This window comes from Natranaeroarchaeum aerophilus (genome assembly GCF_023638055.1).
In the GTDB taxonomy this organism is placed as follows: Archaea; Halobacteriota; Halobacteria; order Halobacteriales; family Natronoarchaeaceae; genus Natranaeroarchaeum; species Natranaeroarchaeum aerophilum.
Map to the genome: position 1 here is coordinate 277,570 of NZ_JAKRVY010000002.1, position 202,554 is coordinate 480,123.

At 62.7% G+C, this 202,554-nt stretch carries 226 protein-coding genes, 3 tRNA genes and 3 pseudogenes (1 of these 232 only partly in view); 134 read left to right on the top strand and 98 right to left on the bottom strand.

Going from position 1 to position 202,554, the window contains the following annotated elements; translation table 11 throughout:
* Together AArcSt11_RS05750 and AArcSt11_RS05755 are read right to left on the bottom strand one after the other, a co-directional pair.
* Window positions 1–530, bottom strand: the start of a protein-coding gene (locus AArcSt11_RS05750; protein WP_250595377.1) for a CHAT domain-containing protein. Its footprint begins 1,546 nt before the window's first position; 530 of the gene's 2,076 nt are visible here — the first part of the coding sequence; it begins with the start codon at window positions 528–530; the stop codon falls past the left edge of the window.
* 128 nt (window positions 531–658) lie between these two features.
* Window positions 659–2,056 carry a sensor histidine kinase gene (locus AArcSt11_RS05755; RefSeq protein ID WP_250595378.1) on the bottom strand — a complete coding sequence of 466 codons (1,398 nt, stop codon included), beginning with the start codon at window positions 2,054–2,056 and terminating at the stop codon, window positions 659–661.
* A 232-nt stretch (window positions 2,057–2,288) separates the two neighbouring features.
* Between AArcSt11_RS05755 and AArcSt11_RS05760 the strand changes: the two genes are divergently transcribed.
* The 4 genes from AArcSt11_RS05760 (at window position 2,289) to AArcSt11_RS05775 (ending at window position 6,838) form a co-directional block, all read left to right on the top strand.
* Entirely contained in the window at window positions 2,289–2,645 is a 357-nt protein-coding gene (locus AArcSt11_RS05760; protein WP_250595379.1) for a winged helix-turn-helix transcriptional regulator, read from the top strand.
* A 52-nt stretch (window positions 2,646–2,697) separates the two neighbouring features.
* Window positions 2,698–5,460 (top strand): ATP-dependent helicase, encoded by a 2,763-nt coding sequence (locus AArcSt11_RS05765; RefSeq protein WP_250595381.1) that lies wholly within the window; start codon window positions 2,698–2,700, stop codon window positions 5,458–5,460.
* A gap of 37 nt (window positions 5,461–5,497) precedes the next feature.
* The gene (locus AArcSt11_RS05770; RefSeq protein ID WP_250595383.1) at window positions 5,498–6,139 is read left to right on the top strand and encodes a nucleotide-binding protein; all 642 of its coding nucleotides are present in this window, start codon (window positions 5,498–5,500) and stop codon (window positions 6,137–6,139) included.
* Window positions 6,140–6,211: 72 nt separating this feature from the next.
* Window positions 6,212–6,838: an RAD55 family ATPase gene (locus AArcSt11_RS05775; RefSeq protein WP_250595385.1), complete on the top strand. Its 627-nt coding sequence runs from the start codon at window positions 6,212–6,214 to the stop codon at window positions 6,836–6,838.
* A 53-nt stretch (window positions 6,839–6,891) separates the two neighbouring features.
* Here AArcSt11_RS05775 and AArcSt11_RS05780 read toward each other — a convergent pair whose 3' ends face one another.
* The gene (locus AArcSt11_RS05780) at window positions 6,892–7,827 is read right to left on the bottom strand and encodes an FKBP-type peptidyl-prolyl cis-trans isomerase (protein WP_250595387.1); all 936 of its coding nucleotides are present in this window, start codon (window positions 7,825–7,827) and stop codon (window positions 6,892–6,894) included.
* 122 nt (window positions 7,828–7,949) lie between these two features.
* Between AArcSt11_RS05780 and cyaB the strand changes: the two genes are divergently transcribed.
* The 5 genes from cyaB (at window position 7,950) to AArcSt11_RS05805 (ending at window position 12,510) form a co-directional block, all read left to right on the top strand.
* Window positions 7,950–8,495: a class IV adenylate cyclase gene (gene cyaB, locus AArcSt11_RS05785; RefSeq protein WP_250595388.1), complete on the top strand. Its 546-nt coding sequence runs from the start codon at window positions 7,950–7,952 to the stop codon at window positions 8,493–8,495.
* An 82-nt stretch (window positions 8,496–8,577) separates the two neighbouring features.
* Window positions 8,578–9,783 (top strand): methionine adenosyltransferase, encoded by a 1,206-nt coding sequence (locus AArcSt11_RS05790; RefSeq protein ID WP_250595389.1) that lies wholly within the window; start codon window positions 8,578–8,580, stop codon window positions 9,781–9,783.
* Window positions 9,784–9,822: 39 nt separating this feature from the next.
* Entirely contained in the window at window positions 9,823–10,341 is a 519-nt protein-coding gene (locus tag AArcSt11_RS05795; protein WP_250595390.1) for a DUF5804 family protein, read from the top strand.
* Window positions 10,342–10,369: 28 nt separating this feature from the next.
* Window positions 10,370–11,245 carry an alpha/beta fold hydrolase gene (locus tag AArcSt11_RS05800; protein WP_250595391.1) on the top strand — a complete coding sequence of 292 codons (876 nt, stop codon included), beginning with the start codon at window positions 10,370–10,372 and terminating at the stop codon, window positions 11,243–11,245.
* Between the two features lie 71 nt (window positions 11,246–11,316).
* A complete protein-coding gene (locus AArcSt11_RS05805) occupies window positions 11,317–12,510 on the top strand; it encodes a PQQ-dependent sugar dehydrogenase (RefSeq protein WP_250595392.1) in 1,194 nt (397 codons plus the stop codon).
* On the opposite strand, the gene AArcSt11_RS05810 is transcribed toward AArcSt11_RS05805, so the two are convergent.
* A complete protein-coding gene (locus tag AArcSt11_RS05810; protein WP_250595393.1) occupies window positions 12,507–13,409 on the bottom strand; it encodes a PLP-dependent cysteine synthase family protein in 903 nt (300 codons plus the stop codon). The genes AArcSt11_RS05805 and AArcSt11_RS05810 overlap by 4 nt on opposite strands.
* 96 nt (window positions 13,410–13,505) lie before the next feature.
* Here AArcSt11_RS05810 and AArcSt11_RS05815 point away from each other — a divergent pair, with 96 nt between their 5' ends.
* Window positions 13,506–13,880 (top strand): thioredoxin family protein, encoded by a 375-nt coding sequence (locus tag AArcSt11_RS05815; protein WP_250595395.1) that lies wholly within the window; start codon window positions 13,506–13,508, stop codon window positions 13,878–13,880.
* Here AArcSt11_RS05815 and AArcSt11_RS05820 read toward each other — a convergent pair.
* On the bottom strand, window positions 13,874–14,164 hold the full coding sequence (locus AArcSt11_RS05820; RefSeq protein ID WP_250595397.1) for a hypothetical protein: 291 nt from the start codon (window positions 14,162–14,164) through the stop codon (window positions 13,874–13,876). The two genes, AArcSt11_RS05815 and AArcSt11_RS05820, sit on opposite strands and share 7 nt — an antisense overlap.
* A gap of 119 nt (window positions 14,165–14,283) precedes the next feature.
* Between AArcSt11_RS05820 and AArcSt11_RS05825 the strand changes: the two genes are divergently transcribed.
* Together AArcSt11_RS05825 and AArcSt11_RS05830 are read left to right on the top strand one after the other, a co-directional pair.
* Window positions 14,284–15,009, top strand: a complete 726-nt coding sequence (locus tag AArcSt11_RS05825) for a hypothetical protein (RefSeq protein WP_250595399.1) — start codon at window positions 14,284–14,286, stop codon at window positions 15,007–15,009.
* 39 nt (window positions 15,010–15,048) lie between these two features.
* On the top strand, window positions 15,049–15,801 hold the full coding sequence (locus tag AArcSt11_RS05830) for a ribonuclease H-like domain-containing protein (protein ID WP_250595401.1): 753 nt from the start codon (window positions 15,049–15,051) through the stop codon (window positions 15,799–15,801).
* 6 nt (window positions 15,802–15,807) lie between these two features.
* Here the strand turns inward: AArcSt11_RS05830 and AArcSt11_RS05835 are convergent, their stop codons facing one another.
* The 3 genes from AArcSt11_RS05835 to AArcSt11_RS05845 all read right to left on the bottom strand — a co-directional run bounded on the left by AArcSt11_RS05835 (window position 15,808) and on the right by AArcSt11_RS05845 (window position 17,641).
* Window positions 15,808–16,542, bottom strand: a complete 735-nt coding sequence (locus tag AArcSt11_RS05835) for a fumarylacetoacetate hydrolase family protein (protein ID WP_250595403.1) — start codon at window positions 16,540–16,542, stop codon at window positions 15,808–15,810.
* 69 nt (window positions 16,543–16,611) lie between these two features.
* Window positions 16,612–17,076: a DUF6691 family protein gene (locus AArcSt11_RS05840; protein WP_250595406.1), complete on the bottom strand. Its 465-nt coding sequence runs from the start codon at window positions 17,074–17,076 to the stop codon at window positions 16,612–16,614.
* Window position 17,077: 1 nt separating this feature from the next.
* Window positions 17,078–17,641 (bottom strand): YeeE/YedE family protein, encoded by a 564-nt coding sequence (locus AArcSt11_RS05845; RefSeq protein WP_250595408.1) that lies wholly within the window; start codon window positions 17,639–17,641, stop codon window positions 17,078–17,080.
* A gap of 177 nt (window positions 17,642–17,818) precedes the next feature.
* On the opposite strand from AArcSt11_RS05845, the gene AArcSt11_RS05850 reads away from it, so the two are divergent.
* Window positions 17,819–17,893, top strand: a tRNA-Glu gene (locus AArcSt11_RS05850).
* 215 nt (window positions 17,894–18,108) lie between these two features.
* Here the strand turns inward: AArcSt11_RS05850 and AArcSt11_RS05855 are convergent.
* The 3 genes from AArcSt11_RS05855 to AArcSt11_RS05865 form a co-directional block, all read right to left on the bottom strand.
* Entirely contained in the window at window positions 18,109–19,107 is a 999-nt protein-coding gene (locus AArcSt11_RS05855; protein ID WP_250595410.1) for an ornithine cyclodeaminase family protein, read from the bottom strand.
* Between the two features lie 50 nt (window positions 19,108–19,157).
* Window positions 19,158–19,583: a DUF3054 domain-containing protein gene (locus AArcSt11_RS05860; RefSeq protein ID WP_250595412.1), complete on the bottom strand. Its 426-nt coding sequence runs from the start codon at window positions 19,581–19,583 to the stop codon at window positions 19,158–19,160.
* An 81-nt stretch (window positions 19,584–19,664) separates the two neighbouring features.
* On the bottom strand, window positions 19,665–20,240 hold the full coding sequence (locus AArcSt11_RS05865) for a class I SAM-dependent methyltransferase (protein ID WP_250595414.1): 576 nt from the start codon (window positions 20,238–20,240) through the stop codon (window positions 19,665–19,667).
* 90 nt (window positions 20,241–20,330) lie between these two features.
* Here AArcSt11_RS05865 and AArcSt11_RS05870 point away from each other — a divergent pair, with 90 nt between their 5' ends.
* From AArcSt11_RS05870 to AArcSt11_RS05885, 4 genes are all read left to right on the top strand, one after another.
* Window positions 20,331–20,765 (top strand): acyl-CoA thioesterase, encoded by a 435-nt coding sequence (locus AArcSt11_RS05870; protein WP_250595416.1) that lies wholly within the window; start codon window positions 20,331–20,333, stop codon window positions 20,763–20,765.
* 46 nt (window positions 20,766–20,811) lie between these two features.
* Complete coding sequence (locus AArcSt11_RS05875; RefSeq protein ID WP_250595417.1) at window positions 20,812–22,107, top strand: hypothetical protein; 1,296 nt, start codon at window positions 20,812–20,814, stop codon at window positions 22,105–22,107.
* Window positions 22,108–22,201: 94 nt separating this feature from the next.
* Window positions 22,202–22,552, top strand: a complete 351-nt coding sequence (locus AArcSt11_RS05880) for a helix-turn-helix transcriptional regulator (protein WP_250595418.1) — start codon at window positions 22,202–22,204, stop codon at window positions 22,550–22,552.
* Window positions 22,553–22,596: 44 nt separating this feature from the next.
* A complete protein-coding gene (locus AArcSt11_RS05885) occupies window positions 22,597–22,806 on the top strand; it encodes a hypothetical protein (RefSeq protein WP_250595419.1) in 210 nt (69 codons plus the stop codon).
* A gap of 18 nt (window positions 22,807–22,824) precedes the next feature.
* On the opposite strand, the gene AArcSt11_RS05890 is transcribed toward AArcSt11_RS05885, so the two are convergent.
* Window positions 22,825–23,727 (bottom strand): alpha/beta fold hydrolase, encoded by a 903-nt coding sequence (locus tag AArcSt11_RS05890; protein WP_250595421.1) that lies wholly within the window; start codon window positions 23,725–23,727, stop codon window positions 22,825–22,827.
* Between the two features lie 106 nt (window positions 23,728–23,833).
* Here AArcSt11_RS05890 and AArcSt11_RS05895 point away from each other — a divergent pair, with 106 nt between their 5' ends.
* Window positions 23,834–24,040, top strand: coding sequence for a hypothetical protein (locus tag AArcSt11_RS05895; RefSeq protein ID WP_250595423.1), 207 nt, complete (start codon window positions 23,834–23,836; stop codon window positions 24,038–24,040).
* A gap of 2 nt (window positions 24,041–24,042) precedes the next feature.
* Here AArcSt11_RS05895 and gatA read toward each other — a convergent pair whose 3' ends face one another.
* Window positions 24,043–25,308 carry an Asp-tRNA(Asn)/Glu-tRNA(Gln) amidotransferase subunit GatA gene (gatA, locus tag AArcSt11_RS05900; protein WP_250595425.1) on the bottom strand — a complete coding sequence of 422 codons (1,266 nt, stop codon included), beginning with the start codon at window positions 25,306–25,308 and terminating at the stop codon, window positions 24,043–24,045.
* On the bottom strand, window positions 25,305–25,583 hold the full coding sequence (gatC, locus tag AArcSt11_RS05905; protein ID WP_250595427.1) for an Asp-tRNA(Asn)/Glu-tRNA(Gln) amidotransferase subunit GatC: 279 nt from the start codon (window positions 25,581–25,583) through the stop codon (window positions 25,305–25,307). Before gatC ends, gatA begins: the two co-directional genes overlap by 4 nt.
* A 166-nt stretch (window positions 25,584–25,749) precedes the next feature.
* Here gatC and AArcSt11_RS05910 point away from each other — a divergent pair, with 166 nt between their 5' ends.
* Window positions 25,750–26,736 (top strand): transcription initiation factor IIB, encoded by a 987-nt coding sequence (locus AArcSt11_RS05910; protein ID WP_250595428.1) that lies wholly within the window; start codon window positions 25,750–25,752, stop codon window positions 26,734–26,736.
* A 75-nt stretch (window positions 26,737–26,811) separates the two neighbouring features.
* The gene (locus tag AArcSt11_RS05915; protein ID WP_250595429.1) at window positions 26,812–27,282 is read left to right on the top strand and encodes an NUDIX domain-containing protein; all 471 of its coding nucleotides are present in this window, start codon (window positions 26,812–26,814) and stop codon (window positions 27,280–27,282) included.
* Between the two features lie 31 nt (window positions 27,283–27,313).
* Here AArcSt11_RS05915 and AArcSt11_RS05920 read toward each other — a convergent pair whose 3' ends face one another.
* Window positions 27,314–28,423, bottom strand: a complete 1,110-nt coding sequence (locus AArcSt11_RS05920; protein WP_250595430.1) for a phosphotransferase family protein — start codon at window positions 28,421–28,423, stop codon at window positions 27,314–27,316.
* A 75-nt stretch (window positions 28,424–28,498) separates the two neighbouring features.
* Here AArcSt11_RS05920 and AArcSt11_RS05925 point away from each other — a divergent pair, with 75 nt between their 5' ends.
* A complete protein-coding gene (locus AArcSt11_RS05925) occupies window positions 28,499–29,719 on the top strand; it encodes an acyl-CoA dehydrogenase family protein (protein ID WP_250595431.1) in 1,221 nt (406 codons plus the stop codon).
* 80 nt (window positions 29,720–29,799) lie between these two features.
* On the opposite strand, the gene AArcSt11_RS05930 is transcribed toward AArcSt11_RS05925, so the two are convergent.
* The 5 genes from AArcSt11_RS05930 to AArcSt11_RS05950 all read right to left on the bottom strand — a co-directional run bounded on the left by AArcSt11_RS05930 (window position 29,800) and on the right by AArcSt11_RS05950 (window position 33,527).
* Complete coding sequence (locus tag AArcSt11_RS05930; RefSeq protein ID WP_238479911.1) at window positions 29,800–30,243, bottom strand: hypothetical protein; 444 nt, start codon at window positions 30,241–30,243, stop codon at window positions 29,800–29,802.
* A 331-nt stretch (window positions 30,244–30,574) separates the two neighbouring features.
* A complete protein-coding gene (locus tag AArcSt11_RS05935) occupies window positions 30,575–31,072 on the bottom strand; it encodes a small multi-drug export protein (protein ID WP_250595432.1) in 498 nt (165 codons plus the stop codon).
* A 1-nt stretch (window position 31,073) separates the two neighbouring features.
* Window positions 31,074–32,171 (bottom strand): asparagine synthase C-terminal domain-containing protein, encoded by a 1,098-nt coding sequence (locus AArcSt11_RS05940; RefSeq protein WP_250595434.1) that lies wholly within the window; start codon window positions 32,169–32,171, stop codon window positions 31,074–31,076.
* A gap of 2 nt (window positions 32,172–32,173) precedes the next feature.
* Window positions 32,174–32,857 (bottom strand): PHP domain-containing protein, encoded by a 684-nt coding sequence (locus tag AArcSt11_RS05945; protein WP_250595757.1) that lies wholly within the window; start codon window positions 32,855–32,857, stop codon window positions 32,174–32,176.
* Window positions 32,858–32,921: 64 nt separating this feature from the next.
* Window positions 32,922–33,527: a DUF420 domain-containing protein gene (locus AArcSt11_RS05950; protein ID WP_250595436.1), complete on the bottom strand. Its 606-nt coding sequence runs from the start codon at window positions 33,525–33,527 to the stop codon at window positions 32,922–32,924.
* A 112-nt stretch (window positions 33,528–33,639) separates the two neighbouring features.
* Here AArcSt11_RS05950 and AArcSt11_RS05955 point away from each other — a divergent pair, with 112 nt between their 5' ends.
* Genes AArcSt11_RS05955 through AArcSt11_RS05965 form a run of 3 tightly spaced genes read left to right on the top strand, consistent with a single transcriptional unit; the run spans window position 33,640 to window position 36,146 of the window.
* Window positions 33,640–34,053, top strand: a complete 414-nt coding sequence (locus AArcSt11_RS05955) for a cobalamin B12-binding domain-containing protein (RefSeq protein ID WP_250595438.1) — start codon at window positions 33,640–33,642, stop codon at window positions 34,051–34,053.
* A complete protein-coding gene (gene meaB / locus AArcSt11_RS05960) occupies window positions 34,050–35,150 on the top strand; it encodes a methylmalonyl Co-A mutase-associated GTPase MeaB (protein ID WP_250595441.1) in 1,101 nt (366 codons plus the stop codon). Before AArcSt11_RS05955 ends, meaB begins: the two co-directional genes overlap by 4 nt.
* A gap of 51 nt (window positions 35,151–35,201) precedes the next feature.
* Complete coding sequence (locus AArcSt11_RS05965; protein ID WP_250595443.1) at window positions 35,202–36,146, top strand: alpha/beta fold hydrolase; 945 nt, start codon at window positions 35,202–35,204, stop codon at window positions 36,144–36,146.
* On the opposite strand, the gene AArcSt11_RS05970 is transcribed toward AArcSt11_RS05965, so the two are convergent.
* Window positions 36,123–36,518 (bottom strand): Zn-ribbon domain-containing OB-fold protein, encoded by a 396-nt coding sequence (locus AArcSt11_RS05970; RefSeq protein ID WP_250595445.1) that lies wholly within the window; start codon window positions 36,516–36,518, stop codon window positions 36,123–36,125. The two genes, AArcSt11_RS05965 and AArcSt11_RS05970, sit on opposite strands and share 24 nt — an antisense overlap.
* Window positions 36,515–37,681, bottom strand: coding sequence for a thiolase domain-containing protein (locus tag AArcSt11_RS05975; protein ID WP_250595447.1), 1,167 nt, complete (start codon window positions 37,679–37,681; stop codon window positions 36,515–36,517). Before AArcSt11_RS05975 ends, AArcSt11_RS05970 begins: the two co-directional genes overlap by 4 nt.
* Before the next feature lie 107 nt (window positions 37,682–37,788).
* Between AArcSt11_RS05975 and AArcSt11_RS05980 the strand changes: the two genes are divergently transcribed.
* The 3 genes from AArcSt11_RS05980 (at window position 37,789) to AArcSt11_RS05990 (ending at window position 40,394) form a co-directional block, all read left to right on the top strand.
* Window positions 37,789–38,193: a DUF7541 family protein gene (locus AArcSt11_RS05980; protein WP_250595449.1), complete on the top strand. Its 405-nt coding sequence runs from the start codon at window positions 37,789–37,791 to the stop codon at window positions 38,191–38,193.
* Window positions 38,194–38,250: 57 nt separating this feature from the next.
* Window positions 38,251–38,496 carry a DUF6684 family protein gene (locus tag AArcSt11_RS05985; protein WP_250595450.1) on the top strand — a complete coding sequence of 82 codons (246 nt, stop codon included), beginning with the start codon at window positions 38,251–38,253 and terminating at the stop codon, window positions 38,494–38,496.
* An 89-nt stretch (window positions 38,497–38,585) separates the two neighbouring features.
* Entirely contained in the window at window positions 38,586–40,394 is a 1,809-nt protein-coding gene (locus AArcSt11_RS05990) for a cbb3-type cytochrome c oxidase subunit I (protein WP_250595451.1), read from the top strand.
* Between the two features lie 247 nt (window positions 40,395–40,641).
* Here the strand turns inward: AArcSt11_RS05990 and AArcSt11_RS05995 are convergent, their stop codons facing one another.
* Window positions 40,642–41,466 (bottom strand): DUF63 family protein, encoded by an 825-nt coding sequence (locus AArcSt11_RS05995; protein WP_250595452.1) that lies wholly within the window; start codon window positions 41,464–41,466, stop codon window positions 40,642–40,644.
* 39 nt (window positions 41,467–41,505) lie between these two features.
* Window positions 41,506–42,513 (bottom strand): ribose 1,5-bisphosphate isomerase, encoded by a 1,008-nt coding sequence (locus tag AArcSt11_RS06000; protein ID WP_250595453.1) that lies wholly within the window; start codon window positions 42,511–42,513, stop codon window positions 41,506–41,508.
* 93 nt (window positions 42,514–42,606) lie between these two features.
* Here AArcSt11_RS06000 and deoC point away from each other — a divergent pair, with 93 nt between their 5' ends.
* Window positions 42,607–43,254, top strand: a complete 648-nt coding sequence (gene deoC, locus AArcSt11_RS06005) for a deoxyribose-phosphate aldolase (RefSeq protein ID WP_250595454.1) — start codon at window positions 42,607–42,609, stop codon at window positions 43,252–43,254.
* A gap of 1 nt (window position 43,255) precedes the next feature.
* Here the strand turns inward: deoC and AArcSt11_RS06010 are convergent, their stop codons facing one another.
* Complete coding sequence (locus tag AArcSt11_RS06010) at window positions 43,256–45,202, bottom strand: PGF-CTERM sorting domain-containing protein (RefSeq protein ID WP_250595455.1); 1,947 nt, start codon at window positions 45,200–45,202, stop codon at window positions 43,256–43,258.
* A 147-nt stretch (window positions 45,203–45,349) separates the two neighbouring features.
* Here AArcSt11_RS06010 and AArcSt11_RS06015 point away from each other — a divergent pair, with 147 nt between their 5' ends.
* From AArcSt11_RS06015 to AArcSt11_RS06045, 7 genes are all read left to right on the top strand, one after another.
* Window positions 45,350–46,654, top strand: coding sequence for a tRNA (N(6)-L-threonylcarbamoyladenosine(37)-C(2))-methylthiotransferase (locus AArcSt11_RS06015; protein WP_250595456.1), 1,305 nt, complete (start codon window positions 45,350–45,352; stop codon window positions 46,652–46,654).
* A 24-nt stretch (window positions 46,655–46,678) separates the two neighbouring features.
* On the top strand, window positions 46,679–47,176 hold the full coding sequence (locus AArcSt11_RS06020; RefSeq protein ID WP_250595457.1) for a J domain-containing protein: 498 nt from the start codon (window positions 46,679–46,681) through the stop codon (window positions 47,174–47,176).
* Window positions 47,177–47,251: 75 nt separating this feature from the next.
* Entirely contained in the window at window positions 47,252–47,959 is a 708-nt protein-coding gene (locus AArcSt11_RS06025) for a sensor histidine kinase (RefSeq protein ID WP_250595459.1), read from the top strand.
* An 85-nt stretch (window positions 47,960–48,044) separates the two neighbouring features.
* The gene (locus AArcSt11_RS06030; RefSeq protein WP_250595460.1) at window positions 48,045–49,664 is read left to right on the top strand and encodes a GTPBP1 family GTP-binding protein; all 1,620 of its coding nucleotides are present in this window, start codon (window positions 48,045–48,047) and stop codon (window positions 49,662–49,664) included.
* 92 nt (window positions 49,665–49,756) lie between these two features.
* The gene (locus AArcSt11_RS06035) at window positions 49,757–49,927 is read left to right on the top strand and encodes a hypothetical protein (protein WP_250595462.1); all 171 of its coding nucleotides are present in this window, start codon (window positions 49,757–49,759) and stop codon (window positions 49,925–49,927) included.
* A gap of 42 nt (window positions 49,928–49,969) precedes the next feature.
* Window positions 49,970–50,557: a magnesium transporter gene (locus tag AArcSt11_RS06040; RefSeq protein WP_250595463.1), complete on the top strand. Its 588-nt coding sequence runs from the start codon at window positions 49,970–49,972 to the stop codon at window positions 50,555–50,557.
* On the top strand, window positions 50,557–51,135 hold the full coding sequence (locus tag AArcSt11_RS06045; protein ID WP_250595464.1) for a magnesium transporter: 579 nt from the start codon (window positions 50,557–50,559) through the stop codon (window positions 51,133–51,135). The genes AArcSt11_RS06040 and AArcSt11_RS06045 overlap by 1 nt, the downstream gene beginning before the upstream one ends.
* Window positions 51,136–51,155: 20 nt before the next feature.
* Here the strand turns inward: AArcSt11_RS06045 and AArcSt11_RS06050 are convergent, their stop codons facing one another.
* Window positions 51,156–52,364, bottom strand: a complete 1,209-nt coding sequence (locus AArcSt11_RS06050; RefSeq protein WP_250595465.1) for a potassium channel family protein — start codon at window positions 52,362–52,364, stop codon at window positions 51,156–51,158.
* A 98-nt stretch (window positions 52,365–52,462) separates the two neighbouring features.
* Here AArcSt11_RS06050 and AArcSt11_RS06055 point away from each other — a divergent pair, with 98 nt between their 5' ends.
* On the top strand, window positions 52,463–53,035 hold the full coding sequence (locus AArcSt11_RS06055) for a magnesium transporter (RefSeq protein WP_250595466.1): 573 nt from the start codon (window positions 52,463–52,465) through the stop codon (window positions 53,033–53,035).
* Between the two features lie 44 nt (window positions 53,036–53,079).
* Window positions 53,080–53,640, top strand: a complete 561-nt coding sequence (locus AArcSt11_RS06060; protein ID WP_353617710.1) for a magnesium transporter — start codon at window positions 53,080–53,082, stop codon at window positions 53,638–53,640.
* A gap of 82 nt (window positions 53,641–53,722) precedes the next feature.
* On the opposite strand, the gene AArcSt11_RS06065 is transcribed toward AArcSt11_RS06060, so the two are convergent.
* The 5 genes from AArcSt11_RS06065 to AArcSt11_RS06085 form a co-directional block, all read right to left on the bottom strand.
* Window positions 53,723–55,036 carry an RNA-guided endonuclease InsQ/TnpB family protein gene (locus AArcSt11_RS06065; protein WP_250595468.1) on the bottom strand — a complete coding sequence of 438 codons (1,314 nt, stop codon included), beginning with the start codon at window positions 55,034–55,036 and terminating at the stop codon, window positions 53,723–53,725.
* A 153-nt stretch (window positions 55,037–55,189) separates the two neighbouring features.
* Window positions 55,190–55,654, bottom strand: a complete 465-nt coding sequence (locus tag AArcSt11_RS06070; RefSeq protein ID WP_250595470.1) for a double winged helix-containing putative transcriptional regulator — start codon at window positions 55,652–55,654, stop codon at window positions 55,190–55,192.
* Between the two features lie 2 nt (window positions 55,655–55,656).
* Window positions 55,657–56,589, bottom strand: coding sequence for a methenyltetrahydromethanopterin cyclohydrolase (gene mch / locus AArcSt11_RS06075; protein WP_250595472.1), 933 nt, complete (start codon window positions 56,587–56,589; stop codon window positions 55,657–55,659).
* A 202-nt stretch (window positions 56,590–56,791) separates the two neighbouring features.
* The gene (locus tag AArcSt11_RS06080; RefSeq protein ID WP_250595474.1) at window positions 56,792–56,998 is read right to left on the bottom strand and encodes a heavy-metal-associated domain-containing protein; all 207 of its coding nucleotides are present in this window, start codon (window positions 56,996–56,998) and stop codon (window positions 56,792–56,794) included.
* 42 nt (window positions 56,999–57,040) lie between these two features.
* Complete coding sequence (locus tag AArcSt11_RS06085) at window positions 57,041–57,352, bottom strand: MTH1187 family thiamine-binding protein (protein ID WP_250595476.1); 312 nt, start codon at window positions 57,350–57,352, stop codon at window positions 57,041–57,043.
* Window positions 57,353–57,475: 123 nt separating this feature from the next.
* Here AArcSt11_RS06085 and AArcSt11_RS06090 point away from each other — a divergent pair, with 123 nt between their 5' ends.
* Complete coding sequence (locus AArcSt11_RS06090) at window positions 57,476–59,329, top strand: rhomboid family intramembrane serine protease (protein ID WP_250595478.1); 1,854 nt, start codon at window positions 57,476–57,478, stop codon at window positions 59,327–59,329.
* A gap of 22 nt (window positions 59,330–59,351) precedes the next feature.
* Here the strand turns inward: AArcSt11_RS06090 and AArcSt11_RS06095 are convergent, their stop codons facing one another.
* The gene (locus tag AArcSt11_RS06095) at window positions 59,352–59,636 is read right to left on the bottom strand and encodes a hypothetical protein (RefSeq protein WP_250595480.1); all 285 of its coding nucleotides are present in this window, start codon (window positions 59,634–59,636) and stop codon (window positions 59,352–59,354) included.
* Window positions 59,637–59,784: 148 nt separating this feature from the next.
* Between AArcSt11_RS06095 and AArcSt11_RS06100 the strand changes: the two genes are divergently transcribed.
* From AArcSt11_RS06100 to AArcSt11_RS06115, 4 genes are all read left to right on the top strand, one after another.
* The gene (locus AArcSt11_RS06100; RefSeq protein ID WP_250595482.1) at window positions 59,785–60,633 is read left to right on the top strand and encodes an SAM-dependent methyltransferase; all 849 of its coding nucleotides are present in this window, start codon (window positions 59,785–59,787) and stop codon (window positions 60,631–60,633) included.
* 97 nt (window positions 60,634–60,730) lie between these two features.
* On the top strand, window positions 60,731–61,747 hold the full coding sequence (locus tag AArcSt11_RS06105) for a metal ABC transporter substrate-binding protein (RefSeq protein ID WP_250595484.1): 1,017 nt from the start codon (window positions 60,731–60,733) through the stop codon (window positions 61,745–61,747).
* Window positions 61,748–61,763: 16 nt separating this feature from the next.
* Window positions 61,764–62,507 (top strand): metal ABC transporter ATP-binding protein, encoded by a 744-nt coding sequence (locus AArcSt11_RS06110; protein WP_250595485.1) that lies wholly within the window; start codon window positions 61,764–61,766, stop codon window positions 62,505–62,507.
* Window positions 62,504–63,487, top strand: a complete 984-nt coding sequence (locus tag AArcSt11_RS06115; RefSeq protein ID WP_250595486.1) for a metal ABC transporter permease — start codon at window positions 62,504–62,506, stop codon at window positions 63,485–63,487. Before AArcSt11_RS06110 ends, AArcSt11_RS06115 begins: the two co-directional genes overlap by 4 nt.
* 153 nt (window positions 63,488–63,640) lie before the next feature.
* On the opposite strand, the gene AArcSt11_RS06120 is transcribed toward AArcSt11_RS06115, so the two are convergent.
* From AArcSt11_RS06120 to AArcSt11_RS06140, 5 genes are all read right to left on the bottom strand, one after another.
* Window positions 63,641–65,527: an SLC13 family permease gene (locus AArcSt11_RS06120; protein WP_250595487.1), complete on the bottom strand. Its 1,887-nt coding sequence runs from the start codon at window positions 65,525–65,527 to the stop codon at window positions 63,641–63,643.
* 130 nt (window positions 65,528–65,657) lie between these two features.
* Entirely contained in the window at window positions 65,658–65,942 is a 285-nt protein-coding gene (locus AArcSt11_RS06125; protein ID WP_250595488.1) for a type II toxin-antitoxin system RelE family toxin, read from the bottom strand.
* Window positions 65,935–66,216, bottom strand: coding sequence for a ribbon-helix-helix domain-containing protein (locus tag AArcSt11_RS06130; RefSeq protein WP_250595489.1), 282 nt, complete (start codon window positions 66,214–66,216; stop codon window positions 65,935–65,937). Before AArcSt11_RS06130 ends, AArcSt11_RS06125 begins: the two co-directional genes overlap by 8 nt.
* 575 nt (window positions 66,217–66,791) lie before the next feature.
* Window positions 66,792–66,862: transfer RNA gene (locus AArcSt11_RS06135), tRNA-Gly, on the bottom strand.
* Window positions 66,863–67,002: 140 nt separating this feature from the next.
* A complete protein-coding gene (locus AArcSt11_RS06140; protein ID WP_250595491.1) occupies window positions 67,003–67,407 on the bottom strand; it encodes a YccF domain-containing protein in 405 nt (134 codons plus the stop codon).
* 225 nt (window positions 67,408–67,632) lie between these two features.
* Between AArcSt11_RS06140 and AArcSt11_RS06145 the strand changes: the two genes are divergently transcribed.
* From AArcSt11_RS06145 to secY, 25 genes and pseudogenes are all read left to right on the top strand, one after another.
* A complete protein-coding gene (locus AArcSt11_RS06145) occupies window positions 67,633–68,538 on the top strand; it encodes an RNA methyltransferase (RefSeq protein WP_250595493.1) in 906 nt (301 codons plus the stop codon).
* A 7-nt stretch (window positions 68,539–68,545) separates the two neighbouring features.
* A complete protein-coding gene (locus AArcSt11_RS06150) occupies window positions 68,546–69,559 on the top strand; it encodes a 50S ribosomal protein L3 (RefSeq protein WP_250595495.1) in 1,014 nt (337 codons plus the stop codon).
* A gap of 3 nt (window positions 69,560–69,562) precedes the next feature.
* Window positions 69,563–70,315, top strand: a complete 753-nt coding sequence (rpl4p, locus tag AArcSt11_RS06155; RefSeq protein ID WP_250595496.1) for a 50S ribosomal protein L4 — start codon at window positions 69,563–69,565, stop codon at window positions 70,313–70,315.
* The gene (locus AArcSt11_RS06160; RefSeq protein ID WP_250595497.1) at window positions 70,312–70,575 is read left to right on the top strand and encodes a 50S ribosomal protein L23; all 264 of its coding nucleotides are present in this window, start codon (window positions 70,312–70,314) and stop codon (window positions 70,573–70,575) included. The genes rpl4p and AArcSt11_RS06160 overlap by 4 nt, the downstream gene beginning before the upstream one ends.
* 2 nt (window positions 70,576–70,577) lie before the next feature.
* A complete protein-coding gene (locus tag AArcSt11_RS06165; RefSeq protein WP_250595498.1) occupies window positions 70,578–71,300 on the top strand; it encodes a 50S ribosomal protein L2 in 723 nt (240 codons plus the stop codon).
* A complete protein-coding gene (locus AArcSt11_RS06170; protein ID WP_250595499.1) occupies window positions 71,297–71,722 on the top strand; it encodes a 30S ribosomal protein S19 in 426 nt (141 codons plus the stop codon). Before AArcSt11_RS06165 ends, AArcSt11_RS06170 begins: the two co-directional genes overlap by 4 nt.
* Window positions 71,723–71,725: 3 nt before the next feature.
* Entirely contained in the window at window positions 71,726–72,199 is a 474-nt protein-coding gene (locus AArcSt11_RS06175; RefSeq protein ID WP_250595500.1) for a 50S ribosomal protein L22, read from the top strand.
* Window positions 72,199–73,119 (top strand): 30S ribosomal protein S3, encoded by a 921-nt coding sequence (locus AArcSt11_RS06180; protein WP_250595501.1) that lies wholly within the window; start codon window positions 72,199–72,201, stop codon window positions 73,117–73,119. The genes AArcSt11_RS06175 and AArcSt11_RS06180 overlap by 1 nt, the downstream gene beginning before the upstream one ends.
* Window positions 73,119–73,334, top strand: coding sequence for a 50S ribosomal protein L29 (gene rpmC / locus AArcSt11_RS06185; RefSeq protein WP_250595503.1), 216 nt, complete (start codon window positions 73,119–73,121; stop codon window positions 73,332–73,334). The genes AArcSt11_RS06180 and rpmC overlap by 1 nt, the downstream gene beginning before the upstream one ends.
* A 2-nt stretch (window positions 73,335–73,336) precedes the next feature.
* The gene (locus AArcSt11_RS06190; RefSeq protein WP_250595505.1) at window positions 73,337–73,771 is read left to right on the top strand and encodes a ribonuclease P protein component 1; all 435 of its coding nucleotides are present in this window, start codon (window positions 73,337–73,339) and stop codon (window positions 73,769–73,771) included.
* Window positions 73,756–74,103: pseudogene (locus tag AArcSt11_RS06195) on the top strand (30S ribosomal protein S17); the annotation flags it as partial. The gene AArcSt11_RS06190 and the pseudogene AArcSt11_RS06195, both read left to right, overlap by 16 nt.
* Window positions 74,104–74,123: 20 nt before the next feature.
* Window positions 74,124–74,522 (top strand): 50S ribosomal protein L14, encoded by a 399-nt coding sequence (locus tag AArcSt11_RS06200; RefSeq protein WP_250595507.1) that lies wholly within the window; start codon window positions 74,124–74,126, stop codon window positions 74,520–74,522.
* A gap of 1 nt (window position 74,523) precedes the next feature.
* Complete coding sequence (rplX, locus tag AArcSt11_RS06205) at window positions 74,524–74,880, top strand: 50S ribosomal protein L24 (protein ID WP_250595509.1); 357 nt, start codon at window positions 74,524–74,526, stop codon at window positions 74,878–74,880.
* A complete protein-coding gene (locus AArcSt11_RS06210) occupies window positions 74,877–75,629 on the top strand; it encodes a 30S ribosomal protein S4e (RefSeq protein WP_250595511.1) in 753 nt (250 codons plus the stop codon). Before rplX ends, AArcSt11_RS06210 begins: the two co-directional genes overlap by 4 nt.
* Complete coding sequence (locus AArcSt11_RS06215; protein WP_250595512.1) at window positions 75,622–76,146, top strand: 50S ribosomal protein L5; 525 nt, start codon at window positions 75,622–75,624, stop codon at window positions 76,144–76,146. Before AArcSt11_RS06210 ends, AArcSt11_RS06215 begins: the two co-directional genes overlap by 8 nt.
* Complete coding sequence (locus AArcSt11_RS06220; protein WP_250595513.1) at window positions 76,143–76,319, top strand: 30S ribosomal protein S14; 177 nt, start codon at window positions 76,143–76,145, stop codon at window positions 76,317–76,319. Before AArcSt11_RS06215 ends, AArcSt11_RS06220 begins: the two co-directional genes overlap by 4 nt.
* 1 nt (window position 76,320) lies before the next feature.
* Window positions 76,321–76,713, top strand: a complete 393-nt coding sequence (locus AArcSt11_RS06225; protein WP_250595514.1) for a 30S ribosomal protein S8 — start codon at window positions 76,321–76,323, stop codon at window positions 76,711–76,713.
* Window positions 76,713–77,249 carry a 50S ribosomal protein L6 gene (locus AArcSt11_RS06230; RefSeq protein WP_250595515.1) on the top strand — a complete coding sequence of 179 codons (537 nt, stop codon included), beginning with the start codon at window positions 76,713–76,715 and terminating at the stop codon, window positions 77,247–77,249. Before AArcSt11_RS06225 ends, AArcSt11_RS06230 begins: the two co-directional genes overlap by 1 nt.
* 3 nt (window positions 77,250–77,252) lie before the next feature.
* Window positions 77,253–77,957, top strand: a complete 705-nt coding sequence (locus AArcSt11_RS06235) for a 50S ribosomal protein L32e (protein ID WP_250595516.1) — start codon at window positions 77,253–77,255, stop codon at window positions 77,955–77,957.
* The gene (locus tag AArcSt11_RS06240) at window positions 77,954–78,424 is read left to right on the top strand and encodes a 50S ribosomal protein L19e (protein ID WP_250595517.1); all 471 of its coding nucleotides are present in this window, start codon (window positions 77,954–77,956) and stop codon (window positions 78,422–78,424) included. Before AArcSt11_RS06235 ends, AArcSt11_RS06240 begins: the two co-directional genes overlap by 4 nt.
* Window positions 78,424–78,975, top strand: a complete 552-nt coding sequence (locus AArcSt11_RS06245) for a 50S ribosomal protein L18 (RefSeq protein ID WP_250595519.1) — start codon at window positions 78,424–78,426, stop codon at window positions 78,973–78,975. The genes AArcSt11_RS06240 and AArcSt11_RS06245 overlap by 1 nt, the downstream gene beginning before the upstream one ends.
* On the top strand, window positions 78,972–79,619 hold the full coding sequence (locus tag AArcSt11_RS06250; RefSeq protein WP_238479510.1) for a 30S ribosomal protein S5: 648 nt from the start codon (window positions 78,972–78,974) through the stop codon (window positions 79,617–79,619). Before AArcSt11_RS06245 ends, AArcSt11_RS06250 begins: the two co-directional genes overlap by 4 nt.
* Entirely contained in the window at window positions 79,616–80,083 is a 468-nt protein-coding gene (rpmD, locus tag AArcSt11_RS06255; protein WP_250595521.1) for a 50S ribosomal protein L30, read from the top strand. The genes AArcSt11_RS06250 and rpmD overlap by 4 nt, the downstream gene beginning before the upstream one ends.
* 4 nt (window positions 80,084–80,087) lie before the next feature.
* Window positions 80,088–80,585, top strand: coding sequence for an uL15m family ribosomal protein (locus tag AArcSt11_RS06260; protein WP_250595523.1), 498 nt, complete (start codon window positions 80,088–80,090; stop codon window positions 80,583–80,585).
* Window positions 80,586–80,588: 3 nt separating this feature from the next.
* A complete protein-coding gene (gene secY, locus AArcSt11_RS06265; RefSeq protein WP_250595525.1) occupies window positions 80,589–82,043 on the top strand; it encodes a preprotein translocase subunit SecY in 1,455 nt (484 codons plus the stop codon).
* A 67-nt stretch (window positions 82,044–82,110) separates the two neighbouring features.
* Here the strand turns inward: secY and AArcSt11_RS06270 are convergent, their stop codons facing one another.
* Window positions 82,111–82,716, bottom strand: coding sequence for a sulfite oxidase-like oxidoreductase (locus AArcSt11_RS06270; protein WP_250595527.1), 606 nt, complete (start codon window positions 82,714–82,716; stop codon window positions 82,111–82,113).
* Between the two features lie 160 nt (window positions 82,717–82,876).
* Here AArcSt11_RS06270 and AArcSt11_RS06275 point away from each other — a divergent pair, with 160 nt between their 5' ends.
* The 11 genes from AArcSt11_RS06275 to psmA all read left to right on the top strand — a co-directional run bounded on the left by AArcSt11_RS06275 (window position 82,877) and on the right by psmA (window position 90,444).
* Window positions 82,877–83,758: a DUF4129 domain-containing protein gene (locus tag AArcSt11_RS06275; RefSeq protein WP_250595529.1), complete on the top strand. Its 882-nt coding sequence runs from the start codon at window positions 82,877–82,879 to the stop codon at window positions 83,756–83,758.
* Window positions 83,755–84,333, top strand: a complete 579-nt coding sequence (locus AArcSt11_RS06280) for a DUF7269 family protein (RefSeq protein ID WP_250595531.1) — start codon at window positions 83,755–83,757, stop codon at window positions 84,331–84,333. Before AArcSt11_RS06275 ends, AArcSt11_RS06280 begins: the two co-directional genes overlap by 4 nt.
* Entirely contained in the window at window positions 84,326–85,720 is a 1,395-nt protein-coding gene (locus tag AArcSt11_RS06285; RefSeq protein ID WP_250595533.1) for a DUF58 domain-containing protein, read from the top strand. The genes AArcSt11_RS06280 and AArcSt11_RS06285 overlap by 8 nt, the downstream gene beginning before the upstream one ends.
* Window positions 85,717–86,244: a DUF7519 family protein gene (locus tag AArcSt11_RS06290; protein ID WP_250595535.1), complete on the top strand. Its 528-nt coding sequence runs from the start codon at window positions 85,717–85,719 to the stop codon at window positions 86,242–86,244. The genes AArcSt11_RS06285 and AArcSt11_RS06290 overlap by 4 nt, the downstream gene beginning before the upstream one ends.
* A 51-nt stretch (window positions 86,245–86,295) precedes the next feature.
* Complete coding sequence (fer, locus tag AArcSt11_RS17005) at window positions 86,296–87,096, top strand: ferredoxin Fer (RefSeq protein WP_289622696.1); 801 nt, start codon at window positions 86,296–86,298, stop codon at window positions 87,094–87,096.
* Between the two features lie 62 nt (window positions 87,097–87,158).
* Window positions 87,159–87,338 (top strand): DUF1918 domain-containing protein, encoded by a 180-nt coding sequence (locus AArcSt11_RS06300; RefSeq protein WP_238479411.1) that lies wholly within the window; start codon window positions 87,159–87,161, stop codon window positions 87,336–87,338.
* 7 nt (window positions 87,339–87,345) lie between these two features.
* Window positions 87,346–87,786, top strand: coding sequence for an RNA-binding protein (locus tag AArcSt11_RS06305; RefSeq protein WP_250595537.1), 441 nt, complete (start codon window positions 87,346–87,348; stop codon window positions 87,784–87,786).
* Between the two features lie 70 nt (window positions 87,787–87,856).
* A complete protein-coding gene (locus AArcSt11_RS06310; RefSeq protein WP_250595539.1) occupies window positions 87,857–88,564 on the top strand; it encodes an RNase P subunit p30 family protein in 708 nt (235 codons plus the stop codon).
* Between the two features lie 5 nt (window positions 88,565–88,569).
* On the top strand, window positions 88,570–89,190 hold the full coding sequence (locus AArcSt11_RS06315) for a class I SAM-dependent methyltransferase (RefSeq protein ID WP_250595541.1): 621 nt from the start codon (window positions 88,570–88,572) through the stop codon (window positions 89,188–89,190).
* Window positions 89,187–89,666 carry an Rpp14/Pop5 family protein gene (locus tag AArcSt11_RS06320; protein WP_250595543.1) on the top strand — a complete coding sequence of 160 codons (480 nt, stop codon included), beginning with the start codon at window positions 89,187–89,189 and terminating at the stop codon, window positions 89,664–89,666. The genes AArcSt11_RS06315 and AArcSt11_RS06320 overlap by 4 nt, the downstream gene beginning before the upstream one ends.
* A gap of 4 nt (window positions 89,667–89,670) precedes the next feature.
* The gene (gene psmA, locus AArcSt11_RS06325; protein ID WP_250595544.1) at window positions 89,671–90,444 is read left to right on the top strand and encodes an archaeal proteasome endopeptidase complex subunit alpha; all 774 of its coding nucleotides are present in this window, start codon (window positions 89,671–89,673) and stop codon (window positions 90,442–90,444) included.
* 205 nt (window positions 90,445–90,649) lie between these two features.
* On the opposite strand, the gene AArcSt11_RS06330 is transcribed toward psmA, so the two are convergent.
* From AArcSt11_RS06330 to AArcSt11_RS06400, 15 genes are all read right to left on the bottom strand, one after another.
* Entirely contained in the window at window positions 90,650–91,768 is a 1,119-nt protein-coding gene (locus AArcSt11_RS06330; protein WP_250595545.1) for a DUF2157 domain-containing protein, read from the bottom strand.
* Window positions 91,769–91,814: 46 nt separating this feature from the next.
* Complete coding sequence (locus AArcSt11_RS06335; RefSeq protein ID WP_250595546.1) at window positions 91,815–92,213, bottom strand: hypothetical protein; 399 nt, start codon at window positions 92,211–92,213, stop codon at window positions 91,815–91,817.
* A 122-nt stretch (window positions 92,214–92,335) separates the two neighbouring features.
* Entirely contained in the window at window positions 92,336–93,139 is an 804-nt protein-coding gene (locus AArcSt11_RS06340) for a hypothetical protein (RefSeq protein WP_250595547.1), read from the bottom strand.
* 264 nt (window positions 93,140–93,403) lie between these two features.
* On the bottom strand, window positions 93,404–93,832 hold the full coding sequence (gene hepT, locus AArcSt11_RS06345) for a type VII toxin-antitoxin system HepT family RNase toxin (protein ID WP_238479402.1): 429 nt from the start codon (window positions 93,830–93,832) through the stop codon (window positions 93,404–93,406).
* Complete coding sequence (locus tag AArcSt11_RS06350) at window positions 93,825–94,256, bottom strand: nucleotidyltransferase domain-containing protein (RefSeq protein ID WP_250595548.1); 432 nt, start codon at window positions 94,254–94,256, stop codon at window positions 93,825–93,827. Before AArcSt11_RS06350 ends, hepT begins: the two co-directional genes overlap by 8 nt.
* A gap of 324 nt (window positions 94,257–94,580) precedes the next feature.
* Window positions 94,581–94,664: transfer RNA gene (locus tag AArcSt11_RS06355), tRNA-Leu, on the bottom strand.
* A 42-nt stretch (window positions 94,665–94,706) separates the two neighbouring features.
* Window positions 94,707–95,366 carry a DUF7547 family protein gene (locus AArcSt11_RS06360; RefSeq protein WP_250595549.1) on the bottom strand — a complete coding sequence of 220 codons (660 nt, stop codon included), beginning with the start codon at window positions 95,364–95,366 and terminating at the stop codon, window positions 94,707–94,709.
* A gap of 46 nt (window positions 95,367–95,412) precedes the next feature.
* The gene (locus AArcSt11_RS06365) at window positions 95,413–96,495 is read right to left on the bottom strand and encodes a phosphotransacetylase family protein (RefSeq protein WP_250595551.1); all 1,083 of its coding nucleotides are present in this window, start codon (window positions 96,493–96,495) and stop codon (window positions 95,413–95,415) included.
* Window positions 96,492–98,588 carry an acetate--CoA ligase family protein gene (locus tag AArcSt11_RS06370; protein ID WP_250595552.1) on the bottom strand — a complete coding sequence of 699 codons (2,097 nt, stop codon included), beginning with the start codon at window positions 98,586–98,588 and terminating at the stop codon, window positions 96,492–96,494. Before AArcSt11_RS06370 ends, AArcSt11_RS06365 begins: the two co-directional genes overlap by 4 nt.
* 143 nt (window positions 98,589–98,731) lie before the next feature.
* The gene (locus tag AArcSt11_RS06375) at window positions 98,732–99,844 is read right to left on the bottom strand and encodes a metal ABC transporter permease (protein WP_250595553.1); all 1,113 of its coding nucleotides are present in this window, start codon (window positions 99,842–99,844) and stop codon (window positions 98,732–98,734) included.
* Entirely contained in the window at window positions 99,841–100,584 is a 744-nt protein-coding gene (locus AArcSt11_RS06380) for a metal ABC transporter ATP-binding protein (RefSeq protein ID WP_250595554.1), read from the bottom strand. Before AArcSt11_RS06380 ends, AArcSt11_RS06375 begins: the two co-directional genes overlap by 4 nt.
* A gap of 45 nt (window positions 100,585–100,629) precedes the next feature.
* Entirely contained in the window at window positions 100,630–102,012 is a 1,383-nt protein-coding gene (locus AArcSt11_RS06385) for a metal ABC transporter substrate-binding protein (RefSeq protein WP_250595555.1), read from the bottom strand.
* A gap of 75 nt (window positions 102,013–102,087) precedes the next feature.
* Window positions 102,088–102,966, bottom strand: coding sequence for a hypothetical protein (locus tag AArcSt11_RS06390; RefSeq protein ID WP_250595556.1), 879 nt, complete (start codon window positions 102,964–102,966; stop codon window positions 102,088–102,090).
* 102 nt (window positions 102,967–103,068) lie between these two features.
* A complete protein-coding gene (locus AArcSt11_RS06395) occupies window positions 103,069–103,473 on the bottom strand; it encodes a plastocyanin/azurin family copper-binding protein (protein WP_250595557.1) in 405 nt (134 codons plus the stop codon).
* Window positions 103,474–103,545: 72 nt separating this feature from the next.
* Window positions 103,546–104,067 (bottom strand): Lrp/AsnC family transcriptional regulator, encoded by a 522-nt coding sequence (locus tag AArcSt11_RS06400; RefSeq protein WP_250595558.1) that lies wholly within the window; start codon window positions 104,065–104,067, stop codon window positions 103,546–103,548.
* A gap of 283 nt (window positions 104,068–104,350) precedes the next feature.
* Between AArcSt11_RS06400 and AArcSt11_RS06405 the strand changes: the two genes are divergently transcribed.
* The 3 genes from AArcSt11_RS06405 to AArcSt11_RS06415 are packed head-to-tail and all read left to right on the top strand — an operon-like array spanning window position 104,351 to window position 106,635.
* Window positions 104,351–105,424: a glutamate--cysteine ligase gene (locus AArcSt11_RS06405; protein ID WP_250595559.1), complete on the top strand. Its 1,074-nt coding sequence runs from the start codon at window positions 104,351–104,353 to the stop codon at window positions 105,422–105,424.
* 48 nt (window positions 105,425–105,472) lie between these two features.
* Window positions 105,473–106,090, top strand: a complete 618-nt coding sequence (locus tag AArcSt11_RS06410) for a winged helix-turn-helix domain-containing protein (protein WP_250595560.1) — start codon at window positions 105,473–105,475, stop codon at window positions 106,088–106,090.
* A gap of 50 nt (window positions 106,091–106,140) precedes the next feature.
* On the top strand, window positions 106,141–106,635 hold the full coding sequence (locus AArcSt11_RS06415) for a phosphopantetheine adenylyltransferase (protein ID WP_250595561.1): 495 nt from the start codon (window positions 106,141–106,143) through the stop codon (window positions 106,633–106,635).
* Between the two features lie 22 nt (window positions 106,636–106,657).
* Here AArcSt11_RS06415 and AArcSt11_RS06420 read toward each other — a convergent pair whose 3' ends face one another.
* Both AArcSt11_RS06420 and AArcSt11_RS06425 read right to left on the bottom strand, forming a co-directional pair.
* Entirely contained in the window at window positions 106,658–106,966 is a 309-nt protein-coding gene (locus tag AArcSt11_RS06420) for a transcription initiation factor IIB family protein (protein ID WP_250595562.1), read from the bottom strand.
* A gap of 60 nt (window positions 106,967–107,026) precedes the next feature.
* Complete coding sequence (locus AArcSt11_RS06425) at window positions 107,027–108,880, bottom strand: S9 family peptidase (protein WP_250595564.1); 1,854 nt, start codon at window positions 108,878–108,880, stop codon at window positions 107,027–107,029.
* 222 nt (window positions 108,881–109,102) lie between these two features.
* On the opposite strand from AArcSt11_RS06425, the gene AArcSt11_RS06430 reads away from it, so the two are divergent.
* Entirely contained in the window at window positions 109,103–109,402 is a 300-nt protein-coding gene (locus tag AArcSt11_RS06430) for a helix-turn-helix transcriptional regulator (protein WP_250595567.1), read from the top strand.
* Here AArcSt11_RS06430 and AArcSt11_RS06435 read toward each other — a convergent pair.
* From AArcSt11_RS06435 to AArcSt11_RS06445, 3 genes are read right to left on the bottom strand one after another with little or no spacing between them, the layout of a single operon-like run.
* The gene (locus tag AArcSt11_RS06435) at window positions 109,399–110,079 is read right to left on the bottom strand and encodes a LysE family translocator (protein WP_250595569.1); all 681 of its coding nucleotides are present in this window, start codon (window positions 110,077–110,079) and stop codon (window positions 109,399–109,401) included. The genes AArcSt11_RS06430 and AArcSt11_RS06435 overlap by 4 nt on opposite strands.
* A gap of 53 nt (window positions 110,080–110,132) precedes the next feature.
* Entirely contained in the window at window positions 110,133–112,391 is a 2,259-nt protein-coding gene (locus AArcSt11_RS06440; protein WP_250595571.1) for a CDC48 family AAA ATPase, read from the bottom strand.
* A complete protein-coding gene (locus AArcSt11_RS06445) occupies window positions 112,388–112,630 on the bottom strand; it encodes a DUF7127 family protein (RefSeq protein WP_250595573.1) in 243 nt (80 codons plus the stop codon). Before AArcSt11_RS06445 ends, AArcSt11_RS06440 begins: the two co-directional genes overlap by 4 nt.
* A 173-nt stretch (window positions 112,631–112,803) precedes the next feature.
* On the opposite strand from AArcSt11_RS06445, the gene AArcSt11_RS06450 reads away from it, so the two are divergent.
* Window positions 112,804–113,592 (top strand): alpha/beta fold hydrolase, encoded by a 789-nt coding sequence (locus AArcSt11_RS06450; RefSeq protein ID WP_250595575.1) that lies wholly within the window; start codon window positions 112,804–112,806, stop codon window positions 113,590–113,592.
* Here AArcSt11_RS06450 and panB read toward each other — a convergent pair.
* The gene (gene panB / locus AArcSt11_RS06455; RefSeq protein WP_250595577.1) at window positions 113,584–114,399 is read right to left on the bottom strand and encodes a 3-methyl-2-oxobutanoate hydroxymethyltransferase; all 816 of its coding nucleotides are present in this window, start codon (window positions 114,397–114,399) and stop codon (window positions 113,584–113,586) included. The genes AArcSt11_RS06450 and panB overlap by 9 nt on opposite strands.
* A gap of 100 nt (window positions 114,400–114,499) precedes the next feature.
* Here panB and AArcSt11_RS06460 point away from each other — a divergent pair, with 100 nt between their 5' ends.
* Window positions 114,500–114,739, top strand: coding sequence for a hypothetical protein (locus AArcSt11_RS06460; RefSeq protein ID WP_250595579.1), 240 nt, complete (start codon window positions 114,500–114,502; stop codon window positions 114,737–114,739).
* Window positions 114,740–114,751: 12 nt separating this feature from the next.
* On the opposite strand, the gene AArcSt11_RS06465 is transcribed toward AArcSt11_RS06460, so the two are convergent.
* The 7 genes from AArcSt11_RS06465 to AArcSt11_RS06495 form a co-directional block, all read right to left on the bottom strand.
* Window positions 114,752–115,315 (bottom strand): TorD/DmsD family molecular chaperone, encoded by a 564-nt coding sequence (locus AArcSt11_RS06465; RefSeq protein WP_250595581.1) that lies wholly within the window; start codon window positions 115,313–115,315, stop codon window positions 114,752–114,754.
* Between the two features lie 35 nt (window positions 115,316–115,350).
* On the bottom strand, window positions 115,351–116,376 hold the full coding sequence (gene nrfD, locus AArcSt11_RS06470; protein WP_250595583.1) for an NrfD/PsrC family molybdoenzyme membrane anchor subunit: 1,026 nt from the start codon (window positions 116,374–116,376) through the stop codon (window positions 115,351–115,353).
* A gap of 6 nt (window positions 116,377–116,382) precedes the next feature.
* The gene (locus AArcSt11_RS06475) at window positions 116,383–116,991 is read right to left on the bottom strand and encodes a 4Fe-4S dicluster domain-containing protein (protein WP_250595585.1); all 609 of its coding nucleotides are present in this window, start codon (window positions 116,989–116,991) and stop codon (window positions 116,383–116,385) included.
* A gap of 2 nt (window positions 116,992–116,993) precedes the next feature.
* The gene (locus AArcSt11_RS06480) at window positions 116,994–119,321 is read right to left on the bottom strand and encodes a molybdopterin-containing oxidoreductase family protein (protein WP_250595587.1); all 2,328 of its coding nucleotides are present in this window, start codon (window positions 119,319–119,321) and stop codon (window positions 116,994–116,996) included.
* Window positions 119,314–119,541 (bottom strand): 4Fe-4S ferredoxin N-terminal domain-containing protein, encoded by a 228-nt coding sequence (locus AArcSt11_RS06485; protein WP_250595589.1) that lies wholly within the window; start codon window positions 119,539–119,541, stop codon window positions 119,314–119,316. The genes AArcSt11_RS06480 and AArcSt11_RS06485 overlap by 8 nt, the downstream gene beginning before the upstream one ends.
* A 160-nt stretch (window positions 119,542–119,701) precedes the next feature.
* Entirely contained in the window at window positions 119,702–121,012 is a 1,311-nt protein-coding gene (gene extH, locus AArcSt11_RS06490) for a selenite/tellurite reduction operon rhodanese-like protein ExtH (protein ID WP_250595591.1), read from the bottom strand.
* Window positions 121,013–121,110: 98 nt separating this feature from the next.
* Window positions 121,111–121,761: a helix-turn-helix domain-containing protein gene (locus AArcSt11_RS06495; protein ID WP_250595593.1), complete on the bottom strand. Its 651-nt coding sequence runs from the start codon at window positions 121,759–121,761 to the stop codon at window positions 121,111–121,113.
* Window positions 121,762–121,885: 124 nt separating this feature from the next.
* On the opposite strand from AArcSt11_RS06495, the pseudogene AArcSt11_RS06500 reads away from it, so the two are divergent.
* A pseudogene (locus AArcSt11_RS06500) lies at window positions 121,886–122,104 on the top strand (DUF5822 domain-containing protein); the annotation flags it as partial.
* 51 nt (window positions 122,105–122,155) lie between these two features.
* Here AArcSt11_RS06500 and AArcSt11_RS06505 read toward each other — a convergent pair.
* Together AArcSt11_RS06505 and dinB are read right to left on the bottom strand one after the other, a co-directional pair.
* Window positions 122,156–123,595, bottom strand: a complete 1,440-nt coding sequence (locus tag AArcSt11_RS06505; RefSeq protein ID WP_250595597.1) for a J domain-containing protein — start codon at window positions 123,593–123,595, stop codon at window positions 122,156–122,158.
* A 61-nt stretch (window positions 123,596–123,656) separates the two neighbouring features.
* Window positions 123,657–124,925, bottom strand: a complete 1,269-nt coding sequence (dinB, locus tag AArcSt11_RS06510) for a DNA polymerase IV (protein WP_250595599.1) — start codon at window positions 124,923–124,925, stop codon at window positions 123,657–123,659.
* A 79-nt stretch (window positions 124,926–125,004) separates the two neighbouring features.
* Here dinB and AArcSt11_RS06515 point away from each other — a divergent pair, with 79 nt between their 5' ends.
* Together AArcSt11_RS06515 and ggt are read left to right on the top strand one after the other, a co-directional pair.
* Window positions 125,005–126,330: an MFS transporter gene (locus AArcSt11_RS06515; RefSeq protein ID WP_250595601.1), complete on the top strand. Its 1,326-nt coding sequence runs from the start codon at window positions 125,005–125,007 to the stop codon at window positions 126,328–126,330.
* 111 nt (window positions 126,331–126,441) lie between these two features.
* Window positions 126,442–128,067: a gamma-glutamyltransferase gene (gene ggt, locus AArcSt11_RS06520; protein ID WP_250595603.1), complete on the top strand. Its 1,626-nt coding sequence runs from the start codon at window positions 126,442–126,444 to the stop codon at window positions 128,065–128,067.
* A 111-nt stretch (window positions 128,068–128,178) separates the two neighbouring features.
* On the opposite strand, the gene AArcSt11_RS06525 is transcribed toward ggt, so the two are convergent.
* Together AArcSt11_RS06525 and AArcSt11_RS06530 are read right to left on the bottom strand one after the other, a co-directional pair.
* Window positions 128,179–128,697 carry a PIN domain-containing protein gene (locus AArcSt11_RS06525; RefSeq protein ID WP_250595604.1) on the bottom strand — a complete coding sequence of 173 codons (519 nt, stop codon included), beginning with the start codon at window positions 128,695–128,697 and terminating at the stop codon, window positions 128,179–128,181.
* Window positions 128,698–128,988 (bottom strand): UPF0175 family protein, encoded by a 291-nt coding sequence (locus tag AArcSt11_RS06530; protein WP_250595607.1) that lies wholly within the window; start codon window positions 128,986–128,988, stop codon window positions 128,698–128,700.
* Between the two features lie 189 nt (window positions 128,989–129,177).
* Between AArcSt11_RS06530 and AArcSt11_RS06535 the strand changes: the two genes are divergently transcribed.
* The 9 genes from AArcSt11_RS06535 to AArcSt11_RS06575 all read left to right on the top strand — a co-directional run bounded on the left by AArcSt11_RS06535 (window position 129,178) and on the right by AArcSt11_RS06575 (window position 140,148).
* Window positions 129,178–129,705, top strand: coding sequence for a helix-turn-helix domain-containing protein (locus AArcSt11_RS06535; RefSeq protein WP_250595609.1), 528 nt, complete (start codon window positions 129,178–129,180; stop codon window positions 129,703–129,705).
* Entirely contained in the window at window positions 129,706–130,155 is a 450-nt protein-coding gene (locus AArcSt11_RS06540; RefSeq protein WP_250595611.1) for a toxin-antitoxin system TumE family protein, read from the top strand. It begins immediately after the preceding gene.
* Between the two features lie 115 nt (window positions 130,156–130,270).
* Entirely contained in the window at window positions 130,271–131,197 is a 927-nt protein-coding gene (gene pyrB / locus AArcSt11_RS06545) for an aspartate carbamoyltransferase (RefSeq protein ID WP_250595613.1), read from the top strand.
* Window positions 131,194–131,652 carry an aspartate carbamoyltransferase regulatory subunit gene (pyrI, locus tag AArcSt11_RS06550; RefSeq protein WP_250595615.1) on the top strand — a complete coding sequence of 153 codons (459 nt, stop codon included), beginning with the start codon at window positions 131,194–131,196 and terminating at the stop codon, window positions 131,650–131,652. Before pyrB ends, pyrI begins: the two co-directional genes overlap by 4 nt.
* 72 nt (window positions 131,653–131,724) lie before the next feature.
* The gene (gene mce, locus AArcSt11_RS06555; RefSeq protein WP_250595616.1) at window positions 131,725–132,108 is read left to right on the top strand and encodes a methylmalonyl-CoA epimerase; all 384 of its coding nucleotides are present in this window, start codon (window positions 131,725–131,727) and stop codon (window positions 132,106–132,108) included.
* A gap of 366 nt (window positions 132,109–132,474) precedes the next feature.
* A complete protein-coding gene (locus AArcSt11_RS06560) occupies window positions 132,475–134,547 on the top strand; it encodes a PrkA family serine protein kinase (protein WP_250595618.1) in 2,073 nt (690 codons plus the stop codon).
* A 2-nt stretch (window positions 134,548–134,549) separates the two neighbouring features.
* Window positions 134,550–136,832, top strand: coding sequence for a PrkA family serine protein kinase (locus AArcSt11_RS06565; protein ID WP_250595620.1), 2,283 nt, complete (start codon window positions 134,550–134,552; stop codon window positions 136,830–136,832).
* Window positions 136,832–138,139, top strand: a complete 1,308-nt coding sequence (locus tag AArcSt11_RS06570; RefSeq protein WP_250595622.1) for a YeaH/YhbH family protein — start codon at window positions 136,832–136,834, stop codon at window positions 138,137–138,139. The genes AArcSt11_RS06565 and AArcSt11_RS06570 overlap by 1 nt, the downstream gene beginning before the upstream one ends.
* Window positions 138,136–140,148: a SpoVR family protein gene (locus AArcSt11_RS06575; protein WP_250595624.1), complete on the top strand. Its 2,013-nt coding sequence runs from the start codon at window positions 138,136–138,138 to the stop codon at window positions 140,146–140,148. The genes AArcSt11_RS06570 and AArcSt11_RS06575 overlap by 4 nt, the downstream gene beginning before the upstream one ends.
* A gap of 42 nt (window positions 140,149–140,190) precedes the next feature.
* Here AArcSt11_RS06575 and AArcSt11_RS06580 read toward each other — a convergent pair whose 3' ends face one another.
* Entirely contained in the window at window positions 140,191–140,448 is a 258-nt protein-coding gene (locus tag AArcSt11_RS06580; RefSeq protein ID WP_250595626.1) for a hypothetical protein, read from the bottom strand.
* A 5-nt stretch (window positions 140,449–140,453) separates the two neighbouring features.
* Complete coding sequence (locus AArcSt11_RS06585) at window positions 140,454–141,734, bottom strand: CobW family GTP-binding protein (RefSeq protein ID WP_250595628.1); 1,281 nt, start codon at window positions 141,732–141,734, stop codon at window positions 140,454–140,456.
* Window positions 141,735–141,829: 95 nt separating this feature from the next.
* Between AArcSt11_RS06585 and AArcSt11_RS06590 the strand changes: the two genes are divergently transcribed.
* The gene (locus tag AArcSt11_RS06590) at window positions 141,830–143,071 is read left to right on the top strand and encodes an FAD/NAD(P)-binding protein (RefSeq protein WP_238479333.1); all 1,242 of its coding nucleotides are present in this window, start codon (window positions 141,830–141,832) and stop codon (window positions 143,069–143,071) included.
* A gap of 19 nt (window positions 143,072–143,090) precedes the next feature.
* Here the strand turns inward: AArcSt11_RS06590 and AArcSt11_RS06595 are convergent, their stop codons facing one another.
* On the bottom strand, window positions 143,091–144,338 hold the full coding sequence (locus tag AArcSt11_RS06595; RefSeq protein WP_238479331.1) for an FAD/NAD(P)-binding protein: 1,248 nt from the start codon (window positions 144,336–144,338) through the stop codon (window positions 143,091–143,093).
* Window positions 144,339–144,486: 148 nt separating this feature from the next.
* Here AArcSt11_RS06595 and AArcSt11_RS06600 point away from each other — a divergent pair, with 148 nt between their 5' ends.
* Both AArcSt11_RS06600 and AArcSt11_RS06605 read left to right on the top strand, forming a co-directional pair.
* Entirely contained in the window at window positions 144,487–145,638 is a 1,152-nt protein-coding gene (locus tag AArcSt11_RS06600) for an MBL fold metallo-hydrolase (RefSeq protein ID WP_250595630.1), read from the top strand.
* A 7-nt stretch (window positions 145,639–145,645) separates the two neighbouring features.
* On the top strand, window positions 145,646–146,047 hold the full coding sequence (locus AArcSt11_RS06605) for a secondary thiamine-phosphate synthase enzyme YjbQ (protein ID WP_250595632.1): 402 nt from the start codon (window positions 145,646–145,648) through the stop codon (window positions 146,045–146,047).
* Between the two features lies 1 nt (window position 146,048).
* On the opposite strand, the gene AArcSt11_RS06610 is transcribed toward AArcSt11_RS06605, so the two are convergent.
* From AArcSt11_RS06610 to AArcSt11_RS06620, 3 genes are all read right to left on the bottom strand, one after another.
* Window positions 146,049–146,231 carry a hypothetical protein gene (locus AArcSt11_RS06610; protein WP_250595634.1) on the bottom strand — a complete coding sequence of 61 codons (183 nt, stop codon included), beginning with the start codon at window positions 146,229–146,231 and terminating at the stop codon, window positions 146,049–146,051.
* Window positions 146,228–146,602 (bottom strand): DUF5658 family protein, encoded by a 375-nt coding sequence (locus AArcSt11_RS06615; protein WP_250595636.1) that lies wholly within the window; start codon window positions 146,600–146,602, stop codon window positions 146,228–146,230. Before AArcSt11_RS06615 ends, AArcSt11_RS06610 begins: the two co-directional genes overlap by 4 nt.
* A gap of 272 nt (window positions 146,603–146,874) precedes the next feature.
* Window positions 146,875–147,546 (bottom strand): glycerophosphodiester phosphodiesterase, encoded by a 672-nt coding sequence (locus AArcSt11_RS06620; RefSeq protein ID WP_250595638.1) that lies wholly within the window; start codon window positions 147,544–147,546, stop codon window positions 146,875–146,877.
* A gap of 73 nt (window positions 147,547–147,619) precedes the next feature.
* On the opposite strand from AArcSt11_RS06620, the gene AArcSt11_RS06625 reads away from it, so the two are divergent.
* The 10 genes from AArcSt11_RS06625 to AArcSt11_RS06670 all read left to right on the top strand — a co-directional run bounded on the left by AArcSt11_RS06625 (window position 147,620) and on the right by AArcSt11_RS06670 (window position 157,591).
* On the top strand, window positions 147,620–148,330 hold the full coding sequence (locus tag AArcSt11_RS06625) for an SDR family oxidoreductase (RefSeq protein WP_250595640.1): 711 nt from the start codon (window positions 147,620–147,622) through the stop codon (window positions 148,328–148,330).
* Window positions 148,331–148,450: 120 nt separating this feature from the next.
* Window positions 148,451–149,791, top strand: a complete 1,341-nt coding sequence (locus AArcSt11_RS06630) for a sodium-dependent transporter (protein WP_250595642.1) — start codon at window positions 148,451–148,453, stop codon at window positions 149,789–149,791.
* 88 nt (window positions 149,792–149,879) lie between these two features.
* Window positions 149,880–151,424: an acyl-CoA carboxylase subunit beta gene (locus AArcSt11_RS06635; RefSeq protein ID WP_353617703.1), complete on the top strand. Its 1,545-nt coding sequence runs from the start codon at window positions 149,880–149,882 to the stop codon at window positions 151,422–151,424.
* Window positions 151,425–151,427: 3 nt separating this feature from the next.
* Complete coding sequence (locus tag AArcSt11_RS06640) at window positions 151,428–151,733, top strand: DUF8022 family protein (protein ID WP_289622697.1); 306 nt, start codon at window positions 151,428–151,430, stop codon at window positions 151,731–151,733.
* Window positions 151,734–151,802: 69 nt separating this feature from the next.
* Window positions 151,803–152,723: a cysteine synthase A gene (cysK, locus tag AArcSt11_RS06645; RefSeq protein ID WP_289622698.1), complete on the top strand. Its 921-nt coding sequence runs from the start codon at window positions 151,803–151,805 to the stop codon at window positions 152,721–152,723.
* Window positions 152,724–152,774: 51 nt separating this feature from the next.
* Window positions 152,775–154,598: an acetyl-CoA carboxylase biotin carboxylase subunit gene (locus tag AArcSt11_RS06650; RefSeq protein ID WP_250595646.1), complete on the top strand. Its 1,824-nt coding sequence runs from the start codon at window positions 152,775–152,777 to the stop codon at window positions 154,596–154,598.
* A 55-nt stretch (window positions 154,599–154,653) separates the two neighbouring features.
* Window positions 154,654–155,340 (top strand): SCO family protein, encoded by a 687-nt coding sequence (locus tag AArcSt11_RS06655; protein WP_250595648.1) that lies wholly within the window; start codon window positions 154,654–154,656, stop codon window positions 155,338–155,340.
* A complete protein-coding gene (locus AArcSt11_RS06660) occupies window positions 155,337–155,879 on the top strand; it encodes a TlpA family protein disulfide reductase (RefSeq protein WP_250595650.1) in 543 nt (180 codons plus the stop codon). The genes AArcSt11_RS06655 and AArcSt11_RS06660 overlap by 4 nt, the downstream gene beginning before the upstream one ends.
* The gene (locus AArcSt11_RS06665; RefSeq protein ID WP_250595652.1) at window positions 155,876–156,532 is read left to right on the top strand and encodes a cytochrome c biogenesis CcdA family protein; all 657 of its coding nucleotides are present in this window, start codon (window positions 155,876–155,878) and stop codon (window positions 156,530–156,532) included. The genes AArcSt11_RS06660 and AArcSt11_RS06665 overlap by 4 nt, the downstream gene beginning before the upstream one ends.
* Before the next feature lie 45 nt (window positions 156,533–156,577).
* On the top strand, window positions 156,578–157,591 hold the full coding sequence (locus tag AArcSt11_RS06670) for a sodium:calcium antiporter (RefSeq protein WP_250595654.1): 1,014 nt from the start codon (window positions 156,578–156,580) through the stop codon (window positions 157,589–157,591).
* Here the strand turns inward: AArcSt11_RS06670 and AArcSt11_RS06675 are convergent.
* Entirely contained in the window at window positions 157,586–160,615 is a 3,030-nt protein-coding gene (locus AArcSt11_RS06675) for an FAD-binding and (Fe-S)-binding domain-containing protein (protein WP_250595656.1), read from the bottom strand. The genes AArcSt11_RS06670 and AArcSt11_RS06675 overlap by 6 nt on opposite strands.
* Window positions 160,616–160,849: 234 nt before the next feature.
* On the opposite strand from AArcSt11_RS06675, the gene AArcSt11_RS06680 reads away from it, so the two are divergent.
* From AArcSt11_RS06680 to AArcSt11_RS06695, 4 genes are all read left to right on the top strand, one after another.
* The gene (locus AArcSt11_RS06680; protein WP_250595658.1) at window positions 160,850–161,041 is read left to right on the top strand and encodes an HEWD family protein; all 192 of its coding nucleotides are present in this window, start codon (window positions 160,850–160,852) and stop codon (window positions 161,039–161,041) included.
* 41 nt (window positions 161,042–161,082) lie between these two features.
* Window positions 161,083–161,397, top strand: coding sequence for a divalent-cation tolerance protein CutA (gene cutA, locus AArcSt11_RS06685; RefSeq protein ID WP_250595660.1), 315 nt, complete (start codon window positions 161,083–161,085; stop codon window positions 161,395–161,397).
* A 109-nt stretch (window positions 161,398–161,506) separates the two neighbouring features.
* Window positions 161,507–161,983 (top strand): 50S ribosomal protein L11, encoded by a 477-nt coding sequence (locus AArcSt11_RS06690; RefSeq protein WP_250595662.1) that lies wholly within the window; start codon window positions 161,507–161,509, stop codon window positions 161,981–161,983.
* A gap of 54 nt (window positions 161,984–162,037) precedes the next feature.
* Entirely contained in the window at window positions 162,038–162,493 is a 456-nt protein-coding gene (locus tag AArcSt11_RS06695) for a thiol-disulfide oxidoreductase DCC family protein (protein WP_250595663.1), read from the top strand.
* A gap of 157 nt (window positions 162,494–162,650) precedes the next feature.
* Here the strand turns inward: AArcSt11_RS06695 and AArcSt11_RS06700 are convergent, their stop codons facing one another.
* Entirely contained in the window at window positions 162,651–163,910 is a 1,260-nt protein-coding gene (locus AArcSt11_RS06700; protein ID WP_250595664.1) for an outer membrane protein assembly factor BamB family protein, read from the bottom strand.
* A gap of 220 nt (window positions 163,911–164,130) precedes the next feature.
* Here AArcSt11_RS06700 and AArcSt11_RS06705 point away from each other — a divergent pair, with 220 nt between their 5' ends.
* The 5 genes from AArcSt11_RS06705 to AArcSt11_RS06725 all read left to right on the top strand — a co-directional run bounded on the left by AArcSt11_RS06705 (window position 164,131) and on the right by AArcSt11_RS06725 (window position 167,851).
* Window positions 164,131–164,397, top strand: a complete 267-nt coding sequence (locus AArcSt11_RS06705) for an amphi-Trp domain-containing protein (RefSeq protein WP_250595665.1) — start codon at window positions 164,131–164,133, stop codon at window positions 164,395–164,397.
* A 143-nt stretch (window positions 164,398–164,540) separates the two neighbouring features.
* The gene (locus AArcSt11_RS06710) at window positions 164,541–165,179 is read left to right on the top strand and encodes a 50S ribosomal protein L1 (protein WP_250595666.1); all 639 of its coding nucleotides are present in this window, start codon (window positions 164,541–164,543) and stop codon (window positions 165,177–165,179) included.
* A 1-nt stretch (window position 165,180) separates the two neighbouring features.
* On the top strand, window positions 165,181–166,227 hold the full coding sequence (locus AArcSt11_RS06715) for a 50S ribosomal protein L10 (RefSeq protein ID WP_250595667.1): 1,047 nt from the start codon (window positions 165,181–165,183) through the stop codon (window positions 166,225–166,227).
* Between the two features lie 6 nt (window positions 166,228–166,233).
* Window positions 166,234–166,587 (top strand): 50S ribosomal protein P1, encoded by a 354-nt coding sequence (rpl12p, locus tag AArcSt11_RS06720; protein WP_250595668.1) that lies wholly within the window; start codon window positions 166,234–166,236, stop codon window positions 166,585–166,587.
* 370 nt (window positions 166,588–166,957) lie between these two features.
* On the top strand, window positions 166,958–167,851 hold the full coding sequence (locus tag AArcSt11_RS06725; RefSeq protein ID WP_250595670.1) for a bifunctional methylenetetrahydrofolate dehydrogenase/methenyltetrahydrofolate cyclohydrolase: 894 nt from the start codon (window positions 166,958–166,960) through the stop codon (window positions 167,849–167,851).
* Window positions 167,852–167,869: 18 nt separating this feature from the next.
* Here AArcSt11_RS06725 and AArcSt11_RS06730 read toward each other — a convergent pair whose 3' ends face one another.
* The 3 genes from AArcSt11_RS06730 to AArcSt11_RS06740 all read right to left on the bottom strand — a co-directional run bounded on the left by AArcSt11_RS06730 (window position 167,870) and on the right by AArcSt11_RS06740 (window position 171,839).
* The gene (locus tag AArcSt11_RS06730; RefSeq protein ID WP_250595672.1) at window positions 167,870–168,097 is read right to left on the bottom strand and encodes a hypothetical protein; all 228 of its coding nucleotides are present in this window, start codon (window positions 168,095–168,097) and stop codon (window positions 167,870–167,872) included.
* A gap of 178 nt (window positions 168,098–168,275) precedes the next feature.
* Entirely contained in the window at window positions 168,276–168,998 is a 723-nt protein-coding gene (locus AArcSt11_RS06735; RefSeq protein WP_250595674.1) for a DUF7117 family protein, read from the bottom strand.
* 636 nt (window positions 168,999–169,634) lie between these two features.
* Window positions 169,635–171,839 carry an N-6 DNA methylase gene (locus AArcSt11_RS06740; RefSeq protein ID WP_250595676.1) on the bottom strand — a complete coding sequence of 735 codons (2,205 nt, stop codon included), beginning with the start codon at window positions 171,837–171,839 and terminating at the stop codon, window positions 169,635–169,637.
* A gap of 104 nt (window positions 171,840–171,943) precedes the next feature.
* Here AArcSt11_RS06740 and AArcSt11_RS06745 point away from each other — a divergent pair, with 104 nt between their 5' ends.
* Window positions 171,944–172,090 carry a DUF8555 family protein gene (locus AArcSt11_RS06745; RefSeq protein ID WP_250595678.1) on the top strand — a complete coding sequence of 49 codons (147 nt, stop codon included), beginning with the start codon at window positions 171,944–171,946 and terminating at the stop codon, window positions 172,088–172,090.
* A 221-nt stretch (window positions 172,091–172,311) separates the two neighbouring features.
* Here the strand turns inward: AArcSt11_RS06745 and AArcSt11_RS06750 are convergent, their stop codons facing one another.
* The 9 genes from AArcSt11_RS06750 to AArcSt11_RS06790 all read right to left on the bottom strand — a co-directional run bounded on the left by AArcSt11_RS06750 (window position 172,312) and on the right by AArcSt11_RS06790 (window position 180,296).
* Entirely contained in the window at window positions 172,312–173,001 is a 690-nt protein-coding gene (locus AArcSt11_RS06750) for an urease accessory protein UreF (protein WP_250595680.1), read from the bottom strand.
* Window positions 172,994–173,581 (bottom strand): urease accessory protein UreE, encoded by a 588-nt coding sequence (ureE, locus tag AArcSt11_RS06755; RefSeq protein ID WP_250595682.1) that lies wholly within the window; start codon window positions 173,579–173,581, stop codon window positions 172,994–172,996. The genes AArcSt11_RS06750 and ureE overlap by 8 nt, the downstream gene beginning before the upstream one ends.
* 2 nt (window positions 173,582–173,583) lie before the next feature.
* A complete protein-coding gene (locus AArcSt11_RS06760; protein ID WP_250595684.1) occupies window positions 173,584–174,567 on the bottom strand; it encodes an urease accessory protein UreD in 984 nt (327 codons plus the stop codon).
* Window positions 174,567–175,187 carry an urease accessory protein UreG gene (gene ureG / locus AArcSt11_RS06765; RefSeq protein ID WP_250595686.1) on the bottom strand — a complete coding sequence of 207 codons (621 nt, stop codon included), beginning with the start codon at window positions 175,185–175,187 and terminating at the stop codon, window positions 174,567–174,569. Before ureG ends, AArcSt11_RS06760 begins: the two co-directional genes overlap by 1 nt.
* On the bottom strand, window positions 175,187–175,549 hold the full coding sequence (locus tag AArcSt11_RS06770) for an urease subunit gamma (protein ID WP_250595688.1): 363 nt from the start codon (window positions 175,547–175,549) through the stop codon (window positions 175,187–175,189). The genes ureG and AArcSt11_RS06770 overlap by 1 nt, the downstream gene beginning before the upstream one ends.
* A 6-nt stretch (window positions 175,550–175,555) precedes the next feature.
* Window positions 175,556–177,262: an urease subunit alpha gene (gene ureC, locus AArcSt11_RS06775; RefSeq protein ID WP_250595690.1), complete on the bottom strand. Its 1,707-nt coding sequence runs from the start codon at window positions 177,260–177,262 to the stop codon at window positions 175,556–175,558.
* The gene (locus tag AArcSt11_RS06780) at window positions 177,259–177,645 is read right to left on the bottom strand and encodes an urease subunit beta (RefSeq protein ID WP_250595693.1); all 387 of its coding nucleotides are present in this window, start codon (window positions 177,643–177,645) and stop codon (window positions 177,259–177,261) included. Before AArcSt11_RS06780 ends, ureC begins: the two co-directional genes overlap by 4 nt.
* Before the next feature lie 226 nt (window positions 177,646–177,871).
* Window positions 177,872–178,855, bottom strand: a complete 984-nt coding sequence (locus AArcSt11_RS06785; RefSeq protein ID WP_250595695.1) for a metal ABC transporter permease — start codon at window positions 178,853–178,855, stop codon at window positions 177,872–177,874.
* Between the two features lie 19 nt (window positions 178,856–178,874).
* Complete coding sequence (locus AArcSt11_RS06790) at window positions 178,875–180,296, bottom strand: metal ABC transporter substrate-binding protein (RefSeq protein ID WP_250595697.1); 1,422 nt, start codon at window positions 180,294–180,296, stop codon at window positions 178,875–178,877.
* 138 nt (window positions 180,297–180,434) lie between these two features.
* Here AArcSt11_RS06790 and nikR point away from each other — a divergent pair, with 138 nt between their 5' ends.
* The 8 genes from nikR to AArcSt11_RS06830 all read left to right on the top strand — a co-directional run bounded on the left by nikR (window position 180,435) and on the right by AArcSt11_RS06830 (window position 186,794).
* A complete protein-coding gene (gene nikR, locus AArcSt11_RS06795) occupies window positions 180,435–180,839 on the top strand; it encodes a nickel-responsive transcriptional regulator NikR (RefSeq protein WP_250595699.1) in 405 nt (134 codons plus the stop codon).
* Window positions 180,840–181,090: 251 nt separating this feature from the next.
* A complete protein-coding gene (locus AArcSt11_RS06800) occupies window positions 181,091–182,362 on the top strand; it encodes an urea ABC transporter substrate-binding protein (protein ID WP_250595701.1) in 1,272 nt (423 codons plus the stop codon).
* Window positions 182,363–182,402: 40 nt separating this feature from the next.
* The gene (gene urtB / locus AArcSt11_RS06805) at window positions 182,403–183,347 is read left to right on the top strand and encodes an urea ABC transporter, permease protein UrtB (protein ID WP_254714745.1); all 945 of its coding nucleotides are present in this window, start codon (window positions 182,403–182,405) and stop codon (window positions 183,345–183,347) included.
* Complete coding sequence (locus AArcSt11_RS06810; protein WP_250595703.1) at window positions 183,344–184,474, top strand: ABC transporter permease subunit; 1,131 nt, start codon at window positions 183,344–183,346, stop codon at window positions 184,472–184,474. Before urtB ends, AArcSt11_RS06810 begins: the two co-directional genes overlap by 4 nt.
* 99 nt (window positions 184,475–184,573) lie before the next feature.
* Entirely contained in the window at window positions 184,574–185,320 is a 747-nt protein-coding gene (locus AArcSt11_RS06815; RefSeq protein WP_254714775.1) for an ABC transporter ATP-binding protein, read from the top strand.
* Window positions 185,317–186,015 carry an ABC transporter ATP-binding protein gene (locus tag AArcSt11_RS06820; protein WP_250595707.1) on the top strand — a complete coding sequence of 233 codons (699 nt, stop codon included), beginning with the start codon at window positions 185,317–185,319 and terminating at the stop codon, window positions 186,013–186,015. Before AArcSt11_RS06815 ends, AArcSt11_RS06820 begins: the two co-directional genes overlap by 4 nt.
* A gap of 52 nt (window positions 186,016–186,067) precedes the next feature.
* Entirely contained in the window at window positions 186,068–186,487 is a 420-nt protein-coding gene (locus tag AArcSt11_RS06825) for a universal stress protein (RefSeq protein WP_250595709.1), read from the top strand.
* 49 nt (window positions 186,488–186,536) lie between these two features.
* Entirely contained in the window at window positions 186,537–186,794 is a 258-nt protein-coding gene (locus AArcSt11_RS06830; protein WP_250595711.1) for a glutaredoxin family protein, read from the top strand.
* Window positions 186,795–186,820: 26 nt separating this feature from the next.
* On the opposite strand, the gene AArcSt11_RS06835 is transcribed toward AArcSt11_RS06830, so the two are convergent.
* The 3 genes from AArcSt11_RS06835 to proC are packed head-to-tail and all read right to left on the bottom strand — an operon-like array spanning window position 186,821 to window position 189,762.
* Window positions 186,821–188,149, bottom strand: a complete 1,329-nt coding sequence (locus AArcSt11_RS06835) for a glutamate-5-semialdehyde dehydrogenase (RefSeq protein ID WP_250595713.1) — start codon at window positions 188,147–188,149, stop codon at window positions 186,821–186,823.
* A complete protein-coding gene (proB, locus tag AArcSt11_RS06840; RefSeq protein WP_250595714.1) occupies window positions 188,142–188,990 on the bottom strand; it encodes a glutamate 5-kinase in 849 nt (282 codons plus the stop codon). The genes AArcSt11_RS06835 and proB overlap by 8 nt, the downstream gene beginning before the upstream one ends.
* Entirely contained in the window at window positions 188,983–189,762 is a 780-nt protein-coding gene (gene proC / locus AArcSt11_RS06845; protein WP_250595716.1) for a pyrroline-5-carboxylate reductase, read from the bottom strand. The genes proB and proC overlap by 8 nt, the downstream gene beginning before the upstream one ends.
* Before the next feature lie 171 nt (window positions 189,763–189,933).
* Here proC and purL point away from each other — a divergent pair, with 171 nt between their 5' ends.
* Together purL and AArcSt11_RS06855 are read left to right on the top strand one after the other, a co-directional pair.
* Entirely contained in the window at window positions 189,934–192,108 is a 2,175-nt protein-coding gene (purL, locus tag AArcSt11_RS06850; protein WP_250595719.1) for a phosphoribosylformylglycinamidine synthase subunit PurL, read from the top strand.
* Window positions 192,109–192,216: 108 nt separating this feature from the next.
* On the top strand, window positions 192,217–192,789 hold the full coding sequence (locus AArcSt11_RS06855; protein WP_250595721.1) for a HalX domain-containing protein: 573 nt from the start codon (window positions 192,217–192,219) through the stop codon (window positions 192,787–192,789).
* 18 nt (window positions 192,790–192,807) lie between these two features.
* On the opposite strand, the gene AArcSt11_RS06860 is transcribed toward AArcSt11_RS06855, so the two are convergent.
* From AArcSt11_RS06860 to AArcSt11_RS06875, 4 genes are all read right to left on the bottom strand, one after another.
* Window positions 192,808–193,737 (bottom strand): thiamine-phosphate synthase family protein, encoded by a 930-nt coding sequence (locus AArcSt11_RS06860; protein WP_250595723.1) that lies wholly within the window; start codon window positions 193,735–193,737, stop codon window positions 192,808–192,810.
* 164 nt (window positions 193,738–193,901) lie between these two features.
* On the bottom strand, window positions 193,902–194,690 hold the full coding sequence (locus AArcSt11_RS06865; protein WP_250595725.1) for an SDR family oxidoreductase: 789 nt from the start codon (window positions 194,688–194,690) through the stop codon (window positions 193,902–193,904).
* A gap of 59 nt (window positions 194,691–194,749) precedes the next feature.
* Window positions 194,750–195,886, bottom strand: coding sequence for a pyridoxal phosphate-dependent aminotransferase (locus AArcSt11_RS06870; RefSeq protein WP_250595727.1), 1,137 nt, complete (start codon window positions 195,884–195,886; stop codon window positions 194,750–194,752).
* Window positions 195,883–196,368 (bottom strand): Lrp/AsnC family transcriptional regulator, encoded by a 486-nt coding sequence (locus AArcSt11_RS06875; RefSeq protein ID WP_250595729.1) that lies wholly within the window; start codon window positions 196,366–196,368, stop codon window positions 195,883–195,885. The genes AArcSt11_RS06870 and AArcSt11_RS06875 overlap by 4 nt, the downstream gene beginning before the upstream one ends.
* 387 nt (window positions 196,369–196,755) lie before the next feature.
* On the opposite strand from AArcSt11_RS06875, the gene AArcSt11_RS06880 reads away from it, so the two are divergent.
* The 4 genes from AArcSt11_RS06880 (at window position 196,756) to acs (ending at window position 201,348) form a co-directional block, all read left to right on the top strand.
* Window positions 196,756–197,298 (top strand): tRNA (cytidine(56)-2'-O)-methyltransferase, encoded by a 543-nt coding sequence (locus AArcSt11_RS06880; RefSeq protein ID WP_250595731.1) that lies wholly within the window; start codon window positions 196,756–196,758, stop codon window positions 197,296–197,298.
* Window positions 197,299–197,329: 31 nt separating this feature from the next.
* A complete protein-coding gene (locus tag AArcSt11_RS06885) occupies window positions 197,330–197,545 on the top strand; it encodes a DUF6199 family natural product biosynthesis protein (RefSeq protein WP_250595733.1) in 216 nt (71 codons plus the stop codon).
* Between the two features lie 59 nt (window positions 197,546–197,604).
* Window positions 197,605–199,305, top strand: coding sequence for an acyl-CoA mutase large subunit family protein (locus AArcSt11_RS06890; RefSeq protein ID WP_250595735.1), 1,701 nt, complete (start codon window positions 197,605–197,607; stop codon window positions 199,303–199,305).
* A gap of 66 nt (window positions 199,306–199,371) precedes the next feature.
* Complete coding sequence (acs, locus tag AArcSt11_RS06895; RefSeq protein WP_250595737.1) at window positions 199,372–201,348, top strand: acetate--CoA ligase; 1,977 nt, start codon at window positions 199,372–199,374, stop codon at window positions 201,346–201,348.
* 5 nt (window positions 201,349–201,353) lie between these two features.
* Here acs and AArcSt11_RS06900 read toward each other — a convergent pair whose 3' ends face one another.
* The gene (locus AArcSt11_RS06900; RefSeq protein ID WP_250595739.1) at window positions 201,354–201,641 is read right to left on the bottom strand and encodes a DUF7520 family protein; all 288 of its coding nucleotides are present in this window, start codon (window positions 201,639–201,641) and stop codon (window positions 201,354–201,356) included.
* A 355-nt stretch (window positions 201,642–201,996) separates the two neighbouring features.
* Here AArcSt11_RS06900 and AArcSt11_RS17060 point away from each other — a divergent pair.
* Window positions 201,997–202,143 (top strand): annotated as a pseudogene (locus AArcSt11_RS17060) (ribonuclease HI family protein); the annotation flags it as partial.
* Between the last annotated feature and the right edge of the window lie 411 nt (window positions 202,144–202,554).

The following is a 202,554-nucleotide window of genomic DNA, read 5'->3' on the forward strand; positions in this document are numbered from 1 at the left end:
CCACGCAGCGTCGGCAGGGAGCGTTCCGGCGAGGTGGTTTTCAGCGAGGAACCAAGCGCCGACACCGTCGGCATGATATCCCTCGGCTGTTCGGTCGTGGTAATCGTCCCTGCTGGCTGTTCGTGTTTCGATCTGGCACCGATCGAGACGTCGGTCGGGCTCCCAAAGTCGATCCGTAACTGCTCGTCGTCCGAACTGAATTCGATCGCGCTATCGACGTGGATGTATAGTTTGAATGGGAGCGACAGTTCGATGCTGTACTCCCCCGCGGGTAGCGACTCGTCCGAGAAGTGCTCGACCTGCGCGACCACGCTTTCGGAGCCGTCCCGTACGAGCGTCGCCGGGACGGTGGGAAGCGTTAGTCGCTCACAGCGGAGCTTCACGGCAGCGTCGACGGGAAAGCGAAACCGGTCGGTATCGGCGTCGCCGATCGACAGCCGTTCCGGTGTGTCCAGCGTGTAGTGGACGCGCTCGATCGAGTCGACGACTTCGACCCCACCACTCTTGAGCGCTGTGAATTCGATATTCATGAGGCTGAACACCTCCCACCGAAACGGGGACTACCCATGTACAACCCATTTACGGAGAGGATGTGAATAAACGTACCGACGACGTGAGACATGCCCTGAAACACACTGTCAGTGTTTGAACCAGCGGTTCACTCCGTCTCGACGTCAGCAGCCGGTAACGAGATCGTTACGGCCGTACCGGATTCCTCCTCGACATCGACTTCGAGTTGCCCGCCCGAAATCGAGACGATCCAGTTGACGATCCACAGACCCAGTCCACTGCCGTGATCAAGCGGTGTCTCCGCGTCCCCGTTGAGGACCGCCCGTTCCGACTGTGGCAGTCCCGGTCCGTCGTCGAGCACACTGATCCGCGCCCAGTCTCCGCCCGATTCGACCCTCAGCCCGATGTCCGTGCCAGAGGGTGTATGATCGATCGCGTTTTCGACCAGCTCGGAGACCGCCGCAACCAGTCGGGAATCGCCGCTCACCCAGCACCGTTCCGGGGTTGTTAGCTGGATTTCCGCCGAGGGCGTCTGCCTGCGAACATCCCGTCGTACACGCTCAGCGACCTGTACGAGATCGATCGCAGTCGGGTCGACGCTGTCCCAGGTTTCCCGGAGGGTACTTGCTGTATCGCCCAGTCCGACGAGACTTTCGGCTGCCTGCCTGATTTCTTCGCCGACCTCCGCCGCACGCTGGTCGTCGACCTTGGAGAGTAGCCGCTCGACGTTCCCGAGGATGACGTTCATGTCGTTGCGGAGGTTGTGACGGAGCACGCGGTTGAGCACCTTGACCTGTTGTTCCCGACACCGCTTGTTCGTCACGTCGGTATACGTGATCCACAGGTCGGCTTCGCAGTGGTGGGATTCGACCATCCGAACGAGGTAATCCCGTCGCCCGTGTCGCGTATCCCGGCGAAGGACGCGTTCGATGGTTTCTCCGGCTACCGCTCGATTGGTGAGGTCCGTGGTGTACTCTCTCGACACGTCCGGGACGATCAGTTCTTCGAGCCGCCTGTCCGTCACGTCCCCCGGATCGAAGCCGAACTCCGTCTCGAACGCAGTGTTGGCATGTCTCACGAACCGGCTCCCGTCGATGACGTCGACCGATACCGTGGGATCCGGGACGCAATCGATACCAACGAGGCCGTCCTGTGCCCGACGATCACTCGGGTTACTGAGGGTGTTGTGGATGCGCGCGCTCAGAGATGACGTCGGTGCACAGGGACGAACTACGTCAGTAATCACCCTCCAGACGCAGGGCGGAACGCTTGATTCATCGGCTGTAATGTATAGAATCGGCGTCTTGCACGGTCTCTGTCCTTCAACCACCCCATCCGGAAGCTTTCCCTCCGCGACGATGGCAAGATCGAACTCCGATATCGTGATGTCGTGGGGGGTATCTACCGTTGCCAGTGGAACAGTGTCGGACAGCGCGGACTGAACCTTCGTTCGGTAGTCCTCAGAATCTGCCAGGAGAACCACCGCTGGCGTGGAACGTGAGGGCCGAGTCTCCGCGAACCGCTCCACACTACTGTGGTCTGTCATCGGCAGCCTCCGGGAGGGGGTGATCGTAGTGCTCTGACATGGCTGAATCGTGGCCCGGTGTTCGGGGGTGTGGGACGTCGGACTCGCCGAGCCACGAATATCCTATCGTGCCCCCGCAACTTATAATTGCCGACGGTAATTTCCATTGGTTATTGATTACGGCGTTATGGAGCAGTAGAAAAGGGATGGTTACTTATCGTCTGCCAACTATCATTACTCAAGGAGTACAACCGTGAAACTGCGACAGCCAACAGACTTCCTGATACTGGAAGCATTACACGCCTACGGACGCAACGTCGCTCCGAACCTCGCTCACATCACCGGCAAGAGCCGAAAGAACGTCAACAATCGGTTACCCGTACTCGAAGATTACGGACTGGTCGAAAAGATCGGGCCAGCCGAGCGCTCGGGCCTGTACGAAATAACTGACCGTGGAGGTGTCGCCCTCCGGTGTCGCGACGAGTACGACTCGACTGCCGACTTCGAGGGATTGGTCGAGCGACGTCTGGAGGCGAACGACTCCGCGGGAGCCAGTACAGCGATGGCCCGTGGCGGGGACGAGTCCCAGAACGACCCTGACGAACAGTAATTTTCTCGGTTCGACCAAACGCACTTGAGCGACCGGGCCTCAGTAGCCGATAATGGGCTGGAAAGAGCTGACCGAGAGCGTCGGTGAGACCCATATCGACAGACAGGTTGTCACCGACGGCGACGTTCTAGAACGGCTCGATCCGCTCGTCCAGGAGTGGTGGGTACGGGAGTTCGGAGAATACGTCGACGAGAACGAGGGCTTTTTTACGCCGCCTCAGAAGGAAGCCATCCCCCTGATCGACGACGACGAGCATACGCTGATCTGTGCGCCGACGGGCAGCGGCAAGACGCTCGCCAGCTTCACCGCAATTATCGACGAACTGTTCACCCGAGAACGGGAGCAGGGGCTCGACAATTCGGTCTACTGTCTGTACGTCTCCCCGCTGAAATCGCTCGCGAACGACATCCACCGGAACCTGACCGTCCCACTCGACGGCATCGCCGAGATCGAACGCGAACGCGACGACACCGACAACGCATCGAACATCCATCATGCGATTCGTCACGGTGATACGAAAGACAGCGAACGCCAGCGGATGCTCGACGAGACGCCACATATCCTCAATACAACGCCGGAGACGCTCGCAATCTTGCTCAACTCCCCGAAGTTCCGCGAGAAACTCCGGACCGTGGAGTACGTCGTCGTCGACGAAATTCACGCGCTGGCATCGGGCAAGCGGGGCACGCACCTGAGCGTGAGTCTCGAACGGCTCGAAGCACTCGCCGACGGCTCGCCCACTCGCATCGGCTGCTCGGCGACGATCGATCCACTCTCGACGGTCGCGGAGTTCCTCGTCGGACAAGGCGAACCCGGTGGCAACCCCCGACCATACGAGATCGTCGATGCACGGTTTGCCCGCGAGTTCGACATCCAGCTGCAGTCACCGACCGCCGACCTGATCCACACGCGACGTGACGTGATCCAGGACCGGTTCTACCGCAAGCTACACGACCTGATCGCCGACCACACCAACACGCTCGTCTTTACGAACACCCGATCCGGGGCCGAGCGCGTCCTGCACAACCTCCGCGAACGCTTCGAGGGGTACGACGAGGACAACTCCGGCTGTCACCACGGCAGTCTCTCGAAGGACGAGCGCGAACGGATCGAAGGGGCTCTCAAAGACGGATCGCTGGAATTCGTGACGACCTCGACGAGTCTCGAACTGGGAATCGACATGCCACATGTCGATCTTGTGGTACAGGTGGGGAGTCCGAAGTCCGTCGCCTCGCTGCTCCAGCGCGTCGGACGAGCGGGTCACCGCGTCGGCCAGACCGTCACTGGGCGAGTCATCGCCCTCGATCGCGACGAACTCATCGAGTGTGCGGTCATGCTCAAAAAGGCCGAGGAGGGGTTCGTCGACAGTGTCGATATCCCGTCGAAGCCACAGGACGTCGCAGCCCAACACGTGTACGGGATGGCGATCGCGGAGATCCGCCCCGAAGTAGAAGTTCTAAACATTCTACGTCGAGCCTACCCCTACAGAAACTACACCGACGAAGAATTCGAGCAACTCGCTCGCTACCTGACGGCCGACTACGAGGGACTCGAAGCAAAGAACGTCTACGCCAAGATCTGGCGGGACCAGAACGATCCGCCGGAGGGCGAACATCACCACGAGGAGTTTTCCGTCGGAATGCCGTTGATCGGAAAACGCGGTCGACTCGCACGCGTTATTTATATGACGAATATCGGGACGATCCCCGACTCGTTTAGCTGTGATGTCTGTACCCGTGCAAGCGACGAGTGGGTCGGACAGCTCGACGAAACATACCTCGACACCCTCGAACCGGGCGATGTCTTCGTCCTCGGCGGGTCGAACTTCGAGTACCGGTATCGCCGGGGATCGAAGGTCTACGTCGATCGAACGAGCGCCCGTCCGACAGTCCCCTCGTGGTACTCCGAGCGCCTCCCACTCTCATACGATCTCGGAAAAGAGGTCCTGCGATTCCAGCGCGAGATCGTCGACCAGTACGAGGATGGCGACGCGGCCGCTGTCCGTCACTGGCTCCGGGAATTCCCGCTCGACGACGACAGTGTCCGGGCGATCGCACGAATCTTCGAACACCAGATCCGCTATGCGGGACCCGAAAGCGTCAGTACCGATGAGCGACTGGCGATCGAAGTCGAGCGGGATCACGACGAGTACGAGCGGCGGTTTCACGTCCACTCGAACTACGGCCGACAGTTCAACGACGGCCTCTCGCGCCTGCTTGCCTATCGCTGTGCACAGGAGACGAACGCCAACGTGACCGTCGCAGTCGCGGATAACGGTTTTACCATCTCGATGCCACTGAACCGAAAAGTCGACGTACAGGGTATCATAGAAGATACTGCCCCCGAAAACACCAGAGAACTGTTACGGTCGAGCCTCGACGGGACCGACCTGCTCCAGCGGTACTTTCGGATCAACGCAACCCGCTCACTGATGATCCTCAAACGGTACAAGGGCTACGAGAAGTCTGCGAGCGAACAGCAGGTATCCAGCGAGATGTTGCTCGGGTTTGCACAGGATCTGGAGAACTTCGCCGTCATCGAGGAGACGTACCGCGAGATTATCGAGGACAAACTCGATATCGTGGGGATCGAGGAGGTACTGGGGGCGATCCAGCGCGGCGATATCGACGTCGTCAGTCACCCGGTCGACTCGCCGACACCGCGCGCGTTCGGACTGGCCACGCTGTCCGCCAGCGATGTCGTACTGGCAGAGGACGAAAGCGCCGTCCTGCAGTCGTTCCACGAGCGTGTTATGCAGGAACTCGACCATCCGGACGCCGACCGTGTGAGTGGATCGGTGGGCACCGGGGAGTAGTACTGTAGTTTATATACGATCCCGCACCAGACACCCCGTGATCGCCATCGCAGGCGGGAAGGGCGGCTGTGGCAAAACGACGACGACAGTAGCGATAGCGCGAGCAATCGCGTCGGGGACAACCACTCCAGTGGTCGGCGTCGAGGCCGACTGGGATATGCCGGACCTCCGTTGGCTGGCGCAAACGGCTCCACTTCAATCGCTACCCGTCCGCTCGATCCGGGCTGAGGGGCTGAGCGATCGATCTGCTGCCCCCGGATTTACCGTGCTCGAAGCACCAGAAACGGCGACGCCACTGGGACGTCAGCAGATATTTGATCGGGTTGACCAGTTCTGCAGGAACCTCCCGGCACAGACCCTGATCGACTGTCCCGCGGGTGCTGGTAGGGACGCCGCAGTGCCCATCGAGGTTGCATCCGGAATTCTTCTGGTCTCGACCGCGGAACCGGCGAGTCTCCGCGATACGGCAAAGACCGCGGCGATGGCCGAGGAGCTCCGTTCGCCAGTCATCGGGGCTGTCCTTACCGGGACGGATACCGTCCCTGAGGGGGCTACACAACTTCTGGGTACCGACCGTATCATCCCAATTCCCGAGACCAGGCGACCGTTACGATCCCCGGAGGTCAGCCAGTGCTACGAACGTGTGGTCGGTCAACTGGAGATCAGTAACATTGGATAATTGACCACTCTGGCCAGTATTCTGGTAGGAGGCAAAGAACTATGTACTAAACGAAACTATGCTACGCAGACAATGACGGGGCGGCTGGATACGGGCATCGACGTTCTCGACAGGAAGCTCAACGGAGGTATTCCTCCGGGGAGCATTATTGCCTTCAGTGCCTCCCCGGCTAGCCAGTCGGAATTATTACTGTACCAACTGACTGCCGCGCGCGGGTCGCTCTATCTCACGAGCCAGCGAAACGATCAGGCCGTCAGGGATGCTATCGAATCGACCAGTGCCCCAACCGGTAGTCCAACGGTACGAGATATCAGCGGCAACGAACCGCTCGATCAGGCGAACCGACTGATCCGGGCGCTTCCAGAAGGTGCGAATCTCATCATCGATCCCGTCGACGCGCTCGAACGGCGGGAGCCAAGCCGCTATCAGAACTTCCTCAACGACCTGCAAAACCACATGGTAAACACGGGCAGTATCGCGATTCTTCATTGCCTCTCCGGTCATTCCGTCCCCGACAACCGAGATACGACACGTCATATGGCCGACATCGTGTTCGATCTGACGACGACAGTGAGAGGGACAGATGTCGAGAACAGGCTCTCGGTGCCGAAGTTCCGGGGCGGGCAAGCACTCACTGAGACGATCAAACTCGAAATGAAAGACGAGGTTGCGATCGACACGAGCCGGGATATCGCCTGAGGTACAGCAGTCGCTCACCACTCGATCGAACCGAAAAACGACAGCGTGCGACGTTACTCTTCTGCGTTTTCGAGCTCTTCGACGATCTCGTCTGCGTCGACGTCGGCGTCTTCGAGCGCGTCCTCGATGTCGCCGCCGCCCATACCGCCGCCCATCATACCGCCCATACCGCCCATCATACCGGCACCCTCACCGAGGGTCTCCTGAATGATGATGCGATCGAGGTCGAGTTTCTGGGTGACATCGCCCGCGATCTGCTGTTTCGAGAACATCCACTGCTGGTTCATCGAGAGCTGGGGCGTCGCCTCGATGTACAGCGTCTCTTTCTCGACGGTCTGGAGCTCCGTTTCCGGCTCGGCGTCCTCGTCGTCTTCCTCGTCGTCGCTCTCGACGACGACTTCCTCCTCTTCTTCGTCCGTCTCGATCCACATCTCGAGGTCGGTGTCGACGTACATGCCGATCAGGCCTTTCGCCTGCTCGACGCGGTCCTCGACGACGTCGAGGAGTTCGTACTCGTACTCGACATCCTGACCCGCGAGTGGGTGGTTGAAGTCGACACGGGCTCGACCGCCGATAATGGCCTCGACGTGGCCGTGCTCGCCGTCGAGGTCGACGTGAGCACCGGGGTAGCGATCGTCCTCGGGGATCTTGTCGGCGCTGACGGTACGGACCTCGTCGGGGTCGCGTTCGCCGAACGCTTCCTCTGCGGGGACGACGACTTCGCCCTCGTCGCCGACCTCGCCGCCTTTGATCGCCTCCTCGACGCTCTCGAAGATATGCCCCTCACCGAGCACGATGACGCGCGGCTCGAAGCTCTGTTGCTGGTCGTCGACGCCTTCCTCTTCTGCGACTTCGGCGTCGGTCGTATCGACAAGCTGTCCGTTCTCGACGGTGCGCGCGGTGTAGGCGATGCGGACGAAGTCGCCGTCTGCGAGTCCGTCTGTCTCTTCCTCGGTCGATTCCGTTTCTGCCTCTTGATCGTCGCTCATACCCTAAACGTTTCCCGTTCGGCATTTAAACACCACGTTTCGGTCCCGTCAGCGGTGCGTCGCTCTTTATGTTCCGGATGGCAACCGACGCCCCTTTTCGGCCCGGAGTCGTTCGTCAAGTCATGTACGAGGTCGAACTGAAGGTCCGTGCTGACCACGAAACAGTCCTACAGCGGCTCGACGAACTGGACGCGGATCGGGAGAACCACATCCAGCAGGAAGACACCTACTACGATGCGCCCCACCGTGATTTCACTGAGACCGACGAGGCGCTCCGGATCCGGCGTGTCAGTCGTCCGGACGACGACTACTCTGTCGAGCGAGTGACCTACAAGGGACCGCTGCTCGAAGCCGAATCGAAGTCACGAGAGGAGTTCGAGACCCGCGTTGAGGACGGGGATACGATGGCCGAGATACTGCAACGGCTCGGTTTTTCGCCTGCGGCGACAGTCACCAAGGAACGAACCGAGTTCGCGTTCGACGGGTACACGATCACGCTGGATCGTGTCGAGGGCCTCGGCGAGTTCGTCGAGGTCGAAACGGAGACCGAGTCGGCAGATATCGAGACGGCGCGTGAAGGCGCGTGGACGGTTCTCGACCGACTGGATCTCGATCCCGACGAGCAGATCCGGACGTCCTACCTCGGACTATTGCTTGCCGATGAATAGGTAGAGATATAACTGCTGGACATCATACGATGCTCGGTGGTTTCCGCAAGTTATAGAACCACCGGCGTCGAACGTCCGTATAATGACAGAACGGAACATCCGGGTCGAACCGATCGACCGCCATGCAGTCGAGGATCAGGACGTCGAGATCGTGGAGCGAAAGGGGATCGGCCATCCCGATTCGATCTGTGATGGGATCGCCGAGCACGTCGCGCAGGCCCTTGCACGGGAGTATATCGACCGGGTAGGCAAAGTCCTGCACTACAACACCGACGAGACCCAGCTGGTCGCCGGTAACGCCGCGCCCGCATTCGGCGGCGGCGAAGTTCTCGAACCCATCTATCTGCTGATCGTCGGCCGTGCGACCAAAGAGTACGAGGGGACGAAGATCCCGGCCGAACGGATCGCGCTCGAAGCCGCCCGCGAGTACCTCAACGAGAATATTCCCCAGCTAGACGTCGGCACGGACATCATCATCGACGTCAAACTCGGCGAGGGAAGCGGCGACCTGCAAGAGGTCTTCGGCGAGGAGGGTGCGACCGTCCCGATGGCCAACGACACGAGCTTCGGCGTCGGTCACGCACCCCTCACCGAAACAGAGGAGATCGTCCTGAACGCCGAGCGGAGCCTGAACGGTCCCTACGCCGCCGACAATCCCGAGGTCGGCCCGGACGTGAAGATCATGGGCAAACGCGAGGGCGACGAGATCAACATTACAGTCGCCGCAGCGATCATCGATGAGCATATCGAGGACCTTGACGAGTACGACGACGCCGTCACGAGAATTCACGATCACGTCGTCGATCTCGCGGCCGAGTACACCGACCGTGACGTGACGGTCGACGTCAACACGGCGGACAACTACGAGGACGGCTCGATCTACCTCACCACGACCGGCACGAGTGCCGAGCAGGGCGACGACGGCTCCGTGGGTCGCGGGAACCGCGCAAACGGGCTGATTACGCCGAACCGTTCGATGTCGATGGAAGCGACCAGCGGCAAGAACCCGGTCAACCACATCGGGAAGATCTACAACCTGCTGTCGACGGAGATTGCAGAAAGCGTCGTCGACGACGTCGACGGCATCCGCGATCTACGCGTGCGCCTGCTCAGCCAGATCGGTCGCCCGATCGACGAGCCCCACGTCGCCGACGTTCACGTCGTCGCAGCGGACGGCGTGGAACTCGACGACGTCGAGGACGAGATCACGGAGATCGTCGACGCCAAACTCGCGGATGTCACCGCGATCACCCAGCGCGTCATCGACGGCGAGTTGACCACCTTCTAGCCGAAATTCCCAATACCCCCCGACTCCCAGACCCCGATAGTGACCCGCGTCTGTCTCGTTGGCTCCCCGGACGTCGTCCTCAAGTACGAACTGCTCTCGCGTGAGACGTCCCGGGAGGCCCTCTCGACGTACGACCTCTCCGAACCGTTCGAAAATACCGTCGCGCTCGACACCGTCAGCGTCGGCGCTGCGATCTCGCTGCTGAACGACCTCAACTGGTATCTCGTCCGCTTTGTCGATACCGTCCTCGTCAGGGAACCGTCGATCAGCGAGGACGAATGGCTCTCCCGCGACCTCGCCGAGGCCGTTCGGTCGAATCGAATCGCCCCCGAGGAGACGGGTACGTATCTGAAGCTCTACGGCGTCGAAACAGCGGACGGCACAGAGGCTGACGAGACGGCAAGCGACGGCGGCGGCGCGGTCCAGACCGAGCGGAAGCCACAGCTTGTCGAACCGCTCTACGTCCGGCGGAGCGACGGCGACCACCCCGAGTACGACCTGCGCGATGTCGAGGAGACAGTCGTCGTCCGCGTTTCGGAGTCGGAGTTCGAGCTGTGACGACCCGGGCCGAGCGAAGGGAGTCAGGATGATCGCGAGCGAGCGCGTCCCCGCGGCGAACGCCCGATACGCCACCGTCGACGAGCAGCGCATCCATTATCTCGAAGCCGGGGTTGGCAACGCCCCCGAGGAGCCGCCGATCGTCCTGCTCCACGGGAGCGGGATCGACGACGCCGCACTTTCCTGGAAACACACCATTGAATTCCTCGCAAACGACTGTGGACGACGCGTCTACGCACCCGACTGGCCGGGCTACGGCGAGAGCGACGACCCGAAAGAGACGACGACCGAGTACTACGTCAGCGTGCTCTCGGGCTTTCTGGACGCGCTAGACCTCGACAGAGCGGTACTAGTGGGGATCTCGATGGGCGGGAGCGCCGCGCTGGGCTACGCGCTCGACGCCCCGGAACGAGTCTCACGGCTCGTGCTCGTCGACAGCTATGGACTCCGTGATGCAGTCCCCGGCGGAACCGGTTCGTACCTGCTGGCAAACACGCCCTTCGCGAATCTGTTCGGGCGGCAGTTCGCTGCGGCCACTGAAGCGGGGACCCGGCTCGCGATCGGCGAGTTCGTCAACGACCCCGCAGCGCTCGACGATGGGTTCGTCCGAGAGGTAAACGAGCGACTCCGACAGCCGGGTGCAGGAAGTGCCTTCTTCTCGTTCATGCGCGAGGAGTTCCGACCCGACGGCGTCCGGACGGACTACTCGGATCGGCTCTCCGAACTCCGGATTCCAACGCTGCTCGTACACGGTGCGGAGGACCCGCTCGTCCCGGTCGAGTGGTCGGAGACGGCCGCCACGTCGATCCCCGACGCAACGCTCGAAGTGATCGAGCGATGCGGACACTGGCCACCTCGCGAGCGTCCAGACGCGTTCCACGACGTGCTGGTCGAGTTCCTCTAACCCGTAGCCTTCCGATGCCCAGCCCGGCGAGGGGTTCATCCGTCCGCCGCCGCTATCGCCGACGAGAACAGATGACAGACAACACTCCCGGTTGGCATGGTCCAGTCGATCGGCGGACGCTGCTTCGGGCATGCGGAGTCGGGGCCGTAGTCGGTCTCGCGGGCTGTTACGGCCCTGCCGAATCCCCGGCAATCGAGGGAGCAACCGCCGAAACCATCGTCGACGGTCTCGTCCATCCCTGGGGAATGGAGTTCCTGCCCGGAAACCGTGCTGTCGTCACGGAGCGCGACGGCGCGCTGCTGCTTGTCGACCTCGACGCCGAATCGGCCGAGCCGATCGACGGCGCTCCGGAGGTCTCGACGGCGGGACAGGGCGGGCTGCTCGATGTCGCCCTTCATCCGGACTATCCGGAATCGGACTGGCTCTATCTAACCTATGCAGGGAGCGACGAGAACGGCGACACAGCGACGATGGTCGGTCGTGGCCGCCTCGATCCCGACGCGGAAGCACTTGCCGAGTTCGAGCGCCTCCACGCCGCCGAGCCGTTTCTCGACAGGAGCAATCACTACGGCTCGCGGGTCGTGTTCGGTGAGGACGGGGCAGTCTACGTCACCACCGGCGACCGGCAGTTCAAGGACTTCGGCCCGGAGCACGTGTCACAGGATACGACGAACGAACTCGGGGCGACGCTCCGGCTCGATCCGGATGGCTCGATTCCGGACGACAACCCATTCGTCGACGACCCCAACGTTCGGGATGCGATCTTCAGCTATGGTCATCGGAACGCACAGGGAATGACAGTTCACCCCGAAACAGGCGAAATCTGGCAGAGTGAGCACGGCGAGGAGGACGGTGACGAGCTAAATATCGTCGAGGCTGGCGGGAACTACGGCTGGCCGGTCGCGAGCTACGGCTGCGAGTACAACACCGACGAACCGGTGGGGGACCGACCCGACGAGCGCGAGGACGTAGTCGAGCCGGTATACTACTGGGAGTGTGGCTCCGGCGGCTTCCCGCCTGCAGGAATGACGTTTTACGATGGCGAAGCGTTCCCGGACTGGCAGGGTAACCTGTTCGTCGGCAATCTCGCCGGACAGTATCTCGGTCGCTTTGCGGTTGACGGCCGCGATGTGCGGGAACTCGACCCGCTGCTGGCAGATCACGGCTGGCGAATCCGGGACGTCGACGTCCATCCCGGGACCGGCCACCTCTACGTGCTCGTCGACGACGGTGACGCGCCGCTCGTCCGTCTCGTGCCCGATTAATCGAACATCCCAGTCGACATATACCGCTCGCCGCTGTCCCAGTAGACGGTAACGACCAGCGGATCCTCGACACCCTCCTCGACCAGTCGCTCGGCGACCCGTTTCGCCACGAGGTTCGTCCCACCGCTGGACTGGCCGACGAAGATCCCCTCCTCGCGTGCGAGGCGGCGACATTCGGCTTCGGCCCCCTCGATCGAGACTGTCTCCACGTCGTCGAGCAGGTCAGTGTCGAGGTTCTCGCTGATAAAGCCCGGACCCATTCCCTGGAAGTCGTCGTGGCCCGACTCGCCTGTGGAAAGTACGGCGTTTTCCTCGGGTTCGACGGCGACAATCTTCAGGTTGGGGAACGCTTCGCGGAGCCGTCGTCCCGTCCCGCTGATCGTCCCGCCGGTGCCGACGCCCGCGACGAAGGCGTCGATCTCCCGGTCGCCGACCTGTTCGAGGATCTCCACGCCCGTCGTTTCGTAGTGCGAGTTGGGATTGGCCGGGTTCTCGAACTGTCCCAGCTGGGTGGCTCCGGCCGCTTCGAGTTCGTCGGCCCGCTCGCGTGCCGCGGAGATGTCACCGTCGACGAGTTCGATGTCAGCGCCGTACGCGCGCATGATCTGTCGACGCTCCTTCGATTTGCCGTCCGGCATCACGAGCGTCAAGTCGTAGCCCCTCGCCGCGGCGACCAGTGCGAGACCGATCCCCGTGTTCCCACTGGTCGGCTCGACGAGGGCGTCTCCCGGTTCGATCGCACCGGCGTCCTCGGCAGCACGAACCATCGCCAGTGCGGGCCTGTCCTTTGCTGACCCGCCGGGGTTGAACGACTCGATCTTCGCCGCAAGCGTCGCGCCCTCCGGCGCGTCGACCGCCACGAGCGGCGACCCGATCGTCTCGAGGATGCTCGTCTTCATTTATCGACCCGTTGACGGGCAAGGCCTAAAGAGTACGCGGATCGGCCGCTCCGCCGGAGCGCGGTCGTTATATCGGTCCGGTGCGAATGGCGGTGTATGAGTCTCGAAACCATGGAGCCCACGCCGACGTGGGACGCCGAGGCACACGCCGAGACGGTCGACGTACTCGAACAGCTCGACGATCTGACGTTCAAGATCTGGGGCGCGGACTGGTGCAAGGACTGCCGGGCCGAACTCCCTGACTTCGCGGCCGCGCTCGACGCTGCAGGCGTGGATGAGGATCGGATCGAGCAGTACGAGGTCGACCGGGACAAGGACGGACCGCTCACCGAGGAGTACGAGGTCGAACTGATCGCGACGATCGTCGTCGAACGCGACGGCGAGGAGGTCACACGGTTCGAAGAAGAAGAGGCAGTGCCCGCGGCGATCTATCTCGCCGACCAGCTACGCGAGTCCGAACTGGCTCACTGATCGGCTGACTCGCTGTCTGTCGTCGGTTCGGTCGCGTTCTGATCGTCGTTGTCCTCCGGATTGACTAGCCAGTCTTTGAGTTTGAATCCGACGAACAGACCGCCGACGAGTAACACCGCGGTGGCGGTGATCGGATCGATAAGGACGGAGACGACGTTGTAGACGACGAGCGCGCCGAACCAGACAACCCCAGCGAGTAGCAGGATCTGGAGCCATCCGTTGCGCATGCGCTCGCCGGGCGTGTTGCCCGTGATGGCCCACCACGAGTCCGAACCATCACTCATCGTTCCACACTCGGTTCATTATCGGAAGCCATGCAAAGAGTACGGGTAAGCGTAGCGTTTCTCTGTCACGCCGGACGGGAGCATTTAATTACGACCACAACCCACACTCGACCAACTGAATGTCCACTCGCTCCGATGGCCCGTGGCCTGACCGTGCCGAGACCGTCGATGATCCCGTGACGCTGACGGTTCTCGGCGTGGACCGCGGCGACAGCGGGTTACCCGAGGAGCTTCCCGATGCCGTTCCGGAGGATGCGGACGCGATCATCATCGACCGCCCGACGGGGGCGCTCTCCCGGCGAGCACGATGGAGTGCATACGCACGCAACCCCGCGTTGGCACTGCTCGGCATCGCCTCGGCAATCGCCCTGACCAGTGACTATCTGAGCTACGGGACGACGGATCGGTCGTTCGACCAGCAAGCGGTTACGGATATCTCGGCGGGTCGGTCGATCCCGGTCCATTTCGTGGGGCAGTCGCCGCTCGCAGCCGTCGGTGCGGTGCCACATATCTGGCACGTGGGGGGCTGGATCGTGACGCTACTCCTGTTCGTCGCGGCGGTGTACGGGCTACTCTCACCCGGAATAGGTGGTGTCCTCTTTGCTGTCGCTGCTCTTGGGCTGGCGGGCGCGTACATTCTGGCGTATCTCGGATCCACACTCGAACGCCAGTCCGGACGACTGTTCTCGGAGATCAAGCGGCTCGCAGACGAGAACGGGTACGAACACCCGGTCGCTGTCGTCCGGCGTCGCCACCGTCTCTCGCTGACCGATCACGCGAAAGAGGCCCGGATACGAACCAGCGACTGGGCGGTCAGTCCGACAGACGCCGACGACTGGACGTGACTGGAAGGGTTTACAACCACCCATCCCCATCGTTCTGTCGTGCGAATCGAGAATAGCTTCATCCCGGTCCGGGGTATCGGCGAGTCGACCGAACGAAAGCTCTGGTCGAACGGGATCACACACTGGGACGAGTTCGACGGCTCGGTCGTCGGCCCGACGCGCGCGGATCGTATCGAGACGTTCATCAACGAGGCGTGGACGCATCTCGACGACGGCGACGTGAGCTTCTTCGACCAAAGCCTGCCCGCGGGCGAACGCTGGCGGCTCTACGAGAACTTCCGCGATGACACCTGCTTTTTCGACATCGAGACCACCGGACTGGACCACCATCGCGACCGCGTGACGACCGTGAGCTTCCACCGGGACGGCGAGACGACGACGCTCGTGCAGGGTGAAGACCTCACCGCCGAACGGATCGATCGCCAGTTCGAAGACGCCAAACTGATGGTGACGTTCAACGGGAAACGCTTCGACGTACCCTTCCTCGAAACCTCCTTCGGCGTCGATCTGGACGTTCCTCACGTCGACCTGATGTACCCGTGTCGACAGCTGGGCTACTCCGGCGGGCTCAAACAGATCGAAGGGGACGTGGGTGTCGAGCGAGGCGAGCCGGATATATCAGGAAAAGACGCGGTCCGCCTGTGGCACGAGTACGAGCGCGGCAACGAGGACTCCCTGGAGACGCTGGTCTCGTACAACCGCGACGACGCTGTGAATCTCCAGTCGCTGATGGAGACGGTCTCCGAGGAGCTCCACCGGGATGTCTTCGAGACGGCCTGCCAGCAGCCCTGATTCCGTTCAATCCTGCTCGACGCCGTGTTCGAGCCGTCCGATCCCCTCGATCTCTATTTCGACGCGATCCCCATCCGTGAGCGGCCCGACACCCTCGGGCGTCCCGGTCGAGATCACGTCGCCCGGTTCAAGCGTCATGTACGTCGTAATCTCCTCGATCAGTTCGGGAATCGAGAAGATCAGGCGATCACGCGTCGAGTCCTGCCTGAGTTCGCCGTCGACCCAGAGCCGAATCCGGGCGTCTTCGGGTACGTGTTCGGGGTCGGCAACGACTGGACCGATCGGCGCCGCGCCGTCGAACGCCTTCCCCCTGACCCAGTTTGTCTCGCGACGCTGGTCGTCGCGGTTCGAGATGTCGTTGACGATCGTACAGCCCTCGACGATATCCATCGCGTCCGCGGCATCGACGTCCCGGCACTGCTCGCCGATCACGACGCCGAGTTCGGCCTCGTGTTCGATCTTCTCTTTCCCGGCCGGGAGCGTCACCGTATCGCCGTGGCCCGCCAGCGTGTTCGGGGGCTTCAGGAAGAGCAGCGGCCGGTCCGGCACGTCCTCGCCACGCTCGGCGGCGTGGTCGGCGTAGTTTCTGCCGATACAGACTACCTTGTCCGGTGTCGACGGCGGGAGGATGTCGACGGCTGACGCGTCGTAGCTGCTGTCGCCGAACGCGACGATCCCGTCGTCGGTGAGCTCGCCGCGGCGGATCGAGCCCGCAGGATCACGAAAGCGGATCGTTCTCATACCGGTGTCTTGTCGTGGTGGGCGTTAAATCTTCAGAAGTCGTCAGGTCGGCCGAAACGTACAGTCGTGTCAGTCAGCGCCGACCGCAGCAGCCCCGGATTCAGCGCGCATCGAGCGCCAGTACGCCTGCAGGTACGCGCCGATAAACATTCCAGCGACGCCGATCAGGATCGGGTAGTTACCGACCCCGAGGCTGGCGTAGGCCGCGCCGGGACAGATGCCCGAGAGCCCCCAGCCGACGCCGAAGATCGACCCGCCGGAAAGGACGTTGCCGTCCATCGACTTGAGGCGACGTTCGTACGGCCGCCCGGTCAGTGGGGCGTTCTCGCGGAACCGCATCGCGAGGAAGATGGTTCCCGCCGTCACCGTCGCCGCGCCGCCCATCACGAAGACGAGTCCGAGGTCAACTAGCTGGAGGAAGGAGAGAACGACCTCGGGCTGAGCCATATGGCTGAAGCCAAGCCCAAAGCCAAAGAGGATGCCGCCGACGAAAATTAGCGCCACGAACGCGCCGCTTTGCTCGTCGTTCGTCATCCTACGGACTCACCCCCGCAGCCCCAACGAGCAGTGCGGTCCCGATGGCCACGACCATGAACGTCGCGACGTTGGCGATTGAGGTCTGTGAGAGCGAGCCGACGCCACAGACTCCGTGACCCGAGGTACAGCCCTTTCCGAGCCGCGTTCCGATCCCGATCAGGACGCCGCCACCGAGTAGCCGCCACCAGCTAACCTCGGTCGTCCAGATCGTCACGCCGCCGACGTCCTGCAGTTGGCCCGCCGTTGCGGGCTGGTGGAGCGAACTCGTGAGCAGACCGGACTGGAAAGTGAGCGCGTAGATGCCCGCGCCGATGACGATCCCCAGAGTAAACACAACGCGCCAATCACGCGAAGTGACGAACCGGTGCTGTTGTAATCGGGGGAGCCTGGAGGTGTACGACAGCGTCGACTCCAGAAACGTGCTCGCGCCCGCGGTGATGCCCGTTCCGAGGTAGATCACCGAGACGCCGAGCCCGATGAAGATGCCGCCGATCAGGTAGTGCCAGATGTGGTTCGGAAACAGTGTCTCGAACGTGAGTGTGGCCAGGAGTGGGTCGATCATGCGTGAATACTGAGTGAGGGGTACAACGTGCGCGTTCCGTATGTCGGTTCCGATCCGCTGGGAAGCGTCAGGATCGGGAGACAGACCCGCGAAAGAGGTTCACACGGCGACCCCGTAACGACAGGTTTAAGCGAAATAGCCAGCAACTCGAAGATACGCTTCGTACGAGCGAAGTGCGCTCCGTTGGTGTAGTCCGGCCAATCATTTCGGCCTTTCGAGCCGATGACCTGGGTTCAAATCCCAGACGGAGCACTACAGCGAACGCAGTGAGCGAAGCGCGCACGTTCTGGGATTTGAACTACGCGAGACGAGCACCAGCGAGTCTCGCCATCGAGTTCAAATCCCAGACGGAGCACCTGTCCCAATCTCAACTCTCGAGCGAAGCGAGCGTTTGCCATCGAGTTCAAATCCCAGACGGAGCAGTTCTGGCCGACTGTGTGCCGCGATACAGTGGAGAGCCGAAACGATCACCGCCCTGTGAGTGCCTCGCTCGCCGGGGCAAACTCGATCTCGGTGCCCAGCCCAGCCTCGCGAGCCCGCTCGTAGACCAGTGCGCCACCAGCGACGGTCTCGATGCCGGTTCCGCCGCTGTCGAAGAGCGTAATCTCGTCCGCAGCGGTACGTCCCTCCGTTTTCCCGGCAACGATCTCACCCAGTTCTGCGTGGACGTGGTCTTCGTTGACGGCTCCCGACTCGACCGCGTGGAGGAACGACCCGGCGTCGATCTCAGTTCGTTCGCGGAGGTCGGGGACATACGTCGCGCGCTCGATCGTCGTGGCGTCGAGTTCCTGCTTGTCGGCGCTATACTGGCCCATCGCGGTGACGTGCGTGCCTGGCTCTAACAGGTCGCCGTCAAAGACTGGCTGGCTTGCGTTTGTCGCGGTGATGACCACATCAGCACCCTCGACCGCGGCCGCGCTGGACTCGACCGCCTGAACGACGGGATCGAGTAGATCGTCCATCTCCGCGGCGAACGACTCGCGATGTTCGCGGGTCGGTGAGAACACGTCCACACGCTCGAACTCCCGGACTGTCACCGTTGCCCGGAGCTGACCGCGCGCCTGCGGCCCGCTCCCGATAACTGCTAGCGTCTCGACGTCCTGCCGGGCCAGTGCGTCGACGCCGACCGCGCCCGCCGCGCCGGTCTTGAACGGGTTCATGCTCGCGCCATCGAGAACCGCGAGGGGTTCCCCGGTTTCGGCGTCGAACAGCGGCGTCATGAACCAGGCGTCCCGCTGGCCGAAGCCTGCGGCGTACATATACCCGCCCATCACGCCGGTATCGGGGAGCACGGCGGCATAATCGGTGAGCATCCCCGGCGGATCGCGTCGGAGCAGTTTGGTTCGTGGACGTGCGGGAGCGCCCTCGCCGTGCTGTCGGTAGCCGTCCCGGACAGCATCGACGAACTCGGTGGGAGTCGCTAGCCCGTCCACGTCGCTGCTGGAGAGGAACAGTGCCTCGGTCATGTGTGTCAGTAGGACCGCAATCGAAAAGAGTGCTCTGCTGTATCAGACGGTCACTCTCCACCGAACAGGCGCACGAGGACGAGTCGCCACGGAACCACGACGACGAGGACGGTCCCGGTCATAACGAGCGGGAACGGCCACGCCGTGCCGCCCGCGAAGTACGGTGACGCGCGCAAGAGGAGACCGACGTTGACCGCGGCGAGTGCGGTAAGAGTAGTGTGCCGGGCGGCGACCCGTGGATCCGTCAACACGTCCGGGCGGTAGAGCCCCGCGATGCCAGCACAGAGCAGCCAGCCGACGGCAAACGGGATGACCGTCTCGAGGGTGGTAAAGGGGTCCGTGAGGCCCGCCAGACCGTGGTGCTCCACAATACCGCCCGCGACGACCAGCGATACGACCAGCAGGTCACCAGCGAGCACGGCGAACTGTCGCGTCTCGTCCGGGACGTCCCCGAGCCGGGGTGCAAGTGTGGACATACTCATCAGTTGCGACTCGGTGGATATGGGCGTACTGGAATTCTGTCACACCCGGTCCGTGTTGCCGGATGCGGTTCGGCCTCACTGGGGCTTAACGCCCGCCACCGTGTAGCCGAAGCCACGCTCGGGGACGCTCACCTGTAGTCCCGCATCGTCGAGCATCCCCGCCAGCTCGTCGGGGCCGAAAAACGTCGAATCGAAGCCGATCAGGTGTTCGCCCGCCACGAGCGCTCGACCGCGGATCGTGGTCGGGTCGAACTCGCGAATCACCAGCACGCCGCCGGGCGCGAGCACACGAACCGCCTCTGCGATCGCCTCGCGCGATCGGCCGATGTGATGGAGTGCATCGACGATCGTGACAGCCTCGACCGACTCGTCGACGACCGGCAATCGTGCGGCGTCGCCACGGACGCCCGGGATTCCGGCAGCAGCCGCTTCGGCGAGCATCCCTCCGGAGGCATCCACGACGGTCCAGTCCATGTCCGGGATCGCACGGGCGGCTCGCCCGGTGCCGCCCCCGACATCCAGTCCGGTCGTACCCTCGTGTTCAGCAAGTGCCAGCCCGCGAGACAGGACGTCCGGGTCGGCTTTCGGCATGAACAGATCGTAGAACCCGGCGAAGATGTCGAAATGCCTCACGTCGCTGGATCCGGTCATATTCGGTTTAGGCCCCCATTATACAAAAAACAGTGTCCGGGCAATATTCGGACCCACGGACTCTTGTCATCCCGCAGTCTACGAATCGACATGCCAACGCTGATGGACACCTACATCGAGAACAGGTATCGCGTCCAGCCCAACCACGCGAACAACTACGAGACCGCACACGGGGGGAACGTAATGAAATGGATGGACGAAGTGGGCGCGATGTCTGCGATGCGCTTTGCCGGCCACTCCTGTGTGACGGCGAACGTCGACGAGCTCGACTTCCAGCGCTCGATCCCGATCGGTGATAACGTGCTCGTCGAGGCGTACGTGTATTCGGCCGGTCGGACCAGCGTCCAGGTCCACCTGCGAACCTATCGTGAGAACCCCCGCACGGGCGAGTGCGAACAGACGACCGAATCCAATTTCGTGTTCGTCGCACTGGAGAACGGTTCCCCGACCGAAGTACCGGAGTTGACCGTCGAGTCCGAGCGCGGCGAGGAGTTGCACCAGCGTGCGCTCGAATACGACCCCTGACAGAAAGCCAATAGATATATGATTTCCTGATGGTAATCCGAGGGTAGTGAAACGAACAGTCAGTATCGCCCTGGCAGTGATCGTAATAGCGGTTGGCGTCTCGGCGGCGATGTCGTTTATCGCACCGCCGACAGCCGATCTGATCGCGCCACAAGAGGACGAAGAACCGGAACTCGTCCAGCTTGAAGGCAGCGAGAGCAGTTTCTACCCCTATCTGAGTGCGGCCGAAGAACATCGGAAGGGAAGCTCAATCAACGTGGTCGTCCGTGCGGATCTGGACACGACGCTCCAGATAATGGCGGACGATGGGGACTGGAACGTGACCGACGGACACGAACACGAACTCGGTCCCGAAGAGCTCTCCGCCGATCAGATCCAGATCAACACCACCGACGGGACGTCGATGGAATGGGACGAAGCCGGTGGTGCGACCCGGTACGCGTACATCGACGACACGGCCCGGGGCAACGACGCCGAGTTCGTCACCGAGTCGGCACAGGTCCACTTCGGCGATTACTACGGCCACCGGTACCACATCCGGATGTACGAAGCCCCCCATCAGGACGACGAGTGGGTGATCATGCAGGCCCACGACGAGCACTTCGACTGGTTCACGCTACGTCACGCGGTCCACGGCAATGACGAGGCCCAGACTCGAGTAGAGCAGGACTTCATGCAACAGGAGTTCGTCGACGACGTCTGGCGGAAGCACGTCGGGAACGACGAGCCGTACGACAACGACGGGTGGATGACCGTCGTCGAACTCGCGTGGGTGATGCCGTTGCTGCTGATGGGTGCGCTCGGTCGCCAGCGGATCAGAGACACGGGGCTGTCCCTGTGGGGACGTCTGAACTCGGTCGACCGACAACGCATCCGGGCGGCGTACGATCGGTTGACCCTGAACCACTTTCTGGTGTTTGGTTCGATCGTCGGGCTATATTTCGGGGTCCGGGTCAGCGGCATTCTGCTCGAGTGGTACGTCCCGGCGCTCTCGATGCACGGCATCGCGATGGTACTGTACCCCTTCATCGCGATCGGTATCCCCGCCGTGACGTATCTGACCGCCCGCCGGATGACCAGACGGATGGACGCAGGGGTCGTCGCCGCAGGCGCACTGGCAACCGCCGTCGTGCTCGATCTTCTGGCGCTGTCGGTCGACATGATACCCATCGGGATCGTGATCCAGCGCGCTGGCGTCGTGCTCGCGCTCGGGTTGATCGCGATCGGTGCGACGGACCGTGCGAACAGACAGGACAACGAAACGTTGCCAAATGACTGGCTGGTAGTCGGTGCGACCATCTGGGTCGCCCTGCTCGTCGCGACGCTGATGGGCTGGATCTGACGGCCGGCCGGAAGGCCAATTTTAAGCACGTCGCTCCCAGTACGTATTATATGGACATGCCGTCAGATCTCTCCGACTCGTGGGGGCGATATCGATGAGCGTCTCGACCGCCGAAGCGGAGCTATCCGAAGAGGAGCGAGCGGGGCTCGAACTGGTCCGCGAGACGGGCGGGATCCACCAGAGCGATCTCTGGAAGGAACTGGATGTCTCCTCACGACAGGGAAGCCGGATCGTCGATTCACTCGCAGAAAAGGAGCTAGTCGACCGCGAGGAAACGGTCTACGAGGGACACAACACCTACTACGTCTCGCCGACTGCGATGGATCTCGACTTCGCGCTGTTGATGGCGGGGGATATGCTCTCGCCGTTTATCGGCGAGGAGGAGATCGATTCACAGAGTGACGCCTTTTCGCAGTGGATGATGAACCTCGCCTACGAGGAGTAGTCCGCGCTCGTAGCTTTATATTCTCTCGCGCTCTACTGACAGGTATGGCGCTAGAACGATTACGCACCCCGTCGCTGTCGGGCAGTGAAACCGAAGAAGCCGAGGAAACCCAGACCGAACCGGACGAGAAAGACGAACAGGAATCGAGCGGATCACGATTTGGCAAACTCAAGAAGACGCTCGGTGTCGCGTTCGCTGCCGTTGTGACAGTCGTTACATTCAGAAGGCTCCGGAATCGCGGCGACGACGAGTAGCGGTTACCGCCCTGCGAATCATTTTTGTAGATGTCCTATCAGTAGCTCCGTCACTGCCTCGGACTCCTCCTGATGGACCCAGTGGGTCGCCTCCGGAAAACGCTCGACGCGACCGTTCGAGCAGTACTGGCGGCTCATCGGTGCGAGATCTGGAATCAGTGCGGTATCTCGTTCTCCCCAGATGATGAGCGTCGGGGCGTCGACCTGCTCGCTGCCGGACGTGCTCCCCGTGAGTAGATCCGTCGGGTGAAGTCCGGCCGCACGGTACCAGTTGATGAGACCGGACAGCGAGCCTGCGGTCCGCCAGCTCGCACGGTAGCGCTCCATATCGACGGGTGAGAACGCGGTCGGTGAGCCGCTCTCCAGCAGGGCGTCGCTCAGCAGTCGGTACTCGTCGCGGGCGAGCGCCCATTCCGGAAGTCCCGGGAGCTGGAAGAAGAAGACGTACCAGCTCCGACGGAACTGTTCCACACTGGACCGCAGTGCTTCACGGAACGCGGCCGGATGCGGGACGTTGATGATACCAAGCCGGTGGACCACGGACGGATAATCGATCCCCAGCTCCCAGGCGACGATTGCCCCCCAGTCGTGGCCGATAACGTGCGCGGACTCTCGCCCCTCCGACTCGATGAGCGCCCGGATATCCGCGGTGAGGTCATCGATCCGATAGGCATCGGTACCCCGTGGCGAGTCGCTCAGGTTGTAGCCGCGCTGGTCCGGGACGACGACCCGATATCCGGCGTCGACGAGCGGCTCGATCTGCTCGCGCCAGCCGTACCAGAAATCCGGAAACCCGTGGAGCAAGACTACGAGCGGGTCCGCCGGATCACCAGCAGCTACGACGTGCAGGTCGACACCGTTGACTGTTCGTGTCGTCGATTCGACGTCTGGAGCGTCGAGCAGGCTCGCGTCGGTTCGCATAGCTCATACTTTGTGAATATCAATAAATGCGTTCGGATCGGTCCGGCGCTGGTAGGCGTGCTTAGCCGTCGCGCGGCTTAAGCCATCGGACCACATACCATCAGACGTGATATCGAATACAGGCGTTCTCAGGCGATTTCTGGGCGCTGAAACGGACGAGACGGAAACCGAAGCGGCTGATGACGGTGAGGAGCGACCCCCACCGAAGCTCCGATCGAAACTCGGCCTGTTTCTCGCTCTCGTTGTTCTGACCGCGCTTGGGGAGGCGACGGTCCGGGGAATCCGAAAACAGCGACGAAAACGAGCGGCCTGAGGTTAGTCCAGAGCCGATCCGGCGCGAATTATCTGTTCTTCGCCAAAGGCAGGCCCGACGAACTGGATCCCGACTGGCAGCCCGTCGACCTCGCCCGCCGGAACAGAGATTGCGGGGAGGTCGGCGAGGTTGACCGGTGTGGTGTTCGCATCGGCGAGGTACATCTTCAGCGGATCGTCGAGACTCTCGCCGAGCTCGAAGGGCGTGATCGGCATGGTCGGGCTGGCGAGGACGTCTGCCTCCGACAGTGCCTCGTCGAAGTCCTGTTTGACCCACGCCCGGGCGTCCTGGGCTTTCTTGTAGTACTTGTCCTGATAGCCCGCAGACAGAGCGAAGGTGCCAAGCAGGATGCGTCTTTTTACCTCGTCGCCAAAGCCCTCGCGTCGTGCCGCCGAGAACGCCTCGTTCCAGTTGCCGTCGAACCCGCCGGACTGGCCGTACCGGACGCCATCGAATCTGGCGAGGTTCGAGGAGGCTTCCGACATCGCGATCACGTAGTACGCTTCCACGGCGTGCTTGACCGAGGGAAGGCTCACTTCATGATAGCGTGCGCCCTGCGCTTCGAGTTTGTCGATGGCACTCCAGAACTGCTCGACGACGCCCTCGTCGGCCCCCTCGACGAGTTCGGTCGGGACGCCGATCCGGAGTCCGTCGACATCGCCGTCAGCTGCGGCGGCGTAGTCGGTATCGGGTCGCTCCCGTGTTGTCGCGTCGTTGGGATCCTCGCCAGCGATGACATCGAGCAGTTCGGCGGCGCCCTCGACGCTCGGGGCGAGCGGGCCAACCTGTTCCAGACTGTTGCCGTAGGCGATCAGCCCGTACCGCGAGACCAGCCCGTATGTGGGCTTGATGCCGACGACGCCACAGAAGGCGGCGGGACAACGCACCGAGCCGCCAGTATCGGTTCCCAGCGCAAGGTCGGCCTCACCAGCGGCGACCGCGGCGGCAGAGCCGCCGGAGGAGCCACCGGGGACGTGACCCGGCGCGGCAGGGTTGTCGGTCGCGCCGAACGCGGAGGTTTCGGTCGTCGTCCCCATCCCGAACTCGTCCATGTTCGTCTTGCCGTTGATCGTCGCACCCGCCTCTTTGAGACGTTCGACGACTGTCGCGTCGTAGGGCGGGACGTACTCGTCGAGCATCGCGGAGCCACAGGTCGTCCGGACGCCCTCGGTAGAGATGTTGTCCTTGACCGCGACGGTTTTTCCTGCAAGTTGCCCCTCACCCTCACCGTCGATCCGTTCTTCGGTAATGTAGACGTTCTCGGTCATGAGACGTTCGGACCCTTGAAGTAGCCGTCCTCACTCGATTCGGCGTTCGACAGCGCTTCCTCCTGTGTCAGACTTTCGCGCTCTTCGTCCGGTCGCATCACGTTTACCAGTTCGGCCTCCCGATCGACCTCGGGCACGTCCTCGATCGTCTCGAAGTAGTCGAGGATGTCGGCGAACTGCTCGGCGAACTGGTCGACCTCGTCGTCGTCGAGATCGACCCGCGCGAGCTCCGCGACGTGACGGACGGTGTCGGGTCCGGCGGGATGGTCGCTCATACACGAGGTCACTGGTGGATCGGGAGTAAGGGTTTCGATCCGTCCACTTGGTCGTGCCGATCGGTCGTGCGCGGGTGTGTCCATACCGCGGTAGGTTTAAGTTGCTGACGTTGCAACAGAAGATTGCATTACAGCGTTTTCCGCCCGCAGTCACCCCCCAAAAGCAATGACTGACACTACGATTCGAGAGCACTCGAATACGCGCGAGCACGCGCGAAGACAGAAGAAAGAACAGACTAGAGAAGACGGCGAGGAACGACTGGACTGTCCGGAATGTGACGGTCAACTGGTCTCCGACGAGGAGCGCGGTGAGACCGTCTGTGTCGATTGTGGTCTCGTCGTCGACGAGGACGAGATCGACCGCGGCCCGGAGTGGCGTGCGTTCGACTCCAAAGAAAAGGACCAGAAGTCCCGCGTCGGCGCACCGACGACGAAGATGATGCACGACGACGGACTGTCGACGAACATCGGCTGGCAGAACAAGGACGCCTATGGCCGGTCGCTCTCTTCCCGCCAGCGCGAGAAGATGGAGCGGCTTCGAACGTGGAACGAACGGTTCCGAACCCGCGATGCAAAGGAACGCAATCTCAAGCAGGCGCTGGGCGAAATCGATCGGATGGCCAGCGCGCTGGGCCTGCCAAAGAGCGTCCGGGAGACGGCGAGTGTCATCTACCGGCGTGCGCTCGACGAGGATCTGCTCCCGGGCCGGTCGATCGAGGGCGTCGCGACCGCGTCGCTGTACGCCGCGGCCCGACAGGCTGGAACGCCACGCAGCCTCGACGAAATTAACGCAGTGAGTCGGGTCGATCGTTCCGAAGTCGCCAGGACGTACCGCTATATCGTCCGCGAACTCAACCTGGAGATCCAGCCCGCCGATCCCGAACAGTACGTCCCCCGGTTCGCATCGGATCTGGAGATCACGGAGGAAGCGGAACGGCGCGCCCGCGACCTGCTCAAAACCGCCAAGAAAGAGGGGATCCACAGCGGCAAGAGCCCGGTCGGCCTCGCCGCCGCCGCCGTCTACGCCGCATCGCTTCTGGTCAACGAGAAAGTGACCCAGAACACGGTCAGCGAGGTGGCGAACATCTCCGAAGTGACGATCCGGAACCGGTATCACGAACTGCTCGAAGCCGACGGTCACGCCCCCGACTGAGCGAGTTCGTCTTCTCCGCTGGTCTCCCGTGCCGAAAGCGACGGCTACAAACGGCACCTGCCCCAGGCGAGAGGTATGGAGACCACTCGACACTTCGTTGCGACCGTCTTCGTGGTCCACGACGGCGCAACGGCGTTACACGAGCACGAAAAGCTGGACATGTGGCTCCCGCCGGGCGGGCACATCGATCGCGACGAACTACCACATGAAGCGGCACTCAGAGAGCTCGAGGAGGAGACGGGGCTGGATGTCGAGCTGATCAGCGAGGCCGAGGGTGTGGAATCCGATACTGCTCGCCCCCTTCCACAACCCGAGCAGTTCAAGCTCGAAGACATCGACCGGCTCGACGGTGCGGTCGCCCACCAGCACATCGACTTCGTCTACTACGCCAGAGCGGCTGACCGGGTGATGAGTCCGGCTGAGGGGGAGGCCGGTTCACAGGCATGGGAGTGGTTCACCGAATCCGACCTCCGCGACCGTCGCGAGGAACTCGAAGCGGATGTCGTGGCGGCTGGGATCGACGCCATCGAGACTGTCGAAGAGTAGTCCACAACGCGAGCACGGAGGGGGATTTCCGCTACAGCGATACGTCGCCCGACCCCTCCGCCATCTCCAGGGTTCGTTTCGCGAGCCGTGGAACGCCCTCGCGCATCTTCGGATAGAGCGGGTCGGCGGCGTTGCCCTCCAGATGGCGGCGGAAGAACATCTCGCCGAGCGCGGCCATCTTGTAGGCGGCCAGTACCCGGTAGAATCGAAGATCCCCAGCCTCGATGCCACTTTGCTTCTCGTATCGGTCGATCAGCTCTCCCCGGGACAGATACCCCTCCTTTGCGGTAAAGGTCGGCATCAACTCGGGGATCGGCGGGTCGGGATCGGCGGGATCCTGCCAGAACAGAAGCAGGAGGCCGAGATCGGTCAGTGGGTCACCGAGTGTCGAAAGTTCCCAGTCGAAGACGGCGGTCAGTTCGGGTGGTGTCCCCTCCGCGAACATGAGATTGTCGAGTTTAAAATCGCCGTGGACCAGCGTGTGCGGGTGCTCCTCGGGGGCGTGCTCGGTGAGCCACGACATGAGCTCGTACACTTCCGGTACTTCTCGCTCCTCGCCGGTGACGTCGAAGGCCCAGGTGAACTGCTCAGACCAGCGCCGGACCTGGCGCTCGGTAAAGCCTGCAGGATAACCGAAGTCGTCGAGACCGACCGCCGCAGGATCGACCGAATGAATCGCCGCGAGCGTGTCGATCACCTCCGTGCTCAGTTCGTTTCTGGCCGCCGGGGTCTGGAACCGCTCGGGCTCTTCCGTCCGGAGCACGTCGCCGTGCTGGCGCTCCATCAGGTAAAAGGCCGCGCCGAGAACGTCCTCGTCCTCACAGGCACGTACGGTCGTCGGAACCGGCACCGGCGTCTCCTGTAACGCGTCCATGACCCGATACTCGCGGGTCACCTCGTGGGCCGTCTCGGCCGTCTCACCGGCAGGCGGGCGGCGGAGCACCAGCTCGCGGTCGCCCCACTCCACGAACAGCGTCTCGTTCGAGTGACCCTGCTCGTGACGCATCACGTCGAATCGCTCAGCGGAATCGAGCTCGTCCGTGAGATAGGCCGAGAGCGCGTCCTCGTCGACGATCCGGTCCAGATACTCCTCGCTCACGTTGATCCACCATCCACGAGTTTGTCGTTCATAGTTCTGCATTGTCGACCGTTATCAAATAGCTTGGGTGAGAGACCCCGGGAACACGCTTTTCACGGCTTACAATAATGAACGAATATGAAGTTCACGTACGATGACCCAAAGCGAGGGCGAGCGGTCGCCGAACGGACCCGCAAGTTCGTCGACGAGGTCGTCCTGCCGGTCGAACGCGAGTATCTCGGTCGTGGGCCAGTCCCCAGCGAGGAGATCGAACGCCTCCGCGATGCGGCGCGCGAGCGCGACCTCTACGCGCCGCAGGTCCCCGAGGAACACGGCGGGCTCGGACTGGACTTCCGAGAGATGCTTCCCGTATTCGAGGCGGCGGGGCGCAGTTTGCTCGGCCCGGCCGCACTGCGCTGTTCCGCGCCCGACGAGGGGAACATCCACACCATCGAACTGGTGGGGACCGACGACCAGAAAGAGCGCTGGCTCGACCCCCTCGTCGCCGCTGACGCCCACTCGGCGTTCTCGATGACCGAGCCGCCACAGGGCGGTGGCTCGGACCCGAAGATGATTGCCACGACCGCCGAAAAAGACGGCGACGAGTGGGTGATCGACGGCCACAAGTGGTGGACCACCGGCGGGAGCGAGGCCGACGTGCTGATCGTGATGGCGCGAACCGATCAGGACGCCCACCCGTACTCGGGCACCTCGATGTTTCTCGTCCCCACCGACGCCGAGGGGGTCGAGATCGTCCGCGATATCCCGCATCTCGGCCCCGACCTCGTGGAGATCGGCCACGCCGAGGTCAAGTACCACGGCGTCCGCGTCCCCGAAGAGAACCTGCTGGGCGCAGAAAATGCCGGGTTCGCAATCGCCCAGCAACGCCTCGGCCCCGCACGGCTGACCCACTGCATGCGATTCCTCGGGATGGCCGATCGCGCGCTGGACATCGCGACGGCCTACGCCAGCGAGCGCGAGGCATTTGGCGAACCGCTCGCCGAGAAACAGGCGATCCGCTTCGACGTCGCAGAGCATCGGATCCAGCTCCACGCCGCCCGGACGATGGTCCGCCACGCCGCCGAGCGGATCCGACAGGGTGAGGACGCCCGGATCGAGGTGGCGATGTGCAAGACGTTCGCCGCGAACGCCACCCAGCAAGCGGTCGATTCGGCGCTCCAGTACTGCGGCGGGACGGGGATCAGTCGTGATCTGCCGCTCGCGGACTTCTACGAGAGCGTCCGCCAGTTCCGCATCATCGACGGCGCGGACGAGGTCCACAAACGCTCCATCGCTCGCGAGGTGTTCGCGGACCCACCGATGGAGGAGTTGGAGACGATTACGCGGTTTGGAGAGTAGTCGGAGACGTGTTGGGTTGCTTACGATTACAGAATGCAGTGCAAGATACAGGGTGTGTACATATCACTCATGAATGTCTACTACGGTAACAGACCAGTATCTCGTTCTTTCACGATTTCACTCCCAACGGGTGGTTCTTCGGCTACTCTGACGATAGCTGGAAGTTCCTCCTCGAAATGGACTATCACACGATACGATACCGCTTCATCAACTTCTTCACATTCGTCTCTTCCATCATGCTGTCTAGTAAGTTCGATATGTAGCTTATCATCCTCTACATCATAGACTGGTTCTTCAAGATGTGCATCATAGCACATGTCTCCAGTTGAATACACACCACTCGCATATACTGCATTATCACTGAAACGTACTCTTGGATCGTCATCGGGTCTCTTATCAACGCCAACGCCGGTTTCAAATTCGACATTAGTAATTTCTGCAGCCCGGTTGAGGTTCCCAATACACCCAGACGCGCCAATAGAGATGGAGAGTCCAACGCCAGCAAGCAACTGCCTTCTGTTCATAATAAAACTAGAACCGTCGTTGCATAAATGTCTTCTACTGACCCGACTGGAGTGAACAGTTCGCACAGCTACTGATCGGTTGGTTCATCTGGATCTATGCGAAATCAACACCGACCGACTGCTGACTTCATCCTCTGTACTGACCGATCCGGTCTGATCGAATCCGAAAATAACTCAATGCAAGACTCGCGCCCTATATTTTGCACGCTGTTCCTGACAGAAGGTTCCATAACGGGCTCAACGACGTCATCTCCCGATACTATAATTGTTGAAGTGTGTTACTATAGTTTTCGAAGTTTAGTGCTACGGTGACCGAATAGCCAACAGCAACTCACCCGAGGATCCGTAACAGGCGCTCCATCCCGTACCACGACGCGGCGGCGAGCACGCTTGACCAGAGCACGAGACTCCCGGTCATCCAGCCGAGCACTCGACGACGCGAGGAGCCGAAGGCCAGTCCCAACACGGCTGCGAGATGCGCGCCAGTCGTCACCGGCGCGGCCAGTGCGACGCCGGGCAGGCCGTATTTGTTCCAGATCCGGCGGGCACGCCGAATCGTCTTCGAATCGCTATCGTCAGTTGGGTCGCCATACCGGCGTCGAACGAAATCGAGACTCCAGTCGGAGGCCACGACCACGAGATACACAGTAGAAAGGTTGCCGGTCGCCGCGGCGAGTCCGACGAGGATGGGGTCGAGCCCGACGGCGACGCCGAAGGGGATGACCACGAGCACCTCGACAACGGGGATCGCCGCGAAGACGAACACCAGCAGGTACGCGAGGAAGCCGTCCGCGCGGTCGATCGTTTCGAGCCCGGCGAGGAGGTCCATACTACACCACCCGCGAGCGGATGTACTGGGTCACGTGGTTGTCCATTCGGCGTTTGAACCCGGCCTGTCGAGCGAGTCGATCGAGTTCGCGACCCACCAGACTGCCGTACTGGACGGCCTTCTTCTCGCGGAATGCGATACTGTCGGGGACGAACTCGCGGGCAGCAAGACGGAAGGCTCGCTTTCGTTCGCCCCGGTCGTCGACGAGCGAGTCGGCGGGTAGTTTGAGCGCCGTCTCGACGACGTTGTCGTGGAGCAGGGGCGCGACGGGCTCGAGCCCCGCCGCGCGGAGCGCGAGGACGTCCCGTTCGAGCTGGTTGGGCAGCGTGGCGATCAGCTCGCGCTGCGCGCCGCGGACGGTGTCAGCGTCGACCCGCGGATCGTCGGGTGCCCGGGCGACTTTCGCGTAGCCGCCGAATAGCTCGTCGGCACCCTGGCCGACCGCGAGGTACTCGTAGCCGTCCGCACGGGCCTGCTCGGCGACGAGGTACAGCGGGAGCGCGATCTGGACCGCCATCGCATCCGGGCGGCCGATCGCCCGGGCGACTTCGGGGACGGCACGCTTGAGGACCTCCTGAGTGAACTCGACGCTCCGGAGCTCCCTGTCCATCGCCGCGGCTGCCGTCCTGGCCGCCTCGCGGTCGTGGCTCCCGTCGAAGCCGCCGACGTACAGCGGGGCGTCGAAGTTTGCGGCGACGACCGACGAATCGACGCCGCCCGAAAAAGCGATGGCAACTGATTTGGGATCGTCGGGACGGGCTGCCGCGATGCCCTCGCCGATAGCGTCGACGAGGTCGCTGACTGCCTCGCGTTCGTGCTCGTACGGTTCGGGATCGGGAAGCGACCAGAGCTGCTGTGGCTCCTCGCCGTCCCGCCTACGGTGACCGGCGGGAAAGGAATTCGGCTCTTCGAGATCAGTTCTGTCCGGTGACCAGTTGGGGGGCGCAGTCGGCACTCGGTCCTCGACAAAGAGCGGATATCGGCCGAGAATGTCACGCACGAGCGCGCCGTCGACGCGACCGGCAAAACCCGCCGTTCCGGGCAACGGATTGCCGGTATCGATCGCACGCCGAACGAGATCGGGATCGGCCCCCTGCACTATCAGAACAGCTCCCGGAGTCGGCTCTTGACACGTCGTTTCGCTCCGCCTGCGGCCTGTCGGAAGCTGATCCGCCAGGGGGTTCGTTTTCCGGCGACCTCTGTTCGGCCCGCAGCGACGGCATCGAGGATCGCGTCGACATCACGTTCGTCGGTGTCGATCAGCGTGACCGCCTGTCCGACCATCTCGCTGATATGGGCGTCGCTACCTGCCGTCATCGGGAGATCGTACTCCGTGGCGAAGGTGCGGGCCTGTCGGTTGCCCCGACCGGTGAGCAAGCGGGAGTTGTACACCTCGATCGCGTCGGCCGTCGCGAGCGCCTCGGGCGTGATGTTGGCCATCACGCCGCTGCGTGACTCCTGGTAGGGATGTGGTACGATCGCGATCCCGCCCTGTTCGTGAATCCGGTCGAGCGTCTCGCCAAAGGACAGGCCGGGCGGGATGGCCTCCTCGATGCCGAGTCCAAGGACGTGGCCCGCGCGGCTGGTGATCTCGATCCCCGGAATGCCCACCAGTCCGTACTCGGGGGCCTTACGGACGGCCTCCAGACTGGCGTCGATCTCGTCGTGATCGGTGACGGCGATGGCGTCCAGTCCGACGGCCGCTGCCTGTTCGAGCAGCAGGTCGACCGGGTCGCGACCGTCGTGGGAGAGCTCCGAGTGAGTGTGTAGCTCGACCGATAGCACACCCTGTCGTTCCGGGTGTACCGACAAAAACACCTCGGTACGGGCAGAGACCGACGCGCTGGTGCTACAGAACTGTCACGAACGCCGGCTCGAACGTGTTGCCGTAGGTATGATTGAGGATGACGTAGGTGACGACACCGAGGACGAGACTCAGGATCCACGAAGCGGCGGCGATCCGGCCGACCTGTGCGTGGCGCGTGTCCCGCAGTTCGCTCGGCGTGTGCGAGAGTCCGAGCAGGAGTGCGTAGACCACGACGGGCATCGCCAGTCCCGACAGCAGGATGTGGATCGCAAGCATGATGAAGTAGGCAAGGGCAACGAGGTCAGGGGCAGCGTCGGCGATGGCTTTCTGTCCCCCGCCGCCGACCTTCGGGAGATACAGTACGAGGAAGACGAGGATCAGGGCAAAGGCAGACCCCATCGCTTTCCGGTGTTTGTCAACCTCACCGTTGCGGATCCAGTACCACCCAGCGACCAGACAGATCGTCGCCAGCGTGTTTACCGCCGCGATAGCGTGGCCCAGCAGGTCAACGCCGGACTCGGTGATGTTCGGATACGGGAACCAGCCGCCAAAGGTTCCGGCCACCAGCAGGTAGCCGACGACCGTCAGGAGGACCGTCAGTTCGTTCACTCGACCCTTGATCGGTCGGGCGGGTGTCGCTGTCGCCATACTGGGGGGCTTGGGAGCCCCCCGGTATTTTCCTGTCGTTTCCGGAGAGGGTCCGACAGGTAGAGCCGGATCGTGATCAAAGTATAAACGAATCGCTAGCAAACTATCGTGTATGAGTGCCGAACAACAGCGGACCATCCGGTGTCTCGTGGCCAAGGTCGGCCTCGACGGCCACGACCGGGGGGCACACGTGATCGCCCGTGCGTTCCGCGATGCCGGGTTCGAGGTGATCTACTCCGGACTGCACAAAGCACCCGACGAGATCGTCCGGGCCGCGGTTCAGGAGGACGTCGACGTACTCGGGATCTCGATCCTCTCGGGAGCACACAACACGCTCGTCCCGAAAGTCGTCGAGGGACTCAAGGAGTACGGGGCCTTCGAGGACACCCTATTACTCGTCGGCGGCGTGATCCCGGACGACGACAAGGCGGCTCTCAAAGCTGAGGGCGTTGCCGAGGTGTTCGGCCCGGGAACGGAGCTCGAAGAGACGATAGAGTTCGTGCGAGAGAACGTGCCCGAGCGATGAGCGACACGAGGATGGAACTGGTCGATGACCTGCTTGCGGGCGACTATCGCGCCCTCGCAAGGGCAATTACCACGATCGAGAACCGTCAGGATGGGTATCGGGACCTCGTTGCCACACTGCACGAACACACCGGGAACGCCGAAGTGATCGGGATCACGGGCAGTCCGGGCTCGGGCAAGTCGACGCTCGTGGACAAACTCGCGCTCGCCTACCGCGAACGCGGCGAACGGGTTGGTATCGTCGCCGTCGACCCCTCATCGCCGTACACCGGCGGTGCCGTCCTCGGGGACCGGATCCGGATGGCCTCCTCGGTCGGCGACATGGATGTCTTCGTCCGCTCGATGAGTGCCCGTGGGAGCCTTGGCGGGCTCTCAATGGCGACCGCGGACGCCGTCACGGCGTTCGACGCCTTCGGGATGGATCGGGTGATCATCGAGACGGTCGGCGCGGGACAGAACGAGATCGATGTCGTCCGCGCGGCCGACACCGTCGCCGTGCTCGTCCCGCCGGGAAGCGGTGACACCGTCCAGACGCTCAAGGCCGGGATTCTCGAAATCGCGGATGTCTTCGTGGTCAACAAGGCCGATCTGGACGGCGCGGATCGCACCGTCACGGAGCTACGGGAGATGGTCGGGCTGGGCAATGACGTGACCCCGATCCTCGATCACAGCGGAAAGCAGGGACGCGGAGCGGGAGACGTGGCGGCCGGTGACACGACGCCGGACAACGGGGCGGCAGACACCACGACCGCCGACGCGACGCCGAACGACGAGGCGGGGTGGACGCCGCCGATCGTCGAGACGGTGGCGACGCGGGGCGACGGCGTCGACGAGCTGATCGCGGAGTTCGAGGCCCACGCGAGCTATCTCGACGGAACCGGCCGCCGGGCGGAGCGCGAACGGACGCGCTCGGCCGAGGAGCTCCGGCGGCTCCTGCGAAGCGATCTCAACGGGCTGGTCGAAGCGGAGATCGAACGCCGTGGGGGCATCGACGCGCTGGTCGACGAAATCGTCGATGGGCGACAGGACCCCTACTCGCTGGCGGACAGCCTACTCGCTCCGGTCGAAGACTGTCTTACGGAGCGGACCGACGAGTGAACGGGTTTCCTGAGCGATTTTTATAAGTTCCCAGCGGTCGAACAGGAGCCTATGAAGCTCCGAACAGTACTCGCTGGAGCGGTCGGCGCGCTCGGAACCGCGGCAGTGGTAAACGCCGCACTCACTCGACGAGCCGACGAGCTACCGCCAGCGATCGAGGGCGAGCAGCAGACGTACCGCTGGCGGGGGATGGATGTCGCCTATACGGAACGAGGCGATCCGGACGACCCCGACCTCCTCTTGCTCCACGGCGTCAGTGCGGCGGGATCGAGCCACGAGTTCGCCGAGGTGGTCGACGAGTTCGCCGAGGACCACCACGTACTCGTGCCCGATCTGCCCGGATTTGGCCGGTCGGACCGGCCGCCGCTGATCTACTCGCCGACGTTGTACGAGGGCTTTGTTGCCGACTTTGTCAGGGACAACACCGAGAACCCCACGGTAGTCGGGTCGTCGCTAACGGGGGCATATCTCGCAGCAGCAGCAGGCAAGCCGGACGTTGAGGTCGCACGGCTGATCCTTATCTCGCCGACGACCGAGACGATGCCGGGCCAGCGCACCTGGCTTCGGTCGCTGTTGCGTGCACCACTCGTTGGCACGGCGATCAACAACCTCGTAACGAGCAAACCGGCGATCCGGTATTTCAGCGCCGATCACGGCTACTACGATCCGAACGAGGTCACCGAGGAGCAGGTCGAGTACCAGTGGCAAAGCGCCCACCAGCCCGGCGCACGGTATGCCCCGGCCTCTTTCATCAGCGGGTATCTCGATCCCGACATCGATCTCACCGAGCAACTCGACGAGCTTGACGTCCCGACGACGCTTGTCTGGGGGCGCGAAACCGAGACGACGCCGCTCTCGGAGGGACGGGCACTCGCAGAACAGTCGGACGCACGGCTGGTTGTCGTCGATTACGCCCGATTGCTCCCGCACGCCGAACACCCCGAAACGTTCGCTCAACTGCTCCGCGAGGAGCTATCGCTTCCTGAAGGCGAGTAGGCGCTCGCCGGTCGTCTTGCTTTCTGCGACCTCGACGGTAACGCGGTAGCCGACGGAAATCGACTCGGGATCGACGCCCTGTACCTGCCCAGTCAGTCTGACCGACCCAAAATCGGCAATCGCGAGGACGTACGGTGCATCGTCCGCGAAGGCCGGGGCTGGTACTTCAGTACGCGTATACGTGTCGATCGATCCGACGTCAGGCAGTGGCGTCTTCCGAAGGGTGTCGTCGCCACACTCCGGACAGAGCCGACGCGGCGGGAGCGAGCCGTGCCCCTCGGGGCATTCGAGGTAGTAGCCCTCACCCTCCGCAATCGCATCGATGACGTCATCGTACCCCCGATCGCGCACGCTCTCGGTTCCGTCGCTCATCGGGCCACCTCCAGGACGTGAACGATCGCGCTGGCGACGGTACCACCCGCGTTGTGCGTGACGCCAACAGTCGCATCGGGGACTGCGTCGCTGTTGACGTGATCACCGCGCAGGAGTTTGACCACGTCGGCGATCTGACCGACGCCGGTCGCGCCGACTGGATGGCCCTTCGCCTTGAGGCCGCCCGAGAGGTTCACCGGGACTGCGCCTTCGGCAGTGGTCTCACCCCGCCGTGCCGCACCAATCCCCTCGCCCGGTTCGTAGAGGCCGAGCGACTCGATGGCGAGCACCTCCGCGATCGTAAAGCAGTCGTGCACCTCGGCGAGGTCGATCCGATCCCCGTCGATCCCGGCGTCCTCGTAGGCCTCGGCGGCGGCAGCGTCCGCAGCAGGCGACGTTGCAAGATGCTCGCGATCGTGTAATGCGATCCGATCGCCACCCTGTCCGGTGCCGGTGATCGCGACTGGGGCGTCGAGATCGTGTTCCCGGGCGTACGCCTCGCTGACGAGTACTGCCGCACTCGCGCCGTCGCTGATCGGACAGGAATCGTAGAGACCGAGCGGTGAGGATACCATCGGCGCGTCCAGCACGTCGTCGATTGTGATCTCACGCTGGTACTGTGCGTGCTCGTTTTCGATCGCATTGGCGTGGTTCTTGACCGCAATGTGGGCCAGATCTTCGCGCGAACCGCCGAACGTCTCGAAGTAGGCCTGCGCCATCAGCGCGTACGCGCCGGGGAAGGTCATCCCGTGTCGAACCTCCCAGAGATCGTCGGCCGCGATGGCCAGCGCTTCGGTCGCTCCTGCAGTTCCGAGGTTCGTCATCCGTTCCGCCCCGCCGACCAGCAGCACGTCCGCTTCGCCGTTCCGAACGTCCCGGACGGCTTGCCGAACCGCGGCCCCGCTTGACGCACAGGCAGTTTCGTACCGCGTTGCCGGTGCCTGCACGCCAGCGGCCTCCGCCATCATCGGCCCCTGATGACCCTGCTGCTCGGCGAGTTCGCCCATGAAGTTTCCGTAGTAGACCCCCTCGACGTCGTCGTGCTCGACCCCCGCGTCGCGGATCGCCTCCTGTGCGGCATCTCCGAAGAGGTCTCGCCCCGTCCGTTCGGGTGCCCGACCGAATGCAGTGACACCCACTCCCGCCACTCGTGGACCTGTCATACGCTACCTAGATCACGAGCCGCATTTATTCCCTTGGGTGGCCCTCATATTCTTTGGCACCCGTGATATTTCGGTGGTTTCTATACTCTCCGGCCCAACTAACTACTATGAGTGAGGAGACCATACTACCCGATCAACACCGGAAGTCGAGCCCGTGGCCCATGTTGATCGCGCTCGGCGTCGTATTCTCCGAAGTGGGGATCGTCCTCGGTCTGGTTCCGGTTGCTATCGGCGGCCTTCTGCTGTTGCTTGGGAGCGTCGGTGGCATCCTTCGGGAGACGGAGTACGTTGCTAGCCCATGGACGGTGTTTGTCGGTCTCTCGGCGCTGCTGGTGGCAATCGGAGTCGGGCTGTTTACGTTCGCGGGCGGGACGATCACCCAGAGCCTGACGATCTCGGCAGGCAACAGCGGAATCGCAGTTCGCGGGCTATCGATCGCGACGGCGGGACTGATCGGTATCGTACTCACGCCGATCTTGCGCGCCCGATTGCCCGAGCAGCCGACGATCTAACAGAGAGATCACATCGAAGCAGAATCTATTTCAAAGAGCGAATACTACCGAGGGCCAATGTCACGAGAGATTTTCGATCGGGATACACTGCTCGACCTGACGGTCAACTTCATCCCGCTCGGTATTCTGGCTGTGTTTATCGCACTGTACGTCGCGCTTAACCCGTGGGGCTGGGATCCCCTCTTCAGTACGCTCCAGTTCGGCCTCATCACGATTACGTTCGTGTTACTCGCCGTCCTCACCTACCTTTCCGGGAAGGCGATCGAGGGAGACGAACGGCGCTTCGGCGGCGGCGAACACTGATTTTCTCTCTGCAATCTTTCACCTTCCGTCCCCGAAACAGAGCTGAAATAACGAACCTTTCTTTACCCCGCAATACAGAGGGTATTCATATGGTAAACGGACAAGTGGTGCTGACGGCGTTCATGGGGCTTTTCCTCGTCGCCGTCGTCGCCTGGCTGACCCGCCTGGATAGCTGGCGTACGTACTCGCCAGCCGGAGGCGGCGGCTACGGTGACGACTCCGCGACGGTCCATTCAGAAAAGCCAAGCGGCGTGATCAGGTGGCTGACGACTGTCGATCACAAGGATATCGGCATTCTCTACGGTGCCTATGCGGTCGTCGCGTTCGCCTGGGGCGGGCTTTCCGTGATGGTGATGCGACTGGAACTCTCTTACCCAGGCACGACGATCATCAGCGCGGACACGTACAACGCCCTGTTGACCTCCCACGGGATTACGATGCTGTTCCTCTTCGGGACGCCGATCATCGCGGCGTTCGCGAACTATCTCCTGCCGTTGATGATCGGAGCAGATGACATGGCGTTTCCGCGGATCAACGCGATCGCGTTCTGGTTGCTCCCGCCGGCAGCGCTTCTCGTCTGGGCTGGGCTGATATTCGGCCCGTTCGTCGACGGGATTGCAGGCGCGCAGACATCGTGGACGATGTATCCACCGCTTTCCGCCGACTCGACCGTCGCCGGAACGCCGGCCGGTGACGCGGGCGCGCTCAACCCCGGTGCCGACCTGATGATGCTCGGGTTACATCTCTCGGGGATCTCCGCAACGATGGGCGCGATCAACTTCATCGCGACGATCTTCACCGAGCGCGGCGAGGATGTCGGCTGGCACAACCTCGATATCTTTTCGTGGACGATGCTCACCCAGTCCGGACTGATCCTGTTTGCGTTCCCGCTGCTCGGTAGCGCACTGCTGATGTTGCTGGCCGACCGGAACCTCGATACGCTGTTTTTCGATCCAGCAGGTGGTGGGCCGATCCTCTGGCAACATCTGTTCTGGTTCTTCGGCCATCCGGAAGTGTACATACTGGTGCTTCCGCCGATGGGGATCATTAGTTACGTGCTCCCACGCTTTGCGGGCCGGAAGCTGTTCGGCTTCAAATTCGTCGTCTACTCGACGCTGGCGATCGGCGTCCTCTCGTTCGGGGTGTGGGCCCACCACATGTTCGCGTCCGGGATGGACCCCCGACTCGAATCGGCGTTCATGGCGGTGACGTTATCGATTGCGATACCGAGCGCAGTGAAGGTGTTCAACTGGATTACGACGCTGTGGAACGGCTCGATCCGGCTGAACGCCCCGATGCTGTTCTGTCTCGGCTTCGTCTCGAACTTCATCATCGGCGGCGTCACCGGCGTCTTCCTCGGTGCTGTGCCGGTCAATCAGGTACTCCACGAGACCTACTACGTCATCGGGCACTTCCACTACATCGTGATGGGCGCGATCGGTTTCGCCGTCTTCGCGGGGCTGTACTACTGGTTCCCGCTCTACACCGGGCGCATGTACCAGCAACGGCTGGCCAAGTGGCACTTCTGGCTCTCGATGATCGGGACGAACCTCACGTTCTTTGCGATGATCTTCCTCGGCTACGGCGGGATGCCGCGCCGGTACGCCAACTACCAGCTGACGATCGGTCCCGAGGCGCTGTTTACCGACCTTCACCAGTTCACCACGATCGGGGCGATCATCCTCATGATCGGCCAGATCATCTTCGTCTACAACTTCATCATCTCGTGGCTCGAAGGCCCGAAGGTCCGCGACGGCGATCCGTGGAACCTCGACGAACACGGCATGAAGACCAGAGAGTGGGAGTGGTTCGAGCAGAACAAGATCCTCCCCATGACTGATGGTGGTGAGCCCGTCGACGACGGTGCTGGCGGGAGCGCCGACGTCAAAGAGGAGTGACTACTCCCACGACTGAAGTCGTGGGCTTTCTCCTTGATTTCGTGTAACAGGGGCAACCGTGACGGAAACCGTACGGGCGATCGGTGACGACGCCGAGGAAGGCGATGCAACTCCGAAGTCGCCCGCAGGGTTGATGCGGGCGTCTGTCGAGGGGAACTGGCCCGAGGCCGTAGAGTTCACGGTCATTGATGGCCACGGTGAGCAGGAGACGGTACGTCTCGATGGGGCGAGACGCAATAACGACTGCTTATCCGCCGATCGTGAACAGCAACAGGTTATTGAACGCCGGGCCGAGTCCGACCGCAGCGACGACTACCAGCATAAGGCGAGCGAACACGGGGTCGTCCTTGACGAACTCGCGAAACAGGACGACGATGGCCGCGGCCAGTCCGACCTTGACGAGGACGAACAGCCAGCCAGCGCCGAGTAGCTCGGCGGTCGGGAGTAGTTCACCTGCCTCCAGAATGTATCGCGACAGCGGCGTCCGTTCGTGGGCTCCGAGAACATCGTACCCGACTGCCGTCGTGACGCCGTCAAACGCGTGCCCGGCGACCACGAGGGCCCCCGCTGGCCCGGTGACTGCGGCTGATTCAGTGAAGACCACGCTGAGCGTGATCCAGACGACACCAGTAACGACCACCGACACGACGACAGCGATCACTGGCCAGAACGGGGAGAACGTCCCCGCTCCGATGCCCTGGTAGATCGAGAGCATGCCGAACGTGATCGCAACTGCCGTGCCGATCACGCCCAGTCGGCGGTCGGCGGAGCCGTGTGGTCGAATTTCGGCAACGAGTTCCGCAAACGCCCACGCCAGCCCCGTAACGATCGCCAGGGTCAGATAGACGCCGGGTGCCTCGAACAGGGGCGCGATCGCCGGGGGATACGTCCCTAGCTGTTCGAGTCCGTGAAGGATCCCGCCGGTCGCCATCCACGGCGCGAACGCCGCCACGGTCCAGTTCGTCACCGGGGGCCGGAGCAAATAGAGTAGCCCGGCGACGCCGACCGATCCGACGAGCAACCCGATCAGATACGGTAGCGGCGGGATAGCGAGGCCCTCGGGGAGTACCATAGTCCCAACACCGGAGCGGAACTGGTGAAAAGCTTACGATTACTTATCCGCCGAAACAATCTCTGTCGGTGATTCCCACGGTCGCTCGACGCTCTCGCCGAACAGCTCCCGCATCAGCGTGACGATGCTCTCGGGCGGGAACTGGCCCCGTTCGGTCACAATCGCGTCGACGTACCGCGGCGGCGTCACGTCAAAGGCCGGGTTATCGACGGCGAGCGGAGGCATATCACCTGGTGTCTGAACGTCCTCTATCGCGGCACGTTCATCGGGTCCGAGTACTTCTGTCTCCGCTCGCTGTTCGATCTCGACTGTCGATCCCGTGAGCGTGTCCGGATGGAGTTTGATCGTCGCCGCGGCAACCATGATCTGGGAGCCCTGCTCGCGGGCGAGTACTGCCAGCCCGCTCGTTCCGACCTTGTTGATCACCGATCCGTCCGCAGCGATGCTGTCAGCCCCGACGACGACGTGATCGACGTCCGGGAGGTGTCGCCGGGCCGCGCTGTCGACGATCAGCGTCACCGGTACGCTCATCGCCCGGAGCTCTCGCGCGGCGATATGTCCCTGATTGCGCGGGCGCGTCTCCTTGACGATTGCACTGATCTCCTTTCCGTCTGCGACGGCTGCTTCGACACAGGCGAGGGCGTCGGTCGAGTGACAGTGCGTCATCACCGTATCGCCGTCTTGCAGCCGGTTCGCTCCGATCTCGCCGAGCTGTGACTGTGCCGCCTCGACGTCCGTATGAAAGGTCGTGGCTCGATCGACGACAGTTGCTTCGAGTTCCGCTACCGAGTCGGCATCGAGATCCCGCAGCACGTATCGGAGCGCGTTCGCCAGACTCACCGCAGTCGGTCGGGTGTCATGGAGCCTCCGGGCCGCGGCGGCGAGTTCGTCACGTAGCCCTGCGGGACTGTCGGCCTCGCTTTCGATAGCCTGGGTCGCCAGCGCGTCGGCCGCGGCGGTCGCAATCGCGACGGCCCCCCTCGTCTCCATCCGTGCGATGTCGTTTGCCGTCTCCCCGACCGCCTCGACGAGTCGCTCGTCAGCCATACCCACGTGATACGCCCCCACGGGACAAAAGCGATCCGACCCTCCGATCCGGTCGACAGTCCGTTTTTTGCTCCCTCGCCCCAGATTCGACGTATGGAGTACTCCGAGTTTCCCGCACGCATCGATCATACAGTACTCGGTCCGGACACAACGCGGTCGGACGTCTACCGCGTTCTCGACGAGGCCGAAGAGTACGGGATGAACGCGTGTATCCCACACTGTTACGTTGCCGAGGCGGCCGAGTACGCTCCCTCGGTTCGGCTGGTTACAGTGGTTGGCTTCCCGCACGGGCAGACTGCGACCGAAACCAAGGTTCAGGCAGCGACGAGTGCGGTTGCGAGTGGAGCCGACGAGATAGATGTCGTCGCGAACATCGGCCGACTCAAACATGGCGAGGATGAGGCGGTCCGCGACGAGCTGAACGAGGTCGTCGCCGCTGTCAGCGAGCGTATAAAAGTCATTGTCGAGACGGCCCTGCTCACTGGCGAGGAACGCGACCGGCTATCGGAACTGGCCGTCGAGGCTGATGTCGACTACCTGAAAACATCGACCGGATTCGCGTCAGATGGCGCGACGATTCCCGACGTTGAAGCGATGAGCGAGTACCTGCCGGTCAAAGCGAGTGGCGGTATCGGGAGTTACGAGAACGCCCGTGAATTCGTCGAGGCGGGTGCTGAACGGATCGGCGCGAGTAGTGGGGAGAAAATCGCCGCCGAGTTCCGCGAGTCGGCGGGTCAGTAGCTCAGTTTCGGTTCCGCGCGAACAGTGCGACTGCGATCAGCGAGAAGAGGGCAACGAGCGGGCCAAAGCCGGGCAGCGAGTCGTCGTCATCGGCTCCCTCGTCGTCCATTCCCTCTTCGGACTGGGTGGTAAGGAACTCCTGAGCAGCTGCGGTGTCCATCTCGTTGAAGTCACGGTCCCAGTCGCCGTCCATGTAGATCTCGGTGTCGTCGTCGGCCACGGCGAGGGCACTCACGTCGCCCTCATCGGCGTCGGCGTCAACAAGCGCGTCGACATGGACGTGAACGCCCATCGTGTCGTCGTCGAGCGCGCCAGCGATCTCGGTTACCTCGTGACCGCCAAACGCGTCGTTGATCTCGTCGGAGAGGGCTTCCATGTTACCGAACTGCGCGCCAGCCTCGATCTCGACGGTTTCGCCGTCGACGTTGACGTCCATGGCGGCGATCTCGAACTCGGAGTCTTCGAGATCGGTCAGGAACTCGTCGACTTCAGGTCCGGCCATCGGATCCTCCGCGGCCGCTTCGATCATCGAGTCAAGGGCCTGCTCGACGAGCTCTTCCTGTTCGACCTCCAGCGCCATGTCGGCGACGAGGACGTCGTTATCGTCGATCTCGGCGTTGAGATCGATGGTCATGTCGCCCATGGTGCCGTCGATATCACGCTCCTCGAGTTCGTCGATGTACTCGCTCCAGTTCTCGGTGTCAGTGCTCAGTGAGAGGTCGACCCGGTCGTGCTCTGCATCGTACTGCTCGACCGTCGCGGACCACTCGTAGTACTGTTCGAGATCGGCAGCCTGCTGAGCCTCGACGGTATCCTGGAACTCGTCGAGTTCATCCTCGAGTTCGGGTGCGTCGATCGAGTCGACCAGCGTGACCATCTCGTCGACCGCGCCTTCGAGGTTGCTCAGTTCGATCGTCCAGTCGGCGTTGAGAGTCGATCCGGACTGATCGGCGGTGAACTCCATCGTGTCGATCTCGACATCGACGAGGCTCTGTGCGAGCGCGTCGGCCTCGGACTGGCTGAGATCAAGCTCCTGGTCTTCGGCGAGGACCTGTGCGAAGACGTCGGCGAAGCCGTCCTGCACGTTCTGGAGTTCGACCGAGTAGCTGATGTCGAGGTCACCCTCACCGTCTGCGGTTTCGGTGTAGGTGTAGCTCTCGATCGTGATTTCGGTGGTGCCATCGAACTCCTCGGCGATCATACCGTACTGGGCATCGAGGGTCTGTTCGGCTGCTTCTTCGGTCTCCCACATACCGGTCTGGAACTGGCTGACGATCTCGTCCTGGGTCACGTCCAGCGTGTACCCGTCACCGGTGTCGGTGACGCTCACGTCGTAGTAGAACTCGCCGCCCTGAACGGTTCCGAGTTCGGCGTTGACGTCACCGGACGTAGCGAACGTATCCGGCGTCACGTCCGCGTCACCGGTCGTTTCGAAACTCTCGAAGTCGTCAGCGGCATCGTCGCCCTCGAAGATCATCTCGAGATCAGCGTCGAACTCGCTGGTCTCCGAGGACTGCTCGCCGTAGACGTCGAGGGTCATGTCTTCGAGCTCGTCGGGGCTCTCCATCTGGAGATCGCCCTCACCGAAGAATCGGTCCTCTTCGAGCACCAGCGACATGCCACCGGCGGCACTCTCGTCGAGTTCGTCCTCCTCGATGTCACCTTCAATCAGCGTGTGGGCCAGCCCCTCACTGACGTGCATCCCGAGGTCGAACGTCGTCAACTCGTCGTCACCGTCATCGTCCTCGTAGACGAGTACGGCATCACCATCGCCGTCGACGTAGATTTCGTCTGCGGGTTCTGCGTTGTCGTCGATCTGCTGGGCATCGATACTACTATCGGATGCTACTGCGGGGGCGGCGGCGGCCACCGTCCCGAGGAGCATCACTGCAACGAGTAACACGGCGGTCACCGCGTTACCCTGGAGGGATATTGTCGTTTCGCTCATGCGTTCACGTATCTTGTTTGCCGGCATTTATATTTTCGCCTCGGTTTTGTATTATAAATTCGTGGCAGTCACGATACTGTGGAGCAACTCGGGGACGCTCTGTTTCGTCGTGCTTTTGCCGCCGGAGCCGTTACTGGTGGTACTGAGATGGCCCGCTACCACATCGAGACGTACGGCTGTACGTCGAACAGGGGTGAGAGCCGAGCGATCGAGCAGAAGCTACGGGACGCGGGCCACCGTCCGGTCGACGGTCCCGAAGCGGCCGACGTGGCGATCATGAACAGCTGTACTGTCGTCGAGAAAACCGAGCGCAACATGATCCGGCGCGCCGAGGAGCTACAGGCCGAGACCGCCGATCTGATCATCACCGGCTGTATGGCGCTCGCACAGGGCGAGGAGTTCGAGAGCGAGGGTATCGACGCTCGAATCCTGCACTGGGACGACGTTCCGACAGCGGTCGGCAACGGCGAGTGTCCGACGACAACTGTGGGGACGGAACCGATCCTCGACGGCGTGATCGGCATCCTGCCGATCGCTCGCGGCTGTATGAGCGATTGCTCGTACTGCATCACGAAACACGCGACCGGGAAAATCGACTCGCCGCCGATCGAGGAGAACCTCGAAAAAGCACGGGCACTCGTCCACGCGGGCGCGAAGGAGATTCGCATCACCGGTCAGGATACTGGTGTCTACGGGTGGGACGAGGGTGAACGGAAACTTCACACGCTACTCGATCGGATCTGCACGGAGATCGACGGCGAGTTCCGGGTCCGGGTCGGGATGGCGAATCCGAAGGGGCTCCATGGCATCCGTGAGGAGCTGGCCGAGGTCTTTGCCGAACACGATGAACTGTACAACTTCATCCACGCACCAGTCCAGAGCGGCTCGAACGACGTGCTCGGCGACATGCGCCGCCAGCATCAGGTGAGCGAGTTCGTCGAGACTGTCGAGACGTTCGACGAGTACCTGCCAGAGTGGACGCTTTCGACCGATTTCATCGTCGGCTTCCCCACCGAAACCGACGAGGATCACGAGCAGTCGATGGAGCTGTTTCGTGAAATCCGACCCGAGAAGGTAAACGTCACCCGCTTTTCGAAGCGACCCAATACTGACGCCGCCGAGATGGACGGGCTGGGTGGGACGTTGAAAAAGGAACGCTCGAAGGTGATGTCCGAACTGAAACACGAGATCGTCGGCGAGGCCTACGAGTCGATGGTCGGCACCCGTCGGGAGGTGCTCGTCGTCGAGGAGGGGACTGGTGACTCCGTGAAGTGTCGGGACGACGCCTACCGACAGATCATCGTCCAGAACGCAAGCGAACACGGGCTCGAAATCGGCGAGTTCACGACGGTCGAGGTGACTGGACACAATACGGTCTACGCCCTTGCCGATCCCGTACAGCCGGTTCCGGCAGGAGGAAAGCCGGAGGACCGTCACAGCCGAGGGGCTTAGGAAGGTCCAGCACCTAGCGCGCCCGTGAACCGGCAGACGATCGGCTACGCGCTCGTCTTCGTATTCGGGCTGATGGCGGTCCTACAGACCGTCCTCGCCATCCGTTTTAACCTCTTCTTCCTGCTCGTTGCAGGCCTGTTCGGCGCATCGGCGTATCTTATCTGGTATCACGTCTCCGGACGGATGGAGCAACAGGTCCGACAGGAGGCCACGCGAAATCGCCGGACTGATCGCCGAGGTGGCTTCGGAGCAGGTCCACGGGAACGACGGTTTCGCGACGCTCGCCGCGATTCGACTCGCAACCAGCGCAGCGGGGACTGGAGCCGTCGAGCGCCGACCAGTACCGACGAACCGACACGCCGGGAAGCCTACCGGATCCTCGACCTCGGACGGGATGCGGACAGATCGGCGGTTCGGGACGCCTACCGTGAGAAAGTACAATCCGTGCATCCCGATACGGCCGACGGCGATGAGGAGGAGTTCAAACGCGTCACGCGCGCGTACGAGCGCCTGACCGAGTAACGAACGAGTGCCTCCGTGGTTGTAGCTGCCTCGCGAGAGCAAGTCATATGTGCACGGAGTGATACGCTCAGATCGATGGGGAAGGACGTCTCGACGACCGAAGACGACACCGAGCAGCCGGCGGATCCGCTATCCCCCCAGGAACGGATCGAAGAGGTTGCCAGCGTCGTCAGCCACGATCTGCAGAACCCGCTTACGATCGCGAACGGCTACCTCTCCCGGGCGCGCAGCCACGGCGACGAGGAGTACTTCGACCATGTCGAAGATGCACTCGACGAGATCCGAGCGATCAGCGAGGAAGTCGTCGGGCTAGCACGGCTCGGACAGCCAGTTGAGCGAACCGAGTCGGTCGACTTCGGGACTGTCGTCGAGGCGTGCTGGAGCGAGCGCTCTCCTGAACACGGCGAGCTGGTGCTCGAATCAGCAGATCCGATCCAGTGTGACGGGAATCGGCTACGCTCGTTGCTAGATCGACTGTTCGATAACGCGATCAGGCACGGCGGCGAGGACGTCACTGTCACCGTCGGGACGACCGAGAATGGCTTTTTCCTCGCCGACACTGGACCCGGCGTCACCGAGGGTGAACACGAAGCAGTCCTCGAAGCAGGGTACTCGACCGTTCAACAACGACCGGGGCTGGGGCTGACCATCGTTCGTGCGATCGCGCAGGCACACGGCTGGTCCCTCTCGCTGTCCGAGAGCGAGGAGGGCGGCCTGCGGGTCGACATCTCCGGGGCCGACCTGATCACGAGAGAGGCGCTCCGCGAGGACGTCCGGGCGTAGGCCGCCGACCCGTCCGGACCCTGAACGACCGTGCTATGGTATCTCACGCCGAAGCCTTTTATCTGCTGTCGTCTAACGGAGCCACATGAGCCCGGATCGTGTCGTGCTCGAACGGGCAATAGAGCGCGGCGAGCGGGAAGGCGGCAGCGTCGAATTCAAGGAGCGACTACAGCGGGACCTGCATCTGGTCGACGGACGGCGGGAGAGCCTTGCCGCCCAGCTCAGACACCGGGTGCTGTCCGGCGACGGCGAGGCGACCTACGTTGTCGGCGTCACCGACGACGGCGGACTGGCCGGGATCTCGCCCGACGAGTTCTCCGAGACGATGGATGTCCTCTCCCTGCTGGCCGAGGAAGCCAGCGCGCACATCGACGAAGTCCAGACCTGGGGCGTCGAGCCCAGCGGCGACGCTGACACGGGTCTCGTCGGTGTGGCGACGATTAACGAGGGAGCGATTCTCGATACCGACGACAGCCACATCGTGGTTGGGACGGCAGGACACGTCGATCACGGCAAGAGTACGCTCATCGGCACGCTCGTCACGGGCCAGGCCGACGACGGGCAGGGTGGGACCCGGAGCTACCTCGACGTGCAGCCCCACGAGGTAGAGCGAGGCCTGTCGGCCGATCTCTCCTACGGCGTCTACGGCTTCGACGAGGAGGGGCCGGTGCGGATGGACAACCCCAACCGGAAAACCGACCGGGCGCGGATCGTCGAGGAAGCCGACCGGCTCGTCTCCTTTGTCGACACCGTCGGCCACGAGCCGTGGCTCCGCACCACGATCCGCGGACTGGTCGGTCAGAAACTCGATTACGGCCTGCTCACGGTCGCCGCCGACGACGGGCCGACCAAGACGACCCGCGAACATCTCGGCGTCCTGCTCGCAACGGAGCTCCCGACGCTCGTTGCAATCACCAAAGCGGACGCCGTCACCGACGAACGGCTTGCAGAAGTCGAGCGGGAGGTCGAACGGATGCTCCGGGACGTTGACCGGACCCCGCTTCGCGTCGAGCGCCACGGTATCGACGCCGCAGTCGCCGAGATCGGTGAGACGGTCGTCCCCGTCGTCACGACGAGTGCAGTGACCGAACGTGGCCTCGACACGCTCGATCAGCTATTCGAGCGACTCCCGAAGACCGCAGGCGAGGACGGCGAGTTCCGGATGTACATCGACCGAACCTACAGCGTTACCGGCGTCGGCGCTGTCGCCTCCGGGACGATCATGTCGGGTGAAGTCGAGGCGGGCGACGAACTCCTGCTCGGTCCGATGCCCGACGGGAGCTTTCGCGAGGTCGAGGTTCGCTCGATCGAGATGCATTACCACCGGGTCGACGAGGCGAAGGCGGGGCGGATCGTCGGCATCGCGCTGAAAGGCGTCGAGGAGCGCGAGATCGAACGCGGGATGGCGTTGCTCCCCCGCGATAGCAATCCGGAACCGGTCCATGAGTTCAGCGCCGAAGTGATGGTTCTCAACCACCCCACGAGCATCGATGAGGGGTACGAACCGGTCGTCCACGTCGAAACGATCAGCGAGGCTGCCGTTTTCTATCCGGAGGACGGGACGCTCCTTCCGGGTGACACGGGCAACGCCCGTATCCGGTTCAAGTTCCGGCCGTATCTGATCGAGGAGGGCCAGCGGTTCGTGTTCCGTGAGGGGCGAAGCAAGGGGGTCGGGACGGTGACGGGAGTCGGCCCGGCGAAGTAGCCATTCCTGCACGACGATCGCGTGTGTGAATATTAATCACACATATCTGAAACGTAAATCTATAACCCGCTTCAGGAGCGATAGCCGCACGTATGCTCGAAAGCGTTCAGTTCACGATACACGACGGCGTCGACACGCAAACTGCGGTTTCACGGGTCTCTCCTCGATCTGTCAGCGTTCTCGATCGGATGGAAGGCGAATTTGCTGGCGTCTTTCGGGCACTGACACCTATCTGGGGGTGCGCGTATGGCGGCCAGTACTGATCGAGTCGTCCGGAATAGACCTCGACTGAGGGTGGTTCGACCGTGAGCGCCACCCCGCGTGAGGAGTTCTGGGGGATCTATCGAGAAACCCTGCCGATACTGTTGATCGCCCTCGGTGGCGGCCTGTTCGCGGGACTGGTACTCGAAGAGATCCTCGAGAGCGTCGAACGGTTTCCCGGACTGCTCGTGATGGTGCCCGTCTTTCTGGCTACCCGCGGGAACGTCTACGGAGCGCTCGGTGGACGGATCGCCAGCGGTATCCATCAGGGACTGCTCCCGCCGCAGTTCGAGTGGAACGAGCGGCTGGTCAACGCCGTCGTCGCCTCCTTCGTCAACGGGATCGGTATCTCAATCGTAATCGGCTTCATCTCGTGGGGTGCGCTGAACCTGCTTGGGATGCCCGCCGCGGCGTGGTACGAACTCGTCGGGATTATGCTGCTCGCAGGGACGGTAACCTCCGTGATTATGATCTTCGGACTGCTCGCGCTGATCTTCCTGGGCTACCGGATGGGCTACGACCCGGACAACCTCGTCGGGCCGATCGTCACGACGCTCGGTGACATCTTCGGGATGTTGTTCCTCCTGATCTCGGTCCTCGTAATCGACGGGTTGTTCGAGGTGGTCGTCTGATGGTTACGCCGACCGGCTCGCTCGGATCCTGGGAGACCCGGAGTATCGTGACGAACATGTTCCCGTTGCTGGTGGTGCTCTGTGTAATCGTGCTCTGGGCAGGGATCACGCTAGAAGCGGCAGAGGAGAACCTGGAGGAGTTTGCCCTGCTCGCAGTGATGGTTCCGACGATGGTCGATATGGGCGGGAACCTCGGTGCAATCCTTAGCTCCCGGCTGTCGACGCGACTGCACCTCGGGACCACTGAATTAGACCCACGCGATCGGGTGCTGTGGGCGAATATTCTGGCCGTGATGGCACTCGCCGCGACGATATTCATTGCGCTCGCCCTTGGCGTGTGGCTGATCGGACAGGTGATCGGCGCGGCCCTGGGAATCACCGAGCTGCTGACGATATCGCTGGTCAGCGGGATGAGCGTCGCCGTCATCGCCGTTGTATTCAGTCTCGCGGCGACATACGGCTCGTATAAACTGGGGATCGACCCCGACGATACGACGATCCCGATCGTCACGAACGTCGTCGACGTCTTCGGGATGGTCATCTTCATCGGTGTCTCGGGCGCTGTACTGGGGTTCTAGAAGAATGTCTCCCTGCCGTGTTACGTCCCGGCGAGCGCCTCGAAGTTCTCCGCGGCAGTTCTGGTTCCCTTTCCGATCAACACGTCGCCCGGCTGCAGCGTCTCTTCGGTGTCGGCGACGAGCATCCACCCCTCGTCGGGCCGTCTGATCGCGATGACGCTCATCGTCACGTCGGTTGCCGGAACGCCGTCCGTGATCGTCGCGCCCGCGAGGTCGCTTCCCGCTTCGACTGTGACCCGGGAGATGACCTCGTCGCTTTCCTGCATCGCCAGCTCGATCACGGGATGAACATCGATATCGCGTCGTACGCCCTCGCTTATTTCCAGTGCGGCGTCACTGATCACTTCCGTGCTGATCCCGAGGCGGATCAGCCCTCGCAGCGAAACCGGGTCCTCGGCGTCTTTCGCAGCCCGTAACGTCCACGCCTCGAACCGCGATTGCAGGGCGTCGACCTCGACTTCCAGATTGTGGACCTCCTCGGCGAGTTCGGCATTGTCGAAGAGGATGCTGCCGTAGGCCAGATCCACCGCCAGTTCGCTCAGGTTCTTCATGTGGATGATCGATCGGACGGCGCGTTCCAGATCGTCGACATCCGGTTCCTCGAACTCCGGCAGGCTATACCGTTCGCCGGTTGCAGTTTCGTAGACGTCGTCGATCGACTGTTCCGGGCCGCGCATGATCGTTACGTCGTTGGCCTCGATCCGCGTTTTCGGACCGGGATTCGTTATCCACTCATCGCCGCGTCGGATCGCGATGATTCGAACACCGGTCTCGGATTCCAGATCGATCGTCTTCAATTTCTTGCCGACGTACTCCGAATCCGCTGCGATCGTGCCGCGGACGAGCGTTTCGACAGCTTCGGGAAGTGCTGCTCGCATCGCTTCGGGAAGCCCCATCTCCTCTAGCACAATTTTCGCGATATCGCCGGTCGCATTGCTGATCTTCTCCGCCCCGCTGACGACCCCGAGGACCGGGGCGAGCATCTCCGTGTCCTTCGGATTGCGCGCGGCCATCATCAGACTCATCCGGGCGCGCATCTCCAGCACGTCCATTTTTTCTTCGAGTTTCAGCACCTCTGCGGCGATATCCTCGCTCTGGTGCAGCACGGCCGAGTACGACAGATCGATCAGCAGCTCCGACGTGTCTTTCATCTCGACGAGCACGTCCTTGACGCTCACTGGCTCGTACTTGATCGGCTGCGAGGATGCCGCACCCTCGTTCGGTCTCATACATGGCGCTATTCGGCCAGCCGGTAAAGTGTTTGTTACCTTTCGGACCCTTCTACAGCGATACAGGTTTAAGACGGTCGGAGCTACTTGTGGAAACGATGTCGGCTCACGAAACAGCGGCGGACGTCTATCGGCAATCCCTCCCTGTGATCCTCATCAGTCTGGTCGCCGGACTCTTTGCAGGAACGATTCTTGGGACCGATACTATGCGAAACGGGATCGAGAGCGTCCCCGGACTGTTATTATTGCTCCCGGCGTTTCTGGCCACGCGCGGCGGTGTCTACGGCTCGCTCGGTGCGCGCCTGTCCAGCGGGCTGCATCAGGGACTCATCGAGCCGTACTTCAGCCGCGATAAACGCATCACGAACGCCATCGTCGCCTCCTTCATCAACGGGATGGTCGTTTCGGTGTTTATCGCAATCGTAGCATTCGTCGTCTTGATCGGTCTCGGACGCTCCGGTAGCCTCCTCGAACTGGTTGGGATCATGGTGATCGCTGGCTTTCTCAGTGCTGTTATGATGCTTCTCGTGCTCCTGTCAGTGATCTTTATCGGCTACCGGCGCGGTCTCGACCCTGACAACGTGATCGGGCCGGTGGTCACGACGGTCGGCGACGTGTTCGGCGTTGCCTTTCTGCTCGTCGGCGTCTATCTCGTGGGGCTGGTACTGTGAGCTCCCCGGAGGAGGAGTTCTTTGAGACGGAGTACTACGAGGAGGTGATCCTCGAACAGTGGACGGTACGGGGAATCGTGACGACGATGGTGCCGCTGCTGGCGATCCTGTCGATCCTTCAGATGGTTTCGGGAACCGTGCTGGAGACGTTCGAGGACCAGTTGCTCGCGAACCCCTCGCTATTGATCCTCGTCCCGGTCATGATCGGAACGGCAGGAAACCTCGGTTCGATCATGTGTTCGCGGCTCTCTACCCAGCTTCATCTGGGGACGCTGGAGTTCACGCCCGAGAACCGCGCGATCCGCTCGAATGCCGGGGCTGTGATAGGGCTCGCCGCGACGGTGTTCGTCCTGCTCGGTCTGGGTGCCTGGAGTATTGGCCGCGCCCTCGGGGGAACGCTCGCGCTCTGGGAAGTGATGCTCATTTCGGTAATCAGCGGAATGCTTCTTGCGGTTTTCGTCGTTGTCGTCAGTCTCGGGGCGGTCTGGGCGTCGTTTCGACTCGGCCACGACCCCGACGACACGACGATTCCAGTCGTCACGAACGTCTGTGACATCACCGGCGTGCTCATTCTGTTCGGGGTCGTCGCAGTCGTCCTCTATTAGACTGTGGGTGTGTATGCGTCGTCCGTTTCCACCATTGACATCCTCCTCCGCCTGAAGGCGGAGGAATCCCGATGTTGGGATATTAGGGTTTGCAGTCTACCACCTCTGACCGAGGTTGGAATCCTCGGGAGAGGTCATGAAGGTAGACTCCGGGCTGTGCCAACCAGCCGGTACTCCTATCTCCACCCAAATCGAGTGTAGACTCAGAGTTACTTTCATTGATGTCGAGACGGATGTTCTCCGCCCCATTCACGTCAGCGTTGAACGCTGCATCACATTCCTCACACACGTACAAGCCACGCTCAACACGCTGACTATCGTCCTCTCTCCCGCAGACGCAACACGTCTTGCTCGTGTGGTGCTCGGACACTTCCACGACTTCGATTCCCTCAACCTTCGCCTTGTATTCGAGAATCGAGGTGAAGCGGTCGAACGCCCATCCGTGTAGGTCGAGATTACCGTGCTTGCCCCAGTTCTTCGAGTCGCCGTTCTCGTCATCGCGGACGCCCTCCAAGTCTCCGACGTTGATCCGGCCAACACCCTTCTCGATACATCGTTGGACGATGTGTTTCGCTACAGAGTGGAAGAAGTGTGTGCGCCGTTCCGACCACTTGTGGTGCAGTCGAGTGGCCCTGTCACCACTTGAGTCATCGCACTGAGCGATTTCTTTCGGGAAGTAGTACCCGTCCTGTTTCAGGCGATTGCCGGGGTACAGGTCAGCGTCTTTGGTGCTGTAGGCGACGGCGGCGAAGTTACTGATACCAAGGTCGACACCCGCTGTTTCGTTACCGGGAGCGTTGGGGGTCTCAATCTCGTCTTTGCAGACGAGGTGTAGTTCCCACCGTTTCTTCTGCTGGTCGTAGACGGCTCTGACTTGTTGCAGGTTCTCAACCGTGACTCCGGGGCGCGTCTCGTATTCGACAAGGATGTATTCCCACGCTTTCGGGTGTTCCTTGTGATTCGCGCCTTTTGAAAGGCGAACACGGTTGTTTTTGCTGTCGTGACGAATACCGTTTTGCTTCCACGTCACCGTCGAACGCGGGTGTTCTTCGTGGACACGGCGGCCCTGTTGGTCGTAGTAGTTTTCTTTGCGGTAGCCGGGCGGGTTGTCCCGTTCGTCGTCCGAGGAGTACCACGAGTTGAAGGCTTCAGCGAGTTCCTCCAGAACCCGCTGACTGGACTGACTGTGTAGCCCTTTGTATTTTGGATGGGTCTTCAACTCGTCTTTCAACTCCTCGTGATCGGGGATCTCGCCCGTCTCCTCCCAGACTTCACGGGAGTGGTAGTTAGCGACGTTCCAGAGTTTGCTGGCACTCCACCCGTGACGGTCGAGCTGTTCCGCCACCTGTGAGTGGTTGCGGATTTTCGCTCGATGGGTGCGGTGGACTTTCAGCATTCCGAACGCCTGTATAATCACTTATACTTGCTTTAGTTGTAAAGGTTGGTGTTTGGTTGCGGTGGAATATCCGGCCTTGCTATCGGTAGTCGTTTGTAAAAATGATTTTCGGATTCATCCCGCGCCTAAAGGCGCGGGTATTCTCCTTGCTCTTTATAACTCGAACAGTACCGCCCACCCTAGCAGCCTTGCCGTCCGTTCGCGCCAGACGGATTCCCAGTTGTCGTGACGGCGTCGCTCCCACGAGGGCACGGTTTCTCTGACCCGCTCGAAGATCCGGTCGACCCCCTGCGGTTCGTCGGCGTCTTCGACAGCCGAGAGTACATCGTCGGCCCCAACAACACGGTCGCGAAACCGCGCTCCGAGTTCGGCAGTCTCGACGTCCTCGCGCGTTCTGTGGTAGCCCCGGTCACCCGCCTCGACGAGCGAGAGCGCGCGCAAAAAGACGAGCCACGTCTCCCCCTGCTGACGGTTATCGAGGGCCAGATTCCGGGCCACTCGGGCACAACAGTCGTCGCTATCGCCTGGAACGAGTGGCACTGCCTGCCGGGCCTCGTGAAGCCGGTCGAGCGAGTCCGGCGCTGGTGGAACCGGCTTGAATCGAGCGTCCCCGCTCACGGTTACAGGCCGAAACTCTCGACGAGCAGTTCCTCGTTGGTCTCGCCGTAGACCGTCGTCGGACCGCCGATCACGTCGACGGTCACCTGCGCGGGCGCGAAGACGCCATCGTCGACCTCGTAGAAGTCCCAGTCGGCCTCATCAAAGATCTCGGCGAAGGGCCGGCCGTACTCGTCGTTCGCGGTCGAGGCGACCTCGTCGAAGCGGTCGAACTCCTCGCGAACCGTGAGATGGACCTGTCCGCCGTAGGCCAGGGCGTCGTTGGTGCGGGCCATGGCGGTCTGTTCGTCCCCGGCAATCGGTGCGATCGGCGCGCTTGCGGTGGCCGAGACGAGATCGAGCGGGTCGTAGCCCAGCTCCGAGAGCCGGAAGGCGGCGAGCTCGGCGGCCCTGGCGGCCATCGTTACACTGCCCGCAATGCTGGCGCTCGGGAAGACGGGCAGGAAGACGCCGCTTGGCTCTACGTCGGCCATGTCGGCGACCTGTTCGGCGACGCTCTCGTCGGGCAACTGGTCGCTCTCGATTGCCAGCACGGTGAGATCGAAGGCGTCGTGATACCCGGTACGCGCGAACTCGCTTTCCTCGCCGACGAGGGCGCGGGCCGGGCCGCTGCCCAGCCCCTCGAAGCTCTCGGTGGTGACCTCCCAGCCCGCCTTCTGTGCGCACAGCAGTGCGAGTGCGGGATGATCGGTCGACAGCTCGACGTGCGGGATCGGCGCGTTGCCGACATCGTCCATCCGGGTCTGGACGGTCGCCAGCCCGGCGGTCTGGATCTCCGCGAGCAAGAGACCGGACTCGATGCCGCCGTCGAACTCGACGCCGAAATCGATGACTGTGGCCTCGTTGTCCAGTTCGAAGGCTCCGATATCGAGTTCCTCGGCGAAGTCGAGGGCCTCGTCGACCAGCTCGATCGCCATGCGATTGAGACTCTCCATGCTGGTTCGTTGTTCGGCCTCGGTTTTACCTGTTGGTATACGACGCTCACTCGAGTTCGAGTGCGCGTCCACAGTCGGGACAGTTCTCCGCGACCACGCTGACCTGGAGCGCACAATCGGGACAGAACTCGCGGTAGCAGGCTCGGTCGCTCATGACTGCTCCTACGCGAGACCTGCCGAAAAAAGTGGCCGGACTGGCGAGTTAGCTGACGACCTCGTAGCCCGCCGCCTCGATCGCCGCCGTCAGGTCTCCTTCGGGGACATCCCCGGCGAGCGAGACGGTGACCCGGTTCCCCTCGTGATCCGCATCGACCCCGTCGACACCGTCGAGTTCCGTGAGCGCGTCCACAACGTTCTGCTCGCAACCACCACAGGACATTCCTTCGACGTCGAACTCTTGTTGTGTCATGGACCGACGTATGGCCTCCGGCATGGAATCCCTTTCGGACCCTTACTGGTCGCTGCGGGCGTCCCGGCCGAGATGCTCCTCGACGGATTCGACCTTGTCCGCGGCGGTCGTCTCCGCGGTCCGTTTGTGGTCGATCTTCAATACGGTACTTACCCGGTCGCCGTCGACGGCTTCGTGGGCGGCCTGTGCGGCGGCAAACAGTTCGCCGATCTCCTCGGTCTCGATCACGGTGCCCATCGGGTTGGTCTCGTACTCGACGTCGAACGCCTCCAGGGCGTCGACCGCTTTCGCGACTTCGCTTGCCATACTGTCTTCGATCACCGGTGCGACCGACAGGTAGCCAACGACTGTCATACCCGATAGTGGGGCGGCAGTTGCGTAAAACCATCGTGACCGGATCCGCAGGCCCTGATCGATTCTCGAAAACGTGCCAGCAGAACCGAATATTTGTGCCCATCGGGCACATAGCACACATCAATGTCCCTCTCGCCCACGCAGGTGGTTCTCGCTGCGACGCTGCTGGTCGCCCTCGGCTTCGTCTGGTACTACGAGGGGCGTGGTCGCTGGCGCACCCGGCTAGAGGATCGGTTCGTGTACGGCATCCCCTGGGGAACGCTTGTCACCGTCACGATCGTCGTCTCCTTTTATGTGCTAGCGCAGGCCGGCGCACGACAGTGGGGTGACCCGCTGACGCTTCCGTACGTCACCTGGTCGTACTTCTATCCGACTGGAATCGTCACCTCGGGGATCGCCCACGGTGGCCCCGGACACCTGGTCTCGAACATGGCCGGGACGCTCGCGGTCGCGCCGATCGTGGAGTACGCGTGGAGCCATTACCCGAAAAAGCGTGGTCTCGCCGACTCCGGTAACGACGACGGGCTGCTCGCCAGAGCGCTCGTTCGTGCAGTCGTGGTCTTTCCCCTCGCGTTGCTGTCCGTCGCCTTCGTCACGGCGGTGTTCTCGCTGGGGCCGGGGCTGGGCTTTTCGGGGGCCGTCTTCGCGCTGATCGGGTTCGCGGTCGTTACGTATCCCCTGCCGACGGTTGTCGCGGTCGTCGTAAGCTCCGCGCTGGGGACGCTGTACAACGCGCTGAGTGAACCGGTGGTCCGCGAGGTCGTCGAGGTCGGAACGCCCGCGCCGCCGGGGTGGGCCGGGATCGCGTTTCAGGCCCATCTCTTCGGCTTCCTGCTCGGGGTCCTGCTGGCAATCGCGCTGTTGCACTACCGCGGTCGGCGACCGTCGACCGAGCGGGTCTTCTTTGCGATGGTGACCGTCGGGATGGCCCAGGCGCTCTGGTTGGTCGCGTGGCCGGGCGGGGACGACGTCTACTTTCTCTATCGCGGTGCTGGCGTCACGTTCGTCCTCCTGTTAACGATACTCGTCACGATCGCCGTTACGGGGAGCGATCGAGCACTGCTGGATCGGCGGCCGCTGGCTGTACTGCCCCGAGCGCCGTCGCGCCGCCAGCTCGCTGTGGTGTGGCTCGGACTGGTTGTACTGCTCGCAGCTATCAGCATCGGCGGAACGATCATCATCGGCGAACTCGTCGGGCTTTCGATCGCCATGACGCTCGTGGCTGCCGGACTGTTGTCGATCCCTGCGGTTCCCCCGCTGGTGCCGGATCGGTGGTTCGCGGGCCCGGTCTCGCGTCGACAGACGGCGATCGTCTGTCTTACCGTGCTCACACTGCTCGTCGCGCTTCCTAGCATTCCGATCAGTCTCACGACGGTCGGCGACGACGCCGTTCCGGGTGATGGGGGCGTCGAGATCGAGGATTACACCATCACCTACGAACAGGATGCGGCCAGCGGGCAGGTGTCGGTGATCGATCTCGGCGGGGATGACGTGCTGGCTGGCGAACAGACGGGCGTGATCGTCGTCAGTGACGAGCGCGAACTCTGGACTGTCGGCGTCCGCGAGGAGGTCCTGGAGTTCGAGGGGAGCGATACCGCTGTCGTCGGTGGGGTCGGGTGGCACGAGACGGTCCGCGCAGAGCGTAGCGGCTGGGACGTCGTCGGTAACGAGAGCGCGTACGTGGTCGATCTCACCCACGATGGCGAGACGACGCGCTCGTTCACTTCGGAGCCGGTCCGTGCGGACGTGCTGATCGACGGCCAGGCGGTCGAGGTCGTGCCCGAAGACAACGAGTTCCGGCTTCGGGTCCTCGACGACGGTACGACGGTCGACGCGATACCGATTCCAGCGGAGAACGGGACAGCGACCGCCGCGGGGATCGAGTTCGCAACCGAACCGACCGACGACGGTGCCAGAGTCGTCGCCGAAACCGCAAGTGATCGGTTCCCCATTGCGGAGCGAGAGACCTATTCGTAGGTCGAGAGCAAGGGAATCGCGGTTATCGCGAGAGATACCCTACGATCCGTGCGTACAGCGACGGTCGAGTGTCGCCGTCGTTCGACGATCGCTCCCTGGCCAGTTGACGCTCGGTTTCCGCCAGGCGGCGCTCGTACTGCTGGATGACTGTCTGTAACCGTTGCTCTTTCCGTTCGAGTTCGGCTTCGAGTTCGCATCGTCTCGCGGTCTCGTCCGGACGGGGTATCGACCGGTTCGACTCCCGTTGCCTGTTCCACTGCCACTCCCCATTCCCACTGATGCTCTCGGTGGGGCGATCGGATGACATCGGGATACGAAACATTGTGAGCGAGTACCATAATATTCAGTCAGACGGATGTCCTGCACGTGTACGATGCGGGCGGACACGCGTTGCACAGGTTGGGGGAGACGACCTTCGCCAACCCTTAGGAGTGTCGACCACTTTCTGGTATCCAATGGACGAGATCGACAGCGACGCCGTCTCCGGCGTCTACGACGAGTTACAGGACTCCCACGAGGCGATGTGGGACCAGCAGGGCCACCGGAGTCTCCATTACGGCTACTACGACGACGAGCACGACGAGCCAGCTACCGCAGTGGAGAACACGACCCGCATCCTCGCGACGCTTGCCGGGATTGAGTCCGGCGATCGCGTGCTGAACGTCGGCTGTGGGGCCGGTGCGGAATCGATCTGGATCGCGGCCCAGCGCGGGGCCGAGGTCGTCGGGATCGACGTCAACGAGGGGTTGCTCGAATTCGCTCGCGAGCACGCGCGTAAGAACGGTGTTGCCGAGTCGGTCACGTTCCGGACCGACGACTTTCACGAACTGACGACCGTCGAGGACGACTCCGTCGACGTCGTGTGGGGGCTAGAAGCGCTCTGTCACGCGCGGGATCTTGACGCCGTTCTGGAACAGGTCGCACGCGTCCTCGCGCCGGGCGGTCGGCTCGTCGTCGGCGACCTGTTCCAGCACCAGCGTGACCTCGACGATGGAGAACGAAATCGGTTGGGGCGCGTCGACGACGGCTTTGGCGTCTCCGTCACACGGATCGACGCGCTGGAATCGGGACTCGACGCGGCAGGCTTTACGAACGTCTCGATCCGCGATGTCACCGAAGCCGTCCGGCCGTCGGTCCGGAGACGGGGGATCACTGGCCTCGTAAACTATCCAGTCCAGCGCCTTCGGGGTCTGTTCGGTAGCGGGTCGGATCGGGAACTGGCGCTCTATCGGGCCTCCTACGAGGTTTACAAACTGGTCGGGAGCGGCGCGCTGGGATATTACATCGTTACAGCAGAGCGGTGATCGAGTGTATACCGTTGAAGCTCCAGCGATAGATTAGATACAATCTAAATTTATTGAGTAGCAACACTTTTACTTTAGACCCGTCTAATCCCATGTAATGGTAGACGATCGCACGAACGGAGTATCACGACGAAAAGCACTGGCAATCGGCGGTAGTGCTCTCTCTATCGGGATTGCGGGCTGTGCCTCCGGCACGCCCGATGACGAAGGTGACGGTCCCGTCGCAGTTGCCTCCTTTTTCACGTTTTACGACTTCGCTCGGCAGGTCGCCGAGGGAACGTCGATCACAGCAAAGAACTTGGTCCCGACGGGGCTCCACGGACACGGCTGGGAGCCGGATCCGTCGATCCAGGTGGACATCGTCGACGCGGACGCGTTCGTCCACGTCGGCCCGGACTTCCAACCGTGGGCTGATCGTGCGATCCAGACCGCACGGGATGACGGAGCAGACACCGAGTACGTTAACGCTCGCAAGGGGATCGACCTCATCAATCTGGCGGACACCGTGGAGGAAGACGAGCAGGTCGATCAGGGTAAGGATCCGCACTTCTGGCTGGATCCCGAGCGCGCGAAAGGCTCCGTCGACAATATCCGCGACGGCCTCAGTCGGATCGCACCGGACGAGGAGGAGCAACTGGCCGACAACGCCGAAGCCGTCAAAGAGGAACTCGATGTGCTTGACGAGGAATGGCAAACGCTCGCCGATGCCGCTGAGCGAGATGTGGCTTTCCTCGCCGCCCACAACGCCTTTGAGTACGTCGGGCAGCGGTACGGGCTCACGTTACAGCCACTCGTCAAGAACCTCGCAGCCGATGACGACGTCCGTCCGACGGACATGCAGCGAGCACAGGATACGATCGAAGCAAACGATATCCGCAATATCGGCGCGGCGATCTTCGAACCGCGACGACCTGCTCAGCAGTTGCGCGATGAGACCGACGTCGAGGCGTACTACCCCGTTACTCCCTATGCCGGGACGACAGAAGAGTGGGCGGATCAGGGCTGGGGCTACTTCGATATTGCCCGTGAAATCAACATGAACACGTTCCGAAAAATCCTCGAGGCGGGCGAACCGGAGGACGGATTCGACGAGGAGTGGCGTAACTTCGAATAACAACTCACTACCTACTATGACAGTCATTCACGTCGATAACGTTTCCTTTGGCTACACTGCCGCCCCTGTTCTCGAAGACATCTCCTTCGATGTCGATGCGGGCGAATACGTCGGCATCGTCGGCCCGAACGGCTCCGGAAAGAGCACGCTCTTGCAACTCCTGCTCGGCCTACATGCCCCCGATACGGGCCACGTGGAACTGCTGGGATATCCTGCTCGCGAGTTCGCCGAGCGCGAGCGCGTGGGCTACGTCGCTCAGGATGTCACGGAAGACACCAAACGGATGCCGATCACAGTCGCCGAGGTCGTGCTTATGGGACGGTTCCCCCACGCTGGCTTCGGCCGTATCGGCGTGGAAGACCGCACCAAGGCTCGCGAGGCACTGCAGACGGTCGGGATCGACCACCTTGCGAACCGACGGATCACGAACCTCTCCGGCGGCCAGCGCCAGCGCACATACATCGCCCGTGCGCTCGCCGGTGACGCCGAGTTGCTCGTCCTAGACGAACCGACAGTGGGTGTCGACGCCGAGTCAGTTGAGTCCTTTTTCGACCTCCTCGGGGACCTCAACGACGACGGCATGACGATCCTGCTTGTCGAACACGATATCGGAGCCGTTATCGAACATACGGATCGGGTCCTGTGTCTCAACCGGGAACTGTACTTCGACGGACCGCCTGTCGAGTTCGCCGAGAGCGACGCACTGGATCGGGCGTACGGTACCAACGTCCGGCGTGACGACGAGGTGACGGTCGTATGAGCGTCCCGGGGGCGTCGACCGGAGCCGTGCCGACACCGTACGATGCCGCGTTCTGGTTGCTCGACCGGTGGAGCGACGTCCTGTCGGTCTTCGGGGAGGAGTTCGGCATCGAGATGCTCCAGTACGGGTTCATGCATCGCGCGTTTCTGGTGGGCATGCTCATTGCGGTGATGGCCCCGCTGATCGGGACCTTTCTCGTCCACCGCCAGCTCGCGCTGATCGGCGACGCGCTCGCACACACCGCCTTCGCGGGCGTCGCGGTTGGGTTATTCGTCAACGCCACGCTTGGAACGGGCGTTTCGCCGTACCTCGCCGCGGTCGTCGTCGCAATGCTCGCCGCGCTCGCCATCGAACTCATCTCCGAGGTGACCGACGCGTACAACGACGTGTCGATGGCAATCGTCCTTTCGACCGGGTTTGCACTCGGTGCGGTACTGATCAGTCTCAACGCGGGTGGACTCGCAGTCGGCGTTAATCAGTACCTCTTTGGCAACCTCTCGACGGTGACGAACGAGAACGCAGCACTCCTGCTGGGACTGTTCACCGTCATCGCGCTCGTCGTCGGGATTACCTACAAACAGCTACTCTACGTCACCTTCGACGAAACGGCCGCCCGCGTGGCGGGCATCAACGTTCCCTGGTACAACCGCATCATGTCGATGCTCACCGCGATGGTCGTCGTCGGGGCGATGCAGATCATGGGGGTCATCCTCGTCGCAGCAATGCTCGTCGTCCCCGTTGCCGGTGCGACACAGGTCGCCCGGAGCTTCCGTGAGGCGCTGCTGGCATCAGTGATCCTGGCCGAGATCGCCGTCCTGGTAGGGATCACGCTCTCCTTCCAGTACGAGTCTACCGCTGGCGGAACCATCGTACTCGTCGCAGTCGCGCTCTACATCATCGCCGTACTCCTCGGGAAACTGCAGTCGTCACGGGCGGAGACCGACGCTCCGACGGCCCCCGATGGGTCCTCCGCTGATTGACGATCAGTGTAATGGCCAGGGTTGCGTCATGGAAAATCCAGCAATGCTACTGTCGGTAGTTGGCGTTATCCAGCGACGGTGCGTATCCCCGTGGTAAACGGTGAGGTTTTGCGCCCGGTCATCCCATACTACTCTCGTTTGATTTCACACCCGCTATGCGACCCCCCAGATCGCGTGAATCCCGAGAACCGTGACGACGGTCAATAACAACTGGAGCGGACCGCCGACCCGCATGTAGTCGGTGAATCGATACCCGCCGGGGCCGTACACCATCAGGTTCGTCTGGTAGCCGACCGGCGTCATAAACGCCGTCGACGCCGCGAACGTCACCGCGAGCGCGAACGCGAGCGGGTCCCCGCCGACCGCCACTGCGATGTCGACGGAGACGGGGATCATCAACACGACCGAGGCGTTGTTGCTGACGATGTTCGTGAGCACTGCCGTCAGGAGGTAGAGAACTCCAAGCAGGATCAACAGATCGAGTCCGCCGGTGGCACTGACGACGTGGCCCGCGATAAACGCCGCACCGCCGGTTGCCTCCATTGCGATCCCCAGCGGGATGAGCCCCGCCAGCAGGAAGATGACGTTCCAGTCGACTGCCTCGTATACTTCCGACGGGCGCAGACAGCCGGTCGCGACCATCGCTACCATCCCACCGAGCGCGGCGACAGCGATCGGGGCCAGTCCCGCGCCAGCAAGGCCGACGACGAGCGCGACGATTCCGAGCGCTATCGGTAGCTTCGATTTCCGGTATTCGGGGACGTAAAACTCGCCCGCGACCACGAAGTTGCGATCGTTCGCGAACCGCTGGAAGGTGTCCGCACTCGCCTGGATGAGCAAGGTGTCGCCACCGCGGAGTCGCCGTTCGTCCATCCGGGCGTGAATGACGCGTCCCCCGCGCCGGATCGCCAGCACCGTCGCGTCGTACCGCTGTCGGAAGTTCAGCGTTTCGAGGGTCTCGCCGATCAACGACGAGTCGGGGGTAATAACCACCTCCGCCAGTTGCTGTGACTCGACCTCCTCTACCTCGTCGTCGTCCACGTTGAGGGCCTCGTCTCCCACATCCGCCTCCGCATCGGGTGCGAGACCGAGTCCCTGGGTTTCGATCAGCGATGTGAGGCTCTCGCGGTCGGTTCGCAACACGAGAACATCGCCACTTCGGATCTCTTTTTGTGCCAGCGGCTCGGTGAACGCTTGCTTGCCGCGAATGAACTGGACGATGTCGGCGTCGACGTCCATCGACCGCAGACACTCGTCGACGGTCTGGCCGATAAACTGCGAGTCTTCCTCGACGACGACCTCTGTCAGGTACTCGGCCATCTCGAAGTCATCAGTGAGCTCTTCGGAGATCTTGACCCGCTCCGGCGTCAGTCGCACCCCGATGGTCAGCAGATACGCACAGCCGACGACCAGCACGAGCAGGCCCAGCGTGGTGAACTCGAACATCGAGAACGCCTCGTACTCCGCTCCCATGCTGTCGTAAATGTCGCTTGCTAGCAGGTTCGTCGACGTGCCGACCAGCGTCAACATCCCGCCCATCATCGCCGCAAAGGAGATCGGCATCAGCAGTTTCGAGGGGGAAACGCCGGTTCGGTCGGACAGTTCTGAGACCATCGGGATCATCACGGCCACGACCGGCGTATTGTTGATGAATCCCGCCGTCCCGCCCGACAGCCCGAGCACTGCAACCAGCTGTTTGAACGAACTGTCGCCGTACCGATCTGCGATCTCGCTCCCGATAACGCTGATCAGTCCGGTCCGGCGGATCCCCTCGCTGAGGACGAACATCCCCAGGACGGCGATCGTCGCGCTACTCGAAAACCCAGAGAGTCCCTGTGCGAGATCGACGCCGGTCCACGGTTCGAGGACGATCAGCGCGACCATCACACCGATCGCAGTGATGTCGATCGGCACCGGCTCCCAGACGAAGAGGACGAGGGCGACCGCAATGATCCCGAAGACTACGAGCATGTCCACCGACAGCGCGGGCGGGGCCGTCGTCGTAGCGGCAGAGACCGTAGCGACTGCGGCAGCGATCATATGCTGCATGGATGAGGAATACTCAAAAACGTTCTCGTCTGCTCACGGTTTTGTGACTTACGTAGAGACGAGCACACGCTACGCAGTGGTCGTCGCCTGTCGTATTGACCTCAGAGAGCAGCTACTGTTGTCAATCGTCATCAGCAGTGTATGCACCCCCACGGCGTTTGATACGCCCAATGATCATCCGCCGTTGGCCTCGGCGGAACCGCACGGACAATCGGAACCCACCGACTCGGACCTTCCGATACGGGCTATTCTGAAGCGGCTCTCCGTAGTCTGGTGGATCACGCCACGGTGAATCGACAATCTCATCGAGTTTGTCGAGAATGCGGTCCTGGTCGGTCGGCGGTAGCTTGTCAAGGTCGTTCTGTGCCTTCGCTGCGAGCTCCCACGTCCACTCCTCGTCACTCATTGCCCGTGCCGAACCGCTCGCGCGCTTCGTCTGCCGACATCGTCTGCTCCGAGCGGATATCCGCATCGGCGTCGAGAAGCGCGACGAGTTCGTCCCGGTCAAACGTCGGGAACTCGACCGCATCACGGAGGGTGTAACGGATGAACTCGCTTCTGCTGTTGAAGCCGCGGCCCTGCCACGTACCGTCTATCTCGTCGAGGAACGACTCGGTGACTTTGAAATTTACCGTGACGATTTCCTCGTCGTCGTTATTGTTCGTAGTTGCTCCACACATATGCATGTAACACGTCTGTCTTACGCATAGTCGTTTCGCCGGGAACCGATGAAGGGAGTTCACGCGCTACTTGTCGGTTGGAAATCGGAGAAGTGCGTCGGCGGGGAGTTCGCTGAGTTGTGCGAAGCGAACGTCGGTCGACGGCTGTCGACCGGAATTTGAACCACGCGAAGACGGTCCTGCTCACTTCGTTCGCGGGCTGCGTCTTCTCTACTTCAAATCCCCTCGTACCGCATTCCTCTCGCAACCGTTGCTCGCGACACAGCAGTCGCTCGCTGGTTTGCTTCGAGAGAAGTGCGTCGGCGGGCATTTGAACTCGCCGAGACTCGCTTCACTCGTCTCGTCTGCTCAAATCCACACGTTGCGATTCTGCGGTTCACGGGGTGACGAGCACACGCTACGCGGTGCTCGTCGAAGTTGTTCACCGCAAGAATGCGTCGGCGGGGATTTGAACCCGATTGCAAATCCTCACGAGTTCGGATTTGCGTGGTTCAAATCCCCTCGTACCGCATGCACCGATTTCACGAATCGCGGCGCGATGAAACGCACCGCTTGTCGGTTGGAAATCGGAGAAGTGCGTCGGCGGGGATTTGAACCCCGGTTGTGACCATGGCAAGGTCACGTGATACCACTACACTACCGACGCGCCCTGTCTGCATTCACAGATAACGAGAGACTGTTGTATAAGAGTTGCGAAAGTGAGGCGCTTCGGGAGGAATAACCACGGTACGGAGCCACGATATTGATCGATTCGCTCCCGAAACACCCGAAACCGCTCTCGACGCCTCAGTACTTGTATAGCGAGACGACGAAGGGCAGTTTGTTGTACATGATCACCGCAATCGGGATGCCGACGATCGACAGCGTCAGCAGGTAGGCGATACCGGTCCAGATGGCGCTTGCCCACCAGCCGACGAAGACGAACCAGACGCCACGGAGCAGCAGGCTGGGCTGTTCCGGCCCGGACTCGACGACGCTCCCGTCCGGTCCGGCGACGAGCTGTCGCTGGGACGACTTGAGCGAGAGTACTTTCGGGACGCGGTTGGTCATCTTGATCCCGATGGGGAGGCCGATGATCGTGACGTTCAGAAACCACGCGACAGAGAGCCAGAGACCGGTGAGCCACCACCCGACGAAGACGAACCAGAGGGCACGGATCACCAGCGACGGGTCGGACGTGTTGTGCGACATCGTCTTAGTGGAAGCCAGTACTGCTGAATAAGTCTTTCAGGTGCGCGCACGCGAGGGGCGACAGGAATCGATACTCGTCGACAGGCAGGTCGCAACCAAACCACGGTAACCCTTCACAACACGAGTGTGAACGGCTCTCAGTGGCGAATACGATCCGGCACCCTTTTAGGGTCGGACGGGAAAAGATCGGCACAGTCTAGTGGCGAGGCGTCGAAGCGTCACGGCATGACAGTCAGCGTACTCGTGCCGTCGTCTCTCGTCCGGGAAGCCGAAGACAAACGCGAGGCAACTCGCAAGATCGGCTACGTCGCCCGCGCGGCGACAGTATTCCGGGCAGATCGTCTGGTCGTCTTCCCCGATTCGGAAGGCGAGCGGCGATGGGGCGGCGGATTCGTCGAAACCGTGCTGCGGTACGCCGCGACTCCGCCATACCTCCGAAAGGAGGCATGGGGAACGCGGAGCGAATTAGAGTACGCGGGCGTCCTGCCGCCGCTCCGCGCACCGTCACAGACCGGCTCCGAATCAGACGATTCGGGGTCGTCAAGACAGGGAATCGTGACCGAGGTCGGACCTGACGGGCGCGTACGGGTCAATTGCGGCTTGCAACACCCGATCTCGCTCGTCGTCCCTCCGCAAATGGAGGTCGACGAGGGAGAGCGCGTAACAGTCAGGATCTCTTCGCGAGAGCCGGTCCGTGCGAAGCTGGTCGACGAGCCCGTTTCGGGGCTCTCGATCCATCGCATGGACCTATCGGAAGCGCTCGGCCGTGAGGACGCCGGTGTTCGGATCGCGACGTCGAGGTTCGGCGAGAACCTTAGCGTCTCGCGACTCGGGACACTGGCCGGACGAATCGAAGCCGACGGGATGACCGTCGCCTTCGGCTCGCCCGAGAGAGGGCTTCCGGAGATGCTCGACGGAGTAACTGTCGAGCAACGAGCGGACGGGGACGCAGTCCCCGGGAACGGAGACGACACACGTGACGGAGACGTTCCGGCACGGATCGACGTCGAACCGGGCGCACCCAGCCGGTTCGACCTCTGGCTCAATACGGTTCCGAACCAGGGCAGTCAGGTGGTGCGAACGGAAGAAGCAATGTTCGCGTCGCTTGCCTGCCTAACACTCCCAGAGTGAGACTACAATGCCACAACCAAGCAGACCACGCAAAGGCTCGTTGGGATTCGGCCCACGACAGCGTGCGACCAGCGAGGTCCCACGTTTCAACTCGTGGCCGAGTGACGACGGACAGCCGACGCTTCAGGGTTTTGCCGGCTACAAGGCTGGCATGACCCACGTGGTGATGATCAACGACGAAGCCGACTCGCCCACCGAGGGAATGGAGGAGACGGTTCCGGTCACCATCGTGGAGACGCCGCCCATGCGGGCAGTTGCCCTGCGAGCGTACGAGGATACGCCCTACGGTCAGAAACCGCTGACCGAAGTCTGGGCCACCGAGTTCCACGAGGAACTCGATCGCACACTTGACCTTCCCGAGGAACACGACGCAGAGGCCGCGGAGACGGAGATCCGTGATGCCGTCGCCGAAGGTCGGATCGCCGACATTCGGATGATCACGCATACGGTTCCGAGCGAAGTCAAGAGCGTTCCGAAAAAGAAACCCGATGTCATGGAGACTCGGATCGGCGGCGGCTCCATCGAGGACCGCCTCGACTACGGTCTCGAACTGCTGGAAGACGGCGGCGAACACGACGCCGACCAGATCTTCCGGCCCGGCGAGTACATGGACGTCGCCGGTGTGACGAAAGGGAAAGGAACGCAGGGTCCCGTCAAGCGATGGGGCGTTCAGAAACGAAAAGGAAAGCACGCACGTCAGGGCTGGCGGCGCCGGATCGGTAACCTTGGCCCGTGGAACCCGTCACGAGTTCGCTCGACGGTTCCCCAGCAGGGTCAGACCGGCTATCACCAGCGGACGGAACTGAACAAACGCCTGATCGATCTCGGCGACGACGACGTCACCCCCGCGGGTGGCCTCGTCAACTACGGCGAGATCGACGGCCAGTACGCGCTCGTGAAGGGCTCCCTTCCGGGGCCGTCACAGCGCGTTCTTCGGTTCCGCCCGGCCGTGCGACCGAACGACCAGCCGCGCCTCGATCCCGAGGTGCGCTACGTATCTACGGAATCGAATCAAGGATAATCTATGCAGGCAACAGTACGTGACCTCGACGGTGAGGACGCGGGCACGATCGACCTTCCGGACGTCTTCGAGACGCCGATCCGGACGGATCTGATCGAGCGCGCAGTGCTCGCCGCTCAGGCAAACCGGAAACAGGACTACGGCTCGGACGAGTACGCTGGGCTTCGCACGCCTGCGGAGTCTCAGGGTAGCGGCCGCGGCATGGCACACGTGCCACGCGAGAACGGCACTGCCCGACGCGTCCCCCAGGCCGTCAGTGGCCGCCGTGCACACCCACCGAAGGCCGAGAAAGACCAGGGCCTCGACATCAACGACAAGGAGCGAAAGCTCGCGACCCGCGCCGCGATCGCCGCAACGGCGGACGTGGAGACGGTCGCCGAGCGCGGTCACGAGTTCGACGAGGATCTCGAACTCCCGCTCGTTGTCGACGACGAGTTCGAGGGCCTGGAGAAGACCCAGGAGGTCGTCTCCTTGCTCGAAGCGCTCGGCATCCACGAGGACGTCGAACGCGCCGACGAGAACCGATCGGTCCGCGCTGGTCGAGGGACGACCCGCGGACGGAAGTACACGAACCCGCGGTCGATCCTCTTTGTCACGTCGAGCGAGGCAGGCCCGTCCCGAGCGGCCCGCAACCTCGCCGGCGCTGACGTCGCGACGGCAAGCGAGGTCAACACGGAAGACCTCGCCCCCGGCGCGAACGGAGGCCGACTGACAGTGTTCACCGAAAGCGCCATCGAGGAGGTGGCAGACCGATGACGCAGGATCGAGATGTCATCGTTCATCCCCTCGTCACCGAGAAGGCGATGAACGACATGGACTTCGAGAACAAGCTCCAGTTCATCGTCGATGTCGACGCCGCGAAGCCCGAGATCGCCGATGCGATCTCGCATCGCTTCGACGTCGAGGTCGTCGACGTGAACACACAGATCACCATGGACGGTACCAAGAAAGCGACCATCAAGCTCGGCCCCGACGACGCGGCCGACGAAGTCGCATCCAGAATCGGGGTGTTCTGAATATGGGACGACGAATTCAGGGACAACGACGCGGTCGGGGTGGCTCGACGTTCCGAGCCCCCTCGCATCGGTACAAGTCCGACAAACAGCACAAGACCCCCGAAGACAGCGATATCGTCTCCGGAACGGTTGTCGACATCGAACACGACCCGGCGCGCAGCGCGCCGATCGCAGTCGTCGAGTTCGACGACGGCGATCAGCGGATGATCCTCACCCCCGAAGGTGTCGCAGTCGGCGACACGATTCAGGTTGGGATCTCCGCGGAGATCCAGCCGGGCAACACGCTTCCGCTCGCCGAGATTCCGGAAGGTGTCCCCGTCTGTAACGTCGAGTCCAGCCCCGGTGACGGTGGCAAGTTCGCCCGATCCTCGGGCGTCAGCGCCGACCTCATCACGCACGACCGAGATGCGGCCGTCGTGCAGCTGCCAAGCGGCGAGGTCAAGCGACTCGATCCCGAGTGCCGAGCGACCATCGGGGTCGTCGCCGGCGGTGGCCGAACGGAGAAGCCGTTCGTCAAAGCCGGTAACAAGTATCACAAAATGAAAGCCCGGGGCACGAAGTACCCCCGCGTCCGTGGCGTCGCCATGAACGCGGTCGACCACCCCTTCGGTGGCGGTGGCCGCCAGCACCCCGGCAAACCGAAATCCGTCTCGCGGGACACCCCGCCGGGCCGGAAGGTCGGTGACATCGCGTCCAGCCGAACCGGACGAGGTGGAAAAGAATGAGTGGATCAGAATACAGAACCGGTCGCGAAGGCGAGTTCACCTATCGCGGCCATACGCTCGACGAGTTGCAGGACATGGACGTAGACGAAGTCGCGGAACTGCTTCCCGCACGACAGCGGCGAACCATCGAACGCGGACTCGGTGTCGAGCACGAGAAACTGCTCGAACGGGCCCGCGAGACGAGCGAAGACGAGTCCACGAACAACCCGATCCGAACCCACCTGCGCGACATGCCGGTGGTGCCGGAGTTCGTTGGCCTGACCTTCGCGGTCCACAACGGCCAGGGCTTCGAGCGCGTGGAAGTCGAGCCCGAGATGATCGGACATTATCTCGGCGAGTTCCAGTTGACCCGAAATTCGGTCGAACACGGACAGGCCGGGATCGGAGCGACCCGCTCGTCGAAGTTCGTACCGCTCAAATAAATCATGGGAATCAACTACAGCGTCGACGCCGACCCGGAGACCACCGCGAAAGCGATGCTTCGGGAGCGTCACATGAGCCACAAGCACAGCAGGGCGATCGCCCGAGAAATCAAGGGCAAGACGGCCGCCGACGCGGTCGAGTACCTCGAAGCGGTCATCGCCGAGGAACAACCCGTCCCGTTCCGACAGCACAACAGCGGTGTTGGCCACCGCTCGGGCATCGACGGCTGGGACGCCGGACGATACCCCGAGAAGGCCAGCAATGCCTTCATCGATCTGCTGCAGAACGGTATGAACAACGCGGAACAGCAGGGATTCGACGGCGAGGAGATGATCATCGAACACGTCGCCGCCCACAAGGTCGGCGAAGTCCAGGGCCGCAAGCCCCGCGCGATGGGTCGTGCGAGCCCCTGGAACACGATGGAAGTCGACGTCGAGCTGATCCTCGCGGAACCCGAGGAGGGAGGTGACGAATAATGGCAGACGAACACGAGTTCATCGAAGACGGCCTTCAGCTGTCCCAGATCGACGAGTTCTTCGAAGAGGAGCTCGGCCGAGCCGGCTACGGCGGCATGGATGTCGCCAAGACGCCGATGGGCACACAGATCGTCCTGGAAGCCGAGAAACCCGGTATGGTGATCGGCAAGGGCGGCGAGAACATCCGCAAGATCACGACCGCCCTCGAAGAGCAGTTTAATCTCGAGGATCCCCAGGTCGACGTTCAGGAGGTCGAAGAACCCGACCTGAACGCCCGGATCGTCGCGGATCGACTCGCAAACGCGCTCGAACGTGGCTGGTACTTCCGCAAGGCGGGCCACACCACGCTCGAACGCATCATGGATGCAGGCGCGCTGGGTGCCGAGATCGTCCTCTCCGGGAAGGTCACCGGCGCTCGTTCGCGCGTCGAGAAGTTCAACGACGGCTACATCAAGCACAACGGCGAGCCCGCAGAGACCATCGTCGACCACGGTCAGGGCGTCGCAGTGATGAAGCTCGGTACGATCGGCGTGGACGTCAAGATCATCCCGCCGGGAGCCGAGCTTCCCGACGACTTCCGTATCGAGGAGGACGCCGACGTCTCCGAGCTCGCAGCCGAGGTCGAGACCGACGAAGGCGTCGAGGAACTGCTCGAAGAGCCCGAAGACGAGGAGCTCGAGGAGCTCGAAGCCGAAGCGGCTGACTCCGAGGCTGACGCCGATGTCGCCGACGAGGAAGTCGTCGAGGAGGTCATCGAGACCGACGAGCCCGCAGAGGAGTTCGAGGAGGTCGAAGTTCCCGACGGTGACGACGAGATCGCCGAGGAGCTCGACGAGCTCGAAGAGGAAGTCGAGGAGGAAGCAGACGAACTGCTCGACGAGATGGAAGAGGAGATCGACGACGAGGAGGGTGATGCCTGATGGCGATCCTCCACGTCGAAGAGATCCGCGACATGACGGCGGCCGAGCGTGAGGCCGAACTCGACGAACTGAAGACCGAGCTGCTGAACGCGAAAGCAGTCCAGGCCGCTGGTGGCGCTCCGGACGATCCGGGCCGCATCAGCGAACTGCGCCGGACCATCGCCCGGCTCAAGACGATCCAGTCGGAAGAAGGCGACTTCGAAGACGACGAATAACGATGCCACTGACACCCGAGACACTCCCACGACACGAACTCAACGGCCTGTACGTACGGGTCGTCGACGCCCCGAACCCCGATCTGATCGGGATAGCCGGGCGTGTCGTGGTCGAGACCGCCAACACGCTCCACGTGAGCGATCGGACGGCCGAGGAGTCTCGGGTGCGGCAGGTGCCAAAGCAGGGATCGACGTTCGAGTTCGCGCTCGAACATGCGGACACAGATGAAGCCGCCGCCCCAGTGAATGGGGCGGGGATCGCGTCCAAACTGGAGGCCGAGTCGACGGCGGACCCGTCGGAAGACGGTCGGGAAACCGACGCTGACGGCCCCTCCGGCGAGGGCGTGACCTACGTTACGGTGGATGGCTCACGACTGCTCTCACGACCCGCAGAACGCACCGAAACACGAGGTACATCACCATGGCAATTGGATTAGACGTAGAACAACCACCAGAGCCGGACGACCCGGCCACATACGATTACGAGAAATGTCCGTTTTACGGCGATCTCGCTGTTCGAGGACAGGTCCTCGAAGGCGAAGTCGTCTCGACGGACATGGAAAAGACCGTGATCGTCGAACGAGAGTACGACGTGAACGTTCCGAAGTACGACCGATTGATGAAGCGACGCTCCCGCATTCCGGCACACGTGCCGGGTGTGCTGGACCACATCGAGGTCGGCGACACGGTCAAGATAGCAGAGACACGACCGCTCTCGAAGACGAAAAGTCACGTCGTCGTCGAGCAGGTTGCCGACGAGGCAGCCGCGACGACGGGGGGGCAGTAACGATGGAAGCAATGAAAGCTGACGTGACCCAGGGCCTCGAAAAAGGATCCCTGATCACGTGTGCCGACAACACCGGTGCACGCGAACTGCGCGTCATCAGCGTGTCCGGCTACTCGGGGACGAAGAACCGTCACCCGAAAGCCGGCATCGGCGACAAGATCACCGTCTCGGTCACCAAGGGGACGCCCGAAATGCGTCGCCAGGTGCTCGAAGCGGTGATCATCCGCCAGCGAAAGCCCATCCGACGCCCCGACGGCACGCGCCTCAAATTCGAGGACAACGCGGCCGTCATCATCGACGAGAACGAAGAGCCGCGCGGGACCGAGATCAAGGGTCCGATCGCGCGGGAAGTCGCAGAGCGGTTCGGAAGTATCGCAAGCACGGCTACGATGATTGTATAGCATGTCACGACAACCACACAAACAACGAAACGAAGTGGAGAACGCCTCCCTGCACGAACTGCACAGCTACGTGCAGGCGACGCTCTCTTCGGAGCTCCGTGAGGAGTACGACACTCGGCGTACCCGCGTCAACGCGGGCGACACTGTCGAGGTCATGCGCGGCGATCACGCCGGGCAGGAAGGCGAAGTCGTTCAGGTCGATCTGAAAGACTCCGTCGTACACGTCGAGGACGTCACGGTCGAGACCGCCGACGGCGAGGAGGTCCCACGCCCGCTGGATCCCAGCAACGTGCGGATCACCGATCTCGACCTCTCCGACGACCGTCGCGAGGAGCGACTCCAGGGTGATACCCAATGACGAACCACCAGAAACGACTATCCGCACCGGATTCCTGGCCGGTCGAGCGCAAGACGGAGACGTTCACCGTCAAGGCCGACGACGGCCCCCACGGCGACGCAGGGGTTCCCCTCGTCGTCCTGCTCCGTGACGTGCTCGGCTACGCCGACTCCAAGAAGGAAGCACGGTACGCGCTCGAATCGGGGAACGTCCTGATCAACGGCGACGCGGTACGCGATTACCGCCGTCCCGTCGGGATGTTCGACATCCTCGCTTTCGTTGAGCGCGAAGAGTACTACCGCGTCTTCCCCGACGAAGGGGGACGCCTTGCACTGACCGAAATCGACGCCGAGTCCGCGGGCAGCAAGCTCGGCAAGATCATCGGCAAGCGCCAGGTCGCCGGCGGCGACACCCAGCTCAACCTCCACGACGGGCAGAACCTGCTCGTCGAGGATGCGAGCGAATACGGCGGGGACGACTCGCTGGTCGTCGACAACGAGACCGACGAGATCGTCGCCCACTTCCCGTACGAGGAAGGCGCGCTCGTCACGGCTGTCAGCGGACAGCACGCCGGCGAGATCGGCGAGGCGACGACGATCGAAGTAACGCCCGGCAGCGGTGAGAACCGCGTCGAAGTCGAGGGCGTCGCGGGAAGCCCCGACTTCGAGACCGTCGAGGAGTACGTCGTCGTCATCGACGAGAACTTCGTCGAGGGCGGTCTCGACGAGGACGAGGAAACAGCAGACGAAGAGGTGAGCGACGATGAGTGAAGCCGAGGCCGACTTCCACGAGATGCGTGAGCCACAGGTCGAGAAGGTCGTCGTCCACATGGGCGTCGGTCAGGGTGGCCGTGAACTCGCCAACGGCGAGGAGATCCTCGAAGAGGTCACGGGCCAGCAGAGCGTCCGGACGCAGGCCAAATCGACCAAACCCGACTTCGGGATCCGACAGGGCGATCCGATCGGCGCGAAGGTCACTCTTCGTGCTGAGGACGCCCACGAGTTCCTGGAGACGGCACTGCCGATCGCGGATGTGTCGCCGACGCAGTTCGACGACACCGGCAACTTCAGCTTCGGTGTCGAGGAACACACCGACTTCCCGAGTCAGGAGTACGATCCGAGCATCGGGATCTTCGGACTGGACGTCACGGTTAACCTCGTCCGTCCCGGCTACCGCGTTACGAAACGCAAGAAAGCAAGCCGCTCGATCCCCTCGAGCCACCGACTCGATCCCGACGACGCAGTCGCGTTCGTCGAATCGACGTTCGACGTGGAGGTAGAACAATGAGCGAAAGTGAAAACGACCAGACGGGCGAGCACGCCACCAAGCGCACCGGCCAGCTAGAGGAGTGCCAGCGCTGTGGCCGCAAGCAAGGTCTCGTCGGGAAGTACAATATCTGGCTGTGCCGACAGTGCTTCCGAGAGATCGCCCGAGACATGGGATTCAAGAAGTATCGATAATATGACGGCAAACGATCCGCTCAGCAACGCCCTCTCGGGGATCAGTAACGCCGAGAGTGTGGGTCACCTGACCCACGAGGTATCGCCCGCCTCGAACGAGATCGGACAGGTGCTCGAGGTCTTCTACGACCGCGGGTACGTCGACGGCTTCGAGTTCGTCGACGACGGCCGATCCGGACAGTTCGAGGTCGAGTTGAAAGGTGCCATCAACGAGTGTGGCCCCGTCAAGCCCCGCTACTCCGCGGGAGCCGAGGAGTTCGAGAAGTGGGAGAAACGGTTCCTCCCCGCTCGGGACTACGGGACGCTCGTTGTTACGACCAGTCACGGCATCATGAGCCACTACGAGGCCCGCGATCAGGGTATCGGTGGTCAGGTCATCGCGTACGTGTACTAATGACGAGAGTAGCAATCGAACTATCGGACGAAGTCAGCGCAGAGGTCGACCACCTCGAACTGACGATCGACGGACCGAACGGCAGCGTCACGCGACGCCTCTGGTACCCCGACGTCACTGTCGAGGTCGAAGACAACGAGGTCGTCATCGAAAGCGACGCCGAGGACGCGAAAACGCTCTCGACGGTTGGCACGTTCCAGAGCCACGTCGAGAACATGATCCACGGCGTCAACGAAGGCTGGGAGTATACCATGGAGGTCTTCTACTCTCACTTCCCGATGCAGGTTCGGGTCGAGGACGGCGACGTCGTCATCGAGAACTTCCTCGGTGAGAAAGCGGCTCGCCGAACGACGATCCACGGCGACACGCAGGTGGACGTCGACGAGGAGATCGTGACGATCAGCGGCCCCGACAAGGAGGCCGTCGGACAGACGGCTGCCGACATCGAACAGCTAACCCGGGTTTCGGGCAAGGACGTTCGCGTCTTCCAGGACGGCGTCTACATCACCCAGAAACCCAGCAAAGGAGGTGCCTGATAGATGGCAGACGAACCCGAAGAACTCGAAGACATCAGCGGTGTCGGCGCGAGCAAAGCGGAAGCGCTCGAAGAAGCAGGCATCGAGTCCGTCGAGGACGTCAGGGCGGCGAGCCAGGACGACCTCTCGGACGTTGACGGCATCGGGAACGCGCTCGCTGCGCGTATCAAGGCCGATGTCGGTGACCTCGAAGTCGACGAAGAGGCCGATGCGGAGGCCGAAATCGAAGACGAGGACGTCGACGAGGAAGCCGAGGAGGACGTCGAGACCGAACTCCAGCCACGCGGGCTGGCCGACAAGACGCCCGACCTCAGCGACGACGAGGCACGCCTGATCGCCGAGCGACGTTCGGCGAGCAAGCCCGCGTTCAGGGCGCAGGACTACCACAAGAAAAAGCGGATCCCCGAGAACTGGCGCGAGCCCCGTGGTGCGCTCTCGAAGCAGCGACGCGGTATCAAAGGGAAAGGCGCGACGGTCGAGGCGGGCTACCGGACGCCCAAACCGGTTCGTGGCAAACATCCGAGCGGCTTCGAGGAGGTCCGTGTGCACAACACGGACGACCTCGAGGGCGTCGACGGTGACCGAGAAGCGGTTCGTATCGCTTCGACAGTCGGTGCTCGCAAGCGCGAGCGCATCGAAGAGCTTGCAGAGGAACAGGGCGTTCGCGTCCTGAATCCCACCTACGTCGAAGTTGAGGTGGACCAATGACTGACCTGAAAGCACAGAAACGACTCGCAGCGGACGTCCTCGATGTCGGAAAGAACCGTGTCTGGTTCGACCCCGAAGCACAGGGCGAGATCGTCGACGCGATCACCCGCGAAGACATCCGCGAACTCGTCGATCAGGGCATCATCACCGCAACGGAAAAGAAGGGCAACTCCCGCGGCCGCGCTCGCGAGCGCGCCGACAAGCGTGCCTACGGCCACCAGAAAGGCCCCGGCAAGCGCAAAGGGAAGTCCGGTGCTCGACAGAACGAGAAGAAAGAGTGGTCGGCGAAGGTTCGTGCCCAGCGACAGCTGCTCCGCGAACTCCGCGACGACGGGACCATCGACCCCGGTCAGTACCGGGAACTGTACAACAAGTCCCGTGGTGGCGAGTTCCGCGACGTAGCACGGCTGGTGAACTACATCGAAAACAACTACGGCGTCGACGTCGACGCCGAAGGTGATCAGTAATGGCAACTGGACCACGATACAAGGTGCCGATGCGGCGCCGTCGCGAGGTTCGGACCGATTATCATCAGAGGTTGCGCCTGCTCAAATCCGGCAAACCACGGCTAGTCGCTCGCAAGAGCAACAAGCACGTGACGGCGCAGCTGATCGTTCCGGGTCCGAACGGCGACGAAACCATCGCGAGTGCACACTCCAGCGATCTGGCCGAGTACGGCTGGGAAGCCCCAACGGGCAACATCCCCGCGGCGTACTTGACTGGACTACTCGCTGGCAAACGCGCGCTCGAAGATGGCACCGAGCAGGCGGTGCTCGACATCGGCCTCAACACGGCGACTGAAGGGAGTAAAGTATTCGCAGTACAGGAAGGAGCGATCGACGCGGGGCTCGAAATCCCGCACAACGACAGCGTCCTTCCCGACTGGGAGCGTAACCGCGGCGAGCACATCGCCGAGTACGACGAACAGCTCGACGAGCCGCTGTACAGCGGCGAGTTCGACGCCACAGACCTGCCCGAGCACTTCGATACGGTGCGAGAGGAGATCCTCGAACAATGAGCGGAAACAACTACAACGACGGCTGGGAGCCGGTTACACGGCTCGGTCGAAAGGTACAGGAGGGCGACATCGACACGATGGAAGACGCCCTCAACTCCGGACTCCCGCTGAAGGAGGCCGAAGTCGTCGACCAGCTCCTTCCGGGGCTGGAAGACGAAGTGCTCGACATCAACATGGTACAGCGGATGACTGACTCGGGTCGCCGGGTCAAGTTCCGCTGTGTCGTCGCGATCGGTAACCGCGACGGCTACGTCGGCTACGCGGAAGGCCGCGACGATCAGGTCGGTGCCGCGATCCAGAAGGCGATCGACATCGCCAAGCTGAACATCATCGACGTGCCTCGCGGGAGCGGCTCCTGGGAGGACCGCGCCGGTGGTGACCACTCGCTCGCCCGCAAGGCGACCGGGAAGGCAGGCAGCGTAAAAGTCGAAGTCAAGCCCGCACCGAAAGGACTTGGACTCGCGGCGGCGGAGACGCCGCGCAAGGTCCTCGAGCTCGCGGGTGTCGAGGACGCCTGGACGAAGAGCCACGGCAACACTCGCACGACGGTGAACTTCGCGAAGGCCACGTACAACGCACTGCGTAACGCAGCCGAGTCACGTGTCCCGGAGTACACCCAGGAGCAGCGTGAGGTGGTAGAATGACGCAGGCGATCGTGCAGCTCCGCGGCGAGGTCAACATGCTCGGCGACGTGCAAGACACCATGGAGATGCTGAATCTCCACGGCGTCAACCACTGTACGCTCGTCCCCGAGACCGAGACCTACCGTGGAATGATCACGAAGGTTCACGACCACGTCGCACATGGCGAGCCGAGCCAGGACGTCGTCGAGGAGCTGATCCGCCGCCGCGCCGAGCCGCTCGAAGGCAGCGCGGACATCGACGACGAGTGGATCGCCGAGAACACCGAGTACGACGACGTGACGGCATTCACCGAGGCGCTACTGGACGAGGAGACGAAGCTGCGAGACGCGGGGCTGTCACCAGTCCTCCGTCTGCACCCGCCACGCGGTGGTCACGAGGGTATCAAACACCCGACCAAAGAGGGCGGCCAGCTCGGAAAGCACGATACCGAGGAGATCGACGAACTCCTCACCGCAATGCGATAGAACAATGACTAGTAAGAAACGACGACAGCGCGGCTCGCGCACGCACAGCGGCGGTTCCCACAAGAACCGACGTGGTGCCGGTCATCGCGGTGGCCGAGGTGCAGCCGGGCGTGACAAACACGAGTTCCACAACTACGAACCGCTCGGCAAGCACGGCTTCACCCGTCCCGAATCAGCACAGGACGAGATCCTGACGATCGACGTCCAGAAGCTCGACGAGGACGCCACGCTGTTCGTGGCCGACGGCGACGCCGAGGAGGTCGACGGTCGCTACCGTATCGACGCTCGCGATATCGTCGAGGACGGTTACGAGGCCGACGCGGTCAAGGTACTGGGTGGCGGACAGGTTCGCAACCAGCTCGAAATCATCGCTGACGCCTTCTCGGCGAGCGCACGCGGGCTCATCGAGGAGGCAGACGGCGAGGCAGTCCTCTCCGAACGTGGAGAGGACGACGAGGACGAACCACAAGACGTATCCCAGACTGACGAAGACGAGGAATAAGACATGGGATGGAAGGAGGCTGCTGAACCGGTCCTCACGCGGATGCCCGTAGTCCGCAGACCGAGAAGCCACGTGCCGTTCAAGCGAAAGCTACTGTGGTCCGGCGGAATCTTGATGCTGTACTTCTTCCTGACGAACATCGTGCTGTGGGGTGTTCCTCGGGGAGGAGACGGTGCCGACGTGTTCGGCCAGTTCGGATCGATTCTCGCCGTCGAACAGGGGACGCTAATGCAGGTCGGGATCGCCCCGATCGTCACTGCGAGTATCGTCTTGCAGCTGTTGGGCGGTGCGAACCTGCTCGGGCTGGATACGAACGACCCGCGGGATCAGGTGCTCTATCAGGGACTCCAGAAGCTACTGGTCGTCGTGATGACCGTGCTAATGGCGGTGCCGCTCGTCTGGGCAGGATTCCTGCAGGCGAGTCAGGGCGTTGCTACCCAGCTCGGCATCCCACTCGAAGGGCTTCGGGTGATCATCTTCGCCCAGATCGTCCTCGGCGGCATCCTCATCCTGTACATGGACGAGATCGTCTCCAAATGGGGTGTCGGCAGCGGTGTTGGCCTGTTCATCATCGCTGGTGTGAGCCAGAAGCTCGTCGCCGGGTTCATCAGTCCCGGGGAAGGTGGCTTCTTCCCGACCTGGGTCAACATCGCGCTCGGTCGTGAGGGCCCCAGTGGCTCGATTGCCAGTGGTAGCGGCCTCGACTTCATCATCTTCGGCGACGGACAGCTCCTTGCGCTGATCACGACGGTGCTGATCTTCGCCATCGTCGTCTACGCCGAAAGTGTCCGGGTCGAGATCCCGCTGAGTCACAGCCGGGTCAAGGGCGCGCGTGGTCGCTTCCCCGTGAAGCTCATCTACGCCAGCGTCCTGCCGATGATCCTCGTTCGCGCGCTGCAGGCGAACGTGCAGTTCATCGGTCGGATTCTCGACCGGACGACGACGATGCCAGCGTGGCTTGGCGTCTACTCCGACGGCCAACCCACGGCAGGGTTCTTCTACTACACCGCACCGATCTACAGTCCGGACGACTGGATGTGGTGGACGGCGTCCGTCACGCAGGCTCCGGCAGATGTCATGATTCGGGTCAGTGTCGACCTGTTCGTGATGATCGTCGGCGGGGCGATCTTCGCGATCTTCTGGGTCGAGACGACGAACATGGGTCCGGAATCGACTGCGAAACAGATTCAGAACTCCGGGATGCAGATTCCCGGGTTCCGCCAGAACGTCGGCGTCGTCGAGAAGGTCATGGAACGGTATATTCCGCAAGTGACCGTTATCGGCGGTGCGCTCGTCGGCGTGCTCGCGGTGGGCGCGAACATGCTCGGTACCATCGGTGAAGTCACGGGTACCGGGCTGCTGCTGACAGTCTCCATTACGTACAAGCTGTACGAGGAGATCGCAGAGGAGCAGCTCATGGAGATGCACCCGATGATGCGGGACATGTTCGGGAAGTAGGGCCACATTGTGGACCCAGCTTTTATTTATTGAGTTTGTCCAGCCGTGGGCATGTCCATAGGGTCGTTCAGCTATACCGCTCCTCGTTCCACGGGTCAGCGGTGTTCGAGTAGCCACGTTTCTCCCAGTAGCCTCGCTCCTGTCCGGTCAGGATCTCGACGCCACAGACCCACTTCGCGCCCTTGTAGGCGTATTTATGCGGCGTCACGACGCGGAGCGGGCCGCCGTGATCCGGCGAGAGCGGTTCGCCGTCGAACTCGGCCGCAAAGAGCACCTCGGGTCGCAGACAGTCCTCAAGGGGGAGGTTCGTCGTGTAGTCGTCGAGCGCGTAAAAGAGGACGTGCGAGGCGTCGTCGTGGAGTCCTGCGCGGTCGGCAATAGTGGGGAAGGGAACGCCCGCGAACTGGCAGTCGAACTTGCTCCAGCCGGTGACACAGTGAAAGTCCTGCTGCTGGGTCTCCATGGGGAGTTGTTGAAACGCCTCCCAGTCGAAGGTCAACTCCTGCTCGACTGCGCCGCTTACGCGGAACTCCCACTCGTCGCGGTTCCACTCGGGCGTCCCGCTCTTCGAGAGGACGGGGAACTCCTCGGTCTCGCGCTGGCCCGGTGGGAGTCGCTCGTCGCCGAACTCGGCGTACAGTTCCGTACAGTCCCTGTCGACGGTGTCAGTCATTACTCGCGATAGGATCGTCGCTGCCGTATGTCTGACGCTCGTCACCGTGATCCCGAACACCGATAGTACTCGGGGATCGGTACACTTTTTTCCGGACACGCCCACCCGCCTGTAACGGTCTGACATGCGGCCCTCTCGCAGGACCGACGAATCAAAGATCATGCGCTCTACTACCATACGTCCGGCTCTCACAGCAGGTGTCTGTCTCGTCGCGTTCGGCCTCGGTGCGGCGACTATCTCCGACCCGACCGATGCCGCCGCGACGGCCGGTATCGGCGGCGCAACACAGCTTTCGCTCCCAGTCTCCTCGACGCTCGTCTTCGGGGTTCTCGCCGTGCTCGTGGTGGGGCTCACAGCCGGGATCTATTTCCTCGGCGACGCGCAGGCCTCGGATATGGCGGTGGGCAAGGCAGTCCCGTTTCTCGCGGGGATTCTCGTGATCGGCACTGTCGGAGCGGGGATCTTCCTGGCCTCCGGCGGTGACGGCGGAACGGCACAGGAAGGCCTCGACGGAATCGGCGAGGTTGCTCCGGATGTCGGCGTCGAAGACGCGGCTGAGGAAGCCGAACCCGAAGAAGGCGGTGGCGGCAGTCCGGTCGCGACGATCGCCCTGATCGGGCTGTTCGTGCTGGCCGCACTCGGAGCCTTCCTCTACTGGCTCCGGCGCGACGACGATGAAGCGACCGAGACCGTCGACCTTGACCAGTCGGACGAACAAGCGGAGGAGACGCAGCTCGGTGAGGCCGCAGGTGAGGCCGCCGATCGGATCGAGCAATCGGACCGGGAGTTCGAAAACGAGGTCTACACCGCGTGGAGCGAGATGGTCGACGTCGTCGATCTCCGGGACCCGGAGACGAGTACTCCCCGTGACTTTGCCAGCGCCGCGGTCGACGCCGGACTGGACCGACAGCACGTCGATCGGCTCCGGACCGTCTTCGAGGAGGTCCGCTACGGCGAGCGCGCCGTGACGCCCGAGCGCGAGCAACAGGCGGTCGAGGCGCTCCGGCAGATCGAACGCGCGTACGGGGGTGAGTCGGAGTGACGACCATCGAGCGCCGTATCGGCGTGGTACTTGGGGTGGCTATCGCCGCGCTGGGTGTCGCGACGTTTTTCTCGCCCGGCCTCGGAGCGATGTTCTCTGCCGACGAGTTCCTGCTCACTATCGTCGGGATCGCCGCTCTGGGACTGGGCGTCTATATCGCGCGGGACCGCTGGTTCATGGAGGCGGGTCACGCCCCGACCGGCGATCCCGAGCTGATTCAGGGTATTCCGACGCCCGGCGAGGGATTCGATCGTGCCCTGCGGTCGGCCTCCTCGGTCCACGAAATCTCCGGGCGCGAGACGGTCACCGAGCGCCTCGAAGCAGTCGGTGTCACTGTCTTGCAGCGACGACGTGGCTACACCGAAGCCGAGGCCCGTGAACGTCTGGAGAGCGGCGAGTGGACCGACGATCCGGTCGCCGCGGCGTTTTTCGACGGCACGGGCTGGGCCGCGTTCCCGCTTGCCTTCCGGCTGCGGGTTCGTCTCGGGGAGGAATCGCGATTCGGTCTGAAGGCACGCCGGGCCGCAGAGGAGCTAGAGCGGATCTGGACGAGAACGGAGGATACCGATGAGTGAATCACAGCAGGTTGCCGCGGCCCAGGAGGAAAGCACAGAGACGACGGACACGACAACTGAAGCCGACGCCGGAGCGGCGGAGCCAGCCCGGACGGCTGCTGACTCCCACCAGGACGTCCTCCGGCAGACCGGTCGCTGGGCGGGGATCACCGCGCTTGCGCTCTCTGGCATTGCCTTTGGCGTGTTCGCCCAGAACCCCGCCGCGTTTCTCGCGGGCGTCTTCGGCGTCACGTTCGCCGCCTACGCACAGGCAGGTGGTGCGCCGGAGTCGGAGCTCCATCTCCGTCGGGAGTTCGAGGACGACCGGCCGGATCCCGGCGAGGAGATCGAGGTGACCCTCTCGGTCGAGAACGTCGGCGAGTCGAGCCTGCCCGACGTCCGGATCGTCGACGGCGTGCCGGGCCAGTTACACGTCGCCGAGGGGACGCCCCGCCACGCGGCGGCCCTCGATCCCGGCGAGCGGGCGACGTTCAGCTATACAGTCACTGCCGAGCGGGGATCCCACGAGTTCGAACCGGCACAGGTGCTCGTCCGTGGCTTCAGCGGCGCAGTCGAACGTGAGACGTGGGTACGAGGCGAGAGCGACCCACTCGTCTGTACGCCCGGCTCGCTCCCGCCATCGACGAACCTCTCTCTGCAGCCGTTAACGACGCCGTACTCCGGACGCGTCGAGACGGACATCGGCGGCGACGGACTGGAGTTCTTCGCGACGCGGGAGTACCAGCCGGGCGATCCGCTCTCGCGGGTCGACTGGAACACCCGCGCCCGGACGGGCGAGCTTTCGACGCTGGAGTTCCGTGAGGAGCGCGCAGCGTCGGTCGTCCTGCTAATCGACGTCCGAACCGAGGCGTGGTGTCGGCCGACCGAGAGCGCGTCGAGTGCGGTCGAACGCTCCGTCGAGGGCGCGATGCAGTCGTTTTCCTCGCTCATCGATGCCGGTGATCGGGTTGGCATCGCCGCGCTCGGGACGACCGATTGCTGGCTCCCGCCCGGGAGCGGTGGAGATCATCGCACACGGGCCCGGGATCTGTTCCAGACCGAGCCGCTGCTGGCCCCCGATTCGGTCGACGACCTGATCGAGCGCCCGATCAGCGTCGCCACGCTGCGCCAGCAGCTACCGAGTCACGCCCAGATTATTCTCTTTTCGCCCCTCGTGGACGATCTGGTCGTCGAGCAGGCAAAACTGCTTGATGCCAGCGGGCACCTGCTGACCGCGATCAGTCCGAACCCGACGACGACCCGGTCGACCGGCGAATCCGTCGCCCGGATGGAACGTGACCTCCGGATCGCCGATCTCCGACGGTCGGGCCTGCGCGTCGTCGACTGGGCGTGGGAGGAGCCGCTCGTCACTGCGATCTCGCGGGCTGGAGCGAGGTGGTCGGCGTGAGCCCCGGAGTCGACCGCTCGCCGACGAAGCCGGGAACTGCAATCTCGCTGGCCGCGGGGGCCCTCGCGGTGGTTGTCCTCGGCGTCACGATGCCGCCCTCGGCCGGGCTGACGATCCCCGGAGTCGCGGTGATTGCCGCGGGACTGCACTATGGTCGAGAACGGGTCGTCACTGGGGGCGGCGTACTCCTGTTTGGGGGGGTTCTCGTCGCCGGGGTCGGTGACGCGGGGGTCGGGCCGACCCTGATCGCCGGCGCGCTCTCGGTGCTCGCATGGGACGTCGCAGTCAACGCCGTCGAACTCGGCGAGCAGGTGGGCTACGAGGCCGAGACACGCTCTGCAGAGCTCTCTCACGCCGCCGGGACGACGGCGGTCGGCTTCGGCACGGCGGTTGCTGCCTACGCGCTCTACGTGCCCTTCGAGGGGGGCCGACCCATCGTTTCGGTCGTCCTGCTGACCATCGCCGCCGTGCTCCTCGCGTCGGCGCTCCGGGTCAGCTCGCCGATGTCAACGACCACCCAGTGATCATCGCAGTCAGGTCCGACTTTTATAAATCGGTCCATCAATCGGTACAGTATGGGACAACTGAACTACGTCGACAGTGACGACCTCCGGGACTGGCTCAACGAAGTCGAAAGCAAGGAGTCGACGCTGTTTCTGATGGCTGCGATCGCATACGATGAGGGAGCGTCCATCTCGGAGCTGGGGAGCTGGTACGACCGTCCGAACGACGAGATACAGGACTGGATCGACCGGCTCGAATCCGGGCCGATCGTGCTTCCGGTGGCCGAACGAGAGGGTGTTGCGTTCGACGAACTGGCAGACCGGTCGGGGCTAGGACGGAAGACCGTGGTCGACTGGTTTGCCTCGCTCGAAGGGAAGCCGGTCTCGGAGGCGGCGAACATCGTCCACCGGTACAGTCAGGAGGACACGGGGCCGCTGATCGCCGGTACCGAATCACAGGTTCAGTACCTCGATTACGAGGCGATCGAGGAGCGCGGCTGGTCGATCGACGACGATGATCTCTTCGAGAAGGCGTCGGAAGCGGATCTCGATACGGGCGAGTACGGTCGGTTCCTCGTCGAGCCCGGGGAGACGATCCTCGAAGCCACCGAAAATCGGGAGCTGTCCTGGCCCTACGCTTGCCGCGGTGGAGCCTGCGCGAACTGCGCGGTGATCCTCAAAGAGGGCGACGTTGCCATGCCCGGCCAGACGATTCTCAGCGGTGATCAGGTAGAGCGGCTCAACGCGCGGCTCACCTGCGTCGGTGTGCCCGCGACGGCGGAACTCAAACTCGTGATGAACGTCCAGTTCCTCGACGAACTGGAGGAGCTTCGGCTTCCCTCGCCGATGGCGGACTCCGGCTCCCCGGTGTGACCATCCCCGCGGCCAGCGCCTCGAATCAGTCCCTTTTTACTGGACCGGAGGGTAGTCGACCTATGAGCTACGAAGAAGACGACAGCGTCATTCTGCACGACGAGCACAGCGAGTACGACGGTGAGGAAGGGACGGTCACGCAGGTCATGGAGACGATGTTCGGCGACGAGACCTACACCGTCAGCTTCGAGGACGGTCAGGAGACCGGCATCTCCGAGGACTCGCTGGAAGCAGCAGAGTAACTTCCCGATGGCGAGCGTTCCGTTCCATTACATCGACCTTCGCACGTTCTGTTACGCGACGGAGGACGAAAAGCGGGTCACTGAGGCGCTCCAGTACTATCTCCCCGAGGAGTTCGAGGTGGACCGCGCCGAAAGTGAGGGCCACTACGGCGACCGGATCGTCGTGCTCTCCGCCCGGGTCGAAACCGCCGACGACATGCGCCACGTCCTCCGACGCGTCGCGGATATCGACGAGGTGGATCGGTTCCTCGACGAACTCGACCAGCGCGTCGACGAGAACTGCTCGCTCTTTTTGAGCCTCGACAAGCAATCCGCGTTCAACGGGGCGGCGGCGGTCGGCGACGGGATCACCCTCCGCGCGAAAGTCGAAGCCTATCCCGCAAAGAAGGCCGCGGCCGTCGAGAACGCCCGCGAAGCGATCGAGGGCGTTCGCGACGACGCGTTCTGAGGGCCGCTTTCCTCGCCGGTCGCGACGTCGAAACGCAACTGCAAAGAGCCGCCGCGCCGGTTCTCGTTCTATGTACGAGGCGGTACAGGCCTGGCCTGACGGTGACTCGACAGTCGCCCGGCTGGCCGAGACGGCAAGCGAGTACGGCTACGATGGGATCGTCGTCAGGAACGCCGAGGATGCCCGCCGCGACCGTGCTTCGTTCGCCGAAGTTCGGGAGGAACTCGGCGTCGACGTCGTCGCCGCCAGCGAGATCACGACTGATGACCCCCAGCGAGCCAGCGGGTTCGTCGGCAACTACCGCGAGCGGGATCGACTCGTCATCGTTGGGGGTGGAACGAACGCGATCAACCGCTTTGCGGTCGAACAGGAGCATGTCGACGTGCTCGCCCACCCGATGCGTGGTGATGGCGATTTCAACCACGTGCTCGCCCGTGCCGCCCGCGACAACGGCGTCCGGATCGAGTTCGACCTGTCCCCAGTCCTCCGGACGACCGGCGGCAAGCGGGTCCAGGCGCTCAGATCGCTCCGAAAGCTTCGAGAGCTCGTCGAGCAGTACGACGCGCCGTTCGTGGTGAGCGCAACGCCCCGGTCACACCTCCATCTGCGCGCACCGCGGGAACTCGCCGCCGTCGGCGAGACGATCGGGTTCGACGCCGGGACGATCGAGGCAGGACTCGCCGAGTGGGACCGACTGATCGAGCGCAACCGCGAGATTCAGTCCGAGTCGTTCATTGAGCCAGGGGTCGAACGTGGGAGATATGCGGAGGATACCTGAAAGCCATGACGCGAACGCCTGAGGATCACGGGAAGCGCTTCGACGAGATCGCCCCGGAATACGACGACGAGAAAAGCCCGGAGTATCGCACATGTGTCGAACTCGTCGTCGAGCACGCCGAGCCGGACGGCGAGGAGACGCTTCTCGATCTCGGTGCCGGCACTGGAGCGATCTCGCTGGCGCTCGCCGAGGATGCGGGACGCGTGATCGGCCGGGACGTCAGCGAGGGGATGCTCGAACAGGCTCGCCGGAAAGCGAGCGATCGTGGAGTCACGAACGTCGAGTTCGACGAGGGACGCTTTCGCGAGCCGAACGTCAACGAGCCGGTCGACGTCGTCACCTCGAACTTCGCGATGCATCACCTCTCGGACGAGGAAAAGCGCGAGGCTATCGACGTGATCGCCGGACTGGGGCCACGAAAGTTCGTCCTCGGCGACGTGATGTTCTTCGGCGAACCGGATCCCGACGAACCGTTTTACAGCCCCGAAGTGGACGATCCGGCAACGGTGGGGATGCTCGCGGACGCGCTGACCGACGTCGGGTTCGCCCTGACGGCCGTCGAACCGGTGCACGAGCAGGTCGGCGTGCTCGTCGCAGAACGATCACGCGACGACGGCGCGCAATGAAACACCTCCCCAAACACGTCCGCCCGCACTGGCGCTATCTCGCCGTCGTGCTGGAGTCGTCGCCGGAGGCCACCCTCTCGCGGGGCGCGTTCCAGCGCGAACTCTGGTACGCTGCCCAGAATCTCATTGGTGATGCCGGAAGCGCCGACGCGGACCTGACCGTGCTCGACTTTTCGTTTGCGGAGGGACAGGGCGAGACTGTCGTCCGCGCCCGGCATGGACACGTCACCGAGGCACGTGCCGCGCTTGCCTGTATCGACAGTATCAACAGTCACGAAATCGGCATCCGTCTCACCGGTATCAGTGGCACGATCCGTGCCTGTGAAGAAAAGTATTTAGGACGAGGGACGGAAGTTTCGGACGAGAGAAACGTCGTGTTCGACGGCGAACGGCGATCTGCGCTCATCCGCGACGATCTGGTGGATGTCGCAGTCGACGGCTCGTACGTCGGCGCGATGACACTCGATTTACAGTGATACTATGCAGGGACAAGCTCAACAGCAGGCCTACGACCGAGGGATTACGATCTTCTCCCCGGACGGACGGCTCTATCAGGTAGAATACGCCCGCGAAGCGGTCAAACGCGGCACAGCCAGCATCGGTGTTCGAACGGAAGATGGCGTCGTTCTTGCCGTCGACAAGCGCATCCGATCGCCGCTGCTCGAAGGAACCAGCGTCGAGAAGCTCCACAAGGCCGACGACCACATCGGCATCGCCAGCGCGGGCCACGTGGCCGACGCCCGCCAGCTGATCGACTTCGCGCGCCAGAACGCCCAGACGAACCGCCTGCGCTACGGCGAGCCGGTCGGCGTCGAGACGCTCACGAAGGAGGTCACCGACCACATCCAGCAGTACACGCAGGTCGGTGGCGCACGCCCCTTCGGCGTCGCGCTGATCATCGGCGGCATCGAGAACGGCGAACCCCGTCTCTACGAGACGGACCCCTCCGGGACGCCGTACGAATGGAAGGCGCTCGCCGTCGGTGCCGACCGCGGCGACATCCAGGAGTTCCTCGAAGAGAACTACGACGGCGGCGACAGTCTGGACGACGGCATCGTCCTGGCGCTCGAAGCACTCGCCTCCGTGAACGACGACGAACTGAACCCCGAAGGACTCGCGCTGGCAACGATCGAAACCGAGACCGAGGAGTACGCCGAACTCGATACCGACGAGATCCGCGAGTATCTCGAGGCCAACGATCTGCTCGCTGGCGAGGACGCCGACGACGAAGACGAAGAAGACGACGAGGAGTAAGCCAGTCCCCTCGACGGGCCTTTCTTCCCTTTCGAACGATCCCCGTGGAGCCACAGCGATATCTCCGGTCCCCTGACGGTCGAACGTAGTACGACAGGTAGCCGTCGGACAGGCACAATGTGTAGAATTTGTGGATTATATACAAATAGAAACCACGAGCAATCGAGGGAAGTTCTACAATGTGTGAGTTCAGTTCCCGTCCGGCTCACGGATCGCGGTGACTCGACCCGCCCATCCGGTCGAGCAGCGTCCGCCGCCCACGTTCGAGCCCGAGGCCGACGGCGAGCAGGATCAGTCCACCGACGACGAGTGCGACCGCGCCGGACAGCGCATCCGCCACTGTCGTTCCCAGAAACGACAGGACGACGAGCAGGAACGCCAGCGCGGCGACGTTCACCAGCGGTGGCTCCGCGAATCGGTAGCTGACCGCGACGGTCACGAGCACCAGCACCAGCGCGAGCAGGTGCGCGAGCAGTGCAGTAGCTGTCGGCTGCAGATCTGCAACCGCCAGCATGGGCAAGACTGCGAGCACCAGCGTCCCGATGGCAGTCCAGAGCGGCAACGCGACGTTCTCGCTCGTCCGGCTATCGAGCGCTGCTCGCCCGGTTACTGCGACGGCACCGACCCCCGCGGCCACAATTACGGCGTCCATCTCGGGTGCTGGACCGAATCGGCCACCCGTGCCAGCCAGGACGATCGTGGTCCCGAGCGCCCCGGCAACGCCGACGAACCGGTAGGCGAACCCGAGGGGAGTCTCGCGTCGCCACGCTCCCAGTGCGAACAGGACGACGCTATAGAGGCCGATCACGACGGCGGGCTCTGCCGTCGTTGCCGTCCCGAGCGTCGCCGCGCCGACCGCGAGGCCGCCCGCGGTAACCAGCCGGGACGCCAGCGCGTGGCCGGTCGGCACTGCGACGGCTGTCCAGGCCAGTAACAGCCACGCCGGATCGACGTCCAGCGCGAACAGGTCGGCAAGCGCAAACAGCGAGACACCGACGAAGCCCGCCCCGAACACGAGCAGCGCCAGCCCAACACGCGGGTACTGCCCACGCTGGAGCCACACGCCGCCACCGTAGCCAGCGGCGGGGATCGCGACCAGCAGGAGTGCACGAATCGTTCGCGGGATATCAGACCAGTTCGCGGTGAGAAACAACAGAAATCCCGCACCGACCAGCACCGCACCCATCACCGACAGGGCGGTGATCAGGCGTGAGGCGCGGTCCTCGGGCTCGTGGTGATCCAGGATCGCCTCGGCTTGCTCCCGTGTGATGATGTCGGCGGCCACCCAGTCCTCGACCGCGTCTTCGAGGTCGTCGCGGTCCATAATTCGACGGGTTCACAGTGGGCGGTCATAAACTTCGTGGGGGCGCTCACCCGCATCTGCTGCGCTCGCGTTCGACGTCGTGCTCCCCGTAGAGCTCGATATACAGCACATCCGCGGTCTCCCGATCGGCACACGAGATAGAGTAGCCGAACTCGTGTTCGTGGCCCATATGTGTGACAGAAACCGAGTAGCTGGTCCCGTTCGTCCCCTCGAATACGTCCGGTTCGACGACCTCTGTCGGCTCGGGACGCGTCCCGGCATCGATCTCGTAGGTGTCCGCGAACACCGACTCGCCGTCCTGTTCGATCTCGACTGTGGCCGCTGTCTGCTCTTCCATGCGATTGAGCAGTATCAGGTTGCCGGTTGTCGCGGTGTGGGCCGACAGGCAGCCAGCCGACAGCGACGCGACTCCACATGCGCTCAGAAGCTGTCGCCTGGTTGGCATAGTCGTCTGTTCACGATCGGTTGATATGTGTCTTGGGACGCCAGCGCGTCGCTGCGAGAAGACGGACTGGAAGCGATCCAGTCGGCCTGCCGCTGTCCCCAGCCCGTACCTGGTCGGTCTGTTCAATTTTCCTCTGGCCACCCGCCCAATGGCGTCGCACACGCCCAGTTCTGGCCATCCTTGCTGTCCAATTCGTCCTGTGACTGAAAGAACCCGCTGTTCTCCCAGATCTCACCGGATACGATCCCGTCGCTTCCGATTTGCACAAAGAAGTGTTCCATCCGCGGCGTCACACTGACAATAGCCTCATGGGACGTACTCACGTTACTGGAGTTGGTTTCAAGGACAACTTCGTAGTCCTGCAGCTCGTTGGGGCACTCCAGTCCGGGAGCACGGAGCATCTCGCCCTTTCGACCAACGTACTCACCGCTCGAAACGGATTCGACCTCATTCAGCCAATCCGTGGGCTCGACAGTAAGCTCGTCCGTGATTACTGCCTCTCCGCCGTCCTCTGCAATCGTGACGCTCACGTCGACCGCGTCATCGGTCTGGTTGCTCACCGTGAGTTCTGGGGGTTGCCCTCGTGTTGGTGTTACCTCCTCGAACGTCAACATCGTCTCGCCCCGCCCGAGAAATGAATCATCCGCGTGGACGTGATGCTCGTAGTAGCGGTTCTGTTCGGTATCCCACAGGATCGAGTCCTCGGCGACGATTTCCGGGTATGTAAGTTCATCTGCGGTGTATTCGCCGTCTCGCAAAGCGGTTTCAATCTCAGTACTGACCTCCGTCGGGAATTCATACAGAGGAATGAACGAAGACGTACACCGTTCGTACCCGTGATTATCTACTCCGTCACCCCCCAGACAGCCCGCAGTTGTCGTCGCACATCCAGTTGTTGCGGCGGAGAGAAACGCTCGCCGGTTCATATCAGAGTCTGATTGTTGTATAATAAATGCTTTCTGGTGGTTCAAATGTGCCGGTATCGAACAAGCACGGGATACCCGTCGAATGCACTCACGTCGCACCCATCACGGAAGCGGCGGCAATCAGTCGCGTGGACCCGTCTCACTCTCGTGGTGCGAGAGAATGGAATCGGCCTGTTCTGGAGTGGTACTGTCTATAGTCAGCCAGTCGTCAACCGTGCTTTTAGGGTCCATACGCTGGTACAGGCCGTTATATTATCAGCAAACTTATTTTCCGTCTCGAACCCACGTTGCCATCTGTCGGCTGTATGCATCGTACACTGCGAGTCCGGTTTGGAGTGTTTCGTATACTTCCCCAGCATCGACATGTCCGTACTCATGGGCAAGGACGTTTCTGAACCCGATAGCGGACACAAGTGTGGTCGCTGTCTCCTCGTCGATAACGCCCTCTTGAGACAGAATGTGGACTGCTTCTTTCGCAGTGCTCCCGTCGTACCCGAAATCGCGCGTCGCGATATGTTGAGCCAGATCAGAACACGCCTGAATCGCGTTCTCGAACATTCGCTCAACGGCGCGCTGTTCGGTCGTACTTCGAAGGAACTCTTCGCGGGACAGCGTTTCTTGCTTCTCGGATAATTCGCCGTGATACTGTTCGATCTGCTCAAGCTTGATCGAAACAACTCGTCTGTCAGCCACGCAGTCCGTCCTCCGCGATTCGATCGATCACAGCACGCTGCTCGCGACGTATAGTGTCACGGTTGGCAGAGAACGCCTCCTCGATGTCCGATTTAAACTGCTCGAACGCGTCCTCGTCACCGCAGACAAATGTCCCGTTAACCGCGTCATGTGCAACATCAAGCGACAGCGCTTCGATGTCGGAGACATCGATAAATGGGAGCTCCTCTCGCTGAAGATTTCCCGACAGGAAACATCGCTTGTCGAACCGATCACCCTCAGTAAGACCGTCGGAAAACTTGACGGCAAGATCGATATCAGACGCCTGGGTCGTCTCACCCGCGCTCTGGGAACCGAACACGATAGCGAACTCGACGTCGGCGTCAGCGCACACTGACGCTTCGAAGGCAGCGATCAGCTCCGAATCCACGTTGCCCCCGTCCATATGTAAATCGACGGCGTATCGTCACAAAAGAATTCCGCTGCGTAGACTATCTGGTCGAACAGGACCGACACTGAGTGTAACTCGAAAGAACAGTCGGAATAGGATTTGAACCACGCGAAGACGTGCTCGCTTCGCTGCGACTCAACTCCGCTCGTTCAGTATCCGCTCACAGCAACTGCACTTGTCCGAGTCGAGAACTGGCCGCGGGACCGGATTTGAACAACGCGAAGACGTGCTCGCTTCGCTGTGCGCGTCTTCTCTCGTTCAAATCCGCTCCTGCTCCCTCACTGCAAACTGCTCGCTACGCTCGCAGTTTTTGTTCAGTGCGCGGGACCGGATTTGAACCGGCGGACCCCTACGGGATAGCGTCCTAAGCGCTACGCCTTTTCCTGGCTTGGCTACCCGCGCGCTACCCGATATTCCCGAAGTAAAAACAAGAACCTGTCGTTCTCAGTCCGGATCCTCGTCGGTCGATTCCTCATCGTCGTCACCATACCGGCTCCGCAGGGAGTCCAGTTCGGAGTCGACGTCGACCTGCACCGGATCGTCGTCCTCGTCGGCGTCTTCCTGCTCGTTACGACGCGCTCGCTCCTGTTGCTCGCCGACCCGCGCTTCGGCATCCCGGACCTGTTCGTCGAGGTCGTCCCGGAGCTCGCGGGCTTCGGTAAGGATTTCGCGGGCCGTTTCGTCCCGCGGGAGCGCGCCCTCATCGACCGCGCGCTGAAGCTCGGCCAGCGCGTCATCGAGCCGGTCGAGGCTTTCCTCACCGAGGCGAGTGGCGGCATCTCTCGCCTCGCGGCCGCGACGTTCGGCCTCGCCGCGGAGCTCCTCGCCGCGCTCGCGGGCCTCGCGTTCGGCCTGTACGACCGAGATGGCGCGCTGGAGCGCTTCGAGAAGACGGATATTCGCCTCCAGCACGGCGATCGCGGTCGGGATCGCAACGTCGTCGGCGAAATCGAGCAGTTCTCGCGGGGACGGCGGGCGAGGAAGCCCGAGCGGGCCACGCCGTGGGCGCGGCTGTGGTTCGACCTCCCGGCGGAGGTCCCGGAGGGTGTCGGCCAGCTCCTCGGCGGTTCGGGCGAGTTCCTCGTCGGGGGCGCTGTCGCTCATAGGGTCGAGTTGGTGTGCCGCCAACAAAAACGGGGTGGTCGCGGCGTTACTCGTCTGCGTCCTCGGCTGGAGCGCCGATGAGGCCGTCCACGTCGGCGTGGCTGGCGAGCAGTTCGCCCATGCGGTCGACCGTCGTGGCGTCACGGGTTCGGCCCTCGCTGACGACGCCTTCGGCGCGGTCGATCGCGGTCAGCGTGTCGGTCTGGAGCAGGAGGATCGGGACGCCCTTCTCTTCGGCCTTGCCGATGACGGCTCCGGTCGGTCGGTGGCCGCCGGTGAGGATCAGACACTCGATGCCGGGGGCCTGCAGCGCGGCAGTCTGGACGTCCGAGCGGTCGCCGCCGGTGATGACCGCGGCGTCGCGTGTGCGCCGGAAGTGCCGGAGCGCGGCGTCACTGCCCATCGCACCGACGCTGAAGCGTTCGACGTAGGCGTCGGTATCGGCGTTGGTCAGGATCTCCGCACCGAGTTCGTCGGCGAGATCCGCGACCGTGATCCCGGCGAGGTCCTGCTCGCGCGGGAGCACGCCGTGGACCGAGATCCCCTTGCTTTCGAGGAACGGCGTCGCGTCGGTTTCGAGGCTGTCGAAGGCGTCGTCGCTGACGGCGTTGAACAGGACGCCAGCGAGTCGGTCGTCGAGCTGTCGCGCAGCGGCGAGCACCTCGTCGACGTCGCCCGGCGTCTCGTAGCCGCCAAGCAGGAGCACCTCGGCGTCGAGCAACTCGGCGACGTCCGCGTCGGTCAGATCGACGATCCCGCCGGTGGTCAGCGAGCCGCCCCCCTCGACGATCATCAGATCGCGTCCGGCCGCGAGCGTCTCGAAGTGCTCTTTGACCTGCGTCTGGAGGTCGCTGGCGTCTTCCTGGCCGCGGATGACCTGCTCGATAAACGTCGGCGAGTAGACGACGGGTTCGAGCTCGTGCATCTCCGCGTCCATCCCCAGCATCTCGCGGGCGAGCATCGGATCCTCGTCGAGCGTCTTGCCGACGCGCGAGCGGAGCCGCGTCCCTTTCGGTTTCATGTAGCCGACATCGAGGCCGCGCTCTTTGGCGAGCATGCCGAGCGCGATCGAGACGGCCGTCTTGCCGGTGCCTTCTTCGGTCGAGGTTACGAGTAGCGTCTTCGTCATAGTTTATCAGTGTCCACGGTCAGTTGCAGGTCGATCGCCGTTGCGCCGTCCGGTCCCGCGACCAGCGGGTTCACGTCGAGTTCGAGGATCGCCGGGAAGTCGGTCGCCAGCTGGGAGAGCCGCTGGAGCGACTCCGAGATGGCGTCCGTGTCCGCAGGCGTGCGGCCTCGCGCCCCACGCAGCAGCGGCGCGGCCTGAATGTCGTCGATCATCTCGTCGGCCTCCGGTTCGCTGATCGGCGCGATCCGGACGGTCGTGTCTTCGAGCACTTCGACGAAGATGCCGCCGAGGCCAAAGAGGACCATCGGGCCGAACTGCGGGTCGCGGTTGAGGCCGACGATCGTTTCCGTCCCATCATCGAGGTCGACCATCTCTTGGACCTGAATCCCGATGAGGTTTGCGTCGGGCTGGTAGTTGCGCGCCCGTGTCACGAGGTCCTCGTAGGCGTCCGCGACGTCTTCGGTTTCGACGCCGACTTTCACGCCGCCGATGTCGGACTTGTGGAGGATGTCGGGGCTGACGATCTTCATCACGGCGGGGCCGTCGATCTCTTTGGCGACTGCCTCCGCCTCCGCAGGCGAGTCGACGACGTCGCCCTCGGGCGTCGGGATGCCGTAGGCATCGAGCAGATCCATCGCCTCGACGCCGAGACGGTTGTCGTCGCGCGCTTTCGCACCTTCGAGGATCTCTCGGGCGCGTTCGCGGTCGACGTCGAAATTCGGCGGCTCCTCGTGGGTCGTCCGGCTGATGTCCCGATACTCGGAGAGCGCGCCGATACTCCGGATCGCACGCGCCGGGTCGAAGTAGTTCGGGACGCCGTTGTCCTTGAGCTTCTCGGCCGCAGCTTCCGTGCTCTCCCCGCCCATCAGCGCGGAGACGATCGGCGTCTCGTACTCCTCTTTTTTCTCGCTGATGACGTCGGCGAGATTCTCGAAGTCGAGTACGGCAGTCGGCGCAGCAACAACGATTGCCGCCCCCACTCCGGGATCGGTTAGCGCGGCGTCGAGAGCCTTCTCGAACCGGCTCGCGTCGGCGTCGCCGAGCACGTCGACCGGGTTGTAGATGTTCCCCTCATCGGGGAGCATCTCGCCGTACGTTTCCAGCGTCTCGTCGGAGAAGCTCGCGAGGTCGAGCCGCGAGTCGCCGATCGCGTCCGTCGTCATCACGCCGGGGCCGCCGGCGTTAGTGATGACCGCGACGTCGTCGCGCTCGGGCAGGGGCTGGCCCGAGAGCATCCGCGCGTAGTCGAACATCTCCTGGACGGTTTCGACGCGCAGCACGCCCGCCTGATCGAGTCCGGCCGCGTAGGCCTGCTCGCTCCCGGCGATCGTTCCGGTGTGTGAGGAGGCCGCCTGCGCACCGGCTTCCGTCCGTCCGGATTTGACGAGCACGACCGGCGTGTCGTCGGTGACCTCGCGGGTGGTGTCGATGAACTCCCGGCCGTGATCGATCCCTTCGAGATAGCCGATGATCACGTCGGTATCGGGGTCGTCACCCCACTCGTTGATGAAGTCAGTCTCGTCGAGGACGGCCTCGTTACCCAGTGAGACGACATCTTTAAATCCGAGATCCTGATCGTTTGCCCAGTCCAGCACTGCCGTAATGAACGCGCCGGACTGGCTCATAAAGGAAATCGAGCCTTCCTGTGCGTTGTCCGGGCCGAAGGTCGCGTTCATGCCGTTTGGCGTGCTCATCACGCCGAGGCTGTTGGGGCCGACGAGGTTGAGATCGTACTCCTCGGCGACCTCGATCAGTTCGCGTTCGCGTTCTGCGCCTTCGCTGCCGGTTTCGCTGAAGCCAGCCGTGATGACGACGACATCGTCGACACCTGCTTCAGCCGCTTCCCGTACCGCATCGATGACGATCCCTGACGGGACGACCACTACAGCCAGGTCCGTCGGTGGCGCTGCCGCCACTGATTCATAACAGTCCAGTCCCAGCACCGCATCACGGTTCGGGTTGATTGGAACGACCTCGCCAGTGTAATCGGCCTGGAGGTTCGTCAGGATTGCCCGCCCGACGGATCCCTCCCGGTCGGTTGCACCGACGACGGCTACACGCTCCGGCCCGAACAGGTCCGATAACGCTCCCATCGCTACATGAATCTGAATGTATCCACCGGTAAAAACTGACTGACATCGTGCAGGGTATAAATGCCCCCTTTATGCGGGCCAAGTAATATTCGTGATAATTACCGTTCTTTGTATACTGCTCCCACGCATCCCATCGCAAGCAGTCACCGCATGGTCAGCGCTGCTGACCGATCGGAGAGAGCAACCGCGCCGAGGTAGATCGCAATCGCCACAACGATTACGGAACCACCCGACGGCAGGCTCTGCCAGATCGCGACACCGATCCCACCGAGAATCGACGCCTGCCCAAACAGCACCGACAGGTACAGCGTTTCCCGGAAGCCGCCGGCGATCTGCGAAGCGGCAGCGACCGGAATCACCAGTAGACCAGCCACCAGAATGACCCCGAGGATCTGCATCGCTCCGACGACAACGACTGCCGTCATCGTGACCAACAGAGCGTTGTACCATGCCACGTTGAAGCGCGCGACGCGGGCGGCCTTTTCGTCAAACGTGATGAACAGGAACTGTTTGTAGTTGATCGCAACGAGGGCAGTGACGACGACAGTGAGGCTGGCGACGATCTGTGACCCCTGTGCAGTGACAACGGACATGTTCCCGAACAGGAGATCCTCGATCTCGATCGGGACGGAGACGAACTCCCGGCCCCACGAGATCAGTAGCGTCCCCACCGCGAAACTCCCCGAGAGGACGATGGCGATCGGTACGTCGCCGTAGCTGTCGGTGTGCTGTGTCAGCCACTGCAGGCCGAGAGCCGCAACGACACTCACGATCAGAGCGACGACCAGCAACTGGCCTCTCGACCCGCCGAGACCGAACAGTCCGACGACCACGACGCCGATAGCGACACCGGCAAACGCGGTGTGGGCCAGTGTCTCGCCGATCAGCGCCATCTGTCGGTGGACCAGATAGGTTCCGACGAGCGGGCCGACGATCCCGACCAGGATGCCAGTCGCGATCTGTCGCCACATGAACGGATGCTGAAAGACGTTCGTTCCGAGGTAGTAATCGAGCCACTCGCCGAGGATCAGGAACTGGTCGAACGCCGTCCCGGCGAACGTGCCGACAGCTCCCGGTGCAGCCCGGAGCCAGTCGACGGTGATAAAGAGGACCATGCCGGTTCCCAGAAGCGCTGTGAGGACGAGCAGGACTTCCTCGATGCGTTGTCGGGTCGGCACGCTCCCTGCACGGAGTGACTGTTCAATCGGCTCGTTGGGAGTATCCTCGGTCCGCTCGTCGGCAGTATCCGTGCTCATGGGTGGTTGTGATCGAGGACCCCGGTCGATTTACCGTAGGCTTCCGAGAGGGCATCGCTCTCGATGAACGAGACCGTGTCGCCGTGATGATACAGCTCCCGATTGATGCAGGCGACCGTGTCGACGTGTTTGGTCAGGACGTCGACGTCGTGCTCGATCAGGATGATGGTAATCCCCTGTTCGTTGAGGTCATCGAGCAGGTCGTAGAACTCGGTTCGCGAGTCGGCGTCGACACCGACTGTCGGCTCGTCGAGCGCGAGCAGATCGGACTCGGACGCCAGCGCACGGGCAATGAAGGCACGCTGGCGCTGGCCGCCGGAGACCGCGCTGATCGGGCGGTGTGCGAGGTCGGCGATGTCGACCGTCCGAAGGGCGTCGTCGACTATCGCGTGGTCCTCGTCGCTCAGCCGCGAGTGGCCAACGTGGGCGAACCGGCCCATCAGCACAACTTCCCGAATTGTCACCGGCATCGCACCGCCGCGGTCGGTCGAGCGCTGGGCGACGTAGCCGAGGCGTTCGCCCGCCTCGAACTCCGCGGCCGGTTCGTCGAAGAGCCTGATACTCCCACTGTCGGGTTCGGCAAGCCCGATCATCAGGTGGAGCAGGGTCGTTTTGCCCGAACCGTTCGGGCCGATCATCCCCAGAAAGTCCCCGGCCTCGACTGACAGCGATATGTCTTCGACTGCCACCGTATCCCCGTAGGAGAACGTCACGTCCTCCACGTCGACGACCGTTGTCATCTATGCACCGTTACCAGCAGGCTCGGTTTTACTCTTTCCATCGGATTACGCGCCGAGGGCCGCCCGGAGCGACGGCAGGTTGATCTCTTCCATCTGTTCGACCCAGCCCCAGCCGTTCTCGGACCACTCCGTAGTAGTGCCTTCCGCCGGAGTCAGGGGCTCTGCGTCCTCGACATCGCTGTTCTCGAAGATCGTCTCGACCATCTGTGGAACCTCCTGGCCGGGGTCCGACACCTCGAACGGATCGTAGAGTACGGTATCGATGTCCTCTTCCTCGATGAGGTCCAGCAGGTCGGCGATATCCTGCGGCGACACCGAGGCGTCCGGCGAGATTCCAGTCGGCGTCACGAGCTCGAAGTCGTACCGTCGTTCGACGTACTGGAACGAGTCGTGTCCGGCGAACACAGCCACGTCCCTGTCCGCGTCCTCGGTTAGCTCCTCGAACTGCTGATCGACCGTTGCGAGGCGGTCGTTATACGCCGCGGCGTTGTCCTCGTACAGTTCCGCGTTATCGGGATCGAGTTCCCCGAGTTCGTCCGCGATGGTATCGACGACGCGCTGGGCGAGCACCGGATCAGCCCAGACGTGCGGGTCCTGAAAGTCGTCCGCACCCTCGTCCTCGTACTCCTCGACGACCTCGAAGGATGAGGCCTCGTCCGCGGTGTCGTAGATCAGCTCGTCGCCCCGCCAGAGCTCGATGACGACGGCTGTTTGTCCAAGCTCCTCGCCGTGGAACTCGACACGATCGCCGTGAGATTCGATCCGAACGACTGATTCATCAGTATCGTCGGCGAACCGGGCGTCAAGCTGGTACTGCTCGTCCTCACCGAGTGGCACAACGTAGCCATCCTCGTCCTCGATAACGACACCGAAGGGAACGCTCTCGTCGAGTTCGACATCGGGAACACCACCGTGCCAGTGCTCGACGTGCCAGTAGCCGATCCGCCTGTTCGAGCGGAGGTCGACGATATCGAACTCGTCCAGCTGGAGTGTTTCGGGCGGATACTCCCGTCCGTGATCCGGATCAGGGATCGGGTCATCGTCGAAGCCGATCAGGAACGGTTCGAGTCCCTGCATCCCGTCGACGACGCGTACATCCTCGTAATCGCGTTCGAGTTCGGCGGCGATATCCTGTGCCCACGAGAACTCGGGCGTATCGAGATACAGGAACATGTTCGTCGCCGCGATCTCCCGCGCCAGATCGCCGTCGGGACTCCAGCCGTGGCCCATCGAACCGGTTTCGACCGGGTTCTCGAAGGAGAGTTCGTCACCGCTAACCTGCTCGGCCCAGTCCCACAGTGCAAAGAAGTTCGCGTACCCCCCTTCACCCTCGTCCCCGCCGAGCGGGCTATCGAGGCAGCCAGCCAGAGTGCCGAAAGCAGCAGCTCCGGCACCGGCTTTGAGAACGGAGCGTCGTGTCTGTTGCATACGCTGTATTTTGTTAGTGTTGCGTAAAAGGATTGTTATCTGGAAGTGTGTTTTTAATAATCTCGCTACGGTCGACTACTCCGCGTGCAGCTCGGCGACCGCACGGCCGTGATCGAGTTCGACGATAGCGTACTCGTCGATGCCTGCACAGTCGTCGACGCCCGCTTCGGCGTGGCCGGCGTGCCCCTCGACGACCTCGACGGAGCCACCGGCAGTGAAGAAGGCGAAGGTGTCGCCGTCTCCGTGCTCGTGGTCGTGGTCGTCATCGTGATCGTCGTCGTGGTCGTGGTCGTCATCGTGATCGTCGTCGTGGTCGTGGTCGTCATCGTGATCGTCGTCGTGGTCGTCATCGTGATCGTCGTCGTGGTCGTCATCGTGATCGTCGTCGTGGTCGTCATCATGGTCGTCGTGATCGTCGTCATCCATCTCGAAGGCAACGTATCCACTCTCACCTTCAACTGTGATGTCGAACGGCTGGTGAGTTTCGGAGACGACCGGTGCGTCTTCCGGTGAATCAGCAGCTTCGATCTGGTCGCTGTCGTCGTACTGCATATGACCACAGGCGTGATCGATCTCGTCGTGCGAGAGGCCGTCGTGGTCGTGATCGTCGTCGTGGTCGTGATCGTCGTCGTGATCGTGATCGTCGTCGTGGTCGTGATCGTCGTCGTGGTCGTGATCGTCGTCGTGGTCGTGATCGTCGTCGTGATCGTGATCGTCGTCGTGGTCGTGATCGTCGTCGTGGTCGTCGTCGTGGTCGTGATCGTCGTCGTGGTCGTCGTCGTGACCGCCCACTCCTTCGACGAGGAACGTCACCGAAGCTGCGGCCGCTTCACCGTTCGCAGCCTCGCCGTTTTCATCACCGTTCGGGTCGTCGTCGTCGAGACAACCAGCGAACGCGCTTGCAGCCAGTAGTCCACCGGTACTCGCGAGCAGTCGTCGTCGTGTTTGCTCCATACTCCCAGTAACGGTAGTCGTATACAAATATGTTATTATGTAGGTAGAGATTCTTAATAATCGGAGCTACAATAGCGACGGGATATAATAATGGCCTGCGTATCACCGGACGATGATCGTCCCGAACATATCCAGTGCCTCGTGTGGTTCGCAGACGTATTCGTAGGTCCCCTCGACCTCGAAGGTGTGTTCGTACTCGAATCCTTCGTCCTCGATCTCGTCGTACCCCTCCCAGCCGCCGTCAGGGCCCTCGACCAGCGCGAGGTTGTGGGTGTCGGATTCCCAGACCCACTGGACCGTCGTCCCCGCGTCGATCGTGAGCTCTTCGGGTTCGAAGATGTTCTGTCCCTCCGGGCCGACGAGCACTGTCGTTACGCCGTCGTCCATTACCGGGTCGTCGGCTGGTTCTTCGGCGTTATCGGTACAGCCCGCCAGAACTCCGGCCGTAGTCACGCCGGCCGCCGCTTTGAGATACGTTCGCCTATCGATCGTCGATCGCTCAGTCATAGACGGCAAGACGTAGGCGTCGGCCGGAGAAAAGCCTAATTTACGGGATTGCTACCAGCTGGTTGTCGAGTACTACTGGCCGTCGATTTCGATGGAGGCCCCGCCCGCCGGTATCGCAGCAGTGTCGTCGTGAGTCGTCTGGTCGTCCGCGTTCGCACTCCGAACTTTCGGCTCCCAGACCGAGTCGATCAGCAGGCGCACGTCGTACTCGACGACCTGTGAGAGGTCGAGCGTGTCGGTGAGGATGCGATGGATTTCACACTCGTCGACCGTCGCTCGCGCGACGACGTGGGCGTCCGCGGTCGCGTACACGTGATCGACACTTTCGAGCGGCGCAAGTTGATCGATAACGTCGTGGACTGTTCCCGGCCGGAGATGGAGGTCGACGAGAACGCCAACACCCTCACTGATCTGGGAGCGATCGAGGTCCAGCGTGAACCGACCGATGACGCCGAGTTCTTCGAGGCGTTCGACGCGGTCGGAGACGGTTGGTGGCGACACACCGACCTGCTCGGCGATGTCGTTATACGGCCGCCGGGCGTTTTCGGTCAGTAGCTGTAGGATATGTAGATCGGTCTCGTCCAGTTCGACCATACCGGTTCTTGTCGGTATCCCCATAAACTACTTTCGACATTGATTTCGTGATTTTTACCGATAATCTACTGGCCTCCCGATGAGATCACAGGGATGACGATACAGTACCACGTCCCTGTCACCGCCATCGCGACTAGTAATTCGACACCAGTGATTCGATAGGGAGACCGGGCTCGTTTCCCGAATCCCCGACTACTATCAGAGTAGTTTTACTTTTCTGTAGCGCGTATCTCCCCAGGCGAGTCCAAACGGTATATATTGGCGGATACATTACGGGCTTGCAATGGAAGGTGGTTCGGCCGACGTGTTCACCGAGCTGGGGACGATCGGTATCGAAGAGGAGTTTTTTATCGTCGACGACCGCGGTCGCCCAACCTCGGGAACGGACGAACTCGTGTACGAAACCGAGCCTCCGGAAGCTCTCGACGGCCGACTGGACCACGAGCTGTTCAAGTTCGTCATCGAGACGCAGACCCCGGTCATCGACGGCATCGACGACGCATCGGAGACGCTCCACGAGATCCGATCGGCGCTGGTCGACCACGCCACCGAACACGGCTATGGGATCGCCGCCGCCGGTCTCCACCCGACCGCCAGATGGCGTGAACTCGAACACGCCGAAAAGCCGCGATATCAGGCCCAGCTGGATCGGATCCAGTACCCACAGCACCGGAATACGACCGCTGGACTACACGTCCACATCGGCGTCGACGATGCAGACAAGGCGACGTGGGTCGCAAACGAAGTACGCTGGTATCTCCCAATGTTGCTGGCGCTCTCGGCGAACTCGCCGTACTGGAACGGCTACGACACCGGCCTGCAGTCGGCGAGAGCGAAGATCTTCGAGGCGCTGCCGAACACCGGCATGCCGACTGCGTTCGACGATTTCGACGAGTTCCGGGCGTTCGAGGAGACGATGATCGAGACGGACTCGATCAACGATCGGGGGGAGCTATGGTACGATGTCCGACCACACTCCGAACTCGGGACAGTCGAGGTCAGAACGCCTGACGGACAGGCCGACGAGGATCGAATCATGGCCTTTGTCGAGTACATCCACGCGCTGGTGCTCGACCTCGCGGAGCGGTACGAGGACGGCGAGCCCGGGACGCCGATCCGACGGGAACTGCTGGACGAGAACAAGTGGCGCGCCATCCGGTACGGCCACGACGCCTCGTTTATTTCGCCGGATCTGGACGGGACCGTCACGCTTGGCGAGCTCGTCGAAATCGAGTCCGATCGGCTGGACGTGAGCGGACTCCGGGGCCTCTACGACGCCGAAAGCGGAGCGACGAAACAGCGCCGACTCCGGTCGGAGGAGGGCGAGGACGCGCTATGTGAGTCGTTGCTGCTCTGAGCCAAGGCTTTTATTCCCCGATAGCTTTTGTCCTTCTAGAAACAACGCATGTCTTCCGACGACACTACCGATCCGGAGTCCCCCGACGACGCACAGACGGACGACGAGTTCGAGGATAGCTTTCTCCCCGAGGGCGGTGAGTCGACGCGCGAACGCCTCGAAGAGGAGGCGGATCGCGCCGTCGAGGGGTTCGATCAGGGAATCGTCGACCTGCTCTCGTGGCTCCTCGAAACCGAGACACGGGCGCGGATCTACGTCTATCTCCGACAGCACCCCGGTAGCACGAGCGAGGAAGTCGCCGAGGGAACGGGCCTGTATCCGAGTACGGTTCGGGAGGCGCTGGCCGAGCTCCACGACGAGGAGAAGGTCACGCGGAGCAAACGCGAGAACGAAGGGGCGGGCAACAACCCCTACGAGTACGACGCGATGGCACCGAGCGACCTCGTGGGCAGCGTCGCGGGCCAGATGCAAAAGGAGCTCAACACGGTGTTCAACATGGACACGTATCTCGGCCGTGACGATGGAGGGGCCGACGAGGAGCCGGTAACGATCACCGTCGAGGAGCGGTCGGACGAGGAGTCCGAAGCGGACGATGAATCCGACGCAGACGACGCCGCCGACGAGGATGCGTCGTCCAGGGACGGAGCAGACGACGAAGAACACTGACGCGCACCTGACTCCGACTCTTTTAAGAATCGTGCCGGAGAATGGCGGGTATGAACGTCGCGCTGGGGGGAACGTTCGATCCGATCCACGACGGCCACAGAGCCCTGTTCGACCGCGCGTTCGAGCTCGGGGACGTGACGATCGGGCTGACCAGCGACGACCTCGCTCCGAAGACACGGGCCGAGGACCGCTACGTCCGGCCGTACGACGAACGGAAAGCCGACCTCGACGGCGAGCTCGTGGAGTATGCTGACCAGTACGACCGCACCTACGAGATTCGGACTCTCGATGCACCGACCGGGATCGCTACCGAGGCACAGTTCGACTGTCTGGTGGTCTCTCCCGAAACTATCGACGGCGCGGAGCGCATCAACGAGATTCGCATGGACGAGGGCGTCGCCCCGCTCAGAATCGAGGTCGTTGATCACGTCTACGCCGAGGACGACGAGATCATCTCCAGCACCCGGATCGTCAACGGTGAAATCGACGAACAGGGGAACATCACGCCCGATCGCGAGGGGCGTGGGCGCGTCCAGCCCGACTGATCCTGCTGATCCTCCCCATTGATTACCAGTCCGGTGGCTCCATCCCGGCTTCGCGAAGCAACTCCTTCCAGCGCTGTTGAATGGTAAGCCGCGCGACACCCGCAGCGTCGGCGACATCGCCCTGTGACTGTGCCTGCCCCGAGATCAGCGAGGCCGCGTAGACGCTCGCGGCCAGCACTGCCCGCTTCGAGCGCTCCGCCTCGGGGACGCTCGAAAGAAAGAGATCCGTCGCGGTCGAGGTGGCGTCGGCGTCAAGATCGAGCTCGTCGGCAACCGCCTCGATCTCTTCGACCCATTCCTCGTTCTCGACGCGGGTGCGTGCGCTGTACATCACACCCACGTTCGCACCGTGGGTGAATAAGCCCTGCTCTACTCTCCAGCCCGTTCTGCTTCACTCCCCGACCCGCCTGTCGAGGAAGTCGGTCAGCAGCCGGAACATCCGGAGTTTCTGGTCCTGATCGGAGGAAGCGTGGCCCTCCTCGCCGAGTTCGCGATACTCGTACCCCTCGCCCTCCTCGTAGCCCAGTTCGTCGAGTCGGTCGCGGAACAGTCGTGCCTGCGACACCGGTACCCGTCGGTCGTTGACACCGTGGACCAGAAACAGCGGCGCGTCGAGGTTCTCGGCGTAAGTGATCGGCGAACGCTCCGCGTAGAGATCGGGGTTCTCTTCGGGCGTCCCGAGGTACTTTTCCATCAACTCGGTGCGGAAGTGCGGCATCGTCGTCTCGAACATCTCTTCGAGATCCGTCAGCCCGATCCACGCGATTCCGGCGTCGTACAGGTCGGGATACTGGACTGCCTGCCAGTACGCCGAATAGCCGCCGTAGGAGCCGCCGAACACGACGACCCTGTCGTCGTCGATCCAGTCGTACCCGGCGACGTGCTCTGCGGCGACCGCAACGTCACCCTGTTCGGCCCCACCCCAGTCGTCGATCAGCGCCTCGACGAACTCGCGGCCCCGGCCAGTCGAGCCGCGGTAGTTGACCTGCAGGACCGAGTAGCCCTGCGAGACGAGCACCTGCGTGTACAGGTCGAACGATTTCGCGTCCCGGGCTCGCGGCCCGCCGTGGGGGTTGACGATCAGCGGTGATGGGCGCTCCCCCGAGTCATACAGCAAAGCCCCGATCTCCAGTTCCTCGCAGGGATCGTGGTCGACTGCCTTCGCGGGCGTTTTGGGGACCCCATCGGAATCGACTGTAAAGTACTCGGCGTCGGCGAAATCCTCTGGCTCGAATGGGCCGTACTCCGCCTCCACGAGCACCTCGTACTCGTCCGTTTCGAGATCGTAGGCAACCAGTTCCGGCCGTCGTGTCGGTGTCGTGTGCTGGAAAACGAGCCGTCCATCTGCGAGCACGACCTCACCGGTCTGTCCGAACGAGGCGACGCCTTCTGGCACGTCCAGCTCTCGGCCCTCTCCGGACTCTACGTCGTAGACGACCGGAACGGAGATGGCATCCCGATCACGGGACGCGATGATCCGCTCCCCGTCCGGATGGAAACAGACGCCGCCTTCCTCGTATTCGCCGGTTCCGTACCAGGTAACCTCCTCAGTTTCGAGATCGTAGACGCCAGCCCGGCCCAGATCCTCGGTGTTGTCGGAAACGAGCAGGCGCTGGCCATCGGGTGACCAGTCCACGGGCGCTGCCTCCGCGCCGATACCCCCGATCTGGAGGTTTCGCGGATCGCTGCCGTCACTGGTGGCGACGTAGACGTCCTTATTATCGTAGTCGTCGGTTTCGTTCGTAGCGTACGCGATCCGCTCGCCGTCGGGCGAGACGTGAGCGCCCCAGACGGCTCGCTCGTACTCGGTAAGTTTGTTCGTTTCGTCCGTGCTCAGATCGTGGCTGTACACGTTCATCTGGCCGTCCCGTGAGGAGCCGACGAACAGGGTGTCCTCGTGGATGTCCGAGATGATCACCTGGCCGTCCATCTCCAGTACGGGTTCGGCATCGCCCGCTCTGGTGAGCGCGTGGACATCGTTCTGTTCGTTGCCGTCATCGTCAAGATGGAAGAAAACGCGGTCCTCGTCATCCCACTGGACGAACCACCGTGCGTTCCGTGGGACTTCCCCTGCAGACCACTGGGTCGTCTCGCCGGTCTCGACATCGAGAACGTGGAGTTCGTTGCGCCCGGTCACGTCGTAGTAGAACGCAATTTCGGTACCCTCCGGAGAGACCGTCGGATGGGCGAGCGTCGGGAGACTCGCCAGTTCCTCGATCACGTCGATGTCTGTTGTTTCGGACATTACGGTTCTGTTCGGGCCAATGATGCATAAATTCCCGTGCCGGGATCGGAATTCCAAGCATCGGTCTCTACGGACATGTTAGCTATCATCCAAGTATCGGCAGCGGTGATGGTCGGATGCTGTGGCAGCGTCCCAACCGGGTCTCTGGCCGGTATCCGGCGACTTTCGATCTACCGCAAAACACATACATTGATAATCCCCTTCCCTGTTGTACTAAACAGCATGTTCGATCTGACAGCCTTCCAGCGCGACTGCCTGTACGTCATTGCGGGACTCGACGAACCGAAGGGCCTTGCCGTAATGGACGAGCTCGAAGAGTACTACGAGTCCGACATCAACGCGGGGCGGCTCTATCCGAATCTCGACGAGCTCGTCGACAAGGGACTCGTGGAGAAACACCAGCAGGACCGGCGGACGAACGCGTACGTACCGACCCGACGTGGCAGGCGCGAGATCGAAGCCCGAGCGGAGTGGAAAGCCGACCAGCTCGAAGCGGAAGCCGAGCCGCCCGCCGACGACTAGACGAGTACCGTTCCACCAACCCACAGGAAGACGACGCCGAATCCGGCGAGGACGACGCCGCTCAGCCCCGCAACGACCGGTGCAAAGGCGTCGACGCGCCGCCCGACCCTGACAAGTCCTCCAGGAAACGCGACGATCCAGATCCCGATACCGGCGAAGAAACCACCAAGGAGCGCCAGACTCCCCGTCTCGACTACCAGCGTCCCCGCTAATCCATCGCCGATCAGGGGGACGTGTTCGAGCACGTCGAGTCGCCCTGGCGTGAGTAGGCCGACCCCGATCGTGAGCCAGAAGCCGATCTGGTAGGGGTTCGTCAGCGAGAGCGCGAACGCCTTCCGAAAGCCGGTCGAGTCGTGTGACACCTCGCCGCTAAAAGACTGTGCCGTCCGGGCATCCCGGACTGCTCCCAGCGCAAAATACAGCATCAATACGCCGCCAGCAAGGTAGAGGAGTCCCCGAAGCCAGTCGAGAGCGTCCACGAGTGTCGCGATTCCCAGTAGCGTCAGGACGAAGAACAATACGTCCGCGGACATCGCACCAAGTCCGGCCTTGAAGCCCGCGAGCCATCCCCGGAGCACGCTCTCCTCTGCAATAATCGCGTTCATCGGTCCCGGTGGTGCGGCGAGGACGAGCCCAAACAGCGCCCCAACGAGCAGGGTCGTCAGTACGGAGAGCACACTCGCCGTTTTTCGAGTACGATCAAAAAAACGTCGACAGCCGCGCGAACCTCCTACTGGAACGTCCGTCCCAGTTCGCTCTGGCCGTCGGGCTCGCTCCGGGTGATCTCCGATTCGAGCTCCTCGTAGCGTTCTCGCACTTCCTCAGTCACACTCGGGCCGACCTCGTCCAGCGCGTCCTCGAAGTGTTCGCGGGTGATCCGGACGTTCTCGATGCTTTCTCCGATCTCCTCGGGATCGACCGAGTTGATGAACTCGCGGGAGGCGGCCATCGACGCCTCGCGGGTCACGGCTTCGATGTCTGCACCGACGAAGCCCTCGGTCTCGCTGGCGAGCCAGTCGAGATCGATGCCATCGGCCAGCGGTTTGTCCCGCGTGTGGACCGCGAAGATCGCCCTGCGGGCGTCCTCGTCGGGGACGGGAACGTGGACGTGTCGGTCCAGTCGGCCGGGACGGAGCAGTGCGTCGTCGATCAGGTCGGGGCGGTTCGTCGTGGCGATAACCACGACGTCTTCGAGCTGTTCGAGCCCGTCGAGCTCTGTCAGCAGCTGTGAGACGACACGTTCGCCGACGTTCGAGTCCCCGCCGCCGGAGCCACGTTCGGTCGCGATGGCGTCGATCTCGTCGAAGAAGACGACAGTAGGGGCGTTCTCGCGCGCTTTGGAGAACACCTCGCGGACGCCCTTCTCGGACTCGCCGACCCACTTGCTGAGCAGCTCGGGCCCCTTGATCGAGATGAAGTTCGAGTCGGCCTCGTTGGCGACGGCCTTGGCCATCAGCGTCTTGCCGGTTCCGGGCGGACCGTACAGCAACACGCCTTTCGCGGCCTGCATGTCCATCTGCTCGAACACCTCGGGGTATTCGAGGGGCCACTGGATCGTCTCGACTAACCCCTCTTTGGTGTCTTCGAGACCCCCCACGTCGTCCCACGTGACGTCGGGTACCTCGACGAACACCTCGCGGAGTGCGGAGGGTTCGATCCCCTTGATCGCCTCCCTGAAGTCCCGTTCGGTGACCTGCAACGAGTCGAGGATCTCGGCGTCGATCTCCTCGCTATCGAGATCGATCTCCGGCCGGATCCGCCGGAGCGCATTCATCGCGGCCTCTTTGGTGAGGCTGGCGAGGTCAGCGCCGACGAAACCGTGGGTGTTCTCGGCGTAGGCTTCGAGATCGAACTCCTCTTCGAGCGGCATCCCGCGCGTGTGGACCTGCAGGATCTCTTCACGGCCGCTCTTGTCGGGCACGCTGATCTCGATCTCGCGGTCGAACCGGCCCCCACGTCGAAGCGCCGGATCGATGGCGTCGACGCGGTTCGTCGCCGCGATGACGGTCACCTGACCCCGTTCTTCGAGCCCGTCCATCAGGCTCAGTAGCTGTGCAACGACGCGGCGTTCGACGTCGCCACCAGCTTCGCCGCGCTCTGGCGCGATCGAGTCGATTTCGTCGATGAAGATGATCGCGGGGGCGTTCTCCTCGGCCTCCTCGAACACTTCACGGAGCTGTTCCTCGCTCTCGCCGTAGTACTTCGACATGATCTCCGGGCCGGAGATGGTGTCGAAGTAGGCGTCGATCTCGTTGGCGACGGCCTTGGCCATCAGCGTCTTGCCGGTCCCTGGCGGACCGTGCAGCAGGACACCCTTTGGCGGTTCGATGCCAAGCTGCTGGAACAGCTCGGGGTGGCGCATCGGCAACTCGATCATCTCGCGAACCTGTTCGAGCTCGCTGTCGAGTCCGCCGATGTCCTCGTAGGCCACCGAGGGACCGGCCTCGGAGCGTTCGGCCTGCCCGTCGATCTGTTCGGCGGGCGTTTCGCTGATCTCGATATCGGTCGAGTCAGTGACGACGACGGTTCCGCCCGGCTCGGTGTTGGCGATCTTCAGCGGCACCGATTGACCGCTGCCGGACATGGGGCCAAAGGAGAGCGGGAACGGCACCGTCTGGTTCTCCGTGATTGCCTGTCCGCTCAGCTTGTCGCGGACGAGCGGCCCGATGTTCCCGCGGATACGAAGGTTCTGTGGGAGTGCGACCGTTATGCTGGTCGCGGGCTGGACGTCCGCCTTCTCGATGGTTACGCGGTCATCGATCCCGACGTCGGCCTCCTGTCGGAGACGGCCGTCGATCCGGATGACGTTTCGCCCCTCGTCCTCGGGGTAGCCCGGCCAGACGCGAGCGACCGCTTTTCGTCCCTCACTGCCCTCGATGACGATATAGTCGCCGTTCTCTAGCTCCAGTTCGCGCATCGACGCCCGGTCGACCGCGGCGAGTCCCCGCCCTGCGTCCTTCTGCTTGAGTGGTTTGACAGTAAGTCTCATCGTCCGTCCTCCAGTTCGATAGTGAGGATACCGTTTTTGATAAACGCTTTCGCGCCATCCTCGGGCAGATCGAGATCGATCTGGTCGCCCTCCTCAGGGACGACGATCGCCGTATCACCGACGACCTCTACGTTTGCCGCTACGTCGCTACCCAGATCGGCCACGATCCGGTGAGCACCATCAGCCTCGTACTCCCGGACGTGGCGTTCGTCACGCCGTGAAAACTGTTCTATATTCATGATTCCTAACAATAGGTTAGTCACAAAACTATATAAATCTTCCGCTAAAAATCGCAGTACGGCAAAGTTTGATAGTAAAAAGACGAATTGCGGTTCATGCTGTTCTCGGAGAGTTGCCCCTCCGGCCTACACCCATGGCGAACATTCACATCGGCATGTGGCCAAGTATTCCTATGGAGAGTATCACACACCACGGCCGGGTAACAGCCTACCGCCGAACTGATCGCGGTGGCGACGGCCCCGTTGTACTGTTCGTTCACGGCAGCGGCGCGACCGGTGACGTCTGGCGGGGCCAGCGCTCGCTCGCAGATCGATACGAGGTTGTCACGCTCGATCTGAGCGGTCACGGGGAGTCAGAAGACGTCGATGTTAGTTCGGGCTATGAGGCCCTGTCGGCCTACGCTACCGATGTCGTCACGGTCGCTCGCGAGGTCGGTGCGGACGTCCTCGTCGGGAGCTCGCTGGGCGGGGCAGTTGTCCAGCACGTCGCGCTCGAACGAAACTACGATCCGGCTGCGATCGTACTGACCGGGACCGGCGCGAAACCGGCGGTTCTGGAGGACCTGCTCGGCTGGCTGGACGACGATTTCGAGCGTGCGGTCGAGTTCCTCCACGAGGACGGGCGGCTGTTCTACGATCCGGACGAGGAACTCCGGACGGCGTCGGCGGACGCCATGCACTCGGTGGGCCAGGAGGTCACTCGCCGCGATTTCCGGACCTGCCACGTCTTCGATGCCCGGGACCGGATCGGCGAGATAGCGGTGCCCGCCCTCGCCGTCTACGGCGAACACGATCAGTTGACGCCGCCGCGCTATCACGAGTATCTGGCCGACGAACTGCCCGATTCCGCCCGGGCGTCGATCGGTGACGCCGCCCACCTCGCGATGCTCGAACGACCCAACGCGTTCAACGCGGCGCTCGAACGGTTCTTCGAGGAGCTAGACGAGAACGGCTCAGTATAGCTCGTCCAGTTCGTCGGCGTCCTGGCTGTGCTCCTCGGCGGGGAACTCACCCTCCGACACCGCGTCGACGTAGCCGTCGATCGCCGACTGCATCTCCGTCCGGACGTCGCCGAACTGCTCGGCAAAGGGCGGCGACCACTCTCCCAGCCCAATGACGTCGTTGAACACGAGCACCTGTCCATCCGTTTCCGGACCGGCACCGATACCGATCGTCGGGATTTCCAGTTCCTCAGTAATCTTCGCCGCCAGATTCGCGGGGACGTGTTCGAGGACGAGCGAAAAGGCACCCGCCTCCTCGTGAGCGCGTGCGAGTTCGAGGATCTCCCGTGCGGCCTCGGGATCGGCTCCCTGCTGGGTGTAGCCGCCGAGTTCGTTGATCCGCTGGGGCGTCAGCCCCAGATGCGCCATGACGGGAATGCCGAGTTGGTGAAGACGCTCGGTCAACTCAATCGTGTGCTCGCTACATTCCAGTTTGACCGCGTCCGCGCGAGCCTCCTTGAGCATCCGCCCGGCGTTCTCGATGCTCGTCTTGCGGTCCATGCCGTAGCTCAGGAACGGCATGTCCGCCACGACCAGCGCGTCCTCGACCCCTCTGGCCACCGCGGCGGTCCTGCTCGCCACCTCGTCGACGGTCACCGGAAGCGTCGAGTCGTAGCCGAGTACGACGTTTCCCATGCTGTCGCCGACCAGAATAATGTCGACGCCACCCTCGTCGATCAACTCGGCGGTCGGCGTATCGTACGCCGTCAGCATCGTGATCGGCTCCCCGCCCTTCCTGGCGCGGACGTCCTGTACGGTCAGTGCCATACAGAATGGTTGTCGATGGGATAATTAAATGGCCGGGAAGCGGGTCGTCGGCGTTCCCGATGGAGGGTATATAAGTACGTCCCGCGCCGAATCCGGCAATATGTACGGAGTCCGTGAGATACTGGCCGCCGTTCTCGCATTCGGGATCGGCCTCGCCTTGCTGGTCGCACCGAACACCGTAGCACGGCTGCAGTTTTTCGCCCACGGCCCGACCACCGGTAGACACGGCGAGTACGGTGACGACAGAGTACTCACCGAGAAACAGGCGTGGATCGCACGTGCGATCGGACTGGTTCCGATCGGGCTCGCGGGCTACATTCTGTCCGTACCGCTGTTGTGACCGGACCAACCCTCAGTCGACGTATCGCTCGCCGACAGCGTCGACGACCGCGTCGAGCGTCCGGACGGCCCACAGATAGAACGCCGAGTCCGATGTCTCCTCGACGCGCTCGCGGAACGCCGGAATCCAGTCGAAGTGCGCGCCGTGGAAACGGGCGTACTCCTGGTACTGTTCGGCATCCAGCAGGAGACTTGCGTACTCCAGCAACAGTGATATATGATCGGCCGGATACTCCGGCGGGACCTCGGCCTCGAGTGCCTCGTACCGACCCTTCATGTCGCTGGCGGGCGGTCCCGACAGGATTCCGCGCTCGGTCCCGTCCCACCACTGCTCGTAGGCGGACTCGGCGGGTGGGGCATACTCGCCCTCGAACGCCTCGAACGTACGGAGATACTCATGTCGGAGCGTGGCCAGGTCTTCGACCGGCGGAACGGCTTCGACGGTCGATAGCGCCGTCGGTCCCGTGCCGAACGTCGTTTCGAGCGTCCCGTCACGAATCGCTGCGAGGAAGTCTTCGTCGGGATGCTGGAAACACGAGGCGAGCGCGGCGTACAGTTCGGCGTGTCGTGTACTCATACGGTGACTCCGGTCGGAGATAGCTTGAAGATTGGTCATCCGACGACCACCGGCTGGTGGATCGCCGCGTAGACGATCAGGAACCGCAGCATGAACGAACCGGCTATGACTAGCCCGAACTTCGCCGAACAGATCGGCTTCGTCATCAGCTTGTTCTCCTCCCGGAGGAACTCGACAGCCTGCTGGGCACCCGATATCAGGAGTGGGACCACGAGTCCGAGCCCGAGTACGCCAACCCAGAGCAAGGGACCGTACGGTCCGGTGAGTGAGGCGTACGTTTCGGTAGCTGCGACGCCGCCCGTTGCGAGCGTGTACAGCAGGATTCCCAGGATGACGATTTCGACGGTGATGACCGCGTCGTCGAACAGGCTAAACCGATGGACGAGATGGCTGTCGATGTTGCTGGCCAGCTGGGCGAGCATCACGACTGCCGCCGTCCCGGCCGAGACGCCACTGGCCAGGAACAACAGCGGGAGTAGCCGTGGATCCCACAGGGGGACGTTCCAGCCGACGTCGCTCAACAGTAGCCCGGTGTAGACGACCACAAGCACTGCCAGTCCGACGCCGACCAGTCGTACACCCATGTCGAGGATACCCGTGGGACGGGTCGCGTCGGCCAGCCGGTCCAGCAGCCCTTCGACGCCGAGTTTCGCAACCAGCTGTCGGGGGAGCCCACTCGGATCGGCAGTCGCTTTGGCCCCGAACGTAGCCCACAGTAACCGCACCGTGACGAGGAGGCTGAACAGCACGATCACCCAGGTCCCGATCGCCATCCAGGATGTCCAGTTCGTGAAGCTCACGGGGAAGGTAAATGCCCGGATGAACGGTCCGGAGAGGTGCAACAGCAACGTGATCGAGCCAACGGCGATCGTGACGAACGCCGTCAGCAGTCCCCACCGGGTGACGTGCTCGTAGCCGTCGTACTCGCTTCGACCGGCGACAGTCTCGGCGATCGATGCGACCACGTACGACCCTCCCGAGACGCCCCCGAGGAAGAGGTAGACGGCGACGAAGATGTCCCAGTGGCCCGCCTCGAGCCAGAACAGTTCTGGAGCAGTCATGATCGGTTACACCTCGTAGGTGACCGCACCGGCCTCGTCGTCTTCCCGATCCGCCTCGACGATCACATTCGCCGGTTGCGAGGCGAATCGTTCGAGGGCCTCTTTGGACGCCTCGGCTTTCAGCTCACTGACTGGCCCGGCTTTGATCGCGTCGCCGACGCAGTTGTCGACACAGGCTGGCGTCGAGCCGCCGTCTTCTTGCTCCTCCCGGGGAGGCATGTCGTGGCCGCCGCCTGGCCCCTCTCCGAGACACATGTTGCACTTCGACATGGTGCCGCCGTCGTCGTAGGTCGGCGCGCCGTACGGACACGCCCACGCACAGTAGTGACAGCCGATACAGCTGTCCCGGTCGACGGTGACGATGCCGTCTTCCTCGCGCTTTTCGATCGAATTACACGGACAGACCTTCTCGCAGGGTGCGTCCGAGCAGTGCATACACGACATCGAGATCGGCATCGAGCTCACGTCGGGGAACTCCCCGGACTCGACGTTGCGGACCGTCCGCCACTCGTCCTGGTCCGAATCGCGGTCGTGGCGCTGTTTGCACGACACCGAACAGGCGTGACAGCCGATACACTTGTTGGCGTCGAAGTAGAACGCCCACTGTTCGCCCATCGTCAGTCACCTCCCGTGACGTCGACGGCAACGTGTCTGTCCGGCTGTCCCGTGATCGGATCCATCTGTTTGGCGTGCAGTTTCATCGTGTTCATCCCCTCGTAGTCTTCCTGTGCCGATCCCTCGCCGAAGCCGTACTCGGCGGTGACGAAGCCGGGTTTGATCGTCTCGGTGACATGGGCCATCAGTTCGCCCTCCCCGGTCTCGGATTCGATGGTGACCATATCTCCCGTCTCGATCCCTCGCGGCTCGGCGTCGGCCGGGTTGAGATGCAGGTAGTTGCCCCGGTAGTCCTCGTCTTCGAGTTCGTTCTTCCGCGCGAACTGATCGAGACAGCGGTCGATCCCCTGATCGCTGCCATGCGAGAAGAACACCGACCGGATGTCGTAGAACTCCAGTGGGTACTCCTCGTCGAGTTCGTCGCCGTAGGTTCCCGGTGGCTGCCATTCGGGCGCCGTATCCATCCCGGCCTCCTCGGCTGCCTGGACGAACGGCGGGACCTGATCGAGGTCGAAGCTAAACGCCGGGCCGTCCTCGTCGCGCCACTGCTCGTAGCCGTACTCGCCGACGAGTTCGTAGTTCTTCTCGCCGCTGTCGAGCTCGTCGAGCGTGAGATCGACCGCCTGTAGCTGGTCGTCGATGAACTCCTCGTGGTCGTCCCACGGGAAGTACTCGCCCCAGCCCATCGCCTCGGCGATCCCGGTCAGGATCTCCCAGTCGGGTTTCGTGTTGAACTGTGGTTCGACGGCGGCTTTCCCGCCGACGACCCACTGGTGTTCGGGATACGCGCTCCAGGAACCGGTTCCCATCGTGTCCTTTTCGAGCTGCGTGGCGTCGGCGAAGACGACGTCGGCGTTGCGCGTGACGCCGTTCCAGTAGGCGTCGACGGCGATCACGAGGTCCATCTCGTCGAGCGCGTCGAGCCAGGCCTCGGCGTTGCCGTCTTTCAGCGGCATGTCGTGGTGACAGTAGATGCCGTTGATGTGGCCGTTCTCGACCATCTCGGGCACGAGATTGTGTGCGATCCCCTCGATGTGCCGGAACGGGTATTCTCCGTACTCCTCGTACTTGTGAAGCGCAGGCTCTTTGCCCGCTGCATTGTTCGGCAGGTCGACGCCGATGGTCACGTCGGTCCCCTTGTCATCGGGTGTCCACTCACAGACCTCGAACGGATCCGCGGTCGGCGTCCCCTTCCACAGTCTGAGCCCGCCAGGACGATCGATATTACCGACCAAACCGTTCAGGGCGGTGATGTTCTGACTTGCCTTCCATCCGTTACTCACCTGGGCTGTCCCGGTCCAGATCGAGATTCCAGCGGCCGGAGCAGCCTCGGCGAACCCGCGAGCTATCTCGCGGATCTTGTCGGCGTCGATCCCGGTGATTTCTTCGGCCCACTCGGGGGTCTTGTCCGCGACTGCCTCGCGGTAGGCCTCGAAGCCATGGGTATGTTCCTGGACGAACTCCAGATCGAGGCGGCCCTCCTGGATGATGACGTGTGCCATCGCGAGCGCGAGTGCGCCGTCGGTTCGGGGTTCGATCGGCAGCCACTCGTCGGACTTTTCGGCCGTCTCGGTGTACTGCGGATCGATCGTTACCAGCGTGGCGTCGTTCTCTTCGATCGCTTTGAGAATTCCTTTTGCCTCGAACTGCCCGGCGAACGCTTCCAGTGGGTTCCGACCCCACATGATGAGATACTCGGCGTTCTGGTAGTCCGGGATCCGGTTGTTCGAGCCGACGCCCATCATCCCGCCCGTAACGAAGGTCGGGCCAGCACAGACGTGGACGCCTCGACCGATCCGTTCCGGCGTGCCGTAGAGGTCGCGCCAGATCGTCCGGAAGATCGGCGTCTCCGCCCAGCTCCCGGCATCGAGAAACGTCTCCGCGCCGTGTTCGTCGTCGAATTCGCGGAGCCGCTCGGCGGTGTACTCGAAGGCTTCGTCCCAGGTCGCTTCCCGTAGCTCGCCGTCCTCGCGGATGTACGGCTGTTTGATCCGGTCGGGATCGTGCGTCTTGTCGAGCTGTGCGAGCCCCTTCGGACAGAGCGTTCCGTTCGTGCCGGGGCCGGCGCTCCCCCGGGGGTTCCCGTCGACACCCGTGATTCCGACGACCGTGTCGTCGTTGACTTTCACTTCCTGGGCACAGTTGTGACAGCACATCCAGCAGTTGCCGAAGGCGGTCTCGGCGTTGGCGACCGGGGTCGCGGAGCGGTCCGTGGTTCCGAGCCCTGGCACGTCGTCGAGACAGCCACCGAGCGCGGCGGCTCCCGCAGCGGCGGCGCCGGTCTTTAGCAGGTTGCGGCGGGTCAGCCCGTTCCCATCCTCGCTACTCATCCGCGATCACCTCGGCGGGGGTGTAATCGTCGCCGAACTCCTCGCGAAGCCGTTCGTCGTACTTCTCGTGGAACTCGCGTTCGGATAGCTCGCCGTTCGCGACGCGCATCGCGTCGATACCGACCTGTTTCCCGAGTTCCTGATCGTACTCGCTTTCGTCCGGATCCGTCTCGATGGCGGCCAGTGCCTCGAGCGGATCCTGGTTGTTTCCTGGGCTCATGGAGTGCTCACAGTAGAAACAACGGTTCTGGACCGCATAGGTCGCACTCGGGATCAATTCAGGCTTTATATGCGGGGTGGTGTGCGTGTCGACAGACGATCAGTTCCAGCGATCAAAAAGCGTGCCGTACCCGAACGACGACAGTCGGTCAGTCGGGAACTCAGAACGCGGGCGGGGCGATCGAATCGCAGCCCCAGTCGCCGCCACCGTCGCCGCCGTCTCCGTCGTCGCTCTCCGTATCTTCGCCGGCCATGTAGGCCGCATCGGTGACCTCGATCTGGTTCGCGTCGGCGGACGCGAGGTCAGGGATCTCGTCGACGACGATTTCCAGATCGCTGTCGCCGGTGTCTCCGTCCGTGCGATCGTTCAGGTCGACGCGCCAGTCCTCCGGCGGGACGTTCCCTTCGGTGTTGTTCCCGTCGTAGTCGGCCCACTGTCTGGAGAAGGAGCCGTCGTAGACGGTGACGTCGTCGTAGCCCAGTATCCCGTCGAGGACGAAGTAGCCCATGGTCGCGCGGTAGCCGCTCCCGCAGAACGTGACGATCGTATCGCCGTTTTCGACATCGTCCAGGCCGAAGATGTGCGATTCGATCGCATCGGCATCCTTCCAGTGGCCGCCTTCTGCGAACTTCGTCGAGTAGCTGTCGCCCTTGTGGTAGTTCGCCGGATCATCGATGATCGCGGTCGAGATCGTCGCGTCCGGATCGGGTCGGTTATCAAGGAAGACGTCGTCGCGCTCGCCCGCCTGTTTGAGGTCGACGCGCTGGATCATCTGTGCGATGCCGAGGCGGTCGTCGTTGTTCAACTCGCCGTTGGCCTGCACGCTGAACGTGGCGGCTGGCGCGTCGGGTTCGCCACCGGTTTCAAGCTCGTACTCCTCGCCGTAGGCGTTGTATCCGCCGTTGAGAACTTTGATACGCTCGCGTGGGAATCCCCAGTACCGGAGCGTCCAGTAGGCTCGTGCCGTCCGGAGCGCGCTCGGCCCGGAGAGGACGATCGTGGTGCGCGGACAGACACCACTACGCTGGAGCACCTCGTCCATCTGTGCGCCGTCTGCCACCATCGGTGCAGCCTCACCCAGCCCCTCGGTGCGCGCGGCGTGGAACTCGTCCGGCGCCCACTTGAGCGCGCCGGGCACATGACCGTCCTCGTACGTTTCGGTGTCCCAGACCCGGAGTACGGTGACACGGTCACGAACGTCCAGCTGACCGAGGTTCACCAGCCCGGCGTCCTGCCACTCTTTCAGCGTCGCCGGTTCGATCAGCGCGTTCTCGGTCGCTTTCGGATCCGGAACCTCCTGTTCGGTCTCCTCGTCTTCCCCGTTCTCCGATTCCTCGCCGTTTTCGCCCCCGTTCTCGTCGCCGTTTTCGGCTGCCGGCTCGTCGTCGTCACCGAGACAGCCAGCGAGCGCGCCGAGCCCGGCCGCGCCAGTTATCTGCACGAATCGTCGCCGATCGAGTTCTCGATCCATACTCGTCACTACGCAAGAGGGTGCGTTGAGAATATCCCGGGATCAATTCGGCTTTTATATTAGGGGAGCTATATCTCCATCCACTGGGGCGAAGCCGATCACGTCTCCCAGCAGGAACAGTCACAGGAAAGCTGTCGGACGACGTTCGACTCCGCCCGTCGAAGGCGCTGGGATGTCGCTGACAGGGAGATCCCCAGTTCGTCGGCGATCTTCTCCATCGGAACGGATGCGTCGGGATCGTAGTACCCGAGCTCCTGGGCGACGTTTACCGCCTCACGCTGCTTGGTAGTCAGTTCCGAAACGTCGACCGAACAGAGCTCACGGAACTCCGATCCATCGGTCGAGACGATGCTCTGCACGGAGACGCGGGCACAGATCTCTCGCACCTCCGCAACGATATCGGCGACCGTCTCGGTGTCAGAGACGTACGTTTCCATGACGAACTCCCCGTCCCCGACCTCCAGATATCGCGGCAGACAGCCGTACTCCGCGAACACCTTCCCCGGGCAGTGATCACAGATCTCGTTCGATGTGTGTTTCGTGCAGACGCTCTCCTCGTCGTCGCGGACGGCGATGTCGAGGTTGCAGTGTTCCTGATCGAGCCGAACGTCGAGGTCGATGATGTCCCCGTCGATCGCGTCCATCACGCAGGGCCCGCCGCGTTCTATCTCGAGTACGACCCGCAGGTCACGGTCCTCAACGGGCGGTATTGCAGCTTGTTCGTCGTCGGTTCGGGACCCAACAGCCATATTGCCCTCTAGAGGGCCACCTCGTATAAACAGACGAGCGTCTTCCCACCTCCTGAGAATACTTTCGTTTCCGTGACCGGCCGAATCCAGATACTACTTTGTACTCGGGCCGTAACTCAATGGTGTGCCAGAGCCAGTCGAGACCAGCGATCCCGAGGGCGTCGACTACGGATGGGTGATGCAGACCACATTCGTACTCACCATCGTCATCGGCGCGCCGCTGGTCGCCGCCCTGTCGATCCCGTTTACTCTTCCCACGTGGGGGTCCCGACTGGAGTTTGCGATCCGCGTCGGCGCTGTCGTCTGGATCCTGATTGCGGTTCCAGTCTTTCTGTACGCGGAGTTCGTACTTGAGGGTGGGGCAGACGAGGGGGCTGGGGGCTCTACGACGCCGTCAGATAGCGCTTCGAAGCCACTCCCAGATGAGATGTCGGCCGATCAAGACGAATCCAGCTAGTAGCGGGACAACGACGTAGCCGAGCAACAGTGCGAGTAACGGAACCGTTATTCCTGCGTCGAAGTACGCGTTCGCACCGGTCGTCCCGAGAACCACGAGAGGTACCAGCGCGGCGACCGCGAACAGATACGAGATATGTTGACCATTATACCCCCATTCGGACCGTCGGATTACGATCCGGGGCCAGTGGCTCACAATGAAAAACACGAGCGGCATAATGACAACACCTAGGGTGAAGATGATACTGAGGCCGATTTCGGCAGGGGAAGCTATGTGAGCATATTCGTAGATCTGGGTGAGCCCATCGTGAGGAGAACTCAACAGTAAATCAGACAGATCATTTATATCAGTCCCTGCAGCCTGCAGCTCATCGACGATCACTCCGAGTTCACCTGCGTTGGTGTAGCCATAGTGTGCCAACCCGGTGATATAGGACAGAAACGAGAGAATGATTACGGGCCACTTGATTTTCATAATGCGGCCCAGTACATTAACCAACGTTGCACTTCGCTGCTGTGGCCGACCACCCTCATCTGCGACTTCGTTTTGCCCCTCGGTACTCGGCTGTTCTGCCGTTCCAGCCGAGGCAGTTTCATTCCCGGTCCCAGCGGAGCTTGCGGTTTCGGTGGCTGCCGACCCCGTCGTCGTATTGTCAGTCGAGTTGTGACCGGTCGCTCCTGACCGACTGGACGACGTCGCCGACGACCGGTTGCCCTGCGTTGACGACGAACCACTGGAGTCGGTACCCGTTCCAGAGGTTGTGCTGGAACCAGTCGACGAGCTCGATCCGGATCTGTTATACGTCCCGGATTTGCTTGACGGCCCGCTCCGAGTCCCTGTTGTCGAACTGGAAGACGTGTTAGTCGAAGACCGACCAGTTGAGTCCGAGGATGTTTTGCCCCCCCTCCTCGACGAGTTACCGGTTCTTGAGGAGGAACCGGTCGTTTGATTTGTCCCAGTCGACCGCCTGGAGGACTCGCCGGGATCCGATTTAGTCGTATTTGATCCCACAGTTGATCCAGTACGTTGTTGGGCTCCTGCACTGCGTCCTGTCGCACCCGTAGATGTTCGATCAGTCGAGGTCTCAGACGCCGAGGAGTCATCCTCGTCCTCGTCGGGCCAGCTGTTCGGGTCCGGAATGCCGTCGAGTCGCTTTGCGACGTAGTTCGTGTGACCCAGCCGGTCGTAGGACTGGCGCTCGTTCGGATCCTTGAGTGTATCGTAGGCCTTCTTGATAATAGTGAACTGCGCCGTCGCACGAGGATCGTCGTTCCGGTCCGGGTGGTACTCCTGGACCATCTCCCGGAACGCATCCCGGATTTCGTCTTTCGAGGCGTCCTCGTCGACGCCGAGCAGTTCGTAAAAATCTCTCGTCATATAGCGGCAGTTACTTGCGGCAAATGTGGTGCATGCTTATAATTCCAATGTATATCACGTGTCAGAAATCGGTAAGGCTCGACTGGCCCGACCGGTCATCAGCGAGAGCCGATCGGTCCGGATCGTCGGTAGTCGACTCCGCTTGCCTGCCTGCCGCCTCGGAGTCGTCTCCTTCGGTATCCTGGTCCCAGCCCCCGAGTCGTGCCTGTTCGCCGGACGGGAACTCCAGGTTCGAGACCCGCACGCCGACTTTCCGGACGCGGTCGTCGTCGAACTCGGCGATCAACTCAAGCGCGATCTCCTCGATGAGATCGGCGTCATCGATCGGTCCCGGGAGCGACCGCTCGCGCGTGTTGACGTCGTACGGCGGCGTCACTGCCTTCACGCCGATCGTCCGGTAGAGTGCACCCTTGCTCTGGGCTCTGGTTGCGACCGCCTCGGCCAGCGCCCGGACCTGCTCGCGTTTTCGCTCGGGATCCTCGACGGCGTCGGCAAAGGCCGACTCCCGGGAGAGACTCTTGGGGTCGCCAGTCGGCGTCACCTCGCGGGTGTCGGCCCCCCGGGCGCGGTCGTACAGCTCCCGCCCCCGGTCGCCGAACCGGTCGACCAGTTCGTGGGGATCTGCTGCTGCCAGATCGCCAGCCGTCTCGATCCCCAGCTCGCGGAGTGTACGGGCCGTCACCGGCCCGACGCCGTGGACTTCCTCGACCGAAAGCGGGGCGAAGAACTCGGCGACTTCGCCGGGTTCGATGACCACTAACCCATCCGGCTTGTCGTAATCGCTGGCGACCTTCGCCGCGCTCAGCGTGGGCGCGACGCCGACGCTTGCGACGACGCCGACCTCCCGCTCGATCCGGTTTTTGACGTGACGGCCGAACCCCTCCGCGACCTCCCAGCCGGTCCGGTCGGTGACGTCGAGATACGCCTCGTCGATGCTCACCTCCCGGACGGTGTCGGCACAGTCGTGGAGAATCGCCTTGACCTCGGCGGCGACCGACTGGTAAAAGTCCAGATCAACCGGGCGATAGTACCCTGCGGATTCGTCGGGATCGGCGGCGTCCTCGTCGAGTCGCGGCAGCCGATCGAGCGCCTCGGAGATCGCCATGGCGCTCTCGACGCCGTACTCGCGGGCCTCGTAGCTCGCCGTCGCGACCGCGCCGATGTCGTCGCCGGGCTCGTAGCCCATCCCGACCACGAGCGGTTCACCCCGAAGTTGGGGCTCGCGCAGCCGCTCGCAGGCCGCGTAGAAACAGTCCATATCGACGTGGAGGACGATCTGGTCCGGCCGCTCGTCGTCGACGCCGGGCAACGTGGCGTCACCGCTCGGCATACACAGGGGTTGGGGCGGCCGGGTTCTAAACGTCTCGCCTTCCACCACAGTGATAGGCCACGGACACGTACCGCCACGGGTGTCCTCGACCGAAGCCGCGACGAGTGTAGACGCGGAATCCTCGTTTCCTGCGGATTCGCGGCGACCGATCGCCGTCGTCGTCGGGGTCGTGTTCATCGACCTGCTCGGCTTCGGGATCATCATCCCGATCCTGCCCTTTTACGTTCGATCCTTCGGCGTCAGCGACGTTTTCATCGGGCTGCTCGCGGCCTCGTACTCGCTCGCGCAGTTCGTCGCGGCACCGACCCTCGGGCGCATCTCCGACGAGCGGGGCCGCCGCCCCGTGCTCATGCTCTCCGTCGGTGTCGCCGGGATCGCGTGGGTGGTGTTCGGGATCGCCGCCGAGATCGGTGCCGTCGCGGGCACGACCCTGGGGCTCGTTGCGCTGTTCGGTGCCCGCCTGCTCGCCGGTGCGGCCGGTGGGAACATCGCTGCCGCCCAGGCGTACATCGCGGACGTGACGCCGCCCGAGCAACGGGCCGGTGCGCTGGGGCTCGTCGGGGCGGCGTTCGGTCTGGGCTTCGTCTTCGGTCCGGCTATCGGGGGGTTGCTGGCGAGCGAGACGGCAGTCACCACGGCCCGGACAGTGTTGCCTGGGGTCGTTCCAGTGACCCAGTTTTCGCTGCCCAGCTTCGCGGCGGCCGGGTTCTCGTTCCTCGCGCTGGGGGCTGCGGCGGTCGTTCTGAAAGAGCCCGAACGGACCCGCGGTCCCAGACTGCGGACGACGTTCGTCGATCAGTTCCGGAGTGCACTCGCCGACGCGACGCTCCGACCCCTCGTCGTCGCGTTCTTCCTCACCTCGCTCGCGTTCGCGGGCGTCACCGTGATGTTTGTCCCGTTCGTGGCCGACGCGTTCGGCTACGACGCGACGCAGGCGGCGCTGTTTCTCGCCTACATCGGCGTGCTCGGCATCGTAAATCAGGGCGTTCTCATCGGCTGGCTCTCGCAACGGTATGGGGTCAGACGGGTCGTCAAGACAGGCGTGGGCTCGCTGTTCCTGGCACTGTGTCTGCTGGCCGTCTCGCCGCTGGCCGGGACGACGCCGATGACTACCAGCGGTCCGGAGTGGGTTACGGGGGGACTCGCCGTCCTCGTCGCTTTCGGCGCTTTCGCGTCCTTCGGCAACGGGGCGATCACAGTCGGTCTCGCGGCGCTGGTCTCCGAGGGGGCATCAAGTGATACGCAGGGCTCGGCCTTCGGCGTCACGCAGGCGGCTGGCAGTCTCGGGCGAACCGCAGGGCCGCCACTGGCCGCCGCGGCGTACATCGCCGCCTACTGGTCACCGTTCATCGCCGGGGCGCTCTTACTGGTGCCGGTCGCAATACTGCTGCGAGCGCGTCCGTGACCAGTCAGTGGCCACCGGCCATGCCGTGCGAGGCCTCCCGCCATCCACACGGAGACGAACAGTATCTTCCGGCTCCCGGTGTTTTTCCTGCCGCCGCTCCGATTGGCAGGTATGGACACTCCCGATCTCGATCGGTTCGAGTCCCGCCGCTCGACCGTTTACGCGCCGGAGGGTATCGTCGCGACCAGCCAACCGCTCGCCGCCGAAGCCGGCGTCTCGATCCTGCGCGAGGGGGGCAACGCCTTCGACGCCGCGGTCGCCACTGCGGCCGCGCTGAACGTCGTCGAACCCACCAGCACCGGGCTGGGCGGGGACGTCTTCGCGCTCTATCGCACCGCCGACGGCGAGGTCGGCGCGATGAGCAGCTGTGGCGGCGCACCCAGCGACGCGACGCTGGAACGAGTGCGCGAGGCCGTGGCGGACGACCAGGACGTCGCGCCGAGCGAGGCCGAGATGCCCCAGCACGGCCCCCATCCCGTGACAGTCCCCGGCACGGCCCGGGGCTGGGAGGCGACGGTCGACCGGCTCGGCACCCGCTCGCTTTCCGAAGTACTCCAGTCGGCGATCCGGTACGCGACGGAGGGCTACCCCGTCAGCGAGGTCATCGCCAGCGCGTGGGATCATGGCGAGGAGCTGTTCGACGACGAACACGCGCGGGACGCCTATCTCGTCGACGGCGAGCGTGCACCACGCGTCGGCGAGCACGTCACACTGCCCGAACTCGGCGCGAGCATGAAGCAGATCGCCGAAGAAGGGGCAGACACGGTCTATGAGGGCGAGATCGCAGACGCCATCGTGGAGGAAGTGCAGTCGAACGGTGGCTTTCTCGACCACGACGATCTCGCCGCCTTTGAGCCGGAGTTTATCGATCCCGTGAGCGCGACCTACCGCGGGACCGAGGTGTACGAACTGCCGCCGAACAACCAGGGGCTGATCGCGCTCGAAGCGCTCGGGATCGCCGAGGAGATCGGTGCTGGCGAGGTACCCTACGATTCGCCCGAACGGATCCACAGGTTCGCCGAGGCGACGAAGATCGCATTTCACGACGGCCACCACTACATCACCGACCCCCAGTACGAGGAGATCCCGCCGCTTGCCGATCCGGAGTACGTGGCCGGGCGGGCCGAGGAGATCGGCCCGGAACCGATCGAGAACGTCGATATCGGCTTTGGCGAGGGTGCTGGCGAGGACGCCGACACCGTCTTGCTCACCGTCGCGGACGACGAGGGCAATCTCGTCTCCTACATCAACTCCCGATTTGCGGGCTTTGGCAGCGGGCTGGTCGCGGGCGACACCGGGATCGCACTGCAGAACCGCGGCTGGTCGTTCTCGCTCGACCCCGACCATCCGAACCGGCTCGAACCGGGCAAGCGACCGTTCCACACGCTGATCCCCGCGCTTGCGAAGTTCGACGAGGACGACTGGGCCGCCTTCGGCGTCATGGGCGGGTACATGCAGCCACAGGGCCACGTTCAGGTGCTTTCGAACATCATCGACTACGACATGCCGCTCCAGCGCGCGCTGGACGAACCGCGCTGGCGCTACCGCGAGGACGGGGGGCTCGCGCTGGAAGGCCAGTTCGACGGCGGGATCGCCTCGAAGCTCGCCCGTCGCGGGCACGACGTCTCGGTCCTGCCGCCGCTGCGCTTTGGCGGCGCACAGATCGTGCGCAATCAGGACGGGACGCTGTCGGGCGCGACGGAACCACGCAAGGACGGTACTGTGGTCGGGTACTGAGTTCTCTATCGGCTGTGTGTTTGTAACTTTGTATACAATGTAACATTGTAACACGCAGGGCGGCGGTAGAATCAACGGAGCTGGCGGAGCAAGCTACTGTACCGGTTGAGTTCACTCCTTTTCGGAATACGAATCGAGTTTGCGAACGATCTTCGTGTAGACATCTGGAGCGCAGTACCAGCCCTCATCGATCATTGTATCGATGACCTTTCGAGCTTCATCGGCGCTGATCGCACTGGACTGTGCAAATTTCAGGACCAGAAAGGCAGTTCCGCGAGTCGTGATTCCTTCCGTCGTTGCAACATCGCGACCGTAGGTTTCGTCCATCACTGCAATACCGTCGTGAATGTCAGCACACGCGAGGACGGCAGCATCAGCCGCACTGAGGTTCGGATTCGACTCCAGTTGCGTCTGTGACTCGGTCATGTCAACTGCTTCGATGTCGAACTGGCCAGCTTCGACCTGCTGCTCGATTCGTCGACCATCCGTATACCCCGCCTCGATACCGTCTGTAACGACCTCCTCGTACACCTGTTCGGGAATTACGCGCGGGTCATCCAGGTGCCGGATGAGCGCCAGTCGTTCGGCCTTTGCGAGATAGATGAGCGGTGTCGCGTCGAAGACCCACATTCACAGTGCCTCGAGGTCGTCGTCAACGTGGTCCGCATCAACCCACGTGACATCGCGCTCTCTGGCGAGTTGCGCGAAGTCCCAGACGGACATTCCCGCCAGTTCGGCAGCCCTGCTGAACGTGACCTTGCCAGCTGAAAGCTGGTCCAGTGCCTGTTCACGTCGCCACTCTTCGAGCCCCTCGGAGAGAAATTTTCGGACTGCTGTGCTACGGTCCAGATTCTCGTCTTCGAGATACGCGTCGAGCTCGGCCTCCAGCTCGTCAGGCACGCGTGCAGATATCGTTCCCATACTGTATACAAAGTATGCATTGCATACAAACGCTTTGGTGGCCTGGACAACATGCCCCAGCATGTTCTCCACTTTCGGTGACTGAGTGTAGAAGGAGGGGCGGTGCTCTGTCGGGAGTCCGGACCCGTTTATCGTCTATATATTTGTGAGTACCAAAGATATATTGAGAAGAGCCGTCTACAATCATGTATGCCTGAGTTCGACCCGGCCCCTACCTCCGACGATACCCGGCGACGGTGGCAGGCGGGAACGGACACGTTTGGTCGTATCTACGACGTCGTCCTCGGGATAACGTCCCCAACCCCGTACACCGATATCGCCGAGCGTGCGGACTGTTCTCAAAATGCCGCCAAAAAGCATCTCGACCGGCTGGCGGAGATGGGTATCGCTCACGTCAACAGCGACAGCCGCCCGGCGACATACGAGCGAAACGATGGGTATCTCGAATGGCAGGATGCCAGTCGGATCGCGGCCGAACTCTCGGTCGACGAGATTATCGACCGCGTTGAGGCGCTCGAATCCCAGCAAGCTGAGTACGAGGCCCAGTTCGAGACGACGGACCCGACAGATGTCTCCGTGTTTGATCACGGTGACCACGATACGATTCACGAGCGAATGACCGCCGTCAGCGAGTGGCAGGGTGTGATTCGAGATATCAGACTGTACGAACTGGCCCGCCAGCTCTCCCAGAACGACGGCCATCTCATTCCAGCGTAGATGAGTGGGCCACCGGAGGATCCACCAACTCATTCGACAGGCCCGCCGGATCGACAGACGCTGCGCCTGCTTGCGCGACACCTGTCGTCGGAGTCACTCCTCGTCGAGACCGCGTTCGACCCGGATTCCTACGAACCCCGACTCCTTCGCGGGGTGCTCGATGCTGGACGATATCCGGACTCGGTGACAGCCGCCCGCCTCGATATTCGGTGGTTCACGACTGGTGATTTCTCGATCCACTACGTCGAAGTCCACGAGGATGGAACGCGCTGGGAGTGTCGCTGGGATCGGCACCCGAACACGCACAACACGCGGTTGCACTTCCACGAGCCACCATCCGCCGTCGAAGTAGCTGATCTCGATCTTCCGTCACTCCATCCACTCGACGTGTACTCGACCGTGCTTGCGGCGATCGAGGACCGTATCGAGACACTCTGGTCGGCACAATGATTTCGTACGGGGCAGAGCATGCCAGAGCCATCCCCGGCCCCGCTGGCTCAACGGGTCAGCCGCCAACCACCACAGATGGGGAGATTCAATAGGCATCGGCTACCGTTGGTACACAATGCGGAACGAGCACCTCATAACGGCCAAACAGTTATCGCGGGAGGACATCGAGACGGTCCTCGACCGGGCGGCCGAGATCGCGGCCGATCCGTCCGCCGTCAACGACCGTCACGCCGACACGTTGCTCGGGTTGCTCTTTTTCGAGCCGAGCACCCGGACCAAGATGAGTTTCGAGGCGGCGATCAAACGACTGGGCGGGGATGTCGTCGACATGGGCTCGGTCGACTCCTCCAGCGTCTCGAAGGGTGAGAGCCTCGCCGACACCGTCCGCGTCATTCAGGGCTACGCCGACGCACTCGTACTGCGCCATCCCCGGCAGGGATCGGCGAAGATGGCCAGCGAGTTCGTCGACGTACCGCTGGTCAACGCGGGCGATGGTGCAGGCCATCACCCCAGCCAGACGTTGCTCGACCTCTACACGATGCGTGAGGCAAACGGGCTGGACGATCTGACCATTGGGATCATGGGCGATCTGAAGTACGGTCGGACCGTCCACTCGCTGGCAAACGCGCTGACGAACTTCGACGTCCGCCAGCACTTCATCAGTCCGGAGAGCCTCCAGCTCCCCCGGAGCGTCCGGTACGATCTCCATCAGGAGGGTGCGTCGGTCCGGGAACACACCGACCTCGACGAGATCCTGCCGGAACTCGACGTGCTCTACGTCACGCGCATCCAGCGCGAACGGTTCCCCGACGAGAACGAGTATCACGCCGTTGCGGGCGAGTACCAGATCGACGCCGAGACGCTCGAAGCGGCCAGCGACGATCTGACGATCATGCATCCCCTTCCCCGCGTCGACGAGATCGCGCCGGAGATCGACGAGACCGACCACGCCAGCTATTTTTCGCAGGCGCACAACGGCGTCCCCGTCCGGATGGCGCTGCTGGATCTCCTGCTCTCAAATGAGGAAGGTGATGCCGAATGAGTGACCACGAACTCCGCGTCAGCAAGATCCGCAACGGCACTGTGATCGATCACGTCCCCGGCGGCCAGGCACTGAACGTCCTCGCCATTCTGGGGATCGATGGCACCGGCGGCGAGCAGGTCAGCATCGGGATGAACGTCCCCAGCGATCGGCTCCCAGCCAAGGACATCGTCAAGGTGGAGGGGCGCGAACTCAGCCAGAACGAGGTCGACGTCCTCTCGCTGATCGCCCCCGACGCAACGATCAACATCGTCAGCGAGTACGACGTCGTCGACAAACGACGGCTCGACCGTCCCGAACACGTCGAGGGCGTCCTCGCGTGTCCGAACCGCAACTGTATCACGACTGACGACGAACCCGTCGACTCGAAGTTCGAGGTGCTAGACGACGAGGTTCGGTGTGTCTACTGTAATACGATCATCCGCGATAACCTGACCGAGCATATCGGAAATTGAGGCCGACGGGGGCTGTAGTCTCCCTCGATTCCCACCCCAGAACATAAACCGTCTGGCCGTAGACGCTCCAGTATGCAGATTCATCACACGGGAATCGCGACGCATGATGCCGGCCGGCTGATCGATCTGTACGGCGACCTCTTCGACGTGCCGGTCGTCCACGAGGAGGAGTTCGACGGCCTTCGAGTCGTCTTCCTCGATCTCGGGAACGGCTATTTCGAGCTGCTCGAGCCCGTCAAACATGCGACCGTCGCCCGATTCCTCGACAGGCACGGCCCCGGCGTCCACCACGTCGCCGTGGCGACCGAGGATATCGAGGCAGCCCTGCAGACAGCCAGGGAACGCGGGATCGAGTGTATCGACGACGACCCCCGAGAGGGCGCGTGGGGCCACGATGTCGCCTTCCTGCACCCGAACGATACGGGCGGCGTCCTGTTCGAGTTCGTCGAGCAGTGATTGAGCGGCTCCTCCTCACCCCCCGCATACATTACCTAGGTCGCAGATACGAATCCATGTATGTTACAGCGGACCGCAGGTCAGCAGAAGATCGGCAGGTATTATAAGGGGAATAGTAACCATAAATATGGTTTGGGGGAAGGCTTATATATATCGGATTCTGTGACTAGTATACGACTCGGTGACCGCCCACCGGACCCCGACCCGGACTTCGACGCATCTTGCACTGTTGAGTCGTTTACTGCTGAGCGCCTCGTTGCGCGGAACAGTCTGGGGAGTGATAGCATATGACAGAACTGATCCGAACCGACGGCAACCAACTCGCAGCAGAACCAGCGACCACGAACGGCAAAGCAAGGGGGAGCCATGACCGGAGACACTGAAACGCTCGACGAGCTAAGCAAGGAGTACAGGGAATCAATACCAGGAGACCTTCGCGAGAGCAGATCCTTCGACTGGTATCTCGACGAGGTGTACGAGGACCCGAAGATCGCCCGCAACGCCCACCAGCGCGTCGCGGACATGTTCGACCACTACGGGACCGAGTACGACGAGGAAGCAGGTGTCGTTGAGTACCATCTCGCATCGGAGGATCCGCTCCACGACGGGGAGAACCGCTTTTTCGGCCGCGTGATCCACGAGTCGATGCACGAGTTCGTCAACAAAGTCAAAAGCGGTGCCCGACGGCTCGGCCCCGAGCGTCGTATCAAGCTACTGCTCGGTCCCGTGGGATCGGGCAAATCCGCGTTCGACCAGCAGGTCCGGCGCTACTTCGAGGACTACACGATGCAGGAGGAGGGACGGATGTACACGTTCCGCTGGACCGACCTCTGCTCGGTAATCGACGATCAGGATCCCGCCGACGATACGGTTCGCTCGCCGATGAACCAGGAGCCACTGGTCCTCCTGCCGCTTGAACAGCGCCAGCAGGTTATCGACGGGCTAAACGAGCGCCTCGATGCGCCCTATACGATCCGCAACGAGCAGAGTCTGGATCCGGAAAGCGAGTTCTATATGGACCGATTGTTGGCCCACTACGACGACGACCTCCAGAAGGTGCTCGACAAACACGTCGAGATCATCCGGCTCACCGCCGACGAGAACAAACGGCAGGCGCTGGAGACGTTCGAACCAAAGGACAAGAAAAACCAGGACGAGACCGAACTCACCGGCGACGTCAACTACTCGAAAATCGCCGTCTACGGCGAGTCCGATCCGCGTGCGTTCGATTACTCGGGCGCGTTCTGTAACGCAAATCGCGGCATCTTCTCCGGCGAGGAACTGCTGAAACTCCAGCGGGAGTTCCTCTATGACTTCCTGCACGCCAGCCAGGAACAGACGATCAAGCCCAAGAACAACCCGCGGATCGACATCGACCAGGTGATCGTCGGGCGGACGAACATGCCCGAGTACAAGGACAAAAAGGGCGACGAGAAGATGGAGGCCTTTAACGACCGCACCAAGCGGATCGACTTTCCCTACGTCCTCTCCTACGAGGACGAGGCCGAGATCTACTGGAAGCTGCTGGGGAACGCGGACGTGCCCGACATCCACGTCGAACCGCACACGCTGGAGATGGCAGGGCTCTTTTCGGTTCTCACCCGGATCGAGGAACCCGACACCGACACGGTCGATCTCCTCCAGAAGGCGAAAGCCTACAACGGCGAGGACGACGAGACCGACGACGTCGACCTGAAAAAGCTCCGCGAGGAAGCCGCCGCGAAAGCCGAGATCGGCGAGGGGATGGAGGGGATCTCGCCGCGATTCATCGGCGACGAGATCGCCGAGGCGATCATGGACAGCAAACACCGCGGCCGTGACTTCCTCTCGCCGCTGATCGTCTTCAACTTCTTCGAGGAGAACCTGGAACACCACGGCTCGATCGCCGAGGACCGATTCGATACGTACTATCGCTACCTCGAACGCGTCCGTGAGGAGTACCGCGAGCGCGCCATCGAAGACGTCCGGCATGCACTGGCCTACGACGTCGACGAGATCCGACGGCAGGGCGAAAAGTACATGGATCACGTGATGGCCTACATCGACGACGACACCGTCGAGGACGAGATCACGGGCCGCGAACAGGAGCCCGACGAAACGTTCCTGCGAAGCGTCGAGGAGAAACTCGACATTCCCGAGGACCGCAAGGACGACTTCCGCCAGGAGGTCTCGAACTGGGTCTCCCGACGTGCTCGCGAGGGCGAAGCGTTCAACCCACAGGACAACGAGCGCCTGCGCCGTGCGCTCGAACGCAAACTCTGGGAGGACAAGAAACACAACATCAACTTCTCGGCGCTGGTCAGCGCGAACGAGTTCGACGACGACGAGCGGTCGGCGTGGATCGACGCGCTGCTCAAGCAGGGATACAGTGAGGATGGCGCGCGCGAAGTGCTGGAGTTCGCCGGTGCCGAGGTCGCCAAATCCGAGCTGGAGGAGTGACGATGTCCCGAGGAGAAAAGTTCGTCAGCGAGGCAGACACCGCCCTCGAAGGGGCCTACGAGGAGCCCAGAGCACTGGCCGAGTACGTCGACCGCGTCTTCGAACGCCCGAGGATCGCCTCCCATGCGACCAAGTATCTGGTCGAGGCGATCGAATCACAGGGCACCAGAACGGTGATCGAAGAGGGCGAGGAAAAAGAGCGCTATCGCTTCTTCGATGATCCCCACAACGACGGCGAGCACGCGATCCTCGGCAACACCGAGGTGCTCAACGCCTTCGTCGACGATCTGCGAACGATCGCCGCCGAACGCGGCAAAGGCGAGAAGATCATCTGGTTCGACGGGCCGACGGCGACCGGGAAATCCGAACTCAAACGCTGTCTGATCAACGGATTGCGCGAGTACTCCAAGACAGAGGAAGGGCGTCGCTACACCATCGAATGGAACGTCGAGGGCGCGGTCGATACGCGCGGTCTGAGCTACGGGAGCGAGCGCCGCTCCGACGAGGACGACTGGTACGAGAGTCCCGTTCAGGCGCATCCGCTGTCGGTGTTCCCCGACGACGTCCGGGCGGAGCTACTGACCGAGATCAACGAGGCCTCGGACGCTCACGTCGATCTGCACGTCGACACGCGTCTCGATCCGTTCTCGCGGGAAGCCTACGAGTACTTGGAAGAACAGTACCGCCGATCGGGACAGTCCGGCGAACTGTTCTCGGCGATCACCGATCCCGATCACCTCAGGGTGAAAAACTACGTCGTCGACGTCGGGCAGGGGATCGGTGTCCTCCACTCCGAGGACGAGGGCCATCCCAAACAGCGACTGGTCGGCTCGTGGATGCAGGGTATGTTACAGGAGCTGGACTCCCGCGGACGAAAGAACCCGCAGGCGTTCAGTTACGACGGTGTACTCTCGCAGGGCAACGGGCTCCTCACGATCGTCGAGGACGCCGCCCAGCACGCCGACTTGCTCCAGAAGCTACTGAACGTCCCCGACGAGCGAACGGTCAAACTCGACAAGGGGATCGGGATGGATCTCGATACGCAGCTGTTGATTATCTCGAACCCGGATCTGGAAGACCAGCTCAACCAGCACGCCGACCGTAACGGGGCGGACCCCCTGAAGGCGCTCAAGCGCAGGCTCGATAAACACGAGTTTGCCTACCTGACGAACGTCTCGCTGGAGACCGAACTCATCCGGCGGGAGCTGACCGGCGAGATGTCGGTCTGGGAGACCGATGAGTACGACGAACTGGAAGCGAAGATCCGCGAGCCGGTCACGATGGACCTGCGGGGAGCCAACGGCGAGATCCGCGAACGCGAACTCGCCCCGCACGCCATCCAGGCCGCGGCGATGTACGCGGTCGTGACGCGGCTCGACGATGGGGATCTGCCCGCAGGGATCGATCTCGTCGACAAGGCGGTCCTCTACGATCGCGGGTATCTGGAGGACGGCGACGAACGCCGTCAGAAAGACGAGTTTGTCTTCGACGACGTCGGAAGCGGCAAGCAGGGAATCCCGGTGACGTTTACACGGGACGTGCTTGCCGAACTCCTGCAGGCGGAGACTGACCGGCATCACCCCGACCTCCCCGTCGAGTCAGTCGTCATGCCCCGCGACGTGTTGAACGCGATGGCCGAAGAGCTGTCGGAGGCTCCGATGTTCTCGGCTGGCGAAAGTGCGGAGTTCGAGAACCGTGTCGTCCCGGTGAAAAACTACCTGTTTAGCCAGCAGGAGGCGGATGTCCTCGAGGCCATGCTCCACGACAATCGGGTCGACAAGGAGACGGTCGGCGAGTACGTCGAACACGTCTACGCCTGGGCGACCGACGAGCGGATCACCAACGACCGGGGCGAACGCATCGAACCGGACCCCCTGAAGATGAAGCTGTTCGAGGTCGAACGGATGGGCCGGTTCGCCGAGAGTGATTACGAGGGCAACCAGCCCTCGACCGCCGTCGCCGAGTTCCGGCGGAGCAAAATCATCACGTCGCTGAACCGCCACGCCTGGGAGCACCGCGACGAGGATTTCTCGGTATCGGATGTCGACCTGACGTCGATCCCGATCATTCGGAGCCTCCTGGAGAGCTACGACTGGGACGACGTCGACCGGATCTACGAGGACTTCGATCCGAGCCAGTGGTCGGATCCACCGGCGGACACGGAGACGGAGAGAGTGAAACGACAAACGATCGATACCATGATTGATCTGTTCGACTACACGGCGGCGTCGGCCGAGCTGACGAGCCGCCACGTCGTCGGCCAGATCGCGTACAAGTGGGAATAATGGGACTACAGGACGATCTCGACCGGTTCAGGGAAGTGGGCGAACAGCGCCGTGAAGACCTCGCCGAGTTCATCCAGTACGGCGATTTGAGCGGGAGCGGTCGGGACGAGGTGAAGATCCCGATCAAGATCGTCGACCTCCCCTCGTTCGAGTACGATCAGCGCGATCAGGGCGGCGTCGGACAGGGGAAGGGTGAGGTCGGCGACCCGGTCGGCCCCCCCGAACCGGAGCCGGGCGACGGTGACGAGGACGGCGACCCCGGCGAGGAAAGCGGTGAACACGAGTACTACGAGATGGACCCCGAGGAGTTCGCCGAGGAGCTCGACGAACGACTTGGCCTGGACCTGGAGCCAAAGGGCAAGAAGGTCGTCGAGGAGAAGGAGGGCCCTTACACCGATCTCACGCGGAGCGGCCCGGACTCGACGCTGGACTTCGAGCGCATGTTCAAGGAGGGGCTCAAGCGAAAGCTCGCGATGGACTTCGACGAGGAGTTCCTTCGCGAGGTGCTGAAGATCGACGGCTGGGGGGCCCAGCAGGTCTTCGAGTGGGCGCGCCGCGAGAACATCCCCGTCTCGAAGCCGTGGATCGAGGAGGCCTACGACGAGGTCTCGGACGACGAACTCGATACGTGGGAGAGCTTCGAGGAGCTACAGGCGAACGTCGAGCGCGAACCGGTCCAGCGGAAGATCCGGCGCGAGGGGCTCACACACGTCCCACTGCGCCGTGAAGACGAGCGGTACAGGCATCCCGAGATCATCGAGGAGAAAGAAAAGAACGTCGTCGTGGTGAACATCCGCGATGTCTCCGGCTCGATGCGCCAGAACAAACGGGAGCTGGTCGAGCGGACGTTCACGCCACTTGACTGGTATCTCCAGGGCAAGTACGACAACGCCGAGTTCGTCTACATCGCCCACGACGCCGAGGCATGGGAGGTCGACCGCGACGAGTTCTTCGGAATCCGTTCGGGCGGCGGGACGAAGATCTCTGCGGCCTACGAACTCGCCGACGCACTGCTGGAGGAGTACCCCTGGCACGAGTGGAACCGGTACGTGTTCGCTGCCGGGGACAGCGAGAACTCCTCGAACGATACCGAATCCGGCGTGATACCGCTGATGGAGTCGATTCCGGCCAACCTGCATGCCTACGTCGAGACCCAGCCGAGCGGTAACGCGGTCAACGCGACCCACGCCAAAGAGCTGGAGAGCCATTTCGACGAGGACGGCAACGTGGCGGTGGCCTACGTCTCCGGACAGGACGACGTCGTCGATGCCATAGAGGAGATCCTCAGCACGGAGAGCGACTCATGAACTTCGATCGATACAGCGCACAGCGCGAGGCGGAGAAACTGCAAGCACCAGTCGAGGAGGCCCGAAAGCTGGCCGAACGGCTCGGCCTCGAACCCTACCCGGTCAACTACTGGATCGTCGACTACGACGAGATGAACGAGCTGATCGCCTACGGCGGGTTCCAGCAGCGCTATCCGCACTGGCGCTGGGGGATGCAGTACGACCGCCAGCAAAAGCAGGGCCAGTATATGGGCGGGAAGGCTTTCGAGATCGTCAACAACGACAATCCCTCTCACGCCTTCCTGCAGGAGTCGAACGAACTGGCCGACCAGAAAGCGGTGATCACGCACGTCGAGGCCCACGCCGACTTCTTCGCCAACAACCAGTGGTTCGGTCTCTTCACCGACGGGCGAAGCGACGATACAGTCGAGGCGGCTGCCATGCTCGAACGCCATGCGCGACAGATCCGCGAGTATATGGAGGACCCCGAAATCGACCGAGCCGACGTGGAGCGCTGGATCGATCACGTGCTCACGCTGGAGGATACCATCGACCAGCATCAGGCGTTCTCGGCGACACGACCGGGCGAACCAGAGGTCGACACTGACGACGTCGAAGCCGACCTCGCGGAACAGCTCGCAGAGCTGGAGCTGAGCGACGAAGTTCGCGAGGAGGTGTTCACCGAGGAGTGGCTCGAAGGACAGGCCGACGACGAGACGGTCACCGACCCCACGACACCCGAAAAAGACGTCATCGCCTTCCTCGGCGAGCATGGCAAGCAGTTCGATGCCGACGCCGGGAAGGCCCGCGAGTACGAGCCCTGGCAACGCGACGTCCTGGAGATGCTGCGCACCGAATCGTACTACTTCGCGGGGCAAAAAATGACAAAAATAATGAATGAGGGCTGGGCCAGTTACTGGGAATCCGTCATGATGGCTGGCGAGAACTTCGCCGAGGCCGACGAGTTCCTCACCTACGCCGATCACATGGCGCGCGTCCTCGGTTCGCCCGGCCTGAATCCCTACAAGCTGGGCCTCGAACTCTGGCAGTACGCCGAGAACACGGCCAACCGGCGGGAGGTCCTGGACAAACTCCTGCGCGTCGATGGAATCTCGTGGCGGAACCTGACGGAATCCGTCGACTTCGACGCCGTGCTGGAGACCATCGAACCGCCGTCTGCGCTGAAACTGATCACAGACGACCGGCTCGATGCGGTCGCCGACCTGGCCGACGAATATGTCGATCGTGAGAACCTCCAGCGCGCCCGTGACGGCGATATTGACGTCGATCGCTATCCCTGGAAAGTGCTCACCTACGAGGGGCTGGCGCGGCGACACTTCTCGTTGATCAAACCCCAGAACCGCAGTTTTCTGCCGAACGTGAGCCAGTCCGAACTTGAACGGCTTGGTCGCTATCTCTTCGATGACGCGATCTACGACAGCGTGGAGGAGGCTCTGGAGGATGTCGACTACACGACCGGCTGGGACCGGATGCGCGAGATCCGCGAGAGCCACAACGACGTCACCTTCCTCGACGAGTTCCTCACCGATGAGTTCGTCGAGGAGGGCGAGTATTTCACCTACGAACACTCCCACGCGACTGGTCAGCCACGCGTCGCCAGCCGGGAGGCTGCGGACGTCAAAAAGAAGCTCCTGCTGCGCTTTACGAACTTCGGGAAGCCCACGATTGTCGTCAGGGACGGCAACTACAACAACCGCAACGAGCTACTGCTTGCTCACCGGTACAACGGCGTCATGCTCGACACCGAGCAGGCAAAGCGCACGCTCGAACGCGTCTTCGAGCTCTGGGGTCGGCCCGTCAACCTCGTGACGATCGTCAAGCGGATCGACGATCACGACCGCGAGGTGGCGCGTCGTCGCAACGAGGAGCCCGAACCAACCGAGCAGGGAGCACTGATCCGGTACGACGGCGAGACGTTCGACGAACGCTCGCTACCGTGGGAGGACGTCGAGGATATCGCCGCCAGTGATATCGACTACGATACGAAACCCGACGACTGGCTGGCATAATTGGTCGGTGTCCCGTCTCGGCGTCTGGCGGGAGCGCCGCCCTCAGGCCAGTTCGGCGGCCCGATCCCGGAGCGACGATTCTACGGTTCTATCCTCGGTGATCGATTCGAGTTCGGCCGTCGCCGAACAGCGGCCAAGGCCTTCGAGAGCGTGGCGACGGAGGTCGCCGACGAGGCCGCCGGTCCGGACCAGTACGCCGAGGTTCGTCGCGTCCCGTTTTTCGACGAGTCTGTCGATCGCTTCGCGTCGGCTATCCTTCGATACGTTCCGTTTTACTGCGGTCTGAAAGTCTGAAGACATGTGTATCAATCAGCAATACCGATCTCTTCGCCACCGTCGGTCGTTTCGTCCGATTCTTCCGTGTCGGTCGCTTCCCCGGTTTCGGGGGCCTCGAACGTCGGGAAGCGATCCTCGAAGGCGTCCCAGTCGGCCGCCATCTCCTCGTCGCTCAGCACGCTTTGCTCCAGATACGTCCGGAGTGCCTCGTGATCCATCTCGACGCCGATCAGTACCAGACGGGTGCCACGATCACCCCACTGGTCATCCCACTCGTCTTCGAGGCCGGGATGGGCCTCGAACTGCGCTTCCTGCTCTTCCGGTGGGAGACTCGCTACCCACCGACCGGCCGGTGCGACCCGGACCGACTGGCCCGCGACGTGGAGCATGATCGCGTTGTCCTCCCGACCGGCGAGCCAGAAGTGACCCTTCGAGCGGACGACTTCGTCGGGGAACGAGTCAAGCAGCTCGGCAAACCGTTCGGGGTGGAACGGTCGGTCGGCCTCGAACACGAAGGAAGTAACGCCGTGTTCTTCCTCCGCGGACTCGTGTGGCTGTTGTAGCTCCTGCATCCAGCCAGCCGAGGCGCGTGCTTCCTCGAAGTCGAAGCGCTCGGTCTCGACGATGTCGTCGACGTCGACCCGGCCGTGAGTCGTCCGCAGGATCTCGGCGCGGGGCTGGAGGACTTCGAGCGTCGCTTCGATCTCCTCGAGCGTCGCTTCGTCGACGAGATCGCACTTGTTCAACAGGAGGACGTCACAGAACTCCACCTGTTCGACGAGCAGATCGCCGAGATGTTTCTCGGTGCCGTCGTCGTCGAGGACCTCGTCGGATTGCATCGCCTCGTGGAACTGGTGGGCGTCGACGACGGTGACCGTCGTATCGAGGTGACAGCCCGACAGCGGCTCGATACCGGTTTCTTCGTAGAACTCGGTCGGATCGAGATCGGACTGGTCAAAGCCCATCGTCAACGTCTGTGCGACAGGGAGTGGCTCGGCGACGCCGGTCGACTCGACGACGATGGCGTCGAACTCGCCCGCCTCGGTGAGCCTGTCGACCGCTTCGAGCAGATCGCCGCGAAGCTCACAGCAGATGCAGCCGTCGTCCAGTTCGACTAGCTCTTCCTCCTCGTCGGAGATGTCCGAGGATTCAGCGACCAGATCCGCATCGACGTTGACCTTGCCCATGTCGTTGACGAGGACCGCTAGCTCGCGGTCGCCACTCTGTGCAAGGATGTGGTTGAGTGTGGTGGTCTTTCCGGCACCTAGCATACCGGACAGTACCGTCACGGGAGTCGTCTCTTCGCTCATTCATTAACAACCTATGGCTTGGTCATAATATAAGTTATTATCTAAGTCACAGTTCTTATTAATCTCTGGGGCATCGATCTCGGTACCGATCACTCGTGAGCAACGACACACACAGTCCAGAGCGGTTCGGGTGTGCTATCATCGGTGGCGGGATCCACGGGACGTATCTCGCGAACCGGCTAGTAGAGGACACCCAGTTTGGCCCAGCGGATATCGCCATCTTCGACCCACACGAGCAACTGCTGGAATCGTTCCGTCGGAAGGCCCAGCGGTGCGGGATGGAGACACTCAGATCTACGTTCGTCCACCACGTCGGGGCGGAGGCGTTCGGCCTCGAACGGTTCGCAGACGAATACGATCGCAGGGACGAACTCGTCTCGACGATCGATTACCCGGCCCGGCCCTCGCTGTCCCTGTTTCTGGACTACGCCGACGAGATTATCGCGACCAGCGGTCTCGATAGCTGCCATCGCCGGACACACGTCGAGGCGATCCGCCCGACAGACAGGGATCGTCTCGCACTGGAGACGGTGGAGGGACGCGCGATCGCCGACACCTGCGTCCTCGCGATGGGACACGGAGGTCGCCACACCCGGCCGGACTGGGCACAGGGAATCGACGACGTGGTCCACGTCTGGGGCGAGTTTGATCCCGCGAGAACCGTCGACCGGACGCTGATCGTCGGTGGCGGGATCACTGCCGGCCAGCTCGCCTGCACGCTGAGCGAGTCGGAAACGGTCGGGCTGGTCAGCCGACACCCGCTCGACTGGGAGGTCTCGGAAGCCGCGCCGCCGTGGATCAACTGGTCACGAATCGAATCGGAGCTGCACACGCATCCGCCGGGATCGAAAGCGCGACTGGAGGTAGCGAGGGACGCGCGCAACGACGCGTCGATGCCGCCGTACCTGTACGCGGAACTGGACGAGCGGATCGACGAGGGTGCGCTGGTCATCGAGAGCGGCGACATCGAGACGGTTGAACGTCAAGACGACGGGATTGCGCTGTCGATCCGCCACGTCAGGGACCTAGTCGGCGACCGGGTAGTCCTCGCGACAGGCTTCGAGCCGGTGTTCGAGCATCCGTTCGTCGACCGGGTCGCCCAGGAGTGCTCGCTCGCACGCGGATACGACGGAATGCCACTCCTCGATGACGAGACGCTCGCGTGGCGACACGATCAGGGGCAGCTATCGAACCTGTTCGTCACCGGCGCGCTGGCCCTCGGTACTGTCGGTCCCTATGCACCAAACATCCCGGGCGCACGGCGGGCGGCAGACCGGATCGTTCCGTCGATAGCGACCCAGCTAGAGCGTGCTGACCTCGCAGCGATGGGGCCCTGAACGTCTGGGAGAGGGTACTCTACGCTGGCACCATTGCTTCCTTCTGGGCGGTCAGGTGGTCGACGATCAGGTCACCCGCCCGTCGCGCGCCGATCACGTTGCGAGCGAATGGGCCAAGCACCTGCTCCGTGGCGGCTCCGGAGACGAGTACCCGCGAGGGGCTCCCGTCCTCGCATCGCCAGCACAGCGTCTCGTCGTCGAGAACCGGTGCGCCGCGATAACCAGACGCCAGTGACGTCTCACGGAACGAGCGGAACAGGCTGGCACTGTAGGGATTCCCAAAGCCAGTTGAACAGATCATCCGGTCGAGACACACCGCAGTCCCGTCCTCGCAGGTGACGACGACGGTCCCGCCCGCCTCGTTGGCGACCGTAATCTCCGATCGTTCGAGGGATATGCCGTCCCCCTGCAATGTCTCGCGCAATCGGTCGAAGGCGTATGGCGGGATCGCGCCGTCGTTTCGCGCCTGCTCGACGCGCTGCTGGCGTTCCTGCGAGGCGGGAGGCAGATCGTGGAGTTCCTCCACGACGCTGGAAAAATGCATCCACTCGGTGCCCGCCTCTAGCGACTCGACGCGGAACGGACTGCGCGCGAACAGCGTCACGGTTCTGGACGGACGCGCAATTGTCACTGCTAACTGTGCAGCCGTGATGCCACCGCCAACGATGCCGACGTGTTCGGTCTCGCCGATCACTTCCCGGTCGAACGACGGATCCCAGACGTGTGTGACCGGGGCGTCCTCCGGAAGCGTGCCAGCCCACTCGGGGAGCGACGTCGCGCCGCCGTAGCCGGTCGCCAGGAGACACCAGTCGGATTCGATCCGCCCCGTGGTCGTCTCCACGGCAACCCCCGTGCGCTGCTCTCTGATCCCGGTTGCCCTGCCCTCGACGATGGACGAATCCAGATCGTACCGGTCGACGACCCACGCCGCGTGATCGAAAAAGAGGTCGGTCGTCGGCCGGTCACCGCCAACCCTGCTCGGATGCAGTTCGTCGTCACGCCCCCGCCCGCGTGCGAAATCACGCAGCGAAAACGGATCGCGAGCCACGTGGTGGACAAAGGGTGACCTGAGCGTCTCGACGCCACACTGCCGACACTTCCGACGAAACCCGCCGAGCAATCCGTCGGGTTCGACGATTCGCAGGTCCTCGTGCTCGACGACATTCGCGTCGAGCAGCCGGATCGCGAGGTGGACGCCGTGGACGCCGCCGCCGATGATCGTCACGCGTGGACTGCTCCGTACGTCCGATCGATTGCTCCCTTGCATCGGTCGCTCGGTCATCTCCTGTTAATAAAATGTTCGAGTATATTAATAACTTCTGGACCGGGGGCGTCTGCAGTCGATAGTTCCCCGCCAGCGTACAGGACGATTCGGCCCCGACTAGCCTTTTACAGGCTGAACCCAAAGAGCGGGTATGGCTGCATCACTCACCGCGGAGGAATTTCGCGATCTACAGGACCGGGGAGAGTCGTACGCGCTCGTCGATACCCGTCCAGCAGAGAGCTTCGAGTCGTGGCATATCGAGGGGGCGATCAACTACACGTACAAGCCCCACCACGAGTTCGACGTCGAGGACTTTCGGGCGGAGACGGGACTGGAACCGGCCGATCGAATCCTCACGATCTGTGCGAAAGGCAAATCATCGTTCGACATCGTTGACGAACTGGCCGCGGCGGGCTACGACGACGTCACGGTGATCGAGGACGGCATGCGTGCCTGGAGCCGGGTGTACGACGTGACGACTGTCCCAACCGAGAGCGACGGAATCGAACTCCTGCAGGTCCAGCGCCGCGCGAAGGGCTGTCTCGGCTACATTGTCGGCTGTACGGAGACGGGACGGGCGGCCGTGATCGACGCGACCCGACACGTCGAGGAGTTTATCGAGGCTGCCGGGTCGGCGGGCTACGAGATTGCCACCGTCTTCGACACCCACGTCCACGCCGACCACATCTCCGGCGGTCGGAAGCTTGCGGACCAGCTAGACCTTCCCTACTATCTCGGCGAGGACGCCACAGACCGCGGCGTCGCTTACGAGTACGAACCGCTGGCGCGAAACGAGGTCGTCACCGTCGGCGAGGTTGCTGTCAAGGCGCTCGCCACGCCCGGCCACACCTCCGAGATGGTTAGCTACCTGCTCGACGGCGAGGCAGTCGCGACCGGTGACACACTCTTTGTCGACTCGGTGGGACGCACCGAACTCCAGTTCGGCGACGCGGAGGCCGCGGAGGGTGCCGACCAGCTCTACGACTCCCTGCACGGGACGCTGCTTGCGTTGCCCGAGGGCGTGACCGTCCTGCCGGGTCATTTCGCCGTCAGCGATGCGGGCGAAACCGGCGAGCTGACCCGTGGTGAGCCGATCGTCGACTCGGTCGGGACGATCCGAACGACTGTCGATCTACTCGGTCGTCCGCGGGACGCGTTCGTCCAGCACGTCACCGAGCACCGCCCCGAGAAGCCGCCGAACTACGAGCGGATCATCGGCCTCAATACGGGCCGCAAAGCGGTCGACGACGAGACCGAGGCGATCGAGCTCGAACTCGGACCGAACCGCTGTGCAGCAGAGTGATCGTGTGATGACGACCAGTCAGCAGTTCACCGTCTCGACCGACGCACGGCTCGATATAATCGACGTGACAGACCGTGTCGAACGCGCGATTCCGGACGACGTCGAGCAGGGGCTCTGTACTGTTTTTGTCCAGCATACGACCGCTGCGGTCGTGATCAACGAGGCCGAGCCGCGGCTACTTGACGACATCGAAGAGTTCCTTGCCGACCTCGTCCCCGACGAGGGCCATCGTCACGACGATCTGGACGGGAACGCCGACTCGCATCTCCGGACCGCGTTGCTGGGGCCGAGCGAAACGATCCCGATTCGGGACGGCGATCTCGGCACCGGCACCTGGCAGTCCGTCCTGCTGGTCGAGTGTGACGGCCCGCGGTCGAGAACAGTCTCGGTGACGGTCGTCGGGGAATAGTTCAGGATTCCGTCCTACCGTCAGCGACGATCAGCCGCTCCAGCGCGTCCGAGCCGATCGGCGCGACTACGATCGGCGTCACTATGGACGCACCATCGACGTACGCCACGACCCCGAGGCCGATGGCGAGGAGACAGAGGCTCCCGGTACGGCCACCGACTGCTGGGCCGGACCTGTTGCTCACGCGAATCCCACGACCAGCACGGTCGTGTTCCACGCGACGACGACGACGCCGAGGACGGCGAGGGTCACCGGGACGACGAGCCGGTGTACCGGTCGGAGTCGGCGGGCGATCAGGATAAAACCGGCCAGTACCAGGGCTTTCCAGACGGTGAGGACGACCGCCGCACCGACCAGTCCGGGGGCGGCGTCGACGAGCGCAGCAGGAAGCGGGTTCCCTTCCGTCGCGCCGAGCCACAGGCCGACGACGGTCGATACGAGATCGCCGACGCCGTAGAACGCAATCGCAAGCATCCACAGCGTGTACTCCACCTCGTCGGCGTCGAGACTGGTCCACTCTGCATCGTTTCTGTGGATCGCGCTATCGACGGCCACTGGACCACCTCCGTCCCGGCTGATTCGTCCGTCGCCAGCACCCGCTGTGCGAGGATCGTGTGACGGGCCGAGACGCAATCGTAAGCTGATTCGACGGAATCGCAGTGGGCATAGACGGGATCCGCCGTCGCGTGGACGGCTCGTCTCACCTCTCGACAGGGCTACCCTTTGCTATGGATCGGATACTGGCCCACAGGTCCGGCTTACTCCAGACTGACGAACGCTAGATGATCCATATCATCCGAGAACAGGGGGTACGATATCGAGGAGCGTTACAGGTACGGCCGGGCGACGTCCACGGCGTCTGTCGCGATACCGTCGACGCCGCGCCACGCCATGGCACGGGCGAGCAGCGGCTCGTTGACCGTCCAGACGTTGACGTCGAGATCGACCGTTCGGGCACGCGAGAGCAGCGGCGAGTACAGGAGCAGACTGAATCGTGGATGCACATACTCACAGCCGAGTTCGACCGCACGCCGGATCGGCTCGTCGCGTAGTCGCCCCGAGATGAACGCCGTAGCGACCGATCGGTCCAGCGAGCGGACCTCCCGGAGTGCGTCCGCGGAAAAGGAGGAGACGATACAGTCGTTTTCGACCCGACCGAGCACGTCGAGGACATCGCCTGCAATATCGGTCTCTTTGAGCTCGACGTTGAGGTCGACATCAGCCGGAATCGCCGCAAGTACATCCTCGAGCGTCGGGATCGACTCACCGCTCCCCAGGACTTTGAAAGACTGCAGCTCGGAAAGCGACAGATCGCCGACGCGGCCCGTTCCATCAGTAACGCGGTCGATCTGCTCGTCGTGGACGACGACGAGTTCGCCCGACCCACACCGGCGGACGTCGAACTCGATGCTATCGGCGACTCGGCTCGCCCGCTCGATGGCCGACACCGTGTTCTCGGGCGCGTCGGCGGCGAACCCACGGTGGGCGATGACTCGCATACCTGCTCTCTCGGCTGCCGAGATAATGAATCCGTCCCGTGGATTCATTTCCGTGTGGGACGTTAGCGTCTGTATGTCCGTTAGCTTCGATTTCAGCGATCGCGTCGTCGTCGTAACCGGTGCCTGTGGCGCGCTCGGCAGCGCGGTCGCCGAGCGGTTCAGCGATGCGGGCGCTGCCGTCGCCGCAGTCGACGTGGTGGAACCGGACGACGAGGACGCGCTGCTGGACCTCGACGAGCGCACCGCGTACTACCAGATCGATCTCACCGACGAAGACGACGTCGAACGGGGGATCGACGAGATCGTCGATGCTCACGGCGGAATCGATCACCTCGTGAACGTCGCCGGAACCTGGCGCGGCGGCCAGCCCATCGAGGAGACGCCGGTCGACGAGTTCGAGATGCTGTTCGACGTCAACCTCAAAACCGCGTTTCTGGCCTCGAAACACGCCCTGCCGCACCTGCAGGAGGCCGAGGGATCCGTCGTGAGCATCAGCTCGCGATCATCGCTCGAAGGCGGTGAAGGCGACGGCCCCTACCGGGCGTCGAAAGCGAGCATCCGCCGTCTGACCGAGACGATCGCCGCCGAAAACGAGGGCGTCGTGCGGGCGAACGCTGTCATGCCGAGCGTGATCGACACGCCGATGAACCGCGAGATGATGTCGGGATCGGATCAGGACAAATGGGTCGCCCCGGCCGACATCGCGGGCGTCATCGCGTTTCTCTGTAGCGACGCCGCGCGTCCGACGAGCGGCGCGGCGGTGCCGGTCTACGGAGAGGCGTGATTCGGTCCAGATCTGACGATCGTGTTTTCGGATCGATTGGGGACGGGAGATCTGTACATTTGCTGAAACCATTTATAGAGAAGATTAGTTTTATTAAATACCATCGTGGAGGTGGTACGTATGGCAGAGTCATCCGCAAGTCGAGAACAGTGGGCAACCCGTCTGGGGTTCATCCTCGCTGCAGTAGGGAGCGCAGTCGGGCTCGGGAACATCTGGCGGTTCCCGTTCCAGATTGGACAGGAAGGTGGCGGTGCCTTTTTGCTGATCTACCTGCTTTTCGTGGTGCTCATCGGGATTCCCGTGATTCTCGTCGAGTTCGTTATCGGTCGACGATCCAAGCAGAGCCCCGTGAAAGCGTTTTCCGAGCTGGGGTACGGTAACTGGCGGTACATCGGTGGACTGTTCGTCCTCACCGGACTGATGATCATGTCGTTCTATTCCGTCGCAGCTGGCTGGGTGCTGCGATATACGGGGGGCAGCGTCACCGGGGCGTACTTCGAGAACCCGGAAGCGTACTTCGCAACGGTTTCCGAGGGAACGATGACGATCGCGCTACACGGGCTCTTTATCGCCCTGACCGCCGTCATCGTCGCGGCCGGAGTCAAACGCGGCATCGAACTCGCAGTCAAGGCGATGATTCCGGCACTTGCCGTCATCATGGTCGTACTGATCGGCTATGCCGCGACGCTCGATGGTGCAATGGCTGGCTACTCGTGGTTCCTTTCGCCCGATCTTGACGTCCTCGCGGAGAACTGGATGTCGATCCTGCCCGCGGCTGCCGGACAGGCGTTTTTCACTCTGTCGCTCGGGATGGGCGTGATGATCACGTACGCCTCCTATCTGGGCGAGGACCGAAACCTCGCGGAGGACAGCGGCTGGATCGCTGGCCTCGACACGCTGATTGCAGTTATGGCCGGTCTGATCATCTTCCCGGTGCTGTTCGCCATCGGTGCGACGCCGGGAGACGGCGGTCCCGGGGAGCTGTTCATCGGCGTCGGCGGTGCAATCGCCGAAATTCCGGGAAGCCACATTGTCGGCTTCCTCTTTTTCGGCGTGGTTGCCATCGGCGCACTGTCGAGCGCGATCAGCATCCTCGAAGTGCTGGTCTCCTATCTGATCGATTCGTACGGAGTGGACCGGCAGAAAGCGACCTACGGGATGGCGGGACTGATTTTCCTGCTCGGCGTTCCGTCTGCGATGGACCTCGATACGCTCGGGCTCATCGACGGGATCACCGGCGGCTTCATGCTTCCACTTGGCGTCTTCCTGCTTGTGATCTTCGTCGGCTGGGTGTTCCCCCACTCCGACGAGGAGCTATCGAAAGGACTCAAAAGCGGTGCCGAAGGTCGGCTACCGCAGCTCTGGCTGTGGTACGTCCGAACCGTCGTCCTCGTCGTTGTCGCCATCGTGCTGGTCTTCGAGGCGTATAACCAGCTCGTCGCGTTCGGCGTTATCGGCTGAGTCCGACAGTCCCTGGTTGCGGAAATCTTTTCCATTCGGTCACCGATATTCGCGATATGAAGACGATCGAGAGGGAGATGTTATGACGATGGAAGATCGGATCGCGGAACTCCGGGAACTCCGCGAAGAGGCCGAACTCGGCGGCGGCGAGTCCCGGATCGAACGCCAGCACGACAAGGGGAAGATGACCGCCCGAGAGCGGATCGAGTACTTCCTCGACGACGGCACCTTCCACGAGTTCGACAAGCTCCGGACCCACGGCAGCCACAACTTCGGGATGGAAGAAAAGAAGATCCTGACCGATGGCGTCGTGACGGGCTATGGCGAGGTCGATGGGCGGAAAGTGTTCGTCTTCGCCCACGACTTCACCGTCTTCGGCGGCTCGCTCGGTGAAGTGTTCGCCGAGAAGATCTGCAAGGTGATGGATACGGCAATGGAGGTCGGCTGTCCGATCGTCGGCCTGAACGACTCGGCGGGTGCCCGGATTCAGGAGGGCGTCAACAGCCTCGCGGGCTTTACCGAGATTTTTCATCGGAACCAGAAGGCAAGCGGTGTCGTGCCACAGATCTCCGGAATCATGGGCCCCTGTGCGGGTGGTGCGGTCTACTCTCCCTCGATCACCGACTTCATCTTCATGGTCGAGGACACGAGCCACATGTACATCACGGGACCGGGCGTCACCAAAACGGTCACCGGCGAGGAGGTCTCTCACGAGGAACTCGGCGGCGCGTCGACACACAGTTCGACGACCGGCGTCGCACAGTTTTCCGTCCCGGACGACGAGACGGCGCTCGACCGGATCCAGCATCTGCTCTCCTATCTCCCACAGAACAACGTCGAGGACCCCCCACGCGTCGAGCCGTGGGACGACCCGGACCGACAGGACGAGGAGCTGGAACAGATCGTCCCACCGAGCCCGCAGAAACCATACGACATGGTCGACGTGATCGGCTCGGTGATGGACGAGGGCTCCTTTTTCGAGGTCAACGAGAACTTCGCGAAGAACATCGTCGTCGGCTTCTCGCGACTCGACGGACACTCGGTCGGTGTCGTCGCGAACCAGCCCCGGGTCAACGCCGGGACGCTCACCGTCGATTCGAGCATGAAGGCGGCCCGGTTCGTGCGCTTCTGTGATGCCTTCAACATCCCCATCGTCTCCTTTGTCGACGTGCCGGGCTACATGCCGGGCACCGATCAGGAACACCGCGGGATCATCCGCCACGGCGCGAAACTGCTCTACGCGTACTCCGAGGCAACAGTACCACTCCTCACGGTTATCACGCGCAAGGCCTACGGCGGAGCCTACTGCGTCATGGCGTCGAAACACCTCGGCGCGGACGTCAACTACGCCTGGCCGACGGCCGAAATCGCGGTGATGGGTCCACAGGGCGCGGTGAACCTGCTCTACAGCGACGAACTCGAAGCGGCCGAGGACACCGAGGCGCTCCGCCAGGAGCTGATCGACGAGTACCGCGAGGAGTTCGCCAACCCCTACACCGCCGCCGACCGGGGCTATCTCGACGACGTCATCGAGCCGACGGAGACGCGCCCGCGCCTCGTGCAGGATCTGGAGATGCTCCGCTCGAAGCGCGAGGACCAGCCGGACAAAAAACACGGGAACATCCCGCTCTGAACGATGCCAGAGACAGATCCTGAAGACGTCAACCAGCCCCTCGGTGACGTCCTGCCACAGGACGTCTCGCTGTCGCTTCCCGACGACGCGAGCGACGCCGAGGCGGCCGCGATTGCCGCGGCGATCGGCGCACATCTCCGCGACAGGGAACTGGCCGCGGCCCGTGGAGAAAGCGAGGAGGAGACGTGGCAGGGCAAGCAGTGGGCCTTTGCCGGAAAACTCGACGGCTGTGGCGACTCAACACGACGTGTGCCGCTCGACGCGCCGACCGATCCGTGGACCGCTGCCGGGCGGAGCGACCGATTCTAGCGTTTTTGGGTTCTCAAGCGGCTGGAATCGGAGCGGAGCTTATGTCCACCCCCCGTGTTTATCCCATCGATGGCTACGACCGAATCCGAGATGAACGTCAGCGACTCGGTCGCCGATCTGATCGGTGAGACGCCACTGCTTTGCATCGATGAGAACCTCTACGCGAAGATCGAGGCACAGAACCCCTACTCGGTGAAAGATCGGATCGGCCGCGAGATCATCGACGCCGCGGAGCGATCCGGCGCGCTCGAACCGGGCGGAACCGTCGTCGAGGCGACCAGTGGCAACACCGGGATCGGGCTCGCCGCGATTTCGGCTGCCCGTGGGTACGACTGCGTGCTGACGATGCCCGAGTCGATGTCCGAAGAACGCCGTGCCATGCTCGCCGCGCTGGGCGCGGAGCTGGAGTTGACACCGGCCGACGACGGCATGACGGGTGCGAACGAACGGGCTGCGGAAATCGTCGACGAGCACGACAACGCCATCCTCGCCCGACAGTTCGAAAACGAAGCAAATCCGACCGCTCATCGCAAGACGACTGGCCCGGAAATCTGGCGAGATACGGGCGGGCGCGTCGATGCGGTCGTCGCGGGGGTCGGGACGGGAGGCACGATCACTGGGCTTGCCGAGTACTTCAACGAGGAACGCGGCGCGGATGTCACGATCGTCGCCGTTGAACCGGACGAATCGCCAACGCTGACCGAGCAAAGCGACGATAGTCACGGAATACAGGGGATCGGCCCGGGCTTCGTACCGGAGATACTGCGGACGGAACTTGTCGACGAGGTTCGGGCTGTAGACACCGACCGTGCCAAGGAGACAGCGAGATGGCTCGGACGTGAGGAGGGACTCATGATCGGCATTTCCTCGGGTGCAGCGCTGGCCGCGGGACGGGAATACGCGGCGGAGAACCCCGATGATTGCACCGTCGTCATTCTCCCAGACACTGGTGAGCGGTATCTATCCACGGACCTGTTCGCGCCCGAGTGACTCCCCGAACCGGAAAAGTAAGGTACGTGGTCACTGATACTTCGATCAAGAATGTTCAGGAAGGTCCTGGTCGCGAACCGCGGGGAGATCGCGGTTCGGGTGATGCGTGCCTGTGAGGAGTTGAACGTCGGGACCGTCGCTGTCTACAGCGAGGCCGACAAGAACGCGGGCCACGTCCGCTACGCCGACGAGGCGTACAACATCGGCCCCGCGCGGGCGGCCGACTCGTATCTCGATCACGAGGCCGTCATCGAGGCGGCGCGCAAGGCAAACGCCGACGCGATCCATCCCGGCTACGGCTTCCTTGCGGAGAACGCCGAGTTCGCCGGTAAGGTCGAGGAGACCGAGATCACGTGGATCGGCCCCTCCGCCGACGCGATGGAGCAACTGGGTGAGAAGACGAAAGCGCGCAAGGTCATGGATTCGGCCGACGTCCCGATCGTTCCGGGTACGACTGATCCGGTGACCGAACCGGAGGAAGTCGAGGCGTTCGGTGAGGAACACGGCTATCCGATCGCGATCAAGGCCGAGGGCGGAGGGGGCGGTCGCGGGATGAAGATCGTCGAGGGGCCAGACGAAATCGAAGACCAGCTGACGAGCGCGAAACGCGAGGGAGAGGCCTATTTCGACAACGATTCGGTGTATCTCGAACGCTTCCTGGAAAATCCCCGTCACGTCGAGGTCCAGATCATCGCCGACGGCGAGGGTAACGTCAGACACCTCGGGGAGCGGGACTGCTCACTTCAGCGCCGCCACCAGAAGGTGATCGAGGAAGGGCCGAGCCCGGCACTCACGGATGAGCTTCGCGAGCAGATCGGCGAAGCTGCCCGCCGGGGCGTGCAGGCCGCCGATTACACGAACGCCGGGACCGTCGAGTTCCTGGTCGAAGAGGACGTCGACCGGAAGGCTGGCGAACTGCTGGGCGCGGAGACGAACTTCTACTTCCTCGAAGTGAACACGCGCATTCAGGTCGAACACTGCGTCACAGAGGAGATCACGGGCATCGATATCGTCAAGTGGCAGCTCCGCGTCGCCGCGGGCGAGAAACTGGCCTTCGAACAGGACGACGTCGAGATCGACGGTCATGCCATCGAGTTCCGGATTAACGCCGAGAACGCCGCCGAGGAGTTCGCCCCGCAGACGGGGACGCTTCGAACCTACGACCCGCCGGGCGGGATCGGTGTCCGTGTCGACGACGCCCTGCGTCAGGGCGACGAGATCGGCGGCGACTACGACTCGATGGTCGCGAAGCTGATCGTCTACGGCAGCGACCGGGACGAGTGTATCAGCCGGAGCCTGCGTGCGCTCCGGGAGTTCGATATCGACGGGCTGACCACCGTCATTCCGTTCCACCGGCTGATGTTGAGCGACAAGGCGTTCGTCGACGGGCAACATACGACCAAATACATCGACAACGAACTGGATCCGTCCCGAATCGAGGAGGCTCAGGCCCAGTGGGGAACCGACACGACCGACGACGATGGGAACGAAGAATCCGTCGTCGAACGGCAGTTCACCGTCGAAGTCAATGGCAAACGGTTCGACGTCGATCTCGAAGAGCGCGGGGCGACCCCGATCGCGTCACAGCCGTCCTCGGGCGGCGACGACCGGCCGGACACGGTCGGCCCCGGCGGAACCGACGACACGGAGATCACGGGTGACGGTGAGACCGTCACTGCGGAGATGCAGGGGACGATTCTGGAGATCAACGTCGAGGTCGGCGACGAGGTCGCCGCAGGCGACGTGATCTGCGTCCTCGAAGCGATGAAGATGGAAAACGATGTGGTCGCGGAACGTGGCGGCGAGGTCACACAGATCGCCGTCGACGAAGAGGACAGCGTCGATATGGGCGACGTGCTGGTCGTGCTGGACTAGCCGTTCGACGATTGCACCAACGAGGCTTTACTCGGTCCGTAACTACACCCAGCAAATGCACCGTCGTACCTATCTTCGTGCGGCTGCCGGTCTCGGCATCGTCGCGGCCGCGGGCTGTCTCGGTGAGGACGGACCAACAGCGCTCGATGCACCCGACGACCAGCAGGCTGATCCGGCAGATCTCGCCTATCCGGCGTACGGGCAGGAGCTGCCCGACGCTACGCTCCCCTCACCGATTCACGACCGGGACGTGAACACCCGCGAGTTCGTCGGCGAGCGTCACACGCTGCTGACGTTTCTATTCACGCGCTGTCACGAGGTCTGTCCGGCGCTGACGGCGAACCTGGCACAGGTCCAGACCCACGCTGCCGAGGACGACTACAGCGATGATGTCGCACTCGTGCCGGTCACGTTCGATCCAGTCTACGACACCGAGGACGTGCTCCGTGAGTTCACCGAGGCGAGGGGAGCCGACCCGACCGCAGAGAACTGGCAATTTCTGCGCCCCGAGAGCGACGAGCGCGCCGAGGAAGTCATCGGCGAGACCTTTGGCGTCCCGTTCCAGCAGACTGACGCGTACACACCCGACGAGGGGGACACCCACGAGATGGAGTTCAACCACCAGTCCCTGACGCTGCTGGTCAACGTCGACGGCTACGTCGAGCGCGCCTACGCTGGCGGTGCGCCCCAGCCTGATGTCGTGCTCGACGACCTGACAGCAGTTCGGAATCACTTCGAATGAACCGGAGGGAGTTCGTCGCCGCGGCGGCGAGCGTGGGGGTGCTCGGAACGGGTGCGGCCGTCGCGACCGACCGGATCGATCTGAGAGAACCGTCCGATACGGCGACGGTCGAGCCGATCGAAATAGAGACGCTCGACGGGCCGGGGAGCACGGCCGGGTCGATGGCCGTTCCCGAACATGGGCGCGTCACGCTCGTGTCCGTCTTTGCAACGTGGTGTCGCATCTGTGAAGATTCGATGCCCGCATTGGGGCAGGTTTACGACGGGTACGGCGACGATGTCCGGTTTCTCTCGGTCTCGAACGAGGCTATCGGTGGAACGGTAACCAGGGACGATATCGTCGACTGGTGGGAACGTCACGACGGTCGCTGGCCGGTCGGCGTCGATACCGATCTGGCACTGACTGCCGAGTTCGACGTCGGAACCGTTCCGACGACGCTCGTGCTGGGCGCAGACAACGAGGTTGCGTGGCGCTCGACCGGCGAGAAGACGGTCGAGGAACTACACTCCGGCATCCACGGAGCGCTGGGTAACCCATGAGTTCGCTCGGCTTTCTCGCCGCGGCAGGGCTGGCCGCGGGTGCTGGCGTCGCGACGTTTTTCTCGCCGTGTGCGTACGCCCTGCTCCCCGGCTACGTGGGCTACTACGTCGCCGCGACGGGCGACGAGGAACCGCCGCTATCGGGGGCGTTGCTCCGGGGCGGCGCGGCGACCGGCGGCGTCGTGCTCGTGTTCGCCGTGCTGGCCCTGATCGCGGTGGCAGTTCAGCAGTCGATCGAGGCGTATCTTCCAACGGTGGAGCTACTCGTCGGCGTCGCGCTGGTGGCCCTTGGCGTCGCGCTGGCTGCCGACCTCGGCCCGCGTCCCCACGTCTCGCTTCCGGAGCGACGGACGACCGTCCTCGGCTTCGGGGGCTTCGGGGCGCTGTACGCGCTCGCGGCTGCGGGCTGTGTCGCACCCCTGTTCCTCTCGATCGTCTTCCAGTCGGTCGCGCTGCCGACTGCCCAGACGGTCGGCGTCCTTGCGGTCTATGCAGGAACGTTCGGCGCGCTGATGCTGGCGACGACCGTCCTGACCGCGGTAGGCCACGGGATCGGTGTCGGTCGAGTGGCGCTGCCGACCCACCGTCTCGTCCGGATCGGTGGGGGCGTTCTCGTCGTTGCAGGACTGGTCCAGATCTGGCTGGCGCTCTAATCCGCCTCCGGGGCTTTCTTTTATCCCCTCGTCGTTCGTGCGTGTATGCTGACGCTACTGTGGCTTCTCGGCCTCTCTGCGATCGCTACGGCACTCGTCTGGAAGGGCAGCCTCTATCTCGAAGGCGCGGCGGACCGGCTGGCGCTGTACTACGGCCTGCCGGCAATCGTTCAGGGCTCGATCATCGCCGCGGTAGGTTCCAGTTTTCCGGAACTGGCGAGCGTCGTGATCGCAACCGTACTCTACGAGGAGTTCGTCCTCGGCGTCGGTGCGATCGTCGGCTCGGCGGTATTCAACATCCTCGTGATCCCCGCACTCTCGGTGCTGGCCCGCCGGGGGACTCTGGAGTCCAGTCGCGCGCTGGTCTACCGCGAGGCGCAGTTCTACATCATCTCCGTCGCCGCGCTCTTGCTGGTCTTTTCATTTGCCGTGATCTACTATCCGGTCAACGGGGACGGTGGACTGGTTGGTGAGATCACGCGTCCGCTCGCACTCGCCGCGATCGCACTGTACGGCCTCTATCTATTCATTCAGCAACAGGAGACGAGCGACTTCGACGCGCCAGTCCCACCGTCGTCGCTCTCGGTCGGCAAGCAGTGGGGACTGCTTGCACTGGGTTTGCTGGTGATTCTGGTCGGCGTCGAGTTGCTCGTCCGCGCCGCGGTGGGCCTGGGGGAGTTCTTCGGCACGCCATCGTTCCTCTGGGGGCTGACGATCATCGCCGCCGGAACGAGCTTGCCGGATGCGATCATCAGCGTTCGCGCTGCACAGCACGGCGACTCGACGATCAGCCTCGCGAACGTCTTCGGGAGCAACATCTTCGATCTGCTGGTCGCGATCCCGGTCGGTGTGTTGATAATCGGTGCTGCGGAGATCGACTTCGCGGTCGCCGCGCCGATGATGGGCTTTCTGATCGTCGCCACGATCGCCCTCTTCGGGGCCGCGCGGACCGACTTCGAGATTACCGATCCCGAAGCGTGGCTGTTGCTCTGTCTGTACGGACTCTTCGTCTGCTGGATGGTCCTGGAAAGCGTCGGCGTGACGAGTTTCGTCCTATAACAGGCGCTCAAGCAACTCGATGGGATGTGGTGGCTTCTCGGTCGTCCGATCCCACTCTCCCAGCTGGCTCCGACAGGACGTCCCCGGCGTGGTGATGAGCTCGCCGTCGCTGCGCTCGACCTGATCGAAGAGGATCGAGCCGATCGCCCGGCTCATCGAGAAGTGTTCGGCCTCGTAGCCGAAGCTTCCGGCCATCCCACAGCAGCCGCTGTCGAGTTCGTCCACGTCGTAGCCCGCCCGTTCGAGGACAGTCGCGACGTGGTGGTCACGTTTCGTCGCTTTCTGGTGGCAGTGGCCGTGGTAGGTCACTGCGGCGTCACCGCCGGTCGGGACATCGAGCGCGAAACCATTCAGGTACTCCATGATCCCGTAGCTGTTCCCGGCTACTCGCTCGACGTCCTCACCGTCCAGCAAGTCGAGATAGTCCGACTGGACCATTACGGCGTCGGAGGGCTCGATGAAGACGACGTCCCAGCCGTCCTCGACGTCGGGCGCGAGTTCGGCGACGTTCTTCTCGGCGCGCTGGCGCGCCAGTCCGAGAAAGCCCTTCGAGAACGGCGGGCGACCGCTTCCGGTTACGTCCTCGGGGACCCTGACGTGGGCCCCGGCAGCTTCGAGGACGCGGATCGCCGCCAGCCCGATCTCGGGATCGCTATAGTTGGTGTACGTATCGGGGAACAACAGGACCTTCCGATCGGCTTCTTCCTCGCCCACTTCGACATCCCTGTCGGCCGCCTGGTCGACGAGCGAGCGGCGCTCGAAGGTCGGCAGGTTGCGCTCGCGAGCGATGCCGACGAGCTTCTCGGTCAGGATGCCCGAACCGGGGAGCTTTCCGAACCAGTTCGGCAGTGGGGCGATTGCGCTCCCGACCGTGGCGACGAGTTCGACGTTGGCGAACAGGCGATCGCGCAGGCTTGCCCCCTCGCGCTGGTGGTACTCGTGGGTCATCTCGGCTTTGAGCTTCGCCATGTCGACCTCGCTGGGACAGTCCCGTGCACAGCCCTTGCAGCCGATACACAGGTCGAGAACCTCGGTCACGAACTCGTCGGAGAACGCTTCGTCCTCGGGCAGTTCGCCGCTCATTGCGCGTCGGAGCGCGTTCGCCCGGCCGCGTGTGCTCGTGATCTCCTCGTCTGCGGCGCGGTAGGTCGGACACATCACGCCGCCGGTCGTCTCCTGACTCCCACGACAGTCCCCACAACCGTGACAGAGCTCTGCCATCCCCTGAAAGCCGTTCTCGTTCTCCCAGGACAGGACGGGATCGAATCCGGCCTCGAAGCTGTAGTCGGAGTCGAATCGGAGGTTCTCGGTCATGTCGGGTGCGGTCCGGTCGTGTCCCGGGCGGGAGCCACAGACCTGCCCCGGATTGAGCAGCCAGTCCGGGTCGAACGCCGCCTTCAGCTCCCGGAAGATGTCCCATACCTCGTCGCCGTAGAGCTTGCGGTTCCATCCCGTTCGGGCCCTGCCGTCGCCGTGTTCTCCCGAAATCGAGCCGTCGTGCTCGACGACGAGGTCGGTGACGGCGTCGGCGACTGCCTCCATTTGCTCGATTCCCCCTGCCGTCTTCGTATCGATCAGCGGGCGGATATGTAGACAGCCCGGCCCCGCGTGGCCGTAGAAACTGGCGAACGTGTCGTGCTCGGCCAGCACCTCCTGTACGTCTGCCACGTACTCTGGGAGGTTCTCCGGGGGGACGGCCGTATCCTCGATAAAGGAGATGTGTTTCGCGTCCGACGTCCGGGAGAGCAGGATCGGCAGGCCGGACTTGCGGAGTTGCCAGAAGGTCGCGCGGCGCTCGGGCTCGTGGGCCTCCAGGGCGTCGAAGGCCGTGGTCGGCGCGTCGGTGCGGGCCGCCGCAGTCGGGGCTGGATTGCCCTCGGGCGTCACGCCGGGAACCCGGTCGGCGGACAGATCCGCGACGCGCTGGACTCCCTCGGCCTCGCTGTCGGCGTAGAACTCCACGAGCAGGGCCGTGTCGGTTCCAGCAGGGAGCATCCCGACGAGGTCGGCGAACTCCGCGGTCTCCCGCGCCAGATCGAGCAAGACGTCGTCGAGCACCTCCACGGCAGCGGGATCGTGGTCGAGGATCGGCGCGACGTCCTCCATGGCGTGGCGTAACTCCTCGTAACACAGCAGCGCGACCGCCTTCGTTTCGGGAACCGGTTCCAGCGAGACCGTCGCCTCGGTGATGATCGCGAGGGTCCCCTCGCTTCCGGCGAGCAATCGCGCGAGGTTGACCGACCCATCCTCGGCCTCATCGAGGAGTCGGTCGAGGTTGTAGCCCGAGACGTTCCGCTTCAGCTGTGGGTACACCTCCCGGATCGATCCGCTGTGGGTATCGATGATCTCGACGACGCCCGCGTAGATCCGAGCTTTCGGGTCCCCGTCCGGATCCGCGCGCTCGCGGAGCGTCGACAGCGACACCTCGCCGAAGGTGGTGACGGTACCGTCTGCGAGGACGGCCTCGACCTCCTCGACGTAGGCGTCGGTCAGTCCGTATTTCAGCGAATGTGCACCGGTCGAGTTGTTACCGATCGCGCCGCCGATCGTGCTCCGGTTTCCCGCAGCCGGATCGGGCGCGAACTTCAGGTCGTGCGGTTCGAGCGAGCGATTGAGTTCGTCGACGATCGCCCCGGACTGAACGCGGGCGGTCTCCGTTTCGGCATCGATCGTCAGCAGGCCGTCCATGTGGCGTGTGAAGTCCAGCACGACCGCCTCGTTGACGGCCTGCCCGGCGAGGCTCGTCCCGCCGCCGCGAGGCAGAACCGGGATCTCCCGTCGCGCGCAGTAGGCCATTACCGTGGAGACATCGTCGGTTGAGTCCGGGTAGACGACGCCGATCGGCGTCACCTCGTAGGCGCTCGCGTCGGTAGCGTACAGCGACTTCGAGTACTCGTCGAACCGGACGTCGCCGTCGATACGCCGTTCGAGGTCGTCGACCAGTCCGCTCCGGCGAACCTCGTCGCTCCGGTAGTCGTACGATGCTCGCCGGTCGGCCGCGGGTGGGTGGAAGGAATCGCTCATGGATGGTAGATCGAGTGAGAGAGCGCCAGTAGTAGGTGTATATACAAACCTCTCGGTAATGAATGGTTCGGGACCTGCCCGTGGATGACCAATTCACTCGTCGATAGATCTCCAGTTTTATCTGAAAGCAAGTTACAAACCGATAGCTGAGTGAGGTACTGTGTAACATGCTACCACGATATTGGCGGAGATACTGGCAAACAAATTATTACCCAGGGGGCCGTTACTCTTCGTATGGACACACGGATCCGAAAGCCACGGTCCCGCACATGTGAGCTCTGCGGTCGCCAGGAAGTCTGGAGCGACGAGAAAGGGACATGGAAGATCGTCACCGAGGACGGCGAGCGGCAGGTTGGGGATCCACACTGCCTCCACGAGTGGGACATCACGGGTGCGTTCACGCCCATCGAGACGACCGACGCGTAGGGCCAGCAGTCTTTTTGTGCGATCGCAAACACCGTCCAGCCATGCCGACAGTCTACATCACCGCCCCGCCCGACGCGGCCGACGAGATCGCCCGAACACTGGTCGAGGAGCGACTGGCCGCCTGCGTGAACCGGATCGACTGCGAATCGACGTATCGCTGGGACGGTGCGATCCACGAGGACGAAGAGGAGATACTGCTGGCGAAGACAACCGAGGCTGCGTATCCCAACCTTGTCGACCGCGTCGAGGCCATCCACCCCTACGATGTCCCGTGTATCGAACGCTTCGACGAAACTGGAATACTCGACGCATTTGCGAGCTGGCGCAACGCGTCGGTCGGGCCGTCGGACGCCTGAAAGGGACTTGCCCCCTCGTCCAACCCACCAATCGTGTGTGCATGTCACACAGTGTCTCTCCCGCGGCAGAAAGATAATCCTTAAAAATCACGCGGCGGTTCTACCCTATATGGCTGGAACTATCGAAGTACTCGTCCCCGGTGGCCAGGCCAACCCCGGCCCGCCGCTCGGCCCGGAGCTTGGCCCGACACCCGTGGACGTGCAGGCTGTCGTACAGCAGATCAACGACGAGACCGAAGCGTTCGACGGCACCGAGGTCCCCGTCACCGTCGAGTACGAGGAGGACGGCTCCTTTACGATCGAGGTGGGTGTCCCGCCGACCGCCGAACTGATCAAGGACGAAGCCGGCTTCGACACCGGCAGCGGTGAGCCCCAGGAGACCTTCGTCGCGGATCTCTCGGTCGATCAGGTCAAACAGATCGCCGATCAGAAACATTCCGACCTGCTCTCGTACGATCTGAAAAACGCCGCCAAGGAAGTTGTCGGCACCTGCACCTCGCTGGGCGTCACCATCGAGGGCGAGAACCCGCGAGAGTTCAAAGAGCGCATCGACGCCGGCGAGTACGACGATCAGTTCACAGCGTAATCGTCACCCGTTCTCATCGACCGCTTTTAGGTTCCCCGCCCGATAGGTACGGGTATGGCAGAACCAGCAGCGCGCGACGATTCCGACCGCGCGGTCGACCCCGAGCATCTGGCGGGACCGACGCTTCTGTTCGACGGCGTCTGTAACCTCTGTAATGCGTCGGTCCAGTTTGTCATCGAGCGCGACGATGAGGGGGTCTTTTCGTTTGCCTCCCTGCAGTGGGAGAGCGCCGATGCCCTGCTGGATGCCGTCGGCGCACCACACGGCGACCTCGACTCGGTCGTCCTGATCGAGAACGGCGAGTACTACCGCAAGTCCTCGGCGGCGATCCGGGTGGGCCGTCACCTCGGACTACCGTGGTCGCTGCTCTCCGTCGGGCGGATCCTGCCGAAACGGGTCAGGGATCGTATCTACGATTTCGTCGCCGACAACCGGTATCGCTGGTTCGGCAAAAAAGAGCAGTGCATGATCCCCGACGAGGACGTTTCCGGTCGGTTTCTGGACGACTGAAAGCTACAATTTCCGGTAGACCAATCAGATGACAGTCGCCGTTATCGATACGGCACGGTTACAATTTTTAGAATGTGTACACATTGTAGAAAGATATTGACACAGCAACTAGTTCCCAACGACCGAAGCACATCGCCTGATCCGGCACTCCCGAGACTCAGTGACGCTCGTCGGGACCGATCGCGAACACAGTAGACGGGTCGTCAGAACTGTCCGGTCGGGAGACAAAGAGCATATCGTCGACGACTGCGATCTCACTCAGTTGCGCGGTTTCGAACGGAGTCCCCTGATCGCTTTCCACAGTTGTGGTCTCCACGGACAGTGTCGCTCGTTCTTCACCCGTCCCGGTGTCGATCGCGCTCAGTTCGCCATCTGCCGTCGCATAGAGGGTCCCGTCGCCGAGCGCGATCTGGTCATTCGGGACATTGTGAACGGAATCGATACGTTCCCCGGAACTGCTGTCGATCAGCTCGATGCGGCTCGTCCCAGCGTACACGACATCCTCACCGACTGCGAGATCCGAGGCCACGCTCGGGGACTCGAACTGCCAGTCGAGTACTCCATCGCTGTCGAACGCTGTCAGGACGCCGTCGTCCGTACCGACGATGATTCGATCGTCGCCCACGACCGGGCCACACGCGAGTGGTGCCTCCAGGGCGTCGAAGGGGTCCGTCCACAGCCGTTCGCCCTCCGTGATCGAATCGGCTACCAGACGGTCACCGATCGAGACAAAGGCGGCGTCGTCATCACAGGCGAGCTGGAAGTGTGGAATGAGCCGCTCGCCGTCGCCGTCCCGAACCCGTTTGGACCAGTGCATCGTCCCGTCGTCGATATCGTAACTGGAGAGCACTAGCCCGTAGCCCCCGCCCGATATATCGACGTCGAGGACACACACGCGGGAACCGACGACTGCGATGCGCTCCGGCCTGTCGCCCTCGACAGCTGTTCGCCAGCGCTCCGTGCCGTCATCAAGCCCGACACAGCGAAGAATGGGTTCGCGGGCCGCATCGTCGACGTCGAGGAGCACCGCGACGTCTTTTGCGATCGCCTCGACGCTCCCACTCGCTCCGTCGAGCGGTGTATCGACCCACTCACCGGTGGCTGCTTCCCGTGTCCGTACATGCATATCCTGACCCTGGGTCGTGTAAACGATACTGTTCCCGATGATCGGATCACCGAAGATCTGATTCTCCGCTTCCCAGAGGCCCGTCAGTTCGTCGACCGGACCCGGTGCGTCCGCCCGTCGCGTGTTTTCGGCATCGAACCCGTGGGTTGGCCATGCTCCCTCGATCCGTGCATCGGCTCGTTCGGCAGCCGGTTCCGGCGCATCTTCCCATACCCCAAAGGCGTCTGTACAGCCTGCGGTAGGGACTGTGGCAGCTGTGCCGAGACCCATCAGATATTCACGACGGCGCATCTGTAGTTAATCTTATACCAAATCATTTGAATCTGCTGTCTGACTCGTACAATGCGCCAAGCCGTGAGACTGGCCGCCATCGAGGAAGTCGACGTGATCGCTGAACTGGACGAACTCGGCGTGAGCAGTGCTGTCCGGGGGAGTCTCGTAGTACCGGTCGGAACACGCCGGGCTACAGGCCCCCGTGCATATGCTTCTGGTCGTTGCAGCGTAGCCCACGATGTCCAGAGAAATCGAGTTCGAGCGGGACACGAGCCGGGACGAGGTCGCCAATCAGCTGGAAGCGTTCGCCGAACGTCTGCGCGGGGACGAGCCGATTCGGATCACCATCGAGGAGCGATCGTTCACCGTCGATCCGCCCGAAACCGTCGAGTTCGAGATCGAAGTCGATGACGAGGGAGAGACGATCGGCGAGGACGTCGAACGAAGTATCGAACTGGAAATCGAGTGGGAGACAAGAGAAGGTGAAGAAGAGTTACCGGAGTAGTCCGTATAGAGACGTCCTGTCCCGTCTCAGTCGCTTCCGTAACGACGAGTTTAAGTGTCGCATGGGACTCGGTACGAGTGAGACAGGCTATGCCTGTTTCACTGACCCGTAGGAGCATACCCTGCGTACTACGGAGGTGAACGATGGCAGATCAGGAACTAGAGCAAGCAGTGTCGCGCGCACTCGAGGACGCCCCGGAGCGGAATTTCCGTGAAACGGTCGACCTCGCAGTCAATCTGCGCGATCTTGACCTTAACGAACCGTCGAATCGTGTCGACGAGTCCGTGGTCCTGCCCAGCGGAACTGGCCAGGAGACGCGGATCGTTGTAATCGCCGAGGGCGAAACGGGCCTTCGAGCAGAGGACGTCGCCGACGACGTACTGGATGGTGACGACCTCGCCGATCTGGGAGACGACGACGACGCGGCGAAGGATCTCGCCGAGGAGACCGACTTCTTCATCGCGGAGGAATCCAGGATGCAGGACGTCGGTCGCTATCTCGGTACGATTCTCGGGCCTCGCGGTAAGATGCCCGAGCCGCTGTCGCCAGACGACGACGTCGTCGAAGTCGTCAACCGGATGAAAAACACGGTGCAGATCCGTAGCGGTGACCGACGCACGTTCCACACGCGCGTCGGTGCCGAGGACATGGGCGCAGAGGAGATCGCCGACAACATCGACGTGATCCTCCGCCGTCTCCACGCGGATCTCGAGAAAGGCCCGCTCAACCTGGACTCCGTCTACGTGAAGACGACGATGGGTCCGTCCGTCGAGGTGGCCTGATATGAGCGCCGAAGCAGAACGAAAAACCGAGAACCTACCCGAGTGGAAACAGGTAGAAGTCGACGCGCTCGTCGAGGTCATCGAGAGCTACGACAGCGTCGGCGTCGTCAACATCGCGGGGATCCCCTCGCGACAGCTTCAGGACATGCGTCGTGACCTGCACGGGAGCGCCGAACTGCGCGTCAGCCGGAACACGCTGCTCGCGCGAGCGCTCGACGAGGTCGGCGACGGCATCGAGGAGCTGACCGACCACATCGAGGGGCAGGTCGGCCTGATCGGGACCAACGACAACCCGTTCGGGCTGTACCAGCAACTCGAAGAGTCGAAGACGCCCGCACCGATCGGTGCTGGCGAGATCGCGCCGAACGATATCGTCATCCCCGAGGGTGACACCGGTGTCGATCCGGGGCCGTTCGTCGGCGACCTGCAGACGGTCGGCGCGTCGGCACGAATCCAGGACGGTTCGATCAAGGTCACCGAGGACTCCACAGTGCTCGAAGCCGGAGAGGAAGTCTCCGCGGACCTTTCGAACGTCCTCAACGAGCTGGGTATCGAACCCAAGGAAGTCGGACTCGACCTGCGCTCGGTGTTCTCCGAGGGCGTCATGTTCGCGCCGGAAGACCTCGACATCGACGTCGAGCAGTACCGCGCGGACGTCGAGACGGCTGCCGCTCGTGCACGGAACCTCGCACTCAACGCCGAGTACCCCACCTCGACCACTGCGCCGACGCTCATCGCGAAGGCGACTGGCGAGGCAAAGAGTCTGGGTATTCAGGCGTCGATCGAGAGCCCCGACCTCGCTGGCGATCTCGTGAGCAAGGCCGACGGGCAGGTCCGTGCGCTCGCCGCGCAGATCGACGACACGGAAGCGCTCCCCGAGGAACTGCAGGACGTCGAAGCGCCTGCCCCAGCCGAGGAGGAGACTGAGGAATCGGACGACGAAGAAACCGCGGACGAGACCGAGGACGCAGACGAAGATGCCGCCGACGACGATGACGACGACGGCGACGACGATGCTGCGGCCGGTCTCGGCGATATGTTTGGGTAACCAACAATGGAATACGTTTACGCAGCACTCATCCTGAACGAGACGGGCGAAGAGATCAACGAAGACAACCTTACCGGCGTCCTCGAGGCCGCTGGCGTCGATGTGGAGGAATCCCGAGTCAAGGCGCTTGTCGCCGCGCTCGAAGACGTCGACATCGACGAGGCAGTCGCCGATGCCGCAGCCGTCCCCGCCGGGGGCGCAGCGGCAGGCGGTGCCGCGGCGGGAGCCGCCGACGAGGCAGCCGACGATGAGGCCGACGAGGCCGAGGAAGGCGAAGAAGACCTTCCGGACACGACCGACGATGACGACGACGAGGACGACGACGCCGACGGCGAGGGCCTCGGCGAGCTGTTCGGTTAAATCCGTCGCCAAACCGACTCCATTTTTTGACGTCACGGTTCGTAGCCCCGGCTCTATCGGGCTATACCCGGATCACTCGCGCCGCCGATACACTCTGACATCTGACACCCATAGATTCAGTTTTCTGTACGGGAACTGACTAGTCGAACGATGACCGACCCCGAGCCGGAGCAGGAGGGCGAAGAGCGAGACTCACAGGAACAGCGGGATAGCCGACTCGGCTGGGCCCTAGACAAGTTGCTCGATCTCCTGGGACTGATCTGACCGCCCTTCGAATATGCTCACAATCTTGTATATAGTTGGTTCGGACAGCCACGAGATACGCACGAATCCGGGGGATTGAAGGCCGCCGCGGGCGGTCGTACAGATAATGACGGAGATCATCGACGGAAACGCGGTGGCCGACGAGATACGGGCCGAGCTATCCGAGAGCATCGACGCGCTCGCCGACGCGGACGTCACGCCGGGGCTGGCGACCGTGCTCATGAGCGACGACGGCGCGAGCGACACCTACGTCTCGATGAAACAGCGCGCCTGTGAGGAGGTCGGCATCAACGGCATCCACGTCGAAATCGAGGCCGACGCGCCGGCCCAGGAGCTGTACGACACTATTGACGAACTGAACGACGATCCCGAGGTCCACGGCATCCTCGTCCAGATGCCGGTGGCCGACCACGTCGACGAGCGCGAAGTGATCAACCGGATCGACCCCGCCAAGGACGTCGACGGCTTCCATCCCGAGAACGTCGGCAAACTCGTCGCTGGCTACCCGCGATTCAAGCCCTGCACGCCCCACGGCGTCCAGAAGCTGCTCGAATCCGCGGACGTCGATCCGGAAGGGAAAGACGTCGTGATCGTCGGGCGCTCGAACATCGTCGGAAAGCCACTCGCCAACCTGCTGATCCAGAAGACCGATGGCGGCAACGCCACGGTGACGGTCTGTCACTCCCGGACCGACGATCTGGCGGCGAAGACCCGCGAGGCCGACATCGTCGTCGCCGCCTGTGGCGTCCCCGAACTCGTCGACGGCGAGATGCTTTCGGAGGGAACGGTCGTCATCGACGTTGGTGTCAACCGCGTGGATGCGGATACCGAGAAAGGCTACGAGCTCGTCGGCGACGTCGAGTTCGAGAGCGCGAAGGGGAAAGCGAGCGCGATTACTCCGGTTCCGGGCGGCGTCGGCCCGATGACGATCGCGATGTTGCTGTACAACACGACCAAGGCGGCAGGTCTCTCGGAGGGCGTCGACGTCGAGTTACCCTAATACTCCGCTACTGCTGACTTACGCCGTTCTCGTCGACCATCTGTCCGCGATGACGAGTATTAGGAGTACCACGGCGACAATCATTGCACTCGAAACGACTGCTGCAATCCCGATTCCGAGACCAGTAACTGCGGCGTCGACGGTTAGCCCCTCTCGGAACAGGTTTGCCACGACGCCACCGCCGAGGAGGGCGACGAACCCGATCCGGAAGACTCGGAGTAGACGCTGTCTTTCATTATCGAGCATATTCGTCATTCAGCATCGACTGGTATAGGTGTTATCGGAGGCTTCGCACCACTGCTGTCGTGAACCAGAGGATAACGAACCACCAGCCGACGAGGACTGTCCACACCACTCGGACCAGGATGTCCACCACTGTGGCGTGTTCGTCCGCACCAATGGCTCTTGCCCTCGATGGCTCGGATCAGCCCGAGAGCCCGTCTAGTCGCTCCTGACACCGAACCAGCGCGTCCTCGTCGTCCCACCGCAGATATTCACAGAGTGCGCGGGCCGCTTTTACAAGCCGTTCTGCCGTCTCCGGATCGACGTCTCCCTGCAGCGCGCGAATTCGCTTTACGTGCTCCGTGAGCGACTGGAGCGTGGCGAGGGCCTCGTGGTCCGTTCGAGTTTGGTCGTCGAGATAGGTCTTCAGATCCGCCCGATACTCGTCGACGGCGTCGGCGTAGGCCAGCCCGCGCGCCTCGCGGATCGACGCCGGGACGCTCTCGGGGTCGGGGCGTTCGCCGTGGTCGGCCCCCCGGAGGAGAGAGAGGTAGTAGAGTTCTTCGTCCTCTGTGGGATCGAGCGACCGCCCGAAGACGTCACCGACCCCGCGGAGTTCGTGGGCGGCGAGGTAGACGTCGCCGAGGGGCTGGAGCTCTCCCGCATCGATAAAGCCGTGGCTGCGGATGTAGTCTCGACACTCCTCGACCGCTGCCGTGGCGATGTCCTCGCGGGACTCGTCGTCGATCATGTTTCGAACGCTGGTGAGAGAAAGCGTCGCGGGCGAGGCCGTGTGTCGTTTCCGTTCCTCGTCGATACCGACGCTCTTGACGCTCCCACACTCCGGACACGAGACGGTCCCGGTCTCGTAGTAGGACCAGCCCGTCCCACACTCTTTGCATTCTCGCTGGCCGCGAATCTCCATAGTCGGGTGTAACGCGGCGCGAGTGAAATACCCACTCCCTCGGGGGCTGCTTCGGTGGCTGCTCGCGAACCAGCGGTTCAGCAGGGCTCGGTATGCGGTGTAACATTGTAACATTATTTACAATATTACAAAGAGGTCGAGCAGAAGGCTACGCCCTGGATCCGGTCGACCGACTCAGGCAACAGTGACTTCCACGAAAGCCCCCGCCCGCTCGACGGCGCTGCGCCCGTGCGCGCTTCGGCTCGCTTCGCTCGCCTCCAGTGCTACCAGCCCGCAGCGCCGCCGACCGTGACGGCCCCTTTCAGTCCACCCACACCACCTCGTCCTCCCCAACCGGGCGTCTCCCGCCGGTCGACGCCCCCTCGCGCGGTGCCGGCACGGCCAGGCGCCGTGCCAGCACACGCCGGCAGCACCGCACCAGCACACGCCTTCAGCACCGTACCAGCCACGCCTTCAGCACCGTACCAGCCACGCCTTCAGCACCGGGACAGCACACAGCACCGCAACTATCGGGTGGCCTGGCGCGTCCCCTGTGACGCGCCAACGGGGAAGGGCAGGTCTGGTGCTGTGCGGGGCTGTTCCCGGTGGTCCGGTGGGCGAGGAGACGGGGCGCTGCCGGACTGACGGGCGCTGTCGTCACTCCCGTCGTGCGAGCAGCTCCTCGACGAGCGCGTCGATCTCGGCCCGGATCGGCTCCAGTGACTCGATCGTCGTCCGGTTGTACGCCCGCTTGCTCACGTCGGTATGTTCGGGGACGATCCCGTGGGCGGCCCGCGAGAGGTCGGCCAGCCGCTCTGCTGTCTCGGCATCGACGTCCTCGATCGCGGGCAGTTCGAGCCGCGAAACAACTGATTTCGAGAGGCTGGACTTGCCGCCCGAGGAGACGTCATCGAGCGTCCGCTGATAGGGTGAGGAGTTCAGCAGGGCACAGAGAACGTGAGCCTCGCGTTCGTCGTCGGTGCCGATGAACATGCAGTGATCGCCGGGAACGACCGGCTGCTCGCCAAGCCGCTCATCCTCGACCGACGAGACGACGACGAAATGGGGCTTGTAGCCGAGCCGACACCAGACCACTTTGTGCTCGGCCCAGGTGTACTCGCCGAGCCCGAAGACGTTGTAGAAGGTGCCGTTGTCGAGCCACGACGACGAGCGGGCGTCGAGTGCCGCACGGTTGTCGTCGAGATACGCGTAGGTCCGCGGACATTCCTCGCGAAGCCACGCCTTGTTGTCCTCGTTTGCAGCGTCGACCGGGACGAGCCGATAGTCGTGACCGAACAGCCCGAACTTGACGACGTGGCGCGATTTGAGATACGGAAAGACCCTGTCGGGTTCGAGATAGGCAATGCGGTCCGGATCGATCTCGAAGACGTCCCGGGCGTCGTCCTTGACGCCATGGCGGATCTCGTGGGCACACTCGCCGAGCGCGCGCCGTTCGGCGTCCTGCCGGATCCACGAGGAGGCAGAGTCGTCCTCGTCAACCGGGACGAAGCCTGTCTCCTCACGCGCGAGCGTCTGGCGCAGTCGATCGGTGGTCGTGAACTCCGGCGACGCCGCCCCGCGTGACCATGCAGTAACCGGAACTGGCCTGTGTGGCTCCGCATCGGCCGAAACCGAGTAGATCGCCGCACCGGCGCGCGCGTCCCCGAACGGACGCAGGCCGGTGAAATCGTGGACGTGTTCGACGGCAAGCGGAGCGTCGTTCAGGCGCTGTTCGCGCAGTCTGCGACCGGCTGGCCCCTTCGTGATTCCGCGTTTGAGTACGAACGCAGCGTCGGTGGGAGAGTACCGGTCAATACAGGCGAGCACGAACGGGACCGAGATGTCGTCGTTCGCGTGGCCGAGTTTCGCGTCTGCACCGGAGTGGGAGACGAGAGCGAGCCGCTCGGCGGGGCCGTCACGCCACGCCGCTCTCACTCGGTCGGGGAGCGCCGTCCAGGTGAGCCACGGCGGGTTGCCGACGAGGTGGTCGACGGTTGCTGCCACCGTGGTACCGCGGTACTGGAGATCATCCGAGCGCGTGAGTCCGAGTGCGTCGGTCAGGAAAACCGGAATCTCGACGGTATCGATCGCCGCATCGTCGAGTAGAGGGGAAAGCGCGAGCAGATAGGCAAGCCGCGCGCTCCGGACCGCGATCGGGTTGAGGTCGATACCGAACACGGTGTCGGTAATCGCCTTGACCTGCTCTGCGGGCGTCGGGGCGTCCTCGGCCGCCGCGTAGCTCGTCCGCTTGCGTTCGATCACTGCCGCACAAAAGACGCCGGAGCCACAGCCCGGATCCAGAACCGTCTCCGCCGCGAGGTCGTCGACAGACAGGGTTTCGACCGCCAGATCGGCGATCCCTCGCGGCGTATAGTACTCGCCAAGCGCCAGCCTGACCTGCTGGCTGACGACAGACTCGAACAGGTCGTGAAGGGTGCTCCCCGCGAGCGCCGTTACGTCGATGCCTGCGATCGTCCCGTCGACGTCGCGTTCGAGCCCGGTTCCGGCAATCGTGTCGTGTACGGCGGCGAGGTCGACTTCGAACGCCTCTGTATTTGATCCGGGTTCGCGGTTCATCACGGTGACGCCGACTGTCGCTTCGACGTGAGCGAGCAGTCGCTCGACGAGGAAGTCATAATACAGCGCGTCCGTGAAGGCCGACTCGGCCGAGACGCCGTCTGGGAGTTCGCCGAAGACGTCGCCGTGACTCTCCCGGAGGAACGACTGCCACGTCTCGAACGCGGTGGTGATGGTCGGATCGTTGTCGAGCGCTTCGCTGGCGCACTCCGTGTACTGCCGATAGGCCGGGCTACCGCGTTCGAATCGGTCCGAAAGCCGTTCGGCATGGGTCTGGTTCCGCACGAATATCTTCGTCCGTCTGGACGCCCTTTTAGCTACCAGCGGCTTAACCGCTGGGATCGCTGTCCGTCGCCGGATTCTTGGCGCTGCCGCCGGTACCACACTGTATGCGTGACGAAGCCGAAATCCGGGAGCAGTACGAGTACCTTCAGGAACAGCTTGACAGCGAGGAGATGCGTCACGAAGGAGTCAGACAGCTATTCAGCCACTACAAGCGCGCGCTGGGCTGGGTGCTGGAAGAAGAACATATGTGAGATCGATTGCGTAATCTGGACGAATGGTAGCGGCTCGTTTGCTCCGTGTCGGTACATTTATGAAGTGCCAGCGATTTTGTCTATGTGACGCTTCGCTTTGGAGGGCCGAAGCGTCAGCGGGGACCAATTCAGGGCGGCAAGCGGCACGGCGCGCTTTTTACGCGCGTGCCGCTTTCCTGTTTCAACAATCGACGAGCGACTGCAATGTCTCTTGAGGACTGTTATGACATGAACAGCCGCCTGTCCGCGCGTTCGTGACCCATCCCCATTAGCTCGGTAGTCGGTGCAAAGGACCACATGGCATCGAGCGGTTGTTGCCGGTACTCCTCGACGACGTCACCTATTACGGGCCGTAGTTCGTCGAGGACACGCTGGATTTCGGTGTGACTGAGCCGCCCGAGCCGCTGGGCAGCGCCGAGTAGATCCGTAATGAAGGAGTAGCCGTGAACGAGACACGCTTGTTCGTGTGTGAGCCCCTCGTGCTGGGCGACCGCGGCGAGAGCAACGACGTAGTTTCCGGGTGCACGGTCATCTTCGACGGCGCTCGCGTACGTGCCAGCTGTGCTTCCCTCACCGAACAGCGAGAGAACCTGCTCGCCTGCCTTCTCGGAGCTCTCGCGGAACTCCGCCGGAAGCGTCATCGAGTGCAGTCGTCGGTCGATCTCGACGAGCGCGTCGACGTCGCCGTCCGCAGACGCGGTATGCGCGTTCGAGAGGGCAACGATCTCGGCCGGGCCGACTATCGACCGGAGGTAATCTTCCAGTATCACCCGCAAGTCGTCGGCGTCCTCGATCCGATCGGTCTGGATGAACTGTTCGATCCCGTAGGAGGCGGTGTACGCGCCGACCGGCAGGAACGAATCTGCGAGGCGAAGCGATGTCAGAAAGGCGTCTGTGTCGTGGCTAGTCATGGTTGTGGTCCTCCGGGTGCTCATGTGAGTGGTCGTGATCGGTCTCGCTATCGTGTGAGTGGCTGTGATCCTCGCCGTGTGAGTGGTCCGGGTTCGGTTCCCCCTCGAGGAACAGACTCGGATCGACGAACTCGTAGTCGAGTTCGGCGTCGTCGGGGAGCGCGCCCGCGAGGACATCCTCGACGATGTGGCGGTCGGCCTCGACGGGAACGTACGCCATTCCGTCCTCGACCGCGAGGTCCCAGTGCTGGTTGCCGACGCGGTGGCCCAGTTCGAGCAGCGTCGTGGGCGCCGTGTCGGCGGGAAGATCGATGGTCAGCGCTTCGCGCTCCTCGAACGAAACGAGGATCAACCGATCATCGTCGTGGTAGAGCACGTCGCCGTCTTCCAGTTCCGGCTTGTCGACGAGGATGCCGAGGTCGGTACCAGCCTCCGTGTGAACCCGGAGCCGGGACTTTTTTCGATCGCCTGCGTCCAGCAGTACCCGTTCGAGGGTGCCCGCTTTTTCGTGTGTTTCGGCGGCGACCGCCAGTGATTCGTCGCGGTTCGTGTTGCCGATGATGCTGTTGACGGTGTACATGGTCAGAACTTCCGCAGGTCGGGAGCCGGTGCGTCGACGAGCTGGCGGCGCAACGCATCCCACACGTCCCCGAGTGTCGACGTTACGTCGGTCGATCTCTCACCGAGGACGCGGACGGCGATGCCAGCGTCTTCGGGGAGTGTCGACGGGCCAGCGAGGATCTCGCCCCTGGGGCCGTCGTTCGATTCCTCCCGCTCTGTCGCGGAACGGGTAGATTCCAGCCGCTCGTGGACGGTATCGCTGAGTGCCTCGGCGTTGTCGCCGGGCGACAGCACGTACAGCGTTCCGACGACGCCGAGCTCGCCGAAGACGCCGGGCGTTCGCGGGTCCAGTTCGTCGGGGTCGAGCACGACCGTGTCGGTGAGCAGGCGTCGCCCGTCGCACTCGGCGGTCACCCGCGAGTGAAACCGGTCGAAGCTAAAGGGTTCGTGCTCGGAGAGGCCGTCTGGGACGAGCACATCGGTGAAGATCACCGTCGAGTCGGCATCGACATCGACGTCGATCGTCTGGAAACAGCGCGAGTCCCTGTTGAGGATCGTCGGATCCGGAACGTATTCGAGATACGATCCGTCCGATGCCGCGAGGTCGACGCCGAGATGGGCGAAGTTGGTGTGCATCGAGTGGACTTTTGTCGCGCCCTGCCCGGTGACGCTCGCGAGCGCGGCGTCGTCGGCCTCGACCGAGAGCCGGTGTCGGTCGCCCTGTGCGACGCCACCGGTCGGCGTCTGGACGCAGAGCGAGGCCATCCCCTCACAGGGGTCGTGTGCGAGTGGGCCGGTGTGGTGGAACGGAACACGAGAGTAGTCCCGCAGCATCCGGGTTCCGGAGGGACCGCCCGCAAAACTCGCCTCCAGTACGCCGTCCTTGCCGACCGTTCCGGCGGGGATCTGTTCGATCTCCTCTCGTGCGTACTCCGCGAACGCTGGCGGCAGCGTCACATCCTCGACCGATCGATCCCGTCCGACAGCAGAATCCAGCCCACTCATCAGGCAAAGAGCACGTTATGCTCGATTCGTTCGGCCACGATATCGAGGTTCTCCTCCGCCTTGCAGTCGGTGAAGACGAACTCCTCGTCGCCACGAACCTCCCTGGTGTCTCGCTCCATCAGGTCCAGATCGGCGTCGACGTACGGTGCGAGATCGGTCTTGTTGATCACGACCAGATCCGACTGGGTGACACCCGGCCCACGCTTGGCCGGAATGTCGTCGCCCTCGGCGACCGAGATGACGAACATGAAGTAGTCCGCGAGTTCGGGGTTGAACGTCGCGGCGAGGTTGTCACCGCCGCTCTCGATCAGCACGACGTCCAGCTCGGGATGTTCCTCGACGAAGTCGTCGACAGCCGAGAGGTTCATCGACGGGTCTTCCCGGATCCCCGTGTGAGGACAGGCTCCCGTCTCGACGCCGCGGACGAGGTCGCCCGGGACCGTCCCGGCGACGGACTCGCGGAGCCGATCGGCGTCGGCCTGTGTCATGATGTCGTTGGCGATCACGCCGACCTCGTAGCCCCGGTCCGCGAGTCGCGGCACGAGCCGCTTGACCAGCGCCGTTTTCCCGGAGCCGACGGGACCACCGAGACCGACCTTGGCGACGTCTCGGTAGTCCATCACTCGCCCTCCACGACCCGCATGTGGTCGTCGATCTCTTCTAGCTGGTCAGTCGTATCCGCCCGGATGGGATCGTGGACCGTCACGAGCTTCGTCCCGTCGGGAAACACGGGCTCGACCTGAATCATATCGACCATCTCGGGGACGCCCTCCATGACGTCCTCGCGGGCGAGCAGTTGTGTCGCTTCCGAGCGTAGCGTCGCGACATCTTTCCCTTCACGGGCACCTTCACAGACCCAGTCGGAGATGTATGCGACAGTCTCGGGATGGTTGAGCTCGATCCCGCGCCGTTTGCGTTTGCGTGCCAGTTCCGCCGCCATGAACACCGTCAGGCGTTCGTCTTCTTTGGGAGTGAGTTTCATATTGACTCAGAGCATGTACCGCTGTGCGAGCGCGAGCTCCTCGGCCGGTTCGCAGGTAACGGGCTCGCCGTCGATCGCCACCTCGAACGTCTGTGCGTCGATCTCGATATTGTCCGGACAGTACGTGTTGTGGAGCATGTCCGATTTCCGGACATCCCGGAGCCCGGAGACCGGCAGGGCCTCCTTTTCGAGACCGTACTCCTCGCCGACGTCCGTATCGGCCGCCGCCTGACTGACGAACGCGACGCTCAGATCGTTCTTTGCCGAACCCATCGCGCCCGCACGCTTGCGGCCGACGACGGGCTCGCAGGTCATCAGCGAGCCGTTGGCCTCGCCCATCTCGCTCCAGGTCGGGAAGCCGCCTTTGATGACAGTGTGGGGCTTGATTCCGAAGAAGTCGGGCTCCCAGAGCACGATGTCGGCCATCTTGCCCGGTTCGAGCGAGCCGACGTAGTCGTCGATGCCAGCAGTGATCGCCGGATTGATCGTGTACTTGGCGACGTACCGGGCGATCCGATGGTTGTCCGCGTCGGTTCCCTCGTCGTCGGGAAGCGGGCCACGCTGTTTCTTCATCTTGTCTGCGGTCTGCCACGTCCGGGCGATGACCTCTGCCTGGCGCCCCATCGCCTGGGAGTCGCTGGTCATCATGCTGATCGCGCCGTCGTCGTGGAGCACGTCCTCGGCTGCGAGCGTCTCCGCACGAATCCGTGACTCGGCGAAGGCGACGTCTTCAGGAACGTTCGAATCAAGGTGATGACAGACCATCACCATGTCGAGGTGCTCATCGACCGTGTTCCTGGTAAACGGCATCGACGGGTTCGTCGAGGACGGCAGCATGTGCTGGTGGCCGACGAGTTCGAGCACGTCGGGTGCGTGACCGCCACCCGCGCCCTCGATGTGGAACATGTGGATCGCCCGCTCGCCAATCGCATCGAAGGTGTGCTCGACGAAGCCGGATTCGTTGAGTGTGTCGGTGTGGATACAGACCTGAATGTCCTCCTGCTCGGCGACATCCAGACAGGTATCGATCGCTTCGGGCGTTGTTCCCCAGTCCTCGTGGAGTTTGAGCCCTGCCGCGCCTGCCTCGATCTGTTCGTGCAGGGAGCCGGGCTTGCTGGAGTTACCTTTCCCGTAGACCCCGACGTTCATCGGCCACTCGTCGGCGGACTGGAGCATCCGTTTGATGTTCTCGGGGCCGGGTGTACACGTCGTCGCGCCGCCACCGAATCCGCCGCCCAGCATCGTCGTGATGCCCGACCCGAGCGCGTGCTCGAACAGCTGTGGGCTGTTGAAATGGACGTGAATGTCGAGCGCGCCGGCCGTCGCGATCATCCCATCCGCCGGGATCGTGTCTGTGTTCTGGCCGATCACCATGTCGACGCCGTCCATCGTTGCCGGGTTCCCGGCCTTGCCGATGCCCACGATCTCGCCATCCTTGACGCCGATATCACCCTTGACGACGCCGAGGGTCGGATCGATGATGACGACGTTTGTAAAGGCCCAGTCCAGCGCGCCCTCCGCACTGCCCGTTCCGGGTGCCATCCCCATCCCGTCGCGCATCGTCTTCCCGCCGCCGAAGACCGCCTCCTCGCCGGGCGTGCCGTAGTCGGTCTCGATCTCGGCGATCAGGTCAGTGTCGCCCAGCCGGATCCTGTCCCCGTCCGTTGCCCCGTACAGGTCGGTGTACTGTTCGCGTGACAGCTCTCGTGTCATTCGTCTACCCCCAGAAAGCCGCGTTCGCTCGCCCGTTCGAGTGCCCGTGCTTTGATCTCCTCGTCGTGGACGTCGCCGTTGGTGAGCCCCGCCATCCCGTGGACGATGCCCTCGCCACCGATCGCGACAAGCGGGACGTCACGCTCGTTCCCCGGCTCGAACCGGATCGCCGTCCCCGCCGGGACGTTCAGACGCATTCCGAAGGCCGACTCGCGGTCGAAATCGAGCTTTGGGTTCGCCTCGAAGAAGTGATAGTGCGAGCCGACCTGCACCGGCCGATCGCCGGTATTCTCGACCGTCACCTCGGTTGTTTCACGCCCTTCGTTGATCTGTACTGGCTCGTCGGCCTGAATCAACTCGCCGGGTACGAGTCCGTCAGACACGGTCGTCGCCTCCGGCCAAGTCAGTAGTACGTTCGTCGGATACCCTCATACTGGGAGTGGGTACGAAGAAAACCGATATAGCGGTTCGTTTTGACGAAAAAACCGCCGTCGGTCACCGCAAAACCACACAATATCATCGGTGATTGCCCGGAGTTTGATATCTAAATAGAATTAATACGTCTTTGTACGACGACTCTGGTCGGTTGCCCAGTTATCTGGACACAGCTCACCGGATCGTCAGTCTCCGTTGCCCGATTGTTGTGACGGCCACTGCGACGAGATAGATTCCAATAGCGATAACGACGATCGCCGCACCGGGACGGAGGCTATACTGCCACGAGAGCGCGAGGCCGGAGAGTACCGAGAACTCGCCCACGACGATCGAGCCGATCATCGATCCCCGAAAGGAATCGGCGATCTGTGCCGCCGCGGCAACCGGGACGATCAGCATGGCGGCGACGAGGATGACACCGAGAATCTGCATCGCCCCGACGACGACCAGCGCGGTTAGAACGATCAGCAGGGCATTGTACCGCGAAACGGGCAGTCGGGCAACGCGGGCCGCCCGCGGATCGAAGGTGATGAACAGGAGCTGTTTGTACGTCGTTGCGACGGTTCCGACGACGATGCCGGTCAGGATCGCCATCAGCGCGACGCTCCGGTCGTCGGTGATCGAGATACTGCCGAACAGGTAGCTGTTGATGTCGACGAACGCGAAGCCGCCGCCGAGGTCCAGAAAGAGCGCACCAACGGCGAAACTGCCGGTAAGAACGATTGCCACGGGCACGTCGCCGTGTGCGTCGGTGTGGTCCGCGAGATACTGGACGCCCACCGCGCCGATCACGGCCGCGCCGAGTGCGGAAAGCAGGAGCGGCGTCTCCCAGCCCGATGCCCCCAGTACGAGCGTCCCGAAGGCGACACCCGCAAACGCGGTGTGGGCCAGCGTCTCGCCGATCAACGCCATCTCTCGGTGGACGAGGTAGGTCCCGACGAGCGGCCCGATCAGGCCGATGAATACGCCGGTGGTAACCGCGTTCCACATGAAGCCATAACAGGCAATGCGTGTGCCTGCCGACTCCCCGGCAGTGCACGCGCGCTCGAAGAACCGCTCGGGCATGACGCCGAACGCGATAGCGACGAACCCGGCCAGCAGCGGTACTGACAGGACGAGGCCGATAGACTCCAGTCGGTCGTCAGTCTGTCGGATCATCCGGTGTCACTCAACACGACTACTCCGCTCCCAGCGCCGTGGCGAAGGCGGGAAGGTTGATCTCTTTCATCTGACTTATGTAGCTTCCGACCCCGTCTTCGTTCCACTCCTCGGTGACGCTTTCTGCAGGCGAAACCATCTCGATCGTGACCTCGTGATCGACCTCGTCGGCGATCACCGTCGCGGTATCGTTGCCGTCGAAGTAGTCCCAGAGGATGCAGTCGATTTCCTCGGATTCGACGAGTTCGACGGTCTCCGCGATTTCGTCGGGTGCGGGTTCGTGATCCGGTGAGAGCCCAACCGGCGTGTGGATCTCGAAGTCGTATCGCTCCCCGAGATACTGGAACGAGTCGTGGCCCGCAACGACGGCTACGTCGTGCTCGCGGTCGGCGAGGGTGGTTTCGTACTGCTCGTGCAGGTCGTTCAGCTCCCCGATGTACGTCGTTGCATTTGCCTCGTAGCTGTCAGCGTTGTCGGGGTCGATCTCCACGAGTGCGTCCCGAATGTTCCGGACACCTTGCTGTGCCCTGATTGGGTCTGTAAAGAACTTCGCGTCGTACTCGCCGTGGCTGTGATCGTGGTCATCGTGGCTGTGATCATGATCGTCGTCGTCATCGTGGTCGTGGTCATCCTCTTCCGTATCGTCGGCAACCGTCTCGACGACGTCGACCTCGGTCGGTGGTGCCTCCCACCGGCTCTCTCCGTCCTTCCGGAGCTGGAACACGACCTCAACAGTCCCGATGGAGTTGCCGTGCAGGTGGACGTGGTCGCCGTGGCTCTCGACGTCGAGTGCACCGTCACCCTCACCGACACTCGCATCGAGCGTGTACTGGCTATCCCCACCAAGCGGAACGTCAGTACCGTCCTCGTCGGTAACGACCGCGCCAAGTGAGACGTGCTCGTCGAGCGAGACGTCCGGCGGCCCGCCGTGCCAGTGGTCGCCGTGTGCCTCGCCGACGGCGTCGTCGACCGACCGATCGACAAGCTCGAACGTGTCAATCCGACCGATGCCGTCATGCTCGGAATCGTCAGCATGGTGTTCGTCGTGGCTGTGGTCGTGGCCCTCGTACTCCAGCAACTCGATCCCGGCCAGCGCGTCGACAAGAACTACGTCGTCCTCGTAGCCGTCGCGCACCTGCCCAGCAACGTCTTCGGCCCACGGCTGGAATCCGTCGACATCGAGGTAGACGAACACCTCTGACTCGACGATCGAGGGCAGCATATCAACTGATGGCGTCCACCCGTGTCCGTGTCCGCCCATGGGAACCGCGTTTTCGACTTCGTGTGCATCGCCTGTCACTGCGCGCGTGAACTCCGCGAGGGTAAAAAACGAGGCAAAAACACCGTCGTTGGCGTCCGAGAGCGCCGACGTACACCCGGCAAGCGTTCCTCCCGCGAGTATCGCTCCTGAGCCCCGCAGTAGATCACGTCTTGTCGGCATTGTGAGGGCGTTCCGAACCGTCGTTTTAGTCGTTTTTGTATTACTTCTATATAGAATAATAATACACACCAAAGCTAACTGTCATAATTGGCGATACCTGACGGCGGATATATACCCCCGGACCGATACGTGGTAGCCATGTCAGATAGCGTCGAGCGAGTGAGCCTCACGACTGATCCGGAGTTGATCGACGAACTCGATGCGGTCGTCGAGGACTGGGACTACGCGAGCCGATCGAAGGCGTTCCGGGACGCAGTACGGATGTTTCTGGCTGATCGACACTGGGACGACGACACCGACCGCCACCACAGCGGGTCGATCACCATCGTCTACGAGCACGATGTTCCGGGATTAAACGACGAGTTGCTTGAAATCCAGCATGACAACGAGGACGTAATCGTTTCGACCCAGCACGTCCATTTCGACGCTCATCGATGTCTGGAAACGATCGTCGTCGACGGTTCCGGGGACGCAATCCGGGATCTTGTTCACCGGATGGAGTCGCTTGGTGGCGTCAAGCAGGTGCGGTTTATCGCCGTCTAGTCGTTCTGAACTCTCTCGTTTGGGGTTGCACAAATGTCCAGTATTATCACACCTGACTATAGTATTCTTCCGTAGGGTCACACCAAATAGCTACTTACTGATATTATAAATTGCTGATAAGACTTATATCCTGCAATCGGTTGGGAGATTCTGTACAACATGAACCGATGTATGTCCATGTTTAAGGCCGAATATCTTGAAGACCACAGTGTTCTTTCCAACAAGTGCACCCTTTCGACGGAGGTAGATGTATGAACGACCGAACGTCAACCGGGCGTCGATCGTTTCTCGCCGGTGCAGGCGCACTCGGTATCGGCGCGCTTGCCGGCTGTACCGGTGCGCTCGATGGCGATGACGGGCCAGCTGTCGGCGTTCTCGAGGACCGCTCGGGCAACTTCCAGCTAAACGGCACCTCGAAGTGGCAGGCGACGCGTCTGGCGCTGGAAGAAATCAACGAGGAGGGTGGTATTCTCGGTGAGGAGATCGAGATTATCGATCCCGACCCACAGTCGGACAACGAGCGCTACCAGGAGCTCACCCAGGAGCTGATCCTCGACGACCAGATCGACGCCCTGTGGGCAGGCTACTCCAGCGCGACCCGGGAAGCGATCCGTCCGATCATCAACGATCACGATCAGCTGTACTTTTACACGACCCAGTACGAGGGCGGGGTCGCCGACGATACCATCTTCCCGGTCGGTTCGACCGCGCGCCAACAGCTCGGGGCAGTTGCTCCGTTCATGGCCGACGAGTTCGGTGATGACCTCTACATCATTACGGCCGACTACAACTTCGGACAGCTCTCCGCCGACTGGGTCAACGTCATGGCCGACGAGAACGACTGGAACGTCGTCGGCGAGGAGGCGATCCCGCTCGACGAGACGAACTTCTCGTCGGTGATCAACAACATTCAGGAAGCCGATCCCGACTTCATCATGTCGATGCTCGTCGGCGCGAACCACGAGAACTTCTACGACCAGCGTGACGCCAACGACATGCTGATCCCGATTGGCACGTCGACGACCCTCGCACAGGGCCACGAACACATTCGCTACGAACCGGACGCAGTCACCGACGTGTACGCGGGTGTCAGCTACATGGAGGAGGTCCCAGGCGAGGCAAACGACGAGTTCGTCGAGACCTTCTACGATCGCTGGGACGACGCCAACTACATCAACCAGGAGGCGTACAACAACTACTTCTCGGTGTACATGTGGCGCGACGCCGTCGAGGAGGCTGGCACCTTCGACCAGCAGGAGGTCATCGAGGTTCTCGAAGAGGGCGTCGAGTACGAGGGCCCGTCGGGATCGATCGAACTCGACGGCGCGACCCACCACATGACCCACAACATGCAGGTCGCCCACGCCGACGACAACCACGATATCAGCTTCGAGGAGGTCGGACACATCGAGCCTACCTTCCTCCGCGAGGAGGTCGAGGGCGGTGAGGGGATCGACCTGCGCGAACAGAGCCTCCAGACTCAGTACGAGCCCGGCGACGTGTACGGGGATATTCTGGAGTGATCACGGTGGTAGCACGACTATCCAGTGGAGGTGATCCAGGATGTCCCTGCTAGCTACAGCTGGAGTGTATCGAGGACTTGCGGTCCTGTTCCAGTTTCTCGATAGCTTCGCGTTCCTCGTCCTCGCGACAGTCGGGCTCGCGATCATCTTCGGGATGATGGGCGTGATCAACCTCGCACACGGCGAGTTCATTCTCGTCGGCGTCTACGGGACTGCGCTGGCCTTTCACGGGATGCCGATCCCGTTTGCGGACGCCGCGCTACCGGGACTCCCACTCCCGATCGCAATGGTCGTCGGTGTGCTCATTACAGTCGTCTTCGGTGTTATCATCGAGCGAACGATCATCAGGCACCTGTACGATCGGCTGCTCGACTCGATGGTCGCGACGTGGGGGCTCGGTCTCGTCGTCGCACAGCTGCTGTTGATCAGCTTTGGGTCCAGTCTGGACAGCATCTCGACGCCGATGGGCAACGTCGCGTACGGCCCGTTCACGTCCGGCGTTTACCGGAGCGTGTTCCTGCCCGTCGTGTCGGTGCTGCTGCTCGGTGCGCTGTACCTGCTGTTTACCCGCACCGAGTTCGGCGTGAAGGCGCGGGCGACCATCGAAGATCCGGAGACGGCTCGCGCGATGGGCGTTGATACCGATCGCATGTACGTGATGACGTTCGCCCTCGGCTCCGGACTGGCCGGATTGACCGGCGCATTGTACGCGCCCGCGCTCGGCGCGATTACGCCGGATCGGGGGAGCATCTTCCTCGTCGAGGCGTTCGTCGCCGTGGTCGTGGGCGGTCCCTCGGTGATCGTCGGTACCCTGTCGGCCGCAGGCCTGCTCGGCTTTTTCAACGCGATCGTCACCTCCCAGTACGGGACCTTCGCTGGGCTGATGGCGATGTTGCTCGTCGCGATCGTCCTGCTGCGTCTGCTCCCCGATGGGATCACAGGATACGTCGAAAAGGTCCGACAGCGACGGAGGGCGGAGCAATGAGCGGTGGTCTGGGGGCGATCGACCGCGTTCGCAACCGTCTGGAGGGGCCAAACACCTACGGCAACTCCGGACTGTTCTGGGCCGTCTTCGCGATCGCAGTGCTCGCTCTGGCGGCCTACCCGCTGTCGCCGACGACCAGCCCGTTCGACGTCCTGACGACGACACAGTACTTCGGGCTTGCGTTTCTGGCACTGTCCCTGTCGATCGTGTGGGGATACACTGGTGTCCTGAGCTTCGGACAGGTCGCCTTCTTCGGCGTCGCGGCCTACACGTTTGGCGTCATTGGGATCAACTTCTCGTCGGCGACCGGCGTGACGGCGGCGTTCTTCGGCGCGGTCGTCGTTGGTGCCGCGTTCGCCGCACTGCTGGGGTACTTCATGTTCTACGGCGGTGTCCGTGACGTCTACGTCACGATTATCACCCTCGTCGTCGCGATGGTGTTGAACACGTTCATGGCCCAGACCGCCGGCAGCGAGTGGACGATCGGTGAGGCAGCGCTGGGTGGGTTCAACGGAATGACCAATATTCCGGACCTCGCGTTCGGCGTCGGCGACACCGCATTCGTCTTCGACGGGGTCGGATTGTACTACGCCCTGCTAGTGCTGCTCGTCGCGACGTACCTCGCCCTGCGTGTGCTGGTCAACAGCCAGTTCGGCATGACGATGGTGGCCGTGCGGGAAGACGAGGACCGAACTGCGACGTTCGGGTACAACGTTCCCTTCGTCAAGCTTGTCAGCTTCACCATCGGCGGTGCGCTCGCCGCCGCAGGTGGCGTGTTCTACGCCTCCTGGGGCAACTTCATCGATCCGACGGTGTTTGGCATCCTCTTTGCCGCACTCCCGGTCGTATGGGTCAGTGTCGGCGGCCGTGAGTCACTGATCGGTGCCGTGGGTGCGACGCTCGTTATCGAACGGATGCGGACGGGGCTGACTGACGGCGTCGGCCCGCTGGGGCCCGAATGGGCGTTCGTCATCGTCGGTGGCCTCCTCATGACCGTCATCCTCGTCATGCCAGGCGGTATCGTGCCGTTGATCGACAGAGTGGTCGCTGACCGACTTGGCGGCCGTCTGCCCGGACTGGCCGGAAGCGAGACGTCGGAGTCGTCACCGAAAGAGGACACAGCATGATGAACGAACCATCCGTGAACGCAGCACGTATCGTCTCGGCTAACTGTCGCCGATCAGTGGAGGTGAGTACCCGTGAGTAACGCCAGCGATCCGACCATCATGTCGACGCCGGCAGTTGACAGGACCGGGCCCGACACTGATATACTACTGGCAACCGAGGGGCTGACGAAACACTTCGGCGGACTGACTGCCGTCGACAGCGTAGACCTCTCGGTCAAGGAGGGCGAGCTTCGCTGTCTCATCGGGCCCAACGGGGCCGGCAAGAGCACCTTGCTGGACCTGATCACTGGCCAGCTCGAATCGAGCGAGGGCAGCATCTACTTTGACGGCATGGATCTCACCGATCTCGATACACACGAGCGCATCGATGCGGGACTGAGCGTGAAGTTCCAGTCACCGCACGTCTACGAGGATCTGAGCGTCACGGAGAACCTCCAGATCCCGCTTCAGCGCACCGACCGGGACGTGAACGAGACGATCAATCGAACGCTCGATCGCATCGGTCTCTCGGCGAGACGGGATGTACAGGCTGCCGAACTGTCCCACGGGCAACAACAGCGTCTCGAAATCGGTATGGCAACTACCCTCGATCCCGAACTGCTGTTGCTCGACGAACCGGTCGCGGGTATGTCCGTCGAGGAGACAAACGAGGTTGCAGAACTGATCCAGTCGCTCAACGACGACGGGATGGCGCTTGTGGTCATCGAACACGACATGGAGTTCGTCGACGAGATTTCCCAGCAGGTGACCGTACTCAACCAGGGCGAGATCTTCCGGCAAGGGACGATCGAGGAGATCCAGGACGATCCCGACGTCCGCCGCATCTACCTGGGTGAGGAAGCATGACACTGGACGTATCTGGCCTGACTGCAGGCTACGACGGAACGCCGATCCTCCGCGATGTCGACTGTACGGTCGACGAAGCGGAGATCGTCGGCATCATGGGAACCAACGGCGTCGGGAAGTCGACACTGCTGAAAACGATCATGGGGCTGCTCGAAGCCGAAAGCGGCACCGTCGAGTTCCGGGGCGAGGACGTCACCAGTCGCTCTGCGGACGAGCGTGCCCGCGCCGGGATCGGCTACGTCCCCCAGGGGCGTGACGTGTTCCCTGGCCTTACCGTCGAACAGAACCTCCTGATGGGCGAAGGTATCGGCGGCGACGAGGCGACGCTGTACGATCGGGTCTACGAGTACTTCCCGATCCTCGAAGAGCGTGCCGATCAGGACGCCGGGACCATGAGCGGCGGCCAACAGCAGATGCTGGCGATCGGTCGCGCGCTGGTCGGGGATCCCGACCTCCTGCTCGTCGACGAACCGTCAGAAGGTGTCCAGCCCTCGATCGTGCAGTCGATCACCGAGGATCTCGGACGGATCAACGAGGAGCTGGGAACGACGATCCTCTTTGTCGAACAGAACCTCTCGGTCGTCCAGAACCTTGCCGAGCGGTGTTATGCGATGGACAAAGGGCAGATTGTAGACGAACTCGACGAGTCCGAACTCGACGATCGCGATCACCTCGCCGAACATCTCGCAGTCTGAGTCGGCTGGAACCACCAGTACACTTTTTGCCGTCTCACGTCGGAGTACCAGTATGGCATCTCGCGTCCTCGTCGCGGTCGACGGTTCCGAACAGTCCACGGCGGCACTCGAACACGCAATCGTCGAACATCCGGAGGCCGATCTGATCGCCATCCACGTCATCGATATCCTGGCAGGGATGTACGGTGAACACTACGTCGACTACCAGGAGATCAGGACTGGTCAGGAACAGCGAGCGGAGGGCGTTCTGAACACCGCCGAAGAGATCGCGGGAGAACACGACCGCGACCTCACGACCGAGACGATCGTCGGCAAACCGGCGACAGCTATCGTCGATGCTGCCGAGGAGCAGGATGTCGATCAGATCGTCATCGGCAGCCGCGGACGGTCGGGCGTCTCCCGCGTGTTACTCGGCAGCGTCGCCGAGACTGTCGTGCGACGGTCGCCCGTTCCGGTGACGGTCGTTCGATAGGGAGCACACAAACCACAACCTATTGTTTCACGCAGCGAGTACGCCGGGTATGGCTGATCCCGTCCCGATCACCGTCTACACCCGCGAGGACTGTCATCTCTGTGACGAGGCCGTCGATACGCTCGAACGGATCGCCGATTCGGAGGGTGTCGAGATAGCGATCGACCTCGTCGACGTCGACGAGGATTCGGAACTCCACGAGGAGTACAGCGACCGTGTCCCCTACGTGCTCGTCGACGGGACGCCGAAGTTCAAGTACCGGGTCGATCCCGCAAAAGCGCGGATGGAGCTGAAACGATACAGTTGAGAGAACGAGGTTCCGGTGTCTGTAACCTACCGCGAGCGGCGTCCGGGCGACCACTCGCCGTCGAACTCCTCGTGAGTGAAGGGCGTGGCGTCCTCCCCGGCGTACGTCGCGACGAGATGGCCGTCACCCTCGAGGTGGTACTTGTAGGTCGTCAGCCCTTCGAGGCCGACGGGACCGCGGGCGTGAATCTTGCCCGTGCTGATGCCGACCTCCGCGCCGAGGCCGTACCGGAAGCCGTCGGCAAAGCGCGTCGACGCGTTGTGGAAGACACTCGCGGCGTCGAGGCTCCGCATGAACCGGCCGGCGCGGTCGGCGTTTTCGGTGACGATCGACTCGGTGTGTTTCGAGCCATGCGCCGTGATGTGCTCGATGGCGTCGGCGAGGCTGTCGACGACTTTGATCGAGAGTTCGAGGTCGCCGTACTCCGTGTCCCAGTCGTCGTCGGTAGCGGCGTCGACGTCGACGACGTCCCGGGTGCGCTCGTCGCCACGGAGCTCGACGTTGGCGTCCTCGTACCGGGCGACCATGTCCGGCAGGAACTCTGCGGCGACTGCTTCGTGGACCAGCAGCGTCTCGACGGCGTTACAGACTGCGGGATACTGCACCTTGGCGTCGAAGGCAATCTCCTCGGCCATCCCCAGATCGGCCTCGGAATCGACGAAGACGTGGCAGATCCCCTCAGTGTGACCCAGCACGGGGATCTGCGTGTTGTCCTGAATGTAGCTGACGAACTCCGAACTCCCGCGTGGCATCAGCAGGTCGATCTCGTCGTCCATCGCCAGCATGGTGTCTACCTCCTCGTGGGCCTCGATCTGCTGAGCCCAGCCGGTCGGGGCGTCCTCGGTCGCCTCGACGATCGTCTCGTAGAGGACGCGATTGGAGTGACTTGCCTCGCTGCCGCCTTTCAGGATGACGGCGTTGCCCGACTTCAGGCTCAGGGCGGCGATCTGGACCAGCGCGTCGGGCCGGGACTCAAAGACCGTTCCGATGACGCCGATCGGCACCGCGACACGGTAGAGTTCGAGATCCTCGTCGAGCTCGCGCGCCGAGAGCGTCTTGCCGAGGGGATCTTCCTGCTCGGCGACGCTGCGGACCATATCAGCGATATCCCCGAGCTTCGACTCGGAGAGTTTCAGCCGATCGACCAGCGCCTGCGTGTACTCGCCCGCTTCGAGCATCTCCTCGCCCGCCCGGACGTCTTTCTCGTTGGCTTCGAGGATGGCCTCGCTGTTTTCCTCGATAGCGTCCGCGATCGAGCGTAGCGCGTCGTTTCGCTGCTCCTCGGAGACGTTCGCCAGTTCGAGCGCGGCGGACTGTGCCTCGTGTACTTTTTCCGTGGCTTCCGTGTTACTCATCGTCGACACCGTTGATGGGCGTAAATATCGTGCCAACGCTCTTGGTTGCAGCGATCTGTTCGAGCACGTCAGGTTCGGTCGATTCGGCGATCACGGCGGGGATGCCATGCTCGCTGACCCGCCGTGCACCTTCGACTTTCGTCATGATGCCGCCGAAGCCTTCCGAGGAGGAGTCCTCGACGAGCTGGTGGACGTAGTCGTAGTTCTCGCCGACTGCCTCGATTCGCTCGACCTCGTCGTCGTGCTTGGGGTTGCCGGTGTAGACGCCGGGAACGTCCGTGAGCGTCACCAGCAACTCGGCATCGACCGCAATGGCGATCGAGGACGAGAGCATGTCGTTGTCGCCGATCCGGATCTCTTCCGTGGCGACCGCGTCGTTCTCGTTGACGATGGGGACGACGCCCCACTCCAGCAGCGTCTCGACGGTGTTCCGGAAGTTAGTGTACCGCTCGGGGTTGTCCAGATCCTTCTGTGTCAGGAGCAACTGGGCGGTCTTCAGCCCGTAGCGCTCGAAGCTCTCCGTGTAGCGTCGCATCAGGTGGCTCTGGCCGATCGTCGATAGCGCCTGTGACTCCTCGACGGTATCGCCCGAGTAATCGATCCGACCGATCCCCGCCCCGACCGCACCCGAGGAGACCAGCAAGACGTCCTTGCCCCGCTCGCGGAGTCCAGCAATGTCGTCGACGAGTTTGTCGAGTTTCCCGTCGTCGAGATTCGACTCTTCGTCGGTCAGCGAGTTCGTTCCCGCCTTCACGACGACCCGGCTTGCTTCGGCTGCGAGCTCTCTCGTCCGGTCGACCGATTCGCTGTCGACCGAGTCGCTGTCGGCGCTGTTACGCATCCTCGGTCGCCTCCTCTGCGAGCTCTCCGGAGCGTTCTTCGGCCGCGGCGACAGCCGCCCCGAGTTCCTCGTGGACGTCGCTGTCCCAGAGCAGTTCCATTCCCTCGATCGTCGTTCCGTTCGGCGAGCAGACCGCGTCAATCATGTCGTCGAGCGAGTCCTCGGAGCGCAGTGCGGTTTCGGCCGCGCCCTTGAACGTCTGTGCGGCGAGCGTCTCGGCCTGTTCGGGGTCGAGTCCCCCCTCGATCCCGGCCTGTTTCATCCCCTGTATAAGATAGTAGACGAACGCGGGGCCGCTGCCGTTGACTGCAGTGGCGATATCCATCCTCGACTCGTCGATTTCGGCGAACTCGCCGACAGCCGCGAGGATTTCCCGGACTTCGTCGGTGACGGTATCCCTGGTGACCGCGGCCGCCATATTCCCGGTCGCTGCAGCGAGGTTTGGCATCACGCGAACGACGGTGGCGGGCGTTCGTCCCGCGACGAAATCCGTCGACACACCCGCAGCGAATGTCACGAGCGTGTGGTCCGGAGAGAGTTCGAGTTCGTCGAGAATCGCCCCCACGACGTCCGGCTTGACCGCGATAATCACGACGTCCGATTCGGCCGCCGCGTCGATGTCCTCGGTCGTCCAGTCGCTGTACGCCTCGACCGCAGCCAGCGCGTCGGAATCGACGTCGATGGCCGTCACGCGGTGGGCGTCGGAGTCGGCGAGCCCCCTGATGAGGGCACTCCCCATGTTTCCGCAGCCGATAATACTCACGTCAGTCATGGTACCTCCTCGTATCGGCCTGGTGGATTTACCAACTTTGATTCGAGCCGACGCGTGGACTGCGACGCGCCGATTCACCGGCGGGTCCATGCATCCCGGTCGGTCCCACAGGCACTTCACGTTCGTGTACATGGAAAGCCATTTATCCGCTCTGAGTCAACACGGGGATGAATGAGTCTCTCCGATTCGGACAGGGAGGTCGTCGTCGACGAGCTGGGACGGGAACCGAGCCCGGCCGAGGCGGCGCTGTTCGAGAACCTCTGGAGCGAACACTGCGCGTATCGTTCGTCACGACCGCTGCTCGGTGCGTTCGAAAGCGAGGGTGAGCAGGTCGTCATCGGGCCTGGCGATGACGCCGCCGTCGTTGCGCTGCCCGACCCATCGGGCGAGGGCAACAGCGATACCTACATCACGATGGGAATCGAGAGCCACAACCACCCCTCCTATGTCGATCCGTTCGACGGCGCGGCGACCGGGGTTGGTGGGATCGTCCGGGACACCCTCTCGATGGGCGCGTACCCGATCGCACTACTGGACTCGCTGTACTTCGGCGACTTCGAGCGCGAGCACTCCCGGTACCTCCTGGAGGGTGTCGTCGAGGGAATCAGCCACTACGGTAACTGTATCGGCGTCCCGACGGTCGGTGGGAGCGTCGACTTCCACGAGCGCTACGAGGGCAATCCCCTCGTCAACGTGGCCTGTGTCGGCCTGACGAACGAGGACCGGATGATTACAGCAATCGCCCAGAAGCCGGGGAACAAACTCGTGCTCGTGGGGAATGCGACGGGCCGGGATGGACTCGGTGGCGCATCCTTCGCCAGCGAGGATCTGAGCGAGGATGCAGAAACCGAGGACCGGCCCGCGGTACAGGTCGGCGACCCCTACAGCGAGAAGCTGTTGATCGAGGCCAACGAGCAGCTGATCGAGGAGGGGCTGATCGAGTCCGCACGGGACCTCGGCGCGGCGGGTCTCGGCGGAGCGTCGAGCGAACTCGTCGCCAAGGGCGGACTCGGTGCAGACATCGACCTCGCGAAGGTTCACCAGCGCGAACCGAACATGAACGCTCTGGAGATCCTGCTCGCAGAGTCACAGGAACGGATGTGCTACGAGGTCTCCCCCGAGAACGTCGACCGCGTCGCCGAGGTGGCCGACCGGTTCGATCTCGGCTGTTCGGTGATCGGCGAGGTCACCGATACGGGCCGGTACGTCTGTCGATTCGACGGCGAGGTTGCAGTCGATGCACCCGCCGAGTTCCTCGGCGAGGGAGCGCCGATGAACGATCTCGATCACGTCGAGCCCGAGCAGCCAGAGACCGACCTGCCAGATGTCTCACTCGAGGAGGCGTTCGAGACCATTATCGGTGCCCCATCGACCGCCAGCAAGCGCTGGGTCTACCGGCAGTACGACCACGAGGTCGGCGTCCGTACGAGCGTCCCGCCGGGCGATGACGCCGCGGTGCTGGCTATTCGCGAGACCGAGGGCAAAGACGGTACGGGAACCGGCCTTGCGCTCTCCTCGGGTGCCACGCCAAACTGGACCGAGGCCGCACCGTACGATGGGGCACGCGCCGTTGCACTGGAGAACGCAACCAATATCGCCGCGAAAGGGGCGACGCCGCTCGCCGCGGTCGACTGTCTGAACGGCGGCAATCCCGAGAAGCCGGACGTCTACGGTGGGTTCAAGGGAATCGTCGACGGACTCGCGGATATGTGCGCCGATATTTCGGTGCCCGTGGTCGGCGGGAACGTCTCGCTGTACAACGATTCACCCACGGGACCGATCCCGCCGACGCCGACGCTCGCGATGGCTGGAACGAAAGCAGGCTACGACGCACCAGGGCTCGCGGCGGCTGCCGACACCGAGCTCCTGCTCGTCGGCGACCGCGGACTCGATGACGGCGAGGCGCAACTCGGCGGATCCGAGTATCTCGCCCGATTTGATGGCTCCGACGCGTTCCCGGAGCTGCCCGAGAACCCTGCCGCAGTCATCGAAGCGCTATCCGAGATCGCTCAACTGGGTTCGACCGTTGCGGTCCACGATGTCAGCCACGGTGGCCTCGCCGTCTCGCTCGCCGAAATGATCGACGAGGATATCGGGCTCGACATCTCTCTGCCCGGCGACACCCCTGCGGCCGAACTGTTCCACGAACAGCCGGGCCGGGCGCTCGTCGCGACGACCGATCCGGACGCCGTCGAGGATGCGCTCGACGGTGTCGCCCCAGTCGAACGGATCGGAACCGGAACTGATGACGGAACACTGCGGATCGACATCGGCGACGAAACGATTCGTGTAGATGCCACGACCGTTGCCGAACGCCGCGACGTGATCGAGCACGAACTCGATTGAGCAAGTCCTCTCTTTTGGTTTTCTGCGTATACTCTGCCTCATCACCGTTATATTGAAGTCTCCCCCCGAAGATAGTTAGATCAATGATCTATACGGGGGTTGTAAATAATGGGTCACGGGGATGATCCAACGGTTCTGATCGCGGAAGACGAACCCGACCTCGCGGACCTGTATACGGAGTGGCTTGCGGAGGACTGTCGAGTACGAACCGCCTACAACGGCAGTCAGGCGCTGGACGCCATCGACGAGAGCGTCGATGTCGTCCTGCTGGACCGTCGAATGCCCGGACTTTCGGGAGACAAAGTGCTGGATACGATCCGGGAACGGGGGCTGGGCTGTCGTGTCGCAATGGTGACTGCAGTCGAACCCGACTTCGATATCATCGAGATGGGCTTTGACGATTATCTCGTCAAACCCGCATCGAAAGACGAACTTCGATCGCTGGTCGATCAACTGCTGTTACGGAGCGAGTACGACGGCATGCTACAGGAGTTTTACGCGCTCGCCTCGAAGAAGGCGATCCTCGACAAGCAAAAGCCCGAGTACGAACTCCGGGCCAGCGAGGAGTACCGTCGCCTGAAGGATCGACTGGCCGTACTCCGGGCAGATATCGACGATACGATGGCGGAACTGTCCGACCGAGACGCCTACGCCCAGACGTCCCAGGATATCGCCCGCTGAGTAGCGTCCTCTGATCGACTACTCCTCACTGGCCACGTCTTCGACGAGGTCGACTGCGAGCTCCGCGGCATCGACCGCCGTCTCGCCGAAAACGTACGTCACCGGTTCGATGCCGAACTCGCCACGGTGATAGATCACTTCTGGGACTGATTCTCGGTCTGCAAGACGCTCTCGAAGGCGATCGTCCCGTCCCTCGTACCCCGCATCGAACGCCAGCGGATCGATCCCCCGTTCGCGAGCGGCATCGAGTAACGCGTCGCTCGTTGCGAGGTTGAGCGCCGCCCCGATATCGTCATCTTCCGAGCTCACGAGGAGAATCGTCCGGGCAACGTGTTCGGACGCACCAAACTCGGGATTTGCCGCGCGTTCGGCCGTCCCACGGATACGATAGATCCGACCCGGGATCGCTGCTACGTCGGTTGGTCCGTCGGCGTCGGGAAGTGCCATCCCGATGTTCGTGCCGACGTTCGGGATGTAATCGACAACAGCATCGGTGCCAGTCAGCAGCCGTGCCGCCCGACGGACCGACTGCAGTACGTCCCGTTCGGCGAGCATCTGTGACTCCGTCCCACGGACACAGAGATCACAGCCTAGCCCCTCTAGCTCCGGCATCAACTCCTCGTGGACGGCACAGATCGGCCCCCTGTCTTCGAACTCCCTGATCAGTGTCAGCAGTTCTGCCAGTGCGTCGACCTCGTCCATCTCACCGGATTCGAAGCCATCGGCGATCCGCCTGATCGTGGCCACCATCCGTTCGTCCTCGCTAAATCGCGGTTCGACGTCGACGTTATCGTTGATCAGGTTGCTGATTGCCGCCTGTGTGACTCCGAGACGGTCGGCGATCTCCTGTTGTGTGAACCCCCGCTCGTCGAGTTCGCTCGCAAGCATGACGCGGGCCGTCGGCATGAACCGCTCGACGACGATTTCGCTCGGGAGCACCAGCGACATACCGGCGGATACCGGTGGAGTCTACATAAGTCCCGCGACAGTGGCAGCCATCGGTTTATATGTGATCGAGAGGCGAGCATCGACATGCACTGACGCTTGCCGGTGTGGTGCAGCAGTTGCGCGACGTGCCGCCACACGGGCTGACCAGCACGTCGCCTGTTCGCCTAGAGGTTCGACGCCCCCGAACCGCCGTCGATCGGTACTGCGACGCCGTTGATGTAACTCGACCGGGGAGAGCTGAGGAACGCAACTGCGTCACCGAGCTCCTGCGGGTCGCCGATACGCTCCATCGGGTTGCCGTCGCTCCAGTCCGCCAGCCCCTCCGCGTAGCTGTCGTACTCGCCTCGGTCCATGGACTGCTCGATCAGCTCCTCGACGCGGGCGGTCTCGTGTGCACCGGGCAGGACGGCGTTGGCACGCACGTCCGGTGCAAGCTCCTTGGAGAGCGTCTTCTCCAGCCCGATGACGCTCATTCGCACCGAGTTCGAGAGCACGAGCTGGTCGATGGCTTCCTTGACGCTGCGGGACGTGATGTTCACGATGGTCCCCTCGCCATCTCGGAGATACGGCTCGCTCTCGCGGACGAGGCGGACGACGCTCATCACCAGCAGGTCGAAGGCCTCGTACCAGTCCTCGTCGGTCGTCTCCAGAAACGGGCCGCTCGGCGGCCCACCGGCACTGGTCACGAGGTGATCGAGGCCCCCGAACTCCTCGACGGTCCGCTCGACCAGTCGCTCGATATCGTCTTTCTCGGTGAGATCGGCCTGCACGGCGACGACGTCTCCCGCCGCCGTTTCACGGATCTCGTCGGCCGCCGTTTCGAGTCGGCCCTCGTCACGTCCGTTGACAACGACGTTCGCACCGTTCTTGGCCAGCGCTTCGGCCGACGCCTTCCCGAGGCCGCTGCTCGATGCCGTTACCAGCGCGGCGTTGCCGTCGATCTCAAGGTCCATAGTGGGACTGGGCACGAGCGGAGCGTTAAAAGCTTCGCGTCGATATCGTCGTCCCTGGCTCAGTCGATATACGCCTCGATCCGCGCCATTGCCGTTTTCAGGTCGTCGAGACCCGTTGCATAGGAGACACGCAGGTGTCCTTTGCCGTCCTCACCGAAGACGTTCCCCGGGACGGCGGCGACCTGCTGTTCTTCGAGCAGTCCCTCAGCAAACGCTTCGGCGTCGCCACTGGGGACTTCGGGGAAGACGTAGAACGCACCCTCGGCCTCGAAACAGTCGATCCCCATCTCCTCGAACCGGGAGAGGACGAAGTTCCGGCGTCGATTGTACTGTGCGACCATCTCCTCGACTTCATCGTCACAGCTCTCCAGTGCTTCCAGTGCGGCGTGCTGGGCAGTCGTCGGGGCGGACAGCATCCCATACTGGTGAATCCGATTCATCGCCCCGATCGCTTCCGGTGGCCCCATCGCGTAGCCGAGGCGAAGGCCAGTCATCGCGTAGGCCTTCGAGAAGCCGTTGAACACGATGGTACGCTCGCGCATTCCCGGGAGTGTCGCGATCGAGGTGTGCTCACGGCCGTAGGTAAGCTCCGCGTAGATCTCATCGCTCAGCACGGTCAGATCGTGCTCTCGTGCGAACTCGGCGATCGGTTCCAGATCCGACCTGGTCATGATCGCCCCGGTCGGGTTGTTGGGGTAACAGAAGAGGATCGCGTCGGCGTGCTGTGCACCGGCCCGCTGAAGCTCTTCGACAGTGAGTTTGAACTCGTGGTTGCTGGTCTTGACAGGGAGGGGATCGCCGCCAGCAAACGTGATTCCCGGGGCGTACGAAACGTAGGATGGATCGGGGACGGCAACGGTATCGCCCGGATCGACGAGCGCGCGGAGCGCCACGTCGACGCCCTCGCTGACACCCGTGGTGACGATGATCTCCTCGTCGGGATCGTACGACAGGTCGTAGCGCTCGTCGACATGTTCGCCGATCGCTTCCCGAAGCTCTCGTTTCCCACGATTGGCCGTGTAGGAGGTCTCCCCGCGTTCGAGCGACGCGATGGCGGCCTCGCGGGCCGCCCACGGTGCGGAGAAGTCCGGCTCGCCCACTCCGAGGGAGATGACGTCGTCCATCTCTTCGGCGAGCTCGAAAAAGCGCCGGATACCGGACGGTGGTACCTGCTGGACGCGCTCGCTGATCTTCATGGAGAGATCGACAGTCGGTCGTCGTCGTCATCCTCGCTCATCCGGATCCCGCGGTCCTTGTAGGTATCCATCACGTAGTGGGTCACCGTCTGGGTGATCTCGGGGACCGGAGCGACTTTGTCGCTGATGAACTTCGAGACCTGCTGCATCGACTCGCCCTCGACGACCATCTCGAAGTCGTAGTCGCCGCTGACTAGCCGCAGCGTCTTCACTTCGGGGAAACGCGCCAGTCGCTCGGAGATGTCGCTGTAGCTGGTCTCCCGGTCGAGTGTGACGTTCAATTCTACGGACGCGCGAACACGCTCTTCATCGACCTCGTTCCAGTCGACGACTGCCTGATAACCTCTGATGACTCCCTCGGCTTCGAGCGATTCGATGGTTGCAACGACCGTTTCTTCGTCGAGGCCGGTCATCCTCGCCAGATCCTCGGTGGAGTACCGTGCATTCTCCAGGAGAAGCTCCAGCAGTTCGCGCTTGCTCATACCGTAACGACGCCGTGGCTGGCACAAAAGGGTTTCTCCGCGTGCCGTCGATATCGCCGGACGAGAGCTACCAACCGCTGGTCTGACACGATTCACAGACCGCGACGCTGGCGCTGATCACCGAGTCGTCCGACGATCCGATCCTGACAGGGGTTACCGGTACGTAGTTCCGACAGTACGCACAGCGTTCGATGGCATCACTCTTCGATCCCATACCGATTAGTCGTTGGTTATCACCGGGTTAGTTAAAATTCGTGTATAGTTTCTAATACAATATTGCTCCGAACAACGTCGGACAGTACCCGACAGAAGACCTGTTCGATCGAATAGAACTCGCTGTCGAACGGAAGCGAAACGCCCTAACAGCCCTCGCGCCACTGCTGTGGTATGCAAGATGATTCCGAGGTCGCTGTCCTCAGACTCGGCCATCGCCCCGGTCGGGACAACCGGATGACGACACACGTCGGCCTGACCGCCCGCGCGCTCGGGGCCGACCGCGTGATCCTCGACGGTGCGTCCGGACCAGCCGAGACCATCGAGGACATCACCGAACGCTTCGGTGGCCCCTTCGAGGTCGAGGTGACGGGGAGTCCAAAGGGCGTACTCCGGAACTGGGAGGGCGTCGTCGTCCACCTGACGATGTATGGCGAGCGCGTCCAGGACGTCGAAGCGGAGATCAGGGAGCGCCACGCGTCGGGCGAGCCGGTCCTGGTCGTCGTCGGCGCCGAGAAGGTTTCGTTCGACGTCTACGAGGCGGCCGACTGGAACGTCGGCGTGACGAACCAGCCACACTCGGAGGTTGCCGGACTCGCCGTCTTCCTCGACCGGCTGTTCGAGGGGCGCGAACTCGACCGCGAATGGGAAGACGCCGACCAGCACGTCGTACCGATGCCAACTGGCAAAAAGGTCGTCCCGACCGAGGAAGAGTAGCACTTTTGCAGGCGGGCGAGACAGAGTCGATATGTCACTCGCACTCGCCATCGTCGGACTCGTACTGATGGTGATGGGGATCTCCGGATTTTATTCGCCCGAGGGGATGGTAAAAGCGCAGGAACGATATCCGATCGGGCCGACCGACGCCATCGACTCGGAGATGCGATATCACGTCACCAGATTCGCAGCATTGGTCGTCACCGGGATCGGTGCGGTGCTGGTCATCCTTGCGTATCTCCGGTAGAGGACGCCCCTGTCGTGAGCACCCGAATCATTAATCATTTTCGCTGATAATAGCTAGCTATGTACGACGAGGAGGATCTGGCGTCGATCCGCGAGTCCCGTGAGGAGTGGGAGCGAGAGCGTCTCGATCCGGTGCTGGATCGGTACGGTGAGCGCCAGGAGCGCTTTGCGACCGTTTCGAACCACGAGGTCGACCGGCTGTATACGCCCGAGGACGTCGCTGACCTCGACTACGAGGCCCATCTCGGCTTCCCCGGGGAGGAGCCGTTTACTCGTGGGGTCTATCCGACGATGTACCGGGGACGTACGTGGACGATGCGCCAGTTCGCGGGCTTTGGTACCGCCGAGGAGACCAACGAGCGGTTTCACTACCTGATCGACGAAGGCCAGACGGGCCTCTCGACCGCCTTCGACATGCCGACGCTGATGGGGAAGGATTCGGACGACGACCTCACCGACGGCGAAGTCGGCAAGGAGGGCGTCGCCGTCGACACATTGCGGGACATGGAGATCCTGTTCGACGGGATCGACCTTGCGGAGGTATCGACGAGTTTCACGATCAACCCCTCCGCACCGGTGATTTACGCGATGTACGTCGCGCTCGCGGACCAGCGTGGCGTGCCTCGCGAGAAGCTCCGGGGAACGCTCCAGAACGATATGCTCAAGGAATTTATCGCACAGAAAGAATGGGTGATCCCGCCGGAGCCGTCGCTGGATCTCGTGACTGACGTCCTCGAGTTCGCCGTCAGCGAGACGCCGAAGTTCAAACCCGTCTCGATATCGGGCTATCATATTCGCGAGGCAGGCTCGACCGCCGTTCAGGAACTCGCGTTTACGCTCGCCAACGGCTTTGCCTACGTCGAGGACGGCCTCGACAGGGGGCTGGACGTCGACGAGTTCGGGCCGCAGCTTTCTTTCTTTTTCAATTGCCACAACGCTTTCTTCGAGGAGGTCGCAAAGTTCCGCGCGTCTCGCCGGATCTACGCACGACTGATGGACGAATGGTATGACGCTGAGACCGACGGGGCGAAACAGCTGAAGTTCCACACACAGACCGCCGGGCAGTCACTGACCGCCCAGCAGCCGCTGAACAACGTGGTTCGGGTGACGATTCAGGCGCTGGCTGGGGTGATGGGCGGCACCCAGAGCCTGCACACCAACAGCTACGACGAGGCGCTTGCACTGCCCAGCGAGGATGCCGTGCGGGTTGCCCTGCGGACCCAGCAGATCATCGCAGAGGAGTCCGGCGTGGCAGATATCATCGACCCGCTGGGCGGAAGCTTTGCCGTCGAGGCGCTGACCGACGAGGTCGAGGCGGAGACGATGGCGTATCTCGAAGAGATACGGGAGATGGGCGACGGCTCGATGCGGGCAGGCGTCCTGCACGGGATCGACCAGTGGTATTTCCACCGCGAGATTCAGGATGCCGCCTACGAGTATCAGGAGCGAGTCGAGCGCGAAGCCGAGACGGTTGTCGGCGTCAACGCCTACAAGGTCGACGAGGAGACCGAACCGGAGATCCTTTCGGTCGACGAGGGAGTCCAAGAGCGCCAGCGCAGCAGGCTTGCGGACGTCAGGGACGAGCGAGACGATGCCGCCGTGGCAGACGCGCTCGACGATCTGCAATCCGCCATCGAGTCCGGGGAGAACACGATGCCCGCCATCCTCCGTGCGGTGAAGGTCTATGCCACGATGGGCGAGATCATGACCGTCTTCGAGGAGGAGTACGGATCCTACACCGAACAGATCGCCCCGACCTGATCCGCGACGGGTCGGCGCTCTCGGGGGAATGTTTATTCCGTCGTGGGCTGCATGTCATCATGAAACATGACGGACGAGCCAGACGTCGAACTGGAGGCCCGACTCGAAGAGCAGGAGCGGTTCGAGCCGCCCGAAGCGTTCGTCGAGCAGGCGAACGTCTCCGATCCCGAGATCTACGAGGAGTTCGAGGAGGAGTGGCCCGACTGCTGGGAACGGGCCGCAGATCTGCTTGACTGGGACGAAGACTACGACGACGTGCTCGTTGACGAGGAGGCACCCTTCTACGAGTGGTTTGTCGGCGGCGAACTGAACGCGGCGTACAACTGCGTCGACCGCCACGTCGAGTCGGGTCGGAAGAACCATGCGGCGATCAAGTGGGAGGGCGAAGGCGGCGAGACACGCACCTACACCTATCAGGATCTCTACCGCGAGGTAAACGAGTTCGCGGCCGCCCTCCGAGACCTCGGCGTCGAGGAGGACGACGTCGTCACGCTATACATGCCGATGATCCCCGAGCTACCGATCGCGATGCTTGCCTGCGCGCGTATCGGCGCTCCACACTCCGTCGTCTTCGCAGGCTTTTCGGCGGACGCACTCGCAACGCGGATGAACTCGGCAGATTCGGAGTATCTGGTCACGTGTGACGGCTACTACCGCCGGGGTGACGCACTGAATCACAAACAGAAAGCCGACAAGGGGCTCCGAAGCGTCGACGCAGATGTCGAGACCGTGGTCGTCGACCGGCTCGGCGACGAGTTGACCCATTTCCTGGGAGAGCGAGCCCACGACTACGACGAACTGGTCGGCGAGCAGTCGGGTGAACGCGTCGAGCCGGTTTCCCGCGACGCCGAGGACATGCTCTTTCTCATGTATACCTCGGGGACGACCGGGAAGCCAAAGGGGGTCAAACACACGACCGGCGGCTACCTCTCCTATGCGGCGTGGACGTCCCACTCTGTCCTCGATATCAAGCCCGAGGACAGCTACTGGTGTGCGGCCGACATCGGCTGGATTACCGGCCACTCCTACATCGTCTACGGCCCGCTCGCGCTCGGAACGACGACCGTGATGTACGAGGGGACGCCCGATCACCCCGAGAAAGACCGGCTCTGGAAGCTGGTCGAGAAGTACGCCGTCGACATCTTCTACACCGCGCCCACGGCGATCCGCTCGTTCATGAAATGGGGCACGGAGTATCCTGCCAGCAAAGACCTCTCAAGTCTCCGATTGCTCGGGACGGTCGGTGAGCCGATCAACCCGCGGGCGTGGAAGTGGTACTACAAACATATCGGCGACGAGTCCTGTCCGGTCGTCGACACCTGGTGGCAAACCGAAACGGGTGGGATGATGATCACCACGCTGCCGGGGATCGGGACGATGAAGCCCGGCTCTGCCGGTCCGGCGCTTCCTGGCATCGACGCCGAGATCGTCGATACGGCCGGCGAAGCGGTCAGTCCGGGTGACGCGGGCTACCTGACGATCAACAACCCCTGGCCGGGCATGCTCCGGACGCTTTACGATAACGACGAACGGTTCATCAACGAGTACTGGCGTGAGTACTCCGATTCCGACGCCGACGAGTGGGTCTACTTCCCGGAGGACGGCGCGACGATCGACGAGGACGAGTACATTACCGTTCTGGGCCGCGTCGACGACGTGATCAACGTCTCCGGGCATCGTCTCGGTACTATGGAGATCGAAAGCGCCATCGTCGGCGTCCCCGGCGTCGCGGAAGCCGCGGTGGTCGGTGGCTCCCACGAGGTCAAAGGCGAGGCCGTCTACGCCTACGTCATCACCGAGGACGGTACCGAGGGCGACGAGCAACTGTACGATCGGATCATCGAGAACGTAGAGCAGGCGATCGGTCCGTTCGCCCGCCCCGAGGAGATCATCTTCACGCCCGAACTCCCCAAAACCCGCTCGGGCAAGATCATGCGCCGCCTGCTCGAAGACATCGCCAACGGCGATGAACTGGGCAACACGTCGACGCTCAGAAACCCCGAAATCGTAGAGGTGATTCAGGCACAGGTCAGCGCGGACTAGCGCTGCTAGTCGTCTTTTCCGAGACCGTAATACCGGATTGCCAGCAGCGGGATGCCGAGTAGCGTACCGACCGTGACTGCCCCGTAGAGCCCCAGTCCGAGGGCGGTCGGCGGCATCTCGATGAATCCATACAGCGCAACCGTATCCAGATCATCGGCGAGGATGACCGAGAGCACGACACCCATGAACGCGGCGATCCCGACGAGAATGGCATACAGTATCAACACCGCCTGCTGGCCGGTGAGATCCGCGGAGGCGTCAGCACCCTCGAACGTCGTTTCGTTGTCCGTCACAGTCGCTGGTTGGAGTGGTAAACGATTAGGCTTTTCCACTTCCCCTGCTTATTGAGGGGTATGACACAAAAAGAACTGCTCGGGCTGATCTTGACTACGGTTGCCCTGATGATGTTCTCGACCGGTTTCGTTATCGCGCTGAGCTGAGCCGTTCGCCGGCACACTGCGCCGGATTGACGGTCGTACTGTACTCTTTGGCGCTGTTCTCCAGTAGTTGGCAATACGGTTTCTGTATTCAGTTCCGAAATCGAAACAGGTAGAGATCAGCTATTTTCTCTGGAAAGAACACACAACAGCGTTCGAATGTGTGCAATCGGTCGCCACGACAGCCTCCAGACCACGTCCAGTATCGTATCTCGCGGATGTCGGCTACGAGATGGCGGCTGCCACCAACGTCATCGACGACGCCGTCCCTGGCTACGGCGGTCGCTTCGATCCAGAGACTACCTCAGCCGAGTTACGCCCCGTACTCGAAGACCTACTCGCGGCTGGACTCACTCAGCTTCGCTCCGCTCCTTGCTTCGAATCCGCTGGACATGTTCGCCGCTCGCGGGTTTGCTCGCAGCAGAAGTAGTCCCGGGCGGATATCGAACCACGAGGACTCGAATCCTCTCGTCCTCTGATCTCGAATCCTTGAGGATACCTGCTGCTCACGACGTTGTTCGCAGCAGAAGTAGTCCCGGGCGGATATCGAACCCCAGTCACTCCGCTTTGCTCCGCTCCTTGCTTCGAATCCGCTGGACATATTCGCCGCTCGCGGGTTTGCTCGCGGCAGAAGTAGTCCCGGGCGGATTCCCTCTAAAAAGGTATTAATCCTTTCAACCCGTGCGTCTATCTATCATGGGAAATCTAAATGACCGGCTCTGGTGAATCACTAGACAGCACCGGAACGAACCGTCAGAACTAGGAAGTT

Coding starts and splice junctions, on each gene's coding strand:
- AArcSt11_RS05755 (WP_250595378.1), bottom strand. CDS start 2,056: ATGACAGACCACAGTAGTGTGGAGCGGTTCGCGGAGACTCGGCCCTCA.
- AArcSt11_RS05765 (WP_250595381.1), top strand. CDS start 2,698: ATGGGCTGGAAAGAGCTGACCGAGAGCGTCGGTGAGACCCATATCGAC.
- AArcSt11_RS05775 (WP_250595385.1), top strand. CDS start 6,212: ATGACGGGGCGGCTGGATACGGGCATCGACGTTCTCGACAGGAAGCTC.
- AArcSt11_RS05780 (WP_250595387.1), bottom strand. CDS start 7,827: ATGAGCGACGATCAAGAGGCAGAAACGGAATCGACCGAGGAAGAGACA.
- cyaB (WP_250595388.1), top strand. CDS start 7,950: ATGTACGAGGTCGAACTGAAGGTCCGTGCTGACCACGAAACAGTCCTA.
- AArcSt11_RS05790 (WP_250595389.1), top strand. CDS start 8,578: ATGACAGAACGGAACATCCGGGTCGAACCGATCGACCGCCATGCAGTC.
- AArcSt11_RS05800 (WP_250595391.1), top strand. CDS start 10,370: ATGATCGCGAGCGAGCGCGTCCCCGCGGCGAACGCCCGATACGCCACC.
- AArcSt11_RS05805 (WP_250595392.1), top strand. CDS start 11,317: ATGACAGACAACACTCCCGGTTGGCATGGTCCAGTCGATCGGCGGACG.
- AArcSt11_RS05810 (WP_250595393.1), bottom strand. CDS start 13,409: ATGAAGACGAGCATCCTCGAGACGATCGGGTCGCCGCTCGTGGCGGTC.
- AArcSt11_RS05815 (WP_250595395.1), top strand. CDS start 13,506: ATGAGTCTCGAAACCATGGAGCCCACGCCGACGTGGGACGCCGAGGCA.
- AArcSt11_RS05820 (WP_250595397.1), bottom strand. CDS start 14,164: ATGAGTGATGGTTCGGACTCGTGGTGGGCCATCACGGGCAACACGCCC.
- AArcSt11_RS05825 (WP_250595399.1), top strand. CDS start 14,284: ATGTCCACTCGCTCCGATGGCCCGTGGCCTGACCGTGCCGAGACCGTC.
- AArcSt11_RS05835 (WP_250595403.1), bottom strand. CDS start 16,542: ATGAGAACGATCCGCTTTCGTGATCCTGCGGGCTCGATCCGCCGCGGC.
- AArcSt11_RS05840 (WP_250595406.1), bottom strand. CDS start 17,076: ATGACGAACGACGAGCAAAGCGGCGCGTTCGTGGCGCTAATTTTCGTC.
- AArcSt11_RS05845 (WP_250595408.1), bottom strand. CDS start 17,641: ATGATCGACCCACTCCTGGCCACACTCACGTTCGAGACACTGTTTCCG.
- AArcSt11_RS05855 (WP_250595410.1), bottom strand. CDS start 19,107: ATGACCGAGGCACTGTTCCTCTCCAGCAGCGACGTGGACGGGCTAGCG.
- AArcSt11_RS05860 (WP_250595412.1), bottom strand. CDS start 19,583: ATGTCCACACTTGCACCCCGGCTCGGGGACGTCCCGGACGAGACGCGA.
- AArcSt11_RS05865 (WP_250595414.1), bottom strand. CDS start 20,240: ATGACCGGATCCAGCGACGTGAGGCATTTCGACATCTTCGCCGGGTTC.
- AArcSt11_RS05870 (WP_250595416.1), top strand. CDS start 20,331: ATGCCAACGCTGATGGACACCTACATCGAGAACAGGTATCGCGTCCAG.
- AArcSt11_RS05880 (WP_250595418.1), top strand. CDS start 22,202: ATGAGCGTCTCGACCGCCGAAGCGGAGCTATCCGAAGAGGAGCGAGCG.
- AArcSt11_RS05885 (WP_250595419.1), top strand. CDS start 22,597: ATGGCGCTAGAACGATTACGCACCCCGTCGCTGTCGGGCAGTGAAACC.
- AArcSt11_RS05890 (WP_250595421.1), bottom strand. CDS start 23,727: ATGCGAACCGACGCGAGCCTGCTCGACGCTCCAGACGTCGAATCGACG.
- gatA (WP_250595425.1), bottom strand. CDS start 25,308: ATGACCGAGAACGTCTACATTACCGAAGAACGGATCGACGGTGAGGGT.
- gatC (WP_250595427.1), bottom strand. CDS start 25,583: ATGAGCGACCATCCCGCCGGACCCGACACCGTCCGTCACGTCGCGGAG.
- AArcSt11_RS05910 (WP_250595428.1), top strand. CDS start 25,750: ATGACTGACACTACGATTCGAGAGCACTCGAATACGCGCGAGCACGCG.
- AArcSt11_RS05915 (WP_250595429.1), top strand. CDS start 26,812: ATGGAGACCACTCGACACTTCGTTGCGACCGTCTTCGTGGTCCACGAC.
- AArcSt11_RS05920 (WP_250595430.1), bottom strand. CDS start 28,423: ATGCAGAACTATGAACGACAAACTCGTGGATGGTGGATCAACGTGAGC.
- AArcSt11_RS05925 (WP_250595431.1), top strand. CDS start 28,499: ATGAAGTTCACGTACGATGACCCAAAGCGAGGGCGAGCGGTCGCCGAA.
- AArcSt11_RS05930 (WP_238479911.1), bottom strand. CDS start 30,243: ATGAACAGAAGGCAGTTGCTTGCTGGCGTTGGACTCTCCATCTCTATT.
- AArcSt11_RS05935 (WP_250595432.1), bottom strand. CDS start 31,072: ATGGACCTCCTCGCCGGGCTCGAAACGATCGACCGCGCGGACGGCTTC.
- AArcSt11_RS05950 (WP_250595436.1), bottom strand. CDS start 33,527: ATGGCGACAGCGACACCCGCCCGACCGATCAAGGGTCGAGTGAACGAA.
- AArcSt11_RS05955 (WP_250595438.1), top strand. CDS start 33,640: ATGAGTGCCGAACAACAGCGGACCATCCGGTGTCTCGTGGCCAAGGTC.
- meaB (WP_250595441.1), top strand. CDS start 34,050: ATGAGCGACACGAGGATGGAACTGGTCGATGACCTGCTTGCGGGCGAC.
- AArcSt11_RS05965 (WP_250595443.1), top strand. CDS start 35,202: ATGAAGCTCCGAACAGTACTCGCTGGAGCGGTCGGCGCGCTCGGAACC.
- AArcSt11_RS05970 (WP_250595445.1), bottom strand. CDS start 36,518: ATGAGCGACGGAACCGAGAGCGTGCGCGATCGGGGGTACGATGACGTC.
- AArcSt11_RS05975 (WP_250595447.1), bottom strand. CDS start 37,681: ATGACAGGTCCACGAGTGGCGGGAGTGGGTGTCACTGCATTCGGTCGG.
- AArcSt11_RS05980 (WP_250595449.1), top strand. CDS start 37,789: ATGAGTGAGGAGACCATACTACCCGATCAACACCGGAAGTCGAGCCCG.
- AArcSt11_RS05985 (WP_250595450.1), top strand. CDS start 38,251: ATGTCACGAGAGATTTTCGATCGGGATACACTGCTCGACCTGACGGTC.
- AArcSt11_RS05990 (WP_250595451.1), top strand. CDS start 38,586: ATGGTAAACGGACAAGTGGTGCTGACGGCGTTCATGGGGCTTTTCCTC.
- AArcSt11_RS05995 (WP_250595452.1), bottom strand. CDS start 41,466: ATGGTACTCCCCGAGGGCCTCGCTATCCCGCCGCTACCGTATCTGATC.
- AArcSt11_RS06000 (WP_250595453.1), bottom strand. CDS start 42,513: ATGGCTGACGAGCGACTCGTCGAGGCGGTCGGGGAGACGGCAAACGAC.
- deoC (WP_250595454.1), top strand. CDS start 42,607: ATGGAGTACTCCGAGTTTCCCGCACGCATCGATCATACAGTACTCGGT.
- AArcSt11_RS06010 (WP_250595455.1), bottom strand. CDS start 45,202: ATGAGCGAAACGACAATATCCCTCCAGGGTAACGCGGTGACCGCCGTG.
- AArcSt11_RS06015 (WP_250595456.1), top strand. CDS start 45,350: ATGGCCCGCTACCACATCGAGACGTACGGCTGTACGTCGAACAGGGGT.
- AArcSt11_RS06025 (WP_250595459.1), top strand. CDS start 47,252: ATGGGGAAGGACGTCTCGACGACCGAAGACGACACCGAGCAGCCGGCG.
- AArcSt11_RS06030 (WP_250595460.1), top strand. CDS start 48,045: ATGAGCCCGGATCGTGTCGTGCTCGAACGGGCAATAGAGCGCGGCGAG.
- AArcSt11_RS06035 (WP_250595462.1), top strand. CDS start 49,757: ATGCTCGAAAGCGTTCAGTTCACGATACACGACGGCGTCGACACGCAA.
- AArcSt11_RS06045 (WP_250595464.1), top strand. CDS start 50,557: ATGGTTACGCCGACCGGCTCGCTCGGATCCTGGGAGACCCGGAGTATC.
- AArcSt11_RS06050 (WP_250595465.1), bottom strand. CDS start 52,364: ATGAGACCGAACGAGGGTGCGGCATCCTCGCAGCCGATCAAGTACGAG.
- AArcSt11_RS06055 (WP_250595466.1), top strand. CDS start 52,463: ATGTCGGCTCACGAAACAGCGGCGGACGTCTATCGGCAATCCCTCCCT.
- AArcSt11_RS06065 (WP_250595468.1), bottom strand. CDS start 55,036: ATGCTGAAAGTCCACCGCACCCATCGAGCGAAAATCCGCAACCACTCA.
- mch (WP_250595472.1), bottom strand. CDS start 56,589: ATGGAGAGTCTCAATCGCATGGCGATCGAGCTGGTCGACGAGGCCCTC.
- AArcSt11_RS06080 (WP_250595474.1), bottom strand. CDS start 56,998: ATGACACAACAAGAGTTCGACGTCGAAGGAATGTCCTGTGGTGGTTGC.
- AArcSt11_RS06085 (WP_250595476.1), bottom strand. CDS start 57,352: ATGACAGTCGTTGGCTACCTGTCGGTCGCACCGGTGATCGAAGACAGT.
- AArcSt11_RS06090 (WP_250595478.1), top strand. CDS start 57,476: ATGTCCCTCTCGCCCACGCAGGTGGTTCTCGCTGCGACGCTGCTGGTC.
- AArcSt11_RS06095 (WP_250595480.1), bottom strand. CDS start 59,636: ATGTCATCCGATCGCCCCACCGAGAGCATCAGTGGGAATGGGGAGTGG.
- AArcSt11_RS06100 (WP_250595482.1), top strand. CDS start 59,785: ATGGACGAGATCGACAGCGACGCCGTCTCCGGCGTCTACGACGAGTTA.
- AArcSt11_RS06105 (WP_250595484.1), top strand. CDS start 60,731: ATGGTAGACGATCGCACGAACGGAGTATCACGACGAAAAGCACTGGCA.
- AArcSt11_RS06110 (WP_250595485.1), top strand. CDS start 61,764: ATGACAGTCATTCACGTCGATAACGTTTCCTTTGGCTACACTGCCGCC.
- AArcSt11_RS06115 (WP_250595486.1), top strand. CDS start 62,504: ATGAGCGTCCCGGGGGCGTCGACCGGAGCCGTGCCGACACCGTACGAT.
- AArcSt11_RS06120 (WP_250595487.1), bottom strand. CDS start 65,527: ATGATCGCTGCCGCAGTCGCTACGGTCTCTGCCGCTACGACGACGGCC.
- AArcSt11_RS06125 (WP_250595488.1), bottom strand. CDS start 65,942: ATGAGTGACGAGGAGTGGACGTGGGAGCTCGCAGCGAAGGCACAGAAC.
- AArcSt11_RS06130 (WP_250595489.1), bottom strand. CDS start 66,216: ATGTGTGGAGCAACTACGAACAATAACGACGACGAGGAAATCGTCACG.
- AArcSt11_RS06140 (WP_250595491.1), bottom strand. CDS start 67,407: ATGTCGCACAACACGTCCGACCCGTCGCTGGTGATCCGTGCCCTCTGG.
- AArcSt11_RS06145 (WP_250595493.1), top strand. CDS start 67,633: ATGACAGTCAGCGTACTCGTGCCGTCGTCTCTCGTCCGGGAAGCCGAA.
- AArcSt11_RS06150 (WP_250595495.1), top strand. CDS start 68,546: ATGCCACAACCAAGCAGACCACGCAAAGGCTCGTTGGGATTCGGCCCA.
- rpl4p (WP_250595496.1), top strand. CDS start 69,563: ATGCAGGCAACAGTACGTGACCTCGACGGTGAGGACGCGGGCACGATC.
- AArcSt11_RS06160 (WP_250595497.1), top strand. CDS start 70,312: ATGACGCAGGATCGAGATGTCATCGTTCATCCCCTCGTCACCGAGAAG.
- AArcSt11_RS06165 (WP_250595498.1), top strand. CDS start 70,578: ATGGGACGACGAATTCAGGGACAACGACGCGGTCGGGGTGGCTCGACG.
- AArcSt11_RS06170 (WP_250595499.1), top strand. CDS start 71,297: ATGAGTGGATCAGAATACAGAACCGGTCGCGAAGGCGAGTTCACCTAT.
- AArcSt11_RS06175 (WP_250595500.1), top strand. CDS start 71,726: ATGGGAATCAACTACAGCGTCGACGCCGACCCGGAGACCACCGCGAAA.
- AArcSt11_RS06180 (WP_250595501.1), top strand. CDS start 72,199: ATGGCAGACGAACACGAGTTCATCGAAGACGGCCTTCAGCTGTCCCAG.
- rpmC (WP_250595503.1), top strand. CDS start 73,119: ATGGCGATCCTCCACGTCGAAGAGATCCGCGACATGACGGCGGCCGAG.
- AArcSt11_RS06190 (WP_250595505.1), top strand. CDS start 73,337: ATGCCACTGACACCCGAGACACTCCCACGACACGAACTCAACGGCCTG.
- AArcSt11_RS06200 (WP_250595507.1), top strand. CDS start 74,124: ATGGAAGCAATGAAAGCTGACGTGACCCAGGGCCTCGAAAAAGGATCC.
- rplX (WP_250595509.1), top strand. CDS start 74,524: ATGTCACGACAACCACACAAACAACGAAACGAAGTGGAGAACGCCTCC.
- AArcSt11_RS06210 (WP_250595511.1), top strand. CDS start 74,877: ATGACGAACCACCAGAAACGACTATCCGCACCGGATTCCTGGCCGGTC.
- AArcSt11_RS06215 (WP_250595512.1), top strand. CDS start 75,622: ATGAGTGAAGCCGAGGCCGACTTCCACGAGATGCGTGAGCCACAGGTC.
- AArcSt11_RS06220 (WP_250595513.1), top strand. CDS start 76,143: ATGAGCGAAAGTGAAAACGACCAGACGGGCGAGCACGCCACCAAGCGC.
- AArcSt11_RS06225 (WP_250595514.1), top strand. CDS start 76,321: ATGACGGCAAACGATCCGCTCAGCAACGCCCTCTCGGGGATCAGTAAC.
- AArcSt11_RS06230 (WP_250595515.1), top strand. CDS start 76,713: ATGACGAGAGTAGCAATCGAACTATCGGACGAAGTCAGCGCAGAGGTC.
- AArcSt11_RS06235 (WP_250595516.1), top strand. CDS start 77,253: ATGGCAGACGAACCCGAAGAACTCGAAGACATCAGCGGTGTCGGCGCG.
- AArcSt11_RS06240 (WP_250595517.1), top strand. CDS start 77,954: ATGACTGACCTGAAAGCACAGAAACGACTCGCAGCGGACGTCCTCGAT.
- AArcSt11_RS06245 (WP_250595519.1), top strand. CDS start 78,424: ATGGCAACTGGACCACGATACAAGGTGCCGATGCGGCGCCGTCGCGAG.
- AArcSt11_RS06250 (WP_238479510.1), top strand. CDS start 78,972: ATGAGCGGAAACAACTACAACGACGGCTGGGAGCCGGTTACACGGCTC.
- rpmD (WP_250595521.1), top strand. CDS start 79,616: ATGACGCAGGCGATCGTGCAGCTCCGCGGCGAGGTCAACATGCTCGGC.
- AArcSt11_RS06260 (WP_250595523.1), top strand. CDS start 80,088: ATGACTAGTAAGAAACGACGACAGCGCGGCTCGCGCACGCACAGCGGC.
- secY (WP_250595525.1), top strand. CDS start 80,589: ATGGGATGGAAGGAGGCTGCTGAACCGGTCCTCACGCGGATGCCCGTA.
- AArcSt11_RS06270 (WP_250595527.1), bottom strand. CDS start 82,716: ATGACTGACACCGTCGACAGGGACTGTACGGAACTGTACGCCGAGTTC.
- AArcSt11_RS06275 (WP_250595529.1), top strand. CDS start 82,877: ATGCGCTCTACTACCATACGTCCGGCTCTCACAGCAGGTGTCTGTCTC.
- AArcSt11_RS06285 (WP_250595533.1), top strand. CDS start 84,326: ATGAGTGAATCACAGCAGGTTGCCGCGGCCCAGGAGGAAAGCACAGAG.
- fer (WP_289622696.1), top strand. CDS start 86,296: ATGGGACAACTGAACTACGTCGACAGTGACGACCTCCGGGACTGGCTC.
- AArcSt11_RS06300 (WP_238479411.1), top strand. CDS start 87,159: ATGAGCTACGAAGAAGACGACAGCGTCATTCTGCACGACGAGCACAGC.
- AArcSt11_RS06305 (WP_250595537.1), top strand. CDS start 87,346: ATGGCGAGCGTTCCGTTCCATTACATCGACCTTCGCACGTTCTGTTAC.
- AArcSt11_RS06310 (WP_250595539.1), top strand. CDS start 87,857: ATGTACGAGGCGGTACAGGCCTGGCCTGACGGTGACTCGACAGTCGCC.
- AArcSt11_RS06315 (WP_250595541.1), top strand. CDS start 88,570: ATGACGCGAACGCCTGAGGATCACGGGAAGCGCTTCGACGAGATCGCC.
- AArcSt11_RS06320 (WP_250595543.1), top strand. CDS start 89,187: ATGAAACACCTCCCCAAACACGTCCGCCCGCACTGGCGCTATCTCGCC.
- psmA (WP_250595544.1), top strand. CDS start 89,671: ATGCAGGGACAAGCTCAACAGCAGGCCTACGACCGAGGGATTACGATC.
- AArcSt11_RS06330 (WP_250595545.1), bottom strand. CDS start 91,768: ATGGACCGCGACGACCTCGAAGACGCGGTCGAGGACTGGGTGGCCGCC.
- AArcSt11_RS06335 (WP_250595546.1), bottom strand. CDS start 92,213: ATGCCAACCAGGCGACAGCTTCTGAGCGCATGTGGAGTCGCGTCGCTG.
- AArcSt11_RS06340 (WP_250595547.1), bottom strand. CDS start 93,139: ATGAACCGGCGAGCGTTTCTCTCCGCCGCAACAACTGGATGTGCGACG.
- AArcSt11_RS06350 (WP_250595548.1), bottom strand. CDS start 94,256: ATGGACGGGGGCAACGTGGATTCGGAGCTGATCGCTGCCTTCGAAGCG.
- AArcSt11_RS06360 (WP_250595549.1), bottom strand. CDS start 95,366: ATGAGCGACAGCGCCCCCGACGAGGAACTCGCCCGAACCGCCGAGGAG.
- AArcSt11_RS06365 (WP_250595551.1), bottom strand. CDS start 96,495: ATGACGAAGACGCTACTCGTAACCTCGACCGAAGAAGGCACCGGCAAG.
- AArcSt11_RS06370 (WP_250595552.1), bottom strand. CDS start 98,588: ATGGGAGCGTTATCGGACCTGTTCGGGCCGGAGCGTGTAGCCGTCGTC.
- AArcSt11_RS06375 (WP_250595553.1), bottom strand. CDS start 99,844: ATGAGCACGGATACTGCCGACGAGCGGACCGAGGATACTCCCAACGAG.
- AArcSt11_RS06380 (WP_250595554.1), bottom strand. CDS start 100,584: ATGACAACGGTCGTCGACGTGGAGGACGTGACGTTCTCCTACGGGGAT.
- AArcSt11_RS06385 (WP_250595555.1), bottom strand. CDS start 102,012: ATGCAACAGACACGACGCTCCGTTCTCAAAGCCGGTGCCGGAGCTGCT.
- AArcSt11_RS06390 (WP_250595556.1), bottom strand. CDS start 102,966: ATGGAGCAAACACGACGACGACTGCTCGCGAGTACCGGTGGACTACTG.
- AArcSt11_RS06395 (WP_250595557.1), bottom strand. CDS start 103,473: ATGACTGAGCGATCGACGATCGATAGGCGAACGTATCTCAAAGCGGCG.
- AArcSt11_RS06400 (WP_250595558.1), bottom strand. CDS start 104,067: ATGGTCGAACTGGACGAGACCGATCTACATATCCTACAGCTACTGACC.
- AArcSt11_RS06405 (WP_250595559.1), top strand. CDS start 104,351: ATGGAAGGTGGTTCGGCCGACGTGTTCACCGAGCTGGGGACGATCGGT.
- AArcSt11_RS06410 (WP_250595560.1), top strand. CDS start 105,473: ATGTCTTCCGACGACACTACCGATCCGGAGTCCCCCGACGACGCACAG.
- AArcSt11_RS06415 (WP_250595561.1), top strand. CDS start 106,141: ATGAACGTCGCGCTGGGGGGAACGTTCGATCCGATCCACGACGGCCAC.
- AArcSt11_RS06420 (WP_250595562.1), bottom strand. CDS start 106,966: ATGTACAGCGCACGCACCCGCGTCGAGAACGAGGAATGGGTCGAAGAG.
- AArcSt11_RS06425 (WP_250595564.1), bottom strand. CDS start 108,880: ATGTCCGAAACAACAGACATCGACGTGATCGAGGAACTGGCGAGTCTC.
- AArcSt11_RS06430 (WP_250595567.1), top strand. CDS start 109,103: ATGTTCGATCTGACAGCCTTCCAGCGCGACTGCCTGTACGTCATTGCG.
- AArcSt11_RS06440 (WP_250595571.1), bottom strand. CDS start 112,391: ATGAGACTTACTGTCAAACCACTCAAGCAGAAGGACGCAGGGCGGGGA.
- AArcSt11_RS06445 (WP_250595573.1), bottom strand. CDS start 112,630: ATGAATATAGAACAGTTTTCACGGCGTGACGAACGCCACGTCCGGGAG.
- AArcSt11_RS06450 (WP_250595575.1), top strand. CDS start 112,804: ATGGAGAGTATCACACACCACGGCCGGGTAACAGCCTACCGCCGAACT.
- panB (WP_250595577.1), bottom strand. CDS start 114,399: ATGGCACTGACCGTACAGGACGTCCGCGCCAGGAAGGGCGGGGAGCCG.
- AArcSt11_RS06460 (WP_250595579.1), top strand. CDS start 114,500: ATGTACGGAGTCCGTGAGATACTGGCCGCCGTTCTCGCATTCGGGATC.
- AArcSt11_RS06465 (WP_250595581.1), bottom strand. CDS start 115,315: ATGAGTACACGACACGCCGAACTGTACGCCGCGCTCGCCTCGTGTTTC.
- nrfD (WP_250595583.1), bottom strand. CDS start 116,376: ATGACTGCTCCAGAACTGTTCTGGCTCGAGGCGGGCCACTGGGACATC.
- AArcSt11_RS06475 (WP_250595585.1), bottom strand. CDS start 116,991: ATGGGCGAACAGTGGGCGTTCTACTTCGACGCCAACAAGTGTATCGGC.
- AArcSt11_RS06480 (WP_250595587.1), bottom strand. CDS start 119,321: ATGAGTAGCGAGGATGGGAACGGGCTGACCCGCCGCAACCTGCTAAAG.
- AArcSt11_RS06485 (WP_250595589.1), bottom strand. CDS start 119,541: ATGAGCCCAGGAAACAACCAGGATCCGCTCGAGGCACTGGCCGCCATC.
- extH (WP_250595591.1), bottom strand. CDS start 121,012: ATGGATCGAGAACTCGATCGGCGACGATTCGTGCAGATAACTGGCGCG.
- AArcSt11_RS06495 (WP_250595593.1), bottom strand. CDS start 121,761: ATGGCTGTTGGGTCCCGAACCGACGACGAACAAGCTGCAATACCGCCC.
- AArcSt11_RS06505 (WP_250595597.1), bottom strand. CDS start 123,595: ATGACGAGAGATTTTTACGAACTGCTCGGCGTCGACGAGGACGCCTCG.
- dinB (WP_250595599.1), bottom strand. CDS start 124,925: ATGCCGAGCGGTGACGCCACGTTGCCCGGCGTCGACGACGAGCGGCCG.
- ggt (WP_250595603.1), top strand. CDS start 126,442: ATGGACACTCCCGATCTCGATCGGTTCGAGTCCCGCCGCTCGACCGTT.
- AArcSt11_RS06525 (WP_250595604.1), bottom strand. CDS start 128,697: ATGTGGGTCTTCGACGCGACACCGCTCATCTATCTCGCAAAGGCCGAA.
- AArcSt11_RS06530 (WP_250595607.1), bottom strand. CDS start 128,988: ATGGGAACGATATCTGCACGCGTGCCTGACGAGCTGGAGGCCGAGCTC.
- AArcSt11_RS06535 (WP_250595609.1), top strand. CDS start 129,178: ATGCCTGAGTTCGACCCGGCCCCTACCTCCGACGATACCCGGCGACGG.
- AArcSt11_RS06540 (WP_250595611.1), top strand. CDS start 129,706: ATGAGTGGGCCACCGGAGGATCCACCAACTCATTCGACAGGCCCGCCG.
- pyrB (WP_250595613.1), top strand. CDS start 130,271: ATGCGGAACGAGCACCTCATAACGGCCAAACAGTTATCGCGGGAGGAC.
- pyrI (WP_250595615.1), top strand. CDS start 131,194: ATGAGTGACCACGAACTCCGCGTCAGCAAGATCCGCAACGGCACTGTG.
- mce (WP_250595616.1), top strand. CDS start 131,725: ATGCAGATTCATCACACGGGAATCGCGACGCATGATGCCGGCCGGCTG.
- AArcSt11_RS06560 (WP_250595618.1), top strand. CDS start 132,475: ATGACCGGAGACACTGAAACGCTCGACGAGCTAAGCAAGGAGTACAGG.
- AArcSt11_RS06565 (WP_250595620.1), top strand. CDS start 134,550: ATGTCCCGAGGAGAAAAGTTCGTCAGCGAGGCAGACACCGCCCTCGAA.
- AArcSt11_RS06570 (WP_250595622.1), top strand. CDS start 136,832: ATGGGACTACAGGACGATCTCGACCGGTTCAGGGAAGTGGGCGAACAG.
- AArcSt11_RS06575 (WP_250595624.1), top strand. CDS start 138,136: ATGAACTTCGATCGATACAGCGCACAGCGCGAGGCGGAGAAACTGCAA.
- AArcSt11_RS06580 (WP_250595626.1), bottom strand. CDS start 140,448: ATGTCTTCAGACTTTCAGACCGCAGTAAAACGGAACGTATCGAAGGAT.
- AArcSt11_RS06585 (WP_250595628.1), bottom strand. CDS start 141,734: ATGAGCGAAGAGACGACTCCCGTGACGGTACTGTCCGGTATGCTAGGT.
- AArcSt11_RS06595 (WP_238479331.1), bottom strand. CDS start 144,338: ATGCAAGGGAGCAATCGATCGGACGTACGGAGCAGTCCACGCGTGACG.
- AArcSt11_RS06600 (WP_250595630.1), top strand. CDS start 144,487: ATGGCTGCATCACTCACCGCGGAGGAATTTCGCGATCTACAGGACCGG.
- AArcSt11_RS06605 (WP_250595632.1), top strand. CDS start 145,646: ATGACGACCAGTCAGCAGTTCACCGTCTCGACCGACGCACGGCTCGAT.
- AArcSt11_RS06620 (WP_250595638.1), bottom strand. CDS start 147,546: ATGCGAGTCATCGCCCACCGTGGGTTCGCCGCCGACGCGCCCGAGAAC.
- AArcSt11_RS06625 (WP_250595640.1), top strand. CDS start 147,620: ATGTCCGTTAGCTTCGATTTCAGCGATCGCGTCGTCGTCGTAACCGGT.
- AArcSt11_RS06630 (WP_250595642.1), top strand. CDS start 148,451: ATGGCAGAGTCATCCGCAAGTCGAGAACAGTGGGCAACCCGTCTGGGG.
- AArcSt11_RS06635 (WP_353617703.1), top strand. CDS start 149,880: ATGGAAGATCGGATCGCGGAACTCCGGGAACTCCGCGAAGAGGCCGAA.
- AArcSt11_RS06640 (WP_289622697.1), top strand. CDS start 151,428: ATGCCAGAGACAGATCCTGAAGACGTCAACCAGCCCCTCGGTGACGTC.
- cysK (WP_289622698.1), top strand. CDS start 151,803: ATGGCTACGACCGAATCCGAGATGAACGTCAGCGACTCGGTCGCCGAT.
- AArcSt11_RS06650 (WP_250595646.1), top strand. CDS start 152,775: ATGTTCAGGAAGGTCCTGGTCGCGAACCGCGGGGAGATCGCGGTTCGG.
- AArcSt11_RS06655 (WP_250595648.1), top strand. CDS start 154,654: ATGCACCGTCGTACCTATCTTCGTGCGGCTGCCGGTCTCGGCATCGTC.
- AArcSt11_RS06660 (WP_250595650.1), top strand. CDS start 155,337: ATGAACCGGAGGGAGTTCGTCGCCGCGGCGGCGAGCGTGGGGGTGCTC.
- AArcSt11_RS06665 (WP_250595652.1), top strand. CDS start 155,876: ATGAGTTCGCTCGGCTTTCTCGCCGCGGCAGGGCTGGCCGCGGGTGCT.
- AArcSt11_RS06670 (WP_250595654.1), top strand. CDS start 156,578: ATGCTGACGCTACTGTGGCTTCTCGGCCTCTCTGCGATCGCTACGGCA.
- AArcSt11_RS06675 (WP_250595656.1), bottom strand. CDS start 160,615: ATGAGCGATTCCTTCCACCCACCCGCGGCCGACCGGCGAGCATCGTAC.
- AArcSt11_RS06680 (WP_250595658.1), top strand. CDS start 160,850: ATGGACACACGGATCCGAAAGCCACGGTCCCGCACATGTGAGCTCTGC.
- cutA (WP_250595660.1), top strand. CDS start 161,083: ATGCCGACAGTCTACATCACCGCCCCGCCCGACGCGGCCGACGAGATC.
- AArcSt11_RS06690 (WP_250595662.1), top strand. CDS start 161,507: ATGGCTGGAACTATCGAAGTACTCGTCCCCGGTGGCCAGGCCAACCCC.
- AArcSt11_RS06695 (WP_250595663.1), top strand. CDS start 162,038: ATGGCAGAACCAGCAGCGCGCGACGATTCCGACCGCGCGGTCGACCCC.
- AArcSt11_RS06700 (WP_250595664.1), bottom strand. CDS start 163,910: ATGCGCCGTCGTGAATATCTGATGGGTCTCGGCACAGCTGCCACAGTC.
- AArcSt11_RS06705 (WP_250595665.1), top strand. CDS start 164,131: ATGTCCAGAGAAATCGAGTTCGAGCGGGACACGAGCCGGGACGAGGTC.
- AArcSt11_RS06710 (WP_250595666.1), top strand. CDS start 164,541: ATGGCAGATCAGGAACTAGAGCAAGCAGTGTCGCGCGCACTCGAGGAC.
- AArcSt11_RS06715 (WP_250595667.1), top strand. CDS start 165,181: ATGAGCGCCGAAGCAGAACGAAAAACCGAGAACCTACCCGAGTGGAAA.
- rpl12p (WP_250595668.1), top strand. CDS start 166,234: ATGGAATACGTTTACGCAGCACTCATCCTGAACGAGACGGGCGAAGAG.
- AArcSt11_RS06725 (WP_250595670.1), top strand. CDS start 166,958: ATGACGGAGATCATCGACGGAAACGCGGTGGCCGACGAGATACGGGCC.
- AArcSt11_RS06730 (WP_250595672.1), bottom strand. CDS start 168,097: ATGCTCGATAATGAAAGACAGCGTCTACTCCGAGTCTTCCGGATCGGG.
- AArcSt11_RS06735 (WP_250595674.1), bottom strand. CDS start 168,998: ATGGAGATTCGCGGCCAGCGAGAATGCAAAGAGTGTGGGACGGGCTGG.
- AArcSt11_RS06745 (WP_250595678.1), top strand. CDS start 171,944: ATGCGTGACGAAGCCGAAATCCGGGAGCAGTACGAGTACCTTCAGGAA.
- AArcSt11_RS06750 (WP_250595680.1), bottom strand. CDS start 173,001: ATGACTAGCCACGACACAGACGCCTTTCTGACATCGCTTCGCCTCGCA.
- ureE (WP_250595682.1), bottom strand. CDS start 173,581: ATGTACACCGTCAACAGCATCATCGGCAACACGAACCGCGACGAATCA.
- AArcSt11_RS06760 (WP_250595684.1), bottom strand. CDS start 174,567: ATGAGTGGGCTGGATTCTGCTGTCGGACGGGATCGATCGGTCGAGGAT.
- ureG (WP_250595686.1), bottom strand. CDS start 175,187: ATGGACTACCGAGACGTCGCCAAGGTCGGTCTCGGTGGTCCCGTCGGC.
- AArcSt11_RS06770 (WP_250595688.1), bottom strand. CDS start 175,549: ATGAAACTCACTCCCAAAGAAGACGAACGCCTGACGGTGTTCATGGCG.
- ureC (WP_250595690.1), bottom strand. CDS start 177,262: ATGACACGAGAGCTGTCACGCGAACAGTACACCGACCTGTACGGGGCA.
- AArcSt11_RS06785 (WP_250595695.1), bottom strand. CDS start 178,855: ATGATCCGACAGACTGACGACCGACTGGAGTCTATCGGCCTCGTCCTG.
- AArcSt11_RS06790 (WP_250595697.1), bottom strand. CDS start 180,296: ATGCCGACAAGACGTGATCTACTGCGGGGCTCAGGAGCGATACTCGCG.
- nikR (WP_250595699.1), top strand. CDS start 180,435: ATGTCAGATAGCGTCGAGCGAGTGAGCCTCACGACTGATCCGGAGTTG.
- AArcSt11_RS06800 (WP_250595701.1), top strand. CDS start 181,091: ATGAACGACCGAACGTCAACCGGGCGTCGATCGTTTCTCGCCGGTGCA.
- urtB (WP_254714745.1), top strand. CDS start 182,403: ATGTCCCTGCTAGCTACAGCTGGAGTGTATCGAGGACTTGCGGTCCTG.
- AArcSt11_RS06810 (WP_250595703.1), top strand. CDS start 183,344: ATGAGCGGTGGTCTGGGGGCGATCGACCGCGTTCGCAACCGTCTGGAG.
- AArcSt11_RS06815 (WP_254714775.1), top strand. CDS start 184,574: ATGTCGACGCCGGCAGTTGACAGGACCGGGCCCGACACTGATATACTA.
- AArcSt11_RS06820 (WP_250595707.1), top strand. CDS start 185,317: ATGACACTGGACGTATCTGGCCTGACTGCAGGCTACGACGGAACGCCG.
- AArcSt11_RS06825 (WP_250595709.1), top strand. CDS start 186,068: ATGGCATCTCGCGTCCTCGTCGCGGTCGACGGTTCCGAACAGTCCACG.
- AArcSt11_RS06830 (WP_250595711.1), top strand. CDS start 186,537: ATGGCTGATCCCGTCCCGATCACCGTCTACACCCGCGAGGACTGTCAT.
- AArcSt11_RS06835 (WP_250595713.1), bottom strand. CDS start 188,149: ATGAGTAACACGGAAGCCACGGAAAAAGTACACGAGGCACAGTCCGCC.
- proB (WP_250595714.1), bottom strand. CDS start 188,990: ATGCGTAACAGCGCCGACAGCGACTCGGTCGACAGCGAATCGGTCGAC.
- proC (WP_250595716.1), bottom strand. CDS start 189,762: ATGACTGACGTGAGTATTATCGGCTGCGGAAACATGGGGAGTGCCCTC.
- purL (WP_250595719.1), top strand. CDS start 189,934: ATGAGTCTCTCCGATTCGGACAGGGAGGTCGTCGTCGACGAGCTGGGA.
- AArcSt11_RS06855 (WP_250595721.1), top strand. CDS start 192,217: ATGGGTCACGGGGATGATCCAACGGTTCTGATCGCGGAAGACGAACCC.
- AArcSt11_RS06860 (WP_250595723.1), bottom strand. CDS start 193,737: ATGTCGCTGGTGCTCCCGAGCGAAATCGTCGTCGAGCGGTTCATGCCG.
- AArcSt11_RS06865 (WP_250595725.1), bottom strand. CDS start 194,690: ATGGACCTTGAGATCGACGGCAACGCCGCGCTGGTAACGGCATCGAGC.
- AArcSt11_RS06870 (WP_250595727.1), bottom strand. CDS start 195,886: ATGAAGATCAGCGAGCGCGTCCAGCAGGTACCACCGTCCGGTATCCGG.
- AArcSt11_RS06875 (WP_250595729.1), bottom strand. CDS start 196,368: ATGAGCAAGCGCGAACTGCTGGAGCTTCTCCTGGAGAATGCACGGTAC.
- AArcSt11_RS06880 (WP_250595731.1), top strand. CDS start 196,756: ATGCAAGATGATTCCGAGGTCGCTGTCCTCAGACTCGGCCATCGCCCC.
- AArcSt11_RS06885 (WP_250595733.1), top strand. CDS start 197,330: ATGTCACTCGCACTCGCCATCGTCGGACTCGTACTGATGGTGATGGGG.
- AArcSt11_RS06890 (WP_250595735.1), top strand. CDS start 197,605: ATGTACGACGAGGAGGATCTGGCGTCGATCCGCGAGTCCCGTGAGGAG.
- acs (WP_250595737.1), top strand. CDS start 199,372: ATGACGGACGAGCCAGACGTCGAACTGGAGGCCCGACTCGAAGAGCAG.